This window comes from Chitinophaga eiseniae, from assembly GCF_012641265.1.
GTDB classification, from domain to species: Bacteria; Bacteroidota; Bacteroidia; order Chitinophagales; family Chitinophagaceae; genus Chitinophaga; species Chitinophaga eiseniae_A.
In genome coordinates, this window is the sequence record NZ_JABAHZ010000002.1 from 115,344 (window position 1) to 346,029 (window position 230,686).

At 44.5% G+C, this 230,686-nt stretch carries 190 protein-coding genes and 1 tRNA gene (2 of these 191 only partly in view); 66 read left to right on the plus strand and 125 right to left on the minus strand.

Annotated elements, in window-relative coordinates; all coding sequences use genetic code 11:
* The 6 genes from HGH91_RS08030 to HGH91_RS08055 all read right to left on the minus strand — a co-directional run.
* Window positions 1-55 carry the beginning of an efflux RND transporter periplasmic adaptor subunit gene (locus HGH91_RS08030; RefSeq protein ID WP_168737965.1) on the minus strand. 1,175 nt of this gene lie to the left of the window's left edge, so only the first 55 of its 1,230 coding nucleotides appear in the window; the start codon lies at window positions 53-55; its stop codon lies off the left edge, out of view.
* A 13-nt stretch (window positions 56-68) separates the two neighbouring features.
* On the minus strand, window positions 69-1,409 hold the full coding sequence (locus HGH91_RS08035; RefSeq protein ID WP_168737966.1) for a TolC family protein: 1,341 nt from the start codon (window positions 1,407-1,409) through the stop codon (window positions 69-71).
* Between the two features lie 85 nt (window positions 1,410-1,494).
* The gene (locus HGH91_RS08040; RefSeq protein ID WP_168737967.1) at window positions 1,495-1,956 is read right to left on the minus strand and encodes a DUF983 domain-containing protein; all 462 of its coding nucleotides are present in this window, start codon (window positions 1,954-1,956) and stop codon (window positions 1,495-1,497) included.
* 15 nt (window positions 1,957-1,971) lie between these two features.
* Window positions 1,972-2,805: a helix-turn-helix transcriptional regulator gene (locus HGH91_RS08045; protein ID WP_247651691.1), complete on the minus strand. Its 834-nt coding sequence runs from the start codon at window positions 2,803-2,805 to the stop codon at window positions 1,972-1,974.
* A gap of 183 nt (window positions 2,806-2,988) precedes the next feature.
* A complete protein-coding gene (locus tag HGH91_RS08050) occupies window positions 2,989-5,382 on the minus strand; it encodes a prolyl oligopeptidase family serine peptidase (RefSeq protein ID WP_168737968.1) in 2,394 nt (797 codons plus the stop codon).
* Window positions 5,383-5,459: 77 nt separating this feature from the next.
* Window positions 5,460-6,167, minus strand: a complete 708-nt coding sequence (locus HGH91_RS08055; RefSeq protein ID WP_168737969.1) for a sterol desaturase family protein — start codon at window positions 6,165-6,167, stop codon at window positions 5,460-5,462.
* A gap of 81 nt (window positions 6,168-6,248) precedes the next feature.
* Between HGH91_RS08055 and HGH91_RS08060 the strand changes: the two genes are divergently transcribed.
* From HGH91_RS08060 to HGH91_RS08115, 12 genes are all read left to right on the plus strand, one after another.
* The gene (locus HGH91_RS08060) at window positions 6,249-6,923 is read left to right on the plus strand and encodes a FadR/GntR family transcriptional regulator (RefSeq protein ID WP_168737970.1); all 675 of its coding nucleotides are present in this window, start codon (window positions 6,249-6,251) and stop codon (window positions 6,921-6,923) included.
* Between the two features lie 47 nt (window positions 6,924-6,970).
* Complete coding sequence (locus HGH91_RS08065; protein ID WP_168737971.1) at window positions 6,971-8,188, plus strand: MFS transporter; 1,218 nt, start codon at window positions 6,971-6,973, stop codon at window positions 8,186-8,188.
* A 70-nt stretch (window positions 8,189-8,258) separates the two neighbouring features.
* Window positions 8,259-9,131: an EamA family transporter gene (locus HGH91_RS08070; protein WP_168737972.1), complete on the plus strand. Its 873-nt coding sequence runs from the start codon at window positions 8,259-8,261 to the stop codon at window positions 9,129-9,131.
* Window positions 9,132-9,197: 66 nt separating this feature from the next.
* Entirely contained in the window at window positions 9,198-9,848 is a 651-nt protein-coding gene (locus HGH91_RS08075) for a tetratricopeptide repeat protein (RefSeq protein WP_168737973.1), read from the plus strand.
* Between the two features lie 144 nt (window positions 9,849-9,992).
* Window positions 9,993-11,936: a TonB-dependent receptor plug domain-containing protein gene (locus HGH91_RS08080; protein WP_168737974.1), complete on the plus strand. Its 1,944-nt coding sequence runs from the start codon at window positions 9,993-9,995 to the stop codon at window positions 11,934-11,936.
* Window positions 11,937-11,953: 17 nt separating this feature from the next.
* Complete coding sequence (locus tag HGH91_RS08085) at window positions 11,954-12,547, plus strand: DUF6580 family putative transport protein (RefSeq protein ID WP_168737975.1); 594 nt, start codon at window positions 11,954-11,956, stop codon at window positions 12,545-12,547.
* A 168-nt stretch (window positions 12,548-12,715) separates the two neighbouring features.
* Window positions 12,716-14,044: a DUF5074 domain-containing protein gene (locus HGH91_RS08090; RefSeq protein ID WP_168737976.1), complete on the plus strand. Its 1,329-nt coding sequence runs from the start codon at window positions 12,716-12,718 to the stop codon at window positions 14,042-14,044.
* A gap of 52 nt (window positions 14,045-14,096) precedes the next feature.
* Complete coding sequence (gene cobU, locus HGH91_RS08095) at window positions 14,097-14,612, plus strand: bifunctional adenosylcobinamide kinase/adenosylcobinamide-phosphate guanylyltransferase (protein ID WP_168737977.1); 516 nt, start codon at window positions 14,097-14,099, stop codon at window positions 14,610-14,612.
* 9 nt (window positions 14,613-14,621) lie between these two features.
* Window positions 14,622-15,665: a nicotinate-nucleotide--dimethylbenzimidazole phosphoribosyltransferase gene (cobT, locus tag HGH91_RS08100; protein ID WP_168737978.1), complete on the plus strand. Its 1,044-nt coding sequence runs from the start codon at window positions 14,622-14,624 to the stop codon at window positions 15,663-15,665.
* The gene (locus HGH91_RS08105; protein ID WP_168737979.1) at window positions 15,662-16,438 is read left to right on the plus strand and encodes an adenosylcobinamide-GDP ribazoletransferase; all 777 of its coding nucleotides are present in this window, start codon (window positions 15,662-15,664) and stop codon (window positions 16,436-16,438) included. The genes cobT and HGH91_RS08105 overlap by 4 nt, the downstream gene beginning before the upstream one ends.
* Complete coding sequence (gene cobC / locus HGH91_RS08110; protein WP_168737980.1) at window positions 16,423-16,980, plus strand: alpha-ribazole phosphatase; 558 nt, start codon at window positions 16,423-16,425, stop codon at window positions 16,978-16,980. The genes HGH91_RS08105 and cobC overlap by 16 nt, the downstream gene beginning before the upstream one ends.
* Window positions 16,981-17,110: 130 nt before the next feature.
* Entirely contained in the window at window positions 17,111-17,326 is a 216-nt protein-coding gene (locus HGH91_RS08115) for a twin-arginine translocase TatA/TatE family subunit (RefSeq protein ID WP_145660976.1), read from the plus strand.
* A gap of 79 nt (window positions 17,327-17,405) precedes the next feature.
* On the opposite strand, the gene HGH91_RS08120 is transcribed toward HGH91_RS08115, so the two are convergent.
* From HGH91_RS08120 to HGH91_RS08145, 6 genes are all read right to left on the minus strand, one after another.
* Window positions 17,406-18,731, minus strand: coding sequence for a DUF5690 family protein (locus tag HGH91_RS08120; RefSeq protein WP_168737981.1), 1,326 nt, complete (start codon window positions 18,729-18,731; stop codon window positions 17,406-17,408).
* 142 nt (window positions 18,732-18,873) lie between these two features.
* On the minus strand, window positions 18,874-21,534 hold the full coding sequence (locus HGH91_RS08125; protein WP_168737982.1) for a hypothetical protein: 2,661 nt from the start codon (window positions 21,532-21,534) through the stop codon (window positions 18,874-18,876).
* Between the two features lie 4 nt (window positions 21,535-21,538).
* Window positions 21,539-22,369, minus strand: a complete 831-nt coding sequence (locus tag HGH91_RS08130; protein ID WP_168737983.1) for a GLPGLI family protein — start codon at window positions 22,367-22,369, stop codon at window positions 21,539-21,541.
* A gap of 770 nt (window positions 22,370-23,139) precedes the next feature.
* On the minus strand, window positions 23,140-24,726 hold the full coding sequence (locus HGH91_RS08135) for a SusD/RagB family nutrient-binding outer membrane lipoprotein (RefSeq protein WP_168737984.1): 1,587 nt from the start codon (window positions 24,724-24,726) through the stop codon (window positions 23,140-23,142).
* Window positions 24,727-24,754: 28 nt separating this feature from the next.
* The gene (locus HGH91_RS08140; protein ID WP_168737985.1) at window positions 24,755-27,964 is read right to left on the minus strand and encodes a SusC/RagA family TonB-linked outer membrane protein; all 3,210 of its coding nucleotides are present in this window, start codon (window positions 27,962-27,964) and stop codon (window positions 24,755-24,757) included.
* A gap of 103 nt (window positions 27,965-28,067) precedes the next feature.
* Window positions 28,068-28,652, minus strand: a complete 585-nt coding sequence (locus HGH91_RS08145; RefSeq protein ID WP_168737986.1) for a helix-turn-helix domain-containing protein — start codon at window positions 28,650-28,652, stop codon at window positions 28,068-28,070.
* Between the two features lie 87 nt (window positions 28,653-28,739).
* Between HGH91_RS08145 and HGH91_RS08150 the strand changes: the two genes are divergently transcribed.
* From HGH91_RS08150 to HGH91_RS08160, 3 genes are all read left to right on the plus strand, one after another.
* Window positions 28,740-29,306, plus strand: a complete 567-nt coding sequence (locus HGH91_RS08150) for a MarC family protein (protein ID WP_145660990.1) — start codon at window positions 28,740-28,742, stop codon at window positions 29,304-29,306.
* Between the two features lie 47 nt (window positions 29,307-29,353).
* Window positions 29,354-29,428: transfer RNA gene (locus tag HGH91_RS08155), tRNA-Arg, on the plus strand.
* Between the two features lie 103 nt (window positions 29,429-29,531).
* Complete coding sequence (locus HGH91_RS08160) at window positions 29,532-31,133, plus strand: hypothetical protein (RefSeq protein WP_168737987.1); 1,602 nt, start codon at window positions 29,532-29,534, stop codon at window positions 31,131-31,133.
* Window positions 31,134-31,217: 84 nt separating this feature from the next.
* Here the strand turns inward: HGH91_RS08160 and HGH91_RS08165 are convergent, their stop codons facing one another.
* Window positions 31,218-33,122, minus strand: a complete 1,905-nt coding sequence (locus HGH91_RS08165; RefSeq protein WP_168737988.1) for an ABC-F family ATP-binding cassette domain-containing protein — start codon at window positions 33,120-33,122, stop codon at window positions 31,218-31,220.
* A gap of 23 nt (window positions 33,123-33,145) precedes the next feature.
* Window positions 33,146-34,312, minus strand: a complete 1,167-nt coding sequence (locus HGH91_RS08170; RefSeq protein ID WP_168737989.1) for a sialidase family protein — start codon at window positions 34,310-34,312, stop codon at window positions 33,146-33,148.
* A gap of 423 nt (window positions 34,313-34,735) precedes the next feature.
* Here HGH91_RS08170 and HGH91_RS08175 point away from each other — a divergent pair, with 423 nt between their 5' ends.
* Genes HGH91_RS08175 through HGH91_RS08185 form a run of 3 tightly spaced genes read left to right on the plus strand, consistent with a single transcriptional unit; the run spans window position 34,736 to window position 38,518 of the window.
* Entirely contained in the window at window positions 34,736-36,334 is a 1,599-nt protein-coding gene (locus tag HGH91_RS08175; RefSeq protein WP_168737990.1) for a hypothetical protein, read from the plus strand.
* Complete coding sequence (locus HGH91_RS08180) at window positions 36,300-37,037, plus strand: 3-deoxy-manno-octulosonate cytidylyltransferase (protein ID WP_168737991.1); 738 nt, start codon at window positions 36,300-36,302, stop codon at window positions 37,035-37,037. The genes HGH91_RS08175 and HGH91_RS08180 overlap by 35 nt, the downstream gene beginning before the upstream one ends.
* A 29-nt stretch (window positions 37,038-37,066) precedes the next feature.
* Window positions 37,067-38,518, plus strand: a complete 1,452-nt coding sequence (locus tag HGH91_RS08185) for a polysaccharide biosynthesis C-terminal domain-containing protein (protein ID WP_168737992.1) — start codon at window positions 37,067-37,069, stop codon at window positions 38,516-38,518.
* A 167-nt stretch (window positions 38,519-38,685) separates the two neighbouring features.
* On the opposite strand, the gene HGH91_RS08190 is transcribed toward HGH91_RS08185, so the two are convergent.
* The 4 genes from HGH91_RS08190 to HGH91_RS08205 all read right to left on the minus strand — a co-directional run bounded on the left by HGH91_RS08190 (window position 38,686) and on the right by HGH91_RS08205 (window position 44,032).
* A complete protein-coding gene (locus HGH91_RS08190; RefSeq protein WP_168737993.1) occupies window positions 38,686-40,272 on the minus strand; it encodes a hypothetical protein in 1,587 nt (528 codons plus the stop codon).
* A 411-nt stretch (window positions 40,273-40,683) separates the two neighbouring features.
* On the minus strand, window positions 40,684-41,619 hold the full coding sequence (locus tag HGH91_RS08195) for a GDP-L-fucose synthase family protein (RefSeq protein WP_168737994.1): 936 nt from the start codon (window positions 41,617-41,619) through the stop codon (window positions 40,684-40,686).
* 6 nt (window positions 41,620-41,625) lie between these two features.
* A complete protein-coding gene (gene gmd / locus HGH91_RS08200) occupies window positions 41,626-42,738 on the minus strand; it encodes a GDP-mannose 4,6-dehydratase (RefSeq protein WP_168737995.1) in 1,113 nt (370 codons plus the stop codon).
* A gap of 118 nt (window positions 42,739-42,856) precedes the next feature.
* Window positions 42,857-44,032, minus strand: coding sequence for a sialidase family protein (locus tag HGH91_RS08205; RefSeq protein ID WP_168737996.1), 1,176 nt, complete (start codon window positions 44,030-44,032; stop codon window positions 42,857-42,859).
* A gap of 899 nt (window positions 44,033-44,931) precedes the next feature.
* Between HGH91_RS08205 and HGH91_RS08210 the strand changes: the two genes are divergently transcribed.
* Window positions 44,932-46,263 carry a hypothetical protein gene (locus tag HGH91_RS08210; protein ID WP_168737997.1) on the plus strand — a complete coding sequence of 444 codons (1,332 nt, stop codon included), beginning with the start codon at window positions 44,932-44,934 and terminating at the stop codon, window positions 46,261-46,263.
* A 19-nt stretch (window positions 46,264-46,282) separates the two neighbouring features.
* On the opposite strand, the gene HGH91_RS08215 is transcribed toward HGH91_RS08210, so the two are convergent.
* From HGH91_RS08215 to HGH91_RS08280, 14 genes are all read right to left on the minus strand, one after another.
* Entirely contained in the window at window positions 46,283-48,097 is a 1,815-nt protein-coding gene (locus HGH91_RS08215; RefSeq protein WP_168737998.1) for a DUF4838 domain-containing protein, read from the minus strand.
* 150 nt (window positions 48,098-48,247) lie between these two features.
* Window positions 48,248-48,928, minus strand: a complete 681-nt coding sequence (locus tag HGH91_RS08220) for a sugar transferase (RefSeq protein ID WP_168737999.1) — start codon at window positions 48,926-48,928, stop codon at window positions 48,248-48,250.
* 3 nt (window positions 48,929-48,931) lie between these two features.
* Entirely contained in the window at window positions 48,932-50,152 is a 1,221-nt protein-coding gene (locus HGH91_RS08225; protein WP_168738000.1) for a polysaccharide biosynthesis protein, read from the minus strand.
* A gap of 56 nt (window positions 50,153-50,208) precedes the next feature.
* Window positions 50,209-51,141: an NAD-dependent epimerase/dehydratase family protein gene (locus HGH91_RS08230; protein WP_168738001.1), complete on the minus strand. Its 933-nt coding sequence runs from the start codon at window positions 51,139-51,141 to the stop codon at window positions 50,209-50,211.
* 12 nt (window positions 51,142-51,153) lie between these two features.
* Window positions 51,154-52,392, minus strand: coding sequence for a glycosyltransferase family 4 protein (locus tag HGH91_RS08235; protein ID WP_168738002.1), 1,239 nt, complete (start codon window positions 52,390-52,392; stop codon window positions 51,154-51,156).
* Window positions 52,393-52,403: 11 nt separating this feature from the next.
* Window positions 52,404-53,540, minus strand: coding sequence for a non-hydrolyzing UDP-N-acetylglucosamine 2-epimerase (gene wecB, locus HGH91_RS08240; RefSeq protein WP_168738003.1), 1,137 nt, complete (start codon window positions 53,538-53,540; stop codon window positions 52,404-52,406).
* A 12-nt stretch (window positions 53,541-53,552) separates the two neighbouring features.
* Entirely contained in the window at window positions 53,553-54,674 is a 1,122-nt protein-coding gene (locus HGH91_RS08245) for an NAD-dependent epimerase/dehydratase family protein (RefSeq protein WP_211092248.1), read from the minus strand.
* Between the two features lie 10 nt (window positions 54,675-54,684).
* Window positions 54,685-55,686, minus strand: a complete 1,002-nt coding sequence (locus HGH91_RS08250; protein WP_168738004.1) for a polysaccharide biosynthesis protein — start codon at window positions 55,684-55,686, stop codon at window positions 54,685-54,687.
* Window positions 55,687-55,724: 38 nt separating this feature from the next.
* Window positions 55,725-56,831, minus strand: coding sequence for a glycosyltransferase family 4 protein (locus HGH91_RS08255; protein WP_168738005.1), 1,107 nt, complete (start codon window positions 56,829-56,831; stop codon window positions 55,725-55,727).
* A 57-nt stretch (window positions 56,832-56,888) separates the two neighbouring features.
* The gene (locus tag HGH91_RS08260) at window positions 56,889-57,866 is read right to left on the minus strand and encodes a glycosyltransferase family 2 protein (protein ID WP_168738006.1); all 978 of its coding nucleotides are present in this window, start codon (window positions 57,864-57,866) and stop codon (window positions 56,889-56,891) included.
* Window positions 57,863-59,227 carry an O-antigen ligase family protein gene (locus HGH91_RS08265; protein ID WP_168738007.1) on the minus strand — a complete coding sequence of 455 codons (1,365 nt, stop codon included), beginning with the start codon at window positions 59,225-59,227 and terminating at the stop codon, window positions 57,863-57,865. Before HGH91_RS08265 ends, HGH91_RS08260 begins: the two co-directional genes overlap by 4 nt.
* A gap of 6 nt (window positions 59,228-59,233) precedes the next feature.
* A complete protein-coding gene (locus HGH91_RS08270) occupies window positions 59,234-60,529 on the minus strand; it encodes an oligosaccharide flippase family protein (protein WP_168738008.1) in 1,296 nt (431 codons plus the stop codon).
* A 193-nt stretch (window positions 60,530-60,722) separates the two neighbouring features.
* A complete protein-coding gene (locus HGH91_RS08275) occupies window positions 60,723-61,796 on the minus strand; it encodes a Wzz/FepE/Etk N-terminal domain-containing protein (RefSeq protein WP_168738009.1) in 1,074 nt (357 codons plus the stop codon).
* 64 nt (window positions 61,797-61,860) lie between these two features.
* Window positions 61,861-64,344, minus strand: coding sequence for an SLBB domain-containing protein (locus tag HGH91_RS08280; RefSeq protein WP_168738010.1), 2,484 nt, complete (start codon window positions 64,342-64,344; stop codon window positions 61,861-61,863).
* A gap of 536 nt (window positions 64,345-64,880) precedes the next feature.
* Between HGH91_RS08280 and HGH91_RS08285 the strand changes: the two genes are divergently transcribed.
* Entirely contained in the window at window positions 64,881-65,381 is a 501-nt protein-coding gene (locus HGH91_RS08285; protein ID WP_168738011.1) for an RNA polymerase sigma factor, read from the plus strand.
* 45 nt (window positions 65,382-65,426) lie between these two features.
* On the opposite strand, the gene HGH91_RS08290 is transcribed toward HGH91_RS08285, so the two are convergent.
* From HGH91_RS08290 to HGH91_RS08340, 11 genes are all read right to left on the minus strand, one after another.
* The gene (locus HGH91_RS08290) at window positions 65,427-66,641 is read right to left on the minus strand and encodes a sterol desaturase family protein (protein WP_168738012.1); all 1,215 of its coding nucleotides are present in this window, start codon (window positions 66,639-66,641) and stop codon (window positions 65,427-65,429) included.
* A gap of 224 nt (window positions 66,642-66,865) precedes the next feature.
* Entirely contained in the window at window positions 66,866-68,278 is a 1,413-nt protein-coding gene (locus HGH91_RS08295) for an RtcB family protein (protein WP_168738013.1), read from the minus strand.
* Between the two features lie 6 nt (window positions 68,279-68,284).
* A complete protein-coding gene (locus tag HGH91_RS08300; protein ID WP_168738014.1) occupies window positions 68,285-68,917 on the minus strand; it encodes a hypothetical protein in 633 nt (210 codons plus the stop codon).
* Window positions 68,918-69,154: 237 nt separating this feature from the next.
* The gene (locus HGH91_RS08305; RefSeq protein ID WP_168738015.1) at window positions 69,155-70,216 is read right to left on the minus strand and encodes an AAA family ATPase; all 1,062 of its coding nucleotides are present in this window, start codon (window positions 70,214-70,216) and stop codon (window positions 69,155-69,157) included.
* Window positions 70,217-71,176: 960 nt separating this feature from the next.
* Entirely contained in the window at window positions 71,177-71,749 is a 573-nt protein-coding gene (locus HGH91_RS08310) for a DinB family protein (protein WP_168738016.1), read from the minus strand.
* A gap of 574 nt (window positions 71,750-72,323) precedes the next feature.
* A complete protein-coding gene (locus tag HGH91_RS08315) occupies window positions 72,324-73,406 on the minus strand; it encodes a PA0069 family radical SAM protein (protein WP_168738017.1) in 1,083 nt (360 codons plus the stop codon).
* Between the two features lie 66 nt (window positions 73,407-73,472).
* A complete protein-coding gene (locus HGH91_RS08320) occupies window positions 73,473-75,254 on the minus strand; it encodes a MutS-related protein (protein WP_168738018.1) in 1,782 nt (593 codons plus the stop codon).
* A 103-nt stretch (window positions 75,255-75,357) separates the two neighbouring features.
* Window positions 75,358-76,788 carry a glycoside hydrolase family 125 protein gene (locus HGH91_RS08325; protein ID WP_168738019.1) on the minus strand — a complete coding sequence of 477 codons (1,431 nt, stop codon included), beginning with the start codon at window positions 76,786-76,788 and terminating at the stop codon, window positions 75,358-75,360.
* Between the two features lie 64 nt (window positions 76,789-76,852).
* Window positions 76,853-79,282, minus strand: coding sequence for a bifunctional YncE family protein/alkaline phosphatase family protein (locus HGH91_RS08330; RefSeq protein ID WP_168738020.1), 2,430 nt, complete (start codon window positions 79,280-79,282; stop codon window positions 76,853-76,855).
* 207 nt (window positions 79,283-79,489) lie between these two features.
* Window positions 79,490-82,891 carry a methylmalonyl-CoA mutase family protein gene (locus HGH91_RS08335; protein ID WP_168738021.1) on the minus strand — a complete coding sequence of 1,134 codons (3,402 nt, stop codon included), beginning with the start codon at window positions 82,889-82,891 and terminating at the stop codon, window positions 79,490-79,492.
* A 682-nt stretch (window positions 82,892-83,573) separates the two neighbouring features.
* The gene (locus tag HGH91_RS08340; protein WP_247651692.1) at window positions 83,574-84,284 is read right to left on the minus strand and encodes an NUDIX hydrolase; all 711 of its coding nucleotides are present in this window, start codon (window positions 84,282-84,284) and stop codon (window positions 83,574-83,576) included.
* Window positions 84,285-84,456: 172 nt separating this feature from the next.
* Between HGH91_RS08340 and ligA the strand changes: the two genes are divergently transcribed.
* A complete protein-coding gene (gene ligA / locus HGH91_RS08345) occupies window positions 84,457-86,565 on the plus strand; it encodes an NAD-dependent DNA ligase LigA (RefSeq protein ID WP_168738023.1) in 2,109 nt (702 codons plus the stop codon).
* 63 nt (window positions 86,566-86,628) lie between these two features.
* Complete coding sequence (locus HGH91_RS08350; RefSeq protein WP_145661101.1) at window positions 86,629-87,066, plus strand: nucleoside deaminase; 438 nt, start codon at window positions 86,629-86,631, stop codon at window positions 87,064-87,066.
* Between the two features lies 1 nt (window position 87,067).
* On the opposite strand, the gene HGH91_RS08355 is transcribed toward HGH91_RS08350, so the two are convergent.
* The 3 genes from HGH91_RS08355 to HGH91_RS08365 form a co-directional block, all read right to left on the minus strand.
* Window positions 87,068-87,997 carry an SPFH domain-containing protein gene (locus HGH91_RS08355; protein ID WP_168738024.1) on the minus strand — a complete coding sequence of 310 codons (930 nt, stop codon included), beginning with the start codon at window positions 87,995-87,997 and terminating at the stop codon, window positions 87,068-87,070.
* Between the two features lie 201 nt (window positions 87,998-88,198).
* Window positions 88,199-88,414: a hypothetical protein gene (locus HGH91_RS08360; protein ID WP_145661108.1), complete on the minus strand. Its 216-nt coding sequence runs from the start codon at window positions 88,412-88,414 to the stop codon at window positions 88,199-88,201.
* 286 nt (window positions 88,415-88,700) lie between these two features.
* On the minus strand, window positions 88,701-89,405 hold the full coding sequence (locus HGH91_RS08365; protein WP_168738025.1) for a LuxR C-terminal-related transcriptional regulator: 705 nt from the start codon (window positions 89,403-89,405) through the stop codon (window positions 88,701-88,703).
* A 297-nt stretch (window positions 89,406-89,702) separates the two neighbouring features.
* On the opposite strand from HGH91_RS08365, the gene HGH91_RS08370 reads away from it, so the two are divergent.
* Window positions 89,703-90,311: a superoxide dismutase gene (locus HGH91_RS08370; protein ID WP_168738026.1), complete on the plus strand. Its 609-nt coding sequence runs from the start codon at window positions 89,703-89,705 to the stop codon at window positions 90,309-90,311.
* A gap of 73 nt (window positions 90,312-90,384) precedes the next feature.
* Here the strand turns inward: HGH91_RS08370 and HGH91_RS08375 are convergent, their stop codons facing one another.
* From HGH91_RS08375 to HGH91_RS08480, 22 genes are all read right to left on the minus strand, one after another.
* Complete coding sequence (locus HGH91_RS08375) at window positions 90,385-91,776, minus strand: Gfo/Idh/MocA family protein (protein WP_168738027.1); 1,392 nt, start codon at window positions 91,774-91,776, stop codon at window positions 90,385-90,387.
* 262 nt (window positions 91,777-92,038) lie between these two features.
* Window positions 92,039-93,712, minus strand: a complete 1,674-nt coding sequence (locus HGH91_RS08380) for a S41 family peptidase (protein ID WP_168738028.1) — start codon at window positions 93,710-93,712, stop codon at window positions 92,039-92,041.
* Between the two features lie 50 nt (window positions 93,713-93,762).
* On the minus strand, window positions 93,763-93,993 hold the full coding sequence (yidD, locus tag HGH91_RS08385) for a membrane protein insertion efficiency factor YidD (protein WP_145661122.1): 231 nt from the start codon (window positions 93,991-93,993) through the stop codon (window positions 93,763-93,765).
* Window positions 93,994-94,079: 86 nt separating this feature from the next.
* The gene (locus HGH91_RS08390) at window positions 94,080-94,472 is read right to left on the minus strand and encodes a ribonuclease P protein component (RefSeq protein ID WP_168738997.1); all 393 of its coding nucleotides are present in this window, start codon (window positions 94,470-94,472) and stop codon (window positions 94,080-94,082) included.
* 13 nt (window positions 94,473-94,485) lie between these two features.
* Complete coding sequence (gene rpmH / locus HGH91_RS08395) at window positions 94,486-94,641, minus strand: 50S ribosomal protein L34 (protein ID WP_012788729.1); 156 nt, start codon at window positions 94,639-94,641, stop codon at window positions 94,486-94,488.
* A 177-nt stretch (window positions 94,642-94,818) separates the two neighbouring features.
* A complete protein-coding gene (locus tag HGH91_RS08400; protein ID WP_168738029.1) occupies window positions 94,819-95,328 on the minus strand; it encodes an OmpH family outer membrane protein in 510 nt (169 codons plus the stop codon).
* A 58-nt stretch (window positions 95,329-95,386) separates the two neighbouring features.
* Window positions 95,387-95,902, minus strand: coding sequence for an OmpH family outer membrane protein (locus HGH91_RS08405; RefSeq protein WP_145661131.1), 516 nt, complete (start codon window positions 95,900-95,902; stop codon window positions 95,387-95,389).
* A 66-nt stretch (window positions 95,903-95,968) separates the two neighbouring features.
* Window positions 95,969-98,725, minus strand: a complete 2,757-nt coding sequence (locus tag HGH91_RS08410; protein ID WP_168738030.1) for an outer membrane protein assembly factor — start codon at window positions 98,723-98,725, stop codon at window positions 95,969-95,971.
* Window positions 98,706-99,467 (minus strand): isoprenyl transferase, encoded by a 762-nt coding sequence (locus HGH91_RS08415; protein ID WP_145661137.1) that lies wholly within the window; start codon window positions 99,465-99,467, stop codon window positions 98,706-98,708. The genes HGH91_RS08410 and HGH91_RS08415 overlap by 20 nt, the downstream gene beginning before the upstream one ends.
* 226 nt (window positions 99,468-99,693) lie before the next feature.
* Window positions 99,694-100,560 carry a DUF6089 family protein gene (locus tag HGH91_RS08420; RefSeq protein WP_168738031.1) on the minus strand — a complete coding sequence of 289 codons (867 nt, stop codon included), beginning with the start codon at window positions 100,558-100,560 and terminating at the stop codon, window positions 99,694-99,696.
* 156 nt (window positions 100,561-100,716) lie between these two features.
* The gene (locus HGH91_RS08425; protein ID WP_168738032.1) at window positions 100,717-101,607 is read right to left on the minus strand and encodes an NAD kinase; all 891 of its coding nucleotides are present in this window, start codon (window positions 101,605-101,607) and stop codon (window positions 100,717-100,719) included.
* Between the two features lie 87 nt (window positions 101,608-101,694).
* The gene (locus tag HGH91_RS08430) at window positions 101,695-103,107 is read right to left on the minus strand and encodes a POTRA domain-containing protein (RefSeq protein ID WP_168738033.1); all 1,413 of its coding nucleotides are present in this window, start codon (window positions 103,105-103,107) and stop codon (window positions 101,695-101,697) included.
* Between the two features lie 168 nt (window positions 103,108-103,275).
* Window positions 103,276-103,935, minus strand: coding sequence for a CBS domain-containing protein (locus tag HGH91_RS08435; RefSeq protein WP_168738034.1), 660 nt, complete (start codon window positions 103,933-103,935; stop codon window positions 103,276-103,278).
* A 116-nt stretch (window positions 103,936-104,051) separates the two neighbouring features.
* Entirely contained in the window at window positions 104,052-104,828 is a 777-nt protein-coding gene (locus HGH91_RS08440; RefSeq protein WP_168738035.1) for an alpha/beta fold hydrolase, read from the minus strand.
* A 70-nt stretch (window positions 104,829-104,898) separates the two neighbouring features.
* On the minus strand, window positions 104,899-105,441 hold the full coding sequence (locus tag HGH91_RS08445; RefSeq protein WP_168738036.1) for a CvpA family protein: 543 nt from the start codon (window positions 105,439-105,441) through the stop codon (window positions 104,899-104,901).
* A 95-nt stretch (window positions 105,442-105,536) separates the two neighbouring features.
* Window positions 105,537-105,989 (minus strand): GatB/YqeY domain-containing protein, encoded by a 453-nt coding sequence (locus HGH91_RS08450; RefSeq protein ID WP_168738037.1) that lies wholly within the window; start codon window positions 105,987-105,989, stop codon window positions 105,537-105,539.
* Between the two features lie 18 nt (window positions 105,990-106,007).
* The gene (gene gldC, locus HGH91_RS08455; protein WP_168738038.1) at window positions 106,008-106,355 is read right to left on the minus strand and encodes a gliding motility protein GldC; all 348 of its coding nucleotides are present in this window, start codon (window positions 106,353-106,355) and stop codon (window positions 106,008-106,010) included.
* 52 nt (window positions 106,356-106,407) lie between these two features.
* On the minus strand, window positions 106,408-107,523 hold the full coding sequence (locus tag HGH91_RS08460; RefSeq protein WP_168738039.1) for a glycosyltransferase: 1,116 nt from the start codon (window positions 107,521-107,523) through the stop codon (window positions 106,408-106,410).
* Window positions 107,524-107,597: 74 nt separating this feature from the next.
* A complete protein-coding gene (locus HGH91_RS08465; RefSeq protein WP_168738040.1) occupies window positions 107,598-108,029 on the minus strand; it encodes a hypothetical protein in 432 nt (143 codons plus the stop codon).
* A gap of 59 nt (window positions 108,030-108,088) precedes the next feature.
* Window positions 108,089-109,207, minus strand: a complete 1,119-nt coding sequence (locus HGH91_RS08470; protein WP_168738041.1) for an ABC transporter permease — start codon at window positions 109,205-109,207, stop codon at window positions 108,089-108,091.
* 21 nt (window positions 109,208-109,228) lie between these two features.
* Complete coding sequence (locus HGH91_RS08475) at window positions 109,229-110,371, minus strand: glycosyltransferase (RefSeq protein ID WP_168738042.1); 1,143 nt, start codon at window positions 110,369-110,371, stop codon at window positions 109,229-109,231.
* Between the two features lie 5 nt (window positions 110,372-110,376).
* Window positions 110,377-111,153, minus strand: a complete 777-nt coding sequence (locus tag HGH91_RS08480; protein WP_168738043.1) for an alpha/beta fold hydrolase — start codon at window positions 111,151-111,153, stop codon at window positions 110,377-110,379.
* Between the two features lie 255 nt (window positions 111,154-111,408).
* Between HGH91_RS08480 and HGH91_RS08485 the strand changes: the two genes are divergently transcribed.
* Window positions 111,409-113,202 (plus strand): acyl-CoA dehydrogenase family protein, encoded by a 1,794-nt coding sequence (locus HGH91_RS08485; protein WP_168738044.1) that lies wholly within the window; start codon window positions 111,409-111,411, stop codon window positions 113,200-113,202.
* Between the two features lie 120 nt (window positions 113,203-113,322).
* Window positions 113,323-115,059 (plus strand): N-acetylmuramoyl-L-alanine amidase, encoded by a 1,737-nt coding sequence (locus tag HGH91_RS08490; protein ID WP_168738045.1) that lies wholly within the window; start codon window positions 113,323-113,325, stop codon window positions 115,057-115,059.
* A 19-nt stretch (window positions 115,060-115,078) separates the two neighbouring features.
* Here the strand turns inward: HGH91_RS08490 and HGH91_RS08495 are convergent, their stop codons facing one another.
* A complete protein-coding gene (locus HGH91_RS08495; RefSeq protein WP_168738046.1) occupies window positions 115,079-117,262 on the minus strand; it encodes a transferrin receptor-like dimerization domain-containing protein in 2,184 nt (727 codons plus the stop codon).
* A 235-nt stretch (window positions 117,263-117,497) separates the two neighbouring features.
* On the opposite strand from HGH91_RS08495, the gene HGH91_RS08500 reads away from it, so the two are divergent.
* Window positions 117,498-117,842 (plus strand): carboxymuconolactone decarboxylase family protein, encoded by a 345-nt coding sequence (locus HGH91_RS08500; RefSeq protein WP_145661188.1) that lies wholly within the window; start codon window positions 117,498-117,500, stop codon window positions 117,840-117,842.
* A gap of 59 nt (window positions 117,843-117,901) precedes the next feature.
* The gene (locus HGH91_RS08505; protein ID WP_168738047.1) at window positions 117,902-118,942 is read left to right on the plus strand and encodes a 2-oxoacid:ferredoxin oxidoreductase subunit beta; all 1,041 of its coding nucleotides are present in this window, start codon (window positions 117,902-117,904) and stop codon (window positions 118,940-118,942) included.
* A gap of 68 nt (window positions 118,943-119,010) precedes the next feature.
* Here HGH91_RS08505 and HGH91_RS08510 read toward each other — a convergent pair whose 3' ends face one another.
* Both HGH91_RS08510 and HGH91_RS08515 read right to left on the minus strand, forming a co-directional pair.
* Entirely contained in the window at window positions 119,011-119,649 is a 639-nt protein-coding gene (locus HGH91_RS08510; protein ID WP_145661194.1) for a LysE family translocator, read from the minus strand.
* A gap of 29 nt (window positions 119,650-119,678) precedes the next feature.
* Window positions 119,679-121,217: a GH3 auxin-responsive promoter family protein gene (locus tag HGH91_RS08515; protein ID WP_168738048.1), complete on the minus strand. Its 1,539-nt coding sequence runs from the start codon at window positions 121,215-121,217 to the stop codon at window positions 119,679-119,681.
* Between the two features lie 180 nt (window positions 121,218-121,397).
* Here HGH91_RS08515 and HGH91_RS08520 point away from each other — a divergent pair, with 180 nt between their 5' ends.
* Together HGH91_RS08520 and thiL are read left to right on the plus strand one after the other, a co-directional pair.
* Complete coding sequence (locus HGH91_RS08520) at window positions 121,398-122,168, plus strand: inositol monophosphatase family protein (protein ID WP_168738049.1); 771 nt, start codon at window positions 121,398-121,400, stop codon at window positions 122,166-122,168.
* Window positions 122,168-123,202, plus strand: coding sequence for a thiamine-phosphate kinase (gene thiL, locus HGH91_RS08525; protein WP_168738050.1), 1,035 nt, complete (start codon window positions 122,168-122,170; stop codon window positions 123,200-123,202). The genes HGH91_RS08520 and thiL overlap by 1 nt, the downstream gene beginning before the upstream one ends.
* A 54-nt stretch (window positions 123,203-123,256) precedes the next feature.
* On the opposite strand, the gene HGH91_RS08530 is transcribed toward thiL, so the two are convergent.
* The 16 genes from HGH91_RS08530 to HGH91_RS08605 all read right to left on the minus strand — a co-directional run bounded on the left by HGH91_RS08530 (window position 123,257) and on the right by HGH91_RS08605 (window position 141,425).
* Window positions 123,257-124,936 (minus strand): ArnT family glycosyltransferase, encoded by a 1,680-nt coding sequence (locus tag HGH91_RS08530; protein WP_168738051.1) that lies wholly within the window; start codon window positions 124,934-124,936, stop codon window positions 123,257-123,259.
* A 40-nt stretch (window positions 124,937-124,976) separates the two neighbouring features.
* On the minus strand, window positions 124,977-126,074 hold the full coding sequence (nagA, locus tag HGH91_RS08535; RefSeq protein WP_168738052.1) for an N-acetylglucosamine-6-phosphate deacetylase: 1,098 nt from the start codon (window positions 126,072-126,074) through the stop codon (window positions 124,977-124,979).
* A gap of 10 nt (window positions 126,075-126,084) precedes the next feature.
* Window positions 126,085-126,483 (minus strand): VOC family protein, encoded by a 399-nt coding sequence (locus HGH91_RS08540; protein ID WP_168738053.1) that lies wholly within the window; start codon window positions 126,481-126,483, stop codon window positions 126,085-126,087.
* 81 nt (window positions 126,484-126,564) lie between these two features.
* Window positions 126,565-127,368: an amidohydrolase gene (locus tag HGH91_RS08545; protein WP_168738054.1), complete on the minus strand. Its 804-nt coding sequence runs from the start codon at window positions 127,366-127,368 to the stop codon at window positions 126,565-126,567.
* A 65-nt stretch (window positions 127,369-127,433) separates the two neighbouring features.
* Window positions 127,434-127,892 carry a regulatory protein RecX gene (locus HGH91_RS08550; protein ID WP_168738055.1) on the minus strand — a complete coding sequence of 153 codons (459 nt, stop codon included), beginning with the start codon at window positions 127,890-127,892 and terminating at the stop codon, window positions 127,434-127,436.
* Window positions 127,893-127,933: 41 nt separating this feature from the next.
* Window positions 127,934-130,273 (minus strand): ATP-dependent helicase, encoded by a 2,340-nt coding sequence (locus HGH91_RS08555; RefSeq protein WP_168738056.1) that lies wholly within the window; start codon window positions 130,271-130,273, stop codon window positions 127,934-127,936.
* Window positions 130,274-130,468: 195 nt separating this feature from the next.
* Entirely contained in the window at window positions 130,469-131,539 is a 1,071-nt protein-coding gene (locus tag HGH91_RS08560; RefSeq protein ID WP_168738057.1) for a fatty acid desaturase family protein, read from the minus strand.
* A gap of 370 nt (window positions 131,540-131,909) precedes the next feature.
* The gene (locus tag HGH91_RS08565) at window positions 131,910-132,410 is read right to left on the minus strand and encodes an RNA polymerase sigma factor (RefSeq protein ID WP_145661225.1); all 501 of its coding nucleotides are present in this window, start codon (window positions 132,408-132,410) and stop codon (window positions 131,910-131,912) included.
* Between the two features lie 283 nt (window positions 132,411-132,693).
* Complete coding sequence (locus HGH91_RS08570) at window positions 132,694-133,230, minus strand: HdeD family acid-resistance protein (RefSeq protein ID WP_168738058.1); 537 nt, start codon at window positions 133,228-133,230, stop codon at window positions 132,694-132,696.
* 553 nt (window positions 133,231-133,783) lie between these two features.
* Complete coding sequence (locus HGH91_RS08575) at window positions 133,784-135,316, minus strand: M28 family peptidase (RefSeq protein WP_168738059.1); 1,533 nt, start codon at window positions 135,314-135,316, stop codon at window positions 133,784-133,786.
* A 127-nt stretch (window positions 135,317-135,443) separates the two neighbouring features.
* Window positions 135,444-135,902: a ribose 5-phosphate isomerase B gene (gene rpiB, locus HGH91_RS08580; protein ID WP_168738060.1), complete on the minus strand. Its 459-nt coding sequence runs from the start codon at window positions 135,900-135,902 to the stop codon at window positions 135,444-135,446.
* Between the two features lie 30 nt (window positions 135,903-135,932).
* Window positions 135,933-136,790, minus strand: a complete 858-nt coding sequence (gene tatC, locus HGH91_RS08585; RefSeq protein WP_168738061.1) for a twin-arginine translocase subunit TatC — start codon at window positions 136,788-136,790, stop codon at window positions 135,933-135,935.
* 592 nt (window positions 136,791-137,382) lie between these two features.
* Complete coding sequence (locus tag HGH91_RS08590; RefSeq protein ID WP_168738062.1) at window positions 137,383-138,654, minus strand: hemolysin family protein; 1,272 nt, start codon at window positions 138,652-138,654, stop codon at window positions 137,383-137,385.
* 42 nt (window positions 138,655-138,696) lie between these two features.
* On the minus strand, window positions 138,697-139,266 hold the full coding sequence (gmk, locus tag HGH91_RS08595) for a guanylate kinase (RefSeq protein WP_168738063.1): 570 nt from the start codon (window positions 139,264-139,266) through the stop codon (window positions 138,697-138,699).
* Between the two features lie 129 nt (window positions 139,267-139,395).
* A complete protein-coding gene (gene murA / locus HGH91_RS08600; RefSeq protein WP_168738064.1) occupies window positions 139,396-140,706 on the minus strand; it encodes a UDP-N-acetylglucosamine 1-carboxyvinyltransferase in 1,311 nt (436 codons plus the stop codon).
* On the minus strand, window positions 140,703-141,425 hold the full coding sequence (locus tag HGH91_RS08605; RefSeq protein ID WP_168738065.1) for a DUF4290 domain-containing protein: 723 nt from the start codon (window positions 141,423-141,425) through the stop codon (window positions 140,703-140,705). Before HGH91_RS08605 ends, murA begins: the two co-directional genes overlap by 4 nt.
* Window positions 141,426-141,567: 142 nt before the next feature.
* Between HGH91_RS08605 and HGH91_RS08610 the strand changes: the two genes are divergently transcribed.
* Complete coding sequence (locus HGH91_RS08610; protein ID WP_168738066.1) at window positions 141,568-142,320, plus strand: SDR family NAD(P)-dependent oxidoreductase; 753 nt, start codon at window positions 141,568-141,570, stop codon at window positions 142,318-142,320.
* Window positions 142,321-142,377: 57 nt separating this feature from the next.
* Window positions 142,378-143,085 (plus strand): alpha/beta fold hydrolase, encoded by a 708-nt coding sequence (locus tag HGH91_RS08615; protein ID WP_168738067.1) that lies wholly within the window; start codon window positions 142,378-142,380, stop codon window positions 143,083-143,085.
* Between the two features lie 7 nt (window positions 143,086-143,092).
* Here HGH91_RS08615 and HGH91_RS08620 read toward each other — a convergent pair whose 3' ends face one another.
* Together HGH91_RS08620 and HGH91_RS08625 are read right to left on the minus strand one after the other, a co-directional pair.
* On the minus strand, window positions 143,093-144,025 hold the full coding sequence (locus HGH91_RS08620) for a tryptophan 2,3-dioxygenase family protein (RefSeq protein ID WP_168738068.1): 933 nt from the start codon (window positions 144,023-144,025) through the stop codon (window positions 143,093-143,095).
* A gap of 48 nt (window positions 144,026-144,073) precedes the next feature.
* On the minus strand, window positions 144,074-144,541 hold the full coding sequence (locus HGH91_RS08625; RefSeq protein ID WP_079471223.1) for an Lrp/AsnC ligand binding domain-containing protein: 468 nt from the start codon (window positions 144,539-144,541) through the stop codon (window positions 144,074-144,076).
* 522 nt (window positions 144,542-145,063) lie between these two features.
* Between HGH91_RS08625 and trmB the strand changes: the two genes are divergently transcribed.
* The 10 genes from trmB to HGH91_RS08675 all read left to right on the plus strand — a co-directional run bounded on the left by trmB (window position 145,064) and on the right by HGH91_RS08675 (window position 151,874).
* Window positions 145,064-145,771 (plus strand): tRNA (guanosine(46)-N7)-methyltransferase TrmB, encoded by a 708-nt coding sequence (gene trmB, locus HGH91_RS08630; protein WP_168738069.1) that lies wholly within the window; start codon window positions 145,064-145,066, stop codon window positions 145,769-145,771.
* Window positions 145,743-145,955 (plus strand): DUF5522 domain-containing protein, encoded by a 213-nt coding sequence (locus HGH91_RS08635; protein WP_168738070.1) that lies wholly within the window; start codon window positions 145,743-145,745, stop codon window positions 145,953-145,955. The genes trmB and HGH91_RS08635 overlap by 29 nt, the downstream gene beginning before the upstream one ends.
* A complete protein-coding gene (locus tag HGH91_RS08640) occupies window positions 145,873-146,304 on the plus strand; it encodes an MGMT family protein (protein ID WP_168738071.1) in 432 nt (143 codons plus the stop codon). The genes HGH91_RS08635 and HGH91_RS08640 overlap by 83 nt, the downstream gene beginning before the upstream one ends.
* Before the next feature lie 42 nt (window positions 146,305-146,346).
* Entirely contained in the window at window positions 146,347-146,790 is a 444-nt protein-coding gene (locus tag HGH91_RS08645; RefSeq protein WP_168738072.1) for an IPExxxVDY family protein, read from the plus strand.
* A gap of 84 nt (window positions 146,791-146,874) precedes the next feature.
* Entirely contained in the window at window positions 146,875-147,105 is a 231-nt protein-coding gene (locus tag HGH91_RS08650; protein ID WP_168738073.1) for a 4a-hydroxytetrahydrobiopterin dehydratase, read from the plus strand.
* A 22-nt stretch (window positions 147,106-147,127) separates the two neighbouring features.
* Window positions 147,128-149,212, plus strand: coding sequence for a histidine kinase (locus HGH91_RS08655; protein WP_168738074.1), 2,085 nt, complete (start codon window positions 147,128-147,130; stop codon window positions 149,210-149,212).
* A 27-nt stretch (window positions 149,213-149,239) separates the two neighbouring features.
* Window positions 149,240-149,992: a LytR/AlgR family response regulator transcription factor gene (locus tag HGH91_RS08660; protein WP_168738075.1), complete on the plus strand. Its 753-nt coding sequence runs from the start codon at window positions 149,240-149,242 to the stop codon at window positions 149,990-149,992.
* A 267-nt stretch (window positions 149,993-150,259) separates the two neighbouring features.
* A complete protein-coding gene (locus HGH91_RS08665; RefSeq protein ID WP_168738076.1) occupies window positions 150,260-150,895 on the plus strand; it encodes a TetR/AcrR family transcriptional regulator in 636 nt (211 codons plus the stop codon).
* A 62-nt stretch (window positions 150,896-150,957) separates the two neighbouring features.
* Window positions 150,958-151,560: an outer membrane beta-barrel protein gene (locus HGH91_RS08670; protein WP_145661288.1), complete on the plus strand. Its 603-nt coding sequence runs from the start codon at window positions 150,958-150,960 to the stop codon at window positions 151,558-151,560.
* Window positions 151,561-151,685: 125 nt separating this feature from the next.
* Window positions 151,686-151,874: a hypothetical protein gene (locus tag HGH91_RS08675; RefSeq protein WP_168738077.1), complete on the plus strand. Its 189-nt coding sequence runs from the start codon at window positions 151,686-151,688 to the stop codon at window positions 151,872-151,874.
* 55 nt (window positions 151,875-151,929) lie between these two features.
* On the opposite strand, the gene rho is transcribed toward HGH91_RS08675, so the two are convergent.
* Window positions 151,930-153,651, minus strand: a complete 1,722-nt coding sequence (gene rho, locus HGH91_RS08680; protein ID WP_317166814.1) for a transcription termination factor Rho — start codon at window positions 153,649-153,651, stop codon at window positions 151,930-151,932.
* A 437-nt stretch (window positions 153,652-154,088) separates the two neighbouring features.
* Here rho and asnS point away from each other — a divergent pair, with 437 nt between their 5' ends.
* The 4 genes from asnS to chrA all read left to right on the plus strand — a co-directional run bounded on the left by asnS (window position 154,089) and on the right by chrA (window position 158,768).
* A complete protein-coding gene (gene asnS / locus HGH91_RS08685) occupies window positions 154,089-155,528 on the plus strand; it encodes an asparagine--tRNA ligase (protein WP_168738078.1) in 1,440 nt (479 codons plus the stop codon).
* A 141-nt stretch (window positions 155,529-155,669) separates the two neighbouring features.
* Window positions 155,670-156,191, plus strand: coding sequence for an ExbD/TolR family protein (locus HGH91_RS08690; protein ID WP_168738079.1), 522 nt, complete (start codon window positions 155,670-155,672; stop codon window positions 156,189-156,191).
* Window positions 156,192-156,292: 101 nt separating this feature from the next.
* The gene (locus HGH91_RS08695; RefSeq protein ID WP_168738080.1) at window positions 156,293-157,249 is read left to right on the plus strand and encodes an isopenicillin N synthase family dioxygenase; all 957 of its coding nucleotides are present in this window, start codon (window positions 156,293-156,295) and stop codon (window positions 157,247-157,249) included.
* A 325-nt stretch (window positions 157,250-157,574) separates the two neighbouring features.
* Window positions 157,575-158,768, plus strand: coding sequence for a chromate efflux transporter (gene chrA, locus HGH91_RS08700; RefSeq protein WP_168738081.1), 1,194 nt, complete (start codon window positions 157,575-157,577; stop codon window positions 158,766-158,768).
* On the opposite strand, the gene HGH91_RS08705 is transcribed toward chrA, so the two are convergent.
* From HGH91_RS08705 to HGH91_RS08715, 3 genes are all read right to left on the minus strand, one after another.
* Window positions 158,763-160,106, minus strand: a complete 1,344-nt coding sequence (locus HGH91_RS08705) for a sigma-54-dependent transcriptional regulator (RefSeq protein WP_168738082.1) — start codon at window positions 160,104-160,106, stop codon at window positions 158,763-158,765. The genes chrA and HGH91_RS08705 overlap by 6 nt on opposite strands.
* Window positions 160,107-160,172: 66 nt before the next feature.
* On the minus strand, window positions 160,173-162,698 hold the full coding sequence (gene ligD / locus HGH91_RS08710) for a DNA ligase D (RefSeq protein ID WP_168738083.1): 2,526 nt from the start codon (window positions 162,696-162,698) through the stop codon (window positions 160,173-160,175).
* Window positions 162,695-163,477, minus strand: a complete 783-nt coding sequence (locus tag HGH91_RS08715; protein WP_168738084.1) for a Ku protein — start codon at window positions 163,475-163,477, stop codon at window positions 162,695-162,697. The genes ligD and HGH91_RS08715 overlap by 4 nt, the downstream gene beginning before the upstream one ends.
* A gap of 106 nt (window positions 163,478-163,583) precedes the next feature.
* On the opposite strand from HGH91_RS08715, the gene HGH91_RS08720 reads away from it, so the two are divergent.
* Window positions 163,584-163,931, plus strand: a complete 348-nt coding sequence (locus HGH91_RS08720; RefSeq protein WP_168738085.1) for a hypothetical protein — start codon at window positions 163,584-163,586, stop codon at window positions 163,929-163,931.
* A 191-nt stretch (window positions 163,932-164,122) separates the two neighbouring features.
* On the opposite strand, the gene HGH91_RS08725 is transcribed toward HGH91_RS08720, so the two are convergent.
* Together HGH91_RS08725 and HGH91_RS08730 are read right to left on the minus strand one after the other, a co-directional pair.
* On the minus strand, window positions 164,123-164,677 hold the full coding sequence (locus HGH91_RS08725; RefSeq protein ID WP_168738086.1) for a ferritin-like domain-containing protein: 555 nt from the start codon (window positions 164,675-164,677) through the stop codon (window positions 164,123-164,125).
* Between the two features lie 29 nt (window positions 164,678-164,706).
* Entirely contained in the window at window positions 164,707-164,934 is a 228-nt protein-coding gene (locus HGH91_RS08730; RefSeq protein WP_168738087.1) for a hypothetical protein, read from the minus strand.
* Between the two features lie 301 nt (window positions 164,935-165,235).
* Here HGH91_RS08730 and HGH91_RS08735 point away from each other — a divergent pair, with 301 nt between their 5' ends.
* A complete protein-coding gene (locus tag HGH91_RS08735) occupies window positions 165,236-166,675 on the plus strand; it encodes a sensor histidine kinase (protein WP_168738088.1) in 1,440 nt (479 codons plus the stop codon).
* An 82-nt stretch (window positions 166,676-166,757) separates the two neighbouring features.
* Complete coding sequence (locus HGH91_RS08740; RefSeq protein WP_168738089.1) at window positions 166,758-168,212, plus strand: hybrid sensor histidine kinase/response regulator; 1,455 nt, start codon at window positions 166,758-166,760, stop codon at window positions 168,210-168,212.
* A gap of 55 nt (window positions 168,213-168,267) precedes the next feature.
* On the opposite strand, the gene HGH91_RS08745 is transcribed toward HGH91_RS08740, so the two are convergent.
* The 3 genes from HGH91_RS08745 to HGH91_RS08755 form a co-directional block, all read right to left on the minus strand.
* On the minus strand, window positions 168,268-169,701 hold the full coding sequence (locus tag HGH91_RS08745) for a sigma-54-dependent transcriptional regulator (RefSeq protein ID WP_168738090.1): 1,434 nt from the start codon (window positions 169,699-169,701) through the stop codon (window positions 168,268-168,270).
* Window positions 169,702-169,774: 73 nt separating this feature from the next.
* Window positions 169,775-170,137, minus strand: a complete 363-nt coding sequence (locus HGH91_RS08750; RefSeq protein WP_247651693.1) for a response regulator — start codon at window positions 170,135-170,137, stop codon at window positions 169,775-169,777.
* 7 nt (window positions 170,138-170,144) lie between these two features.
* On the minus strand, window positions 170,145-172,415 hold the full coding sequence (locus tag HGH91_RS08755; protein WP_168738092.1) for a glycosyltransferase: 2,271 nt from the start codon (window positions 172,413-172,415) through the stop codon (window positions 170,145-170,147).
* A 418-nt stretch (window positions 172,416-172,833) separates the two neighbouring features.
* Between HGH91_RS08755 and HGH91_RS08760 the strand changes: the two genes are divergently transcribed.
* Window positions 172,834-173,112 carry a hypothetical protein gene (locus tag HGH91_RS08760; protein WP_145661336.1) on the plus strand — a complete coding sequence of 93 codons (279 nt, stop codon included), beginning with the start codon at window positions 172,834-172,836 and terminating at the stop codon, window positions 173,110-173,112.
* Window positions 173,113-173,165: 53 nt separating this feature from the next.
* Here the strand turns inward: HGH91_RS08760 and HGH91_RS08765 are convergent, their stop codons facing one another.
* The 12 genes from HGH91_RS08765 to HGH91_RS08820 all read right to left on the minus strand — a co-directional run bounded on the left by HGH91_RS08765 (window position 173,166) and on the right by HGH91_RS08820 (window position 194,405).
* Complete coding sequence (locus tag HGH91_RS08765; RefSeq protein WP_168738093.1) at window positions 173,166-174,188, minus strand: NAD(P)H-dependent glycerol-3-phosphate dehydrogenase; 1,023 nt, start codon at window positions 174,186-174,188, stop codon at window positions 173,166-173,168.
* A gap of 121 nt (window positions 174,189-174,309) precedes the next feature.
* Window positions 174,310-175,683 (minus strand): efflux RND transporter periplasmic adaptor subunit, encoded by a 1,374-nt coding sequence (locus HGH91_RS08770; protein WP_168738094.1) that lies wholly within the window; start codon window positions 175,681-175,683, stop codon window positions 174,310-174,312.
* Window positions 175,684-175,708: 25 nt separating this feature from the next.
* On the minus strand, window positions 175,709-177,058 hold the full coding sequence (locus tag HGH91_RS08775) for a TolC family protein (protein WP_168738095.1): 1,350 nt from the start codon (window positions 177,056-177,058) through the stop codon (window positions 175,709-175,711).
* Between the two features lie 144 nt (window positions 177,059-177,202).
* Window positions 177,203-177,868 carry an ABC transporter ATP-binding protein gene (locus tag HGH91_RS08780; protein ID WP_145661347.1) on the minus strand — a complete coding sequence of 222 codons (666 nt, stop codon included), beginning with the start codon at window positions 177,866-177,868 and terminating at the stop codon, window positions 177,203-177,205.
* A 77-nt stretch (window positions 177,869-177,945) separates the two neighbouring features.
* The gene (locus tag HGH91_RS08785; RefSeq protein WP_168738096.1) at window positions 177,946-180,327 is read right to left on the minus strand and encodes an ABC transporter permease; all 2,382 of its coding nucleotides are present in this window, start codon (window positions 180,325-180,327) and stop codon (window positions 177,946-177,948) included.
* Window positions 180,328-180,352: 25 nt separating this feature from the next.
* Window positions 180,353-182,680, minus strand: coding sequence for an ABC transporter permease (locus HGH91_RS08790; RefSeq protein WP_168738097.1), 2,328 nt, complete (start codon window positions 182,678-182,680; stop codon window positions 180,353-180,355).
* Between the two features lie 148 nt (window positions 182,681-182,828).
* A complete protein-coding gene (locus tag HGH91_RS08795; RefSeq protein WP_168738098.1) occupies window positions 182,829-185,222 on the minus strand; it encodes an ABC transporter permease in 2,394 nt (797 codons plus the stop codon).
* A gap of 5 nt (window positions 185,223-185,227) precedes the next feature.
* Window positions 185,228-187,615 (minus strand): ABC transporter permease, encoded by a 2,388-nt coding sequence (locus HGH91_RS08800; RefSeq protein ID WP_168738099.1) that lies wholly within the window; start codon window positions 187,613-187,615, stop codon window positions 185,228-185,230.
* 10 nt (window positions 187,616-187,625) lie between these two features.
* Complete coding sequence (locus HGH91_RS08805) at window positions 187,626-189,980, minus strand: ABC transporter permease (protein ID WP_168738100.1); 2,355 nt, start codon at window positions 189,978-189,980, stop codon at window positions 187,626-187,628.
* A 2-nt stretch (window positions 189,981-189,982) separates the two neighbouring features.
* On the minus strand, window positions 189,983-192,391 hold the full coding sequence (locus HGH91_RS08810) for an ABC transporter permease (protein ID WP_168738101.1): 2,409 nt from the start codon (window positions 192,389-192,391) through the stop codon (window positions 189,983-189,985).
* A 29-nt stretch (window positions 192,392-192,420) separates the two neighbouring features.
* On the minus strand, window positions 192,421-193,110 hold the full coding sequence (locus HGH91_RS08815) for an ABC transporter ATP-binding protein (protein ID WP_168738102.1): 690 nt from the start codon (window positions 193,108-193,110) through the stop codon (window positions 192,421-192,423).
* A 47-nt stretch (window positions 193,111-193,157) separates the two neighbouring features.
* On the minus strand, window positions 193,158-194,405 hold the full coding sequence (locus HGH91_RS08820) for an efflux RND transporter periplasmic adaptor subunit (RefSeq protein WP_168738103.1): 1,248 nt from the start codon (window positions 194,403-194,405) through the stop codon (window positions 193,158-193,160).
* Between the two features lie 153 nt (window positions 194,406-194,558).
* Here HGH91_RS08820 and HGH91_RS08825 point away from each other — a divergent pair, with 153 nt between their 5' ends.
* From HGH91_RS08825 to HGH91_RS08845, 5 genes are all read left to right on the plus strand, one after another.
* Window positions 194,559-195,971: a sigma-54-dependent transcriptional regulator gene (locus tag HGH91_RS08825; RefSeq protein WP_247651694.1), complete on the plus strand. Its 1,413-nt coding sequence runs from the start codon at window positions 194,559-194,561 to the stop codon at window positions 195,969-195,971.
* Window positions 195,972-195,983: 12 nt separating this feature from the next.
* Window positions 195,984-197,324: a sensor histidine kinase gene (locus HGH91_RS08830; RefSeq protein ID WP_168738104.1), complete on the plus strand. Its 1,341-nt coding sequence runs from the start codon at window positions 195,984-195,986 to the stop codon at window positions 197,322-197,324.
* Between the two features lie 41 nt (window positions 197,325-197,365).
* Window positions 197,366-198,073 (plus strand): lysoplasmalogenase, encoded by a 708-nt coding sequence (locus HGH91_RS08835; RefSeq protein WP_262888312.1) that lies wholly within the window; start codon window positions 197,366-197,368, stop codon window positions 198,071-198,073.
* A 67-nt stretch (window positions 198,074-198,140) separates the two neighbouring features.
* A complete protein-coding gene (gene nadB, locus HGH91_RS08840) occupies window positions 198,141-199,739 on the plus strand; it encodes an L-aspartate oxidase (RefSeq protein WP_168738106.1) in 1,599 nt (532 codons plus the stop codon).
* A 53-nt stretch (window positions 199,740-199,792) separates the two neighbouring features.
* The gene (locus tag HGH91_RS08845; RefSeq protein WP_168738107.1) at window positions 199,793-200,665 is read left to right on the plus strand and encodes a lysophospholipid acyltransferase family protein; all 873 of its coding nucleotides are present in this window, start codon (window positions 199,793-199,795) and stop codon (window positions 200,663-200,665) included.
* A gap of 10 nt (window positions 200,666-200,675) precedes the next feature.
* Here HGH91_RS08845 and HGH91_RS08850 read toward each other — a convergent pair whose 3' ends face one another.
* The 5 genes from HGH91_RS08850 to HGH91_RS08870 all read right to left on the minus strand — a co-directional run bounded on the left by HGH91_RS08850 (window position 200,676) and on the right by HGH91_RS08870 (window position 204,735).
* Window positions 200,676-201,167: a BON domain-containing protein gene (locus HGH91_RS08850; protein ID WP_168738108.1), complete on the minus strand. Its 492-nt coding sequence runs from the start codon at window positions 201,165-201,167 to the stop codon at window positions 200,676-200,678.
* A gap of 105 nt (window positions 201,168-201,272) precedes the next feature.
* Window positions 201,273-202,676 (minus strand): MBL fold metallo-hydrolase, encoded by a 1,404-nt coding sequence (locus tag HGH91_RS08855; RefSeq protein ID WP_168738109.1) that lies wholly within the window; start codon window positions 202,674-202,676, stop codon window positions 201,273-201,275.
* Window positions 202,677-202,810: 134 nt separating this feature from the next.
* The gene (locus HGH91_RS08860; RefSeq protein WP_012788619.1) at window positions 202,811-203,170 is read right to left on the minus strand and encodes an ArsR/SmtB family transcription factor; all 360 of its coding nucleotides are present in this window, start codon (window positions 203,168-203,170) and stop codon (window positions 202,811-202,813) included.
* A 213-nt stretch (window positions 203,171-203,383) separates the two neighbouring features.
* A complete protein-coding gene (gene tsaB / locus HGH91_RS08865; protein ID WP_168738110.1) occupies window positions 203,384-204,061 on the minus strand; it encodes a tRNA (adenosine(37)-N6)-threonylcarbamoyltransferase complex dimerization subunit type 1 TsaB in 678 nt (225 codons plus the stop codon).
* An 8-nt stretch (window positions 204,062-204,069) separates the two neighbouring features.
* Window positions 204,070-204,735, minus strand: a complete 666-nt coding sequence (locus tag HGH91_RS08870) for a 3-hydroxyacyl-CoA dehydrogenase family protein (protein WP_168738111.1) — start codon at window positions 204,733-204,735, stop codon at window positions 204,070-204,072.
* A gap of 99 nt (window positions 204,736-204,834) precedes the next feature.
* On the opposite strand from HGH91_RS08870, the gene HGH91_RS08875 reads away from it, so the two are divergent.
* Window positions 204,835-205,215 (plus strand): RidA family protein, encoded by a 381-nt coding sequence (locus HGH91_RS08875; protein WP_168738112.1) that lies wholly within the window; start codon window positions 204,835-204,837, stop codon window positions 205,213-205,215.
* Between the two features lie 105 nt (window positions 205,216-205,320).
* On the opposite strand, the gene HGH91_RS08880 is transcribed toward HGH91_RS08875, so the two are convergent.
* The 4 genes from HGH91_RS08880 to HGH91_RS08895 form a co-directional block, all read right to left on the minus strand.
* Window positions 205,321-206,991 (minus strand): murein L,D-transpeptidase, encoded by a 1,671-nt coding sequence (locus tag HGH91_RS08880; RefSeq protein WP_168738113.1) that lies wholly within the window; start codon window positions 206,989-206,991, stop codon window positions 205,321-205,323.
* 191 nt (window positions 206,992-207,182) lie between these two features.
* Window positions 207,183-208,733, minus strand: coding sequence for an Rne/Rng family ribonuclease (locus HGH91_RS08885; RefSeq protein ID WP_168738114.1), 1,551 nt, complete (start codon window positions 208,731-208,733; stop codon window positions 207,183-207,185).
* A 453-nt stretch (window positions 208,734-209,186) separates the two neighbouring features.
* Window positions 209,187-210,029, minus strand: coding sequence for a tetratricopeptide repeat protein (locus tag HGH91_RS08890; protein WP_168738115.1), 843 nt, complete (start codon window positions 210,027-210,029; stop codon window positions 209,187-209,189).
* A gap of 24 nt (window positions 210,030-210,053) precedes the next feature.
* Entirely contained in the window at window positions 210,054-210,341 is a 288-nt protein-coding gene (locus tag HGH91_RS08895) for an HU family DNA-binding protein (RefSeq protein ID WP_073084475.1), read from the minus strand.
* Between the two features lie 219 nt (window positions 210,342-210,560).
* On the opposite strand from HGH91_RS08895, the gene mutY reads away from it, so the two are divergent.
* The 6 genes from mutY (at window position 210,561) to HGH91_RS08925 (ending at window position 216,459) form a co-directional block, all read left to right on the plus strand.
* Window positions 210,561-211,634 carry an A/G-specific adenine glycosylase gene (mutY, locus tag HGH91_RS08900; protein WP_168738116.1) on the plus strand — a complete coding sequence of 358 codons (1,074 nt, stop codon included), beginning with the start codon at window positions 210,561-210,563 and terminating at the stop codon, window positions 211,632-211,634.
* 196 nt (window positions 211,635-211,830) lie between these two features.
* A complete protein-coding gene (locus HGH91_RS08905) occupies window positions 211,831-212,289 on the plus strand; it encodes a single-stranded DNA-binding protein (RefSeq protein WP_168738117.1) in 459 nt (152 codons plus the stop codon).
* Window positions 212,290-212,421: 132 nt separating this feature from the next.
* The gene (gene gldE, locus HGH91_RS08910; protein ID WP_247651695.1) at window positions 212,422-213,759 is read left to right on the plus strand and encodes a gliding motility-associated protein GldE; all 1,338 of its coding nucleotides are present in this window, start codon (window positions 212,422-212,424) and stop codon (window positions 213,757-213,759) included.
* A 28-nt stretch (window positions 213,760-213,787) separates the two neighbouring features.
* A complete protein-coding gene (locus tag HGH91_RS08915; protein ID WP_168738119.1) occupies window positions 213,788-214,390 on the plus strand; it encodes a hypothetical protein in 603 nt (200 codons plus the stop codon).
* Between the two features lie 73 nt (window positions 214,391-214,463).
* Window positions 214,464-215,033: a DUF3109 family protein gene (locus HGH91_RS08920; protein ID WP_168738120.1), complete on the plus strand. Its 570-nt coding sequence runs from the start codon at window positions 214,464-214,466 to the stop codon at window positions 215,031-215,033.
* Window positions 215,034-215,079: 46 nt separating this feature from the next.
* Window positions 215,080-216,459 (plus strand): LutB/LldF family L-lactate oxidation iron-sulfur protein, encoded by a 1,380-nt coding sequence (locus tag HGH91_RS08925; protein ID WP_168738121.1) that lies wholly within the window; start codon window positions 215,080-215,082, stop codon window positions 216,457-216,459.
* Here the strand turns inward: HGH91_RS08925 and HGH91_RS08930 are convergent.
* The 3 genes from HGH91_RS08930 to purH all read right to left on the minus strand — a co-directional run bounded on the left by HGH91_RS08930 (window position 216,456) and on the right by purH (window position 219,951).
* Window positions 216,456-217,712 carry a TonB family protein gene (locus tag HGH91_RS08930; RefSeq protein WP_168738122.1) on the minus strand — a complete coding sequence of 419 codons (1,257 nt, stop codon included), beginning with the start codon at window positions 217,710-217,712 and terminating at the stop codon, window positions 216,456-216,458. The genes HGH91_RS08925 and HGH91_RS08930 overlap by 4 nt on opposite strands.
* Window positions 217,705-218,283 (minus strand): RNA polymerase sigma factor, encoded by a 579-nt coding sequence (locus tag HGH91_RS08935; protein ID WP_168738123.1) that lies wholly within the window; start codon window positions 218,281-218,283, stop codon window positions 217,705-217,707. The genes HGH91_RS08930 and HGH91_RS08935 overlap by 8 nt, the downstream gene beginning before the upstream one ends.
* Window positions 218,284-218,436: 153 nt before the next feature.
* Entirely contained in the window at window positions 218,437-219,951 is a 1,515-nt protein-coding gene (purH, locus tag HGH91_RS08940; protein WP_168738124.1) for a bifunctional phosphoribosylaminoimidazolecarboxamide formyltransferase/IMP cyclohydrolase, read from the minus strand.
* Window positions 219,952-220,188: 237 nt separating this feature from the next.
* Here purH and HGH91_RS08945 point away from each other — a divergent pair, with 237 nt between their 5' ends.
* A complete protein-coding gene (locus tag HGH91_RS08945; RefSeq protein ID WP_168738125.1) occupies window positions 220,189-221,328 on the plus strand; it encodes a hypothetical protein in 1,140 nt (379 codons plus the stop codon).
* Window positions 221,329-221,430: 102 nt separating this feature from the next.
* On the opposite strand, the gene HGH91_RS08950 is transcribed toward HGH91_RS08945, so the two are convergent.
* Together HGH91_RS08950 and carB are read right to left on the minus strand one after the other, a co-directional pair.
* Window positions 221,431-223,530, minus strand: coding sequence for a ComEC/Rec2 family competence protein (locus HGH91_RS08950; protein WP_168738126.1), 2,100 nt, complete (start codon window positions 223,528-223,530; stop codon window positions 221,431-221,433).
* Between the two features lie 449 nt (window positions 223,531-223,979).
* On the minus strand, window positions 223,980-226,796 hold the full coding sequence (carB, locus tag HGH91_RS08955; protein WP_168738127.1) for a carbamoyl-phosphate synthase large subunit: 2,817 nt from the start codon (window positions 226,794-226,796) through the stop codon (window positions 223,980-223,982).
* Window positions 226,797-226,983: 187 nt separating this feature from the next.
* Here carB and HGH91_RS08960 point away from each other — a divergent pair, with 187 nt between their 5' ends.
* The 4 genes from HGH91_RS08960 (at window position 226,984) to HGH91_RS08975 (ending at window position 229,671) form a co-directional block, all read left to right on the plus strand.
* Complete coding sequence (locus HGH91_RS08960; protein ID WP_168738128.1) at window positions 226,984-227,601, plus strand: hypothetical protein; 618 nt, start codon at window positions 226,984-226,986, stop codon at window positions 227,599-227,601.
* Window positions 227,602-227,793: 192 nt separating this feature from the next.
* Window positions 227,794-228,033, plus strand: coding sequence for a hypothetical protein (locus HGH91_RS08965; RefSeq protein WP_168738129.1), 240 nt, complete (start codon window positions 227,794-227,796; stop codon window positions 228,031-228,033).
* Window positions 228,034-228,086: 53 nt separating this feature from the next.
* Window positions 228,087-229,013 (plus strand): DUF692 family multinuclear iron-containing protein, encoded by a 927-nt coding sequence (locus tag HGH91_RS08970; RefSeq protein ID WP_168738130.1) that lies wholly within the window; start codon window positions 228,087-228,089, stop codon window positions 229,011-229,013.
* A gap of 4 nt (window positions 229,014-229,017) precedes the next feature.
* Complete coding sequence (locus HGH91_RS08975) at window positions 229,018-229,671, plus strand: hypothetical protein (protein WP_168738131.1); 654 nt, start codon at window positions 229,018-229,020, stop codon at window positions 229,669-229,671.
* Window positions 229,672-229,673: 2 nt separating this feature from the next.
* Here the strand turns inward: HGH91_RS08975 and HGH91_RS08980 are convergent, their stop codons facing one another.
* Window positions 229,674-230,686: the 3' portion of an MFS transporter gene (locus tag HGH91_RS08980; RefSeq protein ID WP_168738132.1), read on the minus strand. It continues 142 nt past the right edge of the window; only the last 1,013 of its 1,155 coding nucleotides appear in the window; its start codon lies beyond the right edge, outside the window — the gene reads right to left on this strand; its stop codon occupies window positions 229,674-229,676.

Consider the following 230,686-nt stretch of genomic DNA (forward strand, 5'->3'; position numbering starts at 1 on the left):
CTACTAACAATAGTATAATCACTAGGGTGATGATGATTCTTTTGTATTTTCCCATACCTCAATTGCGTTTATAGTTTTACCGGTGTACCCCTGTAAAAATCATATATCCTGATATTCAATGCAGCATTATATTTAGCCTGTATATACGACTGCAATGCCTGTATGTATAAATTTTTTTGTTGCAGGAACACAACGATATTGGCGGCCCCTACTTTCAACTGTTCTGTAGCGATACGGTATCCTTCCTGTGAGTATTTAAGCTGCTCCACCGCGGCATCATACTGCGCTTGCGCATTCAACACGTTGATATACGCCTGTTCTATTGTTTGGGAGAGATTTATTCGTGTATCATTTAACGTTAGATTCGATTGATCCACTTCTATCTTTGCTTTTTCTACGTTGGTTTTCACCACGCGACGGGTGAAGATAGGCACGGACAATGTGAGCCCTATCTGCTGGTAAAAATTATTGTCCAGCTGTTTAAAATAGCTGGAGCTGCCCGATCCGCCGTTGTAGGAAGAACCCAGGCCACCACCCGCTGTAAGCGTAGGCAGGTAGCCTGTTTTAGCTTTAGCCAGGTTAAATGAAGATACCTCTACCCCTAATTCACTGCTCCTCACTTCTGGCCTGTTAGCCAATGCTGAGTCCTGTACTTCCTGCAAAGCGTATAGGTGGGTGCTGCTGATGAGGGTATCGGGACTGACTATTTCAAAATTGTAACTACTGGGTAATTGCAATAATTGCTTGAGCACCAGTTTATTTTGCCTATACTGGTTTTGTGCAGTAGTGAGCAGGTAGCGGTCGTTGGATAATTGGGCCTGTAGTTGTACCAGTCCTATCAAGGCAATAGTGCCTACATCGTATTGTTGTTGCCCTTGTTTTACCTGGGCTTCAGAGGTAGCCACCACATCTTTTACGTAAACGATATTTTCCCCGGCCAGCAGGATATTAAGATAAGCCTGGGTAATCAGCACGGTGATGTCATTCATTTGGGTAGCCACATTCAGACCTGCTACCTGTGTTTGCAGTGATTTTTGCCTGATATCGTAGTTGAGGTACCCTCCCTGGTAAAGGATTACGTTGGAACTAACGCCATAGGCGCCGGATGGAGTAATTTCATAACTGCCTGTACCGCCGACAGATTTTCCGCCATTGATATTTTGCGTAGCCGTTCCGTTGAGGTTAGGCAGTTTGGCTGCCCGCGATAAAAGCAAATCCTGTTCTGCACTTAAACGGCTAAGACGCAAGCTGTTTAACTGGATGTTGTTCTTCATGGCGTAGTCGAAGCATTGCTGCAGGGTCCACTGGGCAGGCAACCCTACTGTGGTGGTGTCCTGCGCCTTTAGCAAGAACGGCAGGAAGAGAAGGGCTACCAGGCAACGTAAAACAATAACCAATTGTTTACTCATGCATAACAATATTGATAAAAAAAATACGGACCCAGAAGTAATAACCCCTGAATCCGCATTTTGTTATCAATATTCCCCAAAAAAATTATATCGCTCCTTTAAAGGTGGCATTGGCACGGCCAGTACCCTCCGGTGGACCCTTATGCCAGTCGTTATCGTAATACACAAAGAAAGCCATCCATATGGTGCGGGACCAGCGCATAAGCATCGGCTGCAGGATCAGTAACAGTACGGCGTTTACACCCAGCCACCAGAAAATGCGGTTATCATAGATGGAAAAGCCGATAAACAACCACCACGCAATGAGGCTGGCTACGCATACGGCGATAGACAGGGCGTAACTCACATAGCCGGTACCGTAGTAAAAGCCCACTTCTACTTCTACTTGCTGACCGCATACAGGACATTTATCCGGCATCTTCATGCAGTTTTTCAGATCGTAGGGATTTTTGGTAGTATAAATAGATCCGCGTCTGCAACGGGCACACTTGTTCCCCAACAGGCTTTTCAGCAGGTTGGGTTTTTCATGGTTTTTATCTGCACACATATTTTGAAGATTTTATCAGGAGATGTTCTTTCGGAATTCTTCCGGTGTTACCCCTGCATATTTTTTAAAAAATTTGGTGAAGTAAGAGTTATCGGCAAAGTTGAGCTGCCAGGCAATGGTGGCAATGCTCATATCTGCATTGATCAGTAATCTTTTTGCTTCCAGCAATACCCGGTCGCGGATAATTTCCCCGGCCGATTTCCCCAGCATATGCCGGCAAAAGGCATTCAGGTAATTCGGTGTTACATAAAGCAGGGCGGCATAGTCTTTCGGCAGCCGTAACTGCATGTAATGCTGATCTACCAGTTTGCGGAAATTGCGCAACAATACGTAATTGTGCGGCGGTTCCTGCCCGGACGGCGCCTGCCCGGTATTACGCGTTACCTGGATAAATAGCTCCAGTACCAGCAGGCGGAGCATGTCCTGGCTGTATCCCTGTGGGTGCTTCATTTCCTGCAGCATTGCTTCCAGGAGTCGGATGGCTACCGGAATAGCAGCCTGTGGTAATTGTACGACTCCTTCAGCGCTTACCCCGCTGAAAAACGGGAACCGTTCCACGTATGCCGGGTCTTGCAAAAAAGCATTAAAGAAACCGGCAGATACGTTCATGACGTAGCCATCTATCTTCCCGGAAAAAAACCAGCTATGTACCTGGCCGGGCACCATGAAGTAAAACTGTCCTGGCTTAACAGGAAATGTTTCAAAGTCAATGGTATGTGTTCCTTCACCAGCAGTAAAAAGTGCCAGATGGTAAAAAGAGTGCCGGTGTGGGAAATGAATGTGTTGATGTGCCTCCAGGTAATCCGGGAAACGGGCAACTAGTAAGTCTTCGGTGACTTGCACTCCCATTGACAGAGAACAAATATCGTATGTGGGAATGTGCGCCTTTGACATCATGTCACAAAGGTACTAAGGAACAGAGAAAGCAGGTTGTGGTATTAGGGGCTTTAATGGTACTTTTTACTTATTGCATTTTTTGGGGTAAAAAAGGGTTTGCGGAGCATCATTTCCGCAAACCCTGTCTCATAGTTATTATTTTACATATTTCATCAACCATTCGTCCATTTCCCACAACATGTGCAACACACTTTCCTGGGCAGCATAGCCGTGGCTTTCCTGGGGCAGGAACACCAGGCGGGCGGTGCCGCCATTACCTTTTATGGCGTTATACAATCTTTCACTCTGGATCGGGAAAGTACCGGAATTATTATCGGCCTCTCCATGAATCATCAGGAGCGGTGTTTTAATCTTGTCGGCATAAGAAAACGGCGACATTTTATAGTATACGTCCGGCGCCTGCCAGTAAGTACGTTGTTCATTCTGGAAACCGAAAGGCGTAAGCGTACGGTTATAGGCGCCGCTGCGGGCAATACCGGCTTTAAACAAATTCGTATGTGCCAGCAGGTTAGACGTCATAAAAGCGCCATAAGAGTGCCCGCCCACGGCGATGCGGTTTTTATCGCCTATGCCCATTTCGGTAATTTTATTTACGGCCGCTTCTGCATTCATCACCAGTTGTTCTATAAAGGTGTCGTTGGGTTCCTTATCGCCTTCGCCCACAATCGGCATTTCCGTAGCATCCATTACGGCAAAGCCGCGGGTAACCCAGAAGATAGCGGAACCGGAGGTAACACGGGTAAACCGGTACGCAGAGCCACGCACCTGTGCAGCATCGCTGGCCGATTTGTACTCCCGTGGATAAGCCCACATGAATACCGGTAAACGGCCGTCTTTTACAGAATCGTAGCCTTCCGGCAGGTACAGCATGGCGGTGAGGTCTACCCCGTCTTTGCGCTTGTATTTCAGCAGCTGTTTTTGTACACCTTTCAGCTGTGGCTGCGGATGAGGAAAGTCTGTTAATGCCACGGCTGTTTTCTTTTTCAGGTCCTGCAGGTAGTAGTTTACGGGAGAAGTAACTGACTCACGGGCGGTTACTACTACGAGCTTAGCCGGGTCTATTACTTTTGCTACCTGCTCATAATAAGGTGCGGCAGAACGCCAGAGGATACGTTGTTTGCTGTTATCCAGATTGAAGATGGCCAGGAACGGACGATCTCCTTCGGGAGAGGCGCCGGGGGCGGTCATCAGCAATTCATGGGAAGGTGATACATACAGCACAGATTTATTGAACTGGTTCTTTACCATCACTGCATCACCGGGATCGTTATAACGGTCGTTTTCAGAGCGATCGATGATAGCCACTGGTATTTTTTCAGGATGAGAAGGATCAATGCGGCTTACGCGGGTACGCTGCTGGGTGCTGTTGGCATCTGTTATGAGTGCCAGCTGGTTATCTGCCCAGCTGATACCGGCAAAGCGATTCACGGTTTTCACCAGTTCCGTTGGCGCAGCAGTGAAAGGCGCTGCCAGCATATTTACCACATCGCGGAAGGGTACTTCTTTTTTAGGATCGCCACCATCCAGTGCCTGTACCCAGGTAATGGTAGCTGGTGCATCGTTGCGCCAGGAGAACTGACGGGGATAGCTACTGGTAGCATCAAATCCTTTGGGTCTTACTTCATCCAGCGGGTTGCTGGCCAGCTTTTTTACTTCTTCTCCATTTAATTTCCAGATGGTCACTTCTGTCGGAAAACGGGAAGCGCCTACCAGGTAGGAATAAGGACGATGCAGGGTTTCCATCAGCAGGTACTGGTTATCCGGCGACGGTGCCGCGTTCACATAGATAGCAGGTTTGCCGATCGTCTGTTCGCCTGTACTGCTGATGATGAGTGGTTCGGACTGAAAATAATAATCGAATAGTTGTTCATCGTATGGATTTTTCAGCATATCCTGGTAAGTGGCTGCAGGTGCGGCTTTCCCACTGGTTTGCTGTACGGTGGGACCTTCCGGTGCTGCTGGTTTTACCGGTGCATGGCCGATGGCCGCAGGTACCGCCAATGCGAGTATACGGTTATCATCTATCCAGGTAAATACAGGACCCGCAATATCATTGAGTGCCCGGGCACTGAGCCGGGTAGCCGCTCCGGAGGCAATGTCTGCCTTCCACAACGTAATCTGGCGATTATCGGTGACGGTAAAAGCAATGCTTTTCTGCGAGGGTGACCAGGTGATGTGACTTATGCGCGCATTGGCAGGAAGCCCTGTCATTGAGTATTCCCGCTTGTCGCGGATAGATTTGATACGGATGCCTGTTACATAACTGGCGCGGCTGGGGCCAAAATTAGCCGGGTTGATACGCATCCCTGCCAGGCGGTATTCCGGTTGTGACAATTCTTCGATGGTTGGGTAGCTGGTGCGGTCCATTACCAGCATGATCTCTCCTTTACTATTAAAATCTGTTAATGGCGAAGGCGCTGCCATGGCCAATTCCATGATACCCGCAGGAGGAGTTTGGTACTTCAGTGCATCCTGGGCATAGGCACGAAAGGTGATGAATAAGGATAATGATAAAATTAATTTTCTCATAAAGCAGTGATATTAGTTCGCAATCTGGCAAAATAAACTTTATGAGAGATAGCACAAAATAGAATTGATGAGTGTTATCAATGGTTTTCGCGGAATGTATGAAAGAGGCGATCCCAGATACTGGTGTAAAAACCGAAGTTGCACTGCTCATCCCGGTGATGAGTATGATGAAAAGTAGAAGTCCCCAGGTACTTCAATATCCGCCACTGACGTATATTTTCAGGCACCGGCTCCATACCCAGGTGTCCGACCATACCAAATATAACATTGATAACCAGGTAGATGATCACGCCATAAATATTCACATCAAACAGTAATAATAAAAACAGCCATAGCGCGCCAAAGCTCAGCGTTTCGAGCGGATGAAGTACAAAAAGGTCTATCGGTTCGGGATCGGCGGCTTCATGATGTAAACGATGAAGTGCTTTATACAGCCATGTTTTGTGGATCCCGTAATGGAACACATACATGAGGAAATCCATTGCCAGGAAAAGAAACAGCGCGTCTATTAACACCTGTACAGAAAGATCTGCAGAGAGACTGATATACCGCTTTGTCCATAACCAATAGCCCATATAGGTAACCAGCGTATTCAACAACGTGGTAATCCAGGCCATGCGCCATTGATGAGGACTATAGGAAAACATCAACGCTGCCGGCTTGCGTTGCAGACGGTTTCCCAGCGCCAATACCCCCAGCATAATGGCAGCATTTTCCACCAGGAAAAAAATGCACAGCACCCAAAGAGGCCAGGATTGTATATTTTGAAGAAATAAGTCCATCATTCGGTCAACAATCTTCAGAAAAAAATATTGAAATCAAAAAAATATTAGAAAAGGATATTACCTTTACAGTCATCAGATGATATGACGAATATACATACTTCTCCCTTAAAACGACTCAGCTTAGCTGAGGAGGTGGCAGACAGGCTGCAGGAATTGATTGCTTCGGGCAAGTACCAGGTAGGGCAACAACTACCTACGGAACCGGAGTTGATGACACAGTTTTCCGTAGGGCGTTCCAGCATCCGGGAAGCGGTGAAGATTCTGTCTCACAGGGGATTGGTGCGGGTACAGCAGGGCCTGGGCACCTTTGTGTTATCGTTATCAGGTACGGGGGAGCCGCTATCACAGCGGTTGCAGCGGGCTGATTTTAATGACCTGGTGGAAGTACGTTTTTTACTGGAGGTAAAAATTGCGGAGAAAGCGGCCATGCACCGGAATAACAAGGATGTGGAAAAGATGAAAAGCTTTTTGAAGAGGCGTTTTGAATATGCGTCGACTAATCAGCTGGAACCTTGTATACAGGCGGATATTAATTTTCATATGGCCATTGCGGAAGCAGGCAAAAATGAAATTATGCGTGACCTCTATAAAATAGTGGCGGAACATCTGAAGAAATCTTTCCTGTTGCGCTATCAGAATACCGATAGCTTTATCAATACGCAGCATTATCATGACGCTTTGCTGCAAAGTATTGTGGACAAGGATCCCAAGAAGGCGCTGGTTTGGGCGACAAAAATAAGTGACCAGCCCAAGTAATTTTTTTACCCATAAACATCAGATGATCTGATCTTAAAAGAAGAAAAATGGAAACAACGTTACAAGAACAGTCGAAAGCCGCCCAGCAGGTAGCGCAGCAAACTGTATTTTCTATCCTATTGGCCCTGAGCTTTACCCATTTTCTGAACGACACCATGCAGTCGCTCATTCCTGCGATATACCCGGTACTCAAGGATTCCCTCAAATTAAACTTTACACAGGTGGGGCTCATTACCCTTACCTTCCAGATGTCGGCCTCGTTGCTGCAACCACTGGTAGGCCTGTACACCGATAAAAAGCCGCAGCCCTATTCACTGGCCATTGGGATGGGTTTTACCCTGATAGGACTTATCAGTTTGTCCCTGGCCCATAACTTCCCGATGGTATTGGTATCCGTGGGCCTGGTGGGTGTTGGCTCCGCAGTATTTCACCCGGAAGCATCCAGGCTGGCGCATATGGCGTCTGGCGGCAAGCATGGTATGGCGCAATCGTTGTTCCAGGTAGGCGGCAACGCCGGCAGTTCAATGGGACCATTGCTGGCCGCTATGATCATTGTTCCCTTCGGACAGTTTCATGTTATCTGGTTTTCGCTGGCCGCCCTGCTGGCCATTGTAGTAATGCTCAACATCAGTAAGTGGTACCTGGGTAATACCCATCGTATTAAACCTAAAAAAGCGGCCCTGCAACTGGATCAGTCCCGCCTGTCCAATACACGGGTCATCTTCTCGCTGGGTATCCTGCTGGTATTGATCTTTTCAAAATATTTCTACATGGCCAGTATGACCAGTTACTATACTTTTTACCTGATAGATCGTTTCCATATCTCTGTACAGAGTGCGCAGGTATACCTGTTTATCTTCCTGTTTGCCGTGGCTGCCGGTACTTTCATTGGGGGACCGGTAGGTGATCGTATTGGCCGTAAATATGTGATCTGGATCTCCATCCTGGGTGTGGCGCCGTTTTCGCTGTTATTACCGCATGCCTCCCTGATGTGGACCGCCGTACTCAGTGTATTCATTGGCGTTATTCTCTCCTCCGCCTTTTCTGCTATCCTGGTGTATGCCCAGGAGCTAGTGCCTGGCAAGGTGGGCATGATTGCAGGATTGTTTTTCGGTCTTGCCTTTGGCATGGCCGGCGTGGGATCTGCGCTGCTGGGCCACCTTGCCGATGCCACCAGTATCGCCTATGTTTACCAGGTATGTGCTTACCTTCCGTTAATAGGACTCCTTACCGGGTTATTACCTAACCTCGAGAAAAAGAAGTAACTGTTTGTTTTACCCGGTGTAAAACCGGGTAAAACAAATTCCCCTACATTCGCACGCTAAAAAAGTTGTTATGTGGAAAGGCATTCTGCTGGTGCTGTTGGGCGCCTGTAGTTTTGGAATATTATCAACAATTGTAAAATCGGGCTACCACCAGGGATATACGTTGGGTGAGTTGTGCAGCGTACAGGCAGGTTTTGGAATGATAGCTTTATGGATTATCCATTTATTTTCCGGTCGTGCTACCTATGGCCTTTCCAACAAGGACGCCCGCAACTGCTTTATACTGGGTAGTTCTACCGGTCTAGTAAGCGTTACTTATTACCAGAGCGTACAATATATTCCTGCCAGTGTAGCTATTATACTTTTGATGCAGTTTACCTGGATGAGCATGCTGGCGGAGTGGCTTATTTATAAAAAGCGGCCAACGGCAGTGCAGTGGCTGGCGGTAGCTTGTATCCTGGGAGGCACTTTATTGGCTGGCGGTATTTTCAACAATAACGAAACGCCGCTCAACTGGAAAGGTATTGGCTTTGGCATGCTGGCCGCGCTCTGTTATACCGTGTTTATTGTGGTAAGCGGAAGAGTAGCCGCTTCACTGGGTCCGGTGTTGAAGAGTGCCTGGATTGTTACAGGCGCGTTTGTTATTATTACCTTGTTATTCCCGCCTGTTTACCTGGTCAATGGGCGCTTCCTAGGTTCGGGCTTATGGGTATGGGGTATTCCCCTGGCTGCTTTTGGTACGGTGCTGCCGCCCTTCCTGTTTTCCAAAGGCATGCCCCAGACAGGGGTATCGCTGGGGGCTATTCTCAGTGCGGCCGAATTGCCGGTGGCAATGCTGGCTGCCACCATCTTCCTGCATGAATCGGTGTCGGGGCTGCAAATACTGGGCGTAGTGATCATATTAAGCGCTATTGTGATGGCAAATTTGAAACGCCGGAAATGAAAACCCATGAGGTGTTTTTTTTATTTATCTTTGCACCCTCAATAGTGATTTACGAACTGTTTTTTCATGAAAGCATTTAATTTTTTTATTCTATATCGCCTTCCGATCGGAATCGTATTATTAGCCGGCGGTATTGCCCTGGGGTTGACTATAGGCTGGTGGGAAGCCACCGTCGTGCTGGTGCTGGCACTGGTATGCCTGGTGACACATGTGATGTTCGGTCCCATGAGATTAGTACAGGAAGCTGTTGAAGCAGGAGATATCGAAAGGGCTACCGCCCTGATGAACCAGGTAAAGTTCCCAAAACTGCTATACAAACCCATCCGCTCCGTATATTATTTTATGCAAAGTAATATGGCGATGTATTCCAATGATCTTGATAAGGCTGAATCTACTATCCGTCAGAGTATCAATTCCGGAAGTCCCATGAAGGAGTATGAAGGTATGCAGTATTTTCAGCTGGGTACCATTGCTTACCAGAAGAATGATTTGAAAACAGCCGATCAGAACCTGAAAATCGCTATGCGTAAAGGGCTCCCTGATAAAGAAAACACTGCTGCGGCCCTCTTAACATTGGCATCTATTGCCATGACCCGCCGGGACTTTAAATCTGCCAAGGAATATTTCCGCAGAGCCAAAGCTCAGAAGCCTACTACAGCGCAGATCGTGAACCAGATTAAAGAAATGGACAAATATATTTCCCGGATGCCCGGGTGAGTTGACAGCCTACAGGCAGCAACCTACATGTATTGAAGCGGAGAAGAAAAGCGAACGTTAGAAATTCGCTTGCTCTCCGCTTCAATCGTTTCACGCCTTCCAATAAAGAAAATAGCTAATAACTAACCAAAAATCTAGTTCGAGATGCAATTAAAATGCTACCCTTTTATTCTTTTAACATTAGGTTACACGGCAGCTACGGCACAAGACAGCAGTCGCACCAGCCAACTTAATGAAGTTACCGTCACCGCGTCCAAAGGGCCGCAAAAAGCCGGGGAAACCGGTAAGGTGGTCACTATCCTTTCCCATGAATACCTGGAGCAAAACAGTGGTAAAACCATTGCCAGCATCCTCAATCAACAACCCGGACTGGTTATCAATGGTGCAGAAAATAACCGGGGCACTACTCCCAACGTATATATGCGGGGAGCTTCCAATGGCAATACGCTGATCCTGGTAGACGGGTTACCGGTAAACGACGCCTCCCAGATCAACAATACCTTCGATCTTAATTTCATTACACCCGACCAGGTAGAAAGAATTGAAATACTCCGTGGTAGCCAGTCCACCCTCTATGGCTCCAATGCCGTGGCCGGTGTTATCAATATTATTACCCGCAAAACCGGCGATAAAAAGCTGGGGGTAGGCGCTAATGTTAGCTATGGCAGCTACCGCGACTTCCAGGGGAGTGTAAATGTGCATGGCAATATCGAACGCTTCTCTTACCTGGTAAGTTATAAACATGAAAAAGCCAGAGGCTTTTCAGATGCCTACGATTCTACCCACCACGCAGGGTTTGATAATGATGGCTTCCGGCAAAATACCCTGTTTGCCAAGCTGGGCATGACTGCCGGAAAGCGCTGGCAGTTTCAGTATATCACTAACTGGACCAACAACCGGCACGACCTGGATGAAGGCGGCTTTGTTGATGATAAAGATTATACCGGTACTTCCAAATACCTGCTGCAGGGCATCAGCAGCGAGTATAAGTTTAAAAATGGATCCTGGCATGTACTCGCCAGCTATCAGCATACCAGGCGCGATATCCTGAATGATTCCAATTCCGTATCCCCAGCTGCCTATGCAAAATTTGACAGCTCCATATTTGTAGCCAAAACAGCCCAGGTAGAATCCTATGTAAACTGGGACCTTACCCGTCAGATCAAACTGGTGGGCGGCGCCGCATTTACCTTTTCAAATACCCGCCAGTTCGACCACCTGTTGAGTACTTACAGCCCTGTGTTCCAGGATACCGAGCTGTCGCCCGATAGCTCCCGTACCAATCAAACCAGTGTATACGCAGCACTCCTGTTCCATAACCTGAGCGGCTTTAACCTGGAATTGGGCGGACGCCTTAACCACCACAGTCTTTATGGCAATAACGGTACTTTTACCTTTAACCCGTCTTACCTGATCGGGCAACATCATAAAGTATTTGTTAATATATCGTCTGCGTACAATGTTCCCACCTTGTACCAGCTATATGCGGCTGGTTATGGTAACAAATCACTGAAACCGGAAAATACAACCAGTTATGAAGCCGGTTACCAGGCCGACCTGGCACATAGCCGGGTAGGCTTCCGGGCCACTGGCTTCAGACGGGATACCCGCGACCTGGTTATATTCTACTTTGACCCTGTTACCTATTTCAGCCAATACCGGAATGCCAACAAGCAAAAGGCCTATGGAGTGGAATTTGAGGGCAACTGGACCATCACAAAAGGACTGGTACTTACCGCCAACTATACCTATGTAGACGGCAAGGTTACCTTGCAGCAAAATAACAAAGATACCTCCTACTATAACCTGTACCGGGTGCCCAAACACCTCGTTAATGCCAGCTTAGGCTACCAGGTTAACAATGCCCTGTTTGTATCGGTAACAGGTAAATATGCAGGCCAGCGCTTTGAGCAAACCAAGCCTTTAGGGGATTATTATACCCTGGATTTATATGGTGAATATAAATTTGGTAACTTGCTTAAGATTTTCGCCGGGTTTAGGAATATTACAGATTATAAATATTTTGATATTTCCGGTTATAATTCACGCCGGTTTAACTTTAATACCGGTATTTCCTTTAATTTGTAAACATTAAAACCAGCATAATGTCATTAAAGAATCTTAATCCGCGATTTAGTGTTTTGCTGCTCTTCATACTTGCAGCAGGTATCCTTCGCATCGTGTTGGGAGCTGATACCGCCATGTCACCAATAGCCATGTTTTCTCCTGTTGGCGCAATGGCCTTATTTGGCGGTGCTTCATTTTCGCAAAAGTGGAAATCTTATGCATTTCCTTTATTAGCCTTATTTATCAGTGATATTGTACTGATGCAATTCTTTCACAGACAATACGCAGAAGGCCTGCTCTATAAGGGCTGGATGTGGAATTATGCCAGTTTTATACTGATCGTATTATTGGGTCAGCTGGTCATTAAAAAAGCGAGTGTAGGTAATATATTAATCAGTGCTGTAGGCGCTGCTTTTATTCACTTCCTGGTGTCTAATTTCGGCGTATGGATCAGCGGTTCTACCAATTTGCTGACCGGACAGCCTTACACCAAAGACCTGGCAGGTATCAGCAGTTGCTATATCCAGGCTATTCCTTACATGAAATATGCACTGGTAGGTAACCTTATCTATTGCACTATCTTCTTTGGCAGCTTTGAACTGGTAAAACGTCGCATGCGTTTCGCCCAGTAATCATGATACATTTGTTTTTAGAGATTTAGAGATCCGGCAAATGCGTACATTTGCCGGGCTCTAAATCTCTAAATTATTATAGGGGGCACCTCTCCTGCATCAGCATTCTGCTCCGGCACTATTCACGGTAACATTAGTACGAAAACAAGACGTAAATAAATACTTAACATGCGCAGCATTACACGCAAATTTCAACTTTCTCTTACTGTAGCAGCATTCGCCATAGCAGGTCTGGCATCCTGTAGCAAAACCAATGATGCCGATGTAGTGGTACCACAGATTGTGAGTCCCGGTTTAAAAAACGGTAAAGACACCATTTATGTGGGCGACACCCGGTTATTAAGTCCCCAATTGGCAGATGTAAAAAATCCCACTTTCCAATGGCTGGTAAACGGCGTACAGGTGAGTTCAGATTCCTTGTATACATTTAAGCCCACTGAAAGAGGTGATTATACGATCTCCTATAAAATTATTTCTGGTAATGCTATCTCTTCCTATTACTACCAGATTAAGGTAATGGGTAAATTCGATAATGGTTTTTTCCTGGTAAATGAAGGCTGGTTTGGACATGAACCCGGTGATGTCAACTTTTACCGTAACGGGGAAGATTCTGTTTACCAATATGTATTTCAGCGCAACAACCCCGGCAAAACCCTGGGTACTACCACCGAATTTGGCGCCATGTTCAATAACAGGCTGTACCTGGTTTCCAAATCAGGCGCTTTTGTAGTAGCAGATGCGTCTACTATGAAAGAAACGGGCCGTATAGATCAGTTACCGGCCACTGGGAACTCTTTCTGTGGCATTACGCCTGGCCAGGGACTGGTTGGTACCATTAACGGTGTTTATCCCATTAACCTCCAGTCACTCGCGTTGGGCAGCAAGTTAAGCAGCGTAACCGGGCAGATAGGCGGTATCATCAAATCCGGCGCTTATGTGCTGGTAATGTCGCAAACCGATGGTATCGTGGTTTTAAACAACAGTGATTTCAGTGTAGCGAAGAACCTGGGACCAGCAGATGTGGGCTTTGCACAAACCCCTGATGGCAGGATCTGGGCGGCTAAAGGCAAATCGCTCTTTGGTATTAACCCGCAAACCCTGGCAGTGGATACGGTTAGCGTTCCATTTGACGTATATGGCGCGTGGGGCGCCTGGAATGCAGGTATGCTGAGTGCTTCCACCACAGAAAATGCCCTGTTTATCGGCAAAACCAACATGTGGGGCGCTGGTGGCAGAGAAATCTACAAATATGCAACGGGCAATCCTAACTCGCTGCAGGCACCATTTATTACTATCCCTGCCGGCCGCGAACTGTATGGCGCCGCAGTAAGATATAATCCAGGTAATAACACCGTGGTAGTGACCGATGTTAAATCCGGCTATGGTCAGAACTACGCCAATAACGCTTTGTATATCTACGATGCGGGCACCGGCGCTTTAAAGAAAACGGTGTCTTACACCGGCTATTTCTTCCCGGCTATTCCTGTATTTAACTAAGTATGTAGCTCCCGGTACCGAAAATACCGGGAGCTTTGTTTAATACAACACCATGATCTATCTAATTACAGGTGGGGCCAGATCCGGCAAGAGCAGGTACGCGCAGGAATTGGCGCTATCGCAAAGCTCACAGCCTGTATATGTGGCTACAGCCAAAGTATGGGACGATGACTTTGCCCAGCGTATACAGCGTCATCGGGCAGAACGGGGTGCAGCCTGGATCAATTACGAGGAAGAGCTGTATATCAGTAAACTCCCGCTGCAAGGCCATACCGTAGTGATAGATTGCATCACCTTATGGCTTACTAATTTTTTTGTACAAACAGAGTACGATACCGACCATACATTACAGGCCATACAGGCAGAAATAGATCATCTGCATCGGCAGCCAGGCACTTTTATCATTGTTACCAATGAAATAGGGATGGGCGTGCATGCTGAAACAGCGGCAGGACGTAAGTTTACAGATCTGCAGGGCTGGATAAATCAGTACATCGCCCGTATAGCCAACAACGTAGTATTGATGGTATCGGGCATACCCGTTATTATCAAACAAGCAACATCATAAATTCATCGTATGAGCAATATCCGGATAACACCTGTATCACAGGAATTAAAAGCGGCATTACAGGATAAGATAAACCAGAAGACCAAGCCACCCGGATCGCTGGGTAAACTGGAAGGAATTGCTTTACAGGCCGGGCTCATACAAAACACACTCACTCCAGTTATTCAGCAGCCCTCCATTATTGTGTTTGCCGGCGATCACGGTATTGCTGCCGATGGGCAGGTAAATCCCTTTCCACAGGCCGTTACCGCTCAGATGGTCTACAACTTTCTACAGGGAGGTGCTGCGATCAATGTATTTTGCCGGCAGCATCAGCTACAACTCACCGTGGTAGATGCGGGCGTAAACCATGTGTTTGCCCCTCACCCACTGCTGAAAGACCGTAAAATGGGTATGGGTACCCAGAACTTCCTGCATATGCCCGCCATGTCGTTAGACCAGTGTAAGCTGGCTATGCAGGCCGGCGCAGAAGAGGTGACCCTATTACATCAACAGGGATGCAATACCATCGGTTTTGGAGAAATGGGTATTGGCAATACATCAGCGGCCGCGCTGCTGATGAGCCACTTTACGGGCATACCGGTGGCAGAATGTACCGGCATAGGCACCGGCAGTAATGCGCAACAGCTGGCACAAAAGCGGGCTATATTACAACAGGTGATGGCCAAGCATGCCAGGCCGGCATCGCCGGAACAGGCGCTGGCTACTTTTGGCGGATTTGAAATTGCCATGATTTGCGGCGCTATCCAACAGGCAGCTGCGCTGCAAATGCTGGTGGTGATAGATGGTTTCATAGTTACAGCCGCCCTGCTGGCAGCGGTAAACATGCAACCTGCCGTGAAAGACTACTGCGTATTTGCGCATTGCTCGGAAGAAAATGGCCATAAAGCCATGTTGAAACACCTGGAGGTATCTCCCCTGTTGCAAATGGATATGCGTTTAGGAGAAGGTACCGGCGCAGCATTGGCTATACCGCTTATCCAGAGTGCCGTAGCGTTTCTCCGGGACATGGCCAGCTTTAATAGTGCACAGGTATCAAATCGGACGATATGAAAAAACAGTGGCAGCTCTTGCTTACCGCTATCATGTTTTATACTCGTTTACCCATTCCCGTTAATACGCCTTATCACCCGGATATGCTCACCCAGGCTACCCGCTATCTGCCGCTTGTAGGCTGGATCGTGGCAGGCTGCATGATAGGCGTACTATATGTAGTATCTAATATTGCCCCTCCTATGGTCAGCATCCTGCTGGCACTAATTACGGGTATCTGGGCTACCGGCGCCTTTCATGAAGATGGCTTTGCCGATATGTGCGATGGCTTTGGCGGTGGCTGGACCAAAGAAAAGATACTGGACATCATGAAAGACAGTCGCATTGGCACCTATGGTATGCTGGGGCTCCTGTTACTGATGGCGCTCAAATTCCTGTGTTTGCGGGAACTACCGATATTCGGTGTGATGCTGACTATATTGGCGGCGCAGCCGTTGAGCCGATTTATGGCGGTAACGGTCATATATACCCACCAATATGTTCGTGACAATGAAGATAGCAAGGCTAAACCTATTGCCAAGGGGATTAGCTCAACAGGGCTGATCACAGCGGGTATATGGGGCTGCGTGCCTTTTGCTGCCATCATTGTATACCTGCAGAATTACACTTTGCTCCTCACAGTACCAGCCTTGTTACTGGCGCGCTGGTACCTGGTACGTCTCATGAAAAAATGGATTGGCGGCTATACAGGCGACTGTCTCGGGGCGGTACAACAGGTATCGGAAGTGGTCATTTATTTATGCTTTTGTATTCTCACATGGAAATATATTTAATCCGGCATACCACACCGGCAATAGAAAGTGGTGTTTGCTATGGTGCATCAGATGTGGATGTAGCCGCAAGTTTTGATACAGAAGTGGCCAGGATAAAGCCTTTGCTCCCTGCTAAATCCCTGGAAGTATATACCAGTCCATTGCAGCGTTGCGAAAAGCTGGCAGCTGCCTTATTTGGCGATACCTACACAAAAGATGACCGGCTGAAGGAGATGAACTTTGGCGACTGGGAAATGCTGCCCTGGGATAATATCAGTCGCACTGCTTTACGCAAATGGGCAGATAATGTAGTCTTTGAACATATTCCAGGAGGAGAAAGTTATGAAGAATTATATGTTCGTAGTATACAGCTATTGGAAGAAGTAATGTCCAATGGGAAAGATGCTGTTTTGGTGACCCATGGCGGGGTGATCCGCTGTATACTGGCGCATGTGACTGATACTGCACTCGTGGATGCGTTCGATATTTTGGTGGATTATGGCCATATTTCTCACTTACAGGTAGAAAATGAGGAGATAAAAGTGATATTTTCTAATTTATAAGTAATTGCGAACAAATCAATTATATTAAAATTTTCAAATATCTCTCTAAAAAACAAAAAAACTGGTATTTCGTGCTAACTTTATGTTTGCATATACCTTAAATAAAAGAACACAATTTAAAACTGTTATAATGACAACATCTTTTCTGAATATCCCGCTTTTGTTTTTGCAGGAAATAGGTATCAAAGAATTGCTGCTGATAGCATTAGTAGTACTGTTATTGTTTGGTGGTAAGAAGATACCTGAGCTGATGCGTGGTTTGGGTAGCGGCATACGTGAGTTTAAAGATGCCAAAGATGAGCCAACAAAGAAAGGAAGCAGCGCTGATGCTGATGCAAAAAGCTAATTAGATTCCTGTTATAAAGACATAAAAGGCAAACCGTTCATATCATATGAGCGATTTGCCTTTTTTAATTTCTCCTTCTTCAGGCCGCCATCCGTACTTCTTCGTTAAATCCCGGGGTGCTTTTATTGTTCACTGATTCATATCTTTTTTTAAAATACCAGGCGGCGACTATCATCATTACAATACCGGTAACGGATACACTGATCACCGCATCTATGAAAAACTGGCTCCAGGACAGGGATACGCCACTAAAATTTTTAAATAACATCACGGTTACGCTTCCCAGGTAACCAAAAGAATCGGCTACATAAATAACAAACCCCACATTGCTCACATACTTGAACACTGCAATCAACCGCTCGAAGAAAATACAATTGAAAGGAATATATCCCATATAAAGTCCCAGTCCGGTCAGGGTCATCCACCAAACGGGATCCAGGCGGTGCTGGCGGAACATCAGGGTACTAACCAGCGCAATAAGAAAGCCGGTGATCACGATAATATGATTCAGCATGAAAGCGTGGAAATTATTCTTTACAAATACCAGCAAGCTCATAATCAGGATAATAGCAATAGAAATAGGAATTTCTGTTTGGGTAAAAATTCCGGCCTCGGAGCCATAACCCAGGTCCTTCCAGATATCAGCAGCAAAATTATCACGCATATCTCTTAATACCGTTAATAACACATAAGACGCAATCAGCAATACCAGTCCAGGCAAAAAGGCCTGTAGAAAACTTTTACGCTCCTGTTTATTCATCGGCGCCCGTCTGGTTCTGAGCTGTTCGTCTTCTGCGGATGGTGGTGGTATTTGCTCTAACAACACCACGAAAATTATGATCGGCACAATGAATATCAACCCGGTCACAAAAGGCATCCAATATTCCGTTATATGCCAGTCTACCACGGTCATCTTCCCCACCGACTTCACAAAACCAGAAGAGAAAATAAAGCTGATAGATAATACAGCCCCCATAAACTCTGTACTGCGCCGCCCTTCCAGGTAACTGAATACCAGGCCCCAGATCATTCCCAGGGGAAAGCCGTTGATAAATAAAAATGCAATGTTATAAGGAGCAGGCACCAGGGCAAAGCCCAATAATGCCAACCAGGAGATAGCGATCAGTAATAAAATGCTCTGCGCACGCTTGTTGCCTTTCATTTCTGCAATGAAGCGGATACCATAAAACTTGCTGCAGGCATAGCCAATTGTTTGTGTGATCACCAACCATATCTTGTAATCGATCCCCAGGAAAGTGGCCCCCTCGAAAATCCCGGATGTAAAGGGTTTCCGGAAGGCATACATGCAGGAATAGGTGCCAAAAGCCACCAGGGCCGCATACAATGAAAACGTAAGGTGATGGGCATTTTGCAACCGCTTCCGCAACCAGGAAATATTCAGCATCGTAACAAATGGTTTGGGACAAAGGTGCAGGTCCAATGTAAATAGAATGTTAACAAACACTGAACTTAATGTTAAGTATTATTAAACACCATGTAAAATTTCTCAGTAAGATGGACTACGGATAAACCCTCACATTAAAACATTATTTGAAACTGAATCTTACGGTTGCAACAAATTGCCGTGGCCTCAAACCATATTGGCTTTCAATGATGGAATAAGAGGAATTATATAGAATAATATAATTTTTCGTGTTCAGGAGATTATTACAGCTTAGTGCGAAGTCTATTTTCTTTTTAGGCAAAGTATAGGTATACTTTACATCAAGAAAAGCCTGATTCTTCTTCGTTCTTAGTTTATTAATATAAAAATCAGAATGAATAGTCAGCATTTGATGCTTTACTGGAAATACATTCATTTCCAGCAAATGTGTTTGCAGCCGGATATCGTCAAGTTTTTTTTCTGAAAGACGGCTTGTGATAAACGACAGATTCATTCGATAATTAAAATCAAAAAGTTCAAAAAGGTTGTTATAGATGACCATTGAAGCTGTGTATGAACTAATCTTCAGCATGCTCATGTCGCTATTAAACAACTGGGGAGAGGTTGTATTGTTTATATTTCCGATCAACTTAAATGTACTTTTGATCGGGCTATATAGCTTACTGACAGTAGCAGTTACAGAAGTTGTTTTCCGGGCATTCCCCAGCAGTAGCATCTCCATAGAAGTAGCACCAACAGCATCAATAAAGTTATTTGCCAGATAATTATTCCGGGTCCGGTCATAGTGAAACATCACGTCTGCCAACAATGAATTTACCAGATTCTTATATTTAAGTGATAAGCTGTTTGACCATTGATTGCTTTGCCCGATATATCCGGTCTTTGATTTTTGCAATCTATTGTAAGAGGTTAGCATATAATCGTTGTACAACTGCGACAAATCCCCAAACTGATTATCATAGCGCATGTTGAAAAACAATTCCCATAAAGAGGAAATGTCATAAACGACAGACATATTCGGATTAAAAACAACATTGTTAAGTGTAGTGGAAGCGCCCGTCGGAATTTTATACTTGAGGGAAAACTGCTGAAGCCGGGCAGGCATTTCCAGCTGCAATTTCCACGACATATTGTTGTATCGGAGCGTCGGATTCAAATAAGCTTTAATGGCGGTGAACTGGATATCATTCCCGAATCCATCCTGCTTCGCGGGATTGATGGGTAAACTTTCCACCCCTAAATTGCTCTCCAACAACTGCTGCTGAAATAAAATACCCAATTTGGCTATTAATGAAATATGGCCAACTCGTTGTATGAAGCTCAAATTATTATCAATGAAGAGGTCCTTATAAAGCACCTGTTGAGTCGCCTTGTTATAGGGAAGACTATCATTTAATATATTTTGAAATACGCCCGGAGATACAGTCAAACGCTGAGGGCTTTCTGAATAATGGATATTGGCATTAAACCCTACCAAATGTTTCCCCAAAAACATCGTCGAAGTAAACACATTGTTTATAAAAAAAAAATGCAATTTCTCCCACTGGCTAAGACTATTGCTTTGGTTACGTAAAATTAAACCATTCTTGTCATCCCATTTTTTCCCTATGCTCAGCTTATTCTTTAAATATATCTTTTTGTCATTCTTTAGCAGCGTAAAGTCTCCCTGCAGATCGCTGGTGTTGTAGTTGTTATGCAAATTTTCACTAACTATTATATTTCCACCGGGAGTAGAGATCTTGGTATAGGTATTTCCCGCGATTTGCTGGTAGTCATTATAAACGGAAATATTTCCTTTCAACTCCAGACCATTGTCAAATTTCTTCAATAAATTGGAGCTGCCCATTTTAATGTTATTCTCAAGCCATCTCTTCTTGTCGAATGGGGGTTGGGCTAAGTCCCGGACGCCTGTGAACTTATAATTATTAACAGGAAGTGGGGCATCAAAGAAAAACCCAACATCATCTGCCGTATATGAATTCAGTTGCTTAGAAATATCATCTCCAATATTATTAGCCTGAAAGGAATTAATTATTTGGAATGACTTGTTGAAGGTCATAGGCGTGAGATTGGCATCCCAAAGCAACGGACCAGCACCTATTCCAAGTTTTGCGGTACCAGTGGTGAGATATTTCTTAAGCTGTATGTTTAAGGAAGCACTATTGGAAAACGTCAAAGAATCCAGGATCTTTATGGGCTGATCATTCTCAATAATCTGCACATTCTTCACAGCATCGATAGGCAGATTATTATTGGCGATCGCATATCTGCCATCTAATAAATTGAGTCCGTTGATATAATATTTCAACAGAGGTTTACCATTATATAAGATTTTGTTTCCCTCCATTTCAATCCCAGGTAATTTTCTGATAACGTCGCCAATTACCCGGTCTTCTTTATAGGTAAAAGTATTAACATCATAGTTGATAGTATCATTGATCTGATAAATAGGCTTTTTTGCTACCACAACATCTTTCAGGACAGTAACTTTTGAGCCCAATATAAAATGATATTTGCCTGATGTATTCTTCAATACAACTTTCTTCTCCTGGTAGCTGATATGACGGATACTCAATAATATGCTATCCATGGAATCATTTAGTTTCAATTCAAACATGCCATTTCTATCGGAAATAACATATCCCATGATGACGTTACCTGTTATTTTTCGATAAACCACGTTTACCCCTGCTATGGGATTATGCAATGAATCTTCAATGCTCCCGGTTATGATACTTTGAGAAAATACATTCCCAATAAAAGCAAATATGAATTGAATAAGCAGTATCAGCCTTCTCCTCATCAGATTACCGGTTACGATAGTGATATATTTCTATCCAATTATTGTCGGCTTTTGCCTTTTCCTGCGCCCTCTTAGAATAAGCTTCTCTCCCACTCATAATACTTATTCGCCCACTAGCCTCATCCATTTCCAAAGGATTCTTCTGATACTTCTCCTTTAAATGGAAAAATTCCTCTTTGTTTTTTAGCCTTAATGGAGACTTGTAGTAATATGGTCTGATTACTCTATCAACATTGGAAATACTGATTAAGTCAAAATTCCAATAATTCTGGCTGTCAGATATCTTCACAATCAACCCAGGCAACCCGGAAAATTTATACGGCCCATCGGAAACCGGTATATCTGGCGCAAACCATGCATACCATTTCCTGTTTCCAAATACCGTTTCTGCTTTCTGGCAATGGAGAGTGGCAATTGTTGTGGTATCATTTAGCACATTCCATTGAAAAATATATCTCTCCTCCGAATACTTGTATAACAAGGCCACTACTGAGCTAAATCTATCATAGGTGTGTATGCCTTCCTGTGTCTTTAAAACGTGATACCGGAACTTCGTTGGATTGTCATTGTAAAATGACACAGAAGGCCCAATAGCATTACCTTTAGTATTTTCTGCATACATGGCAGAATCGGTATAGTACGAATTTATGCTCTGAAATAATGAACAGCTGTCTCCAACAAATAATCCCATGTATTCGGAAGACCGGCTCAAATCATTTGTACTATCTGGCTGGTAGGTCATTTTATAAATGACCTCTATGGAACATTTGAAAGGACTTACCTGCCCGAATACATTTGTACAAATCAAAAAGAAGAAGATCATCATTTTTTTCATGATAAGCCGGTACTTTTAAGGAAATGAAAACCAGGAGGATACATTTCATCCCCCTGGTCTGTGCTTTATAATCGTATTTATTTGCAGGAATCAACACATTCCTGTGGAGTAGTTACGCAAGAGTAGATTTCAACAGGAGGATCTCCGGGAAGAGTGCAGGTGCATGGAATTTGCCCGTCGGGGCATGGTCCTCCGCTACCTGTGCCACCAAGAATATTTTTCAACTGCGTTCTGGTAAGTATTTCTTCAACCCCAAGTCCCAGCGTTTTTAGTTTTAATTTTTTCATTATTTAACGTTGTTTTAAAAGGTTATTGCTCCTTTTTAAGCCCGGTAGCAGTAAGGCTTTTTACCAGCTATCGTTTGCAACCGACAACCAGTGAAATAACAGGCAATTTCTTTCCCTCATGCCCATACGGAAAGAAATATAATCGTCCAGTGCGGTGAATAATTGGAAAATGTCATAAAGTCTTACTACCAGGGTTACTATCAAAGGTTTAACAAAAGATTACACTCATTTCAATTCGGGCGAGGTTCTTTGATACAGACCTAATATAAACTTATAATACAAAAGTGTCATAGACCACCAGTAAATTAACATTTACAGATGTTTTTTTTGCACACGCAAAATGGTTATCTACTGACATCGGGGCGCCAGCCAGTTCAGTGAGATCAGGGGAACGTGTATAAACAAGTATTCAATTGGTAAAAATGAGAAAGGGGCATCTCATTTTTGAGACACCCCATTCTTCAATTTGAAACAACCATTTTCTTATTTCAGCAGCCACATGCTGCCATTGATATCATCGGTAGTACCGCCAAACTGGCTTTGCAGCGCGGCAGTCCAGTTTACTGTATTAGATGACCGCTCTGCATCAGGATATTTAAAGCGTTTGGGAATAATGCTGCTATTGCCGGTACCTGTACCTACTGTAAAGGTGGGAACACCGGTTCTTCTCCAGTTGTTATAAGCCTCCCATCCGGAGTTTTCGAAGAAGGCCAGGTACTTCTGTGTCAGGATCTGGGTGAGCCCCTGGGCATTATCGCCTTTGTACATCACAGCTGCCTGTTTGTAATACACGTTTTCGAAATCAAACGGAATTTCATAACGTTTACCACCATACGTTTTCACCACGGCGCCCGGTGCTTCGGCAGGAATGCCATAGAAACCCAGGGAAGCCTTGATACCTTTTTTATACCATGTTTCAGCATTACCACTAATCCATCCACGATTAATCGCCTCTGCCATGTTAAAACACAATTCCGGGAAACCCAGGATTACACCCGGCTCTGCAGCGTAGTTGCTGTAGTAACGGCTACGGCTGCGCACAGAATATTCTGCGGTATCCACATTAGACATGCTGGAAGACATGCTCGATTGGCTAATACCCGGATCAGCACCCACATAGGCGGTAATATCTGTTGGTAATTTACCCAGCTTATTCAGCTGTTTGGTAGCTGGCTCGGCTGTGATATACGCACGCGGGTCGTTCAAATTCACCAGGGTATTCAGGTAGGTGGCCGACATATTATAACGGGTAGCATCAAAACCCAGGTTATCCGGGTTAGATGGATACTTGTTGATATTGTTATAAATGAACTGCAGATTCTGGTCCATTGACTCTATTAATGGATATTTAGTAGGATTGCTAACTATATCCTTAAACTGCTGGGCTACCTTCAGGTCTGTATCTGCTGTTTTCCTGCTCAGGGCAATCAATACCCGCAAACGCAAGGTATTTACTGCGCGCTGCCATTTGCCCATATCATTCCCGTAGTAAAAATCGCCTTTCAGCAGTTGTCCTTCTGCCGTGATGCTTTTATCTGGGTTAGCAATCTGTTGCGCCAATTGGGTATTGGCATCTTCCAGCCATTGCAGGATCTGTACAAAAACGGCTTTCTGATTATCATATACCGGCGTCAGGTTTGTTTTACCCTGCAAAGCAGCTTTCATTGGCAGATCGCCCACCAGGTTAGTTAAGCGGTAAAAGAACCAGGCACGGAAGAACTTACCCAGTGCGGTATACGGGTTCACTGCCTGGCCCCCTAAACGTAACGCTTCGCTCTCCATTTGCTGCACGTTACTCATAGAATAATAGCTGTTAAAATCAGCTCCTCCCCAATCATAACGTTGATCGCCATAATAGTTATAGTTACAGCAATCAAATTGGTTCCAGCGCATTACATTACTCCAGGGTTTATCAGAATTTATATCCGACAGTACGCCACCTAACACGAGGCTGGGTGGAGTTTGAGAAGGTTTATTCGTATTGATAGCATAGTCTTCAAATTGCTTATTGCAACCGCTCACCACAGCGCCTGTGATCGCAACGAAGGCTAATATTTTAAATGATTTCATACAAAGCTTGTTTAATAATTGAGCGTGATCAGAATGTAAGATTTACGTTGAAGCCATAACGTTTAGTCGTAGGCGATTGCAGGGTAGATATACCCTGTGTACCAGGATACTGGTCAATATCCACATCTTTGTTCTTAGCAAAGTACAGGAGGTTTCTGCCTACGAAGGAGATATTAGCTCCCCGGATAAACGTTCCTTTCAGCATGTTGGCAGGCAAGGCATAACCGATTGTTACTTCGCGCAGTTTTGCAAATGTTTTGCTGATGAGGTTAGCCTCATTGGTTTTATAGTACACGCTGATATAATCCTGCAGGAATGCTTTGGTAGTATTCGGAGCATACTGCAGCTTGTCGTAGTTGGTTACATTTCCGTTGTTATCATACTGGATAGGTACACCATTGCTCACCACTACGCCATCGCCCTGGTATGATTTCACGCCTTTATAATCCTGGTAACGGGCATCCCCCATAGCACCTTGTGTGGTAAGGATATTACGGCCACCGCGGAAAGTTTGCTGTTGAATATAATCAATCATGTTACCACCTACGCGTCCGTCGAATTGGAAGCTGAGGCTTACACCTTTGTAACTGAAACTGTTGTTCACCCCCCAAACCCAGTCTGGATTAGCATATCCCAGGAATTGCGGAGTAGAATTTACCACTGGGCGTCCATCATCTCCATTGATAATTTGTCCACTTTGGTTTCGTACAAACTTGCTACCATAGATTTTATCCACCCTGTCGCCCACGCCGGTATAGGCATCCAGCTTATTTTCACCATCATAAATGCTGATATACTTTTCCTGGAAGGTAGACCAGTTGGCAGTGATATTCCAGTTCAGGCCATTGGGGTTCCTGAGCGGCGAACCATTGAGGGTAAATTCATATCCTACTTTGCGTGTGTTCACACCATTGATACGGTTTTTCGAAAACCCGGTAGAGCCGGGGATAATCACATCATAGATCTGTGGACCATTCTTGCTGGTAAAGTAAGTAGCGTCGATACCTATACGATTTTTAAGGAAGCGGATGTCTAGTCCTGTTTCAAACACCTTGGTAGCAAATGGCTTCAGGTCAGGATTAGCAATAGTTTGAGAAACATAAGCGCCTGCCTGGTTCTGGTATACCGGGAGAACGTTGTAAAATTTAGTATTGAAAATCGGGCCATCATAGGAAGACTGGTACTCCGCGCCATATCCCAGCGGATAGCTGGCCAATGGCGTAGCGCCTATAGTAGCCTGGCTAAATCCACCTTTTACGTTAGCGTAAGATCCTCTCAGCTTAAGGAAGGATACTACTTCCGGTAGTTGTACGTAATCAGAAACTACGGTGCTGATAGCTACAGAAGGATAAGAATAAACGTTATTGTGGATAGGCAAGCTGGAGTTTTTATCGAAACGGTCGGTGAGCGAGATAGTCGCATACTTACCCAAGTCAATATCTACATAACCATATGCGCTCAATACCAGCATTTGGGCTGAATAGTTGGTAGCAAACAGCGGATCGCGGCTATTGGCAAAGCCATACCATCCCGGTGCATTCAGGTAGTTGGTGGTTACAAAGCTGGAATTATACCGGTATGAGCGGGCGTTGGCACCTACAGAGGCATGGATCCCTATTTTACGGGGAAATACATTGGTATAAGATAACAATACGTCGGTATTGTTTTCAAACAGCGAGCGTTTGTCTTCCCGGTAGTTACCTTTACCTTCTTCCATGCCATAAGGGTGCGCAGAGAAAGGCACCTTTTCATTTCTCATCAGGTCGTAGGTAGTCACCTGTGTACGGGCCAGCAGCTCCAATTTATCACTGAACTTATAATTCAGTTTGGCATAACCATTAACATCTGTTTTGTAATGCCCACGCAACCATTCGTAGGTCATAAACCATGGGTTGTGATAGCGCTGGTATTCGGCGTATATCGACTGGATACCTTCTTTACCTGGTTGCCAGTAGTTACGCATATCATCCATGCTCCAGTCGGCGCCAGCCCAGATCAGGGTGTTATAAATGATACTGTTGGGGCCATATGTTACATCCGGGAAGTTGTTGGTGTACTGGCGGTTGTAATTCATGTAGGCATCCAGGCGCAGGCGGGAACTGAAATTATAACCTGCGGAGATGTTGAAGTTGGTAATGTTTAAAGAGGTATTGGGCACAATTCCTTTCTGGTAGGAATGTGACAGGGAGAAGCGCAAATCGGCTTTTTCCGTGTGAGAAGAAACGGCGATGTTGTTGGTGCTAAGCATGCCTGTTTGCAGGAAGCGCTGCAGGTTGTTTTTACCGCGTGCTACCCATGGCGTGCCGGTGCGTTTACCTGTAGCCGGATCAACCGGGCTATCATATTGGGGGATTAACTGTCCTTCAAACTTTGGTCCCCATACATCATAGTCGCCATCGTTGGTTCCGTTTCCTTTACCATCTACAAACGCGTATTTACCATGGTCGCCAGGGCCATACTCATCCTGTACTTTGGGGATGGCATTGAATCCTTTTTCGAACATGGTGCTGGAGTTAAAGTCAATGGACAGGCCGCGCTTGTCTTTGGTTCCTTTTTTAGTGGTAATCATGATAGCGCCATTCAGGCCGCGGGAGCCATACAAAGCGGAGGCAGTAACCCCTTTCAGCACAGTATAGCTTTCAATATCATCGGGGGAAATGTTCCAGGTATCGGAGTTAATAGGCACGCCATCTACTACATAGAGCCCGATGTTATTACCTCTTAATAATACCTGTGGGGCGGCTAATAATTCAGCGGAAGCGCCTACGGTGAGGCCGGCCACTTTTCCGACTAATCCGTTAACAGGATTCGGTTCACGGGCTTTTACCATGTCGGCGCCTTTTACTTCCTGAACGGCATAACCTACCCGTTTTACTTCTTTTCGTATACCCAGCGCCGTAACTACTACTTCATCCAATGCTTTTTTGTCGGGTTGCAGGGTAATAGTAATGTCTGTGGCTCCTTTGAGCGGAAATTGCTGAGGGAGGAAGCCGATAAAAGTGATTTCGAGTACAGCGTTGCCCGGGGCAGAAAGGGCGAAGTTACCGTTGGCATCTGTTACTGCTCCGCGGTTGGCGCCTAACACTTTAACCGTAGCGCCAATAACAGGCTGCTGGTCATCGCCTGAGATAACCTTTCCGGTAATGGCTTGTTGTGCAAAGACTGATGAGCTGATAAGCAACAGCAATAGCAGAGCGCGTAGCTGCCTTTTGAGCGCACGACGTAGATTTGATTGCATGTAAAGTAGGTTTGGGTAAAATTTTATTTACACGCAAAGATTAGGGTCCAATATGATCGAACTGTTAAGTTATACTAAAATTAATGTTAAGTATTTGTATATCTTATTTATCTGAATCCAGGAAGAAATATACCACGAGGATCTGGGCATTGTCATCGCCTATATTACGGGGTTTATGTCCCAGGCGGCCATCGAAGAAGAGGGAATCGCCTTCTTCGAGTATATATTTTTCATTATCGATAAGATATTCTACTGTGCCTTTAATGATATACTTATATTCATAGGCGTCTGTCTTCACGGTCTGGGTACGATGGGCACCCTTTTTTAGTTCCAGCAGTACGATGTCTACCGGGAAATTTTTGACGTTTTTAGTCAGCACCCGTTTATATACAAACCCTTTGGCGGGCTCCTTTTCAAACTCCTGGTAGGCAGCTTTTTGCTTGATAATTACTTTGGCGCTTTGCGTATGCTGGTCTATTTCATTGAAGAATTCGTTCATATCGAGGCGCAGCGCCCGGATAATATTGATCAGTACGAGCAGTGACGGCACTGTCCTGTTATTTTCAATCTGGGAAATCAGTCCTTTGCTCACCTCTGCCCTATCGGCCAACTCCTGGATGGTGATTCCTTTGCTCTTTCTCTTTTCCTTGATCTTATTACTGATCTGAATAATAATATCCTCCGTCATAAAATAGCAGTGTTCAACAAATATAAGCAGAATGCGGCTAGGATAAAACCCAGGCCATTCTGACTATATTTACACAAAATAGCATACATGTTCAGTATCGACCAAATTTTGGCTATTACCTTTACGTTATTCGCAGTTATCGACATCGTAGGATCTATCCCGGTATTAGTGTCCCTGAAGGAAAAACTAGGGCATATAGATGCTGGCAAAGCCACGCTGGCTTCGGGTTTCCTGATGATACTCTTCCTGTTGGTGGGCGAGCCCTTCCTGAAATTATTGAGCGTTGATGTGCATTCCTTTGCCGTAGCAGGTTCCATCGTTATTTTCGTAATAGGACTGGAAATGATCCTGGGTCTCGAACTTTTCAAGACAGACCCCGACGCCAAGGCCGGCAGTGTAGTACCCATTGCCTTTCCGCTGATAGCCGGTTCGGGCACCCTGACAACCATTATGTCGCTGAAAGCCGACTTCGGACAGTATAATATCCTGGCAGGCATCTGCCTAAACCTGGTCATCGTATATATCGTATTACGCTGCCTGAATTACATAGAACGCATGCTGGGCAAGGCCGGGCTGATGGTATTACGTAAATTTTTCGGGGTAATCCTGCTGGCCATTGCAGTTAAAATATTTAAAAGTAATATTAATCTTTAACCTGATTTGGGATTGTACAGCAGAAAATGTAGTTTTGCGTTCTTTCCGGCCTCGTAGTACAATGGATAGTATAAGAGTTTCCGAAGCTCCAGATTCAAGTTCGATTCTTGACGAGGCTACCACCTGATATCTGCAAATAAATTATTTGCAGATATTTTTTTTATATTACTGTCGTGTTTTGTTAACTGAATAAATTTTCCATAAAACCTCTATTCTTCTTTATCTATGAAAAAAAAGCTACTGTCCCTGTTAATCTCAGGCGTTATTCCATTTACATTATCCGCACAGGATACTGCTTACATCAAAAATCAGGCGCTGTCAGCCCAAAATGCAAATGCATGGATCAGCGGAAAATTTACTTCTGGCTTTATGCAAACTTTCCAGGGCACCAGTACCGGTGGGACCAGGCATTATGATTTTTTTGGAGGGTCAGCCACTCCAGCGGGCGCCAATTTAAGATGGAGTTTTGTATTACAGGGTCTGGAAACAGGAAGCAATGTGGGGACGGATTTCAGGATCTGGAGTTATGCCGATAACGGTACTTTTTTAAACAATCCATTCTCAATTGCAAGGGCATCCGGCATTGTGAGCATTGGTACTTCTCTGGCTGCCACTACGATTAACACTAATAATACGACGGGGGCCTTAAGCATTTATGGTGGTGCCAATGGTATTAACAGCTACCGGGGAGCTGAAATAGGGCTGCGGGGTGGAGGTTACAGCACTACGCCGGGTGAAATGAGCTTCCACACAGGATTGGGGGGTGGTGGCACCGCCCAGCCGGAAAGGATGCGCATAGATGCCAATGGATTGGTGACCATGGGCTACGGCTTAAGATTAAATAATGCCACCTCCAATAACATCAGTTTTGACCCTGTTGGATTGGGTGCTCCCACCTTTACTACTAGAAGTGTTGGCACTAGAATCACCTTACATCCTGCATTGGGCAGTGCTTCGGGAGATTATGCCATTGGTATTGAGCCACAGCACATGTGGTTTAGCGTGAATATCAAAAACGTCGCCAATGGTTTTAAATTTTATGCAGGAAACAATCAAATAGGAAGAATCGATGGCTTTGGCGCCACCGACTGGGAAGGGCAAGGCCGTTTTAAAGGATGGTACAACGCCAATGGAACCGGCCCTGCTGCGGAAATAGGCATATCTAATGGTACAGCAGTGCTTATCGGCTATGACAGGACTCCCGGTGCTACCCGGTATATTCCATTAGCCCTCTCCGGCGGAACTACCAGCAGTAATCAAACGAGCATTACTATTAATGAGGTTGGCGTAGGTGTGGGTACCAACACCTTCTTCGGTAAATTCAATATATATGATCCGGTTAATAATAAAGCCTCTATTACCATGCAATCTAATGGTGACAGCCGGTTCTGGATCAATGAAGGTGATAATGCGCTTAAACTCGGCGGTGTAGGCGGTAGTACACCTCCTGCCCAGGGCGTATTAAACATTACCAACCAGGGCCTCGTGGGTATTGGTACCCTGACACCTCAATCCGAGCTTTCCGTTAAAGGCACCATCACTGCCCAACGGGTAAAAGTAACCCAAACCGGCTGGGCCGATTATGTATTCCATAAAGACTATCCCCTTTCCCCGTTAACAGCTGTTGAAAAATATGTAACCTCTCACCAGCACCTGGAAGGTATTCCTGCTGCTGCAGAGGTAGAAAAAGATGGTATCGACGTAGGTGAGATGAATAAAAAGTTGTTAGAAAAAGTGGAGGAATTAACACTTTACCTGATTGAGCAAAACAAAAAAATAGCAGCACTGGAAGAGTGGAAAAAACAACAGGAAAGCAGGCAGCACTAGTACCAATACCACTAAAAAATAATTCGCCCCAACCCTCCTGACGGGGTTGGGGCATTTTTATTATTGATCGCGGACAGTTAAAAATTATTCATTCATTTCACTCAGTTCCAGCCAACGCATTCCTTTATCATCAAGCAATTGGATAATTTCCCCAATCCGATGTGTCATGGGCTCCATTTTATCGAAGCTGAGCTCTCCACTGGATAAAGCTGTTTCAATGGTTTTCTTTTCTGTTTCCAGTTGTTCGATTTCTTTCTCCAGCAATTCCAATTCACGCTTCTCTTTAAAAGACATTTTACGGGCTTTGTTTTCCGTAGGTAGTGTAGCCGTTACCGTTGGTTCAGGCATTACTTCCTTCTTAGGTGCCGCTGTTTTCTTTTTATCTTCTTCCTTCTGCCATTCGCGGTACTGGGTATAGTTGCCCGGGAAATCACGTATTTCACCATCTCCTTCAAAAACAAGCAGGTGATCTACCAGTTTGTCCATGAAATAACGGTCGTGGCTCACAATAATCACACATCCCTGGAAGTCCTGCAGGAAGCTTTCCAGGATGCTCAGGGTTGGCAAATCCAGGTCATTGGTAGGTTCATCCAATACCAGGAAGTTGGGATTACGGAATAAGATAGACAGCAGGTGTAATCTTCTTTTTTCACCACCACTCAGCTTGGAGATATAGGTATATTGTTTTTCCGCTGGAAACAGGAATAATTCGAGGAATTGTGCAGCGCTTACTTTCGTGCCATCAGCCAGGGGAAAGTTTTCTGCGATATTCTTTACGAACTCTATTACCCGCATATCTTCCTTCACCACCAGGCCGGACTGGGAATAGTTACCAAATACAATGGTTTCGCCCACATTAATTTTTCCGGAGTCGGGTTGTTCTGTACCCAGCAGCATATTCAGGAAAGTAGACTTTCCTACGCCGTTTTTGCCCACAATACCTACGCGTTCGCCTCTTTTGAAAGTATAATCCATCCCTTTCAGGATTTTTAGATCGCCGTATGACTTATATACTTTCTTTAACTCCAGGATTTTTCCGCCCAGGCGGGTCATTTTAACGTTGAGTTCGAGCTGTTGATCGGCTACTCTTTGGCTGGCCTTCTCTTTTACTTCGTAAAAATTATCCTGCCTGGATTTAGATTTGGTGGTGCGGGCTTTAGGTTGTTTCCGCATCCATTCCAATTCTTTGCGGTACAGGTTCCGGGCCTTATCTACGCTTGCTTTATCACTTTCTTCCCTGGCAGCTTTCTTTTCCAGGTAATTTTCATAATCTCCTTTGTAGATAAATAGTTGTTCCTGGTCCAATTCCATAATTTCGTTACACACGCTGTCGAGGAAGTAGCGGTCGTGGGTTACCAACAGTAGGGTAACCCGTTCCTGGTCCAGGTAGTTTTCCAACCATTCGATCATGCTCACGTCGAGGTGGTTAGTAGGCTCGTCCATGATCAGCAGCACATGCTTATGCTCAAAGCCAATTTCAATGAGGACTTTAGCGAGTGCCACCCGTTTTTGTTGCCCACCGGATAGCGAACCAACGGGCTGGTCGAGATTGTGTATATTAAGTTTTCCTAATATCTGTTTTACTTTAGCATCGAAGTGCCAGGCATTCAGCTCGTCCATTTTAGCAATGGAGGTCGTCAATTTGTCCAGATCGGGCTCCCCATGACCTTCTTCTGTAAGCAATTCATATTCTTTGATGGCATTCAGTACCGGGTTATCGTGGCTAAAGATGTTTTCGATAACGGATTTAGCCATATCAAAACCTGACTGTTGCTCTAACATAACTACAGTAACATCCTTATGGATCCATACTTTGCCGGCGTCGGGCACATCCTTTCCACATAAGATCCGCAGCAGTGTGGATTTTCCGGTCCCGTTGAGCGCTACCAGCGCTATTTTATCCCCTTCTTCGATATGAAAAGAAATGTCTTTAAATAATGGTTTGGTGCCAAAAGATTTGGTAAGCCCTTCTACTGAAACGTAATGCATAGTGCGAAGTTAGGATGTCCTTATTACTTATCAATAATAGAAATAATCGCTTTGGCGTTTTTTTTGAAAAAATCTTGTTCATTAAATTTCGCCAAGTTAATTTCTTTGTCCAGACTTCTATTACGATCATATACGACAAACAACGTTCCGTTGGGACCTTCGCAGGCATCCGGATATGAAACATTCTTTCGGGAATCAATTAAAATGGCGTAGGGCCACGTTTTACCACCATTCTTTGACAGAAATCCTTTTAGGTTCGTTCTTGTTGAACTTGAATTTACAATTAGCAGGAGGTTCCCCGATTTGAGTCTTTGGATATGAAAACGGCTTGCTGCTATAGGACTCACAACTGTAAATGGTTCTGCCGTGGTCCAGTTTTCACCATTATCTACACTGGTTGAATAATAAATTCCCTTTAAGGTTCTAAATAAACATAAGAATGTACCTGTTCCTGTAGCAACTATCTGATGTTCATCGACGAATCTTATCTTATCATCAAAAATCTTTTTATTTTTTGCGATCAAAAAGTTATCTCGTTCTGCGTAGTATGAAGCATAGGCTACATAGGCCCCAGAATTAACAGCTGGCGTTGGGGCATGCCGCCAAATTGAAATGGGCATCAGCATAGTTTTTCCTTCGCTTGATTGATAAACTGGTTTATTAATCATTACACCATCTGCTAAAAACTTTGGCTTGCCCGGCTTAATAGTATCTGCTGAAAAATCAAGCAAACAACTCCATACTCCTCCTTTGCCATCCCACCAACCCCTAGACTGGGCCCAGAAAAGATGAACAAGCCCCATGTTATCTTTCCATAACGCAGGATCAAATATGCGATAACTACTATCAGGTGGGGCTACAATCAATGCATTTTTCCTCCAGGATGTGCCACCATCAAGACTTTCTGCCACTGTAACATAATTTCCAGGGCCTTCTCCCTTTCCTCCGCTATACCAGGCAACAACCAGATGCCTTTCATTAGTAATTTCGACGGTAGGAACTCCCTGCCAATTCCTTTTTGTATAAACTGCTGACAATGACATATCAGTGAGCAAAGACGCAGTTGGTTGATTTTCAACTACGGGTAAAGTATCAAGACCTGCAACCGGCGAATCGTTGATTTTATTTTTTGTGCAACTAAGAAAAAGAGTGGAATTCACTGCAATTACAAAAGTCAAAACAGCCCTCATAATTGATTAAATATTTATGGTACTAAGGATATCTCTCTGGGTACTAATCTAAAATACATAATATTCAGTGGATTGCGAATTAAAATGAGGATAATATTTTAACTTTATTTTAACATATTTCACTAGAGGGAACATCAAAAAGAAGGAGCGAAATTCTAAACTATTTCATATTTTTGAAAAATATAATTGAATATCTACTGATAGATAATACTACCATAAGCCATAACCTTGTTCAACTGTTTTTTGTAGGAATATCTATTTCAATAGCCGTATTGATTTTTAAATTATTGTCGTGAGTTTTTTGTGAATCCCAATCGTGCCAAAACACTTTATTTAAAATGGCGTGTATTATGTCGATAGGGGTTTGACAATCACTTACATTTAATCAATAACCATAATATTTTCCAACTTAACTGCCACACTATGAATTCTTTACAAAAGCCAGTGACATTATTAGACTGCACTATTCGAGACGGAGGATATTATACTGGCTGGGATTTTGAGGATAGCTTGGTCAATAATTACTTACTCTCTTGCGACAAACTACCAATTGATATTGTGGAAATTGGCTATCGGGGTGTAAAAAGTGATACCTACTATGGAGACTATTTTTATTTACCTCTTCATTTAGTCGAAAAGCTTAAAGCCCAACATCCCAATATGCAGTTTTCGGTTTGTATTGATGAAAAGGATGTAAACCTGGAAATAATTGACAATTTATTATCTCCTTATGTGTCATTAATTAACATGATTCGGATCCCGGTGGATCCCATGCGGCTCGATAAAGCAATTGCCTTGTCCAGAGAGGCAAAGAAAATGGGATTTGTTGTTTGTCTTAACATCATGTATTTATCCAAATGGTACAATGACGATCTCGTACTTGACAAAATAGCCGAGATAACGAATGAAGATACAGATTATATATATCTGGTCGATTCATTTGGAAGTTGCACACCCGATATAGTTGAGGAGGTAGTAAAAAGAATAAAGGAAAGCAGTTCACTCCTCCTGGGATTTCATGGGCACGATAATATGGAATTAGCGCTGGCCAATGCTATTACGGCAATGAAATACGGTTGTGATGCCATTGATGTCACTTTTACCGGGATGGGACGAGGAGCCGGCAATCTAAAAACAGAATTATTGTTGACCTATCTTGATGCAGCGGGTCATGTCAAACTGAATTTAAATGATTTGAGTGATATCGTAGGTCAATTTGAAAAATTAAAACAACAATATCAATGGGGAACTAATCTTCCTTATATTATTTCCGGAGCTTTCTCTCTTCCTCAAAAGGAGATTATGAGTTTGATAAATAAACGTCGATATTCTCTGGAAACAATTGTTAATAATCTCCAACATTTAAAAGCCAAACCTGCTGTAGAAGAACTGCCACGATTATCCGATACCAAAAAGTATCAACAAGCTGTTATTATTGGGGGAGGGAAAAGGGGGATTAGACATACCCAAACTCTCTACAAGTATATAGAATATTGTGCGGCAAATAACATTGACATCTGCTTAATTCACTCAAGCAGCCGGCATTATTCAAAATTTGAGGGCTGGGATATGGTAGACCAGTTTTGCTGTCTTACAGGATACGAGGGAAAACGCCTCGAGGAAAGCGGCATAACGAATCTATCCAATTTAAAATGTATTCTACCACCATCACCCACTAAAATGGGAACATATATTCCTGAATTCATCAGGAAATATTGTTATGAGTTGCAAAATACCTCTGATGAAGTTGTTTATGACGATTCTCCTCTGAGCATTGCATTGCAATTAACATTAAATCTTCAGTGCCAATCAGTCTTCTTATTTGCATTTGACGGATATGATGTGTATATGAATGAGAGTGAAAAAGAATTAGCAGAAGAGAATCAAATGCTGATTAGTCAATTCTCTAATAAATACTTCCAATTAATAGCAGTCACCCCAACAAGATATCAAATTCATCAACAATCATTGAATTTTCAATTAACACATGAAAGTAGTTGCAGTCATTCCCGCACGGTATAAATCAAGCAGATTTCCGGGGAAGCCGCTTGTGAAAATAAGCGGAGTACCCATGATCATAAGAGTGGCAGAAAGAACAAGTTTAGCAGTAGGGAAGGAAAATGTAGTAATAGGTACTGAAAACGAAGAGATCAAACGAGTATGCGAGGCATATGGCTATAAAGCGCTGATCACTTCTGACAGTTGTTTGACAGGTACTGATCGTGTTTGGGAAATTGCCCAACAGTTGGAGGCAGATGTCTATGTGAATGTTCAAGGTGATGAACCTATTGTAGATCCTGCAGATATACATCATGTAATTAATGAAGTGCCTCAATCACCAGGCTATGTCATCAATGGAATGAAGTCGTTATCCGCCGATGAAGATCCCGCTAATATTAATATCCCAAAAGTTTTAACAAACAGCAAGGGAGAATTGATCTATATGTCCCGCTTACCGATTCCAGGTGTAAAAAATATTGGCGTAACAACCCCTGTATTTAAGAAACAGGTCTGTATCTATGCATTTTCATTTGATGCACTTAAAGCATTTGGGACGCAGGAAAAAAAAGGCAATGCAGAATTTTATGAAGATATTGAAATTCTTCGATTCCTTGAGCTAGGGATACCAGTAAAAATGGTAGAAATGAAATCGCCGAGCATAGCCGTAGACATACCTGAGGATGTTTCCAGGGTGGAGCTCTGGCTAAAAAAGAATCAACTATAATTTCTGATCTATTCTCAATTATCTGCAGTTTGAACAATTCAATTGCCAAAAACACTTTTGTTTTAACGATCTGTAATATCGTACAATTTATTGGCGCTCTTGTACAATCAGTTATTTTAGCTCACGCAATCCATTCCAAGTATGAATATGGGAGGCTTCAACAAATTTTCTTAATCGGCGTCCTTACCGCAACCGTGGGTTCTGCCATTCCTTCCGCTATGAGTTTTTTCTGGGGGAAGGCAGATCACGAGCATCGTAATTTAAGTCACTTCTTTTCGAAATTTTTTTTTACTACAATAATTATTGGAGTTGTCTCATCTGGTATTATTTTCCTGGGCAGTCCACTGTTGTCTGATTATTTTTCTAATACGCTTTTCCAGGATTGGAAACTTCCGATTTTTATATATTTTTTCCTTAAGTGTATCAATAATTATGCTAATGGTCTTTATTTATTAAATAATCAGCTTCAAAAGCTATTAATACAGAATATCCTCAGTTTTACAGCAATTGCTATATGGATGGTATATATCACGAAAATTGAAACTGCTGTTCTATACATATTTTACGGGCTTATTGTAATAGAGCTGATCAGGATACTCTTTTTGCTTAAAGATCTGCGATTTTTCTTTTCAAAGTCCAATGTCTTTACATTGCCCACCGCCAGAGAATGGAGATATGTGATTACATTAATTGCCATGATGTTACTGACTGTTTTTAACTCCCAGGCCGATCGATTTATTGTATCTCAACTATTAGGGCCCGCTAAATACTCAGACTATTCAGTTGGCACATTTGCCAACCCCTTCATAGGATTAATAACAGGATCTCTCATGATGGTATTACTTCCTCTTTTTTCGGAATTATATCATAAGGGGAACTTCAGGGTAATCGCCAAATTATGGAGAAAAGTTACAGTAAGGGCCTGCGTGCTGCTTTTGCCATTAATCATTTTTACGATTCTTTTCGGTGATCAAATTATTCTTTTAATTTATCCACCTCAGTTTATATTAGCTGCTAAACTTTTTCAATTGTATAATATCAAATATATTTTCACCGTCATTATTTTTGGATCGGTCATTAATGCAATTGGACAAGAAAAATGGATGTTAATCAATGCGATAGTAAATACTATAACATTATGTCTACTCTGCATTATTTTAATTCCTATTTGGGACTTATATGGTGCCGTAATTGCCTCAATTTTATCTTTGTTTGCCGGGTATGCATTGCCTATTTGGTTAACAAAAAAATATTTACATGTTACGTTTGATAAATATTTCCCTATCAGATTCTTTTTGAAGACTTTCTGCCTCTGCCTGGGAACAGCTATTGCAGTAAGATTTCTAAGCAGTTATTTGCCTTCAGGTAAGTATTTTATACTACTGACCGGCCCTATTTATATTGGGATATGTTATGCCATCCTAATAAAAGATAAAAAACAATATTTGAGAAAATTGATGGTGCGAAAAAAAGATTCTTAGCGGAGGAAATTTCGATCTCTATATTAAAACTAAAAAAGAAAGGCTATTCCTAACTGGTGAGAGCTATCAGCAGAGCCTCCTATTATCTTATTCTTCTAAAATCTAATGATATAAGCCCTTTCGCTTCAATTCAAAAACGAAAGGGCCTGAAATTTTCTTTTCTTTCCTTAAAAATCATAATAGAACTGGCGGAATGTACTCCGCAAACCAAAGCTAAAGATCAGGTCGTTTTTGGTATCCATGTTGTTCTTTAGTTGTCTTGCTGCCAAAGAAGCTTCCAGGCGCAAATTATATTTAGGGTTCAACACATATGCCACGGTTCCCTGTGCATACAATAATTGAGTCTTGATACCCTGACCAATCCAATTTCCATAGTCCTTAGGACGGATGGTGTAAGGCCTAGAAATATCATGTCCATAATTTGTTGTAGCATCAGGATCATCGCCATATTTAGAATACATGATTTCTCCTCTTCCATACCAACGTTTTAAACGATAGGTGGCAATACCCAGTACTTCCCAGAAGTTGGCCCCTAACGGATGTGCCAATGATTGATTATAATGTTCATAATTGATCATTGTACTCTTGTAGGAATAGGTGTAAGGCCTCACCGCATTAAATTCTCCCTGCAGGTCCAGCTTATTAATATTAAATATGTCGAAAGATCTGAAGCCCAGCTGAGCAGATTGTTTGTTGGCCCACCAACCTTTGCCACCAAATACTTCTTTAAGTTTAAATTCATCCAGCACTAATTGTCCATAGATAGTAGTTTTCGGGAGTAATTTAAATTTGGCATTGAGGCCTACTAAAGCGTTATCAGAGGAGCCTTCTGAGAATTCGGCAGAACGCAGGAATATGATTGGGTTCATATAACTCCAATCAAACCCTCGCTTACGGCCAGAGGAATCGGCATCAGGCCAGATTACCGCGTCAAAGAAGCCAATCGTCAACCTTTTGCTCACATTCCAATCAAGGAAATGGAACACGCCCCATTTTTTATAATAGCCAAGATCATCATAAGCCTGTGCGAAGTCCTTGCTGTGCTTATCCATGAATTGCGCCCACATGGCGGTGTACTGGACATTTCCTAGTGTTCCGGTCAGTTTAAGGTAAGGATAACTAAACTGGATATCAGATAAGATCAGGGAACGATACCCGTCACCGATAAAATTTTGCCCATATCCTGCTGTAACATTGAGATATTTATTCGGTGTATATGATAACAGTGCATTTGCATAATTGAAGTCAAAAGCCTTCCCATTACTATAGTCTTTTATCCCACCCTGGCCTGGTACAATTTGATTCTTCCGGATATATTGATCCAGGTAACCAGGAAACTTTCCCTGGTTTTCAAAGAAAGAGGATTCGAAATAAAATTTTTCTCCAATATTGGCTTGTATGATGGCCCCACGTGTATTCAACCATGTAGTTCTACTCCCATCTTTTGATTTCCCGACCTGAAAATCAGGCAGAAAGTCTATGAATACATTATAATCTTTATTACGGAACTCCAACAGATGCTCATTGAATAATTTGCGATGAACCAAACTGCGCTTAGTAGTATCTGGCTGAGTATACATAGCGCTGGTATCTTCATGGAGAATGATTTTAAAGGTGGTATGATGATTTTTGCTGTCAAGGTAGAGTTCCCGGATGTCTTGTGGGTTGTAAGGAACGATAACGGGTAGTTTCTCTTGGGCATTTGTGGTATTGGCAAACATTACGATTGCTACTATCCAAATGAGATACTTCATCAATTTTTATTTTGAGTTGAGTTAAAATACTATATAGAATTAAATATCACAAACACGATTCAATGACATTACTGCTGCAAGAAGTTGTTTAAAAATTAAAACTTACAGTTTTAGTAACACACTAAAAAATATCAGCTGAAAGAATGCCAAGGAAAAGCAGGAAAGCTTCTCTCGGTATTTATCCAGCCGTCTAAAAAAGTTAAGCCTTACATATGCTCTTTCTACTTGTCACCTCTCTGCTAGAGGTATTAACGCCATTCAATAAATCGGGAGGACAGTTATGGGGATCAATAAACCATTCAGTCAGGCAAACTAGCCTGCTTTATCAGTGATGCTATCGCAACTTTCAGGCCGGAAATGATTATGGATCCCACCACCGTAATAAAAGTCGGATTGTCGGTACTGCTCAAATTACGCAGACCAGTTGGTACTCTTTACCTCTTCATATACTTTCTGAATCCCTTCTTCCAGACTAATCTTTGCTTTCCAACCGTAACTATGGAGCTTGGTAACATCCATCAATTTACGTAGTGTACCATCCGGTTTACTTGTATCAAATATTAATTTACCTTCATACCCGACTACTTGTTGTATTAGTTTTGCCAGCTCACCAATACTAATATCTTCTCCTACTCCAATATTCACAAGGCTCTTTTCATTATAATGTTGCATCAGATAATAGCAGGCATCCGCCATGTCATCCGCATGTAGAAATTCACGTTTAGGCGTACCCGTTCCCCAGATTACCACTTCAGGTGTATAATTTTCCTTTGCTTCATGAAACTTGCGCAACAAAGCAGGCAACACATGAGAATTGTTCAGATCATAATTATCATTAGGCCCATACAGATTGGTAGGCATTACTGAAATAAAATTACATCCGTATTGGGTCCGATAAGCATCACACATTTCAATACCAGCAATTTTAGCAATTGCATACGGCTCATTGGTCGGCTCCAAAGGGCCTGTAAGCAGATATTCTTCTTTCAATGGCTGTGGTGCCATTTTAGGATAAATGCATGACGAACCCAGAAACATCAGCTTTTTCACCCCTGTTTTCCAGGCATTGTGAATAACATTGTTCTGAATCATCAGGTTTTCATAAATAAATTCTCCCCTGTAAGTGTTATTGGCCATAATTCCTCCTACCTTGGCAGCCGCCAGAAACACATATTCAGGCCTTTCTATCGCAAAAAAATCCGCTACAGCTTGTTGATCACGTAAATCCAGTTCTGCTGAAGTACGCATAATGATATGGTCAAACCCCTCCCTTTGCAGCCTTCTCACAATAGCAGACCCCACCATTCCGCGGTGTCCTGCTACGTATACTTTATTTTCCCTGTTCATATACCTTTATTCAAACTGATTTAATATATTGTATCCTGCCTCTTTCAGCAATTTTTCACTTTTAAACAATTCCATATCTGCAGCCACCATTTCTTTTACCAACGCACCCAGGTCATACTTAGGCTTCCAGCCCAACCTGGCCTGTGCTTTAGAAGGGTCACCAATTAACAGATCAACTTCAGTTGGCCTGAAATAACGGGGATCTACAGCCACTACTTCCTGTCCAGGTTTTAAGCTACTACCGGCAGTGACCACACTTTTTACGATACCCTTTTCATCTATTCCACTTCCTTTGAACTCCAGCTCAACTCCCACTTCTTCAAATGACAGTTTGATAAAATCGCGTACTGTATTGGTAATCCCCGTGGCAATCACAAAATCCTCAGCTTTATCCTGCTGTAACATCAGAAACATCGCTTCCACATAGTCTTTAGCATGCCCCCAGTCCCGCTTAGCATCCAAATTTCCCATAAATAGCTTATCCTGCATACCCAAAGCCAGTTTTGCCACTCCTCGCGTAATTTTGCGGGTTACAAACGTCTCTCCTCTCAACGGGCTCTCATGATTAAAGAGAATCCCATTACAGGCATACATTTTATACGCTTCTCGATAATTTACCGTAATCCAGTAAGCATATAATTTGGCCACTGCATAGGGCGAACGAGGATAAAATGGTGTTTTCTCTGATTGAGGAATTTCTTGTACCAGACCGTACAATTCAGAAGTAGAGGCTTGATATATCCTTGTTTTTTGAGTCAGTCCTAGTAAACGTACCGCTTCAAGTAAACGAAGCGTACCCACTCCATCTGTATCTGCGGTATATTCTGGTGTCTCAAAGCTGACTTGCACATGACTCATCGCCCCAAGGTTGTAAATCTCATCAGGCTGTACCTCTTGGATAATACGGATTAAGTTGGTAGAATCTGTCAAGTCGCCATAATGAAGTTTGAATTTCACATTCGTTTCATGAGGATCCTGGTATAAATGATCTATTCGATTGGTATTGAACAGTGAGGAGCGTCTTTTTATACCGTGTACGGAATAACCTTTTTTGAGCAGTAGTTGTGCCAGATATGCACCGTCCTGGCCGGTGACACCTGTAATAAGGGCAATTTTCATGAATTTTTCCGTTTGGTATTTCTGCAAAAATAAGGATTCCCTTCGGAGAACAAAAGGAACATACTATTTTACTTTAGATAGCAGTATACCGGAAGTGGATAAAATTACATATATAGCATTATTTATCTACGATTATGCGCTTGAACAGATTATTATTTGCCAGTAAGTCTTTTTCGTGTATCCTTACCAGTAGGATTTCTTTATCGGAAGCTCTGTTACGGTCGTATACAATGTCAATCATTCCGTCCTTCTCTTGACAAGCATCTGGATATGAAGTATTGCTGCGGGCGTCCAGTAAAAGCCGATGTGGCCAGGTTTTACCATCATCTGTTGAAAGAAAAACTGTCAGATTATCTCTTGAGTTACTTGAGTTCATTACCAGTAACAAGTTACCTGAGCCAAGCCGCTGAATATGGAAGCGACTCGACGTTGTGGCCCCCAGTTGCTTAAATTGCTCCGGTTCTGACCAACTTTTTCCTTCATCCTTACTGTAGCAAAAATAAATACCCTGATTTGTGCGAATAAATGCCAGTAATCTACCATCTTTCAATTGAGCCACCTGATGTTCATCAGCCGTTCTGATCTTCTCATTTAATGGCAAACGGCTTTTTTTAGTAAACGCTGCATAATCATTTATAGATCTTTGGTATTCCGCACTGTAAATAAACGCACCTGATTTATCCAAAGAAACTGGCTGAAATGGCCACACGGAAATAGGATAAAGTGCTTGCTGTGTATTTTTAAGAACAATTGGCTTGTTCAACATTACTCCATCTGTAATCCACTTAGGAGCGGAGCAGACGATTGTATCATTTACGAAAGTAATGTTAGCATTCCATACCCCTCCTTTATTATCCCAGTGCGATTGGGACTGAGCCCAGAAGAGGTGCAAATTTCCATGGGGATCTTTCCATAGTCCTGGGTCAAAAATGCGATAATTATTTTTGGCGGGTGCGACGATAATAATATTCTTCTTCCAGGTGAGCCCGTGGTCTTTACTGCTGGAAACAGTCGCATAGTTACCAGGTCCTTCTCCGCCTCCACCACTGTACCAAGTAACCAAAATACGGCCGTCTATTGAGGATTCTACAGAAGGGATCCCCTGCCATTTGCGATTCACATATATCTGATTGTTTTCCTGATTCAATAGTATTTGCGGAACAATTGACGCACTTTCATCAGGTATGGGTGCGATGGGAACCGGTTGACTACTAGAATCTTTTTTGCAGGCAGTAACAAAGGCAAGGAAAAACATGCAAAATATTTTGCATGCAATTAACCAATTAAATTTCATATTATTCTTATTATTCCCTAGGTATGTATTTAACCATCGCTGTCCGGTACAAAGGGTTACTATAGTTGTAACTACTACTGGGTAAGGACTATAGCTTATTTTTATACACTAAAAAAGAGGATCACCCCCTTAACTCATTAAATACAAGCCAGATCATGATTCTCATATTAGCAAACAACTTTTTTTATTGCTGATTTTTTCGATCAATGTTATCAATAGCTGAACAACCAAAATGTTGTACACTGAGTAGATCCTGCTCGGTTAACTCGGATCTTCTGTTTATTCGTGATAAATACAAACCCGATTATCGTTCTGTCCTGAAATTAATTGACCTAGTCCTATTGTATTTTAAAAGAATATACAAATATAATCATTTGCTTAAAGAAAAGCATTCAATAACATGTTTTTAACAAATAATGACGCTTGTTCTTAAATTTGCTATTGGAACGTAAGAAGCAGTTGTGGTTAATTAATATAGATTTATCACACTATGAAAACAAATTTTCACGATAGTAGCTGATTTGAGAGATGGTTTCATAAAACGAATAAGGTATAAATGAGAAATTATAACTAAAATTAAGTACGTATGGGCACATTTGGCAGAAGCAAAAGCATTTCAAAACAGGCTGTTAGCATTTCATAAACAGTATTGTTAGTTTACATTGTAACTGATAAATACTTATTGGAAGGCACTAGCGATTATTTCCCATTCAGAACATTTATACTTATATTAGCGATTTCCGCATTTATAGCTCGTGTTTAGCATTGGCTTATTAATCGGCTTAACTTACCCGTATATCTTATATAATTACGGGGCCTTGTACATGTGGTTATAATACACTATATTCTCTCCAGCACAATTGGTGATAATTAAAGAATTAAATATTATTTAAAAAATAATGTCCGAGTTTTTTGATAAATATATCGAGGTAAAAAAAAGACTTGCATACACCTACAAAAGTTACCGGCTGGAAAAAGTCCTTTCAGTGGTAATAGCGAAGCTTGTCTATAAGATAAGTCCTTTTAATGTAAAACAGCTTTTTAAATGTTGCTTTGCCAGGGATTTCAGACTTCTCGCAAAGGCAAAAAGTTCAATCTTATTTACTATTGAACCTTTTAAAAGGAAGGATTATTATGAAATATGGAACTATGTACAACAGAAATTTGATAATGAGAGAATCGATAGTTATGATTTAAAAGACACCAGGGTTGTTTTCTCTTTTAGTATCAGAAACCTATTATCTTCCACCATCCATATTTTAAAACGAGGAAAAGGATTGTCATTATCTGACAAACTGGCACTGATTGCCGAGTACTGTTTTATCAGAAACACCATTGATATGCTTGAAAAACAATCATTACCAGCCATTAACAAATATGTTGCTTTCTGCGGCATACATTATTTAGAGAACCTTATTACACAATATTTCATAAAAAATCAGATACCTACTTATTCTTTACAACATGGGGTTACTTATGTTTTTACCAAACAAATACCTTTTGATGCCATTGCATATGAGAATATGACCTCGGATTATCATATTTGCTGGGGACAGTATACCAAAGATGAAATGCACAGATATGGCATTCCTGAACATAAGCTATTGATTGGAGGCTATCCACGATTTATTGCTCAAAAACAATTGAACAACAGACAAACATATACCGGTAAAGTCATTGTTTTCCTCACCCGAAAGGCATTTGAAGCCGCCAACATTTCACTCTTAAATATTCTTAAAAATTTAAATACCTCTTATCCAGATATTAGTTTTTTTATAAAGCTGCATCCGAGTCTAAAAAATGAAACCTATGAAAATATCGTTAAATACGGTAACGGGAACAAGGATCGCAACCATTTTGAAATATTGCCCAATCATATCACTGTTAGCGAATTATTAGAATCTAATTCATTCGATTTTGCAATTGCCATCAACACAGCCACCTATTACGAATCCTACATTTTTCAGGTACCTTGTCTGCGGTTCGAAGATGGTAGTTTCGACCAGAGTGTTGGGATAGCAGATGATCTCTTCACGGACCTGTCCACTCTGACAGAACATTTGAACAGGCTATATGAAAGTAATAGTAACGAAGCCACTTTCGACAAAATAGATAATCGACTAGCTTACGCTGTAGGATTTAATATTGATAATTATTATCAGGCTATTATGGATAATAAGCAACCCGATATGAATAATGAGCAACCCGATACTTCAGCCGTTGTTGCATAATTGATATCAATACGACGAATTATCTGTTTAATAATTCAAGGAATTCCTTCTTGTAAGTATTAACGTCTTTTCCACTTATAGATAATTCGGTTATTTTAGCTTTACGACAGGTATTAATAAAACTATCCAACCTGGCTTTTAATACCTCAGGAGTGTTCATTGCAGCATCTTGTGCAGCAGGTATGGCTTTTACCATTTTAGATGTCTGGTTGTTTATATTAAGTTTATTGGATGCAGCCACAGAAGTTTTGGCAGTTTCTAAAAAAACATAATCAACAGCTAATCTGGCTGTTTTTACTCTATCGAGTAAAACGGGATCGTCCTTCACGCTGGCTTCTGCTTGATCAAAATATTGGCTATATTGCTTTAGTAGTGCAAAAGAAAGATAGGAATTTTGGGCATCATTCAAATTTCCAAATAGTTGAAGGCTTAAACCACTCTTTCTAAATTGGCTTTCTACCTGATCTATATACTTTCTGATAGATGCTGCTGCATTCCCATAATAACCATTTAGAAAATCATTGATAACAACATCATCATCAATGCCAGGATTCCATAGCAATTGCGAGATCAGGTATGCTCTTAGCTCAGAAAATTCACCTTTACTCCATCCTTGTTCAAACATCATCTTCACTCCTTTCTGCTGGAAATATTGAATATCCGGTTTCAACAAATGCAAATTAGGATAAGGACTTAATACATTCGTATATTGAACTACGTAATCCCATATCATAATGTTATTTGTTAACTTCAACCAATTATCTAGATCCAGTCTAAAGCTAGCAGATGCCTTATCCGATGCAATACTGGTTATTCTATCTACCTGATAACACAGCACAATATTAACATTGGGTAAAGGACGTGTCTTTTTGGGGGCCGCTCTTGAATATTGATACGCCAGTGTAGAGATAACCTTATCCGGGAAAAGGGCAGCGACTTTATTTACAAAAGTAACAATACTTCCCTGCGGCCCTCCCTCTTGATTATTTATCTGGGTACATTTATCGCAATGGCAATAATCAAAATTATCATTTTGGCTCACAGACCAATACTTTGCAGTTGGCTTCTTGGCCATTTCCTTCTTAAGGTTACTCACCAAGACATTAAATACATCTGGATTCGAAAGACATAACTGGGTCGGCACCCTCTTACCATTAACCAAGGCAAAATACTCGGGATGCTGGTTGAAATATTGTGCTTGTGGTACCAATGTTTCAAAAGTATGTACAAACAGCCCCCAATCTTCATACTCATATGCATGAGTTTGCCAATTGTATACATTAAACAGCTTATGCCAATTGGGATATTCCGGCGTGGAGCTCATCTCCCTAAAGAATTCAGTCCTATAGCTAAAGGCTGGTTCCTGCTTTAAAATAATGTTGCTATTTAAGGTAATAGTGGGATGCTGAGGTATATAATAACAATCACCTGCATACATTTTACAACCCAGGTATTTTTCCAAGAAGCTATAAACACCATATAATAGCCCCTTTCTTTGTCCTCCTTTTATTGTCAGGTTATTAGTAGTAGTACTTATGATAAAACCATCGTCAGCAAGATTGCTTTTCTTATCCTTGATGAGCACAATTGAATTGGAACTAACCGATCTAGCAGTATTTTTAATGTCAAGACGGGCTCCACTTACTTTTTGAAGATATTGCTGCAAAATCTGGGCAGCTTGTGTCTCTATAGGATCAGGTTGAGTTGGCAGGACAATAACATAGTTAGCCTTTCCATTTTCGACAATACGGATATTATTCACCTGTCGGCAAGATGCATTCGCGACAAAAAATGTCACTAAAATGAATACCTGAACCAAGAAAGCATTACGCATATTCAATCCTTTTAAAAATGATAAAATCAGATGATAAATAGCTGTACAGAAAATTAGTATCCCACGTATACAAAAAGTTCTGGTTTCCCAATTCAACAGATGACTTCCAAAAATGTTTTACTGCCCTCCCTTATATCGATTATATCAAGCTTAGTTAAGTTCCTCAGGATTGAAATTTCTTTTAGGTAATGTTTTAAAAACCGAGAAATGCAATTCTGATTCCGGTTTGATTATTGCCCAGGCTGTCAGAAAGATAATCAGGATATCAGTACTGAACGATTTATTTTGTTGATACCATAACTCCACTTCGCCTTTATAAGGAGCAATGTATTTCTTATAAAATTCATGAGGAGGAATAGTAGCGGCTGATATCAGTTTTTCTTCATCTCTGAAAATAATAGATCCGATGCCCGTAATACCAGGTTTAGAGTTATAAACTACGGCCTTTACTTCATCGGCATAAGCATTAAATGTTGCATCCACCAATGGTCTGGGGCCTACCACACTCATATTCCCTTGCAACACATTAATGATCTGTGGTAATTCATTAATTTTAGTTTTCCTTAAAAAACCTCCTATTGGTGTTACCCTAGGGTCATTCCGCAATGTGATTGAGCCAGTTCCCATATTGAGACTATTTTTTAACATGGTGGCATACTTCCATATATAGAAATATTCGTTTTTATATCCTATTCGCTTTTGAAAATAGAAAACTTCCCCTTCTCCTGTTAATTTCAAAATAATACAGATCGGAATAAACAGCGGTAATAACAACAGCAGTGCTATTAATGCAACAAATAAATCCAGTAATCGTTTAAAAAAAGTATACATAATCTACATTTTTTGATCTAAATTCTTTCCCTTTTCTATATGCTCAAAATTGGGTAAATAGGACGTTAATACAGCTACGATCTCATGTTTTTCAACCTTACTTTTTCTAAATAGCTGATGGAGGTTGTGGAAAACACTTCCTATTTCATCTTCATCTCTCTTCTTTGCTTCCTTAATTACACCAAGATTTGGAAAAGTATCAATATCAAGGGTTTCCTCACTGGTATAAAACTCTTCATAAGGTTTTTCGCCAGTTGTATCGGAGTTAAAAAAGTATACTGGAAAATGTTTGCCATCCTTTACAAAATCAACCATCTTCTGCTTTGCCTCCTCTTCTGAAGAACAACTAACAGGAATCAGATCCAAGTAGCCCAATAGATCAAGCGCAATGTCAGAGAATGCTACCAGGTCTTCCTCCATATCCAGTTTTGGAAAGAAAATATCTCCTGATTTACCAAGAACAGAAGCCATTAGGCATATCTGTCCAGCTTCTTCCGGAGATACAAAATACCTTTTAATTCCTAATGGACATGACCATGCCTGATTCTTATTGAGTCGTTCAAGAAATCCTAATGGAAGGCTTCCATTTGAAAACGCCACATTAGCGAAACGGGCGGTAGTTACATTTATTCTCGAGGAGTAAGATAAAATAACATCCTCCATCAATTTTTTGCTGGCACCCATTATATTTACTGGATTTGCCGCTTTGTCAGTAGAAACACAGAAAAATTTCTCTGGAGGAGTCTCTGCCAGAAGATCAAGCAGCTTTTTCGCTTTTAATACGTTATTCTGGATCATTGCTTCTATCGAATACTGATCCTTTTCACTTCTCACATGCTTATGTGCGGCAAAATTAGCAACGATCTGAAAGGGTCCTTCGTTTATAAATATCTTTCTAAAAACATCTTCTCCAAAATCTATGGGGTAGGTTTTAAAATCTTCGGGAATATTATAGTCACTGCTACTTCTTAGATCTCTAACAAGCTCAGTCAGTCCATTTTCATTAATATCAACAACATACAGCTTCTTTACATTAAATTTTAAAATGGCCTTGATATAGGAAGAGCCAATTGTACCAGCACCACCAATAACCAATACTGATTTATCATTTATCTGGTGCTTTAATTCCCGATCAAATTTATGTAAATCTGACGTTAGCAAGCTTTCCTTTCTTCGGGTAATCTTGCCAGCAATAAAAGCATTCAGGTCAAAGCTCTTAATCATTGTGTAGTATTTTAGAATATTTAATGTTTCTTATTTATGACAGTTCCTATATGCTGTTACGAGCGAAATGACTTAAATGTCATTTCCAGGCCCTGCCTGGTACAATAGGGTAAATTTAATTGAAGCGCATTTTTTATCTTTTCGTTGCTAACAACATAATCACCCGTTAGCTTATCTAATCGTTCAGTATTCAATGGCAATCTTAATGTATCACCAATGCCGGAAAGTACCCTGATCAATCGCCGTGGTATTTTTAATATTGATACTTTCTTATTCAGCGAACGGCCAATGACATCAATCAGTTCATTGGTAGAGATCACTTCGTCATCGGCTATATTATAAACACCGGATGGAATATGCTGGTTTAAAATTTCCCAGATAACTGCACTCAGGTTATGAATATAGAGGTAAGATTTTTTGTTCTCAAAAGCACCCAACGGGTAAGGAATTCCTTTCTTTATTACATTATATAGCAAATTCAGATTTCCTTTGTTGCCCTCACCGTGAATAATGCACGGTCTTAACACATAACAGCTCTTATTTGCAGAAAGCTCACTAGACAAAATATATTGTTCGGCGGCCAATTTAGATTTCCCGTAAGGTGTGGCGGGATTTGGTTGAACAGTCTCATCTAACACTCCTTTCACATTATCTGCTGCAGCCTTAACCGAACTCATAAAAAGAAACTGTGTAGCATAAGGATGCACAGAAAATATGTCAAATAGTTTTTTTGTAAGCCCGTAATTGATATCCCAATATTCTTGTTGTAATGTTACATTTTTAACATCGTGTGCTTTACCGGCAAGATGTATTACTGCATCCAGATCGGTAGGCAAAGATTCCAATGTAAGTTCATCCCAAAGTATCTCGTTACCGGATCCACTTTTTCTTCTTACAAGCGAAATGATTTCCGCATCCGGGTACTGCTGCAGATATTTGCATAAATTCGCCCCAACAAATCCTGAAGCGCCTGAGATCAATAGCTTCATTTAAATAGTTTTTTAATTTAACAAACCTGTCACCAGATTATTATACTTCTCTCCGATAGCCTCTTTGGAAAAATTTTTCAGGATAAATTCTCTTCCCTTCTCACCATCTGCAATCAGCCATTCTTTTTGTTGGCTGGCCTCAGCTATTGACTTTATATACGCTTCGGTGTCACCTGGAGAAACGAGTTTTCCGTATTCCGATTTCCTCATCAGGTCACCTAATGGTGAACTCGCTTCTGTAACAACAATAGCAGATTTTGCTGAAGACATGATGGTATATATTTTCGAAGGAAACCCTTCTTTACTGCTGCTAGGGCTCATTACAATAGTGTGTATGTCCATGCTTGCATTAATAACAGGCATCATTTCCCGGGGTTGGTAATCCAGCAACAGTACATTTTGAAGATGATGTTCTTCTATTTGGGTCTTCACCCAATCTTTCTTTACACCATCACCTACAATCAAAAATCGGATGGGCAAATCCCTTAGTGCTTTTGCGGCAGCTATAATTGGTTGCCAATCTTGTGCATGTCCAATATTTCCGGCATACCCCACTACAAATTTATCATCTAACCCGTGTATTGTAGAAAAAGCATTCACCCTCGGCAATGGTACGTACAGGTTAGTATCTACAAAATTAGGAATTACATGCAACTTACTACTGTCTTTAATCCTGGGCGCAACAATCTCCTCAAACTTAGTATCAATGGTCACTACCGCTGCACTGTTATTATAAATGCTCCGTTCTATACTGTGCAGTAACGAAATGATTCGTTTATTCTTTATGGCACCTTGCTTTATAGCAAAATCAGGATATATCTCCTGAACATTATAAATGGCTTTAGCTCCTTTTATTTTACCGAGCAAATATGAAATAACTCCAATGGTAAGTGGAGGTGAAGGAGACAATACAATGTCATATTTACCAATACAACATCCCATCAACAATGCAAACATATGAAACCATACAAAATCGATTACTCTGATAAGCATGCGCTTCGATTTCTTCATCCGAATATGATATACTTTGATATCATCCAGAAAAATACTTTCATAAAAAAGCCCGCCCCACCTTTTTCTCAAAGGTTGCTGCGCAATTTGTTCCTGAACAATATTAAAATGTGGAGTAGTGGTTAACACGCAAATTTTATGTCCGTGTTTTTTAAGTTCCCCAACCAGATCTGCATATAAATAGGCAGTAGAAACTCCATCCGGTTTAAAAATCAACGAGTGTATCAATATCCTGGCCATAATGCTTCCATTTAAGCGTTTCCGCTCCAAACAACTCTTTTTACATAATCCACATAAGAAATAATAATCCGTACCACTTTATCTGAAACATTTGGCATAGAGTAATCTGCAACGAGGTTAAAATTCCTTACGTCCCGTTGCTGATATTTCAATTGTTGTAGTCCTTGTAAAATTCTTTCAGGATGTAACCCCACCATCATTACGGCAGCTTCCTCCATTGCCTCAGGTCTTTCATGAGCTTCCCGAATATTGAGAGCTGGGAAATTAAGGATGGAGGATTCTTCTGAAATAGTACCACTATCTGACAATACCGCCTTTGCATTCATTTGTAAAGCGATATAATCACTTAATCCAAACGGTTTCATTAATTGCACCAAAGGATCCAGGACTATTTGTTTAGCCTCTATCATCTTTCTTGTTCTGGGATGGGCAGAAACGATTACAGGCATTTTAAATTCAGCCACTATCTGATTCAACGAAGCGATAAGGTTTTCAAAACTACGTTCCTGATTGATGTTCTCCTCCCGATGAGCAGATACGACAAAATATCTATCCCGATGAAGTTGCAGAGTTTCCAGGATCGTAGATGATTTTACCTTCGGAAGATAGTGATGCAATACTTCAAACATGGGGCTGCCAGTCTTAATAACACGGTCAGGCGAAAGCCCTTCCCGCAGTAGATATTCCCTGGCAATTGATGAATAAGTAAGATTAATATCACTGATATGATCTACAATCTTCCTGTTTGTTTCTTCTGGTACCCGCTGATCAAAGCATCTGTTACCGGCTTCCATATGAAAAATAGGTATCTTTCTTTTCTTAGCAGGAATAGCACATAAACAACTATTGGTATCTCCCAATACTAAAAAAGCATCAGGTTGCTCTTTTTCAAGGATTGGATCAATGTTAATCAGGATTTGCCCGATAGTAACGGTTGCACTTGCTCCGGCGGCATCCAGGAAGTAATCAGGTTTTCTGAGTCCCAGGTCTTCAAAGAAGATCTGATTCAATTCATAATCATAATTCTGTCCGGTGTGTACCAATACATGATCAATTGCTTCAGACTCATCCAGCTTGGCTAACACCCGGGATAACCGGATAATTTCCGGCCTTGTACCTACAACCGTTATTACTTTTAATTTTTGCATTATAAAATTATATCACACTTGTAAAAAATAAGTATCTGGTCTGTTTTGATCAAACATTTCGTTCGCCCAAAACAACGTTATCAACTCTGAGCTGCCAGTGTTTGTTATATTATGTGTATAGCCGGGTGGAATATCCACTACCTGCGGCTGTTCCCCATTTACAGGGTATTCTATTACCTCCTCATCATCTATTTTCCGAAAACGAATTATGGCTTCCCCCTTTATCACCAGAAACTTTTCTGTTTTTGTGTGATGAAAATGGTTGCCCCTTGTAATGCCTGGATGCGTACTGGATATAAATATCTGTCCCATGGCATTATGTTTTATCCACTCAAAAAGGCTCCCCCTGTTGTCAACATTTAGCTTCATTGGATAGCTAAACTCATTTTCAGGCAAATAAGTAAGATAAGTGGAATAAAGATACTTTCGCAGCGTATCTCCATTAATCGGGAGCCGTAAAGATTCACGTCCCTCTTTAAAAGATGTTATTGTTTCAGCAAGGGCTCCCAATGTTATTGTGAACTTTGTTGAAATATCCTCAAAAGAAAAACTACTTTGACGAACAGGTTTATCTAAATGCGATAAGAATGCGCTTACCACATCATCCACATACGACAATGTTAATTGATAAGCAGGATCCCTAATTTCAAGAGGAATGTTCCTGGCTACATTGTAGCAAAAAGTAGCGACTACGGAATTATAATTAGGCTTACACCATTTACCAAAAATACCAGGCAAACGATATAACACTACTTCATGAATATTATCTTTGGCAAATGATTTTGCCAGTTCCTCTGCCGCTAATTTGCTTTTGCCATATGGATTATCTTGTTCCGCCTGGGCAGAAGAGCTGATGATAATTTTCGAGGGAAATGTGTTTGATTTTATGTGACCCAGGATATCTGCGGTAAGCAAAGTATTGCCCGTATGAAAGTCATCCGGATGCACAGGTCTGTTAACTCCTCCAAGATGATATATAACTGCCGCATTTTTCAGTATTCCAGCATAATCATTTACAGGCGTTTCTCTCGTTATCTCATATACTTCTACCTCTTTTTGTTGCTTCAGATGGGCAACAAGATTTCTACCTATAAAGCCATTAGCGCCGGTGACAACAACTTTCATTGCTTCCATGAGCGGTATTTTAACTGTTTAGTTCCTTTTTTATATATCCCAGCTTTAACAGCAAGGCTTTCATTTCTTCCTTATCCAGTCTGTGGGTATTATGCGAATGATAGTCATCCATAATAGCCATCTTCTGTTCTCCTTCAACAAAGTACTTTCCATAGTTCAAGTCTCTGTCATCGGGGGATATTTTATAATAATCACCCAAGTCTGTTGCTTTTGTCAGCTCCTCTCTGGTCACAAGGGTTTCGTACAGCTTCTCACCATGCCTGGTACCGATTATTTTAAGGTCAGTGGGTTTAAACAAATCGAATAAAGCATGAGCCAGATTTTCGATAGTAGAACCAGGTGCTTTCTGTACAAAAATATCTCCTGTACTTCCGTGTTCAAATGCAAATAATACCAGTTCTACTGCGTCTTCCAGAGACATCATAAACCGGGTCATGTTAGGATCTGTAATCGTGATAGGCAATCCCTGTTTTATTTGCTGTACAAATAATGGAATAACAGAACCCCGAGAAGCCATTACATTTCCATATCTCGTACAAACAATAGTAGTCTCTGAGTCCACGCGGGACTTAGCAACTGCTATCTTCTCCATCATAGCTTTTGAAATCCCCATAGCATTAATAGGGTAAACTGCTTTATCCGTACTTAGACAAATCACTTTCTTCACACCATATTTTATGGCAGAATTAAGTACATTCTCAGTGCCGATAGCATTTGTTTTAACAGCTTCAAAAGGATAAAACTCGCAGGATGGAACTTGCTTCAACGCAGCTGCATGAAAAATATAATCAACACCTCTCATTGCAAAATCCAGGCTCTGAGGGTCCCTTACATCTCCAATATAGAATTTCACTTTATCACTTTTCAATTGAAGTCGCATATCATCCTGCTTCTTCTCATCGCGACTGAAAATTCTTATTTCTCTGATATCTGAATTAAGGAAACGTTTTAAAACTGCATTTCCAAAAGAGCCTGTTCCTCCTGTTATTAAAAGAGTTTTTCCAGCAAACATAAATTTTATCTTTTTGGATTGTATAAATATTGTCGAAACTATATTGTATTAAGTACTTCGATGTACTTTTCACTTGTTTGTAATTCTGAGAACTTTTGCTGAATGGATTGCCGGAAATCAACACCTTCTCTACTTTTATACGTTTTACTAGTGAGAATTTCTGCTAATCCCTTGTAGTCATCAGCATTAAAATAAACCGCTAATCCAAGAGAAACCTCCCGGCACACTTCCAGGTCAGACAATACGCAAGGTGCGTTAAAATACATGGCTTCCACAACAGGCATTCCAAGCCCTTCAAACTTAGTTGGTAAAATAAAGCATTCGCAATGTTGATAACAGTACTTGAGTAATTGGTTCGAAATATATCCGGTTAAGAATATTTTTTCTTTAACTGCCTCATTCAAAGAATCATAATAGGCTTTCGAGTCCGCGTCCATCCTCTCATAATAACCAACCAATACCAGGTTTGCCAATCCTCCCTGCGTTGCGTATATCTCATATGCCTTTAATAAAGTAACTACATTTTTATGCTTAAGAATAGAAGATACACTTAAAAAATAAGGGCGATCCAAGGGATATGCTGATAAATCCTCGGGAATATCTCCATCAAATTTTCTAAAATTGAAATAGTTGTAAGCTACACTTACTTTTCCGCTTGCTTTTGTATAATGCTGAATAACATCATTTGCGGTAGCATTTGAAATAGCAATGATCCTATCTGCATTTCTGATAGATGGCGGAATCAACAGCTTTCGTTGCATACGCATTAAAGTGTTATTCAAAAGATGCTTGCGTAAGAATAATAAGTCGTGAATTACCAATACAGATTTACACTTCTTAAAAACTGCGGCATAGTTATATGTAGACAAAATCACATCATCTGGATGCAGCTGTAGCTGCTCTGCCAATTGATTTTGAATGACCAGTAACTTCCATCGGCTGCTTACATTAAACGGCGTAATAAGAAATCTGGACGCATATTTTTCGAATGACACAACTGATTTTTTTTCACAGGCTATTATGACCGTTTCCGCCTTTAATTTGCTATAATGAGCAAAAAAATAATCCAGCAAGTTAAATAGATATTCTTGGTATCCAAATGCCTTCTTATCTTCAAAAATCAGACAATCAATTACTAATTTCATATATCACAAATTTCGCAAAAACATACTGTTCCTATTTAATAACCAGATAAATAACGTTTATTGTGGTTCTCTAAATTTTGAAATCAACAATATATAGTATAAAAATGTTTGTACAGTACCCTGACGTTTTACATTATTTCTGTAACCAAACAACAGGATAGGAAAACCACCCTGCTTGGCCAATCTTACAAATTCTTGTAAAAAAGATTTATTTTTCGTCGGCATGCCAGTCGCAGTCCACGCCAGTAAATCCTCAACCAGCAATATTCTTTTATTCTTTGTTGCAACCATTTCCTTCCATCCGCCCAAAATCCTTTTTATCCTGCTGGTTAATGTACCTGACTTGAGTCCCACTGATACATTATCCTGATGTTGCCGATATAGCATGGTTGGTTGAGGAATAAAAACAATGTGCCCCATTGCTGCTGCTACCAATGCGATCCAATAATCATGATTAACGCCAAATTTTGAAATAGGGCCTATTAAGCTTACAAGATTACTATTCATCATCATTGTGCACCCCCATAAAAAATTCTGACTTACCAACTTATTCAGAACTGCTTCGGGGTGTTGGGAAAATCTATAGGCAATATGCGGCTTTGCTTTTAATGGATTCAGATTTTCATCAACATAAGAAAAATCAGTATGGATTAAAATTGGTGTATCCTTCCCCAGCATCTTCTCCGTCTCCAGCATATGCTCTAACGTTAACATGATTTTATCAGCATTCCATACATCATCCTGATCAGCAAGCATGAGATATTCACATTTCCCAGTTACACTTTTGATCAACTGTCCAAAATTTTCGCGTGCTCCCAGGTTTTTTTTGTCATCCTCCAGAAGACTTATTCTAATATCTCTTTTTGCATACCTTCGGATAACAGCTACAGTATCATCAACAGAACCATCATCTCTTATTATCAACTCCCAATTTGTATATGTTTGATTAATTATACTCTCAATCTGCTCCTGGATATACTTACCTCCATTGTAGACAGCCATTGCAATAGTAATCTTCGAATTATAACTCATCATTTCTTATCGCATTTATAATTACATTGCTTACCATAAATATGATAGAAGTTTATTACCATAATTGGCAAGAATATAGCCCACATATTTTCATATGACTGAAGATATGGGTTGGTTGCATTTGCTAGCAAAAAGCTTAATGCTCCTACCAGCACCGGCAATACGTAATATGTATATGTATTGGAAATTTTCATTATAGATATCCCTTTGTAAAAAATCCAGAAAAGAAGATAACCATAGATAAGTATGCCAACCAAACCCGTCTGAAACAATAAAGCTAAATAACTTAGTTCATAAATCCACGGTGTTTCCTGGCTTCTGATAATGTAATGAGAGGCCGTACCATGGCCTTGTCCAAGGATAGGATAATCCAGCCAGCTTTTCAACAGTCCGTTAAATTGCAGCGCCCTGAGATAAGGGCTTTCCCCCGCACTTGAGGTATCAAAATTAAAACCAGCAAAAAACACGTTAGATAGTGCTGTAAAATCAACCAGTTCGAAAAAATTCAGTACAATTCCAATAATGATAATGCCACCCACAAAGTATAAAAGCATTTTCTTTACATGACGCCTGAATACAGCATCAACTTTTACTTTACCCAATTTTAAGAATATCCATACAAAAATGGGTGTCAGTAAGATGTTTAATATCAGAATTCGTCTTGCTGTAAATACCACGGCAACTACCCCCACTATAAAGGTTATATATAACAATATCTTGTTGATCTTGAAAGGTAATTGCTTTAAAAAAATAATCAGTGTAAGTACATAGGGTATTAAAAAAATAAGTGCCGTGGCGGATGGAATAACAATTTTCTGATAATTATCGTTATCCGGATCTGTAGCCATGTCTACCATATCCAATGGAATAACCTGAGGTAAAAAACCCAACATCATTAATGTTGCAGAAATGCAATAAAGCCCTATTAACAGAGCAGCATATATCATTGTTTTATATAAAACATCAATAACATAGCGTTTTTGTACCCCTGTCACAAAAAATAAATACAGTATAGGCCAGACTATGTTTACTGTGGCGGAACGGAAAATATACGAGATGACATTCCCCTCTATCAACAAGGCAGTGATAGTAAAAAACAACCCATACAGGATAAATATGCAAAACCATATCATTACTGGTCGTGACAGTCCTGTATTTTTCCGCAAAAAAATTCTTGCACTAATTGCGACTAATATACAGACAATTAGTACCGCCTTTATGGGAAGCAGTTTATAAGGTGCAAACAACATCAGGCTCAATAAAAGGGCACCCAAGTAAACAAATATCTGTTCCAATCTCACAAATAGCCTTACCCCAAGTTCTTTTCCTTTTCTGAGTTGTTCGTATGCTAAAACATCACTCATCTACTTTCATTTATTTATTCTTTTTAACAGTGAATACTGTGGATATTTAACATGCAACAAAATATTTAATCCAAAGGTTATGTATAATTCTGTTATAAGCACAGAGGTAACCGTCCCCCATGCTTTGAAATAATAGGATAAAACAAAATTTATCAAAATATTCAAAACGCACCCGCTTATCAATATCGTACTGTATGCCTTCCTTAAATTATAAGCCAACAGTACCTGATAAGCAGGAATATCAAATAACACAATTATTGGCAAAAAGGAGAATAATTTCAGGAGATTTGAAAGCTCGACATTTTTTCCTTTTATCGCATATAAAACAATGTAATCGGAAAAAAGGAAAATACATATACAGCTGGCAATGATTATATAAGCAAAAGGTATGAATGCCGTTTTCAAAAACCGGCGGGTTTTATCAAAAGGTTCATTTGTAATTTTACACATATATGGATAAACAACCTGTGAAAAAACAATTAGCAACTGTTTTACTGCTAACACTACCTTTTCCGCAATACCATAATATCCGAGTGTCATCCGGTTCGCAAACATTCCCAATAAAAAAGTATTGGAATTTACATAGACACTTACTGCAAAGCCTGAAATAAATAAAGAAGTACCATCTTTAATTTCCTTAAAAATTTCTTTTATTGGAATCCGAACATATGATATATTATATTTTTTTTTTATTAATATATAACAAATTACACAAGAAAAAAGTCCTCCTAGTCCCTGCAGCAGGTTAACAAGAATATAATGCTCAGGAGTTCGCACTATAATAAAAATCAATCCGATAAAACAGAGTTTTGATATGGCATTCAACATAGCAATAAACCGCATATCCTCTAATCCCTGGAAGAACCATATTGGTAGAAGAGTTTGGGTTAATACCAATATAAAACTGCAATAATGTAATAACAGCTCTTTTCTAAAGACCGGAATAATATATACAATAACTGTAAATAGTATAAAAGCAATACAATATAATAATAATTTACTCTGTATAACCCGGTTAAAAATATGATTTACAGCGACCTCATCATCGCGGCTTATGGATATATCTCTGGTAGCAGAAAGATTAAATCCATAGTCAGTAAAAATGGCAAAATAAGTAACAAAGGCATATGAAAATACCACAGAACCATATTTTTCGATTCCCAATACCTTTACAATATGTGGTATAATTATTATTGGGGCCAAAAAATTGATCACCTGGTACATGGAAAGATATAGATAATTTTTTACCAGAACTGAGCGATGTAATTTGCCTGTCACTAAACCCTTGAGATACGGTATCATTTCTTTTTTTTAAAAATTAGCAGCTAAATAGCTGAGCAACTTTATCTAATACATAAACAGCTGGTTCTCAAAATCCCCCTATTCATTTAAAAAATTTACTCTTTAAGCCTTAAAATTAAAGATCCGCATCAGGTAATACATTAAAACAGATAGCCCAGTCGCAATGGATGACCTAATAAACAAGCTGAGGCTACTACGCCATTACTTCAGCGTATAACTTTCTTAGTATAAGAATTACGCATGCAAAGAAAACAGCAACAAATCCACCAAATATTGCGCCTTTCAACTTCCCTAACTTTTCCTGTTTAAGAGGCAGTATTGGTTTATCAATGACTTGTATCAATGGAATGTCCTGTAACATACTCATTTTACTTACTTCCAGGTTTTTCAATACCTCACCATAAATCGTTTGCAAAATCATCTTATCCCTCGAATCTAATTCCAAACCTACAGTAGCAATCCTTTTTGCCGGATTCTGATTAATATCCTGTATAGTTGCTGCTGCATAGGTTTTTCGATTCAATAACTGTTCCATTGAATCTGCCTTCTGTTGCAGCTTGTCAACATTACTTTTCGATCTCAGCGTTTTAGTATCCACATAAAAGTCTATTGCATCCTTTACCAGATTTTCTGTGAATTGTTGCGAAAAAAACTCACTTTTTGAATCGCAGCTCACAGCAATAAAACTGAGTTTCTTGTCAACTTTTTCTACAATGAGATTCTTTTCCAGTATTTCCTTACATAATTCTCCAAGAACACTGTCTTGTACCAATGAAAACTTCTTTCGGTCAACATCTACCGGAAAACTGATATTAGCAAGCTCTATTTTTTTCTTCCATTGCTTATGCTTCTCATTTATTGATATGTATAAATCAGCCAAGGTCATCTTTTTGTTAACATTTACTGCTTCAGTTAATAATGCCTTTTCAATCATCAGTCTGGATTTCAAAAAACCAATGATATTATCTCCTGCAAATACTCCGCTGGTAGAAGTTCCTGACAAGTCAATACCGAACTGGCTGGCAATACCAGCATAAGCACTCAAAGGGTTAGATTTATTATCTTCCACAATGAATGTTAATTCTGCTTTATAAGTTGGCCGCTTAATAACGGAATAAAATATTCCCAAACCTATACCAAGTATACCTACAATAGCAATTATCAGCCATTTTGTTAACAAAAAATTAATCCATTTGCGGGCCTTCAATATCAATTCCTTTATTGACATTTCAGTATCTCCAGCAATATTTTGCCCGTACTGATCCATTGCGTTATTACTTTAATTATTGTTGTCTCTATTTCTTTATGATGATTATATCAAATAAGTCATCTTATTTAATCGTATTTAACAAAGTCACTATCAGCAATGCTACAGAAGCCATTCCACTCGCCAAACCAACAGCCTCACCTGTTGTCAAGCCGGCGCGTTCCTTCCTTGTTGGTACATAAATTTCTGCACCTGGCTTCACCTTCGGATATGAGTTGAAGAAAAATACCTTCCGCGTGTTTTTCACTTCACCATTAGCATATACAATATAGCTCCTTCTCTTCAAGGCCTGAGATGTAAAACCACCAGACCCTGTTACGTAATCTTTAAATTTATACCGCTTATCAAACCTTACTTTCTTTGGAAAGTAAACTTCTCCGAATAATTGTACTGTTTGTAGTCTCTTCGGCACCTTGATCATATCTCCTTCTTCCAGCAGCAAATCATATTTAGATCCAGGGTGCTTCATGATCAGATCGAGGTTAATACCCAGCAACTGCTCATGTCTGCTGACTGCTCCTTTCATTCGTTTAATATCACTGCTGTCTTGTAATTTATTATAAAACACTTCCAACTTGTTACTCATCAAGATACTATCCGCTTCATTGATAAAAGTCTTTCTTAACATAACAGCCCCTTCAGCGTATGCCTCCGGACGTAATCCTCCTGTTCTCTTGATCACATCAGAAATCCTTTCTGAACGTGTATTGATGGTATACGCACCTGGATATACTACTTCACCACCAATCTGAACATTGGCCTGGGATGAATAGGCTGGTAAACGACGCACTACCACTTCATCAAATGGCTGCAGTATAAAAGACTTTACCACTGAACTATTTCTAAGATCTGCCTCTACATCAAACTGTTCAATAATTGCCTTCGCACTATCTTCAGGTCTATATTCTCCACTACGGATTCTGCGAGATATTTCCACTCTATTAACAGAGGCCGCATCCTGAAACCCTCCCGCTAACAAAATCAAATCTTCCAGATGCATACTATCACCATAATTGAAATACCCTGGATTATTCACCAAACCTTCAATTCTTACCTGGTAACTCTCTCTTAATTCAAACTTTGAATAAATCATTACACTGTCCTCTTTTTCCAGTGAGACTTGTTCCTTACCAGAGAGAATATTCTGCACATTGAAATTAATATAGGCAGGCGTAAAATCTGGCTGCAAACGACGAATTAACCCTCTTGATAAAGAAGCCACTTCTTTTACACCATCTGCTCTCTTTATTAAATCCAGCATTGTCATACCCGGCTCCAAAGCGTAATTTCCAGGATGAAATACAGCACCTGTAATCGTTACTCGGTTACTGAACCTATTTAGGATAGAATCTATAAAAAACTGATCCCCAGATTTCAACTTGAAGCTACCTATTTCACTGGCTGGTATATTTACTACTTCCCGCTCTTTATTGTTCACCCGATAGGCCCTTACATTATCCCTAAAAGAGACATCGGTATAACCACCTGCATAATTGATAATCTGCTGCAGCGTTTCATTCTCTTTTGCTTCAAAGATAGCTGGACGCTTAACTTCACCGGACAACTCTACTCTGGTTTTATAGGGATTCACTTTCACAATATCTTGATCCTGAAGAATAATATTATTTGTCAAATCTCCATTGGCAAGAAAATCATATAAGTCAAAGACAACAATTGCTTGTCCGCTACGAATCACCTGGATATTCCGGAACGAACCATTTTCATTAGGCCCTCCAGACACATATAATGCATTCGCAACTGACGCAAGGGAAGGGATAGTGTAGGAACCGGGTCGCTCCACCTCTCCAATCATTAATACCCTGATACTTCGGATACTACCTAATGACATCTGCACAAAAGTATTTCCTGCTTTTATTCCGGAATATATGGTGGCTAACTGCTTAGTGATACGGGTTTTTGCCTCTTCTATTGTAAGGCCATTTACATACACTGGTCCCAAATTAGGTATGCGAATATATCCATCAGGAGTCACCTTCAGACGATGCTGCACTTCTGAATAACCATATACATCGATAAGAATTTCATCATCTGCTGCCAGACGATAATTAGGAGGTGTTGGCATTCGAAGGTTAGGCTCGAAGGTTAGGTTCTTGTTAGAAAAAAGTTCTGAACCAAATATCTGTTTCCGTTTGTTGGCTTGAATTCTTTCCTCCTTAGAGACACCTTTATTATCTATATTCAATTCCTCTGTTGCATCTCCAACCTGGCGCGTGCCATACTGATCGTCCTCTCCGGTTTTTTTCCCTGAATGCTGGATAAACTCTTTGTCCAATCCCAGTTGTTGAATTCGTTCCTTTAGCTTGACAACCTCTGAAGCAGAAATTCCCTTTTGTTGAGCATAAACATCAAGGTCATCCATCGTCATGTTCCTCTTCTTCATTTCCGCCACGAGCTGCCTTATCTGATCATCGCTAAGTGCATCTACCTTTACCTGAGCTATCTGGTCTTTAGGATATGGAGTTATCTGAGCTGCCACTCCCAATGTAATAAACAGGAACAGTTGGACCAACAATAATTTTCTTAACATGTATAATAGTATCTAGACTTTCTCGAATATCTTTTTTGGAAACAAATTTCACCTGGGCAACTTGACAAATTACGCCAAATAAGTTGCAAATCTATTAAAAATAACATATAAATGTTAGGGCAATCAAAATTCTAACACTTTTACGCTGAAATAATTATTACTAATTTATTGCATGTTTAAACATGTAGCAAAAAAGCTTGTTCCCCCTTCTACAAAAATGTTTCCAAATATTAAATGATAACTAATTTTAAGACGATTATAATGTATTCAATTTTATGATATAATAATTACCTGCTACTAAAATCCTTTTGTTCCTCTTTTACGTTAGTCTTTATAGAGTCGAGCTGTGTTACCTGTTTTGAAAAATCCAAATCATACTTAAACTACCACCTGTTTTATCGATCTAAGTATTGGCATAAGACCAATTGATTGATAATCAATTTTTTACGAGAAAAGTCATTTATTAGCCTCCACCTGGCACCGTCTGAATACAGTACCCCCTTTGTTTAAATCAATTAAGGCAAAACTTAAACATTATGTCGTCTGTTGAATTTAACACCTTGCTTATCGGAAATGCAGATTTCCTGAAACCCTTTGCTTTTACCCTCACTAAAGATGCCGAACAGGCAAAAGATCTTTACCAGGAAACCCTTTTCAGAGCCCTGTCTAACCAGGAAAAATACCTGGAAGGCACCAATATCCGCGCCTGGCTATTCACCATTATGCGGAATATCTTCATTAATCATTACCGTAAAAGATTGAAACACAGGATGATCGCGGAACCAAGCGCCAGCGATTTCTTTATAAATTACCAGCAGAACGCAGTAAGTAATAAAGCGGCCTCTAACTTACAGATGAAAGATATCCATGTGGCGGTATATCACCTCCCCAGTATCTTTAAAAAGCCGTTTATGCTATATTATGAGGGATACAAATATTTTGAGATCGCCAATATCCTTCATGAACCCCTTGGCACTATCAAAAGCAGGATACATTTTGCCCGGAAAATATTGAAATCCCAAGTCCCCAGGCAATAAGGACATACGGCACAGCTAGCCTGAAGGCGCTTCAGGCCGATTCTCTTATGACCTGGGATAGCCATATACCAATCGCAGGTAATACTCCTTTAAGTGCGACTGGAAATAAAAAGCCATGATCATGATAACAGCCGCGGCGCAGAGGAACCCAGCATGCGGCCATATATAATAACCCGCCAGGCACAATACCAGGTACCGGGCGTACTCCAGGTAAAAAACCCACTTCTTTTGCTCCATAATAGCCCCACAATTGATCAGGGTCAATAATATCAGGAGTGTAACACATACCTGGATAAAAACCGGCACGTAGTATTCCAGTAACAGGAAGGAAAACAATACCAGTAGCGTCGCGATAATCTGCCACAATACGTACCGGATTAGCCGGGGCGCCTCTGCCTGCGGATTCCTTAAAAGAAACGCTTCTTCCAAAACCCTCCTGGCATCCGGATCAATGTAATCGGGTTTACCAAATATGATACGCAGCTTATTACGCCAGCCACTGGCCCGACGCACCGAATACAACATTTCCAGGATAAAATGAAAATGCTGCCACAGGAAACTGTTACTCTCCAAAGGCTTGGTGAGCCCGTACACCGGCTCTTCGTCCTCTTTCACAAAAGTTCCGAACAACTTGTCCCAGATAATAAATACATCTCCATAATTCTTATCCAGGTATTGCGGATTACTGGCATGATGCACCCGGTGATGCGAAGGCGTTACCAATATATATTCCAATATCCCCAGTTTCCCAATTGTACGGGTATGAATAAAAAACGGGTACAACCCATGCACCAACAGCATACTGGTGATCATCGCCGGCGGAAAACCAATCACCGGCAATATAGCCCAGAAACCGGTACGTATAAACGCCTGGAATACAGTAATCCTGGCGGATACGGTATAGTTAAACTCCTCACTTTGATGATGCACCACATGCGCACACCAGAATACCGTTACCTCATGCGCCAACCGGTGATACCAATACCACACAAAATCAGTACACATCAATAAGGCCACCCACAACAATACACTGCTCTTAATATCAAAAATGGCAAAATGACGGTACAACCAGTCATATACAAAATAAAAAAGCCCCACCGTAAAGGTATCCAGTAGCCGCTCCGCTATACCCACACTCAGGTTAGTAACAGAATCGTTAAATTTAAAATACTTCTTCCCCTGTTTACCCGCTACCAGGTATTCCAACCCAATAAACGTCAGGAAAAAAGGAACAGCCAATGCCAGGTAATTTAGATGCACGTTGTAATTTTTAAAATCCGGAATAAAAGCGCGACACAGGTCTTCTTACATGGTGCCAGCCCATGCAAGGATATCAGATAAATAAGTGGTGGTGGTAAATTATCTATCGCAATAATAAGTAATAAAATCCAATTATCCTACTAAATAAGTAGACTAGTAAAGTACGAAAGGCGAAAAACAACTTTCGTTGTCTTCCGCCTTCGCTTCATTGCATCTCTCTTTTATTAATCTTCCGGAGGTCCTCCATCGGCCATCCTGACCACTTTGGGTATAAACCGGCCAATTACTTCTACCAGGTCTGTTTGCGATGCCATCACCGTACTGATATTTTTGTACGCACCCGGCGCTTCATCCAGCCCACCACCGATCAGCGTTACGCCATGTTCCTGTAACACGGCATTCAGCTCCTGGGGAGTAATAGACGCCAGGGCCTTGGTACGCGACATTTGCCGGCCAGCTCCATGAGAAGCCGATTGTAAACTACGCTCCTCTCCTTTTCCTCTCACAATAAACCCGGGAGCAGTCATAGAGCCGGGGATAATACCCAACACGCCCTTACCAGCTGGCGTAGCCCCCTTACGGTGCACAATCACTTCCTTTCCCTGGTACATTTCCTTCCAGGCAAAATTATGATGGTTCTCTACTCTTGCCAGCAAAGTAGCGCCAGTGGCTTTGATCAGCCGTTTATGTATCAGGTGGTGACAGGCCGACGCATAGTCGCCTGCCAGGTTCATAGCCAGCCAATACTCCTGCCCTTCTTCTGTATCCAGGTCCAGGTAAGCCAGGTGCTGTACCTCTTTAGGCAATGGACACAACTCTTTGGCTAATTGGGTATAGTGTCCTGCTATCTGTGCACCCATTCCCCGGGAACCGGAATGCGACAACAAGCCTACATAATTGCCCGGCGCCAGGCTCCATTCGTTATTAATATCTGTAATCGTCACAATTCCCCACTCCACAAAATGGTTCCCTGAGCCGGAAGTACCCAATTGCCCCGCTGCTTTATCCAACAGGTTACGTACAAACCGGATGTCCTTAAATTCACTTCTTTCCAGTACCGGGTCGGCTTCCCGCTTTTTCCACTCGGCGCCCGCGCCAAATTTGGTATGACTGGTCAGCTCCTTCACATACGCCGCTTCATTGGTATATAGCGAATGTTCGGGCAAATCCAGTATACTTAAACACATACGGCAACCGATGTCTACCCCAACGCCGTAAGGGATGACGGCATTCTCTGCAGCCAGCACACCACCAATCGGCAGCCCATATCCCTGGTGCGCATCCGGCATCAGGGAGCCAGCTACGGCTACGGGCAAACGAACCGCGTTATTGATCTGCCGGATAGCGCCTTCTTCTATATAATCTTTTCCGTAAACCGTATATGGAACAGGCGTAGCCCTCAATTCAATCTCTGGCGGCGCCACTGGTTCTAATAACTGCTCTGCAATAGTTCCCAATACCGGATCACTCACATATGCAGCCGGATCGGCCAGTATCTTCTTTAACAATTCAATTGCTTCTTCCTGGCCCAGGTGACTGAAATGTGTTTCCATGACCCGGATAGCAGTACGAAATACGGGTCTTTGCGGGTAACCAATTTCCAGTAATGTTTTGCCTCCGATTTTAGTGTGTGCCATATGAGGTTAATTTTTGACAAACCATTCGTCCTGCAATATTTGCAGCAGGGTACGATGCGGATGTTGGTACTTTTTTTTATCAGTAAAAATCCAATGCCTTTTGCCGGAACTTTTACTTCGGGTTAATTTAAAAATTCTATGTCGTAGCTGATGGCGTTCTATATAGTTGCCCAGCTGATCTATCTGGGAAAGTAGCTCTGGCATAATCATTCTTGTTTGCGTGATCATATTGGGCCGCACTCTCAGTACAAATCTCCAGGGTTCTTTAAAAACATACCGCTTAACGGGTTGTTTACATTTCCCGATAAAGATAACCCGTTCTTCAAAACAAGCCGCTTCTTTATCTGAAAATTGCAATCGTTTAAATTGCTCCGCACATGGATGCAATAGAGCCTGTGGCTTCTTCACCAGCTTCTTCCTGCCATGTGATCGTTTCTTTACGCTGAAGTCGCGCCGGTGGCTATAATCGAAAGTATTAATTTTTTGCAATAACTGCCTGTAAAAATCAGCCATACGGCTTCTTTCCACATCATCTCTTAAAACGAAAAACCGTTTATATCCTTTCATTACCGGCGGATCCAGCGGCACATATCCCCGCTGATTCCATGCTCTCCATAATTCGGATTCCTTCCTGTACAAAGAAAGAATCGATTTATCATACTGCGTTTTCGCATCACGCAGCCTGCGTCTGGCAGTTCTTATCCGTGATGATGCGATGTATTCATCAATGTCTGTTTGTATTTGATTGTCCATAAACAATAGTGACTTCGCCTGATCAATACCTCTGCACGGTGGCGGAGGTTGTTTACTATGCGGTATCGTATGGACATAAATTCTTTTCTCATAACAGTTATTTTATTTGGGGTGATGAATACGTTATGCAATTTCTCCGAGCGATGTTCTCCTGAAACCAATCACATGTTGCTTAGTTTCAAACGATGGCTCATGTTGGTTGGCAATCTCGGCAACTGTCATGGGTTTCTCGATGATGCTATCAAATCCCATATGCCGGGAAAGCTGCTGCGCCTTTGCTACCGGCAGGCGCTTAAACTCATACTTGGCAATGAGCCGGCCTTTTCGCAGCAAAGCGCTGTCGATGGATGACAAGTCGCTGTTGAAAGAACATACCAGCTGTATATTCAGGCAGTCTGCCAGCAACCCGTCAGATAAATTGAGCAGGTTGGAAACGGATGAATTCCCGGTAAACTTGCGGTCCATGATCACATTCTCTGCATCTTCAATCACCACTACACAATTCGGATTGTCGATCAGTAGTTCCATAAACTCAGGATTCATAATATTGCTGGCCAGATCAGGAGAAACAAATAATACCCGCTTCTTGATCTTCCCGATCAGGTAGCGCAGGTAAGTGGTTTTACCTGTTCCCGGCAGACCGTGTAATAACACAATACCTTTATCCTTATCTTTCTTCAGTCGTTGTTGTATGATTTTGTCTACCTCTTTAAAGTCGTCGTCATACAACATCCCGATATCCAGCCGGGTACGTTTTATTTCGAGGCTTTTTAGCTCTAATCCCCTGCGGCCACTGGTGATCAGGTTGATTTCATGCGGTTCCCTGCGTTGCTTTTCCTTGAATCGGGTAACCATCTCCGTTACCTCCGATATAAAATCCGGCACTGTTCCGTCGTGCAATATTTCGCAAATCGACATCCAGAAAGACACCACACAATGATTGTTTAGCACCATCACCGTTCGATTATGTTTGTACTTTTTCTTCTTGTTGTCATAATCGGTATAGCGATGGGTATGAAGTATACTGGCCTGGTATGTTTTGGTAAACAGGGCAGCTGCTTTATCACCATCTATTTCATAAATGTTATTGATATCCGGGATGGCATTAAAATGGAAAGTATATACCCCTTTCGCATCAAAATGATCTCCATCAGTAATATCTATCTGCTTAACTATATGCTTCATGTTATGATCTTCTTTTGTTTAACTCCCGTTTGATAAAGGTTTACCAGGACCGCTGCGGGTCCTGGGTAAATCCGGTTTATCAGGTGGGGAAATACAGGTTATCCTTATGATAGCCTGGTGATGGGGGTTAAATGGCAAACAGAGACGAAAAAAACATCTTCTTTAAAGGAGTGAAAGCGGAGCAGGATTACTCCGCCTGCCTGTTTATGATGTACCTCCTCAAATAATCTCTTGCCTTTGCAATACAAAAAAACCCGGCCTGTTTTCACGGACCGGGATACTAACGTTAACGTATATACTACGTTAAGGCATACCTTGTCCGTTTAGCATCCCATGCTGGCATGCTATCCTGAAACCATTTACTGCGGCGGATTTGAATCCTTTTTGTATTTGCTGGTAAATTCATTATCAGTGTACGTGATAACAAAAAAGCCCGGATCCATGGACCCGGGCTTCTGTTATACTTACAAATATTATTAAGCTACCTGTAACCATAAAACGCCCGGAACCCGCAATCCTCTTGCGCTAAGCAAGGGATGGAGCTGCCAATATTTAGATTAAAGCGTTTCATGTTTATAAGTTTGTTCTATTATTAATTTTTAACGATGCAAAGATAACAGGATATATTTTGATATTGCAAATTTTTAACAAAATATTTCAAAAAATATTTTTATACTATCACCGGACGTGGATTTAACCTCTTCCATCAAATAGCCCCAAACGCCCGGTGGCATTACCCTTCAGCACTGCTTCACCTGTCCTATAGTTTTCTTGTTTGCTCACTGAGCAGTTGTTATGGTGATAACTATCGTCAACGTATATACGATAATAATATCACGCTTACATAGTACTCCAAACTATTTTCGTGCTGTATTTTAGCACTAAAAAAGGCCGGAGCATGAAAGCCCGGCCTTAATAACTACAGGATTAACAAAAACGGAAGTTGGTGGTCGACCTAAATTATATTAATACTGCATTCTCTTCGTACTCCTTCTGGAGACGCTGCATTTGACGGATATGCCGTTCAATATGCTTGGTGAGAAAGTAGATGTATTGATAAATATCCAGTTTACCGAGTTGGTTAACAGACATATTGGTAAATACAAGCACCCCTTCTCCGTTCTTCAGCAAAGACAGGTTATACATGCATTGCGCATATTGCTGTTTCAGGAGGGCTTTTATTTCCGCTATATCTTTAAACCCGGTAGGTTCCATATGTTCTGGTCTTACCCAGCCAAAGGATTTACTGCCGATAACATCTATCTGGTCAAATTTATCCTGGTAATCGGCTGGCAATATCACCGTATGGCCGGTTTTCTTACGTTCCAGCGCACGGCGGGTGCTCTTGTTAATGATCAGCAGGAGGAAATAATTGGTCAATGCAATGTGTTCCAATACTTCCCTGATATTCCATTGATCACGGTCTGGTTTGAAGTGCAGTAATGCCTGGTCTTTTTCAAACCACTGATCTAACTCCCTGAAATTGGTGAGTAAGGCCTCTCTTACAACCTGGATAACGTTTCTGTTTCTCATCATCTAACGTTTTTGGGATTATGCACTTTACTTATTACTAATAGAATGGGTTAGCGCATAACATCATTTAAAAAATACTTGTTCCATTTTTATGCCGGATTGGCCACAAAAAAACCCGGCCGCATTTACGGACCGGGCTATAATGATGAGCGTTATCTCACACTATCGCATACCTTGTCCGTATGGCTTTTTAAAGGCAAAGCCATCCCGTTTACGCCATGAGGCGCATTTTTCTTGCATTATAGTTATCGCTTGAAATTCTTTCAATGTCGTCATTTCATTACTGCTTCTAAAGCAAAAAGTCCCACACTTTTATTTAGTGCGGGACTTTTGTTTATATCGTTTGATAACTTCTTCTATCGTTAACAATCGGTGCAACACGCCCGCAATCTGGCCTTGACCTGCTTTTGCTTGCAGGCCATCGCTGAAAACTCGTATGTTGATATAAGTTGCACAGTTATTTTTTGTTCTTTCAACAAAGATAATTTTTATTTTTTTTATTACACAAAAAAATACCCTACTTTTTTCGTGGACTTAACAATTAGTTCAAACTGCCACGTTCTTTGGGGATCTGTCAGAACAAACTTAACTGGGCATTGGGTCGCCGAAACGCGTCTGTATTGAATTCGAAGCGTTCCTGGTTCATCCCGTTTTTCTTTGTATGAATTTTAAATTGCTGCTTAATCAAATCGGCAATATTGCCTGTTCCTCTCATTCTTCTGCCAAATTCACTGTCATTCACCGTTCCACCATGCATACTTTCTATGTGATGCCATACCTTGTCGGCCCGGTCGGGGAAGTTTTTATAGAGCCAGTCGTTGAAAATGATCTTTACCGCATCATTTAGCCGGACCACCGTATACCCCGCATACTTAGCGCCATTGGCTGCAGCCGCCTCCAGGAGCCGGGGAATTTCATGATCGTTTAATCCCGGGATGATAGGTGCCGTCATAACGCCAACGGGTATACCAACATCACTCAGCTCCTTTACTATCTTTAAGCGCTGTGCCGCCGTGGTGGTACGGGGCTCCATTTTCTGGCGCAACTCCTCTTCCAGCGTGGTGATAGACACATATACACAAACCAGGTTATCTTGTGCCAGCTGCTGCAACAGGTAACGGTCGCGCAGTACCAGCGAGTTTTTGGTGATAATCCCCACCGGCTGTTTGTATTCCAGCGCCACCTCCAGCAGTTGCCGGGTAAGCCACATCTTGCGTTCCACAGGTTGGTAACAATCGGTATTACCCGATAATGAAATAGGCTTAGGTACCCAGTTCTTATTATCCAGGAACTTCCGCAGCAGTTCCGGCGCATTATGCTTTACAATGATTTTCCGCTCAAAGTCAAGACCAGCGCTCAGTCCCCAGTACTGATGCGTATTACGCGCATAACAGTAAATACAACCATGTTCGCAGCCCTGGTAGGGATTCATGGAAAACCACATCCCCACATCCGGACTATCCACTTTATTGACCAGCGTTTTCGCATGCTCTTCAAATACCTGGGTTGGTACATCTGCCTGCCACCACTCGTCAATACCTTCAGCGTGCTCCTGGGCATATTCATCTGCCAGGAACCTGTTCTTAGGGTTTATCTGCGCACCACGGCCTTTGTAATACTGAGGTGCAGATTCCCCTTCCTGGAATGGCAAAGTCATAACTAAATATTTTAGTAAAACTACTAAAATATTTAGTTATTCAAATAATTTGTTTTATGAGATCGCTTAAATAATGTCCATCTGCTTCATCAGGAAAGTAGCATTCTTGTTACGGGCTATCCCCTCCCGGATACGGTAGTCGAAATACAGGTGATCGTCCTGGATGGTACTTTCGAAGCAATAGTTCCGGATCTGGCCGGGGTAACTACTTTCCAGGTGGCCCAGCTCCAGGTCGTGCGTAGCAATCATTCCCAGGCAGTTATACTGGAGAAAATGCTCTATCAGGCTGCGGGAGCCCGACAGCTTGTCTTCCGAGTTGGTCCCCTTCAGAATTTCGTCCAGCAGGATAAATACCCGCTCGCCGGCCTTCAGCTGTAGAATAATATGTTGCAGGCGTAGTAACTCCGCCTGGAAATAGGAAGTATGACTGGCAATGGAATCCTTGATCCGCATAGATGTCATCAATCGCATGGGGGTAAACCGCATCCGCTCAGCGCACACCGGCGCCCCACACATAGCCAGCAGCAGGTTGGTGCCCACGCTGCGCAAAAAGGTACTCTTACCCGACATATTGGAACCGGTGATAATCAGGAAGCTATCCTTCTCCCCAATGGCCCCGTCATTTTTTACACAGTCGGAAGCTGGTATCAGTGGGTGGCCCAGGGCAACGGCCTCCATTACGCGCCCTTCCGGTTGAGGCGCCGGCCAGGTAAATTCGGGATGGTTATAAGCATAGGTGGCCAGGCTATTCCATACCTCCAGCCGGGTTACTACATCAAACCATTGGGTGATATGCTGCCGGTGTTTCAATTTCCAGCGCTCCAGGCGAAGGATGCAATGAAAATCATACAACATCAGGGAATTCAATACTACGCCCACCAGCAGGTTTAAACGCTGATCAAAGGCCCCACTCACGCGTGATAACTGCCGTAAGGCCACATCGGCCTCCTGGGCTGTTTCCTGCTGCTGCAACAGTAACCGCGACGCGCCAAAGGAACCTTTCCTGATCAGTTGCAGTAAAACAGAAAACTTATCCAGTATCCTTTCTTTATGCGCCATCAACACATATTGCGACATAATTTTCTTTTGACTGGCTCCCAACAGCAACCAGTTGATCATGATCAATACCAGCAACGGGTAAAAATGGCCCGTCAGGATATTCACCACAATGGCGCCTGCGACCAGCAACGGGCTTGCCCAGATAGCCACTTTCACTACCCGGTTGTTAAGAAACTGGATGGGCATATTCAGCCAGGCGTAAATTTCCCGGCGATCGCTTTCTTCTTCTTTGGCCAGCAACGCATTGGCGGTGAGCAGTTGCCGGAATTCCAATTCCGGCGCCAATACCTTCAATGCTTCCTGCGTAGCCGTTATTGCCGCCGTATCCTGTAATGGTTGCCGCAGCGCCACCGCCAGCTCCTGCTTACCCGACAGCGTTCCAGTACGGTTAATATGCTGATAAATAGAAGAAGGACCAAATACGTCCAGGTCACTGCTGAAATCATGCTGGTCATTCACAAACTCATTACCGTTGTCAAACCCAGATTGCCCGGTGGTAACCAGTTTTTTTTCTTTCTCATTGAGATCCAGTAAAGTATTGTATAACTGCAGCCGCTGTTGCGACTTTGAATAACGTACCAGGAAAAAAACAAAAGCCCCTAATCCAATGGCAGACAACATCAGCCAGGCGCTTTCCCAGCCATTCCTGAAAAACAACACCACGCCCGCCAGCGCTACGAGGAAGGCTGCCAGCCTGCACCAGGCCAGGGTAGATGTTAATCGCTTTTCCTTCCTGATAGCCTCCTGGAATTGTACAATTCTTTGCTGATATATTACTGCTACGGTCATTGACATAGTATTACTAATAAAAAAAACAGGGATTTTGAAGTTTACGTTCACAATTTATTGAACATAAACTACAAAATCCCTGGTTTCAATTGACCTGGATTATTTAAGCATATTGTCTTTTCAGCAAATCAGGGTATTCCTGGCTCACTTTCAATATCAGCTCACCAAATAAAGTATTTACCCAGGCAAACCATGGACGGGTAAATTTAGTAGGATCGTCCTTTTGATAAGATTCATGAATAAAACCAGTGTCGCCGTCCGTATTACGCAGTGTTTTAAGGCAGCCGGCTATTTCCTCTTTATCATGGCTGGTCAGCGCTCTCATGATAATACTCATTGGCCAGATATAGTCAATGCCGGTATGTGGACTACCTACGCCATCACCGTATTTACCGCGGTAAAACCAGGGTTGGAAATTACTCCATACAAAGTGGCGGGAAGCCTGGTACAGCGGATCATCTACGCCAGTATATCCCAGATAAGGGATCGACAACAAGCTGGGTACATTGGTATCGTCGAGGAACAAACGGTTGCCGAAGCCATCTACTTCAAAGCCATACATCATGCCCAGTTTAGGGTGCTCCACGATAGCATGGGCCTTGATAGCGCGGTCAACTTCATCTGCCAGCGCCGTACACTCTGCTGCAAAGGTGTTGTCTTTATAGATACTTTCACTGATTTCAGCCAGTTGACGCAGCGATACTACGGCAAACATATTGGACGGGATCAGGAATGGAAATACCGTGGCATCGTCCGACGGGCGGAAAATAGACACGATCAGCCCCACCGGGGAAATGGGGTTACCCCATCCGCCGTTGGCCACCGTATCTGACTGTACGGCCGATACCCGCTGGAATTTGTAAGGCCCCTTTCCTTCTTTACGTTGTTGCTCCTTAAAGGTTTTCACGATCAGCTGGGCGGCCTGCTTGTATTTAGCATCAAATGGGGTGCTATCGCCACTGATCTTCCAGTAATTATAAGACAACCGTACCGGGTAACAGAGGGAATCGATCTCCCATTTACGCTCATGCAGCTCTGGCTTCATCTGCGTAAGGTCTTTATCCCATTCGCTGCCGGTAGGCCCTTCATTGAAAGCATTGGCATATGGATCAATGAGGATGCATTTAGTCTGACGGTTAATTACGCCCACCACCATGTCTTTCAGCTTAGCGTCTTCCTTCACCAACGGCAGGTAAGGCCAAACCTGGGCAGAAGAATCGCGCAGCCACATGGCATTGATATCACCTGTAATAACGAAGGTATCTGGCTTACCATTGTCCATTTTAAAGCTCACCGTGGTATCGAGCGTATTGGGGAAGCAGTTTTCAAATAACCATCCCAATTTCGTATCTGCAATCTGAGATTTCACCTTCACGATGGTCTTTTCCACGGCTTCACTGGTGAATTTCCGCTTTGCCAGTGGTGGGCGCTGGGAAGTATACCCTGCCCATCCAAATACTGTTTTGGGCAGTCCCAGCCCAACAGCGCCTGCTACAAGTGCACTGTTTTTAAGAAAATCTCTCCTTGCAACCATAACGTTTTTTGAATTTAGGAAGCCCTAAAATAGAAAAGTTTCCCGGATTTGCTTAATCGATTTATCAATCCTCCTCTTCTTCAGCAGCGGGTAACTTCACAAAAGCACTTCTCCGGGGCGCTGGCATCACCGCATGTTCGCCATGGACGGCCTTCCACACCACTTCGTTCAATTCCAGGTCCGGTACCCGGTCTTCATGCGCCAGGTCAAAATTAGCGGAGCGGCGGGCGCTTTCATTCCAGGCCATATTTCTTTCATGAATATCTACCTGGGCAGGCAATGCAGTATACGGCGCCAGATCCGGAGTGGCGGTAAACAGTTCCCACATAGGGGTGGCCGCCGCGTCGTACTGGCTCATGGGCGGCAAGCCCAGGATCAGCTCCATGGTACGCAACATACCAGAAGTGGAGTACATGTTATGATTTACCGACTTTCTTTTTATATAGGGACTAATAACATACGCCGTGGAGCGATGCGCATCGATATGATCAGGACCATTTTGGGCATCATCTTCCAGGATAAAAATGGCGCTCTCCTTCCATATCTTACTATGGGAGATGTAATCCACCAACTGCCCTACCGCCAGGTCATTGTCTGCCACGGCAGCATAAGGAGAATAAGCTCCCTTCCTCATACCGCTGGTATGGTCATTGCCCAGGCGGATACTGTTAAAACGAGGCAACGCATCGATAGCCAGCAGGGAATCAAAATCATGCTGCCATATTTGTTGACGGGCCACATCCTGGATACCCAGATCGAAAGAAGGATAATTAGTGCAGAAGTTATTTTCCAATGATTTTAACGATGCCTTACCCTTCCCTGCAAATTCTCCGTAAGTCCGGTAGCTGATACCCGCACGGTGACAGTAGTCCCAGATAAATCCCTTTTTAGGATAGGCTATTTTCCGACTACCTTCGTAGTCATATGTACCACCACGGCCACCATAGCTGGTGGGCCAGGTTTTTTCGACATAATCTGTAGCATAGGCGGCTGTGCTCCAGTTATGGCCATCGGCGCTTACTTCTGCATCTACATAAAAATTATCCAGCAACACAAAATTCTTTACCAGGCTATGCTGGTTAGGGGTAATCCGGTCGGGGAAAATACAAAGACTGCTATCGCCATTTCCTGTTGCTATATCGCCCAGCACCTGGTCGTAGGTACGGTTTTCTTTAATAATGTAGAAAACATATTTGATAGGAGAACTTTGTCCTGCTTCCCTGGGAATAGGGTTGCCAGCTTCTCCCGCAGCAGTACGCTCTTTTTCTTTGTTGTAGGGAGTATTTTCATACACCAACCGCGACCAGCGGGCCAGCAGGGCATCACCAGGTGTATTGAAAACAGACAGGGTACCTTTAAACAGCCCGCCAATATACTGTACAGGCCTATCTTTCCGGGTATTCCCCTGGTGGGAGCCACTCTCATCCTTTTTGCTGACAGGATTGGGGCCATCAGGATTGGCCATCGATGTAAATCCTTTACCGTTGGCTACCCATAACTTGCGTCCTATCATCCGTACGCAGGTAGGATACCAACCTACGGGAATAAAGCCTTTGGAACGGCTTTTACCAGGATTGGATACATCAAAAACAGCCAGGCAGTTGTTGTCGGCATTAGCAATGTAGAGTTGTTGATTGTTGGCAGATAAAGCCAGGCCATTTGTAGTAGAGCCGGTAGGCGCATCCGGATAAAGTGCTGTTTGCAGCGTTTCTATCACCTTCTGATCTGCCGTGCGGATCACCGATACTGCATTATCATTAGCATTGGCCACATATAAATATTTCCCATTGTCAGACAATATCATTTCATTAGGATGGCTACCTACATCAATAGAGCCCTGTAATTTCCGGGCTTTCAAATCAAATACGGCCACTTCATCTTTACCCCACAGGGAAATATACAAACTGCTTTTGTCTTTAGATAACACCACTGTATAAGCTTCTGCGGGCAAGGGAATACGGGCATCTACCCTATTCGTTTGCAGGTCAATAATATACAAACTATTATCTTCCTTTGTAACCACGTATAGCCGGGTACGTGAGTAATCGGCCACCATTCCGGTAGGGCATATTTTTTCCTTTGGCCAGCTCAAACCTAACCGGATACTGTCTGTTACCTGCAAATGATTATTATTGATGGAATATTGCCAGATCACATTATCGTTGGCGCCGGATGCATACAGCTTTTGTTCATCTTTACTGAAGGCCAGTCCTAACCAGGCTTTAGGAATGGTTACTTCATCCAGTTGCAGTTCCTTTTTCGCGTCGAGCAGCTGGATGGTTTGCTTGCTTTGTCCATTATTGGTAACGGCTACATATTTCCCGGAAGGAGATACCACCATATTTAAGGGAAGATCGCCCAATGGCAACGAGTGCCCCACCGGGGTTAAAGACCAGCCATTAGGCAGCAATACACGCTTTGCCACAGTGTCAATTGATTGCCCGTTTACCTGTAAGGCGGCCAGTAACAGCGCGCCCCAACATAATTTTTTCATAGCGATTTCAATAAGTGAAGCGGTAAAAATAAAATGAACAGCCGGGTCGTCGTCCTATCTTGCTAAAAGGTAATACTAAGATAATATAGATCAAAAAGCTGAAAGCACAAAGCAAAAAGCTATTGTGGAGAATGATCTTAGCGGATACTTAAAATCGCTTTAATCATTCTCCACAATAGCTTTTTGCTTTGCGCTTTCAGCTCTTTATTACATGTTCCTTCTATACTGCCCTCCCACTTCATACAGGGCATGGGTAATCTGACCAAGGGAACAGTGCTTCACTGTTTCCATTAATTCTGCGAAGAGGTTCCCATTGTTCACCGCTACCTGCTGCAGGTGCTTCAGTGCTGCTTCACTCTTGTGTTCATGCCTGCGTTGGAAGGCTTCCAGGGTGTGGATCTGGAATTCTTTTTCTTCCGTGGTGGAGCGGATTACTTCTGCCGGGATGATGGTGGGTGAACCATTTTTATTCAGGAAGGTATTTACCCCTACTATCGGGAACTCGCCAGTATGTTTCAACGACTCATAGTACAGGCTTTCTTCCTGTATTTTATTCCGTTGATACATTCTTTCCATGGCGCCTAAAACGCCGCCACGTTCGGTAATACGGTTAAACTCTGCCAGCACAGCTTCTTCCACCAGGTCGGTCAGTTCTTCAATGAAGAAGGAACCTTGCACGGGGTTTTCATTTTTAGCAGTACCCAGTTCCCGGTTGATAATCAGCTGAATAGCCATCGCCCTTCTCACGCTTTCCTCTGTAGGAGTAGTAATGGCTTCGTCGTACGCGTTGGTATGTAGCGAATTACAGTTATCATAAATAGCGTACAATGCCTGTAACGTAGTACGGATATCGTTAAAATCGATTTCCTGTGCGTGTAAACTCCGACCGGAAGTCTGGATATGATATTTCAGTTTCTGGGAACGGTCGTTGCCTTTGTATTTATACTTAATGGCTTTAGCCCAGATACGGCGGGCCACGCGGCCTATCACCGCATATTCAGGGTCCATGCCGTTGCTGAAGAAGAATGACAGGTTGGGCGCAAAGTCATCGATATTCATGCCCCTGCTCAGGTAGTATTCTACATAGGTAAATCCATTGGCCAGCGTAAATGCAAGCTGGGTAATAGGATTGGCGCCTGCTTCTGCAATATGGTACCCTGAAATACTTACAGAGTAGAAGTTGCGTACTTTCTGGGTGATGAAATATTCCTGCACGTCGCCCATCAGCTTCAAAGCAAATTCGGTAGAGAAGATGCAGGTATTCTGTGCCTGGTCTTCTTTCAGGATATCTGCCTGTACAGTACCACGTACCGTACTGAGGGCATGGGCCTTAATTTTCTCATATACTTCCCGGTCCAGTACTTCTTCTCCCGAAATACCCAACAGCTCCAGGCCCAGGCCATCATTGCCGGCAGGCAGATCGCCGTTGTAATGTGGCAGCGGGTGATCTTTGAACTTTTGGGCTATCAGGGATTTCACTTTTTCGGTTAGTCCCTGTTCCTTGATATATTTCTCGCATTGCTGGTCAATGGCGGCATTCATGAAAAACGCCAGCAGGATGGGCGCAGGGCCATTGATGGTCATCGATACCGAAGTTTTGGGATCACAGAGATCAAAACCACTGTATAATTTTTTAGCATCATCCACCGTGGCAATGCTTACGCCGGAGTTACCCACTTTACCGTAAATATCGGGTCTTACCGCAGGATCTTCTCCGTACAGCGTAACGCTGTCGAAAGCGGTAGACAGTCGTTTTGCCGGCTGGTCGAGCGATACGTAGTGGAAACGTTTATTCGTTCTTTCCGGGCCGCCTTCCCCGGCAAACATACGGGTAGGATCTTCTCCTTCCCTTTTCAGCGGGAATACACCGGCGGCATAAGGGAATTCTCCCGGCAGGTTTTCTGTGAGCTGCCAGCGAAGAATATCGCCCCAGTCGTTGTATTTGGGCAGGCTTACTTTCGGAATCCTGCTATGGCTCAGGCTTTCGGAATACAGTGGAAGTTTGATCACTTTATCCCTTACCTGGAATTCATAAAAATCGGCGGTATATTTTTTCACCAGGGCGGGCCACTCTTCTACCAGTTTTTTACATTCCGGGTGCAGGGCCTTTTCCAGGTGCGCCTTAATATCAGCCAGGGCAGCGGCCTGCGACGGTTGCAGGGCAGCCACGCCGGCTACCTGGTACAATTGGGTAGCCAATTTGCATTGCTCATTTACCCAGTTGCTATAATCGCCAATAGCCTCTGCAATTTCGGCGAGGTAGCGCACGCGGGCTGGCGGTATGATCTGCGATTTGGTGGAGGTAGATTTAATGCTTTCATGTGGCATAGGACCGAAGCTGATACCAGCTTTTTCCGTTACCTTCTCCATTACTTTTTCATAGAGCAGGTTGATGCCGGCATCGTTGAACTGGGAGGCAATAGAACCTACTACCGGCAGTTCTTCTTCTTTCGCGTTCCAGAGGTTATGGTTGCGTTTATATTGCTTGCGTACATCGTGCAGGGCATCGAGTGCGCCGGCTTTATCAAATTTATTGATGGCGATCACATCAGCATAGTCGAGCATGTTGATTTTCTCCAGCTGGGAAGCGGCGCCATATTCCGGTGTCATTACATACAGCGATACATCGCAGTAGTCGGTGATAGCGGTATCGCTCTGGCCTATACCCGATGTTTCGAGGATGATAAAGTCGTAGGCGGCCAGCTTACAGACGTCGATCGCTTCCTGTATATGTTCGCTGATGGCTTTATCACTTTCGCGGGTGGCGAGGGAGCGCATATAGGCGCGCGGGTGATGGATAGAATTCATCCGGATACGATCGCCCAGCAGGGCGCCACCTGTCTTCTTTTTAGAAGGATCCACTGAAATAACCGCAACGGTTTTATCGGTAGTATGATTCAGGAAGCGGCGTACCAGTTCATCGGTCACGCTACTTTTACCTGCACCTCCGGTGCCGGTGATCCCCAGTACCGGCGATTTTTCGGGTTCTCCTGCGGTAGAAGTGATGCGCGCGCCGGCTGCTTCATCTACGGTTACCACAGTACGGGCTTTTTGTCCGCTGAGCAGTGCTACCGGGATATCGTTTTCTGCCAGGCTGATAGCACGGGCAATAATTTTCGGGTTTTTATCTTTCCGGAGCTGTGGGATGTCTTCTACGTTGCTGCCGGCAGGCAAAGGTTTAATGGCTATATCACATTGGCGGATCAGGTCTTCGATCATGCCTTCCAGGCCCATTTGCCGGCCGTCATCGGGCGAGTAGAGGCGTGCAATGCCATAGGCATGCAGCTCTTCTATTTCCACGGGGAGAATAGTGCCACCTCCACCACCGAATATCTTTATATGTCCGCAGCCTTTTTGCTGGAGCAGGTCATACATATACTTGAAAAACTCCACATGACCACCCTGGTAGGAAGTCACGGCTATGCCCTGGGCATCTTCCTGTATGGCACAGTCAACGATTTCCGCAGCGGAGCGATTGTGTCCCAGATGTATGACTTCGGCGCCCTTTGCCTGCATAATGCGCCGCATGATGTTAATGGCGGCATCATGGCCGTCGAATAAAGCGGCCGCCGTTACAATGCGCACCTTATTTTGTGGTGTATAAGACATATCAATAACCGGTTTTTGTCACGCAAAGCAGCGGAGGAGCAAAGCAGCATAAGCGCTTGGTGTCTCTGCTCCTTTGTCGCTTTGCATGTTACTTGCGTGAGACTTGCAAGTTACGGAAAAACCGGCTGAACTGCCGGCATGGCGCGGGTTTTATCAGAATTAGAATTGATTGAACACCTGCCTCATCTTGTTGCAAAATTTTTAACTGATACCAAAATGAGTTAGTATTTCCCTAAAACAACTTTCCCCTGTACAAAGCCTGTACAAGGGAAAGTGTAAAGTTAAGACACAAGGCAGTAATGCTTAGCAGTCTTATGTTTCATAACGTGGAACTATAAAATCAAACTATTGATCAAATGATTTTGTAGTCTTCAAACTTATTAAATGGAATTTTTCTACATACGGCAAAAACAACAAAAAAATTTAGAGCGAACTCGTCTTAGATCCTGGTGATATACTGATATAAAGTCGTTTTATAGGATGTGTACATCTTACACAATCTTACTTAAAATTTTGTTAAAAACAAACTTTTTTTTCACCGTCGATAGAAAATTAACAGTGCAATTTTTACGCAGGTACATACCTTTTTAAACCCTTTCTGGAAAAGGACTTCAGCACTATAAATTTCAACGGAAATGAAAAATATTTAACAACCCCAGGCGAAAAAAGTACCAGAAACAGGTCAGAAGCCAATGCCCAGGTAGCGCTTCTTGCGCTGGTCATACTTGTCGAAATTAAACTTATATAGTTTGGCAGGACGATGAGGTACATCTTCCTCTTCTTCGTTCAGATCCATCAGTAAATCCATCGACAGAAACTTCTTCCGGAAATTACGGCGGTCGAGTTCCATATCCAGGATAGCCTCGTAGAGGTTTTGCAGTTCGCGGAGGGAAAACTTGCGGGGTAACAAATTGAAGCCAATAGGTTGTACGAGTACCTGCTGTTTGAGCCGCTCATGACAGGTATCCAGGATCTGTTTATGGTCGAACGCCATTTCATGCAGGTCTTTTACGCTATGCCAGTGCAGTTCATTGTTATGCAGCTTCAGTTCTACATGTTCAATATTGACCAGGGAGTAATAGGCCACGGTAATGACCCGGCCGGCCGGATGGCGGTGAATGGCGCCAAAGGTCTGTACCTGTTCCATGTACACATCATCCAGTCCTGTACGTTCTTTCAGCACCCGGTAGGCTGCTTCATCGAGCTCCTCATCGGGCCGGACGATATCTCCCAGCAATGACCATTTACCTTTGAATTCTTTGAGGTCAGATTCTATCAGTAATACTTTCAGCTCATCATCATTAAAACCGAAAATGACACAATCTACCGAAATGGCTACCTTGAAATAATCCTTAATTTCAACAAGGTGCGTGTTGATGTTCTTGGTGTACATAGACATCATAATGAACGTGGAATTACAGCTATTGGTTATTTTAAATAACGTGCGGAATTATAATCAAATGAAAGAAAAAAAAAGCACATTTAAAACAAAATGGTCGAATTTTTTGAACAGCTATCCCTATCCTGAAAGATAAGTTTAAATTTACGTTTCAGTATCATACATTATGTACACAAAGGAGATAGAAATAACCCTGGCGCAGCTGGCCAAAGACCTGCTAAGCCACTTGCAGCAACAACGGCTGCTGGATTCCGTTGACAATACCCTGGAAGCTTTACGCCGCGTGATCGCTTACAACGACTGGCGTTATTATGTGCAAAGCGAACCTGTTATGAGCGACTACGAGTACGACCAGCTATTTGCCTGGTTGAAAAAGCTGGAACAGGAGCATCCACATCTGATCAGCGCCGACTCTCCTACCCAACGGGTAGCCCAGGGACTTACCAAGGAATTTGTGACGGTGCCCCACCTGGTCCCCATGCTCAGCCTGGAAAACTCCTACAATGCAGACGACCTGCTCGACTGGGATCGTAAAGCACGGGAAAGCGCAGGCCTGGCCGAAATTGAATATTGTATAGAACCCAAGTTCGACGGCGCCAGCATCTCCCTGATATATGAAGACGACCACCTCTCCCGCGGCGCCACCCGTGGCGACGGCGTAGCCGGCGAGGATATCACTACCAACATAAAACAAATCCGCTCTATCCCACTATCGGCCAGCTTCTCAAAATATGGGATTCACCAGATTGAGATCCGCGGAGAAGTGCTGATCAACAAAAATACCTTTAAAGCCTTCAATGATAAACGCATTGCTGAAAACCTGCCACCACTGGCTAATCCGCGCAATGCTGCTTCCGGTTCCCTGCGCATGGTGGATCCTAACGAAGTAGCCAAACGCGGACTGGAAGCGTTTCTATATCATATGAGCTACCATACTATGAACCCGGGGCAATCGGAACCCGCCGCACTGCAAACACACAGCGGTACGCTGGAGCTGTTGTCAACATTGGGCTTCCGCAGCCCCGCCAAAGAAAAGAAAGTGGTAAAAGGCATACAAGCCGTGATCGACTATTGCCTTTTCTTTGAAACCGAGCGTGATAATCTCCCCTACGAAATTGATGGTATGGTGATCAAAGTCAATGACTATGATCTGCAGGATAAGCTGGGTATGACCACCCACCATCCCCGCTGGGCCATTGCTTATAAGTTTAAGGCCAGACAAGCCACCAGTAAGCTGCGCAGCGTAGAATTCCAGGTGGGCCGCACCGGCTCCATTACCCCCGTGGCCAAAATTGACCCGGTACCTATTGGCGGTGTTACGGTAGGATCTATCTCTCTTTTTAATGAAGAAGTGATCAAAGAAAAAGACCTGAAACTGGGCGACACGGTGCTAGTAGAAAGAGCCGGCGATGTAATCCCTTATATTGTAAAATCAGTAGCTGATCTGAGGGACGGCAGCGAACGGGAAATTGTATTCCCTACCCATTGCCCGGTATGCGGCGATAAGCTGGTAAAACCGGCAGAAGAAAGTGTATGGCGTTGCACCAATATCAACTGTGAAGCACAGGTGGTAGAGAGAATGATACATTTTGTGAGTAAAGACGCTATGGATATCAAGAGCTTCGGAGAAAGCAATGTGCGCAAATTCTTTGCAGCCGGCCTGATGCATGATATCCCCGGTATCTATGAACTCGACTTTGAGAAGATTGGCGCCATGGAAGGATTTGGTAAAAAATCTCTCACCAACCTGCAATCCGCTATAGAACAATCTAAAAGTCAGCCGCTACACCGGTTAATATTCGGGCTGGGCATACGCTATGTAGGCGAAACCACCGCCAAAACACTGGCCAATGCAGTGACCTATATTATGGATCTCCAACATTGGACGGAGGAACAAATATTAGCGCTGGAAGATATAGGGCCCAAAGTAGCCGGATCTATCCGTTCATTTTTTGCCAATGCCGATAATATTGCCATGCTACATAAACTGGCTTCGCTGGGGATTAACATGGAAAATACCAAAAAATCGACGGTAATATCTGGTAACCTCAACGGGCAAACGTTTTTATTTACCGGCACCCTTTATAAGCTGAAACGTAGTGAAGCCGAGGAACTGGTAGAACAGGAAGGCGGTAAAATAGTGAGTGGCGTAAGCAGCAAACTCAATTACCTGGTAGTAGGCGAAGAAGCTGGCAGCAAACTGGAAAAAGCCAAAAAAATCAATACTATTAAGATATTGACAGAAGACGAGTTTCTCGTTCTGATCAACAAATAATCATACCTGCAACGCCTGCTGGCAATAGCAGGTGTTGTTATTGACAGCTAATGAGCAAGTGATATGACCGATGAACATTTTATGCGGCAGGCCCTGCAGGAAGCCCGGAAGGCCTTTGAAGACGGAGAAGTTCCCATTGGAGCAGTGGTAGTGATGAACAACCGCATTATTGGGCGTGGATATAACCATGTAGAGCGGCTGAATGATTGCACTGCTCATGCCGAAATGATAGCCCTGACTGCGGCATTCAATACACTGGGAAGTAAATATTTAATGGATGCTACGCTATATGTAACAGTAGAACCTTGCCTGATGTGTGCGGGCGCACTTTACTGGAGTAAGATTGGCAGGATTGTATATGCAGCAGCAGATGATAAGAACAGCTACCGCCGGGCTACCGGCGACCGGTCCCCGTTTCATCCTAAAACAAAACTGGAAGCCGGTCCGTGCCGCGAAGAAAGTTTACAGTTGATGAAAACTTTCTTTGAACAAAGGAGATAAATTATTTTTTTGCCGCCTCTGTTATTTTATTCAGCCCCATCATCTGTTTCATGGTATGGTCCATCCCTTCGGTAGAGCCATCCAGGAAGATAACGTTGCCTTTTGAATTTTCTGCAAAATGCTTAATGGCTTCTGTCCACATGGAGAATAAAATAACAGAAGTATCCAGGTTGGCCTGCTGCATCTCTTTGGCGGCCATAGTCATACCTTTTGCCACCTCTTCCCGGAACAGGGCCACACCCATACCACGCAGCTGGGCGGCCTGGCGTTCTGCTTCGGCAGCAATCTTGATAGCGTTACCATCTGCTTCGGCGGCCTTTGTCTTCGTAATCAGCAATGCCTGCCCTTCATTTTCTGCCGCGGCTTTCAGGTTGTTAGAGGCTACCACCTGGGCCATCGATTTCATGATCACCTCATCAAAAGTGATATCATTCATTTGCAGGTCTAACAGGTGAAAACCCCATTCTTCCAGGGTTTTATCGATCTGTTCTTTTACGTGTTCAGTAATATCCTTACGTAATCCCAGTACTTCCGCCTGTCTTTTAGTCGCTACAAATCCACGGATAGAGCCTTCAATCGTACGCACCAGCGCCTGCATGAAACTTCTTTCATCCATGAATTTAAACGCCACGTTTTTAAGCGTTTCTTCTTCCTGGTTCCATACTGCATACAGGAGCATGGCTTTAAAATAAACGTTGGCCTGGTCAATGGTGATGGCCTGGAATTCCAGTTCTACTGACCGGTTCTGAACCGATATTTTCTTGAAGACTTTTTCAATGATGGGTATCTTAAAGTTCAATCCGGGAAAAAGCACCCGGTTGTACTTCCCGAAAATAGTGGTGATGGCGATGTTTCCCTGTTGAACGGTAACAAAGCTGGAAAGTATGACTACAGCAGCCAATACCAACAGAATAATCCAGATAACATTCATAGAGCGATTGTTTAGGTAGGGTTTAAACACCTAAATATAATAAAAATAAAGTCAATGGGGAGGGCAGGCATACTTTTCCCATCACATACACAGATAGATTTATGTTGCAGTATAAAGAAAGAAGAAAAAACAATGGATGAGCCACTGAGCTTAAAAACACAACGAATGAATATTACAAAAAGCTTAGTTTGTGCTCTCTTTCTATATTCTTTGTCTTCTTCTGAAATATATAAATACGTCGTCCAATTCTATTTGTTTTAACTGATAGGCCAACCGTGTTCTCAAGTCTTCTGTTTCGTCTTTTATTCTCCTGTATTGATCTTTCAGTACTTCATAACGGGCCACAATTTCCTCCGCGGTAGCGGTATCCTCCAGTTGCAAAATATTAAAGGCTCTTTCCTCGGTTATCATAGTCATAGGGGTGTTTCAGCTAGTAATCATATCGGATGTTTAAATAACATACGTAATATTTAATTCACTAAATTAGTGGAGTTTAAAAGACGAGCAAATACCCAATCTTGGGTATTTTTCCCAAAACGTGATTTTTTTAGCAAATTTTTAGCAACTTTCTTCTCATTTTGAATATTGATTACCAATCAAATACAGTTTAATGATTACGGTGCTCTTTTTCTGCAGGCATAGAAGTTAACAATGGGTAAACTGGTATCTCGGCAACAGGCAGCACTAATACTTTTTTAGCTACTTATTCAAATCCAATCTTTCGGGCGATGGTAATCAATTCGGAAGTGTTACGGACTTTCAGTTTCAGGCGGATATTCTTACGATGTGTTTCAACGGTATAACGGCTAAGGTTCAACGAATGTGCAATTTCCTTGTTATTCAGGCCTTTCACGGCCATTGCCAATACATCTTTCTCCCTGGAAGTAAGTTTATTAAACAGGCTTTCGTGTTGGCGACGCATGATGGCATTCAGCGCTTCTGAGAGTTGTACATTGGTATCAATGGCATTGGTAAGATCGAGGAAAGCACAGATGATTTCTACCACCCTGCCATTTTTATCATGGGTAAAAGGCACTTCTAATCCCAATAGCCAGCGGTAATCTACCTCTCCTTTTTTCCGTATACGTGCCAGCCCTCCAAACTGCTCTTTGTTATTGAGGAAAGATTGCTGGGCTACCGCCGCCAGTTTAAAATCGTCGGGGTGCATGATATGCCTGAAAAACTCCATGCCCATCCCGGTCATTTCAGCCGGAGTGAAGCCCACAGTTTCCGCCAGTCTATCGTTACACCAGGTAACGGATTTGTTATTGTTATCGTAACTGTAAATCATGGCGGGCACATGATGTAGAATACTTTCCAGCCAATGTATACGATTTTTTAACTGCTCATTTTCCTTTTGTAAAACATTGAGGGAAAAACTTTGCCCTGTATCCGAGCCTGTCTGCATACTATACGTTTTAAACAAACAATAGGTAAACAACTACCAGGCACACTAAGATGCCTATGTCACGTCGGGTTAAACCGACTATCCGTAAATTTAAAATAATTTTCCATATGATCAAGCCCGCTTTTCCGGCTCACTCCGGGATTCCGCGCCTTTATTGCCCGGTTTTGCAACCAGACGCGATTACTTAACCTAAATATCTAAATAAGTAAATAATTAAATGGCTAAATTTTAACGGATTGGCAGTAAATTTGGCGACTATCAAGAAATCATATTTTCAAACCCATAAAACTTTGAGTTATGGCATTTACACTTCCGAGCTTACCCTACGCAACTGATGCGTTAGAGCCGAATTTCGATAAACTGACAATGGAAATTCACCACGGTAAGCACCACCAGGCTTATGTAGATAATCTGAACAAGGCAATTGCAGGTACAGAAAACGAGAACAAATCATTAGAAGAACTGGTTGCCAACGCTGGTAAAATCAGCCCGGCTGTAAGAAACAATGGTGGTGGTCACTGGAATCACAGTTTCTTCTGGACCAGCCTCGCACCAAACGCGGGCGGCGCTCCATCCGGTAAACTGGCTGATGCTATCAACAGCACCTTTGGTTCTTTCGAAGCTTTCCAGGAAAAATTCAACACTGCCGGCGCTACCCGCTTCGGTTCAGGTTGGGCCTGGCTGCTGATAAAAGATGGCAAACTGGAAGTTACTTCCACTCCTAACCAGGACAACCCGCTGATGGATGTAGCTGAAGTAAAAGGCACACCTATCCTCGGCGTAGACGTATGGGAACACGCCTACTACCTGAAGTACCAAAACCGCCGTCCGGAATACCTGAAAGCATTCTGGAATGTAGTTGACTGGAACGCTATCAGCAAACGCTATGAAGCAGCTGCCAAATAAGCATTAAGTCAATAGCTATAAATGAAAAGGCCCCGCGTTATAACGCGGGGCCTTTTCATTTATAACGCTGGGATTACTTATTTACTAATTTCAGATTTTTAGGATCCCAGTGAATGATCTTATTGTCGAAGTAGCTTTCATTACACAACAATGCCGGCGCTGCTGCACGGAAACCAAAAGTAGGATCTTCTGCTACTTTACCGCCGGTACGCATGGCGTTGAACAGGTTATAAAAGTGGTCAAAGTGGGCTCCTTTATACCCTTTCTCTGCCTCGTACTCCATTTTCTCCTGTGGCAGAATGTTCGCACGGTGATAGGCATACGATTTTCCATTATTGGTTGCAGCCGCATTGGCAGCCGCTAACGGGTCGTTTTCATCTACATGTACGCTATTACGGTATAAGGTTACTTTATCCCATTCTACTGTCATAGATCCTTCGCTACCCACCATACGCAAGTAATTGGTACCGCCGGTGCCATCCACAAAGTTTACACGGAGCGACAGGTTAAAGGCCGGGTGTATTTCTGTTTCCGGGTAATCGAACATGCCCAGCATAACGTCAGGTACTTCCCTGCCGTCATTCCAGTAACGTAAGCCACCAGTAGCCATTATTTTATTTGGACCGAGGGAACCCGTTACCAGGTGCAGGCTCGAGAACAGGTGTACGAATAAATCGCCGGATACGCCGGTACCATAATCACGGTAATTGCGCCAGCGGAAAAAACGCAGCGGATCAAAAGCACGCTTAGGCGCGTTCTTCAGATAAGCCTCCCAATCCACCGTTTTGGCGGAAGCATCCGCCGGAATAGGATATTGCCATGCACCGGTAGGCGACATACGTGCCCAGAAACCCTCTGCATAGTTGAGCTTACCAATGGCGCCATCTTTCAGGAGCTGGCGGGCCTTTTCATTTCCCAGGGAGCTCATACCCTGGCTGCCTACCTGGTAAACTACTTTCCCGTTGCGTTGCTGCGCTTCCACTACGGCAGGCGCTTCGCTGATATCATGTACCATTGGTTTTTCGCAGTATACCGACTTCCCTTTATTCATAGCGGCTACAGAGATATCCTTATGCCAGAAGTCCGGCACGGCAATGATAACGGCATCTATGTCTTTACGCTCCAGGATTTCCTGGTAGCTGCGGGTAGTATAAATGTCATTTCCCCATTTCTTCTTAGCATCCGCCAAACGGCCATCATACAGGTCGCAGGCAGCTACCAGCTTTACACCAGGAACGGTAATGGCGGTATTTGCATCCGCAGTACCCATTCCCCCGGCACCGATCAACGCTACCTGGATCTGATCATTGGCGCTATATTTTTCCTTCAGGCGGGAAAGTGACTCAATATTTCTTTTCTTGTCCGCAGCGGTCAGAATATTAGGCAGCAGGGAGGCTCCTACTACACCTTTTGCAACTTTGCTGATAAAGCTCCGACGGGAAGCTTCATTGGAATTTACTGGCATGATTACCCTTTTAGGTTGAAAAATGATAACGGTTTATTATTCGCTGAGATTCTCAAAATAAAAACAATAAACCGGAATTCATAATTTAAGAAAAGCAGCCTGGTAATTAAATGAAGGGAGATAAATAGTCATTTATGCTATCTACAGGTAGCAAACGTCAACAAAAAGGGCCGGCCAATGGCCAGCCCTAACATATGGTAAGAGGTATCTATTTCGCCTGTAAAGATATTGCGACAGCACTTTCTTTAACGCATGCCATGCATCATCTTGCGATGGTCAGCAACTGCTTATATTTAGCCTGGTTGTGCAGGATGTCCGCGGCGGTATTGACTTCATTATCCCACTCCAGCGACCTGGCAATACGGCCTTTCTGCAGGTAATAACGATTTACAATTTCCTCTTCCAGCAAACGTTTTATTTCTGTTTTATTCTTCAACAGGTCCTGCTTTTTATCGTGCTTCATTTTTGCTTCGAGCGTTTCCAGCTCGTTAGCAATGGCATCATAATACTTTTCTTTCCTGGCGGTACTTTTGAAAGAATCCAAAGCTTCCTCACTACGGGTTTTGTAGCTGTAATCTTTATTTTCCAGGTAACGTTCAAAATCGGCAAATTCAGCATCACTCAACGAAAACGTAGCGGGCGCCGTTATTTTCGGGTGACTGTAATAATACGTAGTAGCGTAGTCGAAGATAAATTGTTTGCGGAGCAGTGTAATCGCTACCTGGCTGATATACGTAGGATCCACTTTTGCATCAGGCTCAATACCTCCACCATCTTTTACAGCGCGGCCTCCGGCGGTAGCAAATGATTTACGCAGGGAATCAGGTACGTAATCCACGCTGCCATCATCATTCCGGTGGGAGTAGTCAATGGCCTGTATACAACGTCCGCTGGGAGTATAATACCGCGCGGTAGTTACCTTCAATTTGGTGTTATAGGGGAGCTGACGGGTAGTTTGCACCAGGCCTTTACCATAAGAGCGCTGTCCTATTACCACACCACGGTCCAGGTCTTGCATGCTGCCAGCCACTATTTCAGACGCGGAAGCGGAAGAATGATTGGTGAGTACGGTCAATGGGATATGTACATCTACCGGCTGCTCGGTGGTTTCATAGCTCCGGTCCCAGTTCTTTACTTTGCCCCGGGTGCTTACAATCAGCCTGTTTTTATCCACGAAAATATTGGCTACAATCACCGCTTCATCCAGTAGGCCACCTGGATTGCTGCGAAGGTCCAGGATAATTCCCTTCAGGCCCGGGTGGGATTGTTTCAGTTGTTCAACCGACCTACGTACCATAGCGCCGCTGTTTTCTGTAAACTGCGTCATCTTGATATAGCCGATATCGTTTTTCACGATCCCTGTGTAGCTAACCGGTTTCACATTGATTTCCTCCCGTACTATTTTCCTGGGCGTTTCCACGCCAGTCAAAGGATTGCGGAATACCATATCGAGCGAAGTACCGGCGGCTCCTTTCAGTTGGCGGCTGATCTCTTCCTGGGCTACATTCTTCACGGATTTGCCATCCATGCTCACAATGATATCACCGGGTTTTACGCCTGCTTTGTCCATTGGGCTGCCTTCATATACATCGGTAATGGTAGTCCAGTCGCCGTTGGTATTGATAGAAGCGCCTACGCCGCCATATTTGCCGGTAGCCATAAATTTGAGGTCATCCAGGTTTTCTTCTGAAACAAAATCCGTGAATGGATCTGTTTCTTCCAACATGGCTTCAATGCCTTTATGCATTATTTTTTCGGGGGGCAGATCATCTACATAGTAGGTATTCAGTTCCCGGTAAAAAGCAGCGAAGATGTCCAGGTTTTTGGCGATCTGGAAGTATTTATCATTTTCATTAAAAGCAAAAACGCCGGCTGCGATGATGATCAACAACAGTGCGGTTATCAGCTTCTTTTTCCTATTAAAAAATGCACGCATGCAACAGAGTATATAAGATGAGTGATAAAGTTGGCGGCCGGCAGCCTTACTCAGGGCACCGGATCATATCCATGGCCACCCCAGGGATGGCAGGACAAGATACGCTTTATGGTGAGATAGCCGCCTTTGAATGGTCCATATTTTTTAAATGCTTCCAACCCATACTGTGAGCAGGTGGGCGTATAGCGGCATTTACTGCCCAACAGGGGCGAGATAAACCATTGATAGATTTTTATCAGGAGAATAAAAGGATAACTCAACCAGCGAACTACACGATTCATAATCAACTTTTTGCGGTCAGCTTGCAGCCATTAAAAAAGTATCTGACTAACACGTTGCAATCAGCCGGAAAGCTAACCGCTAAAGGCTAAATGCTGTTTTGCAACTTCTTTAAAATTACTGAAATTTTGTCTTGCAGGGTGGAAAAATCGGCTATTTTTTTGTCGGTATAGATGAGGAAAACAGCGAGCTGCTGCGACTGCGACCGGAGGTGGTCGTATAATGCCTGCTTCTGAAGACGCCAGGCTTCGCGGCCCAGGCGTTTAATGCGGTTACGGTCTACCGCATGGGGAAATCTGCGGGTAGTAGCGCTAAAACCTACCTGCACGGGGTATTTACATGGCTCCGTAAGGGGCATGTATACCACGCGGTACGGAAAAACAGAAAACGCTTTTCCTTCACGAAAAAGCGTTTCAATAAGTTTTCTGCTTTTTAACCTTTCTTCCTTGCTAAAAGAATAAGTTTTTATGGCAAATAGTATTTAGCTACTATAATTATTTCAGCTTACGCTCGTCAGAAACAGTCAGCTTCTTACGACCTTTTGCTCTACGGGAAGCCAATACCTTACGGCCATTAGCAGTTTCCATTCTCTTTCTGAAGCCGTGAACGCTCTTTCTGCGTCTGTTATGCGGTTGAAAAGTACGTTTCATTTCTTTTTTTTGTTTTTACCTGTACTACTAAAAGTCCCGGATTAAAGGATTGTTTTTTAAAACGGAAGGCAAAGGTAGCAGAAAATATTTGAAAAGTAAAATTAAAATACGAATTCTTAAATGTAAAGGTGGAATGCAGTTTTCACCACATTCCACCTTTAATATTAAAAAATTAAACTATTTAATACCCAGTTTAACCTTTACAGGGGCCAAGATATCGTCTGCTGCAGGAGAAACCAGCAACATACCAGCAGAGCTGTCGATTACATAACCATAACCCTTTTCCTTTGCTACATCTTCGATCGCTTTACGGGCTTTATCGTAGATAGGTTTCAGGAGTTCAGATTGTTTAGCCTGTACTTTCTGTTCAGCAGCTTCACGGTAGTCCTGGATACGTTTCTGTGCATCCTGGATTTCACGACCTTTGATTTCTTTTATGTTGTCGGTCATTGTAGCCGCCTTGTCATCAAAATCCTTCATTTTCTTAGTATACTCGTCTACCAGCGCTTTACCATCAGCTTCCAGGCTCTGAGCATAAGTCTGCAAATCAGTTTCTGCCTTTTTAGCTTCTGGCATGCTCGCCACCAGTGCCTGTGCATTGATATGCGCTACTTTGGATTGTGCCATTGCATTCACGCTGAACAAACCGGTAACCGCCACAAAAGCAATAATTACGTACTTCTTCATGATGTTGTCTGTGTTTAAAAAAATTTAAATACTTATAGTTAAAAAATAGGTATACGCCTTACTTCTTCACACCGAGAGATTTTAAGATCTCTTCGCTCTTATCAATCTTGGGATCATAGAATATAACAGTAGCTCCGCTTGCCTTATCCAGCACAAAGTCGTACATCCTGCTGGCAGACAACTTCTGTACCGCATTGTAAATCCTGTCCTGGATAGGTTTTACTAATTCCTCCCGCTTCTTGAAAAGATCGCCCTCGTAACCGAAACGCTTCTTCTGCAAATCCTTTGCCTCTTTTTCTCTGGCTACGATCTCGTCTTCTCTTTTACGCTTCAATTCTTCTGTTAGCATCACCTGCTCCGCCTGGTAAGACTTATACATCTTATCCACTTCCTGGAACTTGGCATCAATCTCCTTCTGCCATTGATCAGCAACGGCATCCAGCTTCTTCTGGGAGTCCTTATACTCAGGAATACTCTCCAGTATATATTTTGTATCTATCACACAATAGCGCTGTGCACTTGCTGCACCGCCCAAAGCCAATATTATAGCGGCTGTAATAAATATTTTTTTCATGCTACAATGGATTTTTTGCAAAACCAAAACAACGGTTAAACTTGCAATATATAATTTATTTTCACATTATTCTGGTTCGAAACCGAGCATAAAGGTAAACTTAGCCGCATCCTTCAGGCCACCTCCCGGTGTAAGACGGTCGAACCCAATACCATAGTCAAATCCAAGCAATCCAAACATAGGCAGGTAGAAACGCATACCGATACCAGCAGACCTACGCAACCTGAATGGATTGTACTCATTCAGATCCTTATAACCATTGGCCGCCTCCAGGAATGCCAACCCAAAGATCGTGGAACTTGGGTTCAGGCTGAATGGATAACGCAGCTCCATTACGAATTTGTTAAATACGGTAAACCCGGAATAGTTCGCTGGCTGCCCATTTTCAGGATTCACACTCGGATCGGAAGTATAGTACACCGGATACCCTCTCTGGGAAATGATATCACGATCGTAAATAGCGAAGTTACTCAAACCATCACCTCCCAACTCAAACCGGCCAAAAGGCGACAGTGTAGTCCGGTTATTATAACGTCCAATATAACCAAATTTAGCGGCTACTTTCAATACAAACGTCTTATTATCACTACCCATCGGACGACTTAATGGCACATACCATTCTGCATTGAAGCGATACTTCTGGTACTCAATGAAGTTAAACTGCTTGGACGCCGGTTCCTTGCTGTAGTCCTTGTCAGGATTAAACAGGGAGTAAGGCGGCGTATACTGGGCAGATAACATAAAGTTGGAACCACTGCGCGGGAATATCTGCTGATCCACAGAAGAACGCGCCAGCGTGAGTTTCACGTTGACGTTGTTGGAAGTACCGTTCTCAAATCCGGCAATACCAAAGTAGTTATAGTTTTTCAGTTTGTACTGTTGGTAGTTCAGCGAGTAAATCAGGGTGAAATAATCATCTGGCCATTTCAATTGTTTACCCAGGGATACTGAAGCACCCAATACCTTAAAGTGACCATCTACAGACCTGCTGGTATCTCCGGGCAGCTTGTAATAGTTACTATAGGCATATGGATTCTGGTAGCTGCTGTAGAAGCTCACAGAAAACTGGTTTCTTTTCTTACCACCCAGCCATGGCTCTGTGAAAGAGAAGTTATAAGAACGGTAGGCCTTACCATTGGAAGATACACGTACAGATAATTTCTGGCCATCACCACTTGGTAACGGATCCCAGGTTTCTTTCCGGAAGATATTACGCAGGGAGAAGTTGTTAAACGTAACCCCGAGTGTACCGGTTAAACCGATATATCCACCCCAACCAGCCGATAATTCCAACTGGTCGTTGGCTTTTTCTTCTACTGTATAGTCAATATCCACTGTACCATCCTGAACATTCGGCACCGGGTTCATACCAATCTTTTCCGGGTTAAAGAAGCCGAGGTTGGCAATTTCACGGTTAGAACGGATCAGGTCTGTACGGCTGAATTTTTCACCGGGAATGGTGCGCAGCTCACGACGGATAACGTGTTCGTTGGTTTTTTCGTTACCGGCGATGCGTACTTCCTTGATGGTAGCCTGCGGACCTTCACGCAAACGGATTTCGTAGTCGATGGTATCGCCACGGATACCGATTTCCACCGGGTCGATCTGGAAAAACAAGTAACCATAGTCCATGTAGTAGCCGCTGATATCGCCGCCTTCCTGTGACATCTGTTTACCGATTCTTTTTTCCAGCAACTCCAGGTTATACACATCTCCCTTCTTAATACCCAGGAGGCGCGTTAACACAGAGTCGGAATAACGGGTATTACCTTTCCAGGTGATATCTCCGAAATAATATTTTTTTCCCTCAGAGATCTGCATATCGATATTCAGATTCTGGGACCGGGTTTTATAAACGGTATCTCTTACGATTACCGCATCACGATAACCTTTGGAGTTATAGAGACTTACCACTTTACCTTTATCTTCCAGGTATTTATTTTCATTAAACTTAGCAGAACTGAAGAGTTTAAAGCGGAAATAGGGATCCAGCTTTTCCAGTGCCCTTGTAGGCTGGAGAAAGCCATAGGTTTGCCAGAAATCGTCGTCCTGGGCCAGTGAGTCCACATATACATGTTCAATATCCGGATGAAGGGTAAAGCGGGAGCGCTCTTTCGTACCTTTCATTCTTTTCTTGATCTTACTGTCGGCTACGTTATAGTTCCCTACGATATTGATATTTTCGGTACGAACCTTACTCCCTTTGGTTACGTTGAACACCACGTGGCGGGAGTTGACGGTGGAGCTATCTGCTCTTTCTTCTATTTTAACGGTAGCGTTACCAAACCCTTTATCAGCATAGAATTTATGTACTACGCCGATTACATTTTGTTTCAGGGCCTGGGTAATTACTGTTCCTTTGCGGATACCGGCTTTGGTGGTAATATCGTCGGCTTCTGCTTTTTTAATTCCTTTGAAGGAGAAGGAGGACATACGGGGCATTTCTGTTAACCCGATTTCCAGCCAGATTTTATCGTCTTCAATTTTGGTTACGTAGATGGTCACATCTGCGAATAAACGTTGTGACCAGAGGCTTTGAATGGCCTTGGTAAATTGATCGCCACCCGGATAGGTTACCTTATCGCCTACACTGAGGCCCGAAAGCGACAGCAGTAATGATTTGTCCAGGTATTGGGTACCTACAACGGTGATTTCGGCAATTTCGTACTGTTGCGGATTACCCATATTAATGGGAGCAACTGCCGGCGGATTAGCAGGGGGCTGCGTTGGGGGCACCGTATCTTTCTGCTGAGCGGATACACGTATGCCTGCACTGCAACATAATGCTATAGCCAGTAGGCCCTTAGGAAATAATTTCTTCATTCTGCTGAATTTGTTCGCTTGTTTTGCCAAAGCGCCGTTCTCTGGTTTGGTAATTTAAGATGGCCTGGTAAAGATGTTCATTGCGGAAATCCGGCCAGCGGGTGTCTGTAAAGTACAGCTCCGCATAGGCCAGTTGATATAGTAAGAAGTTACTGATCCGGCATTCTCCACTGGTACGAATCATTAATTCAGGGTCAGGCAGGCCGGTGGTACAGAGATATTTTTCCCATACCTCAGGCGTCACAGCTGCAGGATCCAGGGCTCCATTTTTCACATCCAGGGCTATTTTCCTGGCTGCATTCACGATTTCCCATCTTGCACTGTAGCTAAGAGCCATAATGAGATTAAGGCCAGTATTTTGGCTGGTAAGGGCGATGGCCTCTTCCATTTCTTGCTGCGCCTGGGGAGGCAGCATGTTCATATCGCCAATTACGCTCAGACGGATATTATTTTTGGACAGCGTATTCACCTCCTGCCGGATGGTGTTTACGAGCAATTCCATGATACCAGTCACTTCATAAACCGGGCGGTCCCAGTTTTCGGTAGAAAAAGCATACAGCGTAAGATAGCCGATTCCAAGTTCTGCACAGGTTTCCACTATGTTGCGCACGCTTTCTACCCCCTCGTGGTGCCCGTACAGCCTGTCTTGCCCACGCTCCTTTGCCCAACGGCCATTTCCATCCATAATAATGGCAATATGGCGTGGTAACCGTTGCAAGTCCAATTTATCCTTCAAACTCATTTGTGTCAGGCGTATTATAACAGATTATTACAGATTATAACAGATTCTAAAAGGGTGCAAAGATACAAAAATAGAGTAATGACTTTTTTAGCAAAGCCCAAGAAGGTCTTTTAACGTAGTTTTAACAGCGAAATCAATACCAGTGGGGATTTTAGCAAATTCAACGAACTTTCCGGGTGGTTGGCAGGTATGTAATGGCTGCCCGTAGAAAGTATTTTCCGGTAAATTAAAATTTACAGTGATAAGAGGTAAAAAGGATACTAATGGTTAGCTCAATGGTCAGAAACTGGTCCTTATCCCGGCTATTACCCCGCTGACGGCCTGTTACTCCAATCGGGGCGCCATAAACACCGGATCTATCCTGCAACTGAGCCGCCACTGAGGGCTGTCCGTTAGGCATCGTTGGAAATGCCCCCGGGCCAGCATAAGTGGTGCTTACGTCATCCAGGTAATCGGTTTGGGTATACCGGTACAGCGCTTCCAGCCCCACATTTACTTTTTTGGAGAGATTATACTTAAAACCGCCTCCGATTAACCAGGCATAGGACACGAGGCTGTAAGGCTTGCGTTCAGGATACAGGGCACTTCCCTGCCCTTCTGTACGCAAAGGCTGTAAAAAATATTTAGTCCCGTTCAGGTAAGTGTAAGGATTGAAATAAAAAAGACTGGCACCGCCGGTTAGATATGGAGAAAAACGCTCATATAAACTGCCCGGTTCAAACCGGAAGAAATTGAAATCCCCCTGTAGTGACAGTTCCCATAAATTAGTATTGAAACTGAGGTTGCGCAGTTTCTGAAATTCGTTCTTATTGCGCACATCCGAATAACCCAGCTGCATAAAACGGCCATGGGCTCTTACTCCCACGTAATCGTTCATATATTTCCGGTAATAAACGCCGATGGCAGGCTTAATGGTATTTAATGCTCCCCGGGTATTCAGATCCCCGAAATATTGGGCGCCTCCAATCGACAAACCCAGCTCCCCTACGTATTGTAGCTCATTTTGCGCGGCGGCTCGTCCCGCAAATAAATTACCAGCCGCTACCAGCAGGGAAAAGAGGATATATTTAGGATATAAAAAAGATTTCAGCATAAATCAGTCCTACTTAAACGCTAAAATGCCGGATTTATTTAATGTATAGCTGACGATTATGCTAACTGGTTAGACGCTCTTTGTCCTCATGGGGCATAATTTGCATTACAATCAGCAGACAACGTATTTGTAAATGTAGCAATATAATTTATATTTCTATATTTTAATCGTATTACGGGCATCAATACCCCATAACAGCTTGTTGCGTAAGGTATGCAGGAAGTTACTGTCATCCAGCCGCAGCAGGCTCAGTTTAAACTGCTCTTTTTTTATGGCCAGTTGCACCGTACTGTCTATGGTTTCCATCCGGCTATCGAGCGTACAAAGAAACTGGTCGCTGCGCCCTTCCACTTCAAAAGAAATGATATTGTCGTTGGGCACAATAATAGGCCGCACATTAAGGTTGTGGGGTGCCACTGGCGTGATCACAAAATTACCGGCATCCGGGAATACAATGGGGCCACCACAACTCAGCGAATAACCGGTAGAACCAGTCGGAGTAGATACTATCAATCCATCTGCCCAATAAGTATTGAGAAACTCGCCATTGAGGTAGGTATGGATCTTCACCATGGCGGAGGTATCTTTTTTATGGATTGTAAATTCGTTCAGGGCATAAGGCACTTCTCCAAACAAAGGAATATTGGCGTCGAGGTGCAACAGCGAACGCTGGTCTACCACATAGGTGCGATTCAGGAGCGCCTGCACCAGCGCATGGATTTCGTTTTTACCGATGCTCGCCAGGAATCCCAGGCGGCCAAAATTAATACCGATCACCGGGATATTGGTATCCCTCACATAACATACCGTGTCCAGCAGCGTACCATCGCCACCCAGACTCATTAAGAAGTCGACTTTTCCTGGTAAGTCCTCAGCACAGGAAAATAGTACCGGGGTTGTTTCAAAAGGCACATGTTGCTGTAATACCCGGAAAAACGGCTCATAAATCATTGCGTCAATCTCTGCCCGCTCCAATTCCTCCAGCAATAAGCGGATGTTTGCGATGTCTTCAGTAATAAATCCCCTGCTATAAAGTGCTACCTGCATAATTTATTTAGCTTTCAGCGGCCCGTTACCTGCCTTTTGACAGCCAGTGCTATCAATAACAGCTAAAGGCCAGGGCAATAATGAGCACTACATGTCTATGCTTGTGTGTAAAAATAGTCCTTTTTGCCCTAACTGGTTAAAGCTATACTCGATCCGCAGGCAGGTATCATAGAAAGAAACGATGTCGATGCCCAGCCCACCGGTATATAGCATACGGTTATTGAGAAAGCTGGTGCCTGGAAATTTATTGTAAGAATAACCTGCATCACCGTAGGCTTTGACAAAAATACGTATGGGTACCTGGCTGAATTTCTTAGGTACAATGGGGAGTTTTATTTTCGCCGATAATAATTCCTGCCGGAGTGTTGACTTCAGGATAGCGAAGCTGGTACCATCTACCACATAATATTCCAGTCCTCTCAGGTAGTCATCGTTATATCCCAACGCCTGCTGATTGACATATGGTTGTTCATTTGAAAATTTCGCCATCCCGCGGAAGCCAAGGGCAGCAAAGGTTTTAGGGCGTAATTCCCAATACTTTGCTACGTTTAGCCGGAAATGAATATCGTCAATATCATTCCAGGGGCCTATGCCTCTTTTTCCTACTTCGGCCAGTACGCTTATTCCTTTAAGAGGGTATACCCAGCTATCGGCCCTGATGTAAGTCATCCGATAACTGATATCCAGGAAACTTACGCTGGTACGACCTTTTCCCAGGTAATTAGGATTAATGATCGCTACAGAGTCGGCTACTTTCTCATAATTATAATTCACAAACACCTGGTGCCTGGTATTAATGGCTTTACGATAGCTGTAACTGAGCCCTACCTGGTAAATCTGGCGAAGGAAATCTTCTTTACGGAAAAACTGTTGTTTATTGCCTTTGGTGCTGTCGTTTACCTCGCGATTACGTTTATAGATGGCGATTATACCCAGCCCGTGATGAAAATGCTTATCAATGTAAGGAAGATTATACTGGAGGGCAAATCGTTGGGTATAGCCAAACTGCAGGGATGCATTTAACTCGTCGTTACGGCCGGTAAGGTTTCCCTGGGTTCCGCTGACGCCAATATTTACCCGGCTCAGGCTGTGATTTTTTTCCACCCACCACTGGTTAAAGTTGCGGTCGGCCAGTTTAAAAATAGGAAAAGCAAAAGTGTACCAGCGTTCCCACACTTCGAAAACCAGGTCGGCATTATTGCCCTCCCAGTTTTTCACATTGGCGGTAGCATTGAGGAAAAGGGATGTGTTGAGTAGTTGTTTACGCGTTCTTTCGAGGACTTCTCCCAGATCCCGGAAATAGATGGTATCTCCGGGTACCGTGCTGATTTCCCGCACGATAACGGAGGTACGGGTTTTCCTATTTCCCAGTACAACAATGTTACGCACTACCAGGTAGCTGCTATCCTTTGCAGGTACAGATTGTCCTTCAGCAGTTCCGGGTAACACCAATCCCAACAGGCAAATCATGGCCAGCAGGCAGTAACAGCATTTCAGCATGTAGGTCCTGTAAAAATTTTTAAAAGCGTTGACAATAGTCAAATATAATAAAAAGCCGAAAGGATAAAGCGGAAAGCAAAAAGCTATTGTGGAGAATGACCTTAACGGATATTTGAAATCGCGCTGGTCGTTATCCACAATAGCTTTTCACTTTTACTTTATTCCTTACTACATCCCGATATAGTTCATCAGGAGATCGTAATTCTTTTTAAGGAGTTCTTCTTCCGGCTCTTCTGCAAAAACGTATTTGATCACGTAATTGAAGCGTTCGAAAGTAGCCAGCAGTCCCTGTAATTCCTGCCGGTTAGTTTTCAGCACCACTTCCATCTTACCTGTGGCAGGGTTACTGATGGTGTTTACGCTCAGGAGGGTTACGTCATTTGATTCGGCGATCCGGGCAATTTCGCTCAGCGCGAAATCGCGGGGTTCCACTTCAAAGGCGACGATCCCTCCGGGCTCTTTTACTGCATTAAAGGCAGCGAAAGCGGTAACCAGGTTATCTTTAGTGATGATGCCCAGGTATTCGCTTTCCTTGGTAACCACCGGGAGCGCAGATAATTTAAAGTCGTAGAATAATTTCAGCGCCTCAAACAGATGAGCATATTCCATGACGGCTGGACGGGAGCCACCGTACTCCATAGATTCCAGGGGTACATCCAGGTCTTCGATATCCATGATATCATCTTCCTCCACCAGGGCCAGGTATTTGCTATCCACTACCATAGGTAGTTGCGTCAGATGATATTCATTCATCAGACGCAGCGCCTTTGCTCCTGTATCGGAGGGATGCAGGGCAGGTACTGACGATATGAGTTCTCTGGCAATCATGTTAGTGTATTCTTATACAATAATAGTAAAGAATATGCCAACAGAAAAAGAAATTACATGTACGCGAAAACGCTGCACATTTCAGTACAGTCGGAAGCGGCCAGGAAAGCGCCGGTTTAACTGACAGGCTGGTGCTTCAGTTTCTCCAGGAAAGCGTGCAAAATTTTGTTGAATTCATCAGGGACTTCCATCATAGGTGCATGTCCACATTTGTCGATTAACTGCAGTTCAGAATTAGGTATCAGTTTTTTAAACTCTTCGCCGACCATAGGGGGTGTAACGGTATCATTCATACCCCAAATCAGTAAAGTTGGTTGCTTAATATCCTGCAGTTCATCGCCCAGGTTGTGACGGATAGCTGATTTTGCCAGGGTGATGATTTTAATCACTTTCAGGCGGTTATTTACAATTTCGAACATTTCGTCTACCAGCTCTTTGGTAGCGATTTTCGGATCGTAAAAAGTAAGTTCTGCTTTTTTGCGGATATATTCATAGTCCCCGCGTTTAGGATAGGTTTCGCCCATTCCATTTTCGAACAAGCCGGAGCTGCCGGTCAGGATCAGCGATTTCACAGGTGCTTCAGGGTGTTTGAGCAGGTAAACCAATGCTACGTGGCCTCCCAGTGAATTGCCCAGCAGATGCACATTTTTGTACCCCCTGGCTTCAATAAACTTGTGCACATATTTGGCTAATCCTCCTACCGATGTTTCCAGGATGTTCAAATCATACAGGGGTAACATCGGAATCACAACCTTGTTATACTGCCGGAAATATTCGATCATGTGCGAGAAATTGCTCAAAGCACCAAAAAGTCCATGCAATAATACCAGCGGCTCTCCCTCTCCTTCTTCTATAAAATTAAACTTACCCTGTGTTTTGATTTCGTAATCCATTGCCAAATCTTGAAAGTCAATTTTACGCTAAAATAATTCTTTTTATTAATCTAAAAACCCCCGGAACAAGTTAACCATGTTGAATATGCTGCGCTGCCTGCTCGAAAAATGTCTGCAGCTGAGAGAACATATTCTTAAAAACCGGTAACACCCCTCCGATATGATCTAACACCCACGGGCCGACGTTCTCAATATAAGGATATACTACCGACTGTAGCTTCGTTTCAGGGCTTAACCAATATACCTGGTTAGCCATCCACAACACTACACTATAAATTATTATAAATATAACGCTATACAATAGTATTCCCCCCAATTTATTCAGCCAACCCAGCATCACCATTTCCACCAGCTTCTGCAATATGCCGGCGCCCAACCGGACCAGTAGTATCACCCCCAGGAACAAACCGATGAAGCAAATGACTGGTATCCAACGGGAATGCATATCCCAATGCTGCTGTACATACAATGCGGTTACCGCCGATAATTTGAGGGCTGCTGCCAATCCCAGCATCACTGCCACCAACGAAAACACCGCTACTATTAACCCACGCGTGTAGCCCCGGTAAATGGCAAACACCATGATAATAGCAAAAATAATATCTATAGACATGTTAGAAATATGGGGTATTTACAAATGTTGGAATTTTTTGACGGGAGAAAAACACCCCCCGGCGAAAAATTCCACTATTTATAAATCCGGCCCTACTATTTGCTCAGCAGTTCCTTTACCAGCGCAGAAATAGCCTTTCCTTCGGCTTTACCGGCCAGTTGTTTGGTAGCAACACCCATTACCTTTCCCATATCAGCCGGGGAACTGGCGCCAGTGGAGGTAATAATATCAGTGATGGCTGTACGTAATTCGGCCTCACTCATCTGTTTAGGAAGGAAACGCTCAATCACGTCCAGCTCTTCCTGCTCTTTTACAGCCAGGTCTTCACGGTTCTGGGTACGGAAAATTTCGAGGGAATCCTTTCTTTGCTTGGCCAGCTTCTGTAACAACTTGCTTTCATCAGCTTCTGTCAGCTCTCCACTGGCTCCTTCTGCGGTTTTAGCCACCAGGATGGCCGCTTTAATAGCACGCAGCGCGCGCAATTCTGCTTCTTTTTTACCCAGCATCGCAGCCTTAATGCCTGCGTTGATATCTAATTCTAATGACATATGGTTAGGTTTAATGGATTATTTTCCTTCAGCAGCCTGCTTTTCCTGGAATTTCTTAAAGAAATCCTTTGCAAAAGCACGCATTTCGTCGGCCTGATCTTTATAAGGCGTAGCCCTTGCATAGGTATCTGCCATGGTCATCATTGTCTGAAAGAAGAAATCAGCCATTTCATCTACCATCATATCTTTCGTCCACAAATCTATACGCAGGGCAGCTCTTTCTGCCGGGTCCCAGAAGGATACAATCATCCCCTTAGCCGTCATTAATCGCTCATCCTTATTGTCGGTAGCACTCCAGGCTATTGACTCTGGCACCTTCTGATCGTCCAGACCTACCTGGATCTTTATAGTAGATATTGTACTCATGTTTATCAATTAAAGCGCAAAAATAGCCATCCTTCCTGATTTTGAGAAACTCCTATCTCGTCAGGCAACTCCACCACTGTAAAGCCGCCTGCTCCCAGCTGGTAGAAAGCCTCACTGGCGGTGTTTTTGAGAGCAACCGGCTCCTTAGCTGCTCATCTTTGTACAGGAGGCTCATTTTTTCCGACAAATCGTCCAGGCTGGCCGGATCGGCATACAATACCGTATCTCCACCCGCTTCCCGGGCCGCCGCACTATCCAGGGCAATCACAGGCACCTCGCAGCGCTGCGCCGCATAAATGGGCAAAGCCAGCCCCTCGAACCTCGACGGATATACGAGCGCATAAGCCGCCCCTGTTAGCCGGGCCAACGTAGCCTCTTCGGCTGCTTCTATACAAACCACGTCCTGGCGGAACTTATAGCTTTGCAGGGAATCGGCAATATCTGCACCTGCCGGTGTAATACTCCCAGCCAGTACCAATTTTATATTACTCCGCTGCCGCTTCTTCAAAGCGGAAAATGCTTTCAGCACCGGCATTATATTATTTCGGGGATGCATGCTCCCTGTTACCAGGAAATACTCTGCCCCTCCGGCAAATTCTTTTTTTACCGCCTCCCGCTGCTCCCATTCCAGCGGCCGGTAGGCATCACTGAGGCCTATATCCAGGGACACCAATCTATCCGTCACGCCGGGGGCATATCCCGCTACTTCTTCTTTCGTGGTAGCCGATACCACTCCAATACACCTCGCTTTGGCGAGGTATTGACGCATATTGTTTTTAAGCGACCGCTGCTGTACTGCCGGCTGTAACCCCGCTTCTTTCAGAAACGACAAATCTCTGACCAGCAAGCCGGCAGGGATTTTACTACGTAGCGGCACCGTTCCGTCCAATCCCAGGTAAAAATCCGGCCGGGAAGATTTCATAGCCTTCACCAGCTGCCATTCCAGCCACCAGTAATAATGCCAGGACTTATTGCCTTTGCGGGGCAATATCGCCGCGGTTGCATTGGCCGGTAGTGATAACCCTTGCGCCATCTCCCCATCAAAATAGAAGGTGAATTGATGCCCCGGCTGTTGCCGGCACATCGCCAGTATAATATCAGTAGCCACTCTCCCGGTATCGGCAGGCATGTCCTGTCTTAAACAAGCGGCATTAACGGCAATTTGCATAAACGAATCCTTTGTCTGCGAGCATGCAAACCTACACAATTTTAGATTCGGGAAGCAGGATTTCGGGATTCCCGCTATTGATCCGACTTATTTGTAATATAAAATACCTGGTGGGTGGTTACATTGGCCGTATTGCCCAGGGAAGACAACCACACCGTTACCTCGTAAGTCTTCAACGGCTTCAGATGACGCAGGTTGATGGTAAACTGCGGTGTTTTAGTGTCCGGCACAGGATCCTGGGCTAAAGGAATAGCACCTGTTTCCGTAGCCACGCTCAACATCACCTTTACGCCGGCATCCGGCATTTTGGAGGTAACATTTACTTTCAGGGCGTAACTGCTGTCCATTGCCATATTATACTTGCCCAGCTGTATGTCGGGGAGGGCAAACGCCAAGGTTTCCTCCTGTACATTGGGAGCGGGATTATCGCTCTTTTTCTTTTTACAGGAGACGAAAGTCAGCGCAACAAAAGCTAATAAGACAGGGAAACAGTTTTTCAATAGCATATTTCAAGTATGTATAGTGTACATAGGAGCAATGAAATTAGCTTTTTTTCACATGCAAATCAAATTTTACTTCGTACATCCATGGCATCGCGTAAACCATTTCCCAACAGGTTGAAAGCCAATACCAGTAACATAATAGCGATACCTGGCGCCAGGGCCAGCAAGGGATTATGTGTAATGATAAAGTTATAGTTCTCCTTGATCATCAATCCCCAGGAAGGTTGTGGGGGCTGTACACCCACGCCCAGGAAGCTAAGTCCCGCCTCTACCACGATAGCCGTGGCAAAGTTGCCCGCAGCTACCACCATCACTGGCCCCAGGATATTGGGCAATATGTGTTTTACAATAATCCGGACATGGTCATATCCCAGCGCCCTTGCGGCTTCTACATACTCCAGCTCCCGGATAGCCAGCACCTGCCCACGGATAATGCGGGCCACGCCCACCCACATCGTTAGCCCCACTGCAATAAATACCTGCCAGAAACCCTTGCCCAACGCCAGGGTAAGCGCAAATACCAGCAGCAACGTAGGCATCGACCATACTACATTTACCAGCCACATCACCACATCATCGGTACGGCCCTTGAAATAACCGGCTACAGCACCCAATAACACGCCTATACTGAGAGAAATAACCACGGCAATACATCCTACCCCCAGGCTCACCCGGGTACCCACCAGCAACCGGCTTAAAATATCCCGGCCAAACTTGTCCGTACCCAACCAATAAGTAGCAGTAAAAATCCGTGTCTTCCGGACTTCCTGTTGCAATTCCGCCAACGACGCCGTAGCAACAGGCTTGCCGTATAGTACAGCAGTAAGCGGATATACCTCTTCCCTGCCGGTAGATTCATCTACGTAACGTTGTATAACAATCCCGCTGTCTTTAAACTGCCAGGAACGCAGTGGTATCCAGGTCATGTCCGGTTCCTGCCCATGCAAGAGCCGCTCCCATAAAGATACTGCAGTCACCGGCCGTTCTTTCTTCACAGCCAGCATGGTAATCCGGAATCCCGGGTGTTGCCCCTCTATTTCCAGGATCATCCTATTGGCATCCGGCGTATTATCCGGCGCCAGCGCATAAGCGAGCACGCTAATGAGCACCGACAGGGCAATTACCAGCAAACCGGCTACTGCACCCTTATTGCGGTATAATCGTTTCCAGGAAGATTGCATACTTGATAAAAGAAAATGTATTTAGTTGACCGTGCGGCCTTTCCACTGATAGCTGCCAAACTTACCCAGCCAGCCGGCAACAACAATATAAGGAATATGAAACACCTGGCCGGGAATAAACCATAGCAACAATTCCGTTTTGTTGAAAAACTTTGCCACGGGTAACAGGAAATATAGCTCCAGCGTTATTTTAAACAATAACACAATCAGGAACCAGGGCCACCATACCGGTAAAAATAAGACCATCACCCCCATCATCAGCAGCCCCAGGTTAAACAGGTATACCAGCAGCAATACCCAGGTAAGTCGTTTGTCTTCATATTTATCGGCCTTGGACGACCAGCGGATACGTTGATTCATAAAGTCTTTCAGCGTATCTACGGCGAGGGTACGCACAATGGCATCTTCACTTTTCAGGTATCTTACGCTATCCGGATAGGCGCTGTATATCTTGTACATCAGCAACATATCATCGCCGGAGGCAATGTTGTCGATCCCGGCGAAGCCGCCCACTTCATGAAACGCTTTCTTCTCGTAGGCCAGGTTAGCGCCGTTGCACATAGTGCCCGAGGCCAGTTGCGCGGCTGCCCCGGTAATGCCCTGCATAGTCATAAAATCGAGCGATTGCAGGCGCTTAAAGAAATTATGCTCTTTGTAGAAACTGACCGGTGCGGCTATAAATTTGGGGAGATGATGTTCGTAGAATTGCACCATGGTGTCAATCCAACGCGGTCCCATCACACAATCGGCGTCTGTGGTAACGATAAGATCTCCGCTGGCTTTGGAGATGGCGATTTCAATAGCTTTCTTCTTGTAGGAATTCAATCGTTGTTCTTCATCCAGGTACTGTCTCAGTTCCAACAGGTGAATATTTTCTGCCGGAAAGTCGCGGATAATATCGGCAGTATTGTCTGTAGAAAAATCATCGATGATGATCACCTCCAGCAAAGCGGCTGGATAGGTTTGGCGCCGGAGCGCTTCCAGTAAAGCCGGTAGGTTATCCGCTTCATTCCGGGCGGGAATAATGACCGTTACGGCGGTATGGCCGGCAGTTTGCGCTACAGTGGAAAACTTTTTCAACCGTTTCCAACCCAGGCTATACCACAGCATTAGTATACCATAGCCAATCGACAGCACAATCAATATAATTACAAAAAACTGCATCCAGGTTAAAGATTTTCATTGATGATAAGACCCAACTGCGCGGATATCAGCTGATGCCCTTTGTCTAATACCAATATTTTAGAGGGAAATGAACCGTCCGCAAAGCGGGTACCCAATACAGGAGGAATAACGCGATCGTATTTTCCGAAGACCAACAGCGTTAAAACGTTATATTGAGACAATAATTGTTTACACTTCTTTTTGTCCGGCATCATATGCCGTAAGTTGGTCCATACATTGTACACCAATGCTCTTTTCGATTGCTCATTCATCCTGTGCAGTGCAAACTTATATACACTCTGATTCAGCAAACCCAGTTTACGCCAGGTATGCAGCAGCGTAAAGAATAAACGGGGATGGTAGGTATTATATTTGAATACCCGGTTGCCTACACTGGTTTGTGTAACAAACATATGCCAGGGATTATTCCGCAAACCGTCTGCAGCAGCCAGTACCAAGTAATCCATTTTAGGCGCCAGCCTTTCTACCAGGCAAAGTGATAGCCGGCCCCCCATGCTGTATCCCATCAGGGAAAACCTGTCTTTCCCCTGTTGTTGCAATACCATGAGCACAATGGTTGCCAGGTCCTCCTTTTCAAAAGCTCTTTCTTCGCACCACTCCGTACTGCCGTGCAGTGGCATGTCCAGTGCTACGATAGTAAAACGCTGTCCCAGCGTAGCTGTGAGCGGCTGAAAATGTGCGGCGCTTTCCCCAAAGCCATGCAAGCAAATCAATAGTGCTTCCCCCGTACCTTCACAGGTACCGTGAAACCGGCTTTTCAAATATGAGAGATAAAAATCAGACATAAAAGGGGGACAATGATAGTGAATAAAGCGCAAAGAAGAAAGTTAGCCACTGATTGACTTTCTACCCAGTTTATTTTTTGTTAAAAATAAACCAATGCCCGTTTCAGTAGGTGAATTGATTTAAATTCAGTGAAAAATCAGTAGCATCAGCATGTTTAGCTAAACAGGATCAAACCCACGCAGCTTTATGCTTTTTTCAGTAAATTACAGAACTACCAAAAATTCAGTAACATGGACGCAACAGTTGAAAATAAGACTGCGCTGAAAGGCGCAGAATTCCTGGTAAAGGAAAGCGCTCCGGAGGATGTTTTCACCCCGGAAGACTTTTCAGAAGAACAGCTGATGATCAAAGACATGGCAGACCAGTTCATCAGCAAGGAGGTAACCCCGATTGTAGAACGCCTGGATAAACAGGAAGAAGGTTTAATGCAATCGCTGCTGGAAAAAGCGGGGGAGCAAGGCTTGCTGGGAGCTTCCTTCCCGGAAGAATATGGCGGACTGGGTAAAGATTTTGTAACCGCTACGATTATCAACGAAGGACTGGGCGCCGGGCACTCTTTTTCTGTTGCCATGGCTGCGCATACGGGTATTGGCTCCTTACCGATCCTCTATTTTGGTACCAACGAACAAAAAGAAAAATATATTCCCAAACTGGCTACCGGTGAAATGAAAGGCGCTTATGCCCTTACGGAGCCTGATTCCGGTTCTGATGCCCTTGGTGCTAAAACCACTGCCAAGCTCACTGAAGACGGGAAATACTATGTGCTGAATGGGCAGAAAAGCTGGATCACCAACTCTGGCTTCGCCGACGTGTTTACCGTATTTGCCAAAATTGACGGCGACAAATTCACGGCATTTATTGTTGAAAAAGGCACGCCCGGATTTACCCTGGGTGCCGAAGAACATAAAATGGGGATCAAGGGTTCTTCTACCCGGCAGATCTATTTCCAGGATGCCAAAGTACCCGCAGAAAATGTGCTGGGCGTAATCGGTAAAGGTCACCTGATTGCCTTCAACATCCTCAACATCGGCCGCCTCAAACTCTGCGCCGCTGCACTGGGCGCCTCCAAAAAATGTATTAATACCTCTGTACAATACGCCAATACCCGCACCCAGTTTAAACAACCGATCGCCAACTTCGGCGCTATCAAGCATAAACTAGCGGAAATGGCTATACGTACCTGGACATCCGAGTCAGCCCTGTTCCGTACCGCTCAACTGATAGATGAGAAAGAAAAAGAACTGCTGGCTGCCGGCCAACCCTTTAACGAAGCGCTGCTGGGCGCCGCTGAAGAATACGCAGTAGAATGCGCTATTCTTAAGGTAAACGGCTCCGAAGTGCTGGACTTTGTAGTGGATGAAGGCGTGCAGATTCACGGTGGCAACGGCTTCAGCGATGAATATATCATCTCAAAAGCTTACCGCGATTCCCGCATCAACCGCATCTTTGAAGGTACCAACGAAATTAACCGGCTGCTTACGCTCGACATGACCCTGAAACGCGCCATGAAGGGTAAGCTGGACCTGATGACACCTGCCATGAATGTGATGAAGGAACTGATGAGTATTCCTGACTTTGGCAGCGACGATGAAACAGCCTTCAGCAAGGAAAAGAAGATGATCGCCAATTTCAAGAAAGCCATCCTCATGGCTGCCGGCGCTGCTGCGCAGAAACTGATGATGAAGCTGGAAAGTGAACAGGAAATCCTCATGGATATTGCCGATATGGCCATCGAAACTTTTGTAGCCGAAAGTGCATTGCTCCGCTTAATCAAACTTACCGCCAGCAAAGGCGAAGCCGCCGCTTCTTTCCAGGCCGACATTGTACGTACCTTCATTTATGATGCGGCCGACCGCATCAACAAATCCGGTAAGGATGCTATCAACGCCTTCGCTGAAGGCGACGAACAACGTATGATGCTGTTAGGCCTCAAACGCTTTACCAAAGCAGAACCATTTAACGCAAAAGATGCCCGCAGAAGAATTGCGGATAAACTGATTGCAGACAATAAATATAGCTTCTAATATCATACAAAGCTTTTAGCTGTTAGTAACCCTGGCAGCTAAAAGCTTTTCTCCTATTCCCCTCTCCTGCTTATCTTTACACTCTTTCATAGATATTGATGACAGGTTATTATGCTATCGTTGAAGTTTTTTCCTCCGATTTTTATTGCACTTTGTATCCCCTTCTTAGCCAGCAGCCAGGCCAACCTGCGTCTTAGCCAGCCTTCAAGGGATCAGAATAATGTGACCACGGCCAAACAATTCATCGCTGGCCGCACCTGCGTGGGTTGTACCCTCACTATCAACAATGACGCTGTACATGTGTACTCCACCGGCACCTTTGCCGCTAAATATGAACTATCTACCGGGCGCAATAGTTTTTTCATTACCACTACTGCCCCTAACGGGGAAACCGATACTAAAAATGTAGTATTCTATTACAACACGCCACCAGCGCCCGTCGCTACCAGCATTTTTCGTATAGACTATATAGATATATCTCCTTCCGGCAACCTGGAACTGATGGAAGGAGATACCCTGCGGATAAAAATGAAAGGGTACCCCGGTGAAACAGCCAGCTGGTTTAATGACAGCCCACTCCGGGAAATGCCAGCCTCGCAAACCGGTGGTGTGCCGGGCTATTACGCCGGCACCTATATCATACAACCCGGCGACTCGCTACTGAATGGGAAAATAATGGTACGCCTGCGCAAACGTAATGGAGAAACAGCCGTATTGGCCAGTCCCAACCGCTACCGCGTTATGCGCAATGAGCTCCCCTTCACCGGCCGTACTATCGATAATATGACCTACCTCACCTCCAGTCCGCATGGCGACCGCCTCGGACCCGATAAAATCGGCTACCTCGACAAAGATGTATTGCTGCATATCGTAGGCAGGCAGGACGACTATTACAAAGTAAGGCTGTCTTCCAAACAAACGGCCTTTATACCCGAACCCCTGGTAGATACTGAAATCCCACAGGAACAACTGTCCGTGAGCATTGCGGATGATGCCAAAATATGGGGAGACGACAAATACGATTATGTTTCCGTGGCCTTGTCTGACAAGTTACCATATACTTCCACCCAGCTGGTGTCTTCCAAAAAAATTATTATAGACATACATGGCGCTTATGCCGAAAAAGGATTAAGCACGCTGTTACAGAACACGAAAGAAATTACTTCAGTTGCCTGGGGCCAGCCCTCCCACGATGTATGCCGCATGGTTATTTCCCTGCAACATGCACCCTGGGGATACCAGGTATACTATGAAAATAACCGTATAACAGTAAAGGTTAAACGTGTACCGGCCAGCCTGTCGTTGAAAAACCTGGTCATTGGGTTAGATCCCGGCCATGGCGGCAGCAATCCCGGCGCCACCGGGCTAACGGGCACCGTAGAAAAGCAAATGACCCTGGTAATAGCCCTGCAGCTCAAAAACCTGCTGGAAAGAGAAGGCGCCACAGTGATTATGTCGCGCACTACTGAAAAATTTGTGGCCAATGAAGACCGGCTGTCTTTTTTCCGCCGGGCTAATCCCGACCTGCTGTTGAGTATCCACTTCAACTCCTCTGTTAATCCTGTAGATGTATATGGTACGGCTACTTACTACAAGCAGCCTTTCTGCGAGCCGCTGAATGCAGCTATCCATGAGCGTTTGCTACAAACGGGACTAAATGATTTCGGGAATAACGACAACTTTAATTTCATCCTCAACAATCCTACAGAGTTCCCTGATGCGCTGATTGAAACATTGTTTCTCAGCAATCCCGGCGATGAGGAAAAGATATTACAACCAGCATTTCAGCAATTCATTGTTACCAAAATTGTGGAAGGGTTAAAGGATTACCTGAAAGAAGCAGCGGGTAGCCGGTAAGGCCACCGCTGCATAAAAGCTATAATCCGTTTAAGTGTACCGTCAGCCGGTTGATGGCTGCTGCCACCACGGCAATTTGTTCCTGGGCTTCTGTCCACCGGCGTTGTTCAATTGCTTCTCTTACACCCGGAATTGTTTTTACACCATAACCCGTATAAAAGCCGGGAGCATACAAAGTATGTTTATACCAGCTGCGGGCAGGCAATCCATTGCCATATAAGAGCTGTTGTTCCGCCTGGTACAGCGCTTTATCGTATGCCGCTCCCGTATGATTTTTCCGGGAAGACAGCGTTTGCGTGGTGGTATCGAGTGCTACGAGCGCATTTTGCAGGGTCGAAAAATCGAGGTAGGGCACTTCTGCTTTAGGCGATGGCTGCAATAGATGCCTGGCAGTATCTGTTACCAGCTGGTATTTCTGCTCCTGGATCAACTGGTTTTCGATGGCGGTGCTTTCGCGCATACCGGCTGCCAACTCTGCAAGTTCATTCACATATCCGTTCACGGTTTCATACAACCGCCGGAAATCGAAGGGCAGGTTAACGGCATCGGCTACCCGCAAAACAGTATGACCGGCAGCTTCCGAGAGGGTTACGCCATACTGAAAACCGGGATCTTTAAACCGGTGGTAGTCGTCGTATGAATCGTAGATGGAATGATATTCACCGCCGGCATCTTCTCCCCCAAAGCCATAATCCAGGGAAGGAATGCCCAGGTGCTGCAGGAAGGAAGAGTAGTCGGACCCCGATCCCATAGCGCCAATGGCCAGGTTCTTTTTAGCGAGCCGTTCTTTCTTCAGTTTGGCAGTAGGCGCTTTCAATGCATCCGATGCCTGTTTCCGGGTCAGTATGCTCACATTGGTTTGAGGGTCGGTGATATCGCGGGCTACATCGTTGACCAGCGTTTCCAGTGCATGGGAGCCGCTGGCATTGAAAAAGCCTCTTCCATTGTTGTCGGTGTTGAGGTATAACACTGCTTTTTCCTGTAATTCGGCCGCATGGTCTTCCACCCATTCGGTGGAGCCCAGCAGTCCCGGCTCTTCGCCATCCCAGGCACAATATACCAGTGTGCGCCGGGGCGTATATCCTTCACGGTGCAGCGCTCCTATTGCTTTGGCCTCTTCCAGCAGGGCGGCCAGCCCGCTAATAGGGTCAGCGGCGCCATTTACCCAGGCATCGTGGTGATTGCCACGGATCACCCACTGGTCGGGCAATTCACTGCCTTTCAGTTTGGCGATTACATTATGGCAAGGACGTATTTGCCAGTCGAATTGCAGCTTCAGGTGTACGGTGGCTTTCCCGTTGCCGATATGGTAGGTAAAAGGTAAAGCACCTCTCCATTCTTCTGGCGCCACGGGGCCTTCGAGGGATTTGAGCAGCGGCGCGGCATCATGGTAACTGATAGGCAATACTGGTATTTTCAGCAGATTAGGGGCCTGGAGCCGGTCCAACCGTTGTGCGTTGACGGTAGCGCCAATATTAGGCGTCAGCGGGTCGCCGGGATAGATAACGATATCCATCACAGATCCTCTTTGTACGCCGTATTCATTTTTAAATGCCCCTTTCGGGTAAACATCTCCCGCATAATACCCATCATCTTTAGGATCTGAGTAAATGATACAGCCAATGGCCCCATGTTCCTGTGCTACCTTGGGCTTGCTGCCCCGCCAGGAGCGGCCATATTTGGCGATTACTATTTTTCCTTTTACGCTGATACCCGCACGCTCCAGGTATTCATAATCGTCCGGAAGTCCATAATTCACAAATACCAGGGGGCCTTCTACGTCGCCATCGGCGCTCCAGGCGTTGTAGGTAGGTAACTGTCCTGCCTGCCCGGAGGTGGCATCCTCTTTCAGGGCCGGTTCTTTCAGTAGGGCTTTATTGGTAGTGGGACTCTTCAGTTCCAACACCCGCTCTTTGGGCGTAGGAAACAGTACCTGGTAGGTAACTATTTCGGCGTCCCAGCCATAGCTTTTAAAACGTTGCAGGATATCTTCCGCTACGGCTTTTCCCCTGGCGGAGCCAATATGGTGTGGCTGGGAGGACAAAGATTGAATAGTTTCACCTATGTGAGTGCTGCTCAGCTGTTTATCGAAACGTTGCTCCAGTTGGCGCTGCTGGTTGCCTCCGGGTAATCTTTCCTGGGCCTGGGTAATCCCCGGCCAGCAAAGAGCCAGGGCCAGCAGGCGGATATAATGATTGGTCATAAGCAATATGGCGCTTGTTGATAAAAAGGGTTTATTGACTGAATATACGAATAGTCTATAATATCTATGGACTAATTTAACGGGAATATATTTCAGAATAACTTTTGGTTATGATCCATAAATACAGGTTATAGCCGAAATAGTCTACTCAGTCGGTAGATTAATCTATATTTGTAAATCCTTTCATAGCTTTATTGTGTGAAAAGATCTTGATAATATCATAAACAGCAGTTATATGGCGAATGCGATTCAGGAGTTTAACGACTACCGCGCTAAAATGAATGAGGTAATATTGGGCAAACAGAATAAAGTGATCAACCGCCTTTTTAACCTGGATACCAATACCTATGCAGAAGGAGCACTGAGTACCAAAACAAAGGAGATGCTGGGACTCGTAGCATCTATGGTGCTCCGTTGTGATGATTGTATCAAATACCACCTGGGAAAAGCGCATGAGCAAGGCGTTACCACAGACGAGATGTATGAAATCTTTGCGGTAGCCAACATTGTAGGTGGCACTATCGTGATTCCTCATACCCGCCGGGCGGCAGAATATTGGGAGGAATTACAGGCCCAGTGACCTTTATTTACAGGGATCTATCGTAACTTTACAGACTATCTAATATATAAATCAAACTAATGTCAACAGCAACTATAGCTCCGCAGGCAGCCCTCACGGCAAAAGACTTTGCAACGGACCAGGAAGTACGCTGGTGCCCTGGCTGCGGCGACTACTCTATACTTAAACAGGTACAAACGATAATGCCTACGCTGGGTGTTCCCCGCGAAAATATTGTGATTGTTTCCGGTATCGGATGTTCCTCGCGTTTTCCGTACTATATGAATACTTATGGTATGCACTCGATCCATGGTCGTGCTACCGCCATTGCTTCCGGTTTGAAAGCTACCCGCCCTGAACTGAGCGTATGGATTGTAACCGGTGATGGCGATGGCCTGTCTATTGGCGGTAACCATACCATTCACTTGCTACGCCGCAACTTTGATGTAAACGTGATGCTGTTCAACAACCAGATTTATGGCTTAACAAAAGGGCAGTACTCTCCTACTTCTGAAGAAAATAAAGTGACCAAATCTACTCCCATGGGTAGTATCGACCATCCGTTTAATCCCCTGGCCCTGGCCTTGGGTGCGGATGCCACTTTTATTGCCCGCAGTATGGACCGTGATCCCAAGCACTTACAGGAAATGCTGAAACGCAGCCATGCGCATAAAGGCGCTTCCTTCCTGGAAATCTACCAGAACTGTAACATCTTCAACGACGGCGCTTTTGAAGCCTTCACTGAAAAGAGCACCAAGGCAGATGAAACCATCTTTGTAGAACAAGGTAAACCATTGGTATTCGGCGCTGCCAAAAACAAAGGTATCCGCCTGGATGGTCTGAGACCGGTAGTGGTAGAACTGGGAGCTGATTTCTCAGAAAGCGATCTGTGGATACACGATGAAAATGATTTCTATAAGGCGCAACTGCTCACCCGCATGTTTGATGATACCCGTATCGAAGGACACTTACCGCGGCCGTTTGGTGTTTTCTACCAGGCTTTCCGTCCTACTTACGAAGACATCATGCAATTCCAGTTGACTGACGCTGTAGCCAAGAAAGGCCCTGGCGACCTGGATAAGCTGCTGGCTGGTAATGAAACCTGGACGATTAAAGCATAATAGCCTTACCCTTATAAATGAGAAAGCCTTCCGTGCAATACGGAAGGCTTTCTCATTTATAAAATAAATTAATGTCCTAAGTTTCCTACATTAAACAGCACTTCGTAAAGCAACACCACCCCAAAGATGATCATACTTACGCCGGCAATACGGTTCAGCCATTCCACGTTGGTGAGGGTAAGTTTATGACGGATTTTATCGGAAACAAATACCTTAAGGATATCGGCCGATAACACCAGGCTTAAACACACAGCGTACATCACGAGCCGGTGTCCTACGCTGGTAGCGCTGTTGGCAACGCACACACCCAGCCAGAAAATGATCACTCCCGGGTTCAGGGTGTTCATCAGAAAACCTGCGAGCCATATTTTGAGATAGTCGTGGGTCCGGAACATCTCTGGCTTTTCATCGCCCGTGCTGATCTTCACCTTTTTGAACAACAACCCGTAGATGCCCATACCTATCAGTAAAAAACCGCCGCAGGTACCTATCGTTCTTTTATATTCTTCCAGCCCGGTAATAAAAGAGGCGGCGAGGTTGCCGGTCAATACAAACATGATATCGCTGAAAGACACACCCAGCGCAAAGCTGATACCTGCCTTAAAGCCATTGTTAATACTGTACTTTATAATCGCGAAAATTACCGGGCCCACCGATAAAGAAAGAAATAATCCCAGTCCCAGTCCCGCTACAATTGATGCTATCATGCTTATAATTTCCGAATCACAGGTGCTACTTAGTTCTTAACGGTTTTGCCTACCAGGAAATTCTCCCAGTCTTTCAGTTTCTCACCTTTCATTACACGTGGAAACTTGTTCATGGCGCCTTCTTTACCCTTACAACGGAGGTAATCAATGAATACATCATTTGGCAGTATTTCTACAAATACTTCTTTCAGGGCGGCAGAACGTTCTACGGCATAATCATCATTCACTTCGCTGAGGGTTTGATCAATGATTTCCCGTACTTTTTCTGCATCTACCCCAGGAGTATCCGTACCTATATACCAGCGATGTGCAAACAGGTTCTCATAAGGAAAACCAGCTACGGTAAACTCCCTGATGGTGATACCCATTTTCTTTTGCACATTATCTATCGCCTTGTTCATGTTGTCGATACTCATATGCTCCCCGCAAAGGCTGAGGAACTGCTTGGTACGGCCTACAATCACAATTTCATGTTCCTTCACGGAAGTAAACTTCACCACATCTCCAATCAGGTAGCGCCAGGCGCCGGCACAGGTCGACAGCATCACCGCGTATTCCACATCTTCTACCACTTCGTTGACCATGTACGATTTAGGATTGGGCTTTACCTCTCCTTCCCCATCAAAATTTTCTTCATTAAAAGGAATGAATTCGAAGAAGATACCGGCGTTCAGCACCAGCTTAATGCCCCGGGTACCGGGACGGGCCTGGAATCCGAAAGATCCTTCCGACGCCATATACGTTTCAATAAACGCAATGGGCTTTCCGAGCAGCTTCTGGAAGCTATCGCGGTAAGGCTCGAAAGATACCCCTCCATGAATATATACGGCCAGGTTAGGCCATATTTCGTGGATATTCTTTACGCCATGGTATTTAATGATTTCTTCCAGTACGATCTGTACCCAGGCAGGTACGCCACAAACAGTACCTACGTCCCACTCCCTGGCCTTGCGGACGATCAGTTTAATACGCTGTTCCCAATTGGGTTTACGTGATATTTTACCTCCGGGTTTATAGAAACGGCGGAACCATTTCGGGATATTCTTGGCCTGGATGCCGCTCATATCCCCTTCATAATAATCGCCCTTCTCGAATAGCGAAGTAGTACCCCCCAGCATCAGGATCCCTTTCTCGAAGGACCGGGGTGGGATATTGAAGTTAGCCATGGAATACAGCTGCTTAACCCCTACTTTCTTCACGGTTTTCAGCATGGCCTTGGTAACCGGTATATGCTTGCTCGCCGACTCAGAAGTACCTGAACTCAGGGCGAAATACTTAATTTTCTCGGGCCAGCTTACGTTGGCTTCACCTTCCAGGCAGCGATACCACCATTCCGAATGCATTTTGGAATAGTTATGTACGGGTATCTTTTCACGGTATTGCCCTATGAAATTGGGACTGTCCAGAATATCCTGAAACTGGTAGTGACGACCAAACTCTGTCTCCTTAGCCTTCTCCAGCAAACGATGCAGCACCTGCAACTGGTATTGGCGGGGTGTTCCTAATTTAAACGTGAACTTCTTCCTGATGCGTAGTGACCTGGAAATAAGATTACCTATGATGGCCATTAACTTTCCCTTTCTTTAAAATGAACTACAAAAATAAGTGGAATATTGAATATTACGGGTCTGATAATTCGGAATATTGGGTTGTACATTAATAATAAGTGTTTTATACATGTAAATTATCAGATGTCTAGGCGTTTTTTTCATTATTTTTAATTCCCAATTCATAATTAACTTTGCACCATGCTAAAAACAACTTTACTCAAAGCTACTGAAGCCAGTGGAAAAATATTGCAACAATATTTTAATGGTTCTTTTGAAGTAACTAGTAAGAGTACGCTCAATGATCTTGTTACCGAAGTAGATAAGAAATCTGAGACAGCTATTATTGAAGTTATCAAGGCCGAATATCCTGACCATTTCATTCTAAGTGAAGAAGTTGGAGAAATAAAGACAGCCTCATCTTACAAATGGATCATTGATCCTATCGATGGAACTGTAAATTTTGCTCATCATATTCCCCTTTGTTGTGTGTCTATCGGTGTGGAGAAAGATGGTGAAATGATACTAGGAGCGGTTTACAACCCTTTTATGAATGAGTTGTTTGTGGCAGAAAAAGGGAAAGGGGCTACGTTGAACGATAATCCTATTAAAGTTTCAGCAAAAACAGACTTTAAACAGTCTTGCTTGGTTACAGGGTTTGCCTACAAGTGGACAGAAATGAAAAATAGTCCACTTGCTGTATTTGAACGGGTAATTAAAGATCAAATTCCCATCCGCAGGCTTGGATCGGCTGCCATCGATTTATGTTGGGTGGCTTGTGGTCGCTTTGATGGCTTTTATGAGCACCATCTGCATGCCTGGGACTCAGCTGCAGGATTCCTTATTGTGGAAGAAGCCGGAGGGAAGGTAACAGATTTTGCCGGTAATAAATATTCTCCTTATCAAAAAGAAATACTGGCTACAAACGGGCACATCCACGATGCCTTACAAGATCTTGTTAACGGAAAATAATGGAACAGGAAAGAACTGAAATACAGGACCTGGGCGAGTTTGGCTTAATAGACTACCTCACCAGAAACATAGAAATACAAAATGCCAGCACCGTATTAGGTGTAGGCGATGATGCTGCCGTAATTGACCATTTCGGCAAACAAACCGTGATCAGCACCGACATGCTGGTAGAAGGCATTCACTTCGACCTCATGTATACCCCACTGAAACACCTGGGCTATAAATCGGTAGTGGTAAACCTGTCGGACATTTACGCCATGAATGCCATCCCTACCCAGATTACCATCAGCATTGCCTTCTCCAACCGTTTTTCCCTGGAGGCGCTCAACGAATTCTATGAAGGCGTATATGCCGCCTGCGAAAAATACGGCGTAGACCTGGTTGGTGGCGACACCAGCAACTCCCAGAAAGGATTTATCATCAGCGTAACGGCTATCGGAGAAGTAACGCCCGACCAGTTTGTAAAAAGGTCTACCGCCCAAAAAGGCGACCTGCTCTGCGTAACCGGCGACCTCGGAGCCGCTTATCTGGGCCTCACCCTCCTCGAAAGAGAGAAAAAAATTTACCTCGAAAGCCCCGATGTAAAGCCCGACCTGGAAGGCCAGACGTATATCATAGGCCGGCAACTGAAACCGGAAGCCCGCAAAGATATTATTGAGTTCCTTCAGCAGGAAGAAATTATACCGACTGCCATGATGGATGTAAGCGATGGGCTCAGCTCCGAAATACTCCATATTGCCAAACAAAGCAACCTGGGTGTAGTACTCTATGAAGAAAAAATTCCCATTGCCCAGGAAAGCAAGGAAATAGCCATGAAATTTGGCCTCGATCCTACTGCCTGCGCATTGAGCGGTGGAGAAGACTATGAGCTGCTGTTTACCATGAAACAACAGGACTACGATAAAATTGTACTCAACGAACAAATCAGCGTGATAGGCTATATGGCCGATATCTCAGAAGGAGCGCATATTCATACCAAAGGCGGTAACAAATTTAAATTGGTAGCCCAGGGCTGGAATGCCTTTAAACAGTAAGTTTACGTCAACGCTATAAACAGATAAGGCGCACCGTTGGTGCGCCTTATCTGTTTATTTCTCTACTATTACCGGTATCACAGGACTATTATGGGTAGGAGGCAGGTCTCCTGCAAACACAGAAAACTTCAGTTGGTAATGTCCCGGCTTGTCCGGCATCACCACATCCAGGTTTATTAAGCGGCGCAACACCGCCCTTTCCAGCGTCATCGCCGATTTAACCGGTGGTAAATCTTCATCTTTGGTGGTAAACCCATATCCTAACACCGGCTCATTGTTGCGATCCAACCGGATGGGTTGATGATAATCATTATTAGGCTGCAACATCACGTTAATATGCTCTCCCCGCTTAGCCTTGATCTGCTTCAATGCCGGCTTTAACTGTATCAGTGAATAGGAATAATAAGCAGGCACCATATCATAGTCCCACACACCATAAATGGTGCGTACACTATCTGTAACAGGAATGCCTGATCCGGGGTCAAATACTATCATGGCGGGCTTTCCCCACAATTGTATTTCGGTATCCCAGAAATTATACTGGCTACGGCGGGAATAGCGGCTATTGAGGCTATAAGACAACTGCCCGGTATAAAACATATACTTAGATGGCAGTTGGTAGCTGTTCAAAAAAACGACCGGCCGTCCCTGTGCACGGGCCGCCACCTGCGAAGTCCATTCTTTGTTGTGATGAATTTCCGGCCTGATTTCTACACCAGGCATAAAGTCCCAGATCATGTACACCCTGGTAGCCAATACCAGCAATAGCGTAACCGGCAAGGTGTATAACAACCATTTCTGCGACCAGCCTTTTCTTACAATCGCCTGGTGGGCCAGGATCACCGTTGGCGTAAACAGCATCACCGTCCAGTTGGCCTCTACCCTTCCCTTGAAGGTACTGAGCAGGAAAAACGCCAGGACCCCAATCACACAGAACTTCAGCGCCCGCTCAAATGAATTCTGAATAGGGCTTCGGAAGGCATAATACAGGATCAGCCAACCCAGCAAAGGCCCGAACAACAATAGTTGCCCTCCCAGGTAGTCGAGCGTATAACTGATGTCGTAGGAAGAGGCATTACGCTCTACCAGGTGATATTGCAGGGACGGGAAACCATGGGTATACTGCCAGTAAATATGTGGAAAAAACAGGATCGTGGTAATGATCACTGCTACATAGAACTTGAAAACTTTAATGAGATTGATATTCGACAGGAAGGTAAAAAATACCAGTAACACACCATGGTACTTACTATAAAACATCAACGCCATGGAAACGCCGAGTAACAGGGTATTCTTCCAGGTTTGTTCATTCACAAAATTGCGGTATACCCAAAAGTAAACAGCCGCAAAAAAGATCAACGGTACATCCGGCACCGCCAATATCCCACCAATCTGCATTGCGCCCATGGCGCCTATCAGCAGGTAAAACAGTTTATTATCCTTTGATGCAATGAGCCTGGCGGTAATCCATAGTGTGAGCGTATTCACGATTACGATCAACAACCTCACCCCTAGCTCATTATGAAAGATGCCATAGCCTATCTTGATCAATAGTGCAATCATAGGCGGGTGATCAAAATACCCCCAATCCAGGTGACGCGAATACACCCAATAGTATGCCTCATCATCCCACAGCTCCGAGAAGCAGGCCTGTAATAAGCCTAAGATCAGCCAGGAAAGCAGGAACAGATTTTTATACTGGTCTTTTTTAAAAAACTGAGGTAGTGCACTCATGTGGATATACAGTATGATTAATCCTGCGAAGATAGGGCTATTAACAGTATACTGTTGTACTCCAGTTGGAGTGGATGGCTACCAGCGCCGCATCATAGCCTACAGCAATGCGTCCAAGCGCCTGTTCCCGGCCTATTGCCCTTGCCGGGTACAGCGATCCCATTCTCAGGGCTTCTTCCAGCGGAATGCCTACTTTCTCTACACAGTTACGCACGGCCTGGGTCATTGTCAGGCAGGAACCTGACAGTACCCCGGTAGCGCTTACAAAACGATCCTTCTCCCGGATATATATGTAGCCACCAGCCCTATTCTCCTCTACCGCATCGGTAATCAGGAACAAGCGTTCCTTCATCATCTTTTTGCTGATACGGATAGATGCAAAATCCACATGTATGCCATCAGCCACAATGCTGGCGCATACGAGGGGATGATCATAAATAGCGCCTACAATGCCCGGAGCACGGCTTTCCAGCGGCGACATGGCATTAAAAAGGTGGGTAGCATGGTGGATACCATTATTGAAAGCAGTATAGGCCTGGTTGTAAGTAGCATTGCTATGTCCTGCAAATACCACGATACCCGCTGCTTCAAGTTGTCTTACCAACTCCGGATCACAGCATTCCGGCGCCAGGGTGATGATCTTCACTACATCCCGACCGTTATCCAGGATCCAGTTAATGTCTTCCTGGGTAGGCGAATGAATATACTGTTCCAGGTGGGCGCCTTTCTTGGCCGGGTTAATAAATGGTCCTTCCAGGTGCAGTCCCAGCACGCCGGTTCCTCCCTGTTGCCAATAGGCCCTTACCGCTCTCATAGCCTCCAGCATAATTTCGGGGCCAATAGTAGCTACTGTTGGCATAATCCATGCGGCGCCACCGGCCCGGCTATAAGCCACGGTACCTGCGAGCGAGGCGATCGAGGGGTACATGGAAAACACTTCTCCATTTCCACCATATATCTGTAAGTCAATGAAGGCCGGGGCCAGCAAGGCTCCCTGCAAGTCGGTTTCATGGCCGCTGGCCTGGTATTCCGATGCAGGCACTATGGTCGTTATCTTTCCCTGGTGGGTGGTCAGTACGTGATTATCCAGTATTTCTTCGCCAGTAAAGATCCTGGCGTTGACGAAGGTAACAGGCATACAATATCATTTACAGGTGTGAAACAACTTCATATAACTCTAAAGGCAGCCCATCAGGGTCTGTAAAAAATGTAAAACGTTGTTGGGTATGCGGGTCAATGCGGACGGGTTCTGTAATCACCCCTTTTTGTTGTAGTTGTTGTACTGCAGCAGTGATATCTGCCACGGCAAAGGCCAGGTGTCGCAGGCCACAAGCCTCCGGGTGACTTACCCGCGGAGGAGGGTCCGGGAAGGAAAATAATTCGATAATGTATTGGTTATCCAGTGCCAGATCCAGTTTCCAGGAGTCCCGTTCTTCCCGGTATACTTCCCGGATTACCTGCAGGCCCAGCACATCGGTATAAAAGACTTTACTACGGTTGTAATCAGAACAAATAATAGCGATGTGATGGACTGCCTGTAATAACATATGCTTTATTTTAGCCGGGGCCTTTAACCTCCGGCTGTGACGGTAATACGCCGGTAGCAGCGTTCCGGGAATATTTCCGGGTTATCCTTTCGGTAAAATCGTGAATGCGTCGGCGTCTTTCAGGAAGGGGATATTTTTCCTCACCTCATCCAGCCGCTCACGTTGAAGCGTATACGTAAATACATCTTCATCGTGCGATTTGCGGTAGATAATTTCTCCCATTGGATCTATCAGGCTGGTTTCGCCACTGTGATAGATATTGTTTCCATCATTGCCTACCCGGTTCACACCAATGGCAAAGCATTGATTTTCAATAGCTCTCGCCTGCAACAGGGTAGTCCAGGCTGTTTTACGCCTTTCCGGCCAGTTAGCTACATATACCAACAGGTCGTAAGCCGCGTCATTGGTATCGGCTTGTATTGTATTGCGGGCCCATACCGGGAAACGCATATCATAACAGATATTCAGGTTAATTTTCCAACCCTTTACCTGTGCAATCAGACGTTTGTTGCCGGGGGTATAATGTTCGTTTTCACCGGCATATCCAAACAGGTGGCGTTTATCATAGGTACCATAGGTACCGTTGGGCAACATCCAGATCAGGCGGTTCAGGTATTCGCCGTGTTCTTCGATAATTAAACTACCTGTAATAATAATATTCTTCTCAGCCGCCTTTCGTTTCATCCACTGAACAGCAGTTCCGTCCATCGTTTCAGCAAGCTGCGCGGACTTCATACTGAACCCGGTACTAAACATTTCCGGTAAAAAAACCACTTCCGTCCTTTCAGTAATGCTGTTGATTTTTTCATCAAACATGCGCAAGTTAGCTTCCTTATCTTCCCAGTGCAATTGCGACTGTATAAGTGTTACTTTCAGATCTGACATTATCGGTTATTGTGATCACAAAATTAAGTCGTGGCCGGTTAGAAACTTTTCAAATTATTGCCCCGTTAAGCGTCGTTCTTTGCGATTTGTTCAAGTGCATCCTGGATTAACTCCGATTCGAAACCTCTTTGCAACAGGTATTGCATTGTTTTATACCGGCGCTTCATAGCTGTTTCATTACGGAGCGACTGGTATTTCTTATCCGCCAGCTTCAGCAGTACGGCGGCATAATCATCTGGTTCTATCTCCTCCATTCCTTTCTTAATGCAATAGGCCGATACCTGCTTCTGCTTTAGCTCCATCTGGATTTTCTTCCGGCCCCACTGCTTGATGCGAAACTTTCCGCCCGCATAGGCCCTGGCAAACCGCTCTTCGTTGAGGAAGTTTTCGGCTACCAGTTCCGCGATAGCTTCTTCTACCTCCTCTCCTCTTAGCCCCAGCTCCAGGCATTTATACCTGGTTTCCTGGTGACTTCTCTCCTGGTAAGCACAAAACTGCCGGAGTTTTAATATGGCTGATAGCATGTAGCTGTTAGCTTTAAATATAGTTAACCTCTCGTATGCCGCTATTTCACAATTCTCAGCTTGGCATAATTCAGCATAATTTTCTTTTCGCCACCTCCTTTAGGGAACAGGATGGTAGCAATCCTGTTGTTTGGCGCGCCTTCCATAGCGGTGATAGTACCAAAGCCAAACTTCTGGTGCTCTACCTGCATGCCGGGCACCATACCTGCCGGATCATCCGGGGCAAAATCGGCTGAAGGCACATGGGTGGTAGCTCCGGAAAAAGTAGGCTTGGGCGCTGGCTTCTGTACCGGCTGTTGCTGTTGTTGTTGCTGGCCAGGCGTTTTCCTTTGCATGCGGTCAAACATATTGCCGCTATTGCTCCAACCCGAAGTGTTACCTCCACCAAAAGCATTACGCACACTGCCTCCACCGGCATAACTGCGGTCTATAAATTTCTCCGGCATCTCTTCCAGGAAGCGGCTCGGCTCATTCTGCACCAGGTTACCGAAACGGTAACGACTGTTGGCATATGTAAGCCACAAACGCGCCTTGGCACGGGTGATGGCTACATAAAACAAACGCCTTTCTTCTTCCAGTTCCTCCCGGGTATTGATAGACATTCCACTGGGAAACAGGGTTTCTTCCAGTCCTACGGTAAATACTACCGGGAACTCCAGCCCTTTGGCAGCGTGAATGGTCATCAGTTTCACCACATCACTATTTTCATCATTGCCCTGGTCCGCATCGGTCAGCAGGGTAATTTGCTGCAGGTAGGAGCCCATGCTCTTATCCAGCAGTTCGCCTTCCTCATCGGGGGTTTCGGTAAATTCCTTGATGGAGTTCAGGAGTTCTTGTACGTTTTCATAACGGGCAAGCCCCTCCGTAGTTTTATCGTTAAAGAGTTCTTTTACCAGGTTGGTCGATTTACCCACTCCTACCGCCACGTCGTAGGCATTATGCGTAGTCAGCAATGCCTGGAAGCTCTTAATCATCACCACAAAAGCCTCGATCGCTTCTACCGTACCGCCTTTGAATCCAAATTCACGGGCTCTTTCCAGCACTTCCCACATGGTAATGTTGTGCTCATTACTCAGCACGATGGTTTTTTCGATCGTTGTTTTACCTATTCCACGTACCGGGTAATTAATTACCCGCTTCAAACTTTCCTCATCACGGGTATTCATGGTAATGCGGAGATAGGCCACGAAATCCTTGATTTCTTTACGCTGGTAGAAAGACAAGCCTCCGAAAATACGGTATGGGATGGCTTTACGGCGTAAGCTTTCTTCGAAAGAACGGCTCTGGGCATTGGTACGGTACAGGATCACAAAATCGCGGTTGTCGTAATGATTCCGCAACTTTTGTTCTGCAATGGTATCTGCCACAAATTTACCTTCCTCGTTATCTGTCATGGTGCGTACCAGTTTAATGGTATCGCCTTCCGTGTTATCTGTCCAGAGATTTTTCTCGATCTGTCCTTTATTGTGGGCAATCACTTCATTGGCTACATTCAGGATGGACTTGGTACTGCGGTAATTCTGTTCCAGTTTTACCACTTTCACATCATCATAGTCTTTTTCGAACTGGAGGATATTCTGAATAGTAGCGCCGCGGAAGGAGTAGATACTTTGGGCATCATCTCCCACCACACAAATATTTTCATTGACAGCACCCAGTAATTTGATGATTTCATACTGTGCAGGGTTGGTATCCTGGTACTCGTCAATCATGATATATTTAAACTTATGCTGATATTTATGCAGTACTTCCGGGAAGGATTTGAGCAGTACATACATTTTAAACAGCAGGTCGTCAAAGTCCATTGCACCATTCTTGAAAGTACGTTTGGCGTACATATCATAAATTTTACCGATCAGGGGCCGGTTGGCGCGCATATCTTCGGTTTGCACCAGGTTGTCCATCAGGTATTCTTCCGGCGCCATCAGGCTGTTTTTGGCAGCGGAAATACGGTTGTAAACGAAGCTGGGTTTATAGTGTTTATCATCGAGATTCAGCTCGTTGATAATTGTTTTGATTACGCTTTTGGCGTCGTCAGTATCATAAATGGTAAAATCGCTGGGATAACCGAGCCGGTGGGCTTCTCCACGCAGGAGGCGGGCAAATACCGAGTGAAAGGTACCGATATAAAGATTTCGGGCTTCGCTGCCACCTAAAATCTTTTCCACACGCTCTTTCATTTCGCGGGCAGCCTTATTGGTAAAGGTGAGTGACAAAATATTAAACGCATCCACTCCATTCCGCATCAGGTGTGCAATCCGGGTGGTAAGCACCTTGGTTTTTCCCGAACCGGCGCCTGCTACAATCATCAAAGGGCCGTTGATATGTATTACTGCTTCCCGCTGTTGTTCGTTAAGCTCGTCTAAATAGTTTGCCTTCATCACGACTGCTGTTTATATTTTATATATGTAGAAAGATATGTATTTCAGAAGGGTGTAAAAGTACGAAAAAGGAGCTAAGGAATAAACTGATAAGTGGGGTTTTCGCGTATCAATGTTAACTTTTTACAAAAACAGCGAAGAACAATCGGTTATTTGTTCTTCGCTGTTCCCTGGCGACCGTTATGGGTCAATATCTTATGGCTTTGCGCCTAATGCTTTCATAAAACGGAAATGAGATACTACCGCTCCCTGCATAGTGGGAATACAATTGTAAGGCAAATTGTGCTCTGCACATTTGGCTGCCACAATTTTGCTGAGCGCCGGATAATGTACATGGCTGATCCGTGGAAAAAGGTGATGCTCTACCTGGTAGTTCAGTCCCCCTAAAAACCAGGAAATCGTTTTATGGTCTGGTGCAAAATTGGAGGTAGTCTTTACCTGGTGAATAGCCCATTCGTTTTCAATTACTTTAGCATCGTCTCCTACTGCTTCAAATTCTGTTTCCTCTACTACATGCGCCAATTGAAATACAATAGCGAGCGTGAAACCCATTACTGCGTGCATAACTGCAAATCCAGCCGCCCAGGCTTTCCAGCCCAGGAGCACAATAGGCAGTACAATATAAAAGCCGACGTATAAAACTTTACTCCCCCAAAACACCATATGATCAGTTATTTTCATGGGTTGCAGGGGTGTTTTGTAGACTTTACGCCCCAGGTATTTCACAAAATCCATAATAAATACCCATGCGAACGACGAAATAGCATAGATCAATACCACGTACAGGTGTTGAATACGATGCATGGGCACCCATTTCTGAGAGCTGCATTGCCGCATCAGCGGGCTTTTCGCGATGTCGTCGTCCAGCCCGTCTACATTCGTGTAAGTATGGTGGATAATATTGTGCTTCTGCTTCCAGATGAAGGCGTTGCCTCCCAGTGCATTGAGGGTAAGACCAAAAGTATCGTTTACCCAGCTATTGGTAGAATAGCTGCCATGACAGGCGTCATGCATGACATTAAACCCGATACTGGCCAGTACAAAACCCAGAACAGCGCAGCAAGTCAATGCAAGCAGGCCTGACATGGGAATGAACAGGACGGCTATATACAGCGAAATGGCAACGGGGATGAGGATCGCCGTTTTAAGGTATAGCTTCCAGTTTCCGGTTTTTGCGATGTTGTTAGACTTGAAATACTCTTCCACAGCCGATTTGAGTGCCGGAAAAAACAAAGCATTCTTGTTGTTGAAAGTAACTCTTGGCATAATAAGCATTGTTGAGCCGGCGTACAGTAATAGTAGGAAAGCTGCAGATGATTGAATCGTTCGCTAAGTAACGGTTTAAAACCGGTAGTTGTATACTATTCTCCCCGGGGAACCGATTATTTAACAAAGAATTGTGCTTATTGCCTGGAGGGTATTGAAAACAGGTAACAGAAACCTGCAAACCGGCGTACAGCAGATACGTCGCTTACCTGAAGGGAATTCAGATGTGGGTACAACATAACAATCGTTTAGGCTTACCAGGGTTGTTCACGGTCCCTTTAGCAGCGCTAACCATGGTATTGTTGAGGGTTTGCAGACTTCTGTTATCCAAAAGCCTGAATGGGTTTATTCATCCTGCCGGTTGCGGTCTTTAATGCCTGGTAATGCGCGTTTTCAGCATTTTACGGGCAAAATGGATCCGGCTTTTCACCGTTCCCAGGGGTTCATTGAGAATGGCGGCAATTTCATAATACTTATAACCTTCAAAGTACAACAGGAACGGCTGTTTGAAGATTACAGGCAAGTTATACACCGCCATCTGTACATCTTTCACCCGCAGGTCGGACTCTGCAAAATTTCCGATGGCAGAGGGCTGGTGACTCAACAGGTAGTCGCCTACCGCATTATCGAGCAACCGGTACTGCCGGTTACCACGGCGGTAGTTATTTATAAAAATGTTCCGCATAATGGTGTAGAGCCAGGCGCGGATGTTAGTGCCAGCCAGGTATTTATCGCGATTAGATAACGCGCGGAACAGTGTTTCCTGGTAAAGATCCTTGGCAGATTCGGAATCTTTTGTCAGGGTAACTGCGTAGGGCCGCAGAAAATCGGCGTTTCCAAGTAATAAGCTATTGAATTCGGTGGATGACATAACGGTTAACTTTAAATGATTCACAATTACTACAGTAACAGCCGTTAAACGGCCGGGAGACAACATAAGGCAGCATAGTAAACATCGGGCTCCCTCCGGTTTGCTACCGGCACCTGTGGCGCTTTATTTACAGGGCGGTATCAACACCCTGAAAACAGCAAAACAGGTGCCTTAATCAGGTGTGGTGGTTATCATCAGGAATAGTTTTAGTTAAAAAATAAACTTGCATATGGGGTATTTTAAATCGTAAACAGGGTATTGGATCCTCTATTTCAGCTATAGTTCAACGCCTGCCACTACGAAGCCGGAACGATAATGAAACCAGCATTATTCCTGTAATCACCGCATAAATACCAAACACCCAGGTAAGCGTTACAGCGGCGGCAACCGGGTTAGCCACCAACAGTAATCCAAAAATAATTGTCAGCAAACCTCCTGCTATATACCATCCTTCTCCTGTAATCATCTTCCTCAGCCTGATAGCAATAATTAATTCAAACAAGCCGGCTAGCATAGCCCAAAATGCTACCAGGTAGATCAGCGCCGCTCCCGTAGCAAACGGATTGTAAAAAGTGAGGAAGCCTAATATAACGCCCAGCAATCCCGAAAATAAAAATATGCTCCAATTTTCATTTGTCTTGCGCGCTGCGATCGCTCCCACTATTGCAAATAATCCACCGATAAAAAGATACGCGCCGAAAAAGACAATCAATGTAGCAAAAGTAGCACCAGGCCAACCTATTGCCAGTATCCCCAATATCAAAGCAAAAATCCCTCTTATCAAAAAGATCCACCAATAAGCGTTATAAAAGTCATGCATGCATTCACAGTTTAAGGTTTCACGATAGCAGCTGTTAAATGGCAGGGTTTATCAATTGCGTGCAATAAGCATTTTCCGTTTCAAGATGCTGAACAACCAGGAAATAATAACAAGATTTTAGTAATGCATGTACTTAAGTGTTTTTGCAACAACATCGGTGTCTCACCATTACACATGGCTGCCTTACGGAGTAGTAATGTTCTGAAGCAAAGGTGGCACGTGTTTCCATACTGGTAAGTTTATTGGTTACAGATAGCGGAACATCGCATAACAACACCCTACCAGCAATAGCATCCGCATGATCCTATAAATACCGAATTGAACAACAACAGCTTAAAAAATTTCGATGGGGGCCCGACTCTCAAAAAAATGGTCTGATATACTCACTTGCAAATCCCTACATTCCCTTTATACAAATCAAAAGACCAATACATTAAGTAATGATTGCTCTACACACAATTTAAAAAATTTTGTTAAAAAAAACAAAAAGGTTTTTCCTTATCCTGTAAGGCAGTACAGCAGCCGGAATATAGGGAGCTCAGCTATAATAAAGTTATTTTTCATGACGGTCTATTACCAACCGGTGCTCACGGTTAGCAATATCCCAAGCGGTGTAAAAAACCAATTGTGCCCGTTTGGCGAGCAGGTCATAATTGATTTTGTCTACCGTATCGGTAGGCGCATGGTAATCGGCATGCGTACCATTGAAGTAAAAAATGATGGGAATACCATGCTGCGCAAACATATAGTGGTCTGACCGGTAATAGAAGCCCTCGGGATCATTAGGATCGTTGTATTTATAATCCAGTTTTAAATGGGTGTAGGTATTGTTAGCCCGCTCATTAATAGGGCGTAAGGCCGAACTGAGCTTATTATCGCCTATAATATACAGGTAGTTGGTATCTTTTTCATGTGCCGGATCTATGCGCCCTATCATGTCGATATTCAGATCGGTAACCGTTTGCTGCAACGGGTAAATGGGATGTTCGGTGTAGTATTGCGATCCGAGGAGCCCTTTTTCTTCGCCGGAAACTGTCATAAACACCATACTTCTGCGTGGGCCATGACCGGCTTGTTTAGCCCGGGCGAAGGCGGCAGCTATCTCCAGTACTGCGCAGGTGCCAGAGCCGTCGTCATCGGCGCCGTAAAAAATCTCGTCGCCCTGTTTCCCCAGGTGATCGTAATGCGCCGTCACGAAAACCAGCTCCTCTTTTTTATCGGTGCCCTCCAGGTAAGCCAGTACATTGGATGGCTGGTAGATAGTGGCGGTTTTATCGAATACAATACGTACCGGCGTTTTGATCAGGGAAGGTACCTTAAAGCCCTTATCTATCTCCTCCAACAAACGGTCGTTACTATCTACGCCAATAATGGCAGCAGCAAGCGTGGGCGTAATGAAATATACATTGGGATGGGCGGTCGTATCTTTCTGAGAATAAAGCCCTGTCATGCGAATCTTCTGTTGATTCAGCGACCGGTAACGGCCGGCAGACGGAGAAATCACCAGTACAGCTACCGCTCCCCTGGCTTTAGCGGCTGCAATACGTTCGTCCAGGTTGCCTTTATCCCGGTATGTGCCGCGTTTTACCATTTCCCGGATCATCACTACCTGCCCTTTTACATCCAGGTTATGATAGTCATTGTATTCACCCGTCACAATTCCCTGATCCGCATATATTATCTGGGAGATATTGATATCCTGGTTCTCGCCGGCGCGGAGGTCGGAAAGAAAGTCCTGCCCATATAAAAAGGTTTTATTCCGAACGGTAATGCTGCTGTTTACCAGGCTATCGGAATATAACGGATAATATTGCTGCCACTGGCCATTAGCGCCTGGTTTAAGCCCTACAGCGGCAAACTGGCCTGCTATATACGCTGCTGCTCTTTCCTGCCCTGCCGTGGTGGTTTCCCGCCCTTCCATCCCCGGACCTGCAATAATGTGCAGCTGTTTACTCAGCTTTTCTGCGGTAATGGTTTGACCATATTTTGCTGCAATGGGATTCTCTACGGGAGCAGGAGTGGTTTCTACCTGCGCCTGCACAGTAGTCAAAAGGAATAAGCAAATAACAGTAGCTGCAACCCGCATGAGGCACGATTTTATTGAACAATCACCTGGATACTAAATAAAAAGAGCCGGTTGGAAGCCGGCTCTTTAATATTACTACATTTTCGTGTATTCGTTACAGCAAAAATTGATATATGGCGTTAAACCATTACAGGCAGGCCATTTTGCGCACCCTGTCCTGGTGGCGGCCCCCTTCGAAAGAGGTGCCCATAAATACTTCCACCATTTGTGTAGCTACCGGAATGTCTACAAAACGGGCGGGTATACACAGCACATTGGCATTGTTATGAGAGCGTGCGAGCCTCGACAATTCTTCTCCCCAGCAGATAGCCGCCCTGATGCCCTGATGCTTGTTGGCAGTGATAGCTACACCATTGGCACTGCCGCAAACCAGGATACCAAATGCAGCCTGTTCTCTTTCCACCGCAGTAGCTACTGGGTGTGCGTAGTCGGGGTAATCCACAGAATCTTTGGAGTAGGTCCCATAATCTTTTACCTGCAGACCTTTGGATTCAAGGAAAGAAATTATCTCTTCCTTATACTCAAACCCTGCGTGATCTGAGCCAATTGCTACAGGCAGAGCAAGATTAAATATAGTATTTTCCATTTCAGTTACTTTGTTTACAGTTATAGATAATTAAGACCACTCTTCCGCCTCTGTTTTCGCCAGCTTATCTTCACGATCTCTCATCGCCTTTTTGGATATAAAGATACTGATTTCATACAGACAGTATAAAGGCGTAAATACGATCAGCTGATCTACCAGGTCGGGCGGGGTGATAATAGCTGCCAGGATCAGGATCACCACAATAGCATGGCGCCTGTAGGCCCGCAGGAAGTCTGGGGTAAGAATGCCAATCTTAGTGAGGAAAAATACCAGCACCGGCAATTCAAACAGTAATCCCATACCTAACACGATCTGCGTCATCAGGTCCATGTAATCGTCTATAAAAAACTGGTTAACAGCTTTTGTTGTTACCGTATAGGAAGCCAGGAAGTTAATAGTAAACGGCAACATCAGAAAATAAGCAAAAGCGAGACCCAGGAAGAACTGGAAGGATACCCAGAAGATTACGCCCCTGGCGCCCCTCAATTCCCTTTCTTTTAACGCTGGTTTTACGAAACGCCAGAATTCCCAGAAGATGTATGGAAAGGCGCAAACAAAACCGATAATAAATGCCATTCTGAATTGCAGCATAATCTGCCCTACCATCTTATAGTTCAGGAACGTCACCTTTACGGGCGTAATACAGAGCTGATTGCCCAGCCCTACCCAGTGTCCCAGCTTGCACAAGGCGATATAGGAAGGGAAGTTGGCATTGGTAGGCCCGAAAATAACGTTGTCAATAATTTCCTGGGTATAAACGAAGCCAAATATGCTGAATGCCACGAGTGCCAAAGCCGATCTGACGAGGTGCCACCTTAAATCTTCCAGGTGGTCGAAAAAAGACATCTCTGCCTTGTCCTCATTACTTGAGAAAAATTTCTTTAACATACTTTATATGATCGAACGATATTGAAAACTGTTTGCTATTAAGGATCACAAATATAGCGGTTGGATACTACAAATTAGAGTAGCGTTGGCATTTTAATGCTGCTTTAAGTAATTGATCGGTAAAATGTGAGAGAAAAAATAAAGTGAGGAGGATAAAGGGAAAACAGAGGGAAAAGTAGGTAAAAAAAAGAGCCAGCCCGAGAAGAATCAAGAGCCGGCCTTTCATCCATTGTTTGTTAACCCCAAAAAAGTTGAATTCGAGAATGTCTTTAGCTTCCAGTTAAACTACTTACCCAATTGATGGCAAGCGTTCAGTATAAGTAAGAATTCCTGGTTGCGTTTTATTTTGTAATACAAAAATAACAAGAATTATTTTATTATCAATGTTGGAACACTTTTTTTACAACCTTTTAACAAAAATCAAATCATTGTGTTACATCATCTAGAGCAAATGTATACAATCCGTGTTAAATTCCTACTACTTTTTTTAAAAACGTTTTAGCTAATTTGTTATTGACTCGTTAATACTAGTATTAAATAAATAATTATATCATATTAATATCTGATAAGTCAACCTGATTCACAGTAACCCCTACACTAACATTTTCATCTTCACCATTTCGATCCGGGTATCTGTAACATTCAGAATATCAAACTCATAGTCATCGATAATGATGCGTTCTTTGATCTTCGGAATGGTTTCGTGGTGGTTGATTATATACCCTGATAACGTTTCACTTTCGTCTTCCGGGAAATCCAAGCCATATCTTTCATTCAAGTAATCGAGCTCTAATCTGCCTGAAAAAATATATTCTTTCTCGGCAATCTGCTTCTCTACAAACTCTTCCTCATCATGTTCATCCTTTATATCGCCGAATATTTCTTCCAATACATCTTCAATCGTAACAATCCCGGCTGTTCCGCCAAATTCATCTACTACCCAGGCAATGCTTCTACGTTCCTTATTAAATTTACTCAACAGGTCGATAGCGCTCATTGTTTCGGGCACAGCCAGTATAGGATGGATAATGGAATTGATATCCTTCGGATTTTTGAACATATCTAACTGGTGGATATAACCGAGGATATTATCGATGGAGCCTTCGTAGATGATAATCTTTGAAAGCTTGGTATCCATGAATTTTTTCTGCGCATCACTAATAGGACGATGAATTTCCATGGCTTCAATCTCCTTGCGGGGAATAAGGCAGCCACGGATTTTTACATGTGCCAGGGACAATGCATTTTCAAACAGCTCTGTATTCAGGTCCTGGTTGTTTTCACCGAAGTGCTGCTGCGACTGCCTGACGAAGTGCTCTACATCCACACGGGTAAAGGATTCCCCGTTTTCCAGCAGTCGCACATTAAACAGGTATTTCAGCATCCACTCAGATATGGATACGAGTACATTACCTATTACATAGAGCGGTTTCGCAATTAATGAAATGGGCAATGCAAAAAAGCTGAGCAATGCTTCCGGCCTGGACCTGAATATGGCCCTGGGAATAAAGAAACCCAGGAAAAGCATGATCAGGCTGGCCAGTATAACCTCAATGAAAATAACAAATGGTTGCAGGCCAGCGGCTTCAGATTTGCCCATGAAAGAATCCCAGGCAGGCTGAAAGACGCCCGCCACCATAATGCCGTAGATCACTACGGTAATGGTAAATCCCACCAGGCTGGTTGCCAGGAAACGACTAGGGTTTTCATTCAAACTGGCCAATATCTTACCAGTAGCCCGTCCCTGCTTCTTTTTCAGCTCAATGCTCAATTTATTCACATTGGCAAAGGCGGCTTCTATACCAGAAAAGAAACCCGCCAGCAGTACGAGAAAAACTAAAATAACAATTGTGTATCCGTCCATCCTAACAAAAATAAGGAATTAGGAAAACCAACGATCAAACCGCTATTTTATATTTAAAAAATCTGTCACCAGCTTTTTTACCTCTTCATATGCCTTTTCCAGTTCATCGTTCACCACAATCTGGTCAAACTCATGCGAGAAGGACAATTCGTAGCGCGCTTTAGCCAAACGCTCCTCCAGGGAAGCCTGCGTTTCGGTACCGCGTTCGCTGAGCCGCACCCGTAGCGCCTCTAACGATGGTGGTTGTATGAAAATAGTCAACGCATTTTCATGATACTTCTCCTTAATAGATAATGCGCCTTTCACATCAATATCTACCATGGGGATCTGCTCGTTACTCCAGATACGTTCCAGCTCACTTTTGAGGGTGCCATAATATTTACCGGCATATACCATTTCATATTCCGCAAAAGCATGATTGTCTATATGCTGATGAAATTCATCTGCAGACATAAAATAGTAATCCTTCCCGTTTACTTCATTGGCCCTTGGCGTACGGGTACTGGCTGAAATAGAAAAAGCCAGTACGGGCAGGTTAGCCAGTAACTTTTTAACGATGGTGGTTTTACCGGCGCCTGAGGGAGCGGTAACAATGATGATCTTTTTTTCCATTAGTAATAATAAAGTAGTTGTAGCTGACTATGCCAAATGCAAAACCCAAAAACCAGTAAAAAGTCTTGCTGGTATTTGGGTTTTGTAAATAGCTTCTGCTACTATGATAGCTTAAATAGCGTGCAGCTGTTATACTCGTTTAATATCCGCACCCAGTTTTCTCAACCTCTCATCGATATACTGGTAACCGCGGTCTATCTGGTCTATATTCTGAATAGTACTCTTTCCTTCTGCGCTGAGGGCGGCAATAAGTAAGGATACCCCTGCACGGATGTCGGGAGACGACATAGTAATACCGCGGAGCGGGTGCTGACGGCCCAGGCCAATAACTACTGCCCGGTGAGGATCACACAACACAATCTGTGCGCCCATGTCTATCAGCTTGTCGACAAAGAACAGGCGGCTTTCAAACATCTTCTGGTGAATCATGACACTGCCTTTTGCCTGAGTGGCTACTACCAGCACAATACTGAGCAGATCGGGCGTAAAGCCGGGCCAGGGATGGTCTGATATAGTCAGTATAGATCCATCCAGGAAAGTTTGTATTTCGTAGGAATCCTGTGAAGGAATGTAGATATCATTACCACGAACCTCCATTTGGATACCAAGTTGACGGAATTTTTCCGGGATGATGCCCAGGTGTTCGATACCGGCATTTTTGATGGTGATTTCGCTTTGCGTCATCGCCGCCAACCCTATAAAGGAGCCGATTTCTATCATATCCGGCAGCATACTGTGTTCACAGCCACCCAGTTGCGTTACCCCTTCAATGGTGAGCAGGTTGGACCCTACCCCACTGATACGGGCCCCCATACGGTTCAGCATTTTGCAAAGCTGCTGCAGGTATGGCTCACAGGCCGCATTATAAATAGTGGTAGTTCCTTCCGCCATTACAGCCGCCATTACAATGTTGGCTGTACCTGTTACGCTGGGTTCATCGAGGAGCATGTAAGTGCCTTTCAATCCTCCTGCTGTTTCCAGGCGGAAGTAGTTGTCGTCGGCATCATATACAAACCGGGCTCCCAGCTTTTCAAAACCAATAATATGGGTATCGAGCCGGCGACGGCCTATTTTATCACCACCGGGTTTGGGAATGAAAGCACGTCCAAACCTTGCCAGCAACGGTCCTGCAATCATCACAGAACCACGGAGACGGCCGGATTTCTTTTTAAACTCGGGACTTTCCAGGTATTTCAGATCTACATTATCGGCCTGAAACTCGCAGGTATCGCGACTTATACGGTTTATTTTTACACCTGCATCTCCTAGCAACTCTATCAGCAGATTTACATCTACTATATCGGGAATGTTAGTGATAGTAACCTTTTCGGGGGTTAACATCACGGCACTGATGATTTGTAAAGCTTCGTTTTTGGCACCCTGGGGTATAATTTCCCCCTTTAAGCGGTTGCCGCCTCTTACTTCAAAAGCACTACTCACTTGTTCCTGTTTTTGTTGTATTTGTTATTGTGCTTATTGTTATTTCCGCCGCTTTTATTTCCGCCGCTGTTGCTGCTTTTGAATTTATTCTGCTGGAAATTTTTTCGTTTGTTGCTGGAACGGAATTGTTCACCGCCTCCGGCTACATTTCCGCTGCCACCAGGGAAGTTAGCAGGAGCAGCCGCAGAACCGCTGCTATGGCCCGGGTGGTATTCCAGCTGACCATTTGTGATGGCCAGCAATTCGGCCTTAATGGCGTCATCGTGTACACTTTCTTTATGCCAGTTAGTGTAAGCCAGTTTCATATAATTACCGATACACTGGGTAAACCCTTCTTTCATTTCGGGGTTTTCCTCATGTACGGCTTTATCTATGATCATTTCCAGGTTTTTTCCGAAGTGACGGTTCCTGGGATATTTTTTAGGGTAAGGCAGTCTATCTGGTTTAGCTCTCAACTTTTCAATAGTAGGAATCGGGTAAGGTGATTCTACTTTCAGGGTAAAACCGGAGATATTAAAGATATGGTCCCATAATTTATGCCTGAAGTCCTCCACATTCCGTAAATGCGGGTTCAGCGTACCCATAAGCTCTATCACGGCCATAGCATTACGCTGACGCTCATCGTCGTCTTCTATGGTTCCCAGGTACTCCACCATTTTCTGGATATTCCTGCCATACTCCTTCATTATCAGGTAATTACGCGTGGTATTGTATTCCATTACTAGTATTTAAAAAAACATGATTTGATGATGGGACATCTTAAGTGAAGAAAATTAATCGGCAACATCTATGCAAACATAATAAAAAAATATGAGGAACATTTCATCGCCCGGTATTGTTTATAAGAGCAAAATGTTTGTTATGGAAGTACTGAAAAACAAGGTAGCACTGGTAACAGGCGCCGGTTCCGGGATTGGTAAAAGCGTGGCGGAACTCTATGCCAGGAACGGGGCAAGTGTAGTGATCAGCGACATCGATGAAAAGGGCGGAGAAGCGGTTGCCAAAGCCATTCAGCAAGCCGGTGGCAAAGCCATCTTTGTAAAATCAGATAGCGGTAATCCCGGCGACTGTGAGCAGCTGGTCGCCAAAACCCTGTCGGAATTTAAACAACTGGACATTGCCTGCAACAATGCCGGCATCGGCGGCGCGGCAGCCCCCACCGGTGAATACAAACTGGAAGAATGGCAAAAAGTTATCAACATTAACCTCAACGGCGTTTTTTACGGCATGCGTTACCAGTTGCCAGCCATGGAAAAGGCCGGAGGCGGCGTGATAGTCAATATGGCCTCCATCCTGGGAGCTGTAGGCTTTGCCGGCTCCTGTGCGTATGTAGCGGCCAAACATGGGGTGGTAGGGCTTACACAGGCAGCAGCGGTTGAATATTCAGCCAAAGGTATCCGGGTCAACGCCGTAGGCCCTGGTTTTATAGAGACACCCTTATTAACCAAACACCTGAGCCAGGAGCAAATGCAGGCCCTGGTAGGGTTACATCCGATAGGAAGATTAGGCCAGCCGGAAGAAGTAGCAGAAATGGTATTGTGGCTGAGCAGCCCTCAATCTTCCTTTGTCACCGGCGGCTATTATCCCATTGATGGCGCTTACCTGGCCAGGTGATACAAGTGAAAGCCTGCCGCTTTTTGCTTCTTAAAAAATGTTTGCTAGTTTTAGTCAATGCAAACAAATAAGCTCCCCATACTTTTTTTACATGGCGCATTAGGCGCTGCCTCTCAATTTCAGCCATTAGCTGCCGGGTTATCAGAACATTACGAGGTACATCAGCTCAACTTCAGCGGCCATGGCGATGCGCCGTTTTCTGAGCAGGGATTCAGTATACAGGTATTTGCCGCAGAAGTATTATCCTACCTGGAAAACAAGGGACTCGACTTCGTACATGTTTTCGGGTACAGCATGGGCGGGTATGTAGCCATGTACCTGGCCAGGCACTATCCTGAAAAAATTGGCCGCGTTATTACACTCGCCACCAAGTATAACTGGAATGAAGCTACTGCCGGCAAGGAAGTAAAACAGCTGGACCCGGTAGTAATTGAAGAAAAGGTGCCTGCTTTTGCGAAGCTGCTGGCCGAACGGCATACGGCAGGCGACTGGAAAACGGTGGTATCCCGTACTGCCCAGCTGATAGAAGAACTGGGACACCAGGCATTACTGAAACCCCATGATTATGCGCAGATCGTTACCCCCTGCATGCTGATGATGGGCGACCGCGATAATATGGTATCCTTCCAGGAAACCATTGAAGTATACAAAGCCTTGCCACTGGCCCAGCTCACGGTGTTGCCCGACACGGCGCACCCCCTGGAAAAGGCAGATGTACCCTTACTGGCCTATTATATCAGGCGGTTTACGACCCAAAATATCTGAGGTATTATTAGTAGTGGTCCATGGCCAGCTTTCCCCAGTTATCGAGGTCCGCTTCGGTCCATAGCTCAGGGAAAAAGACAATGCGTTTATTTTTCGGCGGCAGGTATTGTTGCCAGTTGGTGCCACCTGTAGCGGCAATATCTTCCGGGGTTTTGTGGAGATATCTTACGGCTGATTTATAATGTACCAGGGGCCAGCGTACGTTGACATTCAGATCATATTCCTTTAATAAGGGCGCCACAATAGCCTGATCGGCGGGAGAAAGCTGCTGGTAGCGGGCTTCCAGGTGGTGGTACTCGTATTGGGTAGCCATCTGGAGAAAATCATCCATATACTTCAGCTCAAACTGCCGCAGGGTAAGTGTTTTCTTGCCGGTAGCCAGTTCGGTGGCGCCACTACGCCAATAAATATTCTCCAGCACCTCTTTCAGGGGCGCTTCCTTCAATGGAGGACGCATAGGTTCATATACCAGGTTGATTAACCGGGTAGAGCCAATTTCTATCATCCGGAACTGGCCGCTCTGAAAGCCGCTGGCAGGCAATAATGCCATGCGGAATTGCAGGAACTGTTCTTTATCCATCCCATCTACCATTATTTCAAATGAGCTGATAAGGCTATGGAAATAGTTGTTAATCCGTTTGAGTTGGGTAATAAATACTTCAGCCGACAGCACCGGTGCCAGCGCTATCTGTTCGATGGCCTGCAACGATAATTTAAAATACAATTCCGTGATCTGGTGATAAATAATGAAAATTCTTTCATCAGGAATCGGCGTGCGCGGGTGTTGCAGGTTGAGCAATACATCCAGCTGAATATAATCCCAATAGGTAAGGTAGTCCGCGTACAGTAAGCCATCGAGGTAAGCCGACAGGTTCTGGCCCATAGCGGCATACTTTTCCTCCAGCTGTCGGATTTTCTCGGCGATTTCTGGTGTAACCATAATGGAATTTAACGATTAAACGTGAAAAGGTTCCATTCTGGCCCTCTGCTATTCCACTACGTTGATTGTTCGGTAAAAGCTTTCTTCCAGGGAAATAAGGGTTTCAGTTCTTTCGATGCCTTTTATTTTCTGTAATTCATCATGGAGAATACGGCGAAGCTGGGTAATGTCTTTACAGATAATTTCAGCAAACATGCTGTAACTGCCTGTGGTATAATTAAGACGTACCATTTCGGGGATTTTCCTTAATTCTTTGGCTACCGTGTCGTACATGGAGCTTTTTTCCAAATAAATACCGATAAAAGCAATTACATCGTAGCCAATCATTTTTAAATCTACATGTAATTTAGTACCTTTAACTACACCCAGTTCTTGTAATTTCTTCATTCTCACGTGGATAGTCCCGCCGGAAACGAACAATTTCTTCCCCAGGTCGGCGTAAGAGATCTCAGCATTAGACATCATCTCGCTGATAATCTGCAAATCGAGTTTGTCAATATTCAAATTGTGGCTCATTTTTACAATTTGTTTTTGAATGTATTAAAGTTATATGCAAATATTTAAAAAATATCGAAAATTCCAAAATTTCTCTTAAAAAATTTGCAAGAAACTACCCTTCTCTTTAGATTTGCATCATAATCATTACACAAACGGCTAACGACAAGCAATAGCAGGTAATGATATAAACACACTGTGGGATGATGAAATTGGCAGACATGCCCTCTTGTCTCGGGGGTGGGGATCACAGGATAAACGTAGTATAATTGGGTTGACCACTAATCTTATTTGTGCTATGGCTAACTGCCCCGTGGAGGTTCGACTCCTCCTCCTACAGCTTAATTGGTTTAAAGAGCTCGTAAGTGATTATGCTTACGGGCTTTTTTTTTGAGCAGAAAGCTGGAGGCAGAAAGCAAAAAGCTATCGAAGCGATTGGCAAAAGAAGATATTAAATAATATATCCATTTGCTTTGATCAATCGCTTCGATAGCTTTTTGCTTTCTGCCTTCAGCTTTCTGCTTTTTCTTATTTTTGCCGCAAATGGGACAAAAAAAATTACAACGATTTGCTGAAATTGAAACCTTCCCCAACGTATTGATTTACCCGGAAGGTATGCAGGGAAAATGGAATGAATTCTTTAAAAACAACCACCCTGTTACATTAGAACTGGCCTGTGGCAAAGGAGACTATACCCTGGGCATGGCCCGGCTGTTTCCGGATCAGAACTTTATTGGAGTAGACCTGAAAGGCAACCGTATCTGGAGGGGCGCTAAAACGGCCATGGAAGAACCGCTTCCCAATGCCGCCTTCCTGCGCACCCAGATCGACAAACTCAACAACTATTTTGCGCCGGGGGAAATTAAGGACATCTGGATTACCTTTCCGGATCCGTTCCTCCGCCAGTCCAAATCAAAGAAAAGGTTAACGCATCCTAAGTTCCTGCAGCTGTTTCAGCCACTGTTGGCGCCAGGTGCTACCATTAACCTGAAAACGGACTCCCCGCAGCTGTATGCTTTCACACAGGAAGTGATCAGTGCGGCGGGATGTACCCTGATAGAAGATATTGCTGATGTATATGCTTTGCCGGAAGTGCCGCCATTATTGAAAATACAGACCTATTATGAAGGCATGCACCTGGCAGATGGCAGAACCATCCGTTATCTGAAATTTCAATTGCCTGCTGCTCCGCTGAACTGGCAAAGCATAAAACTGCCATCAGATGAAGCAACCGTTGGTGGAGAAGATTGACTTCTATTATAACGCCGAGGGCTATATGGTATTTACTGAAAAGTTCCATTTAGACCGGGGGTATTGTTGTGGTAATGGCTGCAAGCACTGTCCTTTTGATTATGAAAAAGTACCTGAACCCAAAAGAGCTACCCTCCTTGCCCGTAGACGGGAAGAAGGAGAAAAAGGAAAAGAAAACCGGTGAATCGGATTCTTTCTTTAAAACAGTATTTAAAATAGCCCGTACCATTCCACGCGGCCGGGTCACTTCCTATGGCGCCATTGCGGATGCCTCCGGGTTGAAGCTGACCGGCCGTATGGTTGGCTGGGCAATGAATGCAGCCGGCAGCGCCAAGCCGGCCGTTCCTGCCCACCGGGTTGTCAACAGCAAAGGGGAACTCAGTGGCAGCAGCCACTTTGCCACTCCCACGCTGATGCAGGAGTTACTGGAACAGGAAGGCGTAGTGGTAAAAGCGGATAAAGTGCAGGATTTTAAAACTGTTTTTTGGGATCCCGCTAATCCTTCGGGAAAAAGCCGCAAAAAGAAAAAGTAGATTTTTTCAATATCCTGACTGGATGTACCGTTACTTTTCTATATGACAATACTCAAGTTAAAGCTGGACCAGGAGCAATTAGTGGAGGATTTCTTTGAAAACACCCACCTGATCGGGATTGCATCTTCTGCGAGAGATTACCAGTTGTGCTGGCATATTAACCGCCAGCTGCACACTAATTTCCGGGTAAATAATAACCTGGAAATCACGCTCTCCAAGAGAAGCAGGTCTTTCCATTTTCCCGTACTTGAGTTCCTTGAACCCACCAACTCCGTAGCGCACTACTTCTACAACAATCACTGCCAGGCAGAATTCCTCCTGCCGGAACTCAAACAGATCCATTTTCTCTGGATGATCAAGGGCGATTATTACCAACCCCATGATGTAAAAAAATTATTGGAAGAATTACGCATTGTTCCGCTGGTACAATTAGTATCTTTACTGGACATCAGGGAAATCAAAAACAAGATGAACCTTATTTTTTAAGACAGGCACTACACAATAACACCTGATAATATTTAACCAGATTCGAAGAAAGACCCCTTGTTTTACCTTTTAAACCCCTGAGTTATGTGGGAAGAAAGAAACAAACAGCTTTACCGGGCATTTGAATTCAAAGATTTTCGGGATGCGTTTGCATTTATGACCAAAGTGGCGATGGTAGCTGAAAAAATGGACCATCACCCAAACTGGCGTAATGTTTATAACAAAGTGGAAATATATCTGAGCACACATGATGCAGGGGATGTTATCACCGCCAAAGATGAAGCATTAGCCAGCGCCATTGATAAATTGCTATAACTAACTATATATAAGACACTTTGTGAAGCGCATTATTTTAATGCTGCTGTTGTACTGTTACACTGCAGAATCCTTTGCCAACGTCGATCGTACGCCCGTAGATACATTGATCACTGATGCCGCATTTGCTCCCGCAAGTATGGATCTGAGGCCTTATATCAATATTATTTCCGACGAACAGCAACAACTTACCATTGCACAAGTCAGCCGGCTTGCCTTTCACCATGATGAAACCGTATTTCATAATTATCCCAAGAACAACGGACAGGTGAACAACTGCTGGCTGAAACTGACCGTAAAAAATCAATACAATAAGCCCCTGTCCTACCGGCTTTTTTCCGGATGGCATGACTTCATGTACTGGTATAGCCAGGCCCCGGGCAGTTCCCCACAGTTATTGATGCAAACCGGGTTAATGCTGGACAACGGCGGTGTAGAACGGTGGCACCATTATGCCTTTAACGTGCAGGTCCCTCCCGGGGAAGTACGTACCTTTTACCTGCACATCATCAATAAATCCTACAATGAAAATGCCCTGATGCCATTCCTTTTCAGCACAGAAGGCTATGCCCTTTTCCGCGACCAGCAGCTGGATATCTATCGCAAAGAGGCCGTTGTGATACAAGTACTATTGGGTATGCTGATGGTATTCTTCAGTATCTCTATTATTAATTATATACAACTCCCCGATAAATCATATATCTACTTTGCGGCTTATGTGCTGGGGCTTATCCTCTTTTTCGCCCTGCGGCTGGAGAGTAAACCATATCAGCTCTCTTTCTTCCACCGCTGGCCCATGCTGAAATACTACTGGGATATCCCCGGTTTACTGTTCTGCTTTTACCTGATGTACCTGTTGTTTGGAAACGCCTTTCTGAACCTTACGGAGCGATATCCTTTTATGGAGCGGGTATTTACCTGGGTAGCCGCTATTGTAGGGGGATTGATCATTTTCTGTATGTACTGTATCCTGGAGGAACAATATCATTTACCCACGATCATTTACAGTTATGTATACTTTTTAACGCTGATCCCTTTGCTGGCGGTATTTGTAGCGTTGGCAAGACGTTCCCGGCACCATCCGCTGGTCAGGTTCTTCCTCTATGGCTCCGTTTGCCTGTACCTGGCCTGTTTCGGCTCTTTTCTCATGCATGTACGGCCATTGGGATTACTCAGCGCCCTGGGAGAACTCGCGGCTCCTACTATGCTATTGATTGGCGGCGTACTGTTACAGGCCATGTTTTTCCTGGCAGGCCTCAGCTACCGGAACAAGCTGGTGCACCTGGAACGCACCCGCACCCAGGAGCTACTGATCAAACAGTTAAATAAAAACAAAGAGCTGCAACATAAACTCAATGAGCAACTGGAAGAACTGGTAAAGGAACAGACTACGGAAATATTACGTAAAAAACAGGAACTGGAAGAACAACGAAAGATACAACTGGAAACAGAATACGATAAAAAGCTGACGGAGATTGAATTAAAGGCCATCCGTGCACAGATAAATCCACACTTCATCTTTAACTGCCTCAACTCCATACAGCTATTCGTAATGCAGCGCGATTATGAGTATGCGCAGAAATACCTGTCGGACTTTTCTTACCTGATCCGCAAAACGCTCGACTTCTCCCGGCGTAATTTCATATCCCTCGCCGATGAAATTACCTATCTCAATACCTACCTGGGATTAGAGAAAATGCGTTTTGAAAACAGGATGGAATACGAAATTGTGGTAGATCCGGTGATCGCCACAGCAGAATTGGAAATCCCGGCCATGCTGTTGCAGCCTTATGTGGAAAATGCCGTGAAACATGGCATGACAAATCCCAAGCAGCCAACCGGACAGCTATCTATCTATTTTAACCAGGTAGCTTCGGATATGCTGGAATGTATTATTGCCGACAATGGTATTGGCATTGCACGTTCTAAATCCTTGCGTATGCTGCCCAAACACCACCAGTCGTCGGGTATGGAAATCAGCCAGAACAGAGCAGAATTGCTGAATAAAATGTATAACACCGAAATCCATATAGAAATTATTGATAGATCATCTGATGATGATTCAGATAGCGGCACAACAGTTAAAATACTGATCCCTCAGTTATAATTCAGTGTATCCGTTAATGTTACTTATATGATAAAGGCTATTATTATAGATGATGAGAGGAACAGCCGGGACATTATTGCATTGATGCTGGAGAAATATTGCCCTGGGATTACCATTGCCGACACAGCGTCTGACTGTGCTGATGGTATTAAAAAAATCAAAAAGCATTGCCCCGACCTGGTATTCCTTGACCTGGAAATGCCCGATGGAACGGGATTTGACGTACTTTCAGGTACCTTGCCGGACATCCCGTTCGAAGCTGTGTTTGTAACTGCGTTTGAAAAGAAGTTCCTCCACGTAATCCGTTTCAGCGATGTAGAGCTGATCCTGAAGCCTATTGATAAAGAAAGCTTGCTGCAGGCCGTGGCGCTGACGAGCGCCCGCATTAATGCCGGTGATCCGAAAGACCGGTACCGCGTATTGCTGGAGAATTTTAACAACAGCAAGCCCGTGGCCTGGAAGTTATTGATACCCGCCACTAACGGAGAGGCCTATACTATACAGTTTCCGGCTATCGAATACCTGGAAGCACAGGGCGACAACTGCCTGTTTTACCTGAACAACGGAACAAATATCACGGCCACCCAGTCTTTCCGTTACTATGCCGACCTGTTTACCACCCTACGCTTTTACCAGGTTAATAATAGCCAGATGATACAGCTGGCCAATGTGAGTCATTTAGATGCCTCGTCCAGTAAAGTAGTGCTGAAAAGCGGTGTGGTACTGGAAATTACAGAGCGGAGGCAGCGCGACCTGGTACATAAACTATCACATTCCTAAACGGCGGGTTACGTATATCCATTCCCGGTAATTTTAAATTTTCAATTTTTCAGGAGCTCCCTTTTTGATTTGTTTAAAGTATTGCCAACGTTTTTGTTAACGAAACCTGTTTATCCGGCATTTCTGTGCATTTTGATATCATGCGCGAAGAGTACGTAACAATTTCTTAACAAAAAAATTTGGTGAAATAACTTTTGGTTGTACATTTGACCCGCAAAACAAAATAGTCAAACAGTCAATTTTGCATTTGCGCCCAACCTACACCTTATGGCAGAACAGGACCAGAAACGTATTATGATTCTGGAAGCGGCATTGAAGCGCTTCAAGCGGTTTGGCTTGTCTAAAACTACCATGGAGGAGATAGCGAGGGATCTGGAAATATCGAAAGGCTCTTTGTATTATTATTTTTCTGACAAGGAATCCATATATGTAGCAGTTGTGGAGCGGATGATAGCTGATTGTTTCCTGGACATGTCGGCCTATGTAGAAACCGCCCCTACTATCACTGCTATCATAGACCGTTACCTGGCATTGAAAGAAAAAATGTTGCTGGAATATCATTTTCTATTTGGTGTAAATGAATGGATTAAAGACGTTCCCTCCAGTTTGATGCGTCAAACGATAGAGTTATTGCAACAGGTAGAAATTTCTTTTCTTTCCGCCACCATTGCGAAAGGCGTGGAAAATGGTGAATTGCATGAGGGAACAGATCCTGAACTAACGGCGCAGTTACTGGTAAACGTATTATTTGGCTTATGGGTAATATGGTGCAAGTGGCAGGCGGCTGGCTTTGATCCTCATGATAAGGATGGCTTGAAGTGCTTTATGAACCGTGAACGACAGGTATTGAATATATTTTTTAATGGATTAAGATATCGACCAAACATCAACAAGGATTGCTAGCAAGTATGTAGAAGAATCAAGACACAGGAATAGTTTTAATGAATATTTAAATTTAACGACAGATGAAAAAGTTGATTGTAATGGCCGCAGTAGCACTGTTCGGCACACAAGTAGCAAAGGCTCAGTTATCGAAAGGCGATTTTATTTTAGGAGGTAATCTGAATGTTTCCACTACCACTGACAAACAAAAAGGTACTGATAACAAAACCACCAACACCACCTTCGGTATCAGCCCTAAAGTAGGTATGGCACTGAACTCTAACTGGGTAGTAGGTGTATTTGCCAACACTGAATTTGGTACCAAAAAAGTGAACGGCTTAAAAACTACCACTACCAGCGTAACTCCAGGCTTGTTCGTTCGTAACTACCACATGATTGGTCAAAGCAAATTTGCATTCTTCGCTGAAGGTAATGCAGGTTACCACTTTGGTACAGACAAAACTGACGGTAATAAAACCTATACTTACAATGGTTTCTCCGTTAAAGTATTGCCTGGTATCACTTACTTCGTAAGCAAACACTTTATGCTGGAAGGCGCTTTCGGTGGTCTGAGCTATGCTTATGATCAGAGAAAGACAGAAGCAACCGGTGCTAAAAATAACACTAGCGCGTTCAGCTTCGATTTCCCTAAAGAATTTCAAGTTGGTGTAAACTGGATATTCTAATAAGCATCTGATGATGTTTTATGTAAGATAGTTATAAGGTTAGATAGATTGGATAATCCCGCCATAGTATTACTGTGGCGGGATTTTTGCATGATAAGAAGATCACTCATTTAACTATATCTGTCATGAAAAAAATAGTACTCCTTTTATGTGGGCTGTCAGTTGTTTTTTGCTATAGCTGCGTAACGCCCGTATATACAGAAACAGGCAATCCACATGGACTACCGCCGGGACAACAAAAGAAAATTTACGGTACCAAATCGGCGAAACAATTTGCGCCGGGGCAACAGAAAAAACAATATAATCAATATTAAAGTAAAAGGCCCGTTACGATGATCGTAACGGGCCTCTTTTTATCATAGTCCTGTTCTAACTGTTCATAGAAATCAGGAATTCTTCGTTGTTTTTAGTACCACGCATATGTTGCAGCATGAAGTGCATAGACTCATCTGTGTTCATATCGCCGAGGTGGTTACGGAGAATGTGGATACGTTTGAGAGAATCTTTATCCAGCAGCAGGTCATCGCGACGGGTAGACGATGCAGAAACATCGATAGCCGGGAAGATGCGCTTGTTAGCCAGTTTACGATCCAGCAACAGTTCCATGTTACCAGTACCTTTAAACTCTTCAAAGATCACCTCATCCATTTTAGAACCGGTATCAATCAGGGCGGTAGCCAGGATGGTTAATGAACCACCGTGCTCAATTTTACGGGCCGCACCGAAGAATTGTTTGGGTTTCTGCATGGCGTTGGCTTCCACACCACCGCTCAATACTTTACCGGAAGCAGGAGCCACGGTATTGTGAGCCCTTGCCAGACGGGTAATAGAGTCGAGTAAGATCACTACATCGTGTCCGCATTCTACCAGGCGTTTTGCTTTCTGCAATGCGATGGCGGATACTTTTACGTGTTTTTCTGCAGGCTCATCGAAAGTAGAGGCAATTACTTCTGCTTTTACGCTGCGTTCCATATCTGTTACCTCTTCCGGACGCTCATCAATCAGTACCACCATCAGGTATATTTCAGGATGATTGGTAGCGATTGCGTTGGCTACTTCTTTCAGCAACATGGTTTTACCTACTTTGGGCTGGGCAACGATCAGTCCACGTTGTCCTTTACCGATAGGCGTAAACATATCCATGATACGGGTAGAGTAGTTATTGGAAGTGGTAGTTAACCTGAGCTTTTCGAAAGGAAACAGTGGTGTCAGGTAGTCGAATGGTACGCGGTCGCGTACTTCTTCCGGCGACTTATTATTAATAGTTTCTACTTTCAGTAAAGCAAAGTACTTCTCCCCTTCTTTGGGTGGGCGTACAGAGCCTTTCACGGTATCCCCGGTTTTCAGGCCGAAGAGTTTTATTTGAGAGGGAGATACATAAATATCATCCGGGGAGCTGAGATAGTTATAGTCAGAAGAACGGAGGAAACCATAGCCATCCGGCATCATTTCCAATACGCCTTCACTTACGATAACGCCGTCGAACTCTATGTTGAAAACGGGTTCTTTCTTGTTTGGGAAACGGTTTTTCTGTGCCGCAGGCGTTACTGGTATTTCTCCTGGTACTACAAAGTCATCATCGTCCAGTTCATCTTCTACCGGCGGTATTACCACTACTTCTTCCTCTTCTTCTTCTTCCGGCTCTTCATCTTCTGTAAAAGAAGGAATAATGATATCATCATCGTCGTCGAAAGTAAGGGAAGGAATGCTATCCAAGTCTATTTCGAAATCTTTCACTTTAGGCTTGGCTGAAGCGGCAGCAGGGGCTTCGTGTTCGTCGTGTTCTTTAGTTTTTGTTCCGGTGCTTTTCTTTGCTGCAGCTTTTTTCGCAGCTGGTTTTTCTTCAGCGTGAGCAGGTTCTTCAGCTGGGTGGCTAGCTTCGTCTTTCTTTACAGGTTTGCGTTTCCGTGCTTTTTTCTCGTCTCCGTTGGCTTGGTTATCTTCTGAGGCTAATACTGCTTGTTTATCAAGAATTTTGTAGATAAGGTCCTGTTTGTTCAGTTTTTTTGCGTTGGGAACGTCCAGTTTCTCTGCAATATCAAGCAGCTCAGGAACGAGCATGTCGTTCAGTTGTAAGATGTCGTACATCATCTGTGTTGTCAAATTTTAGAAGTGTTGTGAGGCGGGTACCACTGCATACCAACATACACCAATTACAAATAATTGTTTTGAGTCAATAAATTTAATTAGCTTATTAAATTTGATAGGGAATGATTGAGTTTAGGAACTGCTGATGAAGATGGAAAATGAACTTAATCAGGCAGAATATACCGCAAGATTAAAACAACTTTTACTATTATCCAAAAAATTTTAGGCACCAAATGCCCCAAAGCAGCCCCTATTCTGTTCTTGTGCGGGGCCAAACCGGCCACCGGACCGGTGTTCGGAGCCACCAGTCCGGGCTCGGCCCTGTTCCACTGCTATTTTTAACATTTTATTGGCACCTGGGGAAAGGAAAAAGGCGGTTGCCGATACTATATACTATGAAGATTTACGCTTATTTTTGCAATCCTAAAAATTAAATATATATGAGCCAAAGGGTAAAAGTCAAGCAGATCTTGTCCGATGACAAGGCGCATTACGAAGTTACAGTTAAGGGTTGGGTGCGTTCATTCCGCAACAATCAGTTTATAGCTTTGAACGATGGCTCTACCAATAATAATTTACAGATCGTTATAAATGCTGAAAATACCGATGCTGCGCTGATTAAGCGTATTACCACCGGCGCGGCCATCAGCGCTACCGGCGAAATCATACCTTCCCTCGGTAAGGGGCAGAAAGTAGAGCTGAAAGCTAATACCCTGGAAATATTGGGCGATTGTGATCCGGAAAAGTATCCGCTGCAGCTGAAAAACAAGCCCAGCCTGGAATATCTCCGTGAAATTGCGCACCTGCGTTTTCGCACTAACACATTTGGCGCTATTTTCCGCGTACGCCACGCCCTGGCATTTGCAGTACACCGCTTCTTCAATGAAAGGGGATTTGTATACCTGCATACGCCTATCATTACTGCATCCGACGCGGAAGGTGCGGGAGAAATGTTCCGGGTAACTACGCTGGACATGAAAAATCCACCACGTACCGACAGCGGAGATATTGATTTCAAAGAAGATTTCTTTGGTAAATCTACCAACCTCACTGTTTCCGGGCAGCTCGAAGGCGAATTGGGCGCTATGGCTTTTGGTGATATTTACACCTTCGGTCCAACTTTCCGTGCTGAAAACTCCAACACCGCCCGTCACCTGGCGGAGTTCTGGATGATAGAACCAGAAATGGCTTTCTATGAGCTGGAAGATAACATGGACCTGGCAGAAGCTTTTATCAAGTCGGTAATAGGCTATGTACTGGATAACAACCGCGATGACCTCGACTTCCTGGCTAACCGCCTGGTGGAAGAAGATAAGCAAAAACCCCAGCAGGAACGCAGTGAAATGGGACTGATAGAAAAATTGGAGTTTGTATTGCACAACGAGTTTGTACGCATCTCCTATACAGAAGCGATCGATATCCTGAAAAACAGCAAACACAATAAGAATAAGAAGTTCCAGTACCTGATTGAAGGCTGGGGCGCTGACCTGCAGAGTGAGCATGAACGCTACCTGGTAGAAAAACACTTTAAGAAACCAGTTATCTTAACTGATTATCCTAAAGAGATCAAGTCTTTCTACATGAAACTCAACGATGACAATAAAACCGTAAGGGCAATGGATATCCTGTTCCCCGGCATCGGTGAAATGGTGGGTGGTTCACAGCGTGAAGAGAACTACGACAAGCTGGTAAAGCGTATGGAAGAAATGCATGTTCCGGTAGAAGAATTGAGCTGGTACCTGGATACCCGCCGCTTTGGAACGGCTCCTCACGCTGGCTTTGGCCTGGGCTTTGAGCGCCTGATGCTGTTTGTAACCGGTATGTCTAACATCCGCGATGTGATTGCATTCCCGAGAACACCAAAGAGTGCAGAGTTTTAAACAAATCATTACATAGATTTTCCTGTAAAGGGCGTTCAAATTGAGCGCCCTTTCTTTTTGGCATTTATGGAAAAAACGGACTGCGGCATCTAATAGCTGAAAGCGCTTTCAACCATTTTCGTATATTCTAAACCGTTAGTTATGGCTGAAATGAATACTGCCGCTCCCAAAGGGGGCCATGGCACCCGCAGCAATAAGAAGTCGACCCGTGTAGATATGACGCCCATGGTAGACCTGGGCTTCCTGTTAATTACCTTCTTTATGCTCACCACTACCATGGCAAAGCCTAAGACCATGGACCTGGTAATTCCCCGGGAGGATGGAGAGCCAATGTCGCTGCCGGCAAAGAAGGCGTTGACCGTGATACTGGGGCCCGATAACCGTATTGCCTGGTATGAAGGCATGGGCAACGATCCTGCCCAGCCGCCACAGGTGCACTACGCCAGCTATGCCAATCATGCCGGCATCCGGGATGTGATCATTGATAAAAAAGCGGCCGTGATGGACGCGTTTCATAAAAATGATTTGATGGTATTGATCAAAGCAGATAATAGGTCGAACTATAAGAACGTGGTCGATATCATGGATGAAATGCTGATCAATAAGGTAGCCCGGTACGCTGTAGTAGACATCACCTATGAAGAGGAACAATATTTCAGGTAATGCCGCCGGTCAGGGGGATCTGGCCGGTAACCTGTCAGCTTTTCTGCTGCCCATAGCGCTATTTTCGCTACCTTTATTGCTCCAAAACAATAATATAAGATATGGCAACCACCCACTCAATCCCCTCAGTGGACCTTGCAGACTTCACATCCGGAGATGCAGGGCGAAAAGCAGCATTTGTGCAGCAGTTAGGTAAGGCTTATGAAGAAGTTGGTTTTGTAGCGGTAAAGAATCATGGGATTCCTGACGAACTGATTGCTGACCTCTATAAGTACGTACAGGAATTTTTCAAGCTGTCTTTTGATACCAAACACCAATACGAGATCCCGGAACTGGCTGGCCAGCGGGGTTATACTTCGTTTGGGAAAGAGCATGCCAAGGGATACGAAGCCCCGGATCTGAAAGAGTTTTTCCAATTTGGACAAACCGTAGAAGATAACGACCCTATCGGGGCCGAATACCCGGATAATGTACAGGTGGCGGAAGTACCTGCATTTACACCTACCTTTTTCGATGCATACCGCGGATTTGAGCAATCCGGCAAATACCTGTTACAGGCCATTGCCCTGTTCCTGGGGCTGGACGAGCATTATTTCGATAATAAAATCCATAATGGTAATTCCATCCTGAGAGCCATTCACTACCCTCCTATTACCCAGGAGCCTAAATCGGCGATCAGGGCGGAACAGCATGAAGACATCAACCTGATTACCCTACTGGTGGGTGCTTCTGCCGACGGGCTGCAAATTCTTGACAAGCAGAACAACTGGGTACCGGTAACCTCACTGCCAGAACAGATTGTGGTAAATGTGGGAGACATGCTACAACGCTTAACCAACAACCGTTTGAAGTCGACCACGCACAGGGTGGTAAACCCTCCCCGGGAAATGTGGAATACTTCCCGTTACTCTATTCCCTTCTTCCTCCATCCTAAGTCAGCCATGAAGCTGGACGCACTGGAAAGCTGTGTTACAGCCAACAACCCGCTGGCTTACGAACCGATCACCGCAGGTGAATACCTGGATGAACGCTTACGTGAAATAGGTCTTAAAAAATAAGGTGCTATAAAAGTCAAAGTCCCGGCAACTCATCGTTCCGGGACTTTATAAATATCCTGCGTATAAGCAAGTCATTCTTTAATGGTTCCTCAATATGGTTATTCTTTAGGTCCGAACATCTCAGACATTGGTGGGATATTAACCAGGCTAGTATCAAAACTATCACAACGGACAAAAGGCCATATTCGTTATAATGGGGCCAATATTACAAGTATTGTGCCTTTATTATTTTTGAGGGTTACCAATATTGGCAACGTGGTTGTATTTTGTCGGGATATTTGATTACCTTATTGCTTCGTCCAATCGGAATTCACTAAAAAACACTGTGCTTCTACGTCATATTCCTTTCTTAAAAGCTGTGCTATTACATAGCATTACCGCCTATGGAGGCCCGCAGGGCCATCTGGCGATGATGATGAAAACGTTTGTGCAGCAACGTAAGGATGTTACCGAGCAAGAGTTGATGGAGTATAATGCTTTCTGTCAGTTGTTACCCGGCGCCTCCTCTTCCCAAACCCTTACCCTGATTGGCTACAAACGGGGAGGGGTGATCCTGGCCGTTATTACGCTGCTGATATGGATTTCTCCGGCCTGCCTGATCATGGGGTCCCTGAGTTTCTTGTTACAGTATTTTGGTAAGAATGCCCTTAGAACAGATATTTTCAAGTACGTACAGCCGATGGCCGTGGGTTTCCTTGCCTATGGCGGTATCCGGGCTTTTCGTATCAGCATCAACAGCCTGGCTACCGGCGCCATCATGGTGGTATCGATGTTTACCGCATTTTACCTGAAGTCGCCCTGGACCTTTCCTGCACTGATCATATTGGGTGGTATTGTATCCAATTTCAGTAATAAACGCATTCCCGGGAATGCAGAAAAGCCCCGGAAGATACAGTGGGGAAATATCTGGCTGTTTGCTTCCGTATTCATCCTGGCGGGCGTTTTATCAGAAATGGCGCGTACCCACGAATGGATTACCCGTCGTCCGTTCAACCTTTTTGAAAACTTTTATCGTTTCGGCAGCCTGGTATTTGGCGGAGGCGATATTTTGATAGCGATGATGCTGGAGCAATATGTAACCCGCGCCAAATCGCAATATCTTTCTGCGGAGGAGTTGCTGACCGGCGCCGGTATCATGCGCGCGCTCCCTGGTCCTACCTTCTCCATATCTGCTTATGTGGGCGGTATGGCCATGCGTAACCTGGGTATGGGTTACCAGTTCCTGGGCTGTATACTGGCGCCTATTGCTATTTTCCTGCCGAGCTTGCTATTGGTATTGTTCTTCTTTCCTATCTGGAACAACCTCAAGAAATATGTGGTGATTTATCGCGCCCTGGAAGGTATCAATGCCGTAGTGGTAGGGATTATGTGGGCAGCCACCTTTATCCTGTTCTTTGCGATACCGATCAACTGGTACAACCTGCTGATCATGGCCAGTACGCTGGGGTTATTATGCCTTACCAGGCTACCCTCTCCATTTATCGTACTGGCATGCCTGTTACTGGGGTGGCTGCTATGACACAGTAATATTATATTCTTTTATCTTGTTATAAAGCGTAGTTAAACCTATTTCCATCAGCTCTGCGGCCTTGGTCTTATTGCCTTTGGCGTGCGCCAGCACCCGGATAATATGTTTTTTTTCCATGTCGGCCAGCCGGAGAGATGTATGTTCTTCGGAGCTGCCCTGTTGAAAATCCAGGGGAAGCACCGGCGTATCCAGTATATCCGTATCCGTTAAAATGGCGGCCCGCTCAATTACATTACGTAATTCACGTATATTTCCTTTCCAGCTGTGCTGCTGTAGCGCCTGCAGGAAAGCTGGTGTCATACCAGTAATCCGCCTGTTTATTTTGGGCGCTATCTGTTGCAGGAACCAATTGGCCAGCAGCGGAATATCCTTACGTCGCTCATTGAGGGATGGCAGCGAAACCTGGAAGGCGGATAACCGGTAATACAGGTCGGCCCGGAAATGCCCCGCAACAATTTCCTGCTCCAGGTTACGGTTGGTGGCCGCTATGATGCGCACATTGGTTTTAGTGGGTTTAGATTCCCCCACTTTATAAAACTCCTGGCTTTCCAGCACCCGCAACATTTTCGCCTGTAATTCAATAGGCATTTCCCCTATTTCATCCAGGAAAATAGTACCCCCCCGGGCTTCCTCGAAAAATCCTTTCTTATCTTTTACTGCGCCGGTAAAGGCGCCAGCCACGTGGCCAAACAGCTCACTTTCCAGGATATCTTTTCCGAAAGCGCTGCAATTCACTGCTACAAATGGTTGTTGCTTACGTTGGCTTCCCTGGTGAATGGCGTGGGCAAATACTTCTTTACCAGCGCCGGTTTCGCCCAGCAGCATTACTGTCATATCTGAGGGTGCTACCTTTTCTGCCAGGGCAATAGCTGCACGGATTTCCGGCGAATCGCCGAGTATATTGCCAAAGCTGTACTTACCGCCTATTTTCTTCTCCAGGTCACGGATACGGAATTGCAGATGTGCCTTATCCATGGCTTTACTCACCAGCGGGAGAATACGGTTGTTGTCATCTCCCTTGGTAATATAGTCGAATGCGCCATTTTTAATGGCCTGTACGCCATCGGCAATGTTGCCGTAGGCTGTCAGTACAATCGTTTCTATTTCGGGGTATTTGGCATGTATCTGTTGCACCTGCTCTACCCCATTCCCATCGGGCAACTTTACATCGGAAAGAATAACCTGTATTTCTTCCTTCTCCAGGATTTTCATAGCCGCCCTCAGATTGGGTGCTTCGTGAAGGGTATATCCTTCCAGGGCCAGCAGCCTGCTTAACAGCTTGCGTAGCTGGTCTTCGTCATCAATGATTAAAATATGGCCTTTAGACATAGCCCTGCAAAGATAATAGTTCCTTTGCCTCCGGGAACGGGTTGTTTTGTGCAGGCATAAAATCGGCTACTGTCCTTCCATCTCCCGGATAATTTTACGCAAATCATTTTTTACCTTATTGATATCCTGCCATAGGTCACCGGTTTCGTTTAGCCGGTCCAGTGAATTGTGGATATCAAAATCACTCATGCGCAGGTCGTCATTCAACTCCTTCCAATCTATCGGCATAGACACCGTAGCACCGGGTTTGGGCCTTACCGAGTAAGGCGCCGCCACGGTTTGTCCGCGGCTGTTCTGGAGGTAATCGATGTATACCCGTTTATCCCGGGATGCTTTTGCCCGGATAACACTGGTGGTACGGGGAAGTTCGGCATTTACATGCCTGGCAATATATTCGCCGAAAAGACGGCTGGTGTCATAGCTCACTTTCGCGCCGGTGGGAATATAAATGTGCAAGCCGGTGGACCCCGAAGTTTTGCAGAAAGCCTGTACCTTAAACCGGTCTAATGCGGCTTTAATATGTACTGCCGTCTCCACTACATAACGAAAATCTATATGCTCGGGATCAAGGTCCAGCACAATGAAATCAGGGTTCTCCAGGCTGTTTAAACGCGACAGCCAGGGATTGATTTCAATACAACCCAGGTTGATCATATAAGCCAGCGATGCTTCGTTGTTGCATACCAGGTAATCCACGTCTTTACCAGTGGAACCGGAGTGCAGGGGGACGCTCTTGATCCAGTCGGGCGTTTGTTCCAGGTCCAGGTCTTTCTGGTAAAAGGAGGGTTTGTCGATGCCGTTAGGGAAGCGATGCAGCGACTCTGGCCTGTCTTTCAGGTGAGGTAGTATGTATTTAGCCACAGACAGGTAATAGTCGATCAATTGCCCCTTCGTAATTTTCTCTTTTGTCCAGTACAATTTCGACTGGTTGGTTAATGTTACCTTTTTACTGTTTAACGTAAGGATACGCTGGTTTTCAGTTGTTGTCATGGTCAACGGTTTTGCTATTTCCGGCTGTACCTCCTTTGCAGGCTTATCTTCTCTCAGCCCCAGGAAAATAGGTTGCCGCATAATTTTGTCGCTGGTCCATTCCTGGAACTTTACTTCGCATACCAGCACAGGTTTTACCCAGGTAACGGGCATATTGGTGGCAACCTTTTCCGCGAACGGGGAGGTTTTGGTAACGAGTGGCTGCAGGCGGTTGTATAGCTCGCTGATAGTAGCTTCATTGAGTCCACCTCCACAATGTCCTATATACTTCAGCTTTTTGTTTTCATAGATGCCCAATACCAGCGCACCTATTTTCTTGCGACTGCCCCGTGGGGCTGTATAACCACAGATCAGGGCTTCCTGTTCATTTACTATTTTTATTTTGAGCCACGACATGCCCCTCCTGCCCTCTTCATAGGCACTATCTGTTTTCTTGGCGATGATGCCCTCCCACTGGAGTTTCCGGGCTTTTTCAAAAAATTTAGTCCCGTTTTTCAGCGCATGTTCCGAAAAGCGAACGGTATCATCGTTGAGTGTTGACAACAGGTCTTTCAACAAACTTTTCCGTTCCAGCAGGGATAGCTGTTGCAGCTCATATCCATCGAGGTGCAGGAGATCGAACACCATGTATACGAGGTGGCCTTTACCGGTGGTGGTATAGTGTTGTAAGGTTTGAAAGTCGGCCCGGTTCTTATTATCCAGCACCATAATTTCCCCATCCAGTACGACCGTATGCGAAATTTTTTCCACGGCGGCCACTACTGGTGGATAGTCTTTTAAAAAAGATTTGTCATTCCTGGAGTATAAACTCACTTTGTTATTCTCCACTGCAGCGATAGCGCGGTAGCCATCCCACTTTGTTTCAAACAACCACTCTTCCCCATCGAAGGCTTCATTTACCAGGGTAGCCAGCATGGGTTTATAACGTTTCTTTACCGGGTGGCCGCCGGTAATTTTTTTCTGTTTGGCGGGAGCTGCAGCGGGAGCTGTTTTTGCCCGTATAACGGGTTTCTTTTTCGATGCTTGTTTCATCGCAGCTTTTTCCTTTAAGCCCTGGGCTTTTACTTTTTCCGGCGTATAGTCTTCACTGTTATACTCCGACACAGCGTATTCATCTTTGTGTTTCAGCAGCAGCCAGGCATTATCTTCTTTACCTTTCATTTTTACCAGCGCGAATTCTCCCTTTAGTTTTTTTCCCTTCATCACTATTTTCAGATCGCCGGATTTTATTTCACGGAGTGCTTCCTTGTCAAAGCTGTTACCGTTTGGATGGAGTATTTCAAAGGTGCCCTTGTCCCAGATATAGACGGTACCTGCACCGTAGTTACCGGCGGGAATAGTGCCTTCAAAATCTTTATAATCGTAAGGGTGGTCTTCCACTTCCATGGCCAGTCTTTTGTCGGCCGGGTTCATAGAAGGACCTTTGGGCACGGCCCAGCTTTTAAGCACGCCATCTACCTCCAGGCGAAAGTCGTAATGCAGCCTGGATGCATGGTGGCGTTGTACCACGAAAATATGCGAGGTGGCCTTTCCCTTCTTACCGGATTCGGGTTCGGCAGTCTTGGAGAAATTCCGTTTTTGCTTATATTTTACAAGGCTCATGAGGCGCGTTTTTTAGCGGCAGGCTTACCGAGGCTGGCCTTCAGCTGCTCAAACAAATCATCGCTCTTGGTATGTACTACGCGCATTTTCTTTACTACCGGCTTCTTGCCACTGGCTTTGGCTTTTATTATTTTGAGGAGCTCTGCTTTGTATTCATCTTTATACTGCGTGATATCAAATTTGGCGGTGTATTGTTTTACCAGTTCCATGGCCATATCTAACTCTCTTTTAGATAGTTTTACGCTGGAAGGAAGCGCCAGGTCTGCCGACGACCTTACTTCTTCTTCAAAGCGCAATTGCTGGAGCAACAGGTAATTTTCGCGGGGCCTGATTACGGCCAGGTGCTCCTGGGAGCGCAGTACAAACCGGCTCAGCCCTGCTTTACCGCTTTTTTCCAGCGATTGCTGGAGTAAGGCATATGCCTTTTCCCCTCCTTTTGCGGGCTCTACAAAGTAGGCAGATTCGAAATAGATATCATCTATATCTGTTTCTTCTACAAACGATTCTATTTCTATGATCTTATTTTTCTTGGGACTGGCTGCTTCAAAGTCTTCTTCTTCCAATACTACATATTCATCTTTATAGAGATATCCTTTCACAATCTGCTCCCAGGGCACTTCTTTGCCTGTGTTTTCATTTACACGCAGGAACCTGATATGGGCGAGTGTTTTACTGTCGAGCATATCGAGGTCTAACCGGCTGTCCTGGGTGGCGCTGTATAGTTTTATGGGAATATTTACTAACCCGAATCCTATAGATCCTGACCATATTGCACGCATAGTATAAAGGTTTTGATATGTAAAAAAGTAAACACAAATAGTACCACTATGTTAAAACATCGCGGCATAACTTTTGGTTTTTTGAGGTTAACTAAAACCTTTTCTTATGGAAAAACCAGGTGAAATGACAACTTTATCCAGGGTACTGGAAAGACTACATGAGCGCGGATTTGACCATGAACTGAAGATGAGTGATCACGGGAGGTTACAGAATACGGAAGCACAAAAAATTTATAATCCGGAAGACCTGACCATCATTAAAACATACCGCTTTGAAGGAGAATCTGACCCTTCTGATTCCTCTGTACTGTATGTGCTGGAAGATAAGGATGGAGAGAAGGGATATGTGCTGGATGCTTATGGCGCCTACAGTTCACACGAAGAAGCGGGATTTGACGAGTTTATTAAGAAAATAAAGGTAGAAGACCGGGAGGAACAGCTCCTGTTTGCATAACGGGCTTAGCCTTTAGTCTTTTATTTGGGAAATTATAAAGCAGATTACTTATTGTGCCCCTCCGCTTACGGCGGAGGGGTATTTATTTATAGCCATTCATCAACCTGTCGCAGATATTCCCCGTTGTTGCCATCACAACAAAGGCTCCCCACTTGAGGGAGCCCAGGTAACGTTCCGTTTAACATACTTTATTACTCGGCCAAAGCGGCTTCATTTACAGTAGATTCAGCTATTTCAGTAAGAAAGCTGTCTGCATTTTTTTCTTCCTGTAAAGTTTGTTCCAGTATTTTGGCTACATCGGGGTGTCCCATGGTATTGGCGAGTGTGTACAAGCTACCATAGGCGGCAATCTCATAATGTTCTATTTTCTGGGAGGATATAATAATCCCCGCATCTCTTACCGCGGAATCTTCCTCGGTGTCTCCCAGCAATTCCTGTGCTTCTGCGATCAGGCCTTCCATGGCTTCACATTTTTTTGCCCGGGCCTTTTTACCCAACAGCTCAAATACCTGCTCCAAACGGGTTACATGCCCTTTCGTTTGCTCCAGGTGGTCTCCTATGCAGTTACTCAAGTCTTCTGAGGAGGCAGCACTTTGCATTTTGGGTAATGCCTTCACCAAATTTTTTTCGGCCCAATAGATATCTTCCAACTCTTCCAGGAATAGTTCATGGAATTTTGAATGTTCCATTTTATCACTGGTATTTTTTCTGGTATTGCCGTTACCGGCGGATTTACTAGTAGGCATGGTAACAGATTTTTAATTTAAGAAAATGGTTATGTTATTGGAGATTGTTTGTCAAAGGCTTGTCCCTGCGGGTCTGCCGGTTTATATGGGTTCTCCCGCCCGGGCAATTCCTCTGGAATGGGATCCAGCTCCGGCTTATCCGGTGGTGGTTGTACCGGTGGCGGTTGTACCGGCGTAGGTTCTTCTTTTCCCGGCTGCTGTTTATCGGGTGTTCCAGGATCTGGTATTGGTTCTTTATTTCTTTCCGGTTTATTCATGGTCTTTTTTTTTGGTGAACGTAACGATATGAAAGATGGCCCAAAGTTCGTTCCAGCCATGCACAGTTTATTGGAGTATTGGCAACAGATTGGCTTAAATGCTTCACTATAAAGGGATAACGGATAATTCCACCTCAGCATTAAGTGATTGCTGCAAAAGTTTGCTGAGCTCGTAGAATTATAAACCACTCTGTGGAATATGTTGCTCAGTGGGTGATTTAAAGCCCAAAGGATATTTTAATCCCGAATTCCATGTATAAATAGTAACTTCAAATGCTTTCTCAACATCCCTTAAAGTCAGATGCATTTTTCAGTACACAAAAAGATACGACTCGGCTTTTTTATTGCATTTACGGTGATTATCGCGGCCTCGGTGTTTTCCTACCTCGTGGCTAAAAACCTGCTAGACAATGCCGGGCGACTTAATCATGCTATAGAAGTATCTAAAAGGCTGGAGGTAATTACCCGTCAACTGAAGGAAGCAGAAGCGGCTATCAGGGGCTACAATCTCACTAAAGATAGTACATTCCTGGACCCCAGTATGGCGGAACGCAGTAACAGGATTGAGAAAGAATACCAGCTGTTAAGAAAAATAACTGCCGACAACCTCGTACAGCAGCGGCATTTGGATACCCTTCGGCAGCTGCTGGCCATTAAATATCGGCAACTAAAATTAGGCGGCGAAAAATCCGCCCAGCTGAATCAACTCTCCTCGGTAAAAGAAGGCGAGCGATCTATGGACCTCATCGACAACAAAGTGAGGGATATGATCAAAATTGAGGAAAGCCTGGTACAGGAGAAATCTGAGCTGTTCCATTTTTTTGCGGTCATGTGGGTGCCCATGATCTTTATATCCTCCCTGGTAGCCATTATCATTGGCATCTATTCTTATATCACGCTTACCCGGGAGTTCAGGTTGCAACTGTATATAGAAAGCAGGATGAAGTCGTACCAACGGGATTTACAGCAGAATATTTCTCTCCTGAATAAAACCAACCAGGAACTGGAGCAATTTGCTTACGTGGCCTCACACGACCTCCAGGAGCCCCTGCGGAAGATATCAACGTTTAGCGACCGGCTTCAGATGAAATATAAAGAACAGCTGCCTCCCGATGCCAGTCAATTGATAGAGCGCATGGTATCGGCTGTTTCCCGCATGAGGGTATTGATTAATGATTTACTGATTTTTTCCCGGGCCGGGCGTATTACCCCGGAGAGTATTACCCAGGTAGATATGAACCAGTTATTACAAGAAGTGCTCAGCGACCTGGAAGTGACGCTGGAAGAGAAGAATGCCCTGGTAAAATACGACCAGCTACCGGTGATTGAAGGAAGCGACACCTCATTCCATCAGCTGTTTCAAAACCTGCTGGCCAATTCTATTAAGTTTGCCAGCCCCGACAGGCGATTGGAGATACAGATACACCACCAACTCTTAACGGGTAAAGAATCAGGTATTGTAAAAGAGAGTCAATGGGCTGATACTTTTTGCCGTATTAGCCTCGAAGATAACGGCATTGGCTTTGACCAGGCCTATGCCGAACGTATTTTCCTCATCTTTCAGCGCCTGCACGGCATTAGCGAATACACCGGAACCGGTATAGGACTGGCTATTTGTAAAAAGATTGTAGATAGTCATAACGGGGTTATCCAGGCTTATGGCATCCCTAATGAAGGCGCCACCTTCGTTGTAACGCTACCATTGAAACAAAAGCAAGCACACCCCGACCCCAAAGCCTAGCATCCTTATTGCTGGTAAATTTGTCATTCTATTGCAAACATGCTAATCTACGCCAATGAGTGAGCGCCCAATCCGAATTTTAATGATAGATGATGATGAGGACGATTTCTTCCTGGTTACACAGCTATTACAAGATATCTCCCCCGGCCAGTATGAGATCGAATGGGCGCCGTCCTATCAGAAAGGAATTGCCGCCCTTGAAAGCGATGAACATGATGTATACCTGGTCGATTATCGCCTGGGACCTAATACCGGTATTGATGTGTTGCGCCGCGTACAGGAGATGCCTAACCAGCTGCCTGTAATTATGCTTACCGGTAAAGGCGACTACCACATTGACCGGGAAGCCATGCTGGCAGGCGCCTACGACTACCTGGTAAAAGGTGAAATCACCGCCGACCTGCTGGAAAGGTCTATTCGTTACGCCCTGGACGAATACAACCATCGCCGCACAATTGAAGAAAGTGAAAAAAAATATTACGGCATCTTCGAAAAAGCCCATGATCTGATTATACTGGCGGATTGCGACAGGAATATTATTGACGCTAATCCCGCTGCATTAAAAGCATTTGGATACAGCCGGGAACAGATATTACAATTACACCTCCGGGACCTTTTCCTCTCTGTCGACGAAAGTGAATTATTTTTAAATAATATCTGTCACGACGGCAGTACCTCCAGCCTCGAATATGAATTTAAAACCGCTACCGCAAAAAAAATGATGGTACATATCAATGCGGTAATGCTGGACGAAGCAGCACAGATATTTCTCTGTGTTATACAGGACATTACGGAGAAGAAAAGAGAAGAACAGGAAAAACAACACCGGGAAAAATTTGTCATTACCGGGCGTATTGCCAGGGTGATTGCACACGAAGTAAGAAACCCGCTTACCAACATCCTGTTGGCAGTAAGCCAATTTAAGGACGAAGACCCCATTGTGGCCAGCAATGATGCTGTGCTATATACGGATATCATAGAGCGCAACTGTACACGGATTAATCAATTGATTACAGAACTGCTGCACAGCACACGGATGATAGAATTACATACGGATCCCCATGGCATTAATGAATTGATAGAAAAAGCATTATTACTGTCGCAGGACCGGTTGCAGCTCAACGACATACAGGTAGAGCGCAAGCTGGTATCTTCGGATATTATTATCAATGCAGACGAGGAAAAAGTGGTGATTGCCTTTCTTAACATCATTATCAATGCTATAGAGGCGATGGCATCAGGAAAAGGAATCCTAACGGTGACTACTACACGAACACAAGAAAACAGGGCCAGGTTACAGATTGCCGATAATGGAATCGGTATTCCGTCAGACAAGTTGGGCAGGTTGTTTGACCCGTTTTATACCAACAAAGCCAAAGGCACCGGCCTTGGCCTTACCAGCACCCAAAATATATTGCTTAATCACAAAGGAACCATCAACGTGGAGAGTGAGCCAGGTAAAGGAACCACGTTTTCCATTACAATGCCGCTTTTCGAAGGAGCAGAAAGTCTGAAGACAAATAACAAAGGTGAATAATCCGTACAGTTATTAAAACTATCAGGACCATTCACCTCTGTGATATATGTTGTGCTTAGTAGTTAATATTCAACAAGCGCAATTTATTATACAGTGTTTTGCGATCGATGTTCAGCACCTGGGCAGCTTTGGTTTTATTGTATTTCACTTCTTTCAGCACATTAATAATCTTGTTGTACTCTGCTTGCAGCGCTACTGTTTTCAGGTCGTTATCATTGGAAAGCAGGGCCAGTTCGCCGGAGATCTGCACTTCTTCCTGTGTTTGGGTAAATGCTTCTTTCATTTCAAGCGGCAATGCCGACATGGTAATATCTTCCATTTCAGGTGTTAACAGGCAGGCCCTCCTGATCACATTTTTCAGCTCACGGATATTACCTGGCCAGTTGTATTGCCTGAAACAATCCCACACTTCTGCAGAGATCTTACCACAGGATTTATCCAGTTCTCTTTCCACCTGGTTTACGAAGGCAGAAGTAAAGAGTGGCAGGTCTTCGCGACGTTCTCTCAACGGTGGAATGTAAATGGTAAACTCGTTCAGGCGGTGAAAAAGATCTTCCCTGAATTTACCCCGTTGTACAGACTCAGAGAGCTTTTCATTGGAGGCTACGATGATGCGTACATCGATGGGAATCTCTTTCAGGCTGCCTACGCGGCGAATCAATTTTTCCTGCAATACCCGGAGCAGGGCTACCTGGATATCGTAAGACAAGTTGGAAATTTCGTCGAGGAATAAGGTACCTCCCTGTGCTTGTTCGAATGCACCGATTTTGGTATTGATAGCACCGGTAAAGGAACCTTTTTCGTGGCCAAATAGTTCACTGGCGGCCAATTCTTTCGACAGGCTTCCGCAATCCAGTGCTACAAAGGGTTGCTGGTTTCTTTTGCTATGATGGTGGATCAGGTGTGCTACCGATTCCTTGCCTGTACCGGTTTCGCCAAAGATGATCACACTATAGTCGGTAGGCGCTACCAGCTTAATCTGGCGGAATAGTTCCTTGGCGCCCAGGCTTTCGCCATACACGTATTTATCATTTTTATCGCTTTGATTGCGGGAAAGCAAGGTTTCCCGCATTTCCGGTTCCGACCCTGATTCTACAGGCCTTACGGCTTGTCGTTCCTGTTCCGCTTCTTTATGCGCAAAAGCTTTATGTACCAGGTTTAAAATTTCATCGGGGTACAGTGGCTTGGAAAGATAGTCGTAGGCACCGTTTTTCACCATTTCCACGGCCACTCTTACATCAGTATAACCGGTGATAATGATAACGATCGTAGCGGGATTGATCTGGTGAATATCTTGTAGCAGCTGGGCGCCATCTGTATCTTTGAGCCGGTAATCACAAAGTACCAGGTCATAGGCTTTCTCTTTCATCATTTTCAATGCGGCGCCGCCGGTCATGGTAGTATCCACATCAAATCCATGCTTCCCGAGAAATTTACTCAGGAGGGTACAGATATTAATTTCATCATCTATAATCAGGATATTTTTCATACTTCTTTAATATGTGGTAATTGGCAACAGAATAGCTAGATAAAATTACTAATTAAAAATAAGCGGCATTTCATCAGCATTTAATATTGTCTATTAGTTCATCAACATGTTTGACGCTAAAAGGTTTAGCGAGGAAAAAAGCAGCGCCGGCATTCAACGCTGTTTGCTTTTCCATGGCATTGTCGTACGCGCTGATGGTAATAACGGGCAAGGAGGGGCATTTTTCCTTAATTATAGGCAATGCCTCCAGCCCCGAGCCATCCGGGAGGTGTATATCGAGGAAAAGGAGATCCGGCTGATGCTTAAAGATCGATTGCAATCCTTCCCCCAGTTCATGTACATACCTGACCGTATATCCATGGCGGACGAGGGTAAGCTGCAATAATCTACATATATCCGGCTCGTCATCAATAATCAGAATACTGGGATATTTCATTTTACTATCAGTTGAACCCGAGTCGGGCGGGCTCCAGGTTCTTTTGTCTCGTTGTAACATATTTATGTTTATTCCACTGTTCCATCAAAAGTCTGGCTATCAGGTAACAAACGGTAGATTCGGCGCCCTGGTTCTGGTTAATATTGTTTTTTTCCAGGCCATCATAACAACCGTAAGTTAGTGGATTATAAACGAGTTGTTTCAGATGATTATTTCCCAGGTACCAACTGAATGCCAGACGCATTCTTTCCAGGTATGAATTGTTTTTTGTGATATTATAAAATGTATTCAGTGCCAGCATCGTATAAGCCACTTCTATGGATTGTTCCCCGCCTTCCTCCAGCGGCAACCGGGTGTCGCGATGATACCAGGTTTTGTTGCTGATCACCTTCATGTGACTGTCCGTAAAGGTTTTATTGCAAAGGAAGGTAAGACTGTCTTCTGCGGTTTTACGCCAGGCATCCACTCCGGCTACATGATAAGCCATCATCATCGCTTCCGGCAATACGGCGTTGCCGTAGGTCAGTGAGGACTCATACCAATGCCAGGTATCATCTGATTCTCCCTGGTAATAGCCGTATAGTTTGGACGCCAGATTTTCCAGCAATTCCGCTGCTCTTCCACCGGATTTATATTGCAGAAAATAGTATAAACCCTTAATGATAAAAGCGATAGCTCTGGGCGACCGGATGGCTGGTATCCAGTGGAAGCATTGGCGAAACCGTGACAGCACTTCCTGGACCGTTTCAAACGGGAGGTGTTGGTGATAAGCCATGGTATATCCCAGGGCCCAAACCGCCCGGCCATTGGCATCTTCCAGGTTTACTTCCCCGTTCATGGGAGAAAAGTGGCCATGGATATCCACATAGTTCTGGAATTTCCCGGAGGGTTTCTGGCAATAGCCTATAAAATCGATGTATTTCCGGCATAATGAATTCACAAAGGTGCTGGGCCTTAATTCCGTGCTATACATACACATGGCGATGAGCGCCCGGGCATTATCATCCAGTGTGTAGCCATACTCAGGATCGGGCACATCGTGTTTGGAAAACTGGAGCATTCCAAATGCGTCTGTCATGCGATCAATATGATCGAGGTACGGAGGGGGCAGGTTAGGCAATATTTTGTCTTCTGCCAGGATCTCGCTGATGATGCCCATATGGGTAAGGGCTACATTTTCCCATATCGAGCTGCGTGTTTTTTCGATGGCCGACTGGCTCATTTGCAGGCGCAGCTCCGGGTTGCCCAGCAACTGCAATGCGGCAGACGCCAGCTGTTCCGGGTTATTAAAATCTACCAGGCAGCCCGCGCCATCTTCCAGCATTTCAGTGGCTTGTACAAAAGAGGTGGAAATAACCGCGCAACCGGCGCTCATAGCGTATACAAAAGTACCGCTTACCGCCTGGTGCGGGTCTTTAGAAGTAAACAGGTAAATATCCGTTAATGACAAGTAATCGAGCAGTGTTTTGAGGGAGAGATACGCATTGACGAATCTCACGTTATTTTCCAGGTTCAATTCTTTTACCAGCTGTTCCAGGGAATTCCGGTACGCTTCTCCTTCCCTGGCACAAACCACCGGGTGTGTTTTTCCCAGCACCAGGTAAATGGCATCGGGATATTGCTTTACAATTTCCGTCATGGCCCGGATACCTGTTTCAATGCCTTTGTTCTCGCTGAGCAGGCCAAAGGTGCTGAGCACCATTTTGCCCTCCAGCTGGTATTGTTTTTTCAGTGTGGGTATGTCCTCTACAATATATGCATGGGTACCATGTGGTATGTGCACAATTTTATCGGAGGGTACATGATATACGCGGCGCAGCAGTTCAGCCGAGGAACGGGTCATTACAATTACCTTTGCCGCCAATTCGCTGATAAGGCTTACCACCTTCATGCATTTGAGGTCGGGATAAGGTAATACGGTATGAAAGCGCACAATAAAAGGTTTGTCGAGCAAGGAGAGCATGGCCAGGAGGTTATGTCCATATTCGCCACCATATAGCCCAAATTCATGCTCAAAACATACCAGGTCTATTTTATCATTCTCATTAATCTGCTGGGCAAAATCGATACAGTTGTCAATATCAAAGGGATTAACAGTATAGCTAACCGGCGGCTGTATTACATTGGCCGCTTTGCCGGCTTCTTCAAGCGCTGCTATTTCAATCTGCAGGTTGCCAGCGAAATTTTTATTCATTGCATTTACCAGGTCCTGTGCAAACGTTGCAATACCACACTCGCGTGGTGGGTAAGAAGTGACAAAAAGCAAGGTTCTCTTCATGGTAACAATTTTTAGCTAAACCAGTTATCAAATTGCCTGTTTTCCCTTCCGGATCGGGACATTGGATGTTTCAAATATCAATCCAATGCCGTCCCTACGCGGTTACCGCCGTTTATGACTATCAGAACCGTAGAATTAATTCCACACTTTTTTCCCCGTTTTTTAGCCATTCTGGAGATAATACGATAGGGTATTTACATTTAATTAACAGTGTCTATAAACATAATTAATTACAATTGTAATATAATTCAATCATTAGCCACTTATATTTAGCACAAATGACATTATTTAACCAATATATCAGCAACAAAAATGCTCATTTGTCCATTTCAGCTTATTTTAGCTGGAGTAAGCATTCCGGGCTACCATTAAATTACACAGGTCTACCATTCCTTTTTTCATTTAAACCCAAGGCGCTATGAGAAACATTGCATGTACATTTAATGTAGATGGGGTACCTACCAAAATCAATTTGAGGAAGTTGCCAAAGCAACGCAGATTTCAGGCTATTATAGACCGCAACATCACGGAATACATTATTTCAGATGAAACCAATGAGATAGAATACTACGAGGGGCCGGTACTAAATGAATATCTTTCTACGCGAATAGCCACGCTGATCAAACAGTACTTTCCCAATGTACGGGCTATTATAAAAATTGGGGAAGATAACTATGAGGATTACGACGATTTTTAGTCGCGTTCCCGTTCCGCCCCGCGGAATAACGGGGCGGAACAAGAAAACCGGGATCAGATAAACCCTTTCTCCAGCGACAGGAATGCTTCTGAAGGATGTACCTGTTGCCATAAAATGGCATATACTGCCTGCGCTACCGGCATATAAGCGCCTATCTGTCTGTTCATTTCATACATACACTTACTTGCGTAATAACCTTCCGCCACCATATTCAGTTCCAGCTGGGCAGCCTTTACGCTGTAGCCTTTTCCGATCATATTACCGAAAGTACGGTTACGGCTATGTAACGAATAGCAGGTAACCAGCAGATCGCCCAGGTAAGCGCTGGCGCTGTAATTATGCACCATCTGGGATGTTCCGGCCACCGCCGCTTTCTGCTCTTCATATTTTTCCAGGAAGCTTTGCATTTCCCGGAAGCAGTTGGTGATTAATACACTCAGGAAGTTATCTCCATATTCCAGTCCATGGGCAATACCAGCCCCCAGGGCGTAAATATTCTTTAATACCGCTGCCAGCTGCACGCCTACCACATCTGTGTTGACGATCGTTTGCAGGAAGCTGCCGGTAAATTTGTCTGCAATTGCCTGGGTAGCTTCCAATGAAGCGCCTGAAAAAGTGAGATAAGATAATTTTTCGTTGGCCACTTCTTCTGCATGGCAAGGGCCTGTAATGGTAAAATATTGATTAGCCGGTAACTCAAACTGCTTGTAGAGGTATTGTCCAATCAGGTCATTATTGCTGGGCACCAGGCCTTTAATGGCAGATATGATTTTCTTATTGCGCAGCGCATCCGGGGGCAACAGGCTTAATACATCTTCCAGGAAAGCCGAAGGTACAGCCAGCACTAATTCATCACAGGCAGCTACCATGGCTGGCAGATCGCTACTGAGCGATAGCAGGCTGGTATCAAAGTATACAGAGGTGAGATAATGCTTATTATGATGCCGCAGCTGCATATGGCGGATAGTTTCATCATTCCTTATCCACCAATGTATAGGGTGCCCGTTGTCTGTCAGAATTTTTGCCAGTGCGGTAGCCCAGCTTCCGCTGCCAATAATGCCAATGCTCTTGCTCACGATGCTTTTTTTGTGCAATATAAGCAGAATGCGGAAAGCACAAAGCTATTGAGGCGAATGACCCGGACGGTTTTTTCCGGATCATTCGCCTCAACAAAGACGTATACGAGATATCTTATCCCTACTTACTCTGGCCTTCAAACAGCTCAGACTTAGGTACTATCTTCACTTTTTTGCCATTTTCCAGGGTCCTGGAAATCGCTGTATAAGGTGCGCTGATCACCTGGTCGCCTTCATTAATCCCTGAAAGGATCTGGATCCAGGCGTCATCCTGCACGCCTGTTTTTACCGTTACCATTTTCACTGTCCCATCTTTCTGCAATACAAACACCACTTCGTTGACTGCCACCTTGGTATTGGCGGAAGAACCGGGCGTAGTATCATCCTGCTTCTTTTTATCCTTATCCCCATGGGCATTGGATGAATCACGGGTAGATACAGCGTTGATAGGAATAGCCAGTACATTGTTGACATGCCTGGTTTGGATATTTACGCTGGCGCTCATGCCCGGGCGGAACGGAAATGTTCTGCTACCCGGCGTGATCAGGTCCTGGTAGCTTTCCGGCAGGATACGGATATGTACGATATAGCTGGTTACCTGTTCTGCGGAAGAAGCGGTGGTAACGGTAGCAGTAGCTGCACCCTTGCTGGAGCTGGCAATTTGTGTTATGATTCCTTTAAACTGGCGGTTGTTATAAGCATCTACCTCAATAATGGCGGTATCACCATATTTTACTTTCGGGATATCGTTTTCGCCTACATCTACCTGTACTTCCATGGTACTCATGTTAGCAATTCGCAGCATTTCGGTACCAGTCATTTGTGCTGTACCCACTACGCGTTCGCCTTTCTTTACGGAGAGCAGGGAAATAATTCCGCTCATAGGTGCCGAGATCGTGGTACGACCCAGGTTTTTGTTGGCTTCATTCAGATCGGCCTTGGCGCTTTGGATCGCAAATTTATTACCATTGATTTGCTGCAGGGATGCATTATAGTCGGCCTGGGTAGCCAGGTAAGTAGCTTCTGCGGTCTCAAATTCTGATCTTGAGATCACTTTCTGGCTAAGCAATTCCTTGTTCCTTTCGTATGCTGCTTTACTCTGGGCCAGTTTGGCTTTATAAGAGTTTAAAGCGGCGGAGGTGTTGGCCAGCTGGGCCTGTTGCTGACTTACGTAGGCGGCGGCTTTATCTACCATTGACCCGTAGATATCTGCGTATATGCGGGCCAGTACCTGGCCTTTTTTAACGGAATCCCCTTCCAGTACGAGGAGATCGGTAATTTCACCGGATACATCGGAGCTTACTTTTACCTCTATTTCGGGGTAAATTTTTCCGCTGGCAGTCACCACTTCAATGATATTCCTGTTGGCAGCCTTTTCAACAGCAACTTTAATCCCTTCTTCCTTACCAATCACTCCGGACGCTTTCAGTACCATGAGTAAAATAACGAGTGAACCAAGTATGCCTATGAGCCAATAAAGTGTCTTTTTCTTCATAAAGCAATTTAATTTCCCGGCATCGCTACAGTGATATTTTCTGATCCCTGTAGAATTCCAGTAACTTCATTTTAAATATATAATCGTATTGCGCGGTTACTTTATCTACCTGTGCTTTGTACAATTTACTTTGTGTTGTAATATAGTCAATGGTGTTCATCAGCCCGAGATTGAACCGTTTGGTAGCAAAATCGTAAGCTTTCTGTGCGGCCATCACCCCGGTAACAGAGGCGTTAAATTTCTGTAAGGCAGCTACTGCATTGGCATGCGCCGTATAGATGTCCTGTTTCAGCTTCTGGTGATCCAGGTCACGGGTCAGTTCCAGGTTATACACATTCGCTTTTGCTTTAGCCACGTTGGTACGCTGCTGCCAGCCATTGAAAATCGGAACATTCAGGGTTAATCCTATTGATTTCCTATAGGTATTATCAATCTGGTCTTTAAACGGAAACAACTTCCCGGTCTGATCGTAATAGTTGTTTGCGTAAGTGGTATATAACGTACCTCCCAGGCTGAGACTAGGATACAATTGTGATTTGGTGGCCTGATATGCCTTCGCTGCGCTGTGGATTTTCAGTTCATCTGCTTTTACCAGCGGGTAGGTGGTTAAAGCCGCACTATACACCATTTCTGGCGCCATTTCCTGCAGGGGAGCCAGTGGCAAAGATGTAATATTTTCTGGTACTTCCGGTTCAAACGGAATCTCGAACCCAAGATTAAGATAGGCCTTGATCTGGAGTATCGAAAGGATCACGTTATTCTGGGCGGTTACCAGGTTGGTACTGTCCTGCGCCAGCTGGGCTTCCAGGTCGGCCTGATTACTTTCCGGAACAGAGCCGGCAATCACGAGTTTCTTCGTATTTCCCAGGTTAGAGTTGGTGAGCTTTACGTTTTCCTCGTTAACTTTTACCGTCTGGATATTCAATAAAATTTGGAGGAAGGCCGTAGCCACGTTGAAGGCGGCATCATTCCTGGCTTTTTCCAGCAGGAAACTATTGGCCTGTACATCCAACCGGTTGGCGGCAATCGTTCTTTGCTGGTAAAACCAGCTAAAAAGGTTGCTTTGCATGTTCAGGCTTCCACTACCGGAGAACACTGTCTGGTTTACGTACTGGTTATTTCCCAAACTAGGGGTCCTACCATCTGAGTATCCTCCCTGTGCCTGTCCGCTAAAGCCGGGGATCATTTGTAACCGGCTTTGTTGCAAGGTAAGGTCGGATAAACGCTTTTGTACCTCCTGCTGTTTAATAGTCAGGTTGTGTTGCAGGGCATAATCCACACAGCGTTGTAAACTCCACGTATCCTGTGCTACAGCGGCTGATATGTTAGCAAACAATAAGATCAGGATTGCTCCTGCTATTCGGGATGTTCTCATAACATTCCAAAAATATAATAATTGTGAGATTACTATTCCACCCTTCTTGATAGAAGGTAAAAATTTAGTAGGTATGGCTGTATACCTGACTAATTGAGTGTACAACATAGTCTTTTTTTTACATAATTCTTAAAAGCCGCCGGTTTATGGCAAAATATTGCCATCCCTGAGCTGGATAATGCGGTTGCCGTAGGTGGCGTTCACATCGGAATGGGTTACCTGTACGATCGTGATTTTATCCTGTTCATTCAGGTGTTTGAACAGTTGCATAATCACCTTTGCCTGGTCGGAATGCAGGTTGCCGGTAGGCTCGTCGGCCAGGATCACCCGGGGTTCGGCTACTATAGCCCTGGCAATACCCACCAGCTGTTGCTGCCCGCCAGACAATTGATTGGGGAACAGGTCTTTCTTAGCTACCATATTAAAACGATCCAGTACGTCTGCTACCCGGCTCTTTCTCTCAGAAGAGGGTATGTTTTTATATAGTAATGGGGTTTCAATGTTTTCATATACAGTTAATTCATCGATGAGATGATAAGCCTGGAAAACAAACCCGATAGCACCACGGTGCAACTGGGTCCGTTTCTTCTCATTCATCTTATCTACCCTTTCGCCTTCAAAGAGGTACTGTCCTTCGGAAGGTTCTTCCAGCAATCCCAGGATATGCAGCAATGTAGATTTTCCAGAACCGGAAGGCCCCATGATAGACACAAACTCTCCTTCGTTAATAGTGAGGTCAACATCTTTCAAAATATAATTCTTTCCGAATCCTACCGGGTAATGCCTGGAAATTTTCTGCAATTGTATCATGATCAGTTAATTTTTAGATAAATATTGATATTGCTGCATTTCGGCAAAGCAATATAATTAAAAGTAATGGCCTGGTTTTATTCGGATCGTAAACTTTTTACCGGGTTGGCCAGCGCAGCTCTTACCGACTGCAAACTTACCGTCAGCAACGCAATGGCGATAGCCAGCACTCCTGCCAACAGGAAAGTCCATACACTCAGTGCAGCATGATAAGCAAATGCTTCCAGCCAGTGATGCATAGCATACCAGGCCAATGGCGCCGCTATACAAAGCGCCCATAATACCAGCCTGATAAAATCTTTCGACAACAGCATTACTACGCTACCCGCGGAAGCACCCAATACTTTACGAATACCCACTTCGCGGGTACGTTGTTCGGCTGTAAATGCCGCCAGCCCCAATAATCCCATACAAGACACCAGTATTACTATAGTGGAAAATGTACGCAATATGTTGCTGGTGCTAAATTCCGCTTTATACAACCGGTTAAAGTCTTCGTCCATAAAGTGATATTCGAAAGGGATTCCCGACTGATACTGATTCCACAGGCTTTCTATCGCAGCAACTACCTGCTGATTATTGCCGCCGGAGGTTTTCAGCAATACCTGTCCAAAGTAATTATACTCAGGAAAAACAATAATCGGCGCTATTTTGTCCTTCATGGAAGCAAAATGGAAGTCTTTCATTACTCCCTTTACGGTACCCTCCCGGCCATTTAATGAGAGGCGCTTACCTACAGCTTCATCTGGCTTGAGCCCCAGCTTGTAAACAGCCGTTTCATTCAGGAAGAAGTGATTAGTTTTCGCGCTGTCTGTTCTTAAAACATCCTGTATATCTGCATTCGTCAGATCTGCGCCAGCTACCAGCCTGATACCCATGGTGCGCAGATAATCCTTCTCCACAGGGATCGCGGTAATATTCATGCTGTAATCTGCCGGCTTACCCTCAAACGCGGAAATCGAATACCCACCCCCCACCGCCACCGGTGAATCATAGGAGGCGCTTACCTCCTTAATACCTGTTTGTTGTAATAACCTGCTCTTAAACAAGGTCAGCTGGTCAGGAGTAAAACCAGCGCCAGGTAATACCAGCACCTGTGCTCTATCCAGCCCCAATTTCTTATGCTGAATATAATGAAGCTGCTGTCCCACTACCAACGTACAGATGATAAAGAAAACAGAAGCGGCAAATTGAAATACCACCAGCGTTTTGCGGATATTTCCTCCTTTTGCAAACATAATCCTACCCTTTAGTACCTGCACCGGACGAAAACCGGAAAGGAATAATGCCGGGTAAGTACCTGCCAGAAAAGTAGTGCCCATAAACACAGCTCCCAGCAAAACATACAGCGTATACCCATTCGTAAAGCGCAATGCGCCTCCTGTCATGTTATTGAAATACGGCAGCAATACCGCCGCCAGCAAAATCCCCACGCCCATCGCACAAAAGGTGATCAGGCAGGACTCCGCAATAAACTGCCAGAATAATTGCATCCGTATGGCCCCCAGCGCCTTGCGCACACCTATTTCCAGGCTGCGGTCGGCCGAACGGGCCGTTGCCAGGTTCATAAAGTTGATACAGGCTATCAATAACAGTAAGATCGATACTACGGTGAGGATGTAGTTGTAGCGGATATCTCCTCCAGGTTCGATGGAATTGTCTGCGATGGAATGCAGGTGAATAGCCGGCACAGATTCTGGCACAAAATCAAGGGTAGCACCACTTCTTGTCTGTCCTTTCATCATCTCCTGTATAAAGTTGGCCAGTCTTTTATGTAGCCCAGCTGCAGTGGCTTTATCTGTTAACTGTACATAGGTGAAATAGTTAGGCGCATTCCAGCTGTCCTTTTTCCCCATGGAGGCATAACTGGCCACAAAATCGTACTTCAGGTGCGTATTAGACGGAGGATCAACAGATACGCCGGTAACCTGGTAACTTTTCCCGTTATTAATGGTCAGCGTTCTACCTACTACATCCGTGGTTCCGAAATATTTCCGGGCCATAGTAGCAGTCAATACTACCATATTAGGCCCGTTTAATGCAGTAGCTGTGTTTCCCGATAGCAACGGGAAAGAAAACATCTGGAAAAAAGCAGGATCAGCATAAATGAACTTCTTTTCATTCACGGCTTTATCCCCTACCTTCACTGTAGTAGCCTCCAGGTATACCCTCGACATATACTTTACTTCGGGAAAGTCTTTCATCACCGGGCCCAGTCCACTGGGATTCATGGCCGTGTGGGTAACTGGCTGATCTCTTTCGCCATAGTCGAGCCTGATGCGGTATAGTTCATTGGCGTGGGTATGAAATTGGTCGTAGGTCCATTCATTCTGCAGATAAAGGGTGAGCAATATAAAGCTGGCAATGCCCGCCGCCAAACCAAATACATTAATAGCAGTATATAGCTTACGCCTTCCCAGATTTCTCAATGCCGTTTTCAGATAGTTGCGCCACATCATGTTATGTTCGTTGATAGATGAATGATTAATTACTACTAAGACTTTTTACCGGGTTGGCCAACGCTGCTTTTACGGACTGCATACTTACCGTGATAAATGCAATACACACCGCCAGTAAGCCTGTCAGCACAAATACCCACCATTGAATATTGATATGAAACTGGAAACGTTCCAGCCAGCGGTCCATGAAATACCAGGCAGCCGGCGCGGCAATCAAAACAGCGATCAAAACAAGCCGGAGGAAATCTTTCGATAATAACAACACTATACCGCTTACAGAAGCCCCCAACACTTTACGGATCCCGATTTCCTTTTGACGTTGGGTCATCACCATTACCGCAATGGCAAATAGTCCCATGCAGGAGATAATAACTGCCAGCACTGCGCCGGTCATAAATATGCGGGAGAAGCGCTGCTCCTGCCGGTACATACGCTGGGTATTTTCATCCAGGAAGGAAGCCGCATTTTCTGCCAACGGGTTAATATCTTTCCAGACAGCGCTTATCTTATTGATAGCGCTAACAGAATTAGGGGTTTCTACTTTTACAAAAATATAATTCAACGCCGTGGGCTCATTAATAATCATTACCAGTGGCTCTATTCCTTTGCGCAGCGATTCATAATGGTAATCTTTTACTACCCCGATCACATGCAGGGGCTTGCCTTCATCCATAGAAAACTGAGTCCCTACCGGATCTGCAACATCCAGCAGCTTAGCCATTTTTTCATTGATTACTACTGCGGTACTATCAGTACCATAGTCTCTTGAAAAATCGCGCCCCGACAACATCTTCAAATCCAGTGTTTTAATATAATCATAGTCCACTACCAGGCATTGCGTAGTAATCTGTTTATTCTGGTATTCGAAACCGCGGGTCCAGTTACCAGACGAGCCATCTTTTCCCATTCCCAGGTTGAGCATACCGGCTGTAACACTTTTAACCTCCGGCACCTCTGCCAGGCGGCTTCGCATAGCGGCTATATTTGCCGGAGTGGCGTTATCCAGCGGAACACTGATGACCTGCGTGGCATTATAGCCCAACGGAGCAGACTGTATGAAATTCAGTTGTTGCCATATAATAGAAGTACAACTGATAAGCACTACAGCCACCACAAACTGGATGATGATAAGGCCATTGCGCAGCGCACTGCTCTTTCCCATTCCCAGCTTACCTTTCAGCACTTCTACAATATTGAGCCGCGCTACCTTCCAGGCAGGTAATCCTCCGGCCAGTAAGGTAACCAGGAAGAAGCCAGCCAGTACGCCCAGCAGTACCCAAATATTCCTGAAAATATGTAGAGAGATATTATGCCCAAAAGTCCTGTTGTAATAAGGAAGTAATACCAGCATCATTCCTATACTCAGTACAAATGCAAAGCAACATAGCAGGAAAGACTCTGCCCAGAACTGCAGCAGCAGCTGACGGTCCATGGCGCCGAGAGATTTGCGCAATCCAATTTCTCCACTACGCCCAAAGGAACGGGCTATAGAAAGATTGATGAAGTTGATGCCGGCAATGGCGATAATGAGTACAGCCAGGATAATCATCAGCCAGGGATAAAATGTATTCAATCCGCTGTAAAAACTGCTGCGTTCATCCAGGTGAAAGTCCTTCATGGACAATGCTTTCATAAAAAACACATCCTGTCCTTTAGCGCCGGCGCCTCCTTTTTGCATATCTTCTATCCTCCCCTTATAATATTTATGCAACAGGGGTACAATATTTTTTTCCAGGGAAGCCTTGCTAACACCAGGTTCCAGTTGAACAAACAGTGGAAAATTAGAAGAGTTCCAATCGCTTTTATAGGTAGCGTAATCCGGTTCATTTTCAAACCGGGTGAGCAATTCGAAGCTTATACCTGAGTTATCGGGCAAATTAGCCGCTACCGCGCTTACAATGAAAGGCTGCCATTTACCGGAGAGGTTCAGTTCAATAGTTTTACCGATGGGGTCTTCCTGTTTAAATATAGCAGCAGCGGAGTTTTCCGTGAGTACTACTTCATTAAGCTGTTGAAGCGCCGTTTGTTTATTGCCTTTTACCAGCGGGAAAGTAAACATCTGGAGGAAACTGGCATTTACCTTCTCTGTATCAAGATAAAAATGTTTATTCCCATATCTCACCGGTAGGCTATATCCCGCCATAAAGGTAACAGCTTTTACACCGGGTATCTCTTTCTGGATGGCTGCAGACAATGGCACTGATATACTGGAGCTTTTTCTTATGGTTCCGCCATTATTTTCTTCGCTCACGATCTGGTAGATATGATCACTGTTCTCATGAAAATTATCGAAAGTCCATTCCCGGTAGGCGGTAACCGATAACAGCAAAGCCGCGCAGAGCGCTGTACTCATGCCTGCAATATTAACTGCTGCAAACACTTTCTGTTTACGCAAATTCCTCCAGGCGATTTTTAAATAACTAATTAACATGCTGGTATCTTTAAAAATGAATAAAAAGAGCAGGGTGCGTAGACACGCTCTCTGATTTGCTGTTCACTTGTTATTCTCTTTTTAATGATATTACCGGGTTACTGATGGCTGCCTTTAGCGTTTGTATGCCAATAGCAGCCAGCGCGGCTCCGGCCACAATAAAGGCCGGCAGCACAAACATCCATGGCTGCATATCGACGCGGTAAGCAAATTGCTGCAGCCATTGCTGCATCAGGTACCATGCCACCGGTGCGGCCATTACCAGCGATATCAAAATTAACTTTATAAAATCTTTTGACAATAGTGTAGTGATTTGTGTTACACTAGCCCCCAACACTTTACGGATACCAATTTCACGCATACGCTGTTCTGTTGAAAATGCCGCCAGCCCCAGTAGTCCCAGCGCAGCTATTAGTATCGTTAATACTGTAAAGCCACCGAAGATAGTGGACAAATGGTCTTCTGCAGTATACATGCGCCCAAATTCATCATCTAGGAAACTATATTGAAACGGCGTTTGTGCGTCGTAGTGAGCATATATCTCCTTTATCTGCTGTACCAGGGCCGGTATATTTTGCCGGGCAGCCACCTTTACATACAAGCAACCGGGACCTCCTGCACCCCATTTGGGCGAATCGCTTTTACATACCGCCAATGCCAATGGGGACATCGCCTCATGCAGCGATTTGAAGTGGAAGTTCTTTATAATACCTATTACTTCCACTTTCCGGTTTCCCATATTTAAAGTTTTACCTATGGGAGATGGGGTGAGATTGAAGTCTTCCGCTGCTTTTTCATTCAGGACAATCGTTCCATCCACGCCCAGCTGGTTCATATCTGCCGGCGGAGTTTTCCATTGGAGGCCTGCTAACCTGATCAATGATTCATCCACCTCTAACTGTGGCAGGCCCCTGGGCGGGCGCCCCTCGTCGCCGCCTACAAACCAGATGCTGTACATACCGCTGTAAAAGGAATAACGGACAGTACCCGTTTGTGATACTCCTTTGAGGCCACCTACCTGCTGACGATAAGCCTGGTAATGCGTGCCTATAGAGCTACGGAATGGTAACACCAGTACATTTTCTTTATCAATACCCGTAGCAGTATGCCGGAAGAAATATAGTTGCCGGTTAATCACTACACTACAGATAATCAATGCAGCCGCGGTACCAAATTGCAACACCGTCAGTACTTTCCGTACCTTTCCACCGCCGCTCACCGGGCTCATTTTGCCGGACAATACAGTGATAGGATTATAACGGGAGAGCACAAACGAAGGGTAACTACCGGCTGCCACGATGGTGATAAGTAACAGCACCGCATATATTGTTATCACCATGGGATGATAGAGGAAACTGCTGTCTATCTTCAGCTCCAGCAGGTTGAAAAACCAGTTACGCAACAATAAGTATAATCCTATTCCGAGTATAAAGGCCAGGATAGCATACAAAGCAGATTCCACATAAAATTGGCGGGCAATACCTTTGTGATCTGCGCCCATCACTTTTCTCACCCCTATTTCCTTCGCTCTTACCGTGGCCCTGGCGGTAGATAAGCTCATGTAGTTGATAAGTGCCATCAGCAATATCAGCGCCGCTACCAGCGGAAATAACTTCAGATATCGGAGTGTGCTCCCATCGCCGAAATAGCTTTCCTGGTGTTTATCTGTCAATGGTGTCAACACCGCACGCCCAGGCTCTCTCTTCGATGCCGAAAGCTGGTCAATATGCTGTGCCACGGCTGGTACATTGGCTGCATCATCCAGTTTCAGGTACAGGCGGAAAGATCCGCCAAAAGTTTCCTGTTGAGTAACCGCCGGGCGTGTTTCCTGCATCCCTGCCGCACTGGCATTCGACAAAAGAAAATCTGCCTTAATGCTGGAATTGGATGGCGCATCCGCCATTACACCAGATACTACAAAAATATATTGATCATTATAACGTAACTGTTTGCCCACGGCGTCCTCATTCCCAAAGTATTTCTTTGCCATGGAAGCGGAAATAACCGCTGTGAAAGGTTGCTGAAGCACCGTTGCCGTGTCGCCCTCCAATAAAACAAAAGAGAAAAAACTAAAATAATTGGCATCTGTAAACCAAATAGCAGCTTCCTCATCGCGGATAGCAGGATTGCCTATATTCTGTATCAACGCCGGTTCGGACGACAATTTCCCCATACGCACAAAACTGGTTACAGCTGCATCCTGGTTCGCGATAGCTGGTCCGGTAGCGTAGTTAAAGCAGTCCAACTGTAAAGTGTCGTGCTCCATTTTCATCCGCTGTACCAGCGAGAAGATACGGGAACTGTCTTTATGAAAACGATCATAACTCAATTCATGCGCCACATACAACATAATCAGCATGCACACACAAAGCCCCGCTGCCAGCCCACCAATATTGATGATACTATACAGCTTTCGCTTGCAGATATTACGCCATGTCAGTTTTATGTAGTTGAATAATAGCATACACGTTAATCGTTTCTCAGGTTATCTGCCGGGTTGATGCCTACTGCCCGCCAGGTTTGTGAAAAAATAGTGATCAGTGCCAGCAATGCGAGCGCCAGGAAGCCTCCCAACATTGGGAGGATACCTATACTTACCCGGTAGGCGAATATCTGCAGGAAGAACATACTTCCCAGGTATCCTATGGGTAAGGCAATACAGCCGGCAATGATAATCAACCGCACATAGTTTTTAGACAACAGCAGCAGCAAGCCGGGTGCAGTAGCCCCCAACACTTTGCGAATACTGATTTCCTTCCTGCGGGTAAAAGAGGTATATGCTACTATGCCCAATAATCCCAGGGCGGAAATAAGGGTGGAAATAAATACCAGGAAGCCCAACATGGATATTACCTCCTGTCCATTGCGACTGGCCAGTTGCTCATCCATCCATTCTGCCGAAAATGTTTCGCCCGGATGCAGCTCCTGCCATACACTTTTAACACCTGCTATTTCCTGTTCCTTGTCTCCCGCTACCATAGCCATTTGCAGCTGGTTAAATTCTGCTGGCCGAAACCGGAGCGCCATGGGGCCTATATTCACTTCCATAGGCTGGTAGTTGAAATCCTGTACCACCCCTATGATATTCATAGCGGTTGAATCGTTCATCCACAATGTTTTACCGATAGCATCAGCGGAAGATTTAATACCCATTACCTGCAATGCCCGTTCATTCACAATCAGGTACTGCTCCCGGTCCCTGGAAGCAGCCGCCGGGAAAGTAGTACCGGCCACCAGTTTCAGGCGCATTACCTTAATAAAATCGGCATCTGCGGCGTAGTATCCAAACTGAATTTTATCCTTGCTTTCATTAGTTCTCAGCTCAAAGAAGCGGCAGTGGCGGGGCATTCCCAGGGTGCCGGAGCTGGCCGTAACCATACCCACTCCCTTTAATTGCTCCATCCGCTCCTTCATCCGTTGGAAGTCTACATCTGCCAATGGTACATTCAATATGTCCTTCCTGTAGAAGCCCATATCCATCGTAGCCTTATAGCTGAACTGACGGTACACGGTTACCAGGAAAAGCATGGCCGCAATGGATAAGGTAAACTGAACCACTATCAGGGACTTCCTCAAGCCAAGGCCACCAAACAATTTAATATCTACCAGGTTCTTGAGCACTTTTGCCGGCTGGAAAGCTGATAATGCCCAGGCAGGAATAATTCCCGCTACAGCACCCGTAACGATACTTAACGCCAGGAACCAGAGCAGCAGGCGCCAATCCAAAAGGTTTACATCCGGTACCGGTAAAGCATCGAAATGAGTGGATTGCATTACCAGCAACAGGAAAACAGCCAGGATAAGCGACAATAAGCACATGAATACAGATTCCACAATAAACTGTATAAAGATCTGCCAGCGATGGGCGCCGTTTACTTTACGTACCCCTACTTCCTTTGCCCGTTGTAAGGAACGTACAATGGATAAATTTGTATAGTTAAAGCAGGCGCAGATCAATAATCCAAGTGCTACACCTACTTCTGCCAGCATTTTAGTCCATGGAGGCCCGGCGCCGAAGTCATCATACAGGCCACGTGAAGGCGTAATCTTCGATAAGGCCTGCGGCTCAAAAAACAGGCTTCCCTGGCCTTTACGAGGCATATCATCGTAGCGATGGCCTATATCCGCAATGGCAGCGTCCAATACCGACCGGCCTTCTCCCGGGCGCATTTTCACATAAGTGTAACTGCCCTGTATAATATCCCAGTTTTGCGTACGGCCTTCCAGCGCTTTGGACTGTTCCAGCCCCGGAACAGAAGACAAGGAGCCAAATGCGTCGAAATCAATATGGGAAAGCGAAGGTGCAGGTTGCAACACACCGCTCACAATATAGCTTCCCAGCTTATCAAACCGGATTACTTTGCCGATAGGATCTGCAGTACCAAAAAAGCGCTGTGCGGTTTCTGCACTCAACACAATGCTATTGGGCGCCGAAAGCGCCGTTGCCGGATTGCCCGCCGCCAGTTTAAAACCAAACACACTAAAAAAAGCAGGCGAAGTAAATGCCCCCCTGATATCCAGCTTCTTTTGATCTGTTTGGCCCTCTCCAAAAAGAGCATTGTAGATGGGAACGGTTTGTTCAATGCCTGTATAATTGTTTTTCAGCGCTTCCGCCATGGGCAATGGCGTACTGGCCATATGGAATTTACGGCCATCCGGGGTTACCACCCTGGTAGTTACCCGCCAGATACGGGATATATCAGGATGAAAATTATCGTAAGACAGGTTGGTCCGTGTAGATATCAATACAATCAGGCATACGGCCATACTTACTGCCAGCCCGGCAATATTGATGAAGGTAAATAACCGCTGTTTCTTCAGGTTCCGTAATGTGATAATGATATAACGCTTAAACATATACGCTCAATTATTCTGCCTTTAAAGAATGTACAGGATTAGCCAATGCCGCTTTCACCGATTGATAACTTACCGTTACCATGGCGATCAATATAGCCACTACACCAGCCGCAATAAAAATCCAGGCCGACAAATCCGTATGATAAGCGAACCCTGATAACCAGTTATTCATCAGGTACCAGCTCACCGGCGCGGCCAACAAAATGCCTAACAATACGGGTAACAGGAATTCCCGGGAAAGCAAGGTGGTCACACTCATGATGGATGCCCCTAATACCTTGCGGATACCAATCTCTTTCTTACGCTGCTCTGCAGTGAAAACGGACAACCCAAACAAACCAATGCAGGAAATTAATACCGCCACGATAGCAAATATCTGCGCGAGCTTTTGCAGCATGGTTTCTGACCGATACATATTGTCGAATGCTTCATCCATGAAATGATATTCTACCGGGTAACCAGGATTCATCCTGTCAAAGATCTTTTCTATCGATGCTACCTGCGCGGTCACATCTCCCTTGGCTAACCTTACCATCAGAAAGCTATTAACAGGCGTCAGCATCATCACCAGTGGCTTAATATTCTCGTGCATAGAACTGAAATGAAAATCCTTCACTACGCCTATAATCTTTCCATCACCATTCCAGAAGGAAATTTTTCTGCCTATTGGATTGGTCATATTCATAATACGGGCAGCAGTTTCATTGATAACGTAGGTGCCGCTGTCGGTCGGAAAATCTTTCGAGAAAAACCGGCCTTCTTTCATACTCATTCCCATGGTAGCCAGGTAATCATATCCTACCTGGAGCGGTGCGGTACCCAGTACCAGCTTCTCAGGTTTACCTTCCCAATCCAGGTCGGCGCTGGTTCCACCAATGGTAATGGGCAACGAACTACTATAAGTAAATGCCTTTACCTGGGGTAATTGCGCCAGCGACTGTTCAATCACTTTTTGTTTACCCAGGAAACTGTCTTCCAATGGTACATACAAAATATTTTCCCGTGCTACGCCTATATTACGATGGTAGATGTACCGCATCTGGTTATAAATAACGAGGCTACTCACAATGAATATAAAGGAGAGCACAAACTGCAGTACCACCAGGTTTTTACGGAACAGCGCAGCGCCGCCACCGGTACTTACATCACCCTTCAGCACTTTTACCGGTAAAAACCGGGATAAAACAAAGGCAGGATAGCTACCGGCCAGCAAACCAGTTACTACAATTACCGATAACAATAACAACATGTATCTGCCGGTTACCGGTAGGGTAAACGAGATATGTTTACCCGTAAAGTTATTGAAGACAGGCATCAGCAGCCATACCACCACTGCTGCCGAAAAGGCCGCAATAACACACATGAGTATAGCTTCGCCGGTAAACTGCAGGATCAGGGAAATCCGGGTAGCGCCCATAGATTTACGCACCCCTACTTCGCGGGCCCGTTTAGACGCCTGCGCAGTAGAAAGATTCATAAAATTAATACAGGCAATAGCCAATACTATCAACGCGGTAATCAAGAACAGGCGCACATATTCGATACGTCCGCCGCTTACTTTTCCATTGTCGTATTTACCATACAGGTAAGTATCTTCAAAAGATTGTAACCAAACCTGGTTGGTATTATCTTTATTTTTGCTTCTATAGTACTGCTGCATCTTCGCCGTTAGCGGAGCTACATCAGTTCCGGGTTTCAGCACCATATAATTGTTAATAGAATGACTGCCAGGCTTCAGCAGCCAGGGATTTGCCTGTATAGTTAATGCCATCGGCATCACATAATCGAATCGAATGGAAGAATTAGTCGGCGCATCTTTAGCTACGCCGGTAACCTGTAAACTCCGGCCATCTTCGAGGGAAATCATTTTCCCTACGGGGTCCTCGTTAGTAAAATATCGGCCGGCAACAGCTTCCGAAATCACGATAGCATTGGGTTGGGAAAGCACCGTACGTTTATCTCCCGACACCAGCGGAAAATCAAATTCTGTAAACAGGTTCCCAGTGGCATATATCACGTGCTTTCCCTGTACTTTGTTTGTACCTGTTCTGTACAACAGGTTATCGTATGATTCCCTTACCTGTACATTAGCTGCTATTTCGGGAAACGTATGACTCAGGTCATCTCCCAGCACAACCGGCGTAGTGGTGAGGGTGCGAACGCCTCCCCAGTCGGCATTCACCGCCAGTAAATAAATATCCTTCCCCTTCTTGTGAAACTTGTCGAAGCTATATTCATCCAGCACCCAGCAAAGCAGAAACATACTTACCGCCATACCAAAGGCCAGCCCCGCAATATTGAGGGCGGCAAAAAACCGGCTTCTTGTCAGGTTTCTCCAGGCTATGCGGAAATAGTTTCTAATCATGATTATTCAGATCTAAGTGATTTTACAGGATTCATTAAAGCTGCGCTTACTGATTGCAGGCTCACGGTACACCAGGCAATCAATATCACTGTAATGGCCGTGCAGGCAAACACCCACCATTCCAGGTGTATCCTGAAGGCAAAATGCTGCAGCCATTTTTCCATACCATACCAGGCAATGGGTGAGGCAATGCAGATACCGATTAATACCAGTGTGAGAAAATCTTTCGATAACAACAGGGAGATATTGGCCACTGAGGCACCCAATACTTTTCGTATACCAATTTCTTTGGTGCGCTGGCGGGAAATAAGCATGGATAAACCCAGTAAACCCATACAGGCAATGAAAATAGCCAGTCCCGAAAAAATTCCGAACAGCTTTCCCAGTACACGCTCGCTGGTATATTGTGCCTGTATGTCTTTTTCAACAAAAGTATAGTTTAAGGGTTCGTCAGGGATCATACTGCTCCATACTTCGTCTACATGTTTGAGCACGGCCTGTTGGTCGCCAGGGGCCAGGCGGAGAGTAATAATAGGAGACTCCGTTGTTTTCACCAGGTAAATAATGGGGTCTACCGGGGTACGCAGGTTGCGGAAATTAAAATCCTCCACCACTCCTACTATAGCGCCATGCCGCGACATATAACCGGGCCTCCATTCAATTCTTTTACCAACAGCATCACCTTTAAATCCCAGCTGCCGGGCAGCAGCCATATTTATAATAAAAGCATCGGTGGAATCTGTAGCCATGGCCGGGTTAAAATCGCGGCCAGCCGCCAGCTTTATACCGGTAGTTTTAAGGAGATCAAAATCAGACTGGATGATACCAGCTACAAAAGCCTCTTTGTCGTTGCCTCCTTCATGCACAACCGGGTTATTGTTAAATACGCCGTTACCCATAAGGATATTATGCCTGGAAGCTGCCTGTACTCCAGACAATCGTAGAAAGGATGATTTCAGCAGGTCAGCTTTAGATAAATCTGTATCCGACAAGTATACATTCACGAGTTGCTCCTTATCAAAGCCCAGGTTCTTCTTCTGCCAGAAACGCAACTGCGAGTATACCACTACCGTGGCTATAATCAGGGCTACCGCAATGGCGAACTGTGCCACCACCAGGCCCCTTCTGACTAATATCCTGGATCCGGAGGCAATGAAATTTCCTTTCAGTACTTTCACCGGGATAAGGCCCGACAGGTACAACGCCGGATAGCTGCCGGCAATCAAACCTACTACCAGTACCAGCAACACCAGGGCTATATATAATACAGAATCGGTTGCATTGAACAACGACAGGCTTTTACCGGTAACGCTGTTAAAGATGGGCATCAGCATTGCCGCTGCCAGCAATGCCAACAGGAAGGATATAGCTGTAATCAGCAATGATTCGGTGAGAAATTGATAAATAAGACTCCTCCTTTCTGCACCCAGTGCCTTGCGTAATCCTACTTCCCTGGCTCTTTCATGCGCGCGGGCAGTAGTCAGGTTCATAAAGTTGATGCAGGCAATTAACACCAGGAAAGCAGCAATAACAATATATAACCAGATCAGCGGCGTTTCGTCCACAATTCCCTTATCGCCACGTGGGTGCAGATGTACGTTTTTCAAGGGTTGTAAGTGCAGGGAAAATTTAATTCCTTTTCTGGCAAGTAAACCACTGAGGTAGTGGTTTACAAAGTCTTTCAACTCAGGCGCCAGCTTAGCAGGATCCGTATGATCCGCCAGCTGTACATAGGTAACAGTATTGCTGAACATAAACCATTGATGCTCTATGTCGTCATTCGCCTTATTCGATTCTGCTACCAGGGTAGCAAACGACATCACCATGCCCATTTTCAGATCGGTATTGTCGGGCATATCTTTCGCCACACCAGTAACCGTACAAACGAAATTAGCCACCTTCATGGGTTTGCCCATAGGCGACTCATTTCCAAAGTACTTCCTGGCAGCCGATTGGGTGAGTACAATACTATAAGGTTCTTTCAGTACAGTAGCCGCATTGCCCTCTATCAAAGGATAGTTAAAAACCTGGAAAAAACCTGCATCCGCATAGCCTGCATTCTCATCCCAGATCTTCTTATCTCCAACGGTAACCAATAAACTTCCAGGAGCATTAATACGCACGGCCTCCCTGATGCTACTGATATCTTTTTTTAGATTAGGCGCCAACGGAAACTGCGTACTGGCATCATAATCTGTGGTACCGGCGCTGGAACGGGTAGTTTCTGTAGTAACCCTGTAAATATTTTCAGGATGATGATGAAATGTATCAAAACTCAACTCATCACGCACATACAGTACAATCAACATACAACAAGCCATGCCAACGGTTAATCCGGCAACATTGATGACTGTAATAAATTTGTGACGCTGCAAATGACGGGCAGCGATTTTGAAATAACTCCGAAGCATTATAATGTGGTTTTAGAATGGCGAAAAAATCACACGTGAAATTGCTCCTTGATATTTTCTGTTACTACTCTTCCATCAAACAGGTTAACAATACGGTGGGCAAACCCTGCGTCATAGGGCGAGTGCGTTACCATGATCAACGTAGTGCCCGCATTATTCAGCTCCTGCAACAGTTTCATTACCTCTTCTCCGTTGGTGGAATCCAGGTTACCTGTAGGCTCATCCGCCAGTATCAGGTTGGGTTTAGCTACTACCGCACGGGCTATAGCCACCCTTTGTTGCTGACCACCAGACAGTTGCTGCGGGAAGTGATTACGGCGATGCATAATGTTCATACGCTCCAGCACTTCTTCTACTTTTCCTTTTCTTTCTGCTGCCGGCACTTTCAGGTATAATAGTGGCAACTCCACATTTTCGTAAACTGTTAACTCATCAATCAGGTTAAAGCTCTGGAATACAAAGCCAATAGAGCCTTTACGAAGCTGCGCCCTTTGCCTTTCACTCATACGCGCTACTTCCTTATCCCAGAAATGGTATTCTCCATCACTCGGGTTATCTAATAAACCTAAAATATTCAATAAAGTAGATTTACCACATCCGGATGGACCCATGATGGCAACAAATTCTCCATCCTGTATTTCCATGTTAATACCATTGAGGGCAGTGGTTTCTACCTCTTCTGTTGTAAACAGCTTCTGCAAGTTAACAGTACGTATCATACCTGTAGTTTGTTTTTTAATACTAGTTTATGTAAAATGGATGATGCTTAAAAAGATAAAACGTCTTTATTTCCAAAGTTTTCGTAGGATGAAGTGATTACCTGGTCGCCGGGTTGTAATCCTTCCAGTACCTCAAAATACAAAGGATTTTTTCTGCCAAGTGAAATATTCCGTTTAACAGCACGCTTACCGCTTTTGTCTACTACGTATACCCAGTTACCACCGGTATCAGAGAAGAAACCTCCCAGCGGTAACAGCGTAGCTTCTGCGGACTTACCCAGCACCAGGCGGATAGGAGAGGATTGTCCACGGCGGATCCCTTCAGGTGTGTTTTTTTCGAAATTCATATCAGCCTGAAAACGACCGCTTTTTACTTCCGGATATACTTTGGTAACCACCATATCATAGGTTTTTCCATCAAATTCGAAAGATGCTTTCAAACCGGCAAATACCTGGGAAACATAATGTTCATCGATATCTGCACGTAGCTTAAACCCATTCAGGTCATCGATCTGGCCAATGTTCTGGCCGGCGGTAATGCTGGACCCTACTTCTACGTCGATAGAAGATAATTGTCCCGACACAGGAGCCCTTACAATCAGGCTGTTCAGGTTTTCCCTCATCAGCTCCAGGTTGTGCTGGGTACGGGCCAGGGTCCCTTCCAGCTGCGTAATCTGCATCTTGGCGTTGTCTTGCTGGTATTTCTGTGACTGTAACTGGATATCTTTCTGGCGCAGTAAGCCTTCCAACTCAAATTTATTCTTATTAAACTCCTGGCGGGCGACTATCTTTTCTTCTACCAGCTGTTTGTTACGATCATATAAATCCTGTGCAGCAGCAATTTTCGCGTCTATATCGGAAATTGATTGCTGCATGGTAAATTCCTGTTGACGGATATTTAACCGGGTATTCTGCAGTTCATTACGTAAACGGTAGATCTCTGTTTCGTGGTTAACAAAGTCCATCATCATATGCTGGTTGTCCAGCCGTAAAATAGAGTCCCCCTCCTTTACCATGCTACCTCCATCCAGGTATTTACGACTTACATATCCGCCTTCAATGGCATCCAGGCGGATGGTCTTCAATGGCATTACTACCGCGGTAACCGCAATATATACGTCAAAAGTGCCTTTTTTTACTGGAGAGATAGTGATCTTATCTTTTTCTACATTGAGGGTAGCGCGGTGGTCGGCGAAAATCAGCGTATATAATAGCAACATAGCTACCGCTGCTCCACCACCAATCATCATGATGCGCTTTCTATTCCAAAACTTCTTTTCTATTTTTCTGTCCATGTTATTTTAGCGAAAAGTTTGCTGAACCCAGAAAGTCAATCCACATGCCAAAGCGTAAAACGCTCTACCAGCAATAGATCCATGGAATGCCCCCTAAAAAAAACGTCCTTTGTCGGACAAGGGGTGTCCATAATCGGACACTTTTAAAAGTTCATGAAATTAGCTGTGGCTTTGAAAGAATCTTTGTTTAATATTGTCACCTATTCACTTACGCATATGATTAACATGCAACCAGCTAAGATTTTAATTGTAGATGATGATGTAGACGTTTTACGTGCCGCACGCCTGTTATTGAAAAGACATTTTGAACAGGTTGATTTTGAGAAGAATCCGCAAAAAATCCCCTACCTCGTATCCAATTTTGACTACGATGTAATTCTGCTTGATATGAACTTCACCCGCGACCTTAGCAGCGGGAAAGAAGGCTTCGAGTGGCTGGACCGGATACTGGATATCAAACCAGAAACGGCAGTGGTATTGTTTACCGCCTATGGCGATGTGGAAATGGCCGTGAGGGCTATTAAAGCCGGGGCCGTCGACTTTGTACTCAAACCCTGGGAAAACGAAAAGTTACTGGCCACCATTCAGAACGCCTACAATAAAAGAGTAGCAGGACAAGATAAACCGGCTGCCGCACTTCACCATCCCGGCAACCAGATCATCGGCAAAAGCCCGGCTATGCTGGCCGTTTTCGATACCGTATCCAGGGTAGCCGCCACCGATGCCAATATCCTGATCCTGGGAGAAAATGGTACCGGTAAAGATATGCTGGCCCGGCAAATACACGCACAATCCAATCGTAATAATAAACCGTTCGTTAGCGTAGACCTGGGCGCCATCAGCGAAACCCTCTTTGAAAGCGAATTGTTTGGCCACGTGAAAGGGGCCTTCACCGATGCCCGCGAAGACCGCAACGGCCGCTTCGAAGAAGCCAACGGAGGTACTATCTTTCTCGACGAAATCGGAAATATCTCTATCCCCTTCCAGGCCAAACTGCTGACCGTTTTGCAAAACCGGTCTGTTACCAAAGTAGGTTCCAATAAAAATATACCCATAGACGTTAGACTCGTCTGCGCTACCAACCGCAACATACAGCATCTGGCAGCCCAACACCTGTTCAGACAGGATTTGCTCTACCGCATCAACACCATCGAAATACACCTGCCCCCACTGAGAGAACGTGTAGAAGATATTATTCCATTGGCAGAACATTTTATGCAACTATACCGCGACAAATACAAACGCCCGGTAAATAGTATGCATGACTCACTGGTTACCCAGCTGCAGCGATACGACTGGCCCGGTAATATCCGTGAATTACAACATGCCATTGAAAGGGCCGTTATTCTTTCCCAGGGAAAAACATTACAACCCAAAGATGTATTTGTAAAAACTAACAATAACGCCGATCAAGCCATGGACACCGGCTACAACCTGGAAGAAATGGAACGCAATATCATTTCCCAGGCTATGAAAAAATGTAATGGCAACATCACAGAAGCCGCCAGGGAACTAGGATTAAGCAGGGCCGCACTCTATAGAAGACTTGAAAAATATAATCTGTAGCCACCGCGCCACATGAATCGCTTCAGTATCAATATCGGGTTAAGGGTTATCCTGCTGGCAATTTCCATAGCAGGGGCCATCTGGCTGTATATGCACAATATGCAGCCCCTGTCTTTTTTGCTGACGCCCATGGTATTACTGCAGTTATATGGCATTTACTATTACCTGAACAGGATTAACCGGAAGCTGACCCTGTTCCTGGAATCTATACGGTATGAAGATTTTTCTATCCGCTTCAGCGCCGACAACAAACTGGGCAAAAGCTTCAGCATGCTCAATCACCAGTTTAACGAAGTGCTGGAAGCCTTCCGTCAAACCAGGGCGGAAAAGGAGGCCAATCTCAAATACATCGACACCATTGTACAACACATCAGTATCGGTGTATTGTCTTTCGACACAGAAGGCAAAATAGAATTGATCAACCCCGCCGCCTTCCGGTTGATGGGCATCTACCGGCTCAGGAATATTCATGAATTGAAAACCGTACACCCCGGACTGGCAGAGCTCCTGATGGAACTGCCCTCCGGCAATAAAACCCTGTATGCCACCAGGCAGGAACAACAGCTCTCAATACACGCGGCTACTGTACGGTTACAAGGACGGCTGGTAAAGCTCATCTCCATACAAAACATCCATTCTGAACTCCAGAAAAAAGAACTCGAAGCCTGGCAAAACCTGACGAAAATATTGCGTCATGAAATCATGAACTCCGTTACGCCAATTGTATCCTTAATTGGTACCATGCAGGAAATCGTCGACCTGGACATTGCCCCTGGGGCACAACACCAGGAGGGTATCTCAGACTTACGGGAAGCCCTGCAAACCGTTGAAAGCCGTAGCAAAGGTATCATGAACTTTGTGAACGCCTACCGCGATTATACCACACTGCCACAACCACAATTTACCAGCGTAAACGTAAAAATGCTGATTACTTCCGTGGGCAGTCTTTTCCAGGCAGACATGAAACAGGCGGGTATCCAGTTTAATGTAGAAATAGACGCAGAAAACCTGGAGTTGCATGCCGATGTATCACAGCTGCAAATGGTATTAATTAATCTTGTTAAAAATGCTATGGACGCGCTGGAACATACCTCTAATGCGGGCATCAGCCTGAAGTTATACCAGAATACCATCCAACAGGTCTGCATAGAAATCACAGACAATGGCCCTGGCATTGATGAAGATGCCATGAATAAAATCTTCATTCCCTTTTTCACTACCAAAAAGAAAGGGTCGGGTATTGGCCTGAGCTTATCTCAACAAATCATACAAATGCATGGCGGCCAGTTAAAAGCCATCAGTCCGGGCACTAACGGAAACGGTACTACGTTTTATATTTTACTCAATACTTAGCCCGATATTGCTTACATTTAATAACAGGTAACTTGTTATTTATGTTTCGTACGGGAAGCTTTATTATCTATTTTTTGGTGTTACTGGTTGATATCCTGTTCATTGCAACGGATCATGCATCACTGCGATTTTTCAGTAAACCGTTGTTGATGCTGTTACTGATTGTGTACGTGTTATACGCACCGGTGAAAATCCCTCGTGATTATCGCATTCCGCTGCTACTGGCACTCTTTTTTTCTTCCGTGGGAGATGACCTGTTGTTATTTAGCAGTCTTTTTTTACCCGGGCTGGGTAGCTTCCTCCTGGCACATGTAATGTATATTATTTTCTTTCTGAAAATACGCTACAACAATCCCCCGGTTCCGTACTGTAAATATCCACTGATTTTCCTCCACGCGGCGATTATCATTTTCTTCATTTTATACCTGGCTCCTCACCTGGGTAACTTAGCCGTTCCAGTTATTATTTACGCCCTCACCATTTCCGTGATGGTGCAGAGTGTGCTGCATGCCTTTCATTTCCGGCGTCAGCCGGCGGCCTGGTATTGCCTCATTGGCGCCCTGTTATTCATGCTTTCCGACTCGCTCATTGCGGTTAGTAGATTTGCTCACCCCTTATGGGGCGGCGATATCCTGATAATGCTTACCTATGGCATTGCACAATGGGGGCTGGTGAACGGCAGCACAGCTTATTTCGCCGGAAAAAACCGCCCGTTACAGGTAAGCCCCGAGGGATTGATAGCACCATAATACATCCCCTGTCCTGCGTGTTGCTAAATCGTAATTTTTAATTCCTATTGATTACTTTTGTCTTACTATGCAACAAACAGATTTTCTTGTCATCGGTTCAGGGATTGCAGGGCTCACTTATGCGCTCAAAGTCTCACAGCAATGCCCGGATAAAAAGATAACTATCATTACCAAAAGCAGGGAGGATGAAACCAATACCAAGTACGCCCAGGGCGGCGTGGCGGTAGTGAACGACCTGGAGAACGATAGTTTCGAAAAACATATTGAAGACACGCTTATTGCCGGTGACGGGCTCTGTAACGAACAAACCGTAAAAATAGTAGTGACCGAAGGCCCGGAAAGGGTCAATGAAATTATTGAATGGGGCGCCAACTTCGACAAAAACGCAGCAGGCGATTTTTCCCTGGGCCGTGAAGGTGGGCATTCCGTATTCAGGGTCATCCACCATAAAGATGTTACCGGTAAGGAAATAGAGCGTGCCCTGCTCGAAGCCATTCATGCCCGGCCCAATATAGAATTGGTAACCCATTGCTTTGTGGTAGACCTCATCACCCAGCACCACCTGGGTTACCTGGTCACCAAATCTACGCCGGACATCGAATGTTATGGGGTATATGTGCTTAACCTCTCTACCAATAAAATAGAAAAGATCCTGTCTAAAGTAACGCTGCTGGCCTCAGGGGGCAATGGACAGGTATATCGTAGTACTACCAATCCCATTATCGCTACCGGCGATGGCGTGGCCATGGTATACCGTGCCAAGGGTCGTATCGAAAACATGGAGTTCATCCAGTTCCACCCTACAGCGCTATATCAACCCGGCGTAAACCCCTCCTTCCTCATCTCGGAAGCCGTGAGAGGCGATGGCGGCATTTTGCGGAATATCCACGGAGAAGACTTCATGCATAAATACGACGCCCGCATGTCGCTGGCTCCCCGTGATATTGTAGCACGGGCCATTGATAGTGAAATGAAAATTACAGGTACAGAATATGTATACCTCGACTGCCGGCATATGGATCTGGAGAAATTCATTCACCATTTTCCCAATATCTACGAAACCTGCAAAGCGGCAGGTATTGACATCAGTGCCCAAATGATCCCGGTAGCCCCCGCTGCACACTACAGTTGCGGAGGTATCAAAACCAACGAATGGGGGCTTACCTCTATCCGTAACCTGTACGCCTGCGGCGAATGCGCCAGCACCGGCCTTCATGGCGCCAACCGCCTCGCTTCCAACTCCCTGCTCGAAGCCATGGTATTTGCGCACCGCTGCTTTATGGATGCTACCAGCAAGATAGACTTGCTCGATTTTAAAGAGAATGTCCCCGACTGGGTAGCCACCGGTACTACAGCGCCCAAAGAAATGATCCTCATTACGCAAAGCCTGAAAGAACTCAAGCAGATCATGAGCGACTATGTAGGGATTGTAAGAACAGATGTACGCTTGCAAAGAGCCTCCCGCCGCCTCGATATCCTGCACGAAGAAACGGAAGACCTCTACGAAAAAACCACCGTATCCCCGCAGCTATGCGAATTGCGCAACCTGATTACAGTGGGCTACCTGATCGTAAAAGGCGCCGCCTTCCGTAAAGAAAGCAGGGGACTTCACTACAATACCGATTATCCGTTTAAATGTGAGCTGGTTCAGAACATCGTCCTGTAAGCTAAACGGCTGTATTTCATTACCTTTGCATCGGATTTACAACAATCAGGCATATGTATTATCTGCTACTGGCTTTTTGCTATAGTCTTTCCATATTACCACTTCCGGTACTATACCTTATCAGTGATGCACTGTATGTGTTGGTGTATCATATCATCGGCTATCGCAAAAAAGTAGTGATGGCGAATTTAGCCCAGGCATTCCCTGATAAGTCGAAAGAAGAAATTACTGCGATTGCCAAAAAGTACTACCATAACCTTACCGACATGATGGTGGAAACCATCAAGCTGCTGACCATGAGCAAAGCGCAGCTGCAAAAGCGCTTTCACTGCGATCTCAGCGTACTGCATAAATTATATGCAGAAGGTAAGAGCTGTCAACTGCACCTGGGACATAATTTCAACTGGGAATGGGCCAACCTGGTCTGCATGCAGGGGGTCAACTTTCCTTTCCTGGTAGTATATATGCCCTTAACCAGCAAACCGGCAGACCGCATGTTCCGCCATTTCAGGGAAAAATTCGGCACCATCCTCATTCCTGCCAATGATATGGGCAACAGCATGAAAGCCTGGCTCAACAAGCAATACCTGATTGCCCTCGTGGCCGATCAGAATCCAGGCAATCCTCGCAGCTGCTACTGGTATCCTTTCCTCAACAAGATGACGCCCTTCTATAAAGGACCAGAAATGGGCGCCAAAAGAAGCGATATCCCCGTGGTATTTGTAGATATCCGCAAAGTAAAAAGAGGTTATTACAATGCTACTTTAACGCTGGCTTTCGAAAATCCACAGCAGGAACCAGAAGGAAAAATTACAGAAGCGTTTGTCCGCTACCTGGAGAAGAATATTCATGAACAACCTGAAGTATGGGTATGGAGCCACCGGCGCTGGAAACATACCTACCCCGGACCGAAGAATGGTCACTAAAAGAGGTTGCTTATTTCCCTTTTACATGGCTAACAACTTTCTTATTGGAAGCCTGTTGTGCCAGCTGCACAACTTTGCGTAGCTGCTTCCTTTTCGCAGTACCGTCCAGCGTTATTTCTCCGGCTGAAATGGTGACTGTGATATCGGTAAATCCATTCGCGGCGTACACAGCATCTAATTTCTTTTTGAGTAGTTGATCCGGATCGTCAACAATGGCTGTTTGCGGCGGCGGTGCGGCAGGTAGTGGCGCTTTTACCGTGATGTTATCCTGTACCGACTTAATTCCTTTTACACCCCGGAGCGCATCTTCTGCAGCGGATTTGGCAACCTCGTCGCTCACTTCCCCACTCAGGATAACTATCCCGTTTTTTACTTCTGCGGTGATGCCCGGTACCAGGCTTAGTTTTTCATTTACTTCTTTTTGAAGGGCCGAATCGGAAGGCTGACAGGCGAACAAACATACGCCCAAACATAACGAGGCTATCAGGCTTTTGTTAGTCATTCCCAAACATTTTATTCCAGAAGTTAACGAATACACGGGGAATGGCCAAAAAAGAGGAGCGGCAACCTGGTGGCTACCGCTCCTGCACTTGATGATATATAACGATTAGTTGAGTACTGTTTTTTCCTGTACTACCTGTAATCCTTTCTGGTCTTTCATTTTAGCGAAGCCACCATCTACGTTGCGCAGGTTGTGGATACCTTCTCTTTTCATGATAGAGCAGGCAATGATACTGCGGTAACCACCCTGGCAATGCACATACAGGTTATGATTATCTTCAAAATCCGCAATCTTACCAGGATCTACCATGTCGCCCAGGGAAATATTGATGGCATTTTTGATATGACCATCTGCAAATTCAATGGGTTTACGTACATCCACGATCACCAGGTTGGGATCATGCGGAATATCCATGGCCAGTTCATCTGCTTCCACGGTGATGATCAGGTCGACGGCTTCTCCGGAGGCAGCCCAGGCAGGATAACCACCTTCCAGGTAACCTACTACATTGTCGAAGCCTACCCTCGCCATTCTTACCACAGTTTCTTCCTCCTGGCCGATGGGCGCTACCAGGATAATATCCTGGTCAAATGGTAACAGGCTACCGGCCCATTCAGCGAAGCGGCCTTCCAGCCCAATGCTGATGGCGCCAGGTACAAATCCATCGCCAAATTCCTTAGCCGGGCGGGTATCCAGGATCAGGGCGCCTCCTTTTGCCTTCGCTTTAAATGCCGCGGGCCCGAGTGGCTGCATCGCTTTTTCCATTACGGCTTTTAGCGCATCATAACCTTCTTTGTTGATTTTTGCATTAATCGGAAAATAAGAAGGAGGAGTGCTTAAACCACTGGTCACCTGGTTAATAAATTCCTGCTTGTCTGTTGCCAGTAACGCATAGTTGGTCGCTTTTTCATCACCAATGGTACTGAAAGTATTTGGTCCCAGGTTTTTACCACAGGCAGATCCGGGGCCATGCGCGGGGTATACGATCACGTTGTCCGGCAAAGTTTTGATTTTACTGTTGAGAGAATCAAACAGGTAGTCGGCGAGCTCTTCTTTGGTTAAATTACCGCTGAACAGGTCCGGGCGGCCTACATCCCCTACGAATAAGGTATCTCCGGTGAATACAGCATAAGGCTGTTGCTTTTCATCAGACAGTAGGTAGCAGGAAGATTCCAGGGTGTGACCGGGTGTATGCAATACTTTCATTGTTACTGCCCCGATGTTGAAAACTTCGTTGTCGTTGGCAACATACGTTTCGAAGTTGGTTACTGCGCCAGGACCATAAACGATTTTTGCGCCCGTGGCGGCAGCGAGTTCCAGGTGTCCTGAAACAAAGTCCGCATGAAAATGCGTTTCAAAAATGTATTGAATGGTTGCGTTGTGTTCTTTTGCCAGATCAAGATAAACCTCGATATCTCGTAACGGGTCTATCACAACCGCTACTCCTTCAGATGCAATGAAGTAAGCAGCTTCTGACAAACAGTTGGTGTACAATTGTTTTACGAACATGGTTTTTGATTTTGTCAAATTTACAACTTCTCCGGCGCTCCACTTATGGATAAAATCTATACCAAAATAAAAAAGTAGCCATAAAGGCTACCTTTTTATATAATGTTTTCCGTATGTGATACGGACCAATACTTTTAACCAACAAGTTCTTCCACGAACTTCGCCACTTCAGCAATACGTTGCTTGTTGATGGTGTAGTGAATAAACTTACCATCTCTTTCTGTAATTACAATGCCTGCACGCCTTAAAATGGCCAGGTGCTGTGACGCTACCGATTGTTCCAGACGCAATTTCACATAGATCTCTGTCACAGTCATTTTCTTGTGGTCTTCCAGCAGCTTAATCATCTGCTGGCGCAGCTTATGGTTGATAGCACGCAAAACCATAGCGGCTTTCTTAACGGCAATGTAATCCAATTTGATCTGGTCTTTTTCATTGGTACCTCTAGAAATAATAAGAGTATTAGAAGAGGTAGTTAATAATGTTTTTTCCATCGCATAATAGTTTTAAAAAAATGATGAAATGAAAGGGATCAACGGACAGTACTCGCAAACAGTTAGACAACAATTGCGGTTATCGATTTATACAAAAATATAATATCTATCACAATAAAAAAAATTTCCATACCTTATTTTATCATATATAACCCCCGGATACTTGCAAATTAGATGTAATTTGACTATTCTATGACAAATCAAACGTATGTGCTAGGTTTTTTGGGGAGAAAAGAAGGGTTTCAGATAAAAAGGACTGAAATAAGCCAGATCAACGAATTGTTTTTTCTCGAACGCCTGCGCTGAAAGCGGAGCCATATGCGCAGCATTTATCACGTATTTTTCAAAAATAGCATTTTTAGGAGAAGATAACATCAACTCCCATTTTGGGCTACCATCTCCAAAGAAATAAATTTTCTTTTCGGTCAATGGTGCTTCTAATAAATGAGGCTCCAGGATCATCGCCTGTGGCGCCATCACCTCTTGTAACCGGGCATCATAGATCGCCATGAATACCTCCTGCCTGCGGGCATCCAGCATTGGACAATACCAGGCAGCGGTATCTTTTACTTCTGCCAATAATCCCTGTGCCATCATCTGTAGCGTGGAAACCGCCAGCAGCGGCTTATTCCAGGCATAGCATAGTCCTTTGGCCGTGGCCACACCCACACGTAAACCCGTATACGAACCCGGACCCGCGCTCACCGCCACAGCATCCAGCTCCTGTGCACTAATCCCCTGGTCCTTTAATATCTGTTGCACAAACAAGATCATTGCAGCGGCATGATCCTGTTGCTTTTCGTTTACCAGCGTCTGTATCTCTTGCCCATCGCGGGAAAGACTTACCGAACCAATAGTAGTAGCGGTATCTATATTTAATATGAGTGCCATGAAAAAAATTAAATCGCTTCGTATGCTGTTTGCAGCGCCCCTGCTACGGCATAACGGTCATCGCCGGTAACATCGTGCACTGCTTTTAATACTTCATATACATGCCTGATCCCAATCCGCTCGCTCCACTCAAAAGGCCCATACGGATAATTGGTGCCTAAGCGCATGGAGGTATCTATATCTTCCAGGGAAGCAGTACCCTCTTCCAGGGCCAGGTAGGCTTCATTAACAATCATACATACTACCCTGGGAGTAACCATCCCAACAGCATCCGCTACCAGGGCGTATTCCCAGCCTAACTCGTGCATAATATCATCTACTGTTTCCCGTTGCCCTTCGTCCATTACCGACACTTCCGTTACCGGCATGCTCACAAAACCAGGCAGGAAATTACAGCCCATAATATTGAAACCCTGCTCAAACGCATACTGGTTCATGATTTCAGCCAGCGAGGTTTTTGCCATTCCTGCCAGTACCGGCACCGCCGGGTTCTTTGCATATATCCCGGCATGCTCAGGCCGGTCATCGAAAATAAGATCCAGCACCAGGTCGAATACTTTCAACGATAAAACCTCTTCCAGGCTCGTTTTCCACTGTATTTCATGATGCTTGGCTATTCCCTTCTGCTGCAATTCTTCAAACCGTTGCGCATCTGCTATTACCAGGATATTCATGCGTTAAATTTCGGCAAACCTAATAAAGAATCATTAATTAACGTACATCTGCCCCTACAGACATTTGTACGTTCTTATTTATTATTTACTTTCGTTTCTATGGAAAAGCAAATTATTAATACTCCCAATGCGCCCGCTCCTATCGGGCCTTATAACCAGTCTGTAAAAGTGGGGAATACCCTCTATGTATCCGGACAAATTCCCCTGGACCCGGCTTCAGGTAACCTGGTTACTTCAGGCATCTCAGATGAAACCCATCAGGCGATGAAAAACCTGGAAGCAGTACTTACTGCCGCTGGTATGAGTTTTCAAAACGTGGTTAAAACCACTATCTTCTTAACAGATATGCAAACTTTCCCGCAGGTGAATGAAGCATATGGTAGCTATTTTACCAGCGACTTCCCAGCCCGGGAAACCGTTCAGGTAGCAGCCCTGCCTAAAGGCGTAAATGTGGAAATATCTGTGATAGCCGTAGATTAGCAGAACGCAGAAAGCGAAAAGCTATTGTGGAGAATGATATAAGCGGATATTTGAAAATCGCTCTGGTCATTCTCCACAATAGCTTTTCGCTTTCTGCTTCCTGCTCTACTTACCAAATAACGTAGCCGCCAGTTTCTGGTCGTGGCCATATACATCGTCCCTGAAATTCAGCTGGCCATTGTGATCCACGAAGGCAGTGAAGTAAACAATAAATACCGGCACCTTATCTTTCACCGTCACAAATTTTTCTTTCCCGGCATTCATTGCATCATCTATCTTCTGGGAGGTCCAGGAAGAATCATCGCGCAGCAACCATTCCGCCAGGTGTTTGGGCTCGGAAACCCTGATACAACCGTGGCTGAAAGAACGCTTGTTTTCTCCAAACAAATAACGTGCAGGGGTATCATGCAGGTAAATATTATACTCGTTGGGAAACAGGAATTTCACCTTGCCCAGGGAGTTCTTGCCACCGGGCTTCTGACGTACCACATACGGAAAATTTCCCCCGGAATACTTGCTGAAATTAATGGATCCGGGAGCCACCACCTTGCCGCTGGCGCCCACTATCTCCATATTCTGCCTGGCCAGGTAGCTGCCAGCGCCACGTTTTAAACCCGGTACTACTTCTTTGGACAGGATGCCCGGAGGTACATTCCAATAGGGGCTAAACACGATATAACGCAATTCTTTAGTAAATATCACGGTATTAGCCCCGGGCTTACCCACCACTACATTTGCACTCCAGGCCAATTTGCCTTTTTCATATGCATGCATTTTAAATTGCGGAATGTTTACCAGGATATAGTCTGTAGTAGGCTCTATGGGTACCCAGCGTAAACGCTCCATGTTCAGCAATATTTTCCGGATACGGTCTTCTACCGGCACATTCAGCGCATCGAGTACATTTTTGTTGATAAGGCCATCTACTTTTATCCCCATACGGTCCTGGAAAGCCCGAACAGCCGTGTCCAGTACAGCGGTAAAGCGTTGGCTGCTATCCGTTCCGGGCAAATCGCCAAAGGCTTCCAACCTGTATTTTACCTGGGCAATTACTTCAGCAGAATCTCCCTTTTTAAAGCTTTTTGCGCTTGTCCGGATAGAGTCCCATTTATTATCTGTAGCTATTTTAGCCAGTTTTTTCAACTGTTGACGCAGGAGAATATACTGTCTGTTTACCGGTTCATCATCTTCAAAGGCATTGTTCTTCTTGGCCACCATGGAGTCCAGCAGGCTTTCCATATCAATCTTCTTACGTGGAATAAACCATTCCAGGTCCTTGGTGGAATCGGCAGTCAATCCACCCCATACCTTATTACCATAAGCAAAAAATTGAGCGGTGAGCATCATTTCTATGCGCGGGATGGCCGTATCACCGGGCTTCAGCCCCGAATCGCTTACCAGCATGGTATCAGTCAGCTGCTGCAGATCAGGTGTCATCAGGCTACTGTCTTTAATCCCATAAGCAGCGTCATTTTTCATCATGTTGATGAAGTTGCCTGCTTGCTCTGTTAACCCGTTTTTATCGATCCAGGCGTAATGGAAATCGCGCTTGCGGTAGAAATTGCGGATATATTCATCATAGGCATCATAGGAGGTATTGGCCGTCAGAAACTGGTTCACATAGTTGCTGTCAATCGTCTGATCAATATAGTCCTGCCTGGTATAGTGGGTGGTATCCCTGGTTTTTGTTTTCTTGCGGGTACCACTCTGCTGCTGGCAGGCAGCGAAAATAATCAGGGATAATAAAGCCAGTGAGGTGTAGAAACGTATAGTCATATGCGTAATGGATGTATATTTTATTTTCTTAAAACAATCATGACAATAATATCAATGGGGATAATAGGGTAAATGTATGAAATATATGGTTTTAGAAGCGCAGTACACAAAATGATAAAGCTATTAAAATGAATCGCCCCCCGTAATTGCGGGGGGCGATTCATTTTAATAGCTTTATAGGTTCCTTTTTCTTACAACTTTATTTCTTCATCGTTGGCGTCGAAAAAGCGATATTCAGTAAGATGGTAGTTAGCATCTGCTTTTAATTTGATCCATTTTTTATACTGGAAGTACCATTTCCATTGTTTGGATCCCAGGAATCCCTTAGTCAGGTAAGCATGTAGTATAGGGTGTACGCGGATGGTAAGTCCTTTATGCTGGTGATTCAGCAGGTATTGCAGATTTTTTTCAATGTCTTCAAGAATCAGCATGGAGGCGCCGATTTTACCTGTTCCCCGGCAGGTAGGACAATCTTCCGCAACAGATATAGTGATCTCAGGTTTTACCCGTTGGCGGGTAATCTGCATGAGACCAAATTTCGATATAGGTAAGATGGTGTGTTTAGCCCGGTCTTGCGCCATGAACTTTTCCATGGCTTCAAAGATGGCTTTTTTGTTTTCCGGCAGTTTCATATCAATGAAATCGATGATAATGATACCGCCGAGGTCTCTCAATCTCAGTTGCCGGGCAATTTCTGCGGCGGCTTCCAGGTTGGAGGCGAGGGCATTTTGTTCCTGGTTATTACTGGAGCTTTTATAGCCGCTGTTTACGTCTACCACGTGCAGGGCTTCAGTGGCTTCAATAATGAGATATACGCCACTATCGAGGTTAACGGTTTTACCGAAGGAGGCTTTCACCTGCCGGGTAATACCGAAATTATCGAAAATGGGAGATCCGTTATTGTAGTAGTTAACGATATCAGACTTTTCCGGAGCAATTTTCTGGATATACGTTTTAGCGTCTGTATATATGTTTTTATCGTTGACTACGATACGGTTAAAGCTCTCGTTGAGCAGATCGCGGAGGATACTGGTTGTTTTGGTTTGTTCACTGAGAATCTTCTGCGGGGCCTGGCCGCCGTTGAGATTCGCCTGGATATTTTTCCAGGTTTGAACGAGGGTAGTCAGGTCTTCGTGTAATTCTGCTGTTTTCTTTCCTTCAGCGGCGGTGCGAACGATTACGCCAAAATTGGGCGCTTTGATCGCTTCCACGATTTTCTGCAGTCTTTTTCTTTCTTCGGAAGAGTGGATTTTCTTTGAAACCGCAACAATATCATTAAAGGGTGTTAACACGATAAATCTTCCGGGTAAAGAGATTTCGCAGCTAAGGCGTGGGCCTTTAGAAGAAATGGGTTCTTTCAGAATTTGTACGAGGATATTGGGTTTTCCTCCCAGTACGTCCGTAATCTTACCGGTCTTTACTATTTCCGGTTCATTTTTAAATTTAGTGAAGTCAAAACCATCGGGCGTTTTATCGCTGATGGCCATGGCGGTAAATTTAAGAATAGAGCGGATATAGGGGCTTAGATCCGTATAATGTAAAAAGGCATCTTTCTCGAAGCCTACGTCGACAAATGCAGCATTTAAGCCGGGTATCAGCTTTTTGACTTTACCCAGGTACAAATCGCCTACTGCGAAGTTAGGATTGCCACTTTCGTGATGTAATTCAACTAGCTTCTTATCTTCCAGTAACGCAATTTCCACCCCTGTGGGAGCCGCATTTATAATAAGTTCCTTATTCAAGCGTCCAAAATTTTAACCTTTAAAACTTCACCTTTATGTTATGCACACGGCTATTAAGAACAGCTTACTGCATACCAAAACAATAGCTCACCATAAAGTTAGCGTATTTCTTCACGTTCGTGATGATGGATTGCTTAAGGGTTCAGCGATCACTGCAGGCAATGTCCGGAGAGTTCAATTGCGGGATCTATGGAAACAACCTGCATGACTATAGCAATTTAAGAAGTAAATGCTAGAATCATGCAGGATATATGAAAATTTTTATCCGACCACCGCGCCGGGAAAATACCTGATTAGTATAAATGGCGGGAAACTGGAGTAATTATTTCTTCTTACTTTTATGCCGGTTCTTTCTCAGTCTTTTTTTACGCTTGTGAGTGGCAATTTTATGTCTTTTTCTTTTCTTACCGCAAGGCATACGCTGATACGTTTTTAAATGATTGAAAAATAATATTATTTAATGCTCTTAATGTAGCTATCTACTTCCTTCTTCAGTTCCGGATCATTCATGAATTGCTTGCTTTTTTCAAACAATTCAATGGCTTTTTGCTTATCTCCTTTACTTCTATACGATTCCGCCAGTACAAATAACACTTTTGCGTTATCGGGATGCGTTTTCAGTACCCCTTCCAGTCTTTCGATAGCTTTGTCGTACTGACCTGATGTAATGGCCAGATTAGCTAATGTAACCTGTGCATCTATGTTATCAGGATGAGCAGCAACGACTTCCCTCAGCTTGGCTACTCCTGTCATAGGCTCACCGGTATTCATATATACCATGGCCTGTGATATTTTCAGCGTGTCGTTAGCTGGGTTCAGCTGTATGGCCTGATCAAACAAAGCAATTGCCTGCCCGGCCTCCCATTTTGCAATACGCGGATCTTCTGCGTGTTGTAGGTGGGCTAAAAATAAATTGGCTGCAAAGGTGAGGCTTTTTTCGGAATTTTCCAACTTAGCGGCTTCGCCAAGATAATATGCGGCTACCGGGAGCTGATTCAAACTGTCCCATGTGCTGTACAATTGCTGGTATGCAGCAATCTTCTGGGTTTTTACATCCCCACGAACAACATTGGTTTCAATGGTATTAACCTGTAAAAGTTTGTCAGCAGGAATTTTCCCTTTTGCTGTAGCCAGCAGTTCAGAGAAGGCAATAGGTTCCACATCCTGACCACCCTGCATAGGGGCAGCAGATGACATAGGTTTCTTTTCTGACCGGGGCACAGTACGGCCAAAGGCGAATAATATCACCAATAGTGCTACCGCAGCACCCACCAGAAGAACTTGTGATTTTTGCATCGCCTAAAATATTAGGCTGCAAAATTAAGAACTTTTGAGCTTCTTTACCTCAGCAACAAATTCTTTCGAAGGTTTGAATGCCGGAATAAAATGCTCGGGGATCTCCACAGCTACGTTCTTCTTGATGTTACGCCCAATCTTAGCGGCCCTTTTCTTTGTGATAAAGCTACCAAAGCCACGGATATAAATATGTTCTCCGTTAGCTAATGCTTCTTTCACCTCTTTGAACATGGCCTCAAGAGTGACTAGCACATCTACTTTGGGGATGCCGGTTTTTTCAGCAATGTTGTTTATTAAATCAGCTTTTCTCATATGAAAGCGAGAGGATTACTTTACTCTCAAAGTTAATTTAAAAATTCTAATTGCTGAATTTTAAGCAAATAAATTTTATCATTTTTTCTTATAACTGGTATTGGCGATAATTTATATTTATTTGCAGGCCCGGAAACGGGTATCTGTTGTACCTTATAGGGTTTTGTACAGCATTTGCCATATCAATATACTAAATAATTTTATTAAAATAATATATAAATGATATCAGACCGACATTTTTTTACCGAAAAATTACTGGAATGGAACCGGGACACCAATACCCGCAGCATGCCCTGGAAAGGTGAAAAAAATCCATATAAGATCTGGCTATCGGAAATCATTCTTCAGCAAACCCGCGTGGAACAAGGCTGGCCGTACTACGAGCGGTTTATTCAACACTACCCCACCGTTAAAAAACTGGCCGCCGCCCCCGATGAGGAAGTATTCCGCCTCTGGCAGGGCCTCGGCTACTACGCCCGCTGTAAAAATATGCTCGCTGCCGCCCGCCAAATTACCAACATCCACGAGGGAAAATTCCCCGATCAATACGATCAGATTAAAGCACTCAAAGGCATTGGCCCGTATACCGCCGCCGCCATTGCCTCCTTTGCTTTCCATCTCCCCTACGCCGTACTGGATGGTAATGTATTCAGAGTGCTGGCCCGTTACTTCGGCATAGACACGCCGATTGACAGTACCGCCGGCAAAAAACAATTTGATACCCTGGCACAGGAACTGCTCCCCAAAGCACATTCCGCCGAATACAACCAGAGCATCATGGATTTTGGAGCAGTTGTATGCAAGCCACAGCAGCCCGCCTGCGAGGAGTGCCCCCTTCGCAAAAAATGCGTGGCACGTCATCAGCAATTAATCTCCCTTCTCCCGGTAAAAACAAAAAAATTACAGATCAAAAAAAGATACTTCAATTACCTCCTGCTCCATTACGGGAATGATATCTTTATCCGGAAAAGAACAAGCAACGACATCTGGCAAAATTTGCACGAGTTCATCCTGATTGAAACTCCCGGCCCTTCAGATGCCACTACCCTCCAATCGTCCACCGCTTTTAAAACTATATTAGGCAGCATACCCTTCGAACTGGAAGGAGTATCTGCTCCCCTTAAACAACAACTCACCCATCAAACTATTCATAGCCTGTTCATCAGCCTGTCGGTAAAGCAACAGCCAAATCTGCCGGACTATACGCTGGTACCACGAAACAGCCTGCACAAATATGCCTTTCCGAAAACCATTACTGCTTTCCTGGAAAGCCACCACCTTCAATTATTTTAGCCAACACACATAGAGATAAAAAATATACATTAAACATTCAATCACTTCCATAATAGCCCATAATAATAAAATCCTGCTCCATCCGCTGCCAGTAAGAAATTTTTAGGTATCGATTGGAAAAAAATATTAACTTTAAGAAGGTTGTTTATTTATCGAAGAAGAACTCTTTAACAATAGACTAAAAAAACCTACAACTATGAGAGGTGTTAATAAAGTAATCCTGATAGGCAATTTGGGCAGAGATCCGGATGTACAGTTTCTGGAGGGGAATATCGCAGTAGCCAAATTTTCGCTGGCCACTACCGAAACATTTAAAGACAGAGCAGGCAAGCTCATATCACAAACAGAATGGCATACGGTAGTGCTATGGCGCGGACTGGCCGAATTAGCGCAGAAATACCTGCACAAGGGCAGCCTGGTTTACATCGAAGGTCGTTTACGTACCCGCAGCTGGGAAGACAAAGAAGGCAATAAAAAATTTGCTACCGAAGTTGTAGGAGATAACCTGGTTATGCTGGATAAACGCATGGACCTCAACAACCAAGATCACCCCATACCTCACCATAGCAGCAGCGGTTCCGGTGCGGGCGAAAATTTTCCAGGAATGGAAATTCCCCCCTCCCTGAATGAACCCGCAGATGATCTGCCGTTTTAGTTGCAAAAAAATATTAAGTTTTAAATGTACGTAATCCCATATAGGGACATTACTTATATTTGCGTGCAGGGAAAGCGATTCCATGAATTACTTTCCCCTTATTTTTGATTGTTTACATCAAAGTTGAACATTTTGGGCATCCTTTCGGCAAGCAACGTATCCTATCTTTTACAAGCCAGCACACCTATTGGCACCCCTAACGTGGTGGTGTTCCTGCTTGTTATATTCGTTCTACTGCTGCTTACCTTTATCGTGGCCGGCGCAGAGGTAGCTTTCTTTTCCTTGAATTATAAGGACCTGAACGTACTTAAAACCCGGCAAAACGCTTCCGGCAAGCTCATTACCAAACTGCTGGAAAAGCCCAAATCCCTACTGGCCTCCCTGCAAATAGCCGGGGTATTGCTGATGATCGCCTTTATTATGATCACCAACTACCTCGTAACCCAAATGGAAGACCTGCAAACATTACCGGTAGTTTCACTTGTGGTACGTATTTCCGCTATCTGCCTCATATTATTGTTTTTCGGACAAATCCTCCCCCGCGTTTGGGCAGCCCAGAATAATATCCGGTTTGCTACCTATTTCGCCTGGTTTGTTAGCCTGATCCATGCCACCATGGAACCAGTAAGCGATTTCTTTGTAAGCCTCAGCAGCAGCCTGGAAGCCAGCCTCTTTCATCGCGGCGCCGGCCCCGTCAACTACCAGGAAATTGACGAAGCCATCGAAATGAGCGTAGATCCTACCGCCTCCCAGGAAGAAAAAAATATCCTGAAAGGCATCCTTAAATTCGGAAACATCACCGTAAAACAGATTATGCGCGGTCGCCTCGATGTAAACGGCGTCGAATACGACAACACCTTCTCCGACATCATCAAACGGGTGGCTGACCTCCACTACTCCAGGTTACCCGTATATAAAGATAATCTCGACAATATCGTTGGCGTCATCCATACTAAAGACCTGCTGCCTCACCTCGATAAAGGCGACAGCTTTGACTGGCACGAAGTTATGCGCCAGCCCTTCTTTGTACATGGCCACAAATTAATTGAAGACCTGCTCTCCGAATTCCAGAGCAGACGCATGCACTTTGCCGTGGTGGTAGACGAATTCGGCGGTACCTCCGGTATTGTTACCCTGGAAGATATCATGGAAGAAGTAATTGGCGATATCAAAGACGAATTCGATGAAGAAGAATTCAACTACAGCAAAGTAGACAACTTCACCTACGTATTTGAAGGCAAAACCATGCTGAACGATGCCTGCCGCATCATGAACATCACTCCCGAAACCTTTGAAGCAGTAAAAGGCGAAAGCGACTCCCTTGGCGGCCTCATATTAGAGCTGGCCGGAAAATTTCCGGAAGAAAACAGCGTTATTAACTACAACAACTTTGATTTTACTGTACTGGAAGTGAATAAAATGCGCATCCAGAAAGTACAGGTCACCATCAGGCCGGATGCCGCTGAATAAGTATAACCGCCTGCTAAATACGCCTAAAATGCCAGATGTAAAAGGAAGGGCCCTCGCCCTGGTTTCCCTGTTCATATTACTGTTTACCGCCTGTGAAAATATACCCACACCTAAACCCAGGGGCTATTTCCTGATAAAATTGCCGGAAAGACAGTACCGCAAATTCGATATGCCAGGATACCCCTATACATTTGAATATCCGGCATACGCCAATATCGTAAAGGATACCTCCTTCTTTGGAGAAGCTCCCGAAAACCCTTACTGGATCAACGTAGACTTCCCCTCGCTCAATGGAAAGATTTACCTGAGCTATAAAATCATCGGACCAGGCAATAACACCTTCCGTAAACTGGTAGATGATGCCTTTAAAATGACCTATAAACACACTTACAAGGCCGAATATATTGATGAAAATGCCATTCATACGCCCAACCACGTCAATGGTACCTTCTATGAAGTAGGTGGCAATGCCGCCTCGTCCAAACAATTTTTCGCCACCGATTCCCTCCATCACTTTCTCCGGGGAGCCCTCTATTTCGATGCTACCCCCAATGCCGATTCACTTGCCCCCGTTTACAAATTCCTGGAACAGGACATGTGGCACATGGTGGAAACCCTCCGCTGGAGATAAGCCCGTAATACTGTAACTTTGTGGTCTTATTAAGATTGTCTGTTACACAATTCAGGCGAAAGACCATTTCCCGATGATCATCATTGACGATAAATACATAAGTGACGAAGTAATTGAAGAGCAATTCGTTTGCAATCTCTCCGCGTGTAAAGGAGCCTGCTGTGTAGCGGGCGACTGTGGCGCCCCGCTTGAGAAAACGGAAGTTAAAACGCTGAAGAAAATTTATCCGCAAATTAAATCCTACCTGCGGGCAGAAGGAATACAAGAAATTGAACATACCGGCACAAATACCACCGATGACGAATACGGCTACGTAACGCCCATCGTTAACAAAGGCATCTGCGCTTACGCTACCATAGACGATCATGGCATTGTTGGTTGCGGTATAGAAAAAGCATATAACGACGGCGTGGTGGACTTTAAAAAGCCCATCTCCTGCCACCTCTACCCCATTCGTATTAAAAAATATGAAACCTTTGAAGCGGTGAATTACGACCGCTGGGATGTTTGCAAGCCTGCCTGCAAAAACGGTAAAACCTTACAGGTACCCGTATACCGGTTCCTCAAGGATGCTTTGATCAGAAAATACGGCACGGAATTTTATGAAGTGCTGGATAAAATTGCAAGAAAAGAACACGAATGAATCATTTTGAGATTTAACTATCTTTAATCAGGAATATTGCTTGCTTATGCATCAAATAGCATCTACTTTTCTCGAAGAAAGTGATAAAAAAGCGGCTGATCTGGGCCACCGGCAGACGATCAATTTCAATATAGGCAAATATAATACAGCCGTAAAAGCCGGTAAACAGCAGTTTGCAGACCTGGCTATTGCGCGCGAAAGAGCTAAAAATATAAAGTGGAGAGCGATCGAGCATCTTGATAACCTCCTGGAAGAATTTGAGCAAAACTTCACCCGGCGCGGGGGCAAAGTGATCTGGGCCGAAACAGCAGAACAGGTACAACAGGAAATCCTGGCCATCTGTCAGGCCAAACAATGCAAGAGCATTGTAAAAAGCAAGTCCATGGCCACCGAAGAGGTACATCTCAACGCCTTCATGGAAAGCAATGGGATTGAGTGCGTGGAAACAGACCTGGGCGAATATATTCAACAACTCGACGGAGAACCTCCTTATCATATCGTTACACCAGCCATGCACAAGAGCAAGGAAGATGTAGCCCGCCTGTTTGCAGAAAAACTGGGTACTGATCCGGGTCTTACGCCAGAGCAGCTCACCCTCGTAGCCCGCGAAAAGCTCCGTCATAAATACCTGGAAGCAGAAATTGGCATCACCGGCGCCAACTTCATCCTGGCGGATACCGGCTCTGTGGCAGTTACAGAAAATGAAGGCAATGCACGCCTCACCACTGCTTTTCCCAAAACACATATTGTACTGGTTGGCATCGAAAAAGTATTGCCTTCCATCGCCGACCTGGGCCTCTTCTGGCCTTTGCTGGCTACGTATGGCACCGGGCAACAGGTAACCGCCTACAACAGTATTTTCAGTGGTCCCCGCCAGGAAGGAGAAACCGACGGTCCTGAAGAAATGTATGTGATCCTGATGGACAACGGCCGTACCAATATCCTCCAGGATACCACCGCCCGCGAAAGCCTTTATTGCATTCGCTGCGGCTCCTGCCTCAATGCCTGCCCCGTTTATAAAAACATTGGCGGCCATACTTATGCTGCCACCTATAGCGGCCCTATTGGCGCTGTTATTACGCCCCATCTGAAAGGAATGGATTCCTACATACACCTGAGCTTTGCCTCTTCCCTATGTGGCAATTGTACAGAAGTATGCCCGGTACGTATCAACCTGCACGAACTCTTGCTGCATAACCGGCAAAAAGCAGTGGAAGAAAATTATACTTCCGGCGGAGAAAAATTTGCCTGGTATTTATGGAAACAGGGCTGTGGCAGTCGTAAAATGATGAATTTGGCCAGCGGGAAAATGAAGAATTTCCTATTACGCCGTTTTTTTGCCAAAAGCTGGGGAGATAACCGGGAACTACCGGTATTTGCCGCTAAATCCTTCAATCAGCAATGGAAAGAGCGGAATAAAGGCTAGTTCTTTTTTACACTGAATTTCACCTTTACTTTGACTTTGGCAGGCTTCCCGTCTGACGCTGGTGTCCACGACGGACCTTCTTTAATGACCCTGATAGCTTCTGCATCACAGGCTTCGTTTAAATGACGCAGTATCTTAAAATTCTGCAATGACCCATCGGGCATAACAGTAAAGGCTACACGTACAACGCCATTATATTTATTTTCAGGGTTAATGGTTTTGGTATTCAGGTAATTCTCAAAAGCCGTAAGGCCTGTTACCGGCGAAGGTGCGCGGTAGCCCAAATCTTCCGCATCTTCGCTACGGCCATACCCGACTACCACCACATCATTAAGCGCATTTGATTCCCGTCCAATAGCCACTCCGGCCACCTTCCCCTGCAGTGCCCCCTGTAAACCTGAATCCGAACTAATGCCACGAATCATCAGCTTAGTGGATGCAGATTCTTTTTTCTGCGCACCATACCCGATCACCACTACCTCATTCAACGCTTTGTCTTTGTTGTCTAACAAGGCTACATTGCCCAATAAAGGCGTATCTGTCTGTCGCTTTCTTTTGTATAAATCAGAAGATACAAAACCCCGATCACCTTCGCTACGGGCAGTAGGCTTCGCGGGAGCCCAGGTAGCCGGGCTGGCGGATTTTAATGCCGGTGCTGCTACAGGCGCCGGCGCAACGGCCACTGTGGGAGGTGGAGGCGCTACCGCCGGTGCAGCTTCCCCCACATCGTCTTGAGTGGGCGACAATTCAGCAGCAGGCTCGTTTTCACTGTTTTTAGATAATACTTGCGGCGCCCGGGACGTTTCCGGGGCAATTTTATTGGCATTAGCTAATTTATCTGTTCCAGGCGACGCTGGCACTGGTGCCAGCACAGCTGAATCGGCTGCCGGCGTGGGCACGGCAGGTATACCCGCAATCGGAGGGGCTGCTTTTTGTTGATTCCAGAGGAACCAGCCGGCAGAAAACATCAGGAACAGGATAGCGGCGGCAGCGGCCCATCGATAGTACAGTGCCCTGACTTTCCCCTTTTCAGGGGCTATCCGCTGGGCCAACCTGGCAGTAAGATCTGCCTGTTGCGCCTGTTGATCCGGTGAATGCTGGGCATACCCATCCAGGGCATCGGCCAGGAACGGGTCGTCAAGCGCCCACCGCTCCAGGTCGTGCATAGCTTTATCGTCCAGCTCTCCTGCCAGGTATTGGTGGATTAAGCCAGCCAGCTCTTCCGGTTCTATATGTGGTCGCTTGTCAGACATTTTGTTGTTCCATACATATTTTCAGGTTACGCTTTCCGTTCTGGATATAGCTTTTCACCTTATTCATTTCGTAACCGGTAATAACGCTTACTTCCCGGTAGCTTTTTTCCTGCAGGTAAAACAGGTCCACACTGCGCTTCTGCTCTTCCGGCAAGGTTTCCAGGCACTTTTCCATGCTTTGGAGATTGTCCTCCAACGTTATTCCGTTCACATGATGCCCTATTTCCTCATTTTCCACAACAGGGTGATCATCTATAGACACCTGCCGGGATTCCTTGTTTTTCATGGCTCTCAGCTTCATCAGGCAGTGGTTACGGCTCAGCACATGCAACCAACTCTTGAAATTCTGTACCTCATGAACTTTCAATTTATCTATAAGTTCCTCAAAGATCTGCATTACCGCATCCTTACTGGCTTCTTCATCAAAATATTTCAGGCATACCCCATATACCAGGTTCATGTAACGCTGGTAAAGGGCTGCAAGAAAATCCAGTTTGCCGGAGGCTTTATACTCCCGGATCAAATCTGCATCTGCTGCATCCTGCATGATATTTTGCTGAATAAAGGACATTCGGTGGCCGCTAGCTTTTGTCGCTTAGCGGGTAGCATACTATTGGTTTACAAAGCAACAATACTATTATTTTTTTTCGAATATTAAGCTATTAAAACCAGAAAGCGCCGGAGAATTCCGGCGCTTTCCAACTTATTGCTTTATATACGTTTATTAGTGTCTGAAATGACGCATGCCCGTCATTACCATCACCATATCGTGTTCTTTGCAGAATTCAACAGAGTCGTTGTCCCTTACAGAACCACCGGGCTGAATCACCGCTTTAATACCCTGTTCATGCGCAATGCTTACGCAGTCGTTGAATGGGAAGAAAGCATCGGAAGCCATTACGGCGCCTTTCAGATCAAAGTTGAACTGTCCTGCCTTTTCGATGGCATGACGTAAAGCATCGATACGGGAAGTCTGACCACAACCTTTACCAATCAGTTGTTTATCCTTTACCAGCGCGATAGCATTTGATTTCAGGTGTTTACATACGATGTTGGCAAATTCCAGGTCAGATTTCTCTGCTTCAGTAGCCGGACGAGCGCCAACTTCATTCCATTCTTTGTAATTGCCATTATCGCTATCCTGCAGTAATACACCGTTCAGTACATTTTTGAACATGTACTTGCTCTTCACCGGTTGCTTTTGTTCCAGTAAGATGCGGTTCTTTTTGGCTTGCAGTACCGTAAGTGCATCGGCATCAAAGCCAGGTGCAATCAGGATTTCAAAGAATATTTCGCTGATGGATTCCGCGGTGGTTTTATCAATGATTTTATTGGTAACCAGTACACCCCCGAAAGCACTTTCCTTATCACCGGCCAGTGCTGCTTCCCAGGCTTCTTTCAGGGTAGCGCGGGAGGCAATACCGCATACGTTGGTATGTTTGATAACGGCAAAAGTGGTGGCTTCAAACTCCTGGATCAGCTGGCACGCTGCATCTACGTCTACCAGGTTGTTGAAGGATAATTCCTTACCATGCAGCTTGTTGAATACTTCGTTGAGGTTGCCATAGAAAACACCACGTTGATGTGGGTTTTCACCATAACGGTTTACCTGCCCTTCCGGAACAGACAACTGGAAGTTAGCTCCCGGCTCGTTGTTCAGGAAATACTGGGAAATGGCTACATCATAGTGGGCACATACTTCAAATGCTTTAGCAGCAAAGCTTCTGCGTTCTTCAATAGAAGTAGCCCCGGTGTTATCGGTTAATACCTTTTCCAGGTCGGCATACTGATCTTTGGAAGCTACAATCACTACATCTTTGTAGTTTTTGCCGGCTGCACGAATCAGGGAAACTCCACCTATATCAATTTTCTCAATGATTGTTTGTTCTACGCTGGTACTCTTTACAGTTTCCTCAAAAGGGTACAGGTCAACGATTACCAGGTCTATTTCCGGGATCTGGTATTCCTTCAGCTGCTCCAGGTCCTGCGGGTTATCGCGACGGGCCAGAATACCACCAAACACTTTAGGGTGCAGGGTTTTTACACGTCCCCCTAAAATAGAAGGGTAAGCGGTCAGGTCTTCAACTGCTACACATTTCACACCCAGGTCCTCAATAAATTTTTGCGTACCGCCGGTAGAGTAAATGGTAACACCTTGCTCACCTAACTTTTTAACAATGTTCTCCAGGTTATCTTTATAGAAAACGGAGATCAAAGCTGATTTAATTTGCTTTTGCATGAATGGAAAACATTAGAAATTAATAACATAGGTCCCCTGGTCTGGAACCGAAAAGAAGCGCAAAGTTAACACGTAACAATCATTTTTCCATTCTTCAACCCGGTAGAATTGGAGCCGGGCACTAAAAAAAAGCAAAAATGTGGGTAACTTATTAGTTGATAACTTCTTAGGTAAGCACAAAGTTTATACCTTGGTATTACTGTAGCCCGTTTGTACCCGTTTAAAACAACTCCCTATATGAAGAAAATCCTCTTACTATTTTTTCTGGCTTGCGCGCTGTATACAGCAAAAGCCCAGGTGTTTTGTGATACAGTTATCACTTTCTCCAGGACAGCTACCCCGGCAAATGGTACTAAAATTAAAACCAACTTACCATTTTCCAACGGAGTTGCCATGCCAACCATCATTATTGAAGGCTATAATTTTGGATCAGGGGAACCAATTGGGCTAATCATCGATTACTATGTTTATGATGACACTATTAATGGCAATTCGCTGGTGTCATCTTTCGGTGCTTATACTCCACCTATTTACTTAGCCAACGAGGGAGGTAAAGTGGTTATTTTTATGGACAGTAAAGATTATTACCAACGCTTTGCCATCAGGGCATTTGCGCGGGGATTAACCGCTGATGTTCCCATTAGTTATCAGGGATGGAGCGTGGTGGATGAAGCAATTTTGCCAACAGCTACCAAAAAAACGTTATTAAATTATCGAAACAGGTTCTCTGGTACCGTGTTATTTCCAGGTAATGGTGTCTGGAACCAGTCGGGACGTGTGGGAATAAACAATACTTCCCCCCGGGCGCCTTTAGATGTTGTTGCTACCGCTACCGACACAGCTAACGGAATTAAGCTGGCAGCTGTTCTTGGCAACGCGTATAATGAATGGACTACTTTTGGCGCTCCCACCGGCGGAAGAATCCGGGGCAGCAACGAAGGTTACCTCGTACTCGAAACCAATCCTGCTGGCACTGATAACAAAATGTACATTAACACCGCCTCCAAAGGCAACATTATTATGGCAACCGGCGGTGGCAGTGTTGGCATAGGCACCGTTAATCCCGGTGCTTGTAAATTAGCCGTAGAAGGATTGCTGGGTGCAAGAAAAATAAAAGTAACCCAATCCTCCACCTGGGCAGATTATGTATTCCATGATGATTATACCGTTATGCCGCTTTATGAAACCGAAAAATTCATCAAAGCGAATAAACATCTTCCCGGTATCCCTACTGCCAAAGAAGTGGCAGAGAATGGATATGATGTTGGAGAGATGAACAGGTTATTACTGGAAAAAGTGGAGGAAATGACCTTACACCTGATTCGTATGCAGAAGAAAATTGACGAGCTGGAAAGCAAGCTACAGGCAAGGCCTTAACAAGCCTTATAAAAGTTGGAGATAATATCAGCCAATACATGAATGGCGAAATATCAAGTCGTGTGCATTGGCTGATATCTATCTTTCTATGTTTTTCCTCCTTTACCGTACTTCGGCTACGAAAGCCCCCTGTTCGCCAACAACGTAATAACGACGCCCAGTTGCTTCGCAAGCCTGCTTCCAGCGCGATATCCGTTTTGCATAGTTGTTGGCGGCAAAAATGAGTAGCTGGTAGTCATACAGGCTATCCAGCTTGTTGATATCTACCCTGGGATTATGGGTAAGCAGGATATAATCTGCCTGCAACTTCTTCCCAGGCACTTTTCGTGGCAAGATGCTATCGATGATCAACAGGCATCTTCCATAAAAACGACTGTAATGCTGGTACCGCTGAAAGCCGTTCGGAACACCTGCATGTAATCCCATTTCATTCCTCGCGGCCAACAAAGTTTGGGCACCGGCAGTTTGCCAGATGCTATCATCACCAATAAACCGGGCCTGTTGCCCATATATATAGTCAATAGCCGTATAGGCGGGTACGTTATACACAATAATTTTAGATTGTTGCTGTACCCGGGTAAGCCATACGGCACGTGTAACCAAACATCCCCACAGGCTTAACGCTGCCAGCCAGGCGCCCGGTCGCCAGCCACTGAGCCAGCATAGGGCAATTCCTGCCAGCAGCATATACAAACATATCGTGAGTGCCAGCGAACAATGGATGTTCGTGATAAGCGCATAGGGTAGCGCGCCTAACCATCTTACACAACTATTCATGGCAAAAATGAGGAACCGGATGGCCAGTCCTGCAAACGTGGCCAATACCGGAAATGGAGAAAGCCCCAATAATATCACTTCTCCATAGATAATTACAGTAGACAATGGCACTGCCACCAGGTTAGCCAATAAGAAATAATTGGGAAACTGGTGAAAGTAAAACAGGCTCACCGGGGTAGTCATCAATTGTGCGGCCAGCGATACCGACAGCATCCCCCAGAGAACTATCATCCACTTCCGCTTAATGTTCCACAATTCGTACAGGGGCTGATAGAAAAGCAATATGCTGAGCACTGCCAGGTATGACAACTGAAAGCCGGCATCTATGGCCAGGTATGGCTGATAAGCCAATAACAGGAACGCGGATGCAGCCAGGGTATTATAGATGCTGCTGTAACGCTCCAATACAAAACGGCCAAGCGTTATGGCGGTAAACATCACCGCGGAACGGAGCACAGAAGCCGACGCACCGGTAAGCAGGGCAAATCCCCATAGTACTCCCAAAATAAGGATAGCCTTCAATACACCAGCCCATTTACCGGGCGGCAACCAGCGCAAACACCAAAGGAGCGTGCCATACAACAGCGCCAGGTGCATTCCGGAAATAGCAATAATATGTACAATCCCAGTGTTACTATAATCCTGTACCACCGTCTTATCCAGATCCTGCCGGTATCCTATCAGCAATGCTTCTGCCATCCCTGCCTCCGGCCCTGTCCCGATATATCTCCTAAAACAGGATAAACAGTAATCTCTCGCGTGCAACAACCAACGGGTTACTGCACTGCCACCTGTATGGGATAGCCTGTAGTAGTCGGCCGGCTGTAAATACAACTGCTGATAAAGCTGTTGAGATACACAATATTGCTGATAGTTGAAGCTCCCGGGATTGCCGTTGTTCCTGATCAATTCCGGCTTTTTACGGACAACGAGCCGGTCTCCATACATCAGTATGGGCCGCATAGTATCCCGGGAAATATAAAGCAGCAAATTGCCTTTTGCGGGCACCCATCTGTGCTGTACATACAGCGCAATTACCCTGGCAGTGGATTTAAATGATCTTGCTTTGGGTTGTAACGGTTCCTCTATCTGCAATAAAACCAGGGATGTATCCGTTCTGTTATCCTGGAAAAAGCCCTGCTGATGCCGCAGATCTGCCTTATACAAGAGTAAGGCACCGCTTCCGGCCACGCTCACTTGCAACAGCATACCGGGCAACCATGCCTGTTTAAAACGCCATTGTACAGGCAGATAGCGAAACAGCCATGCGCAACAGACACAAACAACCACTGTATATAGCAACAAAAGCGGTGGCAACTCCGTATAAAGTTGTATACTTATTCCTGCCAGGAAGGGGAAAATAAGGCGTAAGAAAGGTGCTTGTTTCCAGCACATCACGGTAAATGCTGTAGACTCAAAATGCATGTGGGGGTTAACTTTTATCAAAAACAAACCTAACTTTTAACAGTCTGTAAAATGTTTTGAAAATGTTAAAAACGGGTTTAGTTAATAGATAATATCTTTATATGATGTCTTGGAAACTTCCTCCTGCAATGGAAAAAATGGCTGAAATCGGTTACAAAAGCTTCTTATTTAATATATTAATATTCAATTATTAGAATATTAAATATTATTTCATCTGTTATTGATTAGTTAACATCTCTTTTAAATATAATATTATTTGTAAACTGCATTACCGGTCACGCTATATGAATTGTATCAAGATTCAATAGTCGTGTCTTTAATGGTTATTTTGAGGGAAAAGAAGGAGCCTGATTTTTATCAGGCTCTGTTTTTTTGACAACCTTACTTCATATAAAAAGCCCTCCACGCCGTAACGTAGAGGGCTTTTCGTTAACAGTTAGCTAACAATATTATTTACTCAGGTACATACTCTTTTCCTTGAAGAGTTGTCTGAAATATGGATCGCGCAGATCTTTGATAAAGCGTATTGCTTCTCCGGTTGATTTCATTTCAGGCCCCAGCTCCTTGTTTACGCCCGGGAACTTGTTGAAAGAGAATACAGGTTCCTTGATAGCAAAACCGGTAAGTTTCTTTTCAATGTTAAAGTCCTTCAGCTTATTGGCACCAATCATCACTTTTGTAGCAATGTTCAGGTAAGGCACCTGGTAAGCTTTAGCAATAAATGGCGTAGTACGGGAAGCACGCGGGTTAGCTTCAATCACATATACATTGCCATCTTTGATCGCAAACTGTATATTGATCAAGCCCTTGATATTCAGTGCACGCGCAATTTTTTCTGCGTAGTATTCCATGGTGGTTACTTCGATCGGCGACAAGTTGAAAGCCGGTAACAACGCATGGCTGTCGCCACTATGAATACCTGCCGGTTCAATATGCTCCATTACACCCATTACATGGAAATCAGTACCGTCGAAGATGCCATCTATTTCTGCTTCCTGGCAACGATCCAGGAAGTGATCGATCAATATCTTGTTACCAGGCAAATGTCTTAACAGGCTCAGTACAGATTCTTCCAGCTCCTCTTCGTTGATGACGATTCTCATACGCTGACCTCCTAATACATAGGAAGGACGCACCAGTACGGGGTAACCTACTTCTTTCGCCACTTCTATCGCATCGTCTGTATTGTAAGCAGTACCATATTTAGGATAAGGAATGCCCAGTTCTTTCAGCATATCGGAGAAACGACCACGGTCTTCTGCAATATCCATGTTGTCGAAAGAGGTACCGATGATTTTCACACCTTTTTCTTCCAGGCGTTTGGCCAGCTTCAGCGCGGTTTGTCCACCCAGCTGCACAATCACACCTTCCGGCTTTTCCAGCTCAATGATTTCCCAGAGATTTTCCCAGAACACCGGCTCGAAGTATAATTTATCTGCCATGTCGAAGTCGGTGGAAACCGTTTCTGGGTTACAGTTTACCATGATAGCTTCATAACCGCAGTCCTGGATCGCCTGTAAACCGTGTGTGCAGCAGTAGTCGAACTCAATACCCTGCCCGATTCTGTTAGGACCGGAGCCCAGTACAATGATCTTCTTCTTATCGGTTACCTTGCTTTCATTTTCGGTATCGAACGTAGAGTAGAAGTAAGGTGTTTTTGCTTCAAACTCTGCGCTACAGGTATCTACCATTTTAAAAGTACGGGTGATGCCCAGCTCCTTACGCTTAGCGTATACTTCGTCTTCATCGCAATCACCAAACAATACCGCAAGTTGCATATCAGAGAAGCCCATTTTCTTGGCATCTTTCAGCATTTCTACTGAAACGCTCTGCAGGTCAAGCTCCAGCAATTGTTTTTCCAGGTTCACGATATCCTGGATCTGGTGCAGGAACCAGCGGTCGATATAAGTCAGCTGGTGAATATGTTTTACGGAAACTCCCGCCATCAAAGCATCTTTGATACGGAAAATACGATCCCAGGTAGGACGTTTTAATTTCTCGATCAGTTGCTCACTCTTCAGGAGAGATTTACCATAGTAGCCCAGACCGAGTGCGTCGTTTTCAAGGCTCTGACAAGCTTTCTGTAATGCTTCAGGGAAGGTGCGTCCGATAGACATTACCTCTCCTACTGATTTCATTTGCAGGCCCAGGGTGTCGTCGGCCCCTTTAAATTTATCGAAGTTCCAGCGTGGCATTTTTACGATCACGTAGTCCAGTGCTGGCTCGAAGAATGCAGAAGTAGTTTTGGTGATCTGGTTTTCCAGTTCATCCAGTGTATAACCGATAGCCAGTTTGGCAGCAATTTTCGCAATCGGGTAACCGGTTGCTTTAGAAGCCAGTGCGGAGGAACGGCTCACGCGAGGGTTGATTTCAATAGCAATCAACTCTTCGTTTTCCGGATTCAGGGAAAACTGAACGTTACAACCACCGGCAAAGTTGCCCAGGTCGCGCATCATCATCATCGCTTTGTTACGCATCTCCTGGAAAGCAGTATCGCTCAGGGTCATAGCTGGCGCCACCGTAATGGAATCACCCGTGTGGATACCCATCGGGTCGAGGTTTTCCACGGTACAAATGATTACCACGTTATCATTCTTGTCGCGCAGCAATTCCAGTTCATATTCTTTCCATCCCAGTACCGCTTTTTCTACCAGTACTTCGTGGATGGGGGAAGCTTTCAAACCACGGTCCAGGGCTTCGTCCAGGTCTTCTTTACTGTGTACAAATCCACCACCGGTACCACCCAGGGTAAAGGAAGGACGGATTACCAGCGGGAAGCCTATTTCCTGTGCAAATTCTTTTCCTTCGAGGAAAGAGTTAGCTGTTCTGGCGGGAGCCACCGGGATACCCAGTTGGATCATCCACTGGCGGAACTGTTCACGATCTTCTGCCTTATCAATTGCCTTAATGTCTACCCCAATCAGGCGAACATTGTTCTTTTCCCAAATTCCGAGTTCGTCTACTTCCTTGCAAAGGTTCAGCGCAGTTTGGCCGCCCATGGTGGGTAATACGGCATCTATCTGGTTTTCTTCCAGGATCTGCTCAATGCTTTCCACGGTCAGTGGCAGCAAATAAACCTTATCGGCCATCATTGGATCCGTCATGATGGTAGCCGGGTTGGAATTAATCAATATCACTTTAATTCCTTCTTCCCGCAGCGAACGTGCTGCCTGGGAACCGGAATAATCAAATTCGCAAGCCTGACCAATAATAATGGGTCCAGAACCGATAATGAGAACAGATTTGATAGATGAGTCTTTTGGCATTTGTGTAATCTATTGAAAATGAAAAACCAAATTGATCTTTATGCCGTGTGAGGGACCAAAAAAATCGTGCAAAGTTACGTGATTTGAAAATTATAATCAGAAATAAATTTCATTTCCGAGAAGTTTTTTTCGGGAGAATAATAAATACATTTAGCTTTATATAAAATAATTAACCCATCTAATCGATATGCCTTCTATTTCTATACCTCCGATCACTATAAATAGTAGAGACTGGAAAAGCATACACCGACAGTACGGTTACGGACAGGCGTTATACATTGCGGGAAACCAGGACCAAGGCAACTATTCCTTTAACTTCCGGTTAAATTATCATCAGAAAGACGGCGCGCTGACTTTTTCATGGAATAATGACCGGAACAATTTAGGTCGGGCTAAATTCGACCCAAGCTATGTCGGTAAAATATATAATCCTTACACCGTCTTACAACTGGAGTTACCCTATCTAAAAAAAACAATTGAAGTATACAGCCGTGAATGGCCGAACACACTCCTCCATTTCTTCGCTCGCAAAACGCCCACCGGCAATAGCCATTTTGATAAGCTGTTCCAAACTACAGCTACGCAAGAAATAATCAGTGAAATACTTCCCCAGTTATATTATTTACAGGATGAGGCATTGGGCCGATCCCTCCAGCTCACGACTAACTATGAAGACGCAGTGACCGAGAAATTCTATCTCCGTATACGCATTAATAAGTTACTTCAAAAAGCATCTACTATCGAAAATCTGCTACACCATACAACTACACTGGTAAATAAACTGGAAAGATTTGCTAAAAAGTAACATTACGGACGCAGTATTTTCCGTATAAATACTTATCCAGATATCCATTTATTCTCCTAACTTTACTATGCACAGTGCAACGATACTGTGCATACCCCTCAAAAGACTGGTGCAACGAATACAAGAGCTTTACCCCAAAGAATCATTTTCGTTTTTTTCAATATACATTTTACACCCCAAAAATCAAACGTTATGCGTACAGCTGAAGTTCATTACGGCGCTAATGGTCAGATCGACCTCACCGTTCCCAAAGGCACTAAACTGGAAGATGTCACTAAATTACAGGCATTGGTGCTGAGACAAATTAACCCCCGCGGTTGCCAGGCCTGCCTGTCTGGCGTACACTTCAATATCCGGGAAAAACTGGAAGAAGTGATTAACGTAGACCTGGAAAAAATGGCTATTACCAAGGCAGCCGTTGCACAACATTAATCCGGCGATACCGTCCAGGCCTATGCCTGGACGGTATTTTAAACGCTCCCGTCATGTCACAAGTAATATCACCTGCCCGTACAGGTCACCTGTACCGCCAGCCTATTCCCCAGCTGGGCGTTGGACTGCTATACAATCCCTCCCTGGAGCTGTACCTGGAAGCTTGTCCCGGGATATGTGATTATGTGGAAATCATTCCCGATATGTTCTGGACAGATCGTGGAAACGGCCAGCAGGAAAGATTTGAAGAGATTGAATCCTGGATGATGGTGCTGGATAAAATAGCCGCCACATACCCATTAACCGCTCATAATATATCTTACTCGCTGGGCAGCGCCGGCATTTTTGATAAAACATACCTTCAGAAAATGCAGGAATGGCACCAGCGCTATGCATTTAAATGGCACAGCGATCACCTGTCTTTTGTAAAGGTACATAACGATCAACAGGAAGAACACAATGCAGGCCTCGCAGTACCGGTGCCGTACGATTATGAAGTACTGGATATGATCAGCGGTCGTATCAATGCCATCAAACGGGCTATCAGTGCACCTTTCCTGGTAGAAAACAATGTATACTTTATTGATTTGCCGGAGCAGGAACTCAGCGAAACGGCCTTCCTGAATGAGTTATCAGATCGTACCTCCTGCGGCTTATTGCTCGATATTCATAACGTGTATACCAACGCCGTCAATCACCATTTTGATCCGAAGGAATTTATTAACCAGCTGCAGCTGGATAAAGTGATCGAAATCCATATTGCCGGCGGCAACGAGATGGCAGGTATGTACACTGATTCTCATGCAGGCCCTTGTCCGCCGGAGGTATGGGAGCTACTCGATTATACGTTACCGTTAGTTCATAACCTATGCGGCATTACCTTTGAATTTCATGAATCTTACTTTCACCTGTTGCAGTTTGAGGGTATTACCCGCGAACTAAACCGGGCGAAGGCAGCCTGGAACCTTTATCATAGTTGATGATATGTCACTCCTCTCTTTTCAGAAAGCGATCACTGATTTAATTGCCTCCCCGCAATTGTGCCTGGCGTTACGGGAGCAGCCGGCGGAAATCCTCTCCCGGTATGACCTTACGCGCCGCGAGCAAATGCGTTTACAAACAGTAGTACGCCAACCCGGCATGTCGGTGAGCTGTACCCTATATCGTGTAAACAGGATCACGCCTATCTACACGATGCTTCCCTATACCTGTTTTTTATTAGGCCCATCCCTGATGCCGCTCGTAGAGGAATTTTGGCGTATTTGCTATAAGTCTGATTTACAGTTTAAGCGGGAGATCAATGTATTTGGTGATTTTTTACTGGAGAAAATAACTACGGGGAGCCTCGAAAACCCGTATCTGCGGGAGATCTTGTTAATGGAACTGGCCATTAATGACTTGAAATTTTTGCCTAAAGAAGCCTTACTGCATATATCTGCGGACGAAGAAATACTACACCCATTAGTAAGATTGGTCCCTTTTGATCATTCACCGGAACCGCTGCTGACGGCCCTTGCCGGCATGCAACTGCCACCAGTGCCTTTACCCACCGGGGAATACTTACTATTGGTGGATTACCGTGAGGAAGAACTATCCTTCAGCACACTGCCCCGCAAAAGCGGAGCAGTGGCCATTTGAGTTTATATTTTTATCCTGGCAGACATAACGGCGATGGCCGCTCCCATTACAGCAATCATGGTGAAGGCAATTCCCAGGTTGGTAGCTTGCGCCACAAATCCAATCAGCGGCGGGCCAAAGAGGAATCCCAGGTAGCCAATAGTGGATACGGTAGCCAGCGCCATACCGGGAGACAATGTTTTTGATTTGCCGGCAGCACTGTATACCAATGGCACCACCGCTGATACGCCGGCGCCTACCAGCATAAAGCCAAACATAGCCGGGTAGAAATAAGGCAAAATAACGGCTACCAGTAGCCCCGCAGCGGTGAGACCTCCGCTGATCAGCAGCATCTTCTTCACACCCAGCCTGGTGGTAAGCCTGTCGGCAATAAAGCGTCCGGAGGCCATGGTACTCATAAATGCAGCATAGCCTGCACCGGATAAACCATCCTTCACGGCTATCACTCTACGGAAATATACGCCACTCCAATCGAACATCGTTCCTTCGCAGATCATTGAACACATGGCGATAATACCCAACGTAATCAGGAAAGCGTCTGGTTTTCCAAAGAGAGAAGGGGCACTATTTTCATTTGGCACGGTAGTTACCAGCCTGTTCATCGTTAATACAATTAGCGTCCAGGCGATACCGGCAATGATTAAGAAGTGATATACCGGCGCCAGGTGTAGCCCCGACATTCCCGCTCCTATGGCGGCGCCGGTAAACCCGGCAACGCTCCACAAGCCGTGAAAGGAAGCCATAATAGAGCGGCCATACATCACCTCTACGCCTACTGCCTGTGTGTTTACCGCGATATTGGCAATGTTGCCGCAGAAGCCGAACAATACCAGGAAAATACTCAGTTCCCATGCGTGCTGGGCCAGCCCAAGGGCAGGTAATACAGCGGCGTAGGCCACACCGGCAATTAATAACACCTGCCGGCTACCATATTTTGATACCAATATCCCGGCTACAGGCAAGGATATCAGGGATCCTACCGGCAACGCCAGTAACAGGCTACCCAGTCCTGCAT

What these genes read in the sequence shown, in the direction of transcription:
- HGH91_RS08035 (WP_168737966.1), bottom strand. Translation starts at nt 1,409, where the DNA reads ATGAGTAAACAATTGGTTATTGTTTTACGTTGCCTGGTAGCCCTTCTC.
- HGH91_RS08040 (WP_168737967.1), bottom strand. Translation starts at nt 1,956, where the DNA reads ATGTGTGCAGATAAAAACCATGAAAAACCCAACCTGCTGAAAAGCCTG.
- HGH91_RS08045 (WP_247651691.1), bottom strand. Translation starts at nt 2,805, where the DNA reads ATGGGAGTGCAAGTCACCGAAGACTTACTAGTTGCCCGTTTCCCGGAT.
- HGH91_RS08050 (WP_168737968.1), bottom strand. Translation starts at nt 5,382, where the DNA reads ATGAGAAAATTAATTTTATCATTATCCTTATTCATCACCTTTCGTGCC.
- HGH91_RS08055 (WP_168737969.1), bottom strand. Translation starts at nt 6,167, where the DNA reads ATGATGGACTTATTTCTTCAAAATATACAATCCTGGCCTCTTTGGGTG.
- HGH91_RS08060 (WP_168737970.1), top strand. Translation starts at nt 6,249, where the DNA reads ATGACGAATATACATACTTCTCCCTTAAAACGACTCAGCTTAGCTGAG.
- HGH91_RS08065 (WP_168737971.1), top strand. Translation starts at nt 6,971, where the DNA reads ATGGAAACAACGTTACAAGAACAGTCGAAAGCCGCCCAGCAGGTAGCG.
- HGH91_RS08070 (WP_168737972.1), top strand. Translation starts at nt 8,259, where the DNA reads ATGTGGAAAGGCATTCTGCTGGTGCTGTTGGGCGCCTGTAGTTTTGGA.
- HGH91_RS08075 (WP_168737973.1), top strand. Translation starts at nt 9,198, where the DNA reads ATGAAAGCATTTAATTTTTTTATTCTATATCGCCTTCCGATCGGAATC.
- HGH91_RS08080 (WP_168737974.1), top strand. Translation starts at nt 9,993, where the DNA reads ATGCAATTAAAATGCTACCCTTTTATTCTTTTAACATTAGGTTACACG.
- HGH91_RS08085 (WP_168737975.1), top strand. Translation starts at nt 11,954, where the DNA reads ATGTCATTAAAGAATCTTAATCCGCGATTTAGTGTTTTGCTGCTCTTC.
- HGH91_RS08090 (WP_168737976.1), top strand. Translation starts at nt 12,716, where the DNA reads ATGCGCAGCATTACACGCAAATTTCAACTTTCTCTTACTGTAGCAGCA.
- cobU (WP_168737977.1), top strand. Translation starts at nt 14,097, where the DNA reads ATGATCTATCTAATTACAGGTGGGGCCAGATCCGGCAAGAGCAGGTAC.
- cobT (WP_168737978.1), top strand. Translation starts at nt 14,622, where the DNA reads ATGAGCAATATCCGGATAACACCTGTATCACAGGAATTAAAAGCGGCA.
- HGH91_RS08105 (WP_168737979.1), top strand. Translation starts at nt 15,662, where the DNA reads ATGAAAAAACAGTGGCAGCTCTTGCTTACCGCTATCATGTTTTATACT.
- cobC (WP_168737980.1), top strand. Translation starts at nt 16,423, where the DNA reads ATGGAAATATATTTAATCCGGCATACCACACCGGCAATAGAAAGTGGT.
- HGH91_RS08115 (WP_145660976.1), top strand. Translation starts at nt 17,111, where the DNA reads ATGACAACATCTTTTCTGAATATCCCGCTTTTGTTTTTGCAGGAAATA.
- HGH91_RS08120 (WP_168737981.1), bottom strand. Translation starts at nt 18,731, where the DNA reads ATGCTGAATATTTCCTGGTTGCGGAAGCGGTTGCAAAATGCCCATCAC.
- HGH91_RS08125 (WP_168737982.1), bottom strand. Translation starts at nt 21,534, where the DNA reads ATGAGGAGAAGGCTGATACTGCTTATTCAATTCATATTTGCTTTTATT.
- HGH91_RS08130 (WP_168737983.1), bottom strand. Translation starts at nt 22,369, where the DNA reads ATGAAAAAAATGATGATCTTCTTCTTTTTGATTTGTACAAATGTATTC.
- HGH91_RS08135 (WP_168737984.1), bottom strand. Translation starts at nt 24,726, where the DNA reads ATGAAATCATTTAAAATATTAGCCTTCGTTGCGATCACAGGCGCTGTG.
- HGH91_RS08140 (WP_168737985.1), bottom strand. Translation starts at nt 27,964, where the DNA reads ATGCAATCAAATCTACGTCGTGCGCTCAAAAGGCAGCTACGCGCTCTG.
- HGH91_RS08145 (WP_168737986.1), bottom strand. Translation starts at nt 28,652, where the DNA reads ATGACGGAGGATATTATTATTCAGATCAGTAATAAGATCAAGGAAAAG.
- HGH91_RS08150 (WP_145660990.1), top strand. Translation starts at nt 28,740, where the DNA reads ATGTTCAGTATCGACCAAATTTTGGCTATTACCTTTACGTTATTCGCA.
- HGH91_RS08160 (WP_168737987.1), top strand. Translation starts at nt 29,532, where the DNA reads ATGAAAAAAAAGCTACTGTCCCTGTTAATCTCAGGCGTTATTCCATTT.
- HGH91_RS08165 (WP_168737988.1), bottom strand. Translation starts at nt 33,122, where the DNA reads ATGCATTACGTTTCAGTAGAAGGGCTTACCAAATCTTTTGGCACCAAA.
- HGH91_RS08170 (WP_168737989.1), bottom strand. Translation starts at nt 34,312, where the DNA reads ATGAGGGCTGTTTTGACTTTTGTAATTGCAGTGAATTCCACTCTTTTT.
- HGH91_RS08175 (WP_168737990.1), top strand. Translation starts at nt 34,736, where the DNA reads ATGAATTCTTTACAAAAGCCAGTGACATTATTAGACTGCACTATTCGA.
- HGH91_RS08180 (WP_168737991.1), top strand. Translation starts at nt 36,300, where the DNA reads ATGAAAGTAGTTGCAGTCATTCCCGCACGGTATAAATCAAGCAGATTT.
- HGH91_RS08190 (WP_168737993.1), bottom strand. Translation starts at nt 40,272, where the DNA reads ATGAAGTATCTCATTTGGATAGTAGCAATCGTAATGTTTGCCAATACC.
- HGH91_RS08195 (WP_168737994.1), bottom strand. Translation starts at nt 41,619, where the DNA reads ATGAACAGGGAAAATAAAGTATACGTAGCAGGACACCGCGGAATGGTG.
- gmd (WP_168737995.1), bottom strand. Translation starts at nt 42,738, where the DNA reads ATGAAAATTGCCCTTATTACAGGTGTCACCGGCCAGGACGGTGCATAT.
- HGH91_RS08205 (WP_168737996.1), bottom strand. Translation starts at nt 44,032, where the DNA reads ATGAAATTTAATTGGTTAATTGCATGCAAAATATTTTGCATGTTTTTC.
- HGH91_RS08210 (WP_168737997.1), top strand. Translation starts at nt 44,932, where the DNA reads ATGTCCGAGTTTTTTGATAAATATATCGAGGTAAAAAAAAGACTTGCA.
- HGH91_RS08215 (WP_168737998.1), bottom strand. Translation starts at nt 48,097, where the DNA reads ATGCGTAATGCTTTCTTGGTTCAGGTATTCATTTTAGTGACATTTTTT.
- HGH91_RS08220 (WP_168737999.1), bottom strand. Translation starts at nt 48,928, where the DNA reads ATGTATACTTTTTTTAAACGATTACTGGATTTATTTGTTGCATTAATA.
- HGH91_RS08225 (WP_168738000.1), bottom strand. Translation starts at nt 50,152, where the DNA reads ATGATTAAGAGCTTTGACCTGAATGCTTTTATTGCTGGCAAGATTACC.
- HGH91_RS08230 (WP_168738001.1), bottom strand. Translation starts at nt 51,141, where the DNA reads ATGAAGCTATTGATCTCAGGCGCTTCAGGATTTGTTGGGGCGAATTTA.
- HGH91_RS08235 (WP_168738002.1), bottom strand. Translation starts at nt 52,392, where the DNA reads ATGGCCAGGATATTGATACACTCGTTGATTTTTAAACCGGATGGAGTT.
- wecB (WP_168738003.1), bottom strand. Translation starts at nt 53,540, where the DNA reads ATGCAAAAATTAAAAGTAATAACGGTTGTAGGTACAAGGCCGGAAATT.
- HGH91_RS08245 (WP_211092248.1), bottom strand. Translation starts at nt 54,674, where the DNA reads ATGGAAGCAATGAAAGTTGTTGTCACCGGCGCTAATGGCTTTATAGGT.
- HGH91_RS08250 (WP_168738004.1), bottom strand. Translation starts at nt 55,686, where the DNA reads ATGTTTGCTGGAAAAACTCTTTTAATAACAGGAGGAACAGGCTCTTTT.
- HGH91_RS08255 (WP_168738005.1), bottom strand. Translation starts at nt 56,831, where the DNA reads ATGAAATTAGTAATTGATTGTCTGATTTTTGAAGATAAGAAGGCATTT.
- HGH91_RS08260 (WP_168738006.1), bottom strand. Translation starts at nt 57,866, where the DNA reads ATGATGAGTTATAATTCGAAGATTACTATTGCAATGGCTGTCTACAAT.
- HGH91_RS08265 (WP_168738007.1), bottom strand. Translation starts at nt 59,227, where the DNA reads ATGAGTGATGTTTTAGCATACGAACAACTCAGAAAAGGAAAAGAACTT.
- HGH91_RS08270 (WP_168738008.1), bottom strand. Translation starts at nt 60,529, where the DNA reads ATGATACCGTATCTCAAGGGTTTAGTGACAGGCAAATTACATCGCTCA.
- HGH91_RS08275 (WP_168738009.1), bottom strand. Translation starts at nt 61,796, where the DNA reads ATGGATCAGTACGGGCAAAATATTGCTGGAGATACTGAAATGTCAATA.
- HGH91_RS08280 (WP_168738010.1), bottom strand. Translation starts at nt 64,344, where the DNA reads ATGTTAAGAAAATTATTGTTGGTCCAACTGTTCCTGTTTATTACATTG.
- HGH91_RS08285 (WP_168738011.1), top strand. Translation starts at nt 64,881, where the DNA reads ATGTCGTCTGTTGAATTTAACACCTTGCTTATCGGAAATGCAGATTTC.
- HGH91_RS08295 (WP_168738013.1), bottom strand. Translation starts at nt 68,278, where the DNA reads ATGGCACACACTAAAATCGGAGGCAAAACATTACTGGAAATTGGTTAC.
- HGH91_RS08305 (WP_168738015.1), bottom strand. Translation starts at nt 70,216, where the DNA reads ATGAAGCATATAGTTAAGCAGATAGATATTACTGATGGAGATCATTTT.
- HGH91_RS08310 (WP_168738016.1), bottom strand. Translation starts at nt 71,749, where the DNA reads ATGAGAAACAGAAACGTTATCCAGGTTGTAAGAGAGGCCTTACTCACC.
- HGH91_RS08315 (WP_168738017.1), bottom strand. Translation starts at nt 73,406, where the DNA reads ATGACTTTGCCATTCCAGGAAGGGGAATCTGCACCTCAGTATTACAAA.
- HGH91_RS08320 (WP_168738018.1), bottom strand. Translation starts at nt 75,254, where the DNA reads ATGACCGTAGCAGTAATATATCAGCAAAGAATTGTACAATTCCAGGAG.
- HGH91_RS08325 (WP_168738019.1), bottom strand. Translation starts at nt 76,788, where the DNA reads ATGGTTGCAAGGAGAGATTTTCTTAAAAACAGTGCACTTGTAGCAGGC.
- HGH91_RS08330 (WP_168738020.1), bottom strand. Translation starts at nt 79,282, where the DNA reads ATGAAAAAATTATGTTGGGGCGCGCTGTTACTGGCCGCCTTACAGGTA.
- HGH91_RS08335 (WP_168738021.1), bottom strand. Translation starts at nt 82,891, where the DNA reads ATGTCTTATACACCACAAAATAAGGTGCGCATTGTAACGGCGGCCGCT.
- HGH91_RS08340 (WP_247651692.1), bottom strand. Translation starts at nt 84,284, where the DNA reads ATGTACACCAAGAACATCAACACGCACCTTGTTGAAATTAAGGATTAT.
- ligA (WP_168738023.1), top strand. Translation starts at nt 84,457, where the DNA reads ATGTACACAAAGGAGATAGAAATAACCCTGGCGCAGCTGGCCAAAGAC.
- HGH91_RS08350 (WP_145661101.1), top strand. Translation starts at nt 86,629, where the DNA reads ATGACCGATGAACATTTTATGCGGCAGGCCCTGCAGGAAGCCCGGAAG.
- HGH91_RS08355 (WP_168738024.1), bottom strand. Translation starts at nt 87,997, where the DNA reads ATGAATGTTATCTGGATTATTCTGTTGGTATTGGCTGCTGTAGTCATA.
- HGH91_RS08360 (WP_145661108.1), bottom strand. Translation starts at nt 88,414, where the DNA reads ATGACTATGATAACCGAGGAAAGAGCCTTTAATATTTTGCAACTGGAG.
- HGH91_RS08365 (WP_168738025.1), bottom strand. Translation starts at nt 89,405, where the DNA reads ATGCAGACAGGCTCGGATACAGGGCAAAGTTTTTCCCTCAATGTTTTA.
- HGH91_RS08370 (WP_168738026.1), top strand. Translation starts at nt 89,703, where the DNA reads ATGGCATTTACACTTCCGAGCTTACCCTACGCAACTGATGCGTTAGAG.
- HGH91_RS08375 (WP_168738027.1), bottom strand. Translation starts at nt 91,776, where the DNA reads ATGCCAGTAAATTCCAATGAAGCTTCCCGTCGGAGCTTTATCAGCAAA.
- HGH91_RS08380 (WP_168738028.1), bottom strand. Translation starts at nt 93,712, where the DNA reads ATGCGTGCATTTTTTAATAGGAAAAAGAAGCTGATAACCGCACTGTTG.
- yidD (WP_145661122.1), bottom strand. Translation starts at nt 93,993, where the DNA reads ATGAATCGTGTAGTTCGCTGGTTGAGTTATCCTTTTATTCTCCTGATA.
- rpmH (WP_012788729.1), bottom strand. Translation starts at nt 94,641, where the DNA reads ATGAAACGTACTTTTCAACCGCATAACAGACGCAGAAAGAGCGTTCAC.
- HGH91_RS08400 (WP_168738029.1), bottom strand. Translation starts at nt 95,328, where the DNA reads ATGAAGAAGTACGTAATTATTGCTTTTGTGGCGGTTACCGGTTTGTTC.
- HGH91_RS08405 (WP_145661131.1), bottom strand. Translation starts at nt 95,902, where the DNA reads ATGAAAAAAATATTTATTACAGCCGCTATAATATTGGCTTTGGGCGGT.
- HGH91_RS08410 (WP_168738030.1), bottom strand. Translation starts at nt 98,725, where the DNA reads ATGAAGAAATTATTTCCTAAGGGCCTACTGGCTATAGCATTATGTTGC.
- HGH91_RS08415 (WP_145661137.1), bottom strand. Translation starts at nt 99,467, where the DNA reads ATGAGTTTGAAGGATAAATTGGACTTGCAACGGTTACCACGCCATATT.
- HGH91_RS08420 (WP_168738031.1), bottom strand. Translation starts at nt 100,560, where the DNA reads ATGCTGAAATCTTTTTTATATCCTAAATATATCCTCTTTTCCCTGCTG.
- HGH91_RS08425 (WP_168738032.1), bottom strand. Translation starts at nt 101,607, where the DNA reads ATGCAGGTAGCACTTTATAGCAGGGGATTTATTACTGAAGACATCGCA.
- HGH91_RS08430 (WP_168738033.1), bottom strand. Translation starts at nt 103,107, where the DNA reads ATGCTGAAATGCTGTTACTGCCTGCTGGCCATGATTTGCCTGTTGGGA.
- HGH91_RS08435 (WP_168738034.1), bottom strand. Translation starts at nt 103,935, where the DNA reads ATGATTGCCAGAGAACTCATATCGTCAGTACCTGCCCTGCATCCCTCC.
- HGH91_RS08440 (WP_168738035.1), bottom strand. Translation starts at nt 104,828, where the DNA reads ATGGATTACGAAATCAAAACACAGGGTAAGTTTAATTTTATAGAAGAA.
- HGH91_RS08445 (WP_168738036.1), bottom strand. Translation starts at nt 105,441, where the DNA reads ATGTCTATAGATATTATTTTTGCTATTATCATGGTGTTTGCCATTTAC.
- HGH91_RS08450 (WP_168738037.1), bottom strand. Translation starts at nt 105,989, where the DNA reads ATGTCATTAGAATTAGATATCAACGCAGGCATTAAGGCTGCGATGCTG.
- gldC (WP_168738038.1), bottom strand. Translation starts at nt 106,355, where the DNA reads ATGAGTACAATATCTACTATAAAGATCCAGGTAGGTCTGGACGATCAG.
- HGH91_RS08460 (WP_168738039.1), bottom strand. Translation starts at nt 107,523, where the DNA reads ATGCAAATTGCCGTTAATGCCGCTTGTTTAAGACAGGACATGCCTGCC.
- HGH91_RS08465 (WP_168738040.1), bottom strand. Translation starts at nt 108,029, where the DNA reads ATGCTATTGAAAAACTGTTTCCCTGTCTTATTAGCTTTTGTTGCGCTG.
- HGH91_RS08470 (WP_168738041.1), bottom strand. Translation starts at nt 109,207, where the DNA reads ATGCAATCTTCCTGGAAACGATTATACCGCAATAAGGGTGCAGTAGCC.
- HGH91_RS08475 (WP_168738042.1), bottom strand. Translation starts at nt 110,371, where the DNA reads ATGCAGTTTTTTGTAATTATATTGATTGTGCTGTCGATTGGCTATGGT.
- HGH91_RS08485 (WP_168738044.1), top strand. Translation starts at nt 111,409, where the DNA reads ATGGACGCAACAGTTGAAAATAAGACTGCGCTGAAAGGCGCAGAATTC.
- HGH91_RS08495 (WP_168738046.1), bottom strand. Translation starts at nt 117,262, where the DNA reads ATGACCAATCATTATATCCGCCTGCTGGCCCTGGCTCTTTGCTGGCCG.
- HGH91_RS08500 (WP_145661188.1), top strand. Translation starts at nt 117,498, where the DNA reads ATGGCGAATGCGATTCAGGAGTTTAACGACTACCGCGCTAAAATGAAT.
- HGH91_RS08505 (WP_168738047.1), top strand. Translation starts at nt 117,902, where the DNA reads ATGTCAACAGCAACTATAGCTCCGCAGGCAGCCCTCACGGCAAAAGAC.
- HGH91_RS08510 (WP_145661194.1), bottom strand. Translation starts at nt 119,649, where the DNA reads ATGATAGCATCAATTGTAGCGGGACTGGGACTGGGATTATTTCTTTCT.
- HGH91_RS08515 (WP_168738048.1), bottom strand. Translation starts at nt 121,217, where the DNA reads ATGGCCATCATAGGTAATCTTATTTCCAGGTCACTACGCATCAGGAAG.
- HGH91_RS08520 (WP_168738049.1), top strand. Translation starts at nt 121,398, where the DNA reads ATGCTAAAAACAACTTTACTCAAAGCTACTGAAGCCAGTGGAAAAATA.
- thiL (WP_168738050.1), top strand. Translation starts at nt 122,168, where the DNA reads ATGGAACAGGAAAGAACTGAAATACAGGACCTGGGCGAGTTTGGCTTA.
- HGH91_RS08530 (WP_168738051.1), bottom strand. Translation starts at nt 124,936, where the DNA reads ATGAGTGCACTACCTCAGTTTTTTAAAAAAGACCAGTATAAAAATCTG.
- nagA (WP_168738052.1), bottom strand. Translation starts at nt 126,074, where the DNA reads ATGCCTGTTACCTTCGTCAACGCCAGGATCTTTACTGGCGAAGAAATA.
- HGH91_RS08540 (WP_168738053.1), bottom strand. Translation starts at nt 126,483, where the DNA reads ATGTTATTACAGGCAGTCCATCACATCGCTATTATTTGTTCTGATTAC.
- HGH91_RS08545 (WP_168738054.1), bottom strand. Translation starts at nt 127,368, where the DNA reads ATGTCAGATCTGAAAGTAACACTTATACAGTCGCAATTGCACTGGGAA.
- HGH91_RS08550 (WP_168738055.1), bottom strand. Translation starts at nt 127,892, where the DNA reads ATGCTATCAGCCATATTAAAACTCCGGCAGTTTTGTGCTTACCAGGAG.
- HGH91_RS08555 (WP_168738056.1), bottom strand. Translation starts at nt 130,273, where the DNA reads ATGAAGGCAAACTATTTAGACGAGCTTAACGAACAACAGCGGGAAGCA.
- HGH91_RS08560 (WP_168738057.1), bottom strand. Translation starts at nt 131,539, where the DNA reads ATGCCAAGAGTTACTTTCAACAACAAGAATGCTTTGTTTTTTCCGGCA.
- HGH91_RS08565 (WP_145661225.1), bottom strand. Translation starts at nt 132,410, where the DNA reads ATGTCATCCACCGAATTCAATAGCTTATTACTTGGAAACGCCGATTTT.
- HGH91_RS08570 (WP_168738058.1), bottom strand. Translation starts at nt 133,230, where the DNA reads ATGCATGACTTTTATAACGCTTATTGGTGGATCTTTTTGATAAGAGGG.
- HGH91_RS08575 (WP_168738059.1), bottom strand. Translation starts at nt 135,316, where the DNA reads ATGCGGGTTGCAGCTACTGTTATTTGCTTATTCCTTTTGACTACTGTG.
- rpiB (WP_168738060.1), bottom strand. Translation starts at nt 135,902, where the DNA reads ATGGAAAATACTATATTTAATCTTGCTCTGCCTGTAGCAATTGGCTCA.
- tatC (WP_168738061.1), bottom strand. Translation starts at nt 136,790, where the DNA reads ATGTTAAAGAAATTTTTCTCAAGTAATGAGGACAAGGCAGAGATGTCT.
- HGH91_RS08590 (WP_168738062.1), bottom strand. Translation starts at nt 138,654, where the DNA reads ATGGACGGATACACAATTGTTATTTTAGTTTTTCTCGTACTGCTGGCG.
- gmk (WP_168738063.1), bottom strand. Translation starts at nt 139,266, where the DNA reads ATGGAAAAAAAGATCATCATTGTTACCGCTCCCTCAGGCGCCGGTAAA.
- HGH91_RS08605 (WP_168738065.1), bottom strand. Translation starts at nt 141,425, where the DNA reads ATGGAATACAATACCACGCGTAATTACCTGATAATGAAGGAGTATGGC.
- HGH91_RS08610 (WP_168738066.1), top strand. Translation starts at nt 141,568, where the DNA reads ATGGAAGTACTGAAAAACAAGGTAGCACTGGTAACAGGCGCCGGTTCC.
- HGH91_RS08615 (WP_168738067.1), top strand. Translation starts at nt 142,378, where the DNA reads ATGCAAACAAATAAGCTCCCCATACTTTTTTTACATGGCGCATTAGGC.
- HGH91_RS08620 (WP_168738068.1), bottom strand. Translation starts at nt 144,025, where the DNA reads ATGGTTACACCAGAAATCGCCGAGAAAATCCGACAGCTGGAGGAAAAG.
- HGH91_RS08625 (WP_079471223.1), bottom strand. Translation starts at nt 144,541, where the DNA reads ATGAGCCACAATTTGAATATTGACAAACTCGATTTGCAGATTATCAGC.
- trmB (WP_168738069.1), top strand. Translation starts at nt 145,064, where the DNA reads ATGGGACAAAAAAAATTACAACGATTTGCTGAAATTGAAACCTTCCCC.
- HGH91_RS08635 (WP_168738070.1), top strand. Translation starts at nt 145,743, where the DNA reads ATGAAGCAACCGTTGGTGGAGAAGATTGACTTCTATTATAACGCCGAG.
- HGH91_RS08640 (WP_168738071.1), top strand. Translation starts at nt 145,873, where the DNA reads ATGAAAAAGTACCTGAACCCAAAAGAGCTACCCTCCTTGCCCGTAGAC.
- HGH91_RS08645 (WP_168738072.1), top strand. Translation starts at nt 146,347, where the DNA reads ATGACAATACTCAAGTTAAAGCTGGACCAGGAGCAATTAGTGGAGGAT.
- HGH91_RS08650 (WP_168738073.1), top strand. Translation starts at nt 146,875, where the DNA reads ATGTGGGAAGAAAGAAACAAACAGCTTTACCGGGCATTTGAATTCAAA.
- HGH91_RS08660 (WP_168738075.1), top strand. Translation starts at nt 149,240, where the DNA reads ATGATAAAGGCTATTATTATAGATGATGAGAGGAACAGCCGGGACATT.
- HGH91_RS08665 (WP_168738076.1), top strand. Translation starts at nt 150,260, where the DNA reads ATGGCAGAACAGGACCAGAAACGTATTATGATTCTGGAAGCGGCATTG.
- HGH91_RS08670 (WP_145661288.1), top strand. Translation starts at nt 150,958, where the DNA reads ATGAAAAAGTTGATTGTAATGGCCGCAGTAGCACTGTTCGGCACACAA.
- HGH91_RS08675 (WP_168738077.1), top strand. Translation starts at nt 151,686, where the DNA reads ATGAAAAAAATAGTACTCCTTTTATGTGGGCTGTCAGTTGTTTTTTGC.
- rho (WP_317166814.1), bottom strand. Translation starts at nt 153,651, where the DNA reads ATGATGTACGACATCTTACAACTGAACGACATGCTCGTTCCTGAGCTG.
- asnS (WP_168738078.1), top strand. Translation starts at nt 154,089, where the DNA reads ATGAGCCAAAGGGTAAAAGTCAAGCAGATCTTGTCCGATGACAAGGCG.
- HGH91_RS08690 (WP_168738079.1), top strand. Translation starts at nt 155,670, where the DNA reads ATGGCTGAAATGAATACTGCCGCTCCCAAAGGGGGCCATGGCACCCGC.
- HGH91_RS08695 (WP_168738080.1), top strand. Translation starts at nt 156,293, where the DNA reads ATGGCAACCACCCACTCAATCCCCTCAGTGGACCTTGCAGACTTCACA.
- HGH91_RS08705 (WP_168738082.1), bottom strand. Translation starts at nt 160,106, where the DNA reads ATGTCTAAAGGCCATATTTTAATCATTGATGACGAAGACCAGCTACGC.
- ligD (WP_168738083.1), bottom strand. Translation starts at nt 162,698, where the DNA reads ATGAGCCTTGTAAAATATAAGCAAAAACGGAATTTCTCCAAGACTGCC.
- HGH91_RS08715 (WP_168738084.1), bottom strand. Translation starts at nt 163,477, where the DNA reads ATGCGTGCAATATGGTCAGGATCTATAGGATTCGGGTTAGTAAATATT.
- HGH91_RS08720 (WP_168738085.1), top strand. Translation starts at nt 163,584, where the DNA reads ATGGAAAAACCAGGTGAAATGACAACTTTATCCAGGGTACTGGAAAGA.
- HGH91_RS08725 (WP_168738086.1), bottom strand. Translation starts at nt 164,677, where the DNA reads ATGCCTACTAGTAAATCCGCCGGTAACGGCAATACCAGAAAAAATACC.
- HGH91_RS08730 (WP_168738087.1), bottom strand. Translation starts at nt 164,934, where the DNA reads ATGAATAAACCGGAAAGAAATAAAGAACCAATACCAGATCCTGGAACA.
- HGH91_RS08735 (WP_168738088.1), top strand. Translation starts at nt 165,236, where the DNA reads ATGCATTTTTCAGTACACAAAAAGATACGACTCGGCTTTTTTATTGCA.
- HGH91_RS08740 (WP_168738089.1), top strand. Translation starts at nt 166,758, where the DNA reads ATGATAGATGATGATGAGGACGATTTCTTCCTGGTTACACAGCTATTA.
- HGH91_RS08745 (WP_168738090.1), bottom strand. Translation starts at nt 169,701, where the DNA reads ATGAAAAATATCCTGATTATAGATGATGAAATTAATATCTGTACCCTC.
- HGH91_RS08750 (WP_247651693.1), bottom strand. Translation starts at nt 170,137, where the DNA reads ATGAAATATCCCAGTATTCTGATTATTGATGACGAGCCGGATATATGT.
- HGH91_RS08755 (WP_168738092.1), bottom strand. Translation starts at nt 172,415, where the DNA reads ATGAAGAGAACCTTGCTTTTTGTCACTTCTTACCCACCACGCGAGTGT.
- HGH91_RS08760 (WP_145661336.1), top strand. Translation starts at nt 172,834, where the DNA reads ATGAGAAACATTGCATGTACATTTAATGTAGATGGGGTACCTACCAAA.
- HGH91_RS08770 (WP_168738094.1), bottom strand. Translation starts at nt 175,683, where the DNA reads ATGAAGAAAAAGACACTTTATTGGCTCATAGGCATACTTGGTTCACTC.
- HGH91_RS08775 (WP_168738095.1), bottom strand. Translation starts at nt 177,058, where the DNA reads ATGAGAACATCCCGAATAGCAGGAGCAATCCTGATCTTATTGTTTGCT.
- HGH91_RS08780 (WP_145661347.1), bottom strand. Translation starts at nt 177,868, where the DNA reads ATGATACAATTGCAGAAAATTTCCAGGCATTACCCGGTAGGATTCGGA.
- HGH91_RS08785 (WP_168738096.1), bottom strand. Translation starts at nt 180,327, where the DNA reads ATGATGTGGCGCAACTATCTGAAAACGGCATTGAGAAATCTGGGAAGG.
- HGH91_RS08790 (WP_168738097.1), bottom strand. Translation starts at nt 182,680, where the DNA reads ATGAGTACAGCGCTCTGCGCGGCTTTGCTGTTATCGGTTACCGCCTAC.
- HGH91_RS08795 (WP_168738098.1), bottom strand. Translation starts at nt 185,222, where the DNA reads ATGCTATTATTCAACTACATAAAACTGACATGGCGTAATATCTGCAAG.
- HGH91_RS08800 (WP_168738099.1), bottom strand. Translation starts at nt 187,615, where the DNA reads ATGTTTAAGCGTTATATCATTATCACATTACGGAACCTGAAGAAACAG.
- HGH91_RS08805 (WP_168738100.1), bottom strand. Translation starts at nt 189,980, where the DNA reads ATGATTAGAAACTATTTCCGCATAGCCTGGAGAAACCTGACAAGAAGC.
- HGH91_RS08810 (WP_168738101.1), bottom strand. Translation starts at nt 192,391, where the DNA reads ATGCTTCGGAGTTATTTCAAAATCGCTGCCCGTCATTTGCAGCGTCAC.
- HGH91_RS08815 (WP_168738102.1), bottom strand. Translation starts at nt 193,110, where the DNA reads ATGATACGTACTGTTAACTTGCAGAAGCTGTTTACAACAGAAGAGGTA.
- HGH91_RS08820 (WP_168738103.1), bottom strand. Translation starts at nt 194,405, where the DNA reads ATGGACAGAAAAATAGAAAAGAAGTTTTGGAATAGAAAGCGCATCATG.
- HGH91_RS08825 (WP_247651694.1), top strand. Translation starts at nt 194,559, where the DNA reads ATGAAATTAGCTGTGGCTTTGAAAGAATCTTTGTTTAATATTGTCACC.
- HGH91_RS08830 (WP_168738104.1), top strand. Translation starts at nt 195,984, where the DNA reads ATGAATCGCTTCAGTATCAATATCGGGTTAAGGGTTATCCTGCTGGCA.
- HGH91_RS08835 (WP_262888312.1), top strand. Translation starts at nt 197,366, where the DNA reads ATGTTTCGTACGGGAAGCTTTATTATCTATTTTTTGGTGTTACTGGTT.
- nadB (WP_168738106.1), top strand. Translation starts at nt 198,141, where the DNA reads ATGCAACAAACAGATTTTCTTGTCATCGGTTCAGGGATTGCAGGGCTC.
- HGH91_RS08845 (WP_168738107.1), top strand. Translation starts at nt 199,793, where the DNA reads ATGTATTATCTGCTACTGGCTTTTTGCTATAGTCTTTCCATATTACCA.
- HGH91_RS08850 (WP_168738108.1), bottom strand. Translation starts at nt 201,167, where the DNA reads ATGACTAACAAAAGCCTGATAGCCTCGTTATGTTTGGGCGTATGTTTG.
- HGH91_RS08855 (WP_168738109.1), bottom strand. Translation starts at nt 202,676, where the DNA reads ATGTTCGTAAAACAATTGTACACCAACTGTTTGTCAGAAGCTGCTTAC.
- HGH91_RS08860 (WP_012788619.1), bottom strand. Translation starts at nt 203,170, where the DNA reads ATGGAAAAAACATTATTAACTACCTCTTCTAATACTCTTATTATTTCT.
- tsaB (WP_168738110.1), bottom strand. Translation starts at nt 204,061, where the DNA reads ATGGCACTCATATTAAATATAGATACCGCTACTACTATTGGTTCGGTA.
- HGH91_RS08870 (WP_168738111.1), bottom strand. Translation starts at nt 204,735, where the DNA reads ATGAATATCCTGGTAATAGCAGATGCGCAACGGTTTGAAGAATTGCAG.
- HGH91_RS08875 (WP_168738112.1), top strand. Translation starts at nt 204,835, where the DNA reads ATGGAAAAGCAAATTATTAATACTCCCAATGCGCCCGCTCCTATCGGG.
- HGH91_RS08880 (WP_168738113.1), bottom strand. Translation starts at nt 206,991, where the DNA reads ATGACTATACGTTTCTACACCTCACTGGCTTTATTATCCCTGATTATT.
- HGH91_RS08890 (WP_168738115.1), bottom strand. Translation starts at nt 210,029, where the DNA reads ATGCAAAAATCACAAGTTCTTCTGGTGGGTGCTGCGGTAGCACTATTG.
- HGH91_RS08895 (WP_073084475.1), bottom strand. Translation starts at nt 210,341, where the DNA reads ATGAGAAAAGCTGATTTAATAAACAACATTGCTGAAAAAACCGGCATC.
- mutY (WP_168738116.1), top strand. Translation starts at nt 210,561, where the DNA reads ATGATATCAGACCGACATTTTTTTACCGAAAAATTACTGGAATGGAAC.
- HGH91_RS08905 (WP_168738117.1), top strand. Translation starts at nt 211,831, where the DNA reads ATGAGAGGTGTTAATAAAGTAATCCTGATAGGCAATTTGGGCAGAGAT.
- HGH91_RS08915 (WP_168738119.1), top strand. Translation starts at nt 213,788, where the DNA reads ATGCCAGATGTAAAAGGAAGGGCCCTCGCCCTGGTTTCCCTGTTCATA.
- HGH91_RS08920 (WP_168738120.1), top strand. Translation starts at nt 214,464, where the DNA reads ATGATCATCATTGACGATAAATACATAAGTGACGAAGTAATTGAAGAG.
- HGH91_RS08925 (WP_168738121.1), top strand. Translation starts at nt 215,080, where the DNA reads ATGCATCAAATAGCATCTACTTTTCTCGAAGAAAGTGATAAAAAAGCG.
- HGH91_RS08930 (WP_168738122.1), bottom strand. Translation starts at nt 217,712, where the DNA reads ATGTCTGACAAGCGACCACATATAGAACCGGAAGAGCTGGCTGGCTTA.
- HGH91_RS08935 (WP_168738123.1), bottom strand. Translation starts at nt 218,283, where the DNA reads ATGTCCTTTATTCAGCAAAATATCATGCAGGATGCAGCAGATGCAGAT.
- purH (WP_168738124.1), bottom strand. Translation starts at nt 219,951, where the DNA reads ATGCAAAAGCAAATTAAATCAGCTTTGATCTCCGTTTTCTATAAAGAT.
- HGH91_RS08945 (WP_168738125.1), top strand. Translation starts at nt 220,189, where the DNA reads ATGAAGAAAATCCTCTTACTATTTTTTCTGGCTTGCGCGCTGTATACA.
- HGH91_RS08950 (WP_168738126.1), bottom strand. Translation starts at nt 223,530, where the DNA reads ATGCATTTTGAGTCTACAGCATTTACCGTGATGTGCTGGAAACAAGCA.
- carB (WP_168738127.1), bottom strand. Translation starts at nt 226,796, where the DNA reads ATGCCAAAAGACTCATCTATCAAATCTGTTCTCATTATCGGTTCTGGA.
- HGH91_RS08960 (WP_168738128.1), top strand. Translation starts at nt 226,984, where the DNA reads ATGCCTTCTATTTCTATACCTCCGATCACTATAAATAGTAGAGACTGG.
- HGH91_RS08965 (WP_168738129.1), top strand. Translation starts at nt 227,794, where the DNA reads ATGCGTACAGCTGAAGTTCATTACGGCGCTAATGGTCAGATCGACCTC.
- HGH91_RS08970 (WP_168738130.1), top strand. Translation starts at nt 228,087, where the DNA reads ATGTCACAAGTAATATCACCTGCCCGTACAGGTCACCTGTACCGCCAG.
- HGH91_RS08975 (WP_168738131.1), top strand. Translation starts at nt 229,018, where the DNA reads ATGTCACTCCTCTCTTTTCAGAAAGCGATCACTGATTTAATTGCCTCC.